Source organism: Amycolatopsis sp. NBC_01286 (assembly GCF_035982555.1).
GTDB lineage: Bacteria > Actinomycetota > Actinomycetes > Mycobacteriales > Pseudonocardiaceae > Amycolatopsis.
On the sequence record NZ_CP108428.1, the window covers coordinates 400722 to 627083 of the forward strand.

Consider the following 226362-nt stretch of genomic DNA (forward strand, 5'->3'; position numbering starts at 1 on the left):
GCGATCGGCCTGCTCTCGAGCTACCTCGCCTCGCGGCAGATCACCGTGTGGTTCTTCGGCCAGTCCGCGGGCACCTACGACCACTACTTCCTGCTGTTCCTGCCGCCCGGCGACGTGCTCTGGTCGTTCGGCAAGGTCCTGGTGTTCAGCGTCGTCGTGGTCTTGGCGCACTGTTACTACGGCTTCCGCGCGAGCGGCGGCCCGGCCGGTGTCGGCGTGGCCGTGGGCCGCGCGGTGCGCACCGCGATCGTCGCAATCAGCGTCCTCGACTTCTTCCTGTCCCTGGCCATCTGGGGCGCGACCACCACCGTGCAGGTGGCCGGATGAGACGCGATACCCGCCGGAAGGCCGGGGTCCGCACCGCCGGGGTGCTGTTCCTGGTCGTGATGGGCGTGCTGGTCACGCTGTCCATCAAGGTCTACGACAAGGACTTCGTCGCCACGGTGCCGGTGACGCTCAAGGCGAGCCGCATCGGCAACCAGCTCTCCCCCGGCGGCCAGGTCAAGGCCCGCGGCGTGCTGGTCGGCGAGATCCGCGACGTCAAGGCGACGCCCGAGGGCGCCGAAGTCGCGCTGGCGCTGGAGCCGGACAAGGTCTCCCTGCTGCCCAAGGACGTCTCCGCGTTGCTGGTGCCGAAGACGCTGTTCGGCGAGCGGTACGTCCAGCTGTCCATCCCGGACGGCGACCGGGGCCCGCACCTGAGCGCGGGTGACGTCATCGCGCAGGACCGCTCGGCCAACGCGATCGAGCTGGAACGGGTCTTCGACAACCTGCTGCCGCTGCTCAAGGCCGTCCAGCCGCAGAAGCTCGCGACGACGCTGACCGCGGTGTCGACGGCGCTGCAGGGCCGCGGCGAGCAGCTCGGGCAGACGATCGACACCGCCGCGAGCTACCTCAAGGAGTTCAACCCCAACCTGCCGCAGCTGACCTCGGACATCCGGGACCTGGCGACGGTTTCCCAGGTGTACGGCGACATCGCGCCCGATCTGCTCGACGCGCTCACCGCCTCCGCCGTCACGCTCAACACGGTCAAGGAGAAGCAGGCCGATCTCGCCGGGGTCTACCAGCAGGTGACGTCGTCGTCGCAGGAGATCACGACGTTCCTGCAGAACAACCACGACAACCTCATCTCCCTGGCCGCCGACAGCCGCGCGCCGCTGGAGATCGCCGCGAAGTACTCCCCCAGCTTCGCCTGCACCCTCGCTTCGCTGAACGCCCTGAGGGGATCCATGGACAAGGTGCTCGGCGCGGGCACGAACGAACCGGGCCTGCACGCCGAGGTCGCGGTGACCGCCGACAGCGGCAAGTACCTGCCCGGCAAGGACGACCCGCGCTTCACCGACGGCGGCGAGCCCCGCTGTTACCCCTCCGGCGTCGCCCCGACCGCCGGCACCGCCGCGGCCACCCCCGGTGCCACCGGCCACCCGCTGCTGCCCGGCGGCCAGGGTGACCTCGGCGTCGCGAACTCGCCGCAGGAACAGCAGCTGCTCGCCACGCTCGTCGCGCCGTCGATCGGGGTCCCGGACGCCCAGGTGCCCGGCTGGAGCAGCGTGCTCGTCGGCCCGCTCTACCGCGGCACGGAGGTGAAGCTCAAGTGAGGAACATCGCCTCCCCGCTGATCAAGAGCCTCATCTTCATCGTCGTCACCGCGCTCGCCACGACGTTGCTGGCCATCTCCATCACGAACTCCGGCCTCGGCGACTCGAAGCCGTACTCGGCGAAGTTCCTCGACGCCACCTCGCTCAACGTCGGCGACGACGTGCGCATCTCCGGCGTCCGCGTCGGCCAGGTCGAGTCGCTCGACATCAGCGACCACAACCGGGCGCGGATCGGGTTCTCCCTCGACAGCGGCCGCCGGCTGCCCGCCGACGTCCACGCGGTCATCAAGTACCGCAACATGGTCGGGCAGCGCTACATCGCGCTCGAACGCGGCACCACCGGGACGCGGGACCAGCTGCCCGAGGGCGGCGAGATCCCGCTGGACCGCACGACGCCCGCGCTGGACCTGACCGACCTGTTCAACGGCTTCAAGCCGCTGTTCCAGGCGCTCTCGCCCAACGACGTCAACGAGCTCTCCGGCGAGATCGTCCAGGTGCTGCAGGGTGAAGGCGGCACCGTCGAGAGCCTGCTCGCCCACACCGGCTCGCTGACCACCACCCTCGCCGGGCGCGACAAGGTGATCGGCGAGGTGATCGGGAACCTCAACACGGTCCTGAAGACGGTCAACGGCAAGGGTGACGCGCTCGCGAACCTCGTCTCCACGCTGCGGCAGCTGGTGTCCGGTCTGGCCGGCGACCGCGCCGCGATCGGCGACGCCATCAGCGGCATCGGCGACCTCACCCAGTCCACCGCCGGGCTGTTCGAGCAGGCACGCCCGCCGCTCAAGGCCAGCATCGCCGGGCTGCAGGGCGTCGCCGGGAACCTGGCCCAGAACCAGTCCGATGTGGACGGTTTCCTGACGAACCTGCCGGTCAAGTTCACCGAGATCGGCCGGGTCGCCTCCTACGGCAGTTGGATGAACTTCTTCCTCTGCCGCGCCACCCTGGAAACCACGCCCCAGCGCGGTGTCTACGTCCCGACGCCGAGGTGTGAGTCGTGAAGTCCTTCAAGGAGCGCAACCCGCTCGTCCTCGGCGTGCTCGGCAGCGTCGCGCTGGCCGCGCTGCTCACCGTCACGTTCAACTACGACAACCTGCCGATCGTCGGCGGCGGCACGACGTACGAGGCCGAGTTCTCCGAGGCGGCCGGCCTGCAGGCCGACGACGAGGTCCGGATCGCCGGCATCAAGGTCGGCGAGGTGCGCGACGTCGCGCTGGCCGACGACCACGTGCTCGTGTCGTTCCGGGTCAAGGACGCCTGGGTCGGCGACCGCACGTCCGTCCAGATCAAGATCAAGACGTTGCTGGGCCGCAAGTTCCTCTCGCTGGACCCGAGCGGCGACGCTGTGCAGAACCCGGACCAGGCGATCCCGCGCACCCGGACCGTCACGCCTTACGACGTCACCGACGCCTTCAACGGCTTGGCCAACACCGTCGGCTCGATCGACACCAAGCAGCTCGCGGACAGCTTCACGACGTTGTCGGACACCTTCCGCAACTCCCCCGAGCACGTCCGCAGCGCGCTCGACGGGCTGTCCCAGCTGTCGAAGACGGTGTCGAGCCGCGACAGCCAGATCTCCGAGCTGCTGGCCAACGCCCGGACGCTGACCACGACCCTGGCGAACTCGAACGACGACTTCGAGAAGCTGATCGACGACGGCAACCTGCTGCTCACCGAGCTGAACCGGCGCCGCGACGCGATCCACGACCTGCTCACCGGCTCGGCCCGGCTCGCCGACCAGCTCAGCGGGCTGGTGCAGGACAACACCGCGCAGCTCAAGCCGGCGCTGCAGGCGCTCAACCAGGTGACGGACCTGCTCAAGCGGCAGAACGACAACCTGACCAAGGGCCTGCAGCTGGCCGGGCCGTACTTCCGCGTCGTCACCAACACGACCGGCAACGGCCACTGGATCGACGCCTACCTCTGCGGCCTGCTGCCCGAGAACCACGACCCGTGCGTCCCGCCGAAGAACCCGGGAGGGACCAAGTGAGCGCGCTGACCACCACCAGGGCCGGGGTCCTGACCAGCCGGTTCATCGCCGCCGCCCTGCTGCTCGCGCTGGTCGTCACGGCCGCGCTGTGGTGGGTGTTCGCCGGCAGCGGCCAGCACCACGTCACGGCGTTCTTCTCCCGCGCGGTCGGCGTCTACCCCGGCTCCGACGTCCGCGTGCTCGGCGTCCGGATCGGCGAGGTCGACGCCGTCACCCCGCGCGGCGAGCAGGTGCAGGTCGACATGAGCGTCGACGGCTCGGTCGGCGTCGCCCAGGACACGACGGTCCTGGTGATCGCGCCCAGCGTCGTCGCCGACCGCTACGTCCAGTTCGCCAAGCCGGCCCGCGGCGGGCCGCGGCTGCCGGACGGCGCGTCGATCCCGGTGCAGCGCACGGCGACGCCGGTGGAGCTCGACCAGCTCTACGCCAGCCTCGACTCGCTGACCAAGGCCCTCGGCCCGAACGGCGCGAACTCCCAGGGCGCGCTGTCGGACCTGCTGAAGACCGGCGCGGCGAACCTGCAGGGCAACGGCCAGGCGTTCAACGACAGCGTCAAGAACTTCGCGCAGCTGGCCCGCACGCTGGCCGGCAACTCGGGCGACCTGTTCGGCACCGTCGACGAGCTGCAGCAGTTCACGACCATGCTCTCGACCAACGACCAGCAGGTCAGCAGCGTCAACCAGCAGCTCTCGCAGGTGTCGGGCACGCTGGCCGCCAACAGCGGCGAGCTGGCCCACGCCCTCGACGGCCTGGGCCGCGCGCTCGGCGACATCCAGGGGTTCATCCGCGACAACCGCGGCGCGCTCAAGGCCAACGTGGACAACCTGGTGACGACCACGCAGACGCTCGTCGACCAGCGCGCGTCGCTGGCCGGCACGCTCGACGCCGTCCCGCTGGCCGTGACGAACGTGCTCAACGCGGTCGACCCGGACACCGGACGGCTGCTCGGGCGCGCGAACCTCGACTACTACCAGGAGCTTCCGCTGCCGGTCACCGGCGACGTCTACACCAACGGGGGCGGGCGATGAAGCGGGCCCTCGCCGCCGCGGTCGTCGGCTGCCTCCTGCTCACCGGCTGCTCGTCGGGTGAGTTCAAGGGCGTCTACGACCTGCCGCTGCCCGGTGGCGCCGACGTCGGCGCCCACCCGTACGACGTGACCGTGCAGTTCGCCGACGTCCTCGACCTGGTGCCGCAGGCCGCGGTGAAGGTGGGCGACGTCCCGGTCGGGCGCGTCCGGGAGATCCGGCTCGGCACCGACGGCTGGACGGCCGAGACCGTGCTCGAGGTCAACGGCGACGTCGTGCTGCCCGCCAACGCCGTCGCGCGGTTGCGCCAGTCCAGCCTGCTGGGCGAGAAGTTCGTCGAGCTGGCGCCACCGGACGACACGGCGACGGCGTCGACCGCAGGCCCGCGGCTCGCGAACGGCGCCACGATCACCCTCGACCGCACCAACCGCAACCCCGAGTTCGAAGAGATCTTCGGCGCGTTGTCCCTGCTGCTCAACGGCGGCGGGATCGGGCAGCTGCAGACGATCAACCGCGAGCTGTCGAAGGTGATGGACGGCAACGAGGAGCAGATCCGCTCGTTCCTGGGCGGGGTCGACAGCCTGATGACCGACCTGGACGCGCACCGCTCCGACATCACCGAGGCGCTCGACGGCCTCAACCGCCTGTCGGCGACGCTGGCCAACCGCCACGAACAGGTGTCCGGCGCGCTGACCGACCTGACGCCGGGCCTGCAGTCCCTGACCGAGCAGCGCACGCAGCTCGTCTCGATGCTGCAGTCGCTCGACCGGCTCTCGACGGTGGCCACCGACGTCGTCGACCGCAGCCGCGACGACCTGGTCGCCGACCTGCGCTCGCTCGCGCCGATCCTGCAGCAGCTGGCCAAGGCCGGGGACGACCTGCCGCAGTCGCTGCAGATGCTGCCGACGTTCCCGTTCCCCGACTCGGTGCTCCCCGCGGTGAAGGGCGACTACATCAACGTCTACACGTCGATGATCCCGGCGGCCGGCGTGCCGCTGCCGCCGCCCGGTCAGGGCGTCCCGCCCGGCCTGCCGACGCTCCCGCTGCCGAGCGGCGAAGCCCGCGTCTCCGGAGGCCGCTGATGCTGACGCGCAGAGTGCGGATCCAGGTGGTGCTGTTCGTCATCATCGCCCTGGCCACCACGGCTTTCGTGGGCGCGAACTACGCGGGCCTCGGCCGGCTGTTCGGCTCCGGCAGCTACACGGTCAAGCTGGAACTGGCCGAAGGCGGCGGCCTGTTCACCAACGGCGAGGTGACCTACCGCGGCGTCGCCGTCGGCCGGGTCGGCGAGCTGCGGCTCACCACCACCGGCACCGAGGCCGACCTGCTCATCGACGACGGCGCCCCGCCGATCCCGGAGAACTCCCAGGCCGTGGTGGCGAACCGGTCCGCGGTCGGCGAGCAGTACGTCGACCTGCAGCCGCGCACGTCCGACCGGCCGTACCTGGCCCAGGGGTCGGTGATCCGGCGCGAGTCGACGACGCTGCCGCTGCCGGTGAACAACCTGCTGACGGACCTGGACTCCTTCACCGCGTCCGTGCCGACACAGGACCTGCGCACGGTGGTGAACGAGCTCGACGACGCCCTGCGCGGCGCCGGCCCGGACCTGCAGACGCTGATGGACTCGGCGACGACGTTCACCCAGGAAGCGAGCACGCACCTGCCGCAGACGTCGAAGCTGATCGGCGACGGCGCGACCGTGCTGCGCACCCAGGTCGACTCCGCGGCCGAGTGGCGCTCGTTCAGCAGCAACGCCAAGGTGTTCGCCCAGCAGCTGGCCAGCTCGGACGGCGACCTGCGGCGGCTGATCGCGACCGCGCCGCCCGCGGCGTCCGAGCTTTCGAGCCTGCTGAAGGAGAACGACCCCGGCCTGCCGATCCTGCTGGCCAACCTGCTGACGACGTCCCGGGTGTTCGCCACCCGCACCGACGCCGAGCAACAGTTCCTGGTCAACACGCCCAAGGCCGTCGCGGCCGTCGGCTCGGCGCTGAACGACCAGGGCAACGCGCTGCGGATGGGCCTGGTGCTGAACTTCGACAACCCGCCGCCGTGCCGGCAGGGCTACGAGGACACCCCGCACCGGGCGAGCACCGACGTCTCGCCGCTGCCGTTCCGGACCGACGCGGCGTGCACGCTGCCGTACGGGAACGAGAGTTCGGTGCGCGGCACGCAGAACACGCCGCACCCGGCCGTGCCGGCCCCGGCCGTGCCGGGCGGGCTGACCGGCCCGCTCGGGTTCGGCACCCAGGCGACGTCGACGAGCCTCGAGGAGATGCTGTGGCTGCGGTGAAGTACCTGCCCTTGGTGCTGGTGGCGGCGGCCGCGGTGTTCGCGGGCGGGTCGGGCTACGCGTGGTACTCGGCGTCGAACGACCCGGCCCTGACCTACGGCACCGCCCGCGACGACGCCCTCTCCAGCGGCCGGACCCTGGTGACGGAGCTGAGCAGCCTGGACTACCACGACGTCGACGGCGGTCTCGGCCGCTGGCTGGCGGCGTCGACGGGCCCGCTGCACGACCAGCTGGCCCACACCGACGACACGACGAAGAAGACCCTCGCGGCGAACGCCACGGTGGCGACGGGCCGCGTCCTGGACGCGGCGTTGAGCGAGCTGGACGAGCACGCGGGCACAGCGAAGCTCCTGGCCTCGGTGGAGATCACGATGGCGAAGCAGGGAACGGCCCCGGCGGTCAAGCGCAACCGGTTCGCGGCGGCGCTGACGCGCACGCCGGACGGCTGGAAGCTGAGCGCGCTCGACCAGCTGCCGGTGGGTGCGTGATGAGCCGGACGGAAGAGATCACGGCGATCGAGGAGACCGACGAGCGCGACCTCGTCGCCGAGCCCGAAACCGACGCCGCTGCCGACGCCGACGCCGACGCTGTCGCCATCGAGACCGACGACTCCGACGTGGTCCCCGAGGCAGCTGATGCGGACGAAGCGGATTCCGCCGAAGCGGCACTTTCACGTGAAAGTGCCGCTCCGACCCGGCGACCTGCCTGGCTGCGGCTGCCCGCGCTCCTGCTGGCCGCCGCCCTCCTGCTGACCGGGGCCGGCGTCTGGTTCACCCTCGAAGCGCGGTCCGCCTCGGGGAACCCGGCCGCCGACAACCTCGCCCTCACCGACGTCGGCGCCACCGCCGACGTCACCTCGGCCGTCACGCTCGCCATGAACCGGATCTTCTCCTATTCCTACGACAAGACCGACGTCACCGAGAAGGCCGCCGCGGCCGTGCTGCGCGGTTCAGCGAAGGATTCCTACGACAAGCTCTTCGCCCAGGTTCGCGAGAAAGCGCCCCAGCAGAAACTCGTGCTCACTTCGCGCGTTTCGGCGATCGCCGTGCAGGATCTCCGGAATGGTCACGCGCGGTTACTCGTCTTTCTCGATCAATCAGCCGTCCGGGCCGACAACAATGCGACCGACAATGCCGCGGCCCAGCTTTCCGTGACCGCGGAACACAACGGCGACGGCTGGGTCGTCACCGAACTCGAACCGCGCTGAGGCCGTTCCACCGAATAGCGCACTTCACCGGTTCCGGAAACGTCCGGAACCGGCCGGGAAAATCGCAAGGGAGAACAACTATGTCCGTGGCAACGCAGCTGAAGAGACTGGCTGTGCTCACGTCGGCGGCCGCCGTCGTGCTGACCGGGGTCGCCGTGACGCCCGCGTCGGCCGACATCATTCCCATCGCGGTGTCCTACAAGGTCACCGGCTCCACCACGGTCAAGAAGACCGGCAGCGCCATGAAGCTCGGCCCGGGCAGCCTCAAGGGCAACCTGCTGATCGACGACCAGACCGGGTCGGTCGGCCTCAGCGCCGACCTGGCCCTGCCGCCGGCGCAGGCCGACATCTCCCTGCTCTCGGGCATCTTCCGCATCAAGGCGAAGGTGAAGGTCACGCCGCTCGGCCCGGCCACCGGCACGATCGCCGACGGCAACATCGTCACCAAGGCCAAGGCCAACATGGAGATCTACGACATCTGGGCCGGCCCGATCGTGCCGATCATCCCGCTGCCGACCGTGCCGGGCAGCTGCAAGACGAAGACCCCGCTCGACCTGACGCTGTCCGCGCAGGACGTCGACATCACCGCGCCCTCGTTCACCGTCAAGGGCACCTACACGATCCCCGAGTTCACCAACTGTTTCATCGCCGACATCGCACTCGGCGCGCTGATTTCCGGGCCGGGCAACACGATTTCGCTCGACCTCGCCAACGACGCCACCTGATCCGGCCGCGGGTGGCGGGCTTCCGGGCCCGCCACCCGCCGGCTCAGCAGGCCGCGGCCGGGTCTTCCTTGAGCGCGAAGCTGTCGTTGTCCCCTGCGGACACGCCGAAAACCGGGCCGCACCAAATGAACGTCGACTCGCCGACGACGTTGGAGCCCCAGCTCACCACCGTTCCGTCGGCCTTGTAGGCGACGTTGTGGTTGAACCCGGCGTCGACGCCCACGACGCCCGACTGGGCCTCCGGCGGCACCTCGGTCTGGTGCAGGCTGTCACGGCCCCACGCGTAGACGCGGCCGCCCTTGAGCGCCAGGCTGTGGTTGAACCCGGCGGACACCGCCGTGACGTCGGACGTGAGCCCGGCCGGCACCGTCGCCTGGCCGTAGGTGTTGCTCCCCCAGGCCAGCACCCCGCCGTTCTTGATGGCCAGGTTGTGGTCGCCCCCGGCGGAAATCGCGGTGACGCCCGTCTGCGCGGCGGCCGGCACGTCGGTCCGCGTCCCCCAGCTCACCACCAGCCCGCCCTGCTTGAGGGCCAGGCTGTGCATGTTGGACGTCGAGATCGCGATGACGCCGCTGCTCACCGACGCGGGCAGGGTGGTCTGGCCGTACCAGTTGTTCCCCCAGGCCAGGACCTTCCCGCTCTTGAGGGCCAGCTCGTGCCCCCAGCCGGACGCGATCTGGCTGACCCCGGACGTCGCCGCCGCGGGGATCTGGTTGGCGCCCCAGTTGTTCGCGCCCCACGCGAGGACCGCGCCGCCCTTCAGCGCCAGCGCGGTCGTGCTGCCCGCCGACACCGCGGTGACCCCGGTCAGCGCGTCCGGCGGCGGGATCGTGACGTCGTAGTCCGGCTTGCCCCAGGCGAGCACGCCGCCCACGGTGGCCGCGTTCGCGGGCAGCGCGCACAGCGACGCCGCCATAACCGCGGACACCGTGAATACGGCTCCGCCGAGCGATAGCCGTCCACAACGGGAAGTACCGGGCACGGTAGCCTCATTTCTCCGGTTTCGTTATCCGGGATTGCCTCGGCAAGATCACAAATGGTAGACCGTTCGGCACAGCGGTTCGCCGCCGTGACCGCACTTTGTCACAATCCGCCAAATCCGTGACCGAGCCTACGCGGCGGGACACAAGAAATCGATACACCCGCTCGGGCCCTCACCCACGCAAGGACGAAGTCTTGTTCCGTACTGAACTGGCGAGTAGCCTCGATTTCGGCAGATGGACCTCCACCTCGCACGCCGGTGAATCGCGTCCCGCCACCCGGGGCAATGGGGTCGGGTGAACGCGATGGGGGCACGGCGGCGAGAAATCGATCAGCCAAAGCCGAGACTGAACTGAATCAAAGGAGATGAAGCCATGTCCCGACTCAGCAGGCTGTCCGCCGGTATCGCCACCACCGCGACCGCCATCGGCGCCATCGCGGTGCTGACGGCCGGCGTCGCGTCGGCCGCGACGATCACCTACACCGCCGGCGGCTCGACGCCCGTCACGTACAACTGCACCTTCCCGGGCATCTCGCCGCAGCCGGTCACGGTCGTCGCGCACCTGGACGCCCCGAGCTCGGTCGTGCACAGCACCTCCGTCACCCCGACCAACGTGAACGGCACGGCGACGATCAGCGCGACCGTCCACTCGCTGCTCACCGCGGTCGGCTACGACGGCATCCGGGGCACGGCGTCCGTGCCGGTCTCAGTGTCGTCGGGCACGCTGTCGCAGCCGGCGGCGACCGGGCTGAACATCCCGCAGGTGATCTACCCGACCGGCGGGGCGATCACGGTGAACATCGCGCAGGTCGCGACCTCCAGTATCCCGACCTACACCGCCCCGGCCGCCGCGGGCACCTCGACGCTGTCGCTGACGAGCTCGCTGTCGGCGGCGCTGGAGTTCCACAAGAAGTCCACCGGCGCCTGGACGCCGTGGGCGATGAGCTGCACCCTGAAGGTGACGAGCCCGGCGCAGAACACCGCGTTCAGCCCGAGCATCACCGTCTCCTGACGCGACGTCCCGGTGCGGGCCCCCTCGACGGGCCCGCACCGGGACTTCCCGTCCCCGCTCGCGAACCACCCGAGGAACCCGATGCCCCGTCGAGTCCGGCCCCGCACCCTCACCGTTTCCGCGCTGGCGGCCGTCGGCCTGCTGTCGGCGGTGAACGGCGCGCTGACGGGAGTCGGCTCGGCCGCGCCCGCACCCGCGGTCCCGCCGGACACGAACGCGAAGACGTCGGTGACGGTGACCTGCCCCTTCGCCGATCCGCTCGGCGCGCGCAAGCTCACCACCGAGACGGCGGCCACGCTGCCGGCGCAGGCGAAGACCGGGACGTCGGCGACGATCCGCGAGTTCGCCACGAAGCTCACCCTCCCCCGCGACGTCGCGCTGGCTCTCCTCCCGGCCGGGGCCACCGCCGGGTCGCTGCAGGGGAGCCTGAACGTCGACCTCGCCGTGCACCAGGGCGACCGCGCGGACAAGGTCCCGGTCCCCCTCACCGTGGCGGCCACCCCGCTGCCGGACACCGGGGACGTCACCCTGACCGCCACCGGCGCCGTGCCGGAGATCGCGCTGAACACCGTCGGCGCCGTCACCTTCGACGTCACCGCGCCGACGCTCTCGCTGACGGCGGTGCCGCCGGCCGGCACCGTGGCCACGCAGCCGGCGCCGCTGATCGCGTGCACCCTCGATCCCGACCAGCAGACGACGCTGGGCAAGGTGCTGGTCCTCCCGCCGGTGAAGCCGGGGACAGCGGCGAAGAAGCCGGCCGCGGCCGCCGCCGAAGCCCCCGCTCCGGGCGATCCGCCGACCGAGGACGAGTTCGCGGTGCCGCTGAGCCTGGTCACGATCATGACGAGGTCGACGGTCAAGAAGCTCGGCGCGACCGTCACCGCCGACCCGTCGTTCCTGATCAACGGGCTGTTCATCCTCAACCTGAACGACGGCAGCTCGCGGGTGACCGGGTCGACCACCTTCAACCAGGCGACGACGTCGTTCCTCGGCTTCGGTTTCGTGCCGACGACCGCGACCGTGGAGTTCCTGCCGGTCGACTACCGCAACAGCAAGATCATCGAGGTCGCCGGGAACATCACGACCGACCCGGACACCGGGGCCACCTTCCTGAACACCACGCTGCAGGTGATGGCCCGCCTCAGCAACGCGAAGGTCAACGGCGTCCCGCTCGACCTCGGCCCCGACTGCGTGACGGCGCAGACGGTGACGCTCACCTTGGACGGCCCGTACGAGGCGTTCGGGGTCGGGCACATCCAGACGGACCCGGACAAGGGTTTCCGCCTCCCGGCGTTCACCGGCTGCGGCACCGGCGGGCAGGACCTGTCGCCGCTGCTCACCGGCATGAGCTCCGGCGACGGCAACCAGGCCTACGTGGACACCTACAACCTGGTGGTGTGCACGGATCCGGACAGCACCCAGTGCCCGCCCGGCTCCAACGGACCGCCGCCGGACGCGCTGAAGGCGGCCGCGAAGCACGCGGAGAAGGCCGTCAAGAAACCACACTGAGGGGGAAGCTCATGAGGGGGCTCGGAACGGCCGTCGTCGCGGCACTGCTCGTCACCGGCGTGACGGCGGGAACCGCGAGCGCGACCACGCTGACCAAAACCGGTTCGCTGACCTACAACTGCCCGTTCCCGGGCATCACGCCCCAGCCGACGACGGTGGCCGCGGAGCTGTCGGTCACCGATCCCCACCCAGGCCTGCCCTTCACGGTTTCGCCGTCCCTCCAGCAGACCTTCCCCACCAGTGTGCGGACGCTGCTGAACGCGATCGGCTACGACGCGGTGCGCGGGTCGCTCAGCGCGGCGTTCTCCGTCACCGACGCGACACCGGCGGCCGGAGTGATCGCGGGCGGTTTCCCCGCTCAGCCGTTCACCACCGTCACCGTGACCGGCGCGCCGCAGACGTTCACCGCCGGCACGGCCGGCGCGGTCGGCTTCTCGCTGGGCGCGAGCGTGAGCGGGATCCTCGAGTTCCACAAGGCGTCCACCGGGGCGTGGACCCCCTGGACGTCGAACTGCACGCTCAAGGTCACCAGCCCGGCGCAGAACACGGCGTTCACGCCGAGCGTCCCGATCACCTGACCCGGGAGGAAACCGTGAAGATCCGCCGCCCGCTCGTCCTGGCCGCCGCGACGGCCGCCGTGCTCGCCGGAACGGCCGCGCCGGCCGGGGCGGTCACGACGACGTTCCACTCCGCCTCCGGCGTGGCCCACAACTGCACGTTCCCCGGGATCGCCGCGCAGACGCTGTCCGCGGTGGAGCAGTTCGACGGTCCCGGCTCGATCCCGCACGGCACCGCTCCCGGGATCACGAACATCTCCGGCAGCCTCGGCATCACGACGACCCTGAAGAACCTGCTGCACGCCGCCGGGTACGACGGCGTCCGCGGCAGCGGCATGATCCCGGTGAAGCTGACGGGCGCCACCGTGACCTCGAGCACGCCCGGCGTGATCGCCCCGACCATCTGGAGCGGCACCACGGCGGCGATCACCTTCACCGGCGGCGCGGAGACGTTCTCGGCCGTCTCGGGGACCGTTTCGGCCACGTTCGCCATGAACCCGCCGTTCAGCCTGGCCCTGGAGATGCACAAGTACACCACCGGCACCTGGACGCCGTGGACGATGAACTGCTCGCTGAAGGTGACCAGCCCCGCGCAGAACACGGCGTTCAGCCCGAGCCTGATCATCACCTGACCGGAGCAACCACTACCGCTAGCTCGGCGTCCACTGTGGACGGATCGCGCCCGTGCGCGGGACCGGCAGCAGGTCGCTCACCGGGTAGCGCAGCGGCAGCGGGGCCGCGCCCGCGCGCAGCGCCAGCTCCATCTCGAAGCGGGCTCCCGGGTCGCGCAGGCTGTCGCCGAAGGTGGCCTGGAGCTGGCGCATGCGGTAGCGGACCGTCTGGGGGTGGACGCCGAGGCGTTCCGCGATCTCCACCACGTTGCCCTGGCTGTCCAGCCACGCCCGCAGCGTCTCCAGCAGCCGCTCCTGCTGCTTGCCCGTCATGTCCGCCAGCGGCGCGAACAGGCGGTGCCGCAGCGTGCCGACCAGGCCCGTGTCGGAGTTGACCAGCAGCGTCGCCAGGTGCTCCTCGGCCCGCAGCACCGGGCGGGGCACCAGGACGCCGCGTTCGGTGAGCTGCAGCGCGTTCCGGGCCCAGCGCAGGGAGTCCGCGACCGAGGCCAGCGGCACGCACGGGCCGATCGAGAGGCGGCAGTCCGGCAGCGCCACCTGCAGCGTCGCCAGGCGGGCGCTGCCCAGCTGGCCGGGCACGACCAGCTTCGGGTCGGGGGTGTCGAGCTCGGCGAGGACGTCGGCGTCCAGGCCCGCGTGCCGCCGGGCCGGGGCGACGCCGTCGGCCGGGCAGACGGCCACCGGGGTCGCGTCGGTCGGGACCGTCCAGCCGATCAGCTGGGCCAGCTCGGCGATCGCCTTCGGTGACGCGGGCGGCGTCTCGAGGATCAGGTGCAGCAGCTTGCGGCGCCAGGTGTCGAGCGCGCCCGCCGTGCGCGCCTTCGCTTCCAGGTAGCCGTCGAGCGCGACGGAGGCCAGCTCGTCCATGAACGCCAGCATCGCGTCGGCCAGCTGGGACATCACCGCCGACGAGAGCCCGCTCCGCCGTCCGACGCGCATGATCCGCCGCCACGACACCCGCGCGCCGACCCGGTAGGCCGACTGCAGCGTGTCGAGGCTGCGGCCCTCGCGCATCTCGTTCTGCCCGAGGCGGTGGTGCACGTCGTGGGACTGCTCCTTGGACACCGTCGGGTCGGCGATCTGCGCGACGAACAGCGTGATCGCGTATTCGACGCCGGCGCGGATCGACTTGCCGTAGGGCCCGTCGAGCGGGCGGGCGTAGGCCGGGATGGTCGCGCGGATCTCGTCGACGATCTCGGCGGCGAGGCTGGCCAGCTCGGGCCGGAGGATGTCGGCGAGCTTGCGGGGCAGTGCCGCGGGTGGTGCCGGATGGTCGAATCCGCGCTCGACCGACATCGCAGCTCCTTTGCTCCGCCCCAGAGGCCCCGCTCCACGCGCGGCCGAGCACCCCGCGTCCGATGCGGGGTGACACCGGACACATCGAAAAACTAGCCCGGAACGTGTCACACCTTCGAAGGGAAACCGATTTCCTGTCATCTTCGTGACAAGTTCACGAGGACTCCATGCGCAACGCTGACAACTACCCCGCCGACTGCACCCGGATGTACGTACGAACGGACGAACTCCGCGCCCGCCGCGCACCCGGACACGGCCGCTTGTATCGTGTGGTTGATACAAGCGGGAGGTACGACATGGCGTGGGACAACATGCTCGCGGTCGGGCTCTTCATGGGCCTGGTCGGCCTGGTGATCCTGATCATCCTGTGGCCGAACGACAAGCGCGGGGCCCGCCTGCTCGTGCGCTGGGGGGTGCCGGACCCGGACGCCGCCGAGGTGGCGCTGGCCGTCCGGTACCTCAAGCGGCGCCGGTTCTGGTACCCGTGGCTCTACCTGGGGCTCCCGCTGCTGTTCGGCGGCAACAACGACGGCGCCTCGATCGCCGGCACTCTGCTGCTCGGCGGCCTGATCGCCGAACTGCTGGCCCAGCGGCCCACGCGTGGCCCGCAGCGGGAAGCCGTCCTCGTCCGGCGGACGCTGCGCGACGTCGTCCCCGTCTGGGCCCTCGTGCTCAGCGGGCTGGCGTCGGCGGGCGCGGTCGTCCACCTGGCCCTGACCCGGCAGTGGCCGTTGCTGGCGGTCGCCGTGGGCACGACGGTGGCCTGCTGGGCGATCACCCTGCTGGCCGTGCGGCGCCCGCCGGCCGGGGAGCCGCGCGCCGACCTGGCGCTGCGCTGCCGCAGCGCCCGCGTCGCGATCGGGCTGGGCATCGGCACCTGCACGGCGATCGGCTGGACGCAGGGCAACCTCGGCTCGCTCCTGATCGTCGTGGTGGGCATCGCCGCGTTCCTGGCCGTCACCGCCCCGCTGAAGAGGCTCCCGGCTCTCGCGTGAAGATCGTCGTCGACACCGAGAACGGCCTGGCGCCTTGGCGGCAGGTGCACGACCAGATCATCCGCGCGGCCACGGCGGGCGCGCTCCCCGAGGGGACGCGCCTGCCGCCGATCCGCCAGCTGGCCCGCGACCTGGGCCTGGCGTCGGGCACGGTGGCCCGCGCGTACCGCGAGCTGGAGGCGGCGGGCTGGGTGGAGACGGCGCGGGCCCGCGGCACGGTGATCACGATCCCCACGGACCGTCCGGACCCGGCCGCCCTGCTCCTGGCCGCGGCCACCGAGTACGCGACCCGGGCCCAGGACCTGGGCGCGAACCTCGACATCGCCCTCGACGCGGTCCGCAAGGCCTACCCGTCGTGAGTGGTAATGCGGGTTAGAACCCTAATCACCACTCACGAGAAGCCGACCCAAAGCAGCCAGAACCGGCTGAAGGACCTCGACCTCGCCTGAGTTGCCCACGCACTCGGTGACGCCCGCACCCACGACGTCGTAGGCCGCCAGCGCGTCCAGCGACGACACCAGCCGCGCGATCGTCCAGCCGTCCGGCTCGGGGTAGTTGAGGCCGCCGAACTCCGACGGATCCAGCACGTCGAGATCCACGTGCACGTACAGCTTCTCCGCACCCGCCAACGCATCGACCGACGTGACCGCCAGCCCACGCGCAACCGCCGCACGCTCCTCCGGGTCGAACACCCGCGTCCCCAGCAGCACCGCGCGTCCCGGCTCCAGAGCCGGCGCCGCCGCGAACTCCGGGTCGCCCTCACCGAGCAGCGACCGCAGCACCATCCCGTGGAACGCCCCCGACGGCGACGTCGACGCGGTGTTCAGGTCCGCGTGCGCGTCGAACCACGCGACGCCGAGGCCCGGGCCGTACCGGTACCAGGCGACGCCGATCGGGACCAGCTCGACGCCGCAGTCGCCGCCGATCGTCAGTACCGGTCCACCGGGCGCCTCCAGCGCGGCCAGCTGGGCCGCGCGGTTGGGCCCGGTCAGCACGGCCCGTGACGCGATCCCACCGTCCACTGAGGACAGTTCACGGGACTGCGGGACGTGGTGCACGGGCCGGCCGAGCACGTGCCCGGCCAGCTCCGCGAGGGCCACGCAGCCCCCGGGCAGGTCGCCCGCCCGAGGGCCCACCGCGCCTTGCCGCTGCGGTACGGCGTTGATCAGCAGGGTCACTCCAGGACGAGCAGGAGGTCGCCGCCCTCGACCTGCTGGACGGCGTTGATCGCGCGCCGCGCCACCTTGCCGCCCGCGGACGCCGTGATCGACGCCTCCATCTTCATCGCCTCGATCGTCGCGACCGTGGCGCCGGCCTCGACCGTGTCGCCCTCGTTGACCTGCAGCGTGACCACGCCGGCGAACGGCGCCGCGACCTGCTTCGGGTTGCCCTTGTCCGCCTTCTCGGTCGCCGGGATGTCCGACGCGATCGAGGTGTCGCGGACCTGGATCGGGCGCAGCTGGCCGTTGAGCGTCGACATCACCGTGCGCAGGCCGCGCTCGTCGGCCTCGCCGATCGCCTCCAGCTCGATGAGCAGCCGCACGCCCGGCTCGAGGTCGACGGCGTACTCCTCCCCCGGGCGCAGGCCGTAGAAGAAGTCCTTGGTGGGCAGCACCGAGGTGTCGCCGTAGGCCTCGCGGTGCGCCTCGAACTCCTTGGTGGGGCCGGGGAACAGCAGCCGGTTGAGTGTCCGGCGGGGGTTCTCCTCCAGGGCCTTGCGGTCCTCTTCGGACAGTTCCTGCACCGGCTTCGGGTCCGCGCGGCCTTCGAGGGCCTTGGTGCGGAACGGCTCCGGCCAGCCACCCGGCGGGTCGCCGAGCTCGCCGCGCAGGAAGCCGATCACCGAGTCGGGGATGTCGAACTTGTTCGGCTCCGCCTCGAAGTCGGCCGGGGAGACGCCCGCGCCGACCAGGTGCAGCGCGAGGTCGCCGACGACCTTCGACGACGGCGTCACCTTCACCAGGTGCCCGAGGATCTTGTCGGCCGCCGCGTACATCGCCTCGATGTCCTCGAAGCGGTCGCCCAGGCCCAGCGCGATGGCCTGGGTGCGCAGGTTCGACAGCTGCCCGCCGGGGATCTCGTGGTGGTAGACGCGCCCGGTGGGCGAGGCCAGCCCGGCCTCGAACGGCGCGTAGATCTTGCGCACGCTCTCCCAGTACGGCTCCAGCTCGCCGATCGCGTCCAGGCTCAGCCCGGTGGTGCGGTCGGAGTGGTCGGTGGCCGCAACGATCGACGACAGCGACGGCTGCGACGTCGTGCCCGCCATCGACGACACCGCGCCGTCGACGGCGTCCGCGCCCGCGTTGATCGCCGCGAGGTAGGTGGCCAGCTGGCCGCCCGCGGTGTCGTGGGTGTGGATGTGCACCGGCAGGTCGAACTCCTTGCGCAGCGCGGTGACCAGCCGGGTCGCCGCGGGCGCGCGCAGCAGCCCGGCCATGTCCTTGATCGCCAGGACGTGCGCCCCGGCGCCGACGATCTGCTCGGCCAGCTTGAGGTAGTAGTCGAGCGTGTAGAGCTTCTCGCCCGGGTCCGACAGGTCCGAGGTGTAGCAGAGCGCCACCTCGGCGACGGCGGAGCCGGTCTCGCGCACGGCTTCGATGGCCGGGCGCATCTGCTCGACGTCGTTGAGCGCGTCGAAGATCCGGAAGATGTCGATGCCGGTTTTCGTGGCCTCCTGGACGAAGGCGGTGGTCACCTCGGTCGGGTACGGCGTGTAGCCGACGGTGTTGCGCCCGCGCAGCAGCATCTGCAGGCAGATGTTGGGCACGGCCTCGCGCAGCGCGGCGAGCCGCTCCCACGGGTCCTCGGCGAGGAACCGCAGCGCGACGTCGTAGGTCGCGCCGCCCCAGCACTCCAGGGAAAGCAGCTGTGGCACGGTGTTCGCGACGATCGGCGCCACCGCGAGCAGGTCCTTCGTGCGGACGCGGGTGGCGAGCAGCGACTGGTGCGCGTCGCGGAACGTCGTGTCGGTGACGCCGATGTGCGGCGACTCCCGCAGCCAGCGCGCGAAGCCCTCCGGACCGGCCTCGACGAGCTTCTGCTTCGAGCCGGCGGGCGGCTGCGCGTCCTTCGCGAGCTTCGGCAGCTTGAGCGTCGCGTCGGGCGTCTTCGGGCGCTCGCCGTGCGGCTTGTTGACCGTCTGGTCGGCGAGGTAGGTCAGCAGCCGCGTGCCGCGGTCGGCGGAGTGCCGCGCGGTGAGCAGGTGCGGCCGCTCCTCGATGAACGACGTCGTGACGCGCCCGGCGCGGAAGTCCGGGTCGTCGAGCACGGCCTGCAGGAACGGGATGTTCGTGGCCACGCCGCGGATCCGGAACTCGGCGACGGCGCGGCGCGCGCGGCCGACGGCGGTCTCGAAGTCGCGCCCGCGGCAGGTGAGCTTCACCAGCAGCGAGTCGAAGTGGGCGCTGATCTCGGTGCCGGAGAAGGCGGTGCCGCCGTCGAGCCGGATGCCGGAGCCGCCCGGCGAGCGGTAGGCGGAGATCATCCCGGTGTCCGGGCGGAAGCCGTTGGCCGGGTCTTCGGTGGTGATGCGGCACTGCAGCGCGGCGCCGCGCAGGTAGATCTTGTCCTGCGACAGGCCCAGGTCGTCGAGGGTCTGACCGGAGGCGATCCGCAGCTGCGACTGCACGAGGTCGACGTCGGTGACCTCTTCGGTGACCGTGTGCTCGACCTGGATGCGCGGGTTCATCTCGATGAACACGTGGTTGCCCTGCTTGTCGAGCAGGAACTCGACGGTGCCGGCGTTGCGGTAGCCGATCTGCTTCGCGAACTTGACCGCGTCGGCGCAGATCCGGTCGCGCAGCTCGGGGTCGAGGTTCGGCGCCGGGGCCAGCTCGACGACCTTCTGGTGACGCCGCTGCACCGAGCAGTCGCGCTCGTAGAGGTGGATGATGTTGCCCACGGCGTCGGCGAGGATCTGCACCTCAATGTGCCGCGGCTCCACGACGGCCTTCTCGAGGAACACCGTCGGGTCGCCGAAGGCGGACTCCGCCTCGCGCGCCGCGGCCTCGATGGACTCGCGCAGCTGAGCGGGCTCCAGGACGCGGCGCATACCGCGCCCGCCACCACCGGCGACGGCCTTGACGAACACCGGGAAGCCCAGCTCGTCGGCCGCCGCGACCAGCGCGTCGATGTCGCTGGAGGGCTCGGACGAGCCGAGCACCGGTACGCCGGCCTCGCGCGCGGCCTTGACCGCGCGGGCCTTGTTGCCGGTGAGCTCGAGGATGTCGGCACTCGGGCCGACGAAGGTGATCCCCGCTTCCTCGCACGCGCGCGCGAGATCGGGGTTCTCCGACAGGAAGCCGTAACCCGGGTAGACGGCGTCGGCCCCGGCCTTCTTGGCCGCGGCGACGATCTCGTCGACCGAGAGGTAGGCGCGCACGGGGTGACCGGGCTCGCCGATCTCGTACGCCTCGTCGGCCTTCAGCCGGTGCAGCGAGTTGCGGTCTTCGTGGGGGAACACGGCGACCGTGCCGGCCCCCAGTTCGAAGCCGGCGCGGAACGCGCGGATCGCGATCTCACCGCGGTTGGCCACCAGCACCTTGCGGAACATGCCCGGTCCTTCCCGTTTGGATCGGTAGTCAGCGCACGTTACCCGGTTTTTCCCGCTGGGCGGGAGCTGCATACCAGGTGATGGACATCATGCGCGTGGAAAGATTGGCCGATCAGCGCTGGTGGCACCTCCCTGCCGGAGTCTCAGGACGCCTGCGGCACGTAGAGCAGCCGGTTGGCCGTGCCTGCCGGGACGCCCTTCAGCGCGTCCGGCGTCGCGGCCTGAACGAGGGCCTGGTCCACCTGCGCTGGCGTCGAGCCGGGGTGCTGGGCCAGGTAGATCGCCGCCGCGCCGGCCGCGAACGCCGCGGCCACCGACGTGCCCGACTCCGGGCCCGCGGTCGTGCCGCCCGCGATCGGGCTCGGAACGGCGACGCCCGGCGCGTACAGGTCGACGTCCTGGCCGAAGTTGGACGCCTTGTCCGGGTGGTCCTGGTCGTCGATCGCCCCGACGGTCAGCGCTTCGGTCACCCGGCCCGGCGAGAAGCCGCTCGCGTCCGCCGTCTCGCTGCCGGCCGGGACGGCGATCGGCAGCACCGTGGCCAGCCGCTTCACGGCCGCGTCGAGCTGGTCGTTCGGGACGCCGCCGATGCCGAGGACGGCGACCGCGGGCTGCCGGGCGTTCTGCGCGACCCAGTCGAGCCCGGCGATGATCTGCTCGGTCGCACCGCCACCGTCCTTGTCGAGCACCCGCACCGGGACGATCTGCGCGCCCTTCGCGACGCCGTAGGCCTGGCCCGCGGCGATCCCGGCGAGCCGGGTGCCGTGGCCGTTGGTGTCGGTCGTGTCGGTGCCACCGCCGAGGAAGTCCCGCCCCGGCGCGACGCGGCCCTGGAAGTCGGGGTGCTGCGCGTCGACACCGCTGTCGATCACGTAGATCGTGACGCCCGCGGCGTCGTCGCCGTAGCGGTAGGCGTGGTCGAGCCCGGCGCGCTGGTCGATCCGGTCCAGCCCCCAGCTGGGCGGATCCAGCTGCACTCCCCCGGCGGCGGCCGCCGGCGCCTGCCCGGCGAGCACGATGGCCACGGCCGCGAGAACACCCCGTCGTTTCCTCATGATCAGCGTGGTACCCGCGAGCCGGAGCCGCGACAACTCAGGGCTGTCGCCCGATCGGCTGATCTACACTGGGAGCACTAACGCAACGGGAGTGGCACTTGGAGACCATCGGCACGCAGCGCCCGGGCGGCCGCACCGAGCGGACCCGCCGCGCCGCCCTCGACGCGACCCTGGAGCTGCTCGGCGAGCGCGGGTACGCGGAGCTGACGGTCGAGGCCGTGGCCGAACGCTCCGGCGTCCACAAGACGACGCTGTACCGCCGCTGGGAGTCCGCCGAAGGCCTGGTCGCGGCGGCGCTGCTGATGGGCACCGAGCAGGAGTGGGCCGCGCCGGACACCGGCTCCCTCGAAGGCGACCTGCGCGAGGTCAACCGGGAGCTGGTGCACTTCTTCACCGAGCCGGGCCTGCGCGAGCTGCCGATCGCGTCGATCTCGGCGGCGTTCCTCTCGACCCGCGCGGCGGCCGCCCTGGAGGAGTTCTACGTCGACCGCCACGCGCGGTCGGCCCCGATCGTCGAGCGAGCCGTGGCCCGCGGCGAAGTCCCGGCCGGGACGGACGCGGTCGAGGTCGTGCGCGTCGCCTGCGGGCCGGTCTTCTACCGCCTGTTCGTCTCCCGCGAAGGCGTGACGCCGCGAGACGCCGACGTCGCCGCGGCGGCAGCGGCGGCCGCCGCCAAAGCCGGGGTGTTCGTCACGGCAACGGACGGCTGAACCGCAGCTCCTCCAGCGAAACCGCGCCACCGTCGATCGTCTCGGTGCGCGTGCCGCCGTCGAGCGACCAGCCCGCACGCTCGTAGAACGTCTTCGCACGCTCGTTCGTCGCCAGCACCCACAGCACCGCGGCCGGCCAGCTCTCGGCCAGCGACGTCAGCACCTGTTCGTGCAGCAACCGGCCCAGACCGCGGCTCCACACCTCGGGGTGCAGGTAGATCGCGTACAGCTCACCCTCGTCCGGCCCGTCGCGGCGCGGGCCGAACGCGGCGAACCCGACCACCTGCGGGGCTTCCACCACGAGCACGCGGCCGCCGTCGCGCAGGGTGCGGGCCCAGCCCGCCGTCCGGCTCCCGACCGAGATGCGGGCGAGGAACTCCGCCGGCATCAGGCCGTCGTAGGCCGCTTGCCACGACCGCACGTGGATCTCGCCGATCGCGCCCGCGTCCGCCTCGGTGGCGGGCCGGACCACGGCGGTCACGACTTCTCCAGGTACTCCGCACGATCGACGTCGACGACGTCCGCGACCATCTGGGCCAGACCGGGGAACTTCGAGATCGCCGGGTCCTTCTCGACGATCTCCTGCGCCCTCGCCCGCGACTCCGCGATGACGTCTTCGTCCCGCAGCAAGGAAAGCAGCTTCAGCGTGGACCGCTTCCCGGACTGCGCGGCGCCGAGGATGTCACCTTCGCGGCGCAGCTCCAGGTCGAGGCGGGACAGCTCGAACCCGTCCGTGGTCGACTCGACCGCCGCCAGCCGCTCGCGGGTCGTCGTGCCGTCGAGGGCTTCGGTGACCAGCAGGCACAGCCCCGGCACGCTGCCCCGGCCGACGCGGCCGCGCAGCTGGTGCAGCTGGCTGATCCCGAACCGGTCGGCGTCCATGATCACCATCGCCGTCGAGTTCGGCACGTTGACGCCGACCTCGATCACGGTGGTGGCCACCAGCACGTCCAGCTCCCCCGCGGCGAAGGCGCGCATCACGGCGTCCTTGTCGTCCGCGGGCATCCGGCCGTGCAGCACGGCGATGCGCAAGCCCTTGAGCGGGCCCTCCACCAGCTGCGGCGCGATGTCGAGGACGGCGACCGGCGGCCGCTTGTCGCTCTTGTCCGACGGCGGCTCGTCGCCGATCCGCGGGCACACGATGTAGGCCTGGTGCCCCTTGGACACCTCTTCGGTGACGCGCTGCCAGACGCGGTCCATCCACGCCGGTTTCTCCGCCACCGGGACGACCGTAGTGCTGATCGGCGACCGGCCGACCGGCATCTCGCGCAGCGCGGAGATCTCCAGGTCGCCGTAGACGGTCATGGCGACCGTGCGCGGGATCGGCGTCGCGGTCATCACCAGCACGTGCGGGCTGGTGCCCTCGCTGCCGCGGGTGCGCAGGGCGTCGCGCTGCTCGACGCCGAAGCGGTGCTGCTCGTCGACGACGGCCAGGCCGAGGTCGGCGAACTGCACGGTCTCCTGGATGAGCGCGTGCGTGCCGACGATGATGCCCGCCTCGCCGCTCATGGCCTCCAGCAACGCTTTCTTGCGTTCCTTCGCGCCCATCGACCCGGTGAGCAGCGTGACGCGGGTGGCCTTCTCGGCCGCGCCCAACTCGCCGGCCTGCGCCAGGTCGCCGAGCATCTCGCGCAGCGACCGCGCGTGCTGCGCGGCGAGCACCTCGGTCGGCGCCAGCAGCGCGGACTGCCGCCCGTTGTCGACGACCTGCAGCATCGCCCGCAGCGCGACGATCGTCTTGCCCGAGCCGACCTCGCCCTGCAGCAGCCGGTTCATCGGGTGCTCGGTCGCCAGGTCGCCGGCGATCTCGTCGCCGATGCCGCGCTGGCCCGCGGTGAGGTCGAACGGGAGCCGCTTGTCGAAGGCGTCCATGATCCCGCCGTCGACGTGCGGGTTCGCCTTGGCCGGCCGGGAGATCGCGGAATGCCGGCGCTGCGCGAAGATCAGCTGCACGGCCATCGCTTCGTCCCACTTGAGGCGCTTCTTCGACGCCTCCAGGTGCGCCCAGTTCTCCGGGCGGTGGATGCCGCGCAGCGCGTTTTCGAGGTCCCCCAGGTGCTGGAGCCGCAGCAGCTCCGGCGGCATCGGGTCCTCGTCGACGTCGAGGACGTCGAGCACCTGGCGGACGCACTTGGCGATCGACCACGTCGGCATGCCTTGCGCCGCCGGGTAAACCGGGATGATGGCGGCCAGGAAGTCGTCCATCGCCTCGGCTTCGCGATCGGCCTCGAACAGCTCGTACTCGGGGTTGGTCAGCTGCAGGGTGTCGCGGAACGCCGAGACCTTGCCGGCGAACAGGCCGGACTTGCCGGGCACCAGGTCCTTCTCCCGCCAGGCCTGGTTGAAGAAGGCGCACGTGAGCCGGCGCTTCCCGTCGGTGATCACCATGTCGATGATGGTCCCGTTGCGGGCCTTCATCCGGCGCTTGCTCACCTTTTCGATGCGCGCCAGCACGGTCGCGTGCTCGCCCAGCTCGAGGCCGGCGATGTCGGTGAGCTCACCGCGCTCGGCGTAGCGGCGCGGGTAGTGGCGCAGCAGGTCGCTGACCGTCTCGATGTCCAACGCCGTGGCGAGCGCCTTCGCCGTCTTGGCACCCAGCAGCAACGGCAGCTTGTCGCGCAGTCCGGCCATCGCTATTCGACTCCCATCAGCAGCACGGCGTCCGCCTGCCCACCCGCGTACCCGGCCAGCTCCACCTCGGGGTGCTCCACCCGAAGCTGCTCCGCGAGCTCTTCGGCGACCCCCGGCGGCGCGGCCGCCCCGCTCAGCACCGTCACCAGTTCCCCGCCCAGCGCCAGCATCCGGTTCAGCACCTTCATCGCCGCCGCGACGAGGTTGGTCTCCGACGCCGGGGCGGCCTCGATGAGCACCACCTCGTCGTCGACCAAGCCGACCACGTCGCCGGACTGGGCCCGGCCCACCCAGGTTAGCGACTCCTCCTGCGCGATCCGCAGTTCGCCACGCCTGGTCGCGGCGGCCGCCTCGGCCATCGCGACGACGTCGTCGTTGGTGCGGCGCCCGGCGTCGTGCACGGCCAGCGCCGCGAGCACCTGCACCGGCGACGTGCACGGGATGACCACGACGTCGCGGTCGGCGGCCATCGCGTGGCCCGCCGCGGTGTCGGCCGCCGCGGTCAGCGCGACCCCGCCCGGCAGCACCGTGACGTGCCGGCCGGCGGCCTCGTTGAGCAGGCCGATCATGTCCTCGACGCTCGGTGTGGTGCCTTCGGGCACTTCCAGGACCGGGATGCTCTCGGCGCGCAGCACCTCGGCCAGCCCGCCGCCGTGCACGACGGCGACGACGGTGCGGTCGATCCCGCCGCCCGGCTCGATCGGCGTCGGCGTGAGCAGCGGTTCGACGCGGATCCGGCGCGGCCGCCCCAGCGTCAGCCCGGCTTCGATGGCGGCGCCGATGTCGGCGCAGTGGACGTGCACGGCGTGGCTGCCCGAGCCGTCACCGGCCACCGTGACGCTGTCGCCGAGGCCGCCCAGCTCCTTGCGCAGGGTCGGCAGGCTCGCCTCGTCGACGCCGTCGAGCAGGTACATGACCTCCCAGGCGTAGACCTCGTCCGCCACCACCGGCACTTCGAGCGCGTGGTCCTGCTCGACCGCGGTGCCGGTGAGCACCCCGACCAGCGCGTCGAGCACGGCGACGAGCCCGCGGGCCCCGGCGTCGACGACCCCGGCCTTGGCCAGCGCGGGCAGCTGGAGCGGCGTCTTCTCGAGCGCGTGCGCGGCTTCCTTCGCGGCGGTTCGCGCCACTTCGCCGAGCTGACGCGTATCGCCGCGGACGGCGAGGGCGACGGCGTGCAGCACGGTCAGGATGGTCCCGGCGACCGGCCGGCTCACGGCCCCGGTGGCGACCTCGTCGGCGTGCCCCAGCGCGGCGGCCAGCCACGGGCCGTCCAGCTCGCCCTCGGCCCGGTCGGCCAGCCCGCGCACGACCTGGGAGAGGATCACGCCGGAGTTGCCCTTGGCCGAGGCGACGGCCCCGCGCGCGAGGACCCTCAGCGCGTCGGCGGCGGTCGCCGGCGCCGCGACGTCGAGCTCGGCGGCCGCGCCGGTCATCGTGAAGAGCATGTTGGAGCCGGTGTCGGAGTCCGCCACGGGGTAGACGTTGATCCCGTCGATGGCCGGCCGCAGGCTCGCCAGGCTGCGCACACAACCCGCAGCCCAGGCCGACACCGCCGCCGCGTCCAGCACCCGCACCCCGTGACCTCCTCGCCGTTCCCGGGGCGAGCGTATCGACCCCGTGCGGAACCCGGCGGAGCCACTGGTTACTATGGTCGAGTTGCCCAGTCCGTCTGGGCTCATTTCTATGACCCAGATCCAAAGGAGTTCGACGTGGCTGCCGTGTGCGACGTCTGTGGCAAGGGACCCGGCTTCGGCAAGTCGGTCTCGCACTCCCACCGGCGTACCAACCGCCGGTGGAACCCGAACATCCAGACCGTCCACGCCAAGGTGGGTATTTCCCAGCGCAAGCGCCTGAACGTGTGCACCTCGTGCATCAAGGCGGGCAAGGTCGTCCGGGGCTAAGGCGAAACTTAAAGGTGGCGAGTGCTCGTGGAGAGCACTCGCCATTTTTTTCGCCTTAGGTGTCTTCTGGGGGTCGAACCCCCAGACCCCCGCCAGGGGGCAAGCCCCCTGGACCCCCGGCGGGGTCACCTGAGCGGTCAGCTCACTTGTAGAACTCCACCAGCATGTCGCGCAGGGACTCCGGGTGCTGCAGCACTCCGTGGTCCTGGCCCGGGAGGGTCTCGTGGCGGGCACCGGGGACCGCCGACGCCGCGACGCGGGCTCCTGACTGCAGCTTCTCCGGGCTGGCGCCGCCGCCGATGACCAACGTCGGGGCCGTGATCCGGGCCAGGTGGTCCTTGCGCGGGCGGGCACCCGGGCCGCAGATCTCCAGGTCGTACGGGAGCGTGTGCGCCAGCGACGTGAACCAGCCCCACACCGGGGCCCGCTTCATCCCTTCGATGACCTCGGGCGGGGTGCCCGCGACCTCGAGGAACGTCGCCGCCGCGCCGTCGCGGTCGCCCGCGGCGATCTGCGCGGCCACCTTCTCCGTGACGTCGGGGCGTGATTCCGCGTCCGTCGCGTACGGCGGTTCGTACGCCACCAGCTTCTCGATCGCCAGGCCCGCTCCGGCCGCCTCCAGGGCCAGCACCGCGCCCGACGAGTGGCCGAACACCGACGCCGAGCCGCCGACCTCGGCGATCAGCGCCGCGATGTCCTCGATCTCCCGCTCGACCGCGTACGGACTGGTGTCACCGCTGTCGCCGCGGCCACGGCGGTCGTACGCGATCGTCGTGAAGTCCGCAGCCAAGACGTCGGCCAGGCCGGCGACCGTGGTCCGGTCGTTGAACGCGCCGCCGACCAGGATCACGGGCGCGCCCGTGCCGCGCTGGTCGTAGGCGATGGTCGTGCCGTCGGCCGATGTGACGTTCATGAGCCCTCCAAAGGTTTCCCCCTGGTCGGAGCCGTCACTCCGATCCGGACACCGAACCTACGGGAGCTTCCAGTCGACCGGCGCGGCGCCCTGCTGCTCCAGCAGTTCGTTGGCGCGGCTGAACGGGCGCGACCCGAAGAAGCCGTTGTGCGCCGACAGCGGGCTCGGGTGCGCCGACTCGATGCACGGCACCTCGCCCAGCATCGGGCGCAGGTTGCGGGCGTTGCGGCCCCAGAGGATCGCCACCATCGGCTCGGACCGGGCCGCGAGGGCCTTGATCGCCTGCTCGGTGACGTCTTCCCAGCCCTTGCCCTGGTGCGAGTTCGACTTGCCCGGCTGCACCGTCAGCGCCCGGTTGAGCAGCAGGACGCCCTGGTCGGCCCACGGCGTCAGGTCGCCGTTGGCCGGCAGCGGGTGGCCGAGGTCCTCGGCGTACTCCTTGTAGATGTTGACCAGGCTCTTCGGGATCGGCCGGACGTCCGGCGCCACCGAGAAGCTCAGGCCGACGGCGTGCCCGGGCGTCGGGTACGGGTCCTGGCCGACGATCAGCACCCGGACGTCGTGGAACGGCTGCTTGAACGCCCGCAGCACGTGTTCACCCGCCGGGAGGTACGTGCGGCCCGCGGTGATCTCCGCGCGGAGGAACTCCCCCATCGCGGCGACCTGCGGCGCCACCGGTTCCAGGGCCTCGGCCCAGCCTGCCTCGACGATGTCCTGCAGCGGTCGTGCGGTCACGGGCGGCGAGCTTACCGGCCGTGGCCGCCGTCACTCGCGCGGGTCGAGCCGCCGCAGTTCGACGCGGAACCGTTTCGCCCGCTCGACGTACGAATCCACCACGAGAGCGATGCTCTCCGGCCCGAAGGACTTGTTCTCCCGCGTCTTCGCGGGCACGCCGAGGGCGATCTCGCCGGTCTTGACGTACGAGCCGTACGACAGCACCGCGCCCGCGCCGACCATGCCGCCGTCCTCGACCACCGTGCCGTTGAGCACCACCGAGCCGGACGCGATCAGGCAGCCGGTGCCGATCTTCGCGCCCTCGATGTGCACCGCGTGCCCCACCGCCGACGACGGGCCGAGGATCGTCGGGTGCTGCTCGGTGCAGTGCAGGACGCAGCCGTCCTGGACGTTGGAGCGCTCGCCGATCTCGATGTAGCCGTGGTCGCCGCGCAGCACGGTCTGCGGCCACACCGACGCGTGGGCGGCGATCCGGACGTCGCCGATGACCGTCGCGTCCGGGTGGACGTAGGCGTCGGGGTGGATCGTCGGTTCGAGCGAACCGAGCGCGTAGATCGGCATGCCGCCTCCGGGGTGACTGCGGTTTCACGTGCCATGCGATTGGATCACGTCATCGACCCGAGGCAGCACACCCGTCCGAGAAGCACGCTCCTCGTGCTCCTGCTCGTCGCGCTGGCCTGGCTGTTGAGCGCGCCCGTCGCGGCGCCGGCAATGGCGAACGGCCTGGCCACGACGCCGCCGATGGGCTGGAACAGCTGGAACCAGGTCCGCTGTCACGACCTCACCGAGGACGTCGTCAAGCAGGCCGCCGACGCGCTCGCGGACGACGGCCTGCGCGACGCCGGGTACCGCTACGTCGTCGTCGACGACTGCTGGCAGGCCCCCGCGCGCGCCGCCGACGGCTCGCTGCAGGCCGATCCCACGCGGTTCCCGCACGGCATCGCCGACCTCGCCGACTACGTCCACTCGCGCGGCCTGCTGTTCGGGATCTACGCCGTGCCGGGCAGCCGGACCTGCGCGATGGCCAACGACGCCTACCCCGCGGCCGGCATCGGTTCGCTCGGCCACGAGCGGCAGGACGCCGAGACGTTCGACCGCTGGGGCGTCGACTACCTCAAGTACGACTGGTGCAATGCCGACACGGTCGACGGCCTGGACCGGCGGGCGGCGTTCGAGAAGATGCGCGACGAGCTGGCCGCGCTCCCCCGCCCGATCGTCTACGCGATCTCCGAATACGGCGTCTCCAGCCCGTGGACCTGGGCGCGGCCGGTGGCGAACCTGTGGCGGACCACCTACGACCTGACCCCGACCTGGGACTCCGTGCTCGCGACGATCGACCAGCAGGCCGCCGTCGCCGTCCACAGCGGCTCGCCCGGCGGCTGGAACGACCCGGACATGCTGCAGGTCGGCAACGGCACGCTGACCGCCGACGAGGCCCGCGCGCACTTCAGCGTCTGGGCCGTGCTGAACGCGCCGCTGTTCGCCGGGACCGATCCGGCGAAGCTGGGCGACGACGACCTCGCGACGCTGGGCAACCCCGAGGCGATCGCCGTCGACCAGGACTTCGCGGGCGGCCAGGGCCGGCAGCTCGCGGCCGGGCCGGGCTACCAGGTGTGGGGCAAGCCCCTGTCCGGCGGCGGGTTCGCGGTGGTGCTGCTCAACACCGGCACCACCACCGCGACCGTGTCCGCGACGGTCCCGGGCGCCTGGAACGTCCGGGATCTCTGGGCCCACCAGGACGTGGGCACCGCGATCTCCGCGTCCCTGCGCCCGCACGCCGCGGCCCTGCTGAAGCTCACGCCCCGCTGAGGTCCTTGGCGTAACACCGGCTGTCCGGCTCGTTCTTGTAGATGCCGAAGCCGGGGATCTCGACGTAGCCCGACGACGCGTAGAGCGCGATCGCCTCCGGCTGCTTGGTGCCGGTTTCCAGCACCGCGCGCTTGCGGCCGGACAGCGCCGCCGTGCGCTCCAGCTCGAACAGGATCATCCGCGCGAACCCGCGACCACGCGCGGAGTCGGCGACGTACATCCGCTTGAACTCGGCGTCGCCGTCCTGGAAGTCGGGGGCGGGGCCGTCGTGCGCGCGCCACGCTCCACAAGCGACGGCTTCGTCGCCCTGGTAGCCGATGAGGAACAGGCCCTGCGGCGGGTCGAACTGCGCGGGGTCCATCGGGGTGGCGTCTTCGTCGCCGTAGCGCTCGACGTAAACCTGTTGCACCGCGGCCATGAGCTTGGCCGCGTCGGGGTGGTCGTAGGGGACCGGAACGATTCTCACGTTCGCAGAGCCTAGATCAGCGCCAGTGGGTCCAGCCGCCTTCTCGCGTCGAAGGCTTGCCGTCCACGGTGATCCCCGAGTCCGGCATGGTCGCGACGCCGATGGTGCGCCAACCCTCCGGCAGCTCGGTGAACGACGGGAACGTGGCGACCAGGGCGTGGTCCTCGCCGCCGGTGAGGACCCAGTCGAGCGGGTCCGCGCCCAGCGCGGCGCCGACTTCGGTGAGCCGGGCGGGGACGTCGAGGTCGGCGGTGCGGACGTCGATGCCGACCCCGGACGCCTCGGCGATGTGCCCCAGATCGGCCAGTAGCCCGTCGGAGACGTCGATCATGGCCGTGGCCCCGGCGAGCGCGGCGCGCGGCCCGGCTTCGTACGGCGGCTCCGGGGCGCGCTGGGCGTTGACGACGCCGACCGGGGACCGGAAGCCGCGGCCGAGCACGGCCAGGCCCGCGGCCGCCCAGCCGAGCTTCCCGCAGACCGCGACGACGTCGCCGGGGCGGGCCCCCGAGCGCGTCACCGGTTCGCGGTCGCCGAGGTCGCCGAGCGCGGTGACGCTGATCACGAGCTGGTCGGCGCGGACCATGTCACCGCCGGAGACGCCGACGCCGGCGCGTTCGGCCTCGGCCCACATGCCGTCGGCCAGCGCGGTGATCACCTCGCGCGGGGTGTCGGGCGGGCAGGCGATGCCGACGAGGACGGACGTCGGCGCGGCGCCCATGGCGGCGATGTCGGCCAGGTTGACCGCGACGGCCTTGCGCCCGACCTGCTCCGGGGCGGACCAGTCGAGCCGGAAGTGCACCCCCTGCACCAGGACGTCCGTGCTGGCGACCACGCGCCCGTCGGGGGCGGCGATCACGGCGGCGTCGTCGCCGGGGCCGAGCAGCGTGCCCGGGGGCTGGCGGCGTCCTTCCGTGACGGCTCGGATGAGCGCGAACTCCCCGGTCTCGGCGACCGTTGCGTCGTTCGGTGACACCGGTCACCTCTGCTTTCTCTACCGGGACAAAGATCGATCACCGATAGTCGGATGCCCTATGTTTTTGCGTGAGCTGGCGATACGTTGCTGGCTGAGAACGTTCCTGCTCCCAAGTTCCTACCCTGAGCCGATCGATCCCGACGAAAGGGCGCGCCGTGGTCCACGCATACATCCTCATCCAGACCGAGGTCGGCAAGGCGGCCGCGGTGGCGGCCGAGATCTCGAGCATCCCTGGTGTGACCAGCTCGGAGGATGTCACCGGCCCGTACGACGTCATCGTGCGCGCGGCCGCCGACAGCGTGGACCAGCTGGGCCAGCTCGTGGTCGCGAAGGTGCAGAACGTGGAAGGCATCACCCGGACGCTGACCTGCCCGGTCGTGCATCTCTGAGCAGTGGTGTAGTGGTCCGGTGCCTGACTCCGACACCGGCGCCCCACCCAGGGTGGTGCTCGTCACCGCGGCCGCGCTCGCCGTGGCCCTGGCGGTCGCCGTGGCCGTCTTCGCCCTGACTCACCGTTCTCCGGATCCCGCGGCCGGCCCGTTGCCGCTGGTCTCCGTGCCCGCCCCGGCGGCGGCGTCCCCGGCGTGCAAGACGCTGCTGGGCGCGGTGCCGACCGAGCTGACGTCGAACGGGTCATCGCTCTCGCTGCGCACCCTGGCGGACCCGGCCCCGCCGGCGACGGTGGCGTGGGGCACGACCGACCCGCTGGTGCTCCGGTGCGGGCTGGACCGCCCGCCGGAGCTGACCCCGACGTCACAGCTGAGGCTGGTGAACGGCGTCCAGTGGCTGCAGGTCCCGGGCGACGGCGCGTCGACGTGGTACGTGGTGGACCGCGAGGTCTACTCGGCCCTCACGGTGCCGGACAGCGCCGGAACGGGCCCGTTGCAGCAGATCTCGGACACGGTGGCCGCGAAGCTGCCCGCGCGCCCGCTGCGGTTCTCCTGAAAGCCGTGAAGGCCTCCTTCCCGGCTCTTATGGCCGGTAAGGAGGCCTTCACGGCTTTGGGCTAGCGGAGGCCGGTGCCGCGGGCGATCGCCGTCTCGATGAGGGTGGTCAGCAGGGTCGGGTAGTCCACGCCGGTGACTTCCCACATCTTCGGGTAGGCGGACTTCGTCGTGAAGCCGGGCATCGTGTTGACCTCGTTGATGCTCGGTTCGCCGTCGGCGCCCACGAAGAAGTCGACGCGGGCGAGGCCCTGACAGTCCAGCGCCCGGAAGGCCTCGACGGCCATCGCGCGGAGCTTCTCGGTGACGGCGTCGTCGAGCTTGGCCGGGATGTCCAGCTCGGCGTCATCACCCAGGTACTTGGTTTCGAAGTCGTACCAAGCGTTTTCGTCCTCGGACAGGACGCGGATCTCGGCCGGGAGCGACGCCTCGACGCGGCCGTCCGGGAACTCCAGGACACCGCACTCGACCTCGCGACCGACGACGGCCGCCTCGACGAGGACCTTCGGGTCGGTGGCGCGGGCCAGCTCGATGGCGGCGTCGAGGTCGTCCCAGGACGTCACGCGGCTGATGCCGACCGAGGAACCGGCGCGCGACGGCTTCACGAACACCGGCAGGCCGAGCTGGGTTTTGGCCTCGTCGTCCAAAGTGGACTGACCCCGGCGGAGCGCGGCGAAGGTACCGACCGGAAGTCCTTCGGCGGCCAGGAGCTTCTTCGCGGTCTCCTTGTCCATGGCGGCCGCGCTGGCGAGCACGCCAGGGCCGACGTACGGGATGCCGGCGAGCTCGAGCAGGCCCTGGATGGTGCCGTCCTCACCGAAGGCGCCGTGCAGCACCGGGAAAACGACGTCCACCTGGGACAGCAGCTCGCTTTCCCGCCCCGGCTCGACGGCGACGAGCCCCTGGCTGGAGGGATCCCCGGCGAGCACGAGGTTCTTGCCGTCTTCGACGGACGGCAGCTCACGGCCGCGGATGGCGAGCTGAGCGGAGTCGCCGGTCCCGAGCACCCAGCGCCCTTCACGAGTGATGCCGACCGGGACGGCTTCGAACCGCTCCGGGTCGAGGTTCCCCAGGACACTGCCCGCGGACAGGCAGGAGATGGTGTGCTCGCTACTGCGCCCGCCGAACACGACCGCCACCCGGATCTTCTCGCTCATGGTGAGCCACCGTACCCGGTGACCTCGACGAACACCCCAGCCCCGTGCGACGGGCGAGACGCTCAGAGCGCCGAACGCAACCCTCGTGGCCCAGGGACGTCGTTACCTACGAGGGGCATTGTCAGCGCAGCAGCGACACCGATGTCAGCACCAACACCGGCACCAACGCGGCAGCGCCGCACCGAGCACCTCCCCGCGCAGCCGACTCGCCCTTTGTGAGCCGTACGCGGGGTGTCGGCCGGACGCGAGTGCCGGCCTTACGCGGATTGCCCGGCTGACCCGCCCGTCTCCTTGGCGGCCCGCCCGTCCCCTTGCCCGGCCCGTACGTCCGCTCGGCTGGCCCGCCCGCCCGAACACAGCGCCCGCCCGCCCGAACACAGCGCCCGCCCGCCCGAACACAGCGCCCGCCCGCCCGAACACAGCGCCCGCCCGCCCGAACACAGCGCCCGCCCGCCCGAACACAGCGCCCGCCCGCCCGAACACAGCGCCCGCCCGCCCGAACACAGCGCCCGCCCGCCCGAACACAGCGCCCGCCCGCCCGAACACAGCGCCCGCCCTCCCAGGGGGTCCATCCCCGCTCCAGCGTATCCAGGCCGACCGACGAAAATTCGGAAAAGCCCTCGCCAGGGCCCGGTTATCCACATCACGGCCAGGCTGTGGACAACGACTGGACCGCCGCCCGGCACCCGGCCGCCATCACGCGGGCTCAGAAGGTCGGCACGCGTGATCAAAGCCGGTACTCAGCTGCTTGAGAGCGGAGCCGCGTGACGGCAGGCGAGACTCGCGTGATTCGGAACGGAACTCGCGTGATCGGAGCCGGAACTCGAGTGCCTGAGAGCCGAGCCGCGTGATGGGAGGCGAGACTCGCGTGACTGGGGACGGAACTCGCGTGACCGGAGGCGGAACTCGCGAAGGTGGGCCGGCGGCGGACTGCTGGCAAACCGTCAGCGCAGCAGCGAGACCAGCGTCGGCAGTGCCGACACCAACGCCTCCCGTGTGCATCCCGCGTACCCGATCGCCACTCCGTGCGCCGTCGGGACTCCCGCGAAGTGCCGCGCCAGCCCGTCCAGCCGGATCCCCCGCCGCTCCGCCGTCGCGATCACCGACGCCTCCACCTCAGCCGACGGGAACGGGACCACCAGGTGCGCCCCGGCGTCGTCGCCGCGGAGGGGGATTCCTGCCGTTGCCAAGGCGCCCGCCAAGAGCGTTCGGCGCTCCGCCATCTCGCGGCGGATCTTGCGCAGGTGCCTTCCCAGGTCTCCGTTGCGCGCGAACTCGTACAGCACCCGCTGCCCCGCCGGCGACGGCCGCGTGCCCGTCAGGTCGCGGTACGCCAGCACCGCCGACGTGATCGCCTCCGGCGCCACCATCCAGCCCGCGCCCAGCGTCGGCGTCAGGATCTTCGACGTCGTCCCCAGGTGCGCGACGACGTCCGGGGCCAGCGACGCCAGCATCGGCAGCGGCGCGACGTCGAAGCGCAGCTCGCCGTCGTAGTCGTCCTCGATCACCAGCATCGACGACGCCCGCGCCCGCTCGACCAGCGAGACCCGCCGCGCCGCGCTCAGCCGGCTGCCCATCGGGTACTGGTGCGCCGGCGAGCAGTACACCGCCCGCGCGCCCGCCGGGATCGCCTCCGGCCGCAGCCCCTCCTCGTCCACCGGGACGCCGACGACCCGCATACCCGCCCGGAGGAACGCCTGCACCGCGCGCTGGTAGCCAGGCTCCTCGACGGCCACGACGTCACCGCGTTCCAGCACCGCCGAGGCCAGCTCGACCACCGCGGCGGTCGTCCCGCCGGTGGCCAGCACCGAGCCCGCCGCCAGGCCGCGGTGGCGCAGCAGGTGCTCCGACACGGCCGCGCGGTACTCCGGCAGGCCCGCGCGGTGGGCGCGGATCAGCGGGTCCGGGTCGGCCGCGGCGCGCCACGCCCGGCGCCAGGCCGCGCGGTCCAGCCCGGCCGCCCACGGTGTGCCCGGCCCGAGGTCCAGCAGCGACGGCGGCTCGACCTCGGCCGAAGGCGCGACGCCCGGCGCCGGGACCTCCGAAGCCGAAAACGACGGCGGCGTCGTCACGTAGGTCCCCGAGCCGTGCCGCCCGGCGATCCAGCCCTCGGCGTGGAGCTGCTCGTACGCGGCCGACGTCACCGTCCGGCTGACGCCGAGCCGGCCGGCCAGCGCGCGGGTCGACGGCAGCCGGTCGCCGCCGCGCAGGTGCCCGGACGCCGCCGCCTCGCGCAGCGCGTCCGCGAGCTGGACGGCGAGCGGTGTGACGGACGCGCGGTCGAGGCTGACCGGGAGCGCGGTGTCGGCGTGGGTCACGCGGGCCTCCTCAAGTGGACTTCCCAAGTGGACTTCCCAAGTGTACGAGAAGTGGACGTTTTCCGATGCCACTGCCGGGAGAGACGCTGGTCGCATGCTTTCCACCACGCCCCGCACCACGCTCGGCCGCAAGAAGAACCGGGCCGTCACCGACCGCGCCGTGCTGCACGCCGTGCTGGACGACGGCCTGATCTGCCACCTCGGCGTCGTCCGCGACGGCGTCCCGCTGGTCCTGCCCACCGGCTACGGCCGCGACGGTGACACGCTCTACCTGCACGGTTCCACCGGCGCGTCGAGCCTCCGGAAAGCCACCCAGGACCTCGACGTCTGCGTCACGGTGACCCTGCTCGACGGCATCGTCTACGCGCGGTCGGTGAACAACCACTCGATGAACTACCGCAGCGCCGTCATCCTCGGGAAGGCGAAGCTCGTCACCGACGCCGAGGCGAAGATGCACGGCCTCGAGGTGCTCACCGACCACCTCGCGCCGGGTTCGTGGGCGCACGCGCGGGAGGTCAACGCCAAGGAGTTCGCCGCGGTGTCGGTGCTCTCCCTCGACCTCGCCGAGGCGTCGGTGAAGATGCGCGCGGAAGGCCCCGACGACGAGCCGGACGACGTCGGCGCGGACACCGCGTGGGCCGGGGTGCTGCCGGTGCGGACGGTCTTCGGCGCGCCCGAGCCGTCGGCCGACCTCTCCCCCGGCTGGGTGATTCCGCCGCACGTCACCGATCGGGAGTAGCACGCTGTCGATCCGCGCGGTGGCCGTTCGTATAGGCGGCGACAGACCGAAGCGGAAGGACACCCCATGCGCGAACTCAGCGTCACCATGAACGTCACCCTCGACGGCGTCGTCCAGGGCCTCGGCCGGCCCGACGAGGACACCCGCGGCGGCTTCACCCACGGCGGCTGGGGCGGCCGCTACCAGGACGAGGTCCTGGGCCAGGAGATGAGCCAGGGCATGGGCAAGCCCGGCGACATGCTGTTCGGCCGCCGCACCTGGGAGGACTTCATCGGCGCGTGGGCCGGGCAGACCGACGGCAACCCGTTCACCACGCACATGAACGCGGCCACCAAGTACGTCGCTTCGACCACTTTGGACGACGTCGGCGCGTGGCAGAACTCCGTGCTGCTGCGCGGAGACGCGGCGAGCACGGTGGCCGAGCTGAAGGCCACGCCCGGCAACGACCTGTCGGTCATCGGCAGCGCCGCGCTCGTGCGCGCGCTGCACGCGGCCGGGCTCGTCGACCGCTACACGCTGCTGATCCACCCGCTGACGCTCGGCCGCGGCGCGCGCCTGTTCGACGCCGACGCGCCCTTCACCGAGTTCACGCTCACCCGCAGCGTCGCGACCACCAAGGGCGTGATCATCGCCTACTACGACCGGCGCAAGTCCTCGTGAGTGTTTAGGGCGGTTAGAACCGCCCTAAACACTCACGACCGGGCCAGCGGGAGCCGGACGGTGAAGGTCGTGCGGCCCGGGGCGGACTCCACCGAGACCGTGCCGCCGTGCGCCGTGACCAGGGACTGCACCACCGACAGGCCGAGGCCGGTGCCGCCGCCCGAGCGGGTGCGGGAGTCGTCGACGCGGAAGAACCGGTCGAAGATCCGCTCCTGGTCGGCCGGCGCAATGGCGGCGGGCCCGGCGTCGGTGACCCGGGCGACGGCCCCGGCGCCCTCGACCGCCACCGCGACGTGCACCGCGGTCCCCGGCGGCGTGTGCACGGCCGCGTTGGCCAGCAGGTTGTCGAGCACCTGCCGCAGCCGCACCGGGTCAGCGTCCACCAGGGCCGGATCCAGGGAAGTCGTCACCGGGTGGTCGGGCCGGCCGGCGGCGAACGCGTCCGCCGCGTCGCCGGCCAGCTCGGCCAGGTCCGTCCGCTCCGGACGCAACGGCGTCTCGGCCGCCCGCGCGTCGAGGCGGGCCAGCAGCAGGAGGTCGTCGACGAGCACGGTCATCCGCGCCGTCTCCTCGCGGATCTTGCTCAGGTGCGCCTCGCGTTCCGCCGGCTCGTTCGCGGCCGCGTAGCGGAACAGGTCGGCGTAGCCCCGGATCGACGTCAGCGGGGTGCGCAGCTCGTGGGAGGCGTCGGCGACGAACCGGCGCAGCCGCTCGTTCGCCTCGGTCCTGGCCGCCAGTGACGTGTCGATGTGCGCCAGCATCACGTTGAACGCCGTCCGCAGCTCCTCCACCTCGACGCCGCCGCCGCTGCCCGACGCGCGCACCGGCAGATCGGGGTTCGCGGTGAGGTCGTGGGCCGCGATGTCGTGCGCGGTGCCGGCCATGTCGGCCAGCGGGCGCAGGCCGCGGCGCAGCACCAGCCGGCCGACGACCACGAGCACCGCCAGCGCGAGCGCGAACGCGCCCACCTCGACCCAGACCAGCTGCCGGACGGTCCCGTTCAGATCCCCCTGCGGCGCGGCGCTCAACAGCACCGAATCGGTGTCGACCGGGCAGGCTCGCACCCGGTAGGGGCCGTCGTCGTAGAGGTAGATGTCGCGGGTGACGTCGCCGCCGACGGCGTCGGCGGCGATCTTCGCCAGCTGCTTGCCGTCGCCCGGCAGCATCCCGCCCGGCTCGGGCGTCGCGACGCCGTCGCGCACCGAGTACAGCGCCGAGTACCAGGAGTAGACCGACTGCGGCGAGCCGTGCGTCTCGCGCAGCGTCGGCACCTGGGTGTTCTGGCTCTTGGACAGCTGCTCGTCGAGGCGCCGGTCGAGGTAGCCGTGCATGATCCCGACGGTCGTGACGCCGACGGCGGCGAACACCACCAGGGCGAGCGCGCCGAGGCCGAGCGTGATGCGGGTGCCGAGCCGGGTGCGCCGCCAGGCCCCGTACCACCGGCGGAAGAAGCCCCTCACCGGTTGACCTGGCGCACGACGTACCCGACGCCGCGCACGGTGTGGATCAGCGGTTCGCCCGCGCCCGCGTCGATCTTGCGGCGCAGGTGCGAGATGACGAGTTCGACCACATTGGACCGGCCGCCGAAGTCGTACTCCCAGACGTGGTCGAGGATCTGCGCCTTCGTCAGCACGGACGGCGAGCGGCGCATCAGGTAGCGCAGCAGCTCGTACTCGGTCGGCGTCAGCTCGGCGGGCGCCCCGTCGCCGCGGCGGACCTCGCGGGTGTCCTCGTCCAGCGTCAGGTCCCCGACGCGCAGCACGGCCCCGCGCGCGGCGGCCGGGAGCGCGGCGCCGGTGCTGCGGCGCAGGACCGCCCGCAGCCGCGCCATCAGCTCCTCGACGGAAAACGGTTTCACCAGGTAGTCGTCACCCCCGCGGGTGAGCCCGGCGATCCGGTCCGCCGTCGCGTCCTTGGCCGTGAGGAACACCACGGGCACCGCGCTGCCGTTCGCGCGCAGCCGGTCGAGCACGGTGAAGCCGTCGAAGTCGGGCAGCATCAGGTCCAGCACCACGATGTCCGGCGCGAACGCCGCCGCCTCGCTCAGCGCGGCCTTGCCGGAACCGGCCGTGACCGCCTGCCAGCCCTCGTACCGGGCGACGGTGGCGACGAGGTCGGCGATGTGCGGCTCGTCGTCGACGACGAGCAGGCGCACGGGTTCGGAGGGCTGCACCACCCCATCTTCTCCCGGCGCGCGAGCGGGCGGCGAGGCGGTGACGCGGGCCGACAGGAACCCGACAGCCGGCACCCAGACTCGCCACAGGCTCGGTGGCGAGGCTGGCCTTCGTGAACCGAACCGACGAGGGATCCGTGTGACCAGCATGACGCAGACCGCCGAGGCCACGCGCCCGGCGATCCGCCCCCGGATCGCCGCGAAATCCGGCCTCTTCCTCCTCCTGGGCGCCAACGTGGCCGCCGTGACCACCCTGTTCGCGCAGGCCGGGCTCTCCGACGACGTGCTGATCAGCATCGGCAGGCTCGCCGGGCTGTACGGCGCCCTCGCGATGGCGTTCCAGCTGCTGCTGGTGGCCCGGCTGCCCTGGCTGGACCGGCGCATCGGCATGGACCGGCTCACGACGTGGCACCGCTGGACCGGCTTCACGATCCTGTGGACGCTGCTCGCGCACCTGGTGTTCATCGTGTTCGGGTACGCCGAGGTCGAGCACCACGGCGTCGTCGACGAGCTGGTGGACATGGCGAACCAGCTGGAGGGCATCCTGCGCGCGCTGGTCGCGTTCGCGGTGATCCTCATCGTCGGGGCGGCGTCGGCGAAGTTCGCGCGCCGGCGGCTGGCCTACGAGACGTGGCACTTCATCCACCTCTACACCTACGCGGCGGTGTTCCTCGCGTTCACGCACCAGATCGCGCTCGGGACGTCGTTCGCCGGCTCGCCGATGGCGAAGGGCTACTGGTGGACGCTCTGGCTCAGCGCCGGCGCCGCCGTGCTCGCCGGGCGCGTGCTGCTCCCGCTGTGGCGGAACCTGCGTCACCGGCTGCGCGTCACCGCCGTCGTTTCCGAGGCCCCGGACGTGGTTTCGGTCTACATGAGCGGCAAGCACCTCGACCGGATGCCGGTCCGCGCCGGCCAGTTCTTCCTGTGGCGGTTCCTCACCAAGGACCGCTGGTACCAGGCCAACCCCTTCTCGCTGTCCGCGGCGCCCGACGGCCGCACGCTGCGCCTGACCGCGAAGGCCCTCGGCGACGCCAGCGCGTCGCTGCGCAACCTCCGCATCGGGACGCGGGTGTTCGCCGAAGGCCCGTACGGCGCGTTCACGACGATCCACCAGCAGCGGCCCGACGCGCTGCTCGTGGCGGGCGGCGTCGGCATCACGCCGATCCGCGCGCTGCTGGAGGACATCCAAGGCCACGTCGTCGTGCTCTACCGGGTGCGCACGCAGGCCGACGCGGTGCTGCTGCCCGAGCTGAACCAGCTGGCCAAGACCCGCGGCGCGATGGTGAGCGTCCTCACCGGACCCGACCAGGCCGTCGGGCCGCGCGGCACGATGCTCGGCCCGGCGAACCTGCACATGATGGTGCCGGACGTGCACGAGCGGGACGTCTTCGTCTGCGGCCCGCCCGGGATGACGTCGGCCGTGCTGCGCAGCCTGCGGGAGCTGCGCGTGCCCAAGGCCCAGGTCCACGCCGAACGCTTCAGCCTCGCGGCCTAGGGGGACTCGTCATGAAGAGAACCATCTTCGTCGTCGCGCTGTCGATCGCGGGCTTCATCGCGGTCTGGCGGTTCGAACCCGGGCCGCCGGTGCAGAACACCGCCGTCGCCCAGGCACCGCCGGCCGTCGTCGCACCGTCCGCTCCGGCTCCTACAACGGCGCCTTCACCGTCCACTTCGGCCGGTGGCCCGACCGGTGGCACGTCGAACTCCCCTGCGACGTCCGCGCCGCCGCCGTCTACTTCGGACAGTGCGAAAGCGACGGTGACCACGCAGGGCACGGCCGAGTGGAGCACCTACGGGACCGTGCAGGTCCAGGTGACCTTCGCCGGCTCCCGGCTGGCCGCGATCACCCTGCTGCAGGCGCCGGACGGCGGGCGCGCGCTGACCGCGTTGCCGAAGCTGCAGGAGGAGGCGATCAAGGCGCAGAGCGCGAAGATCGACACGGTGACCGGCGCGACCGAGACGAGCGAGTCGTACAAGACGTCGCTGCAGGCCGCCATCGACGCTCGGGGCAACTGATGACGAACCGCGTGGAACAGGTGATGGGCCTGCCGATCTCCCTCGACCTGCGGGACAGGGACGACACCGGCGACTTCACCGACGTCGTCGACGACGTCTTCGCGTGGTTCCGCGACGTCGACGCCCGGTTCAGCCCGTTCAAGCCGGACAGCGAGGTCAGCCGCTACGACCGCGGCGAGCTGCCGGCCGAGGACCTGAGCGACGACCTGATCGAGGTGCTGGAGCTCTGCGCGTACTACGAGCAGCTCTCCGGCGGCGCGTTCCGGGCGCGGCTGCCCGGGCGCGGCCTCGACCCGTGCGCGGTGGTGAAGGGCTGGGCGGTGCAGCGCGCCGCCGACATGCTCAAGGCCGAAGGCGCGACGACGTTCTGCCTCAACGCGGGCGGCGACGTCGTCACCGCCGGCGAGCCCGAACCCGGACGGCCGTGGCGGGTCGGCGTCCGCCACCCCGAGCAGCCCCTGGCCGTGTGCGCGGTGCTGGAGTCGCGCAACGGCGCCATCGCGACGTCGGCGGCCTACGAGCGCGGCTCGCACATCCTCGACGGCCGCGACGGCACCCCGGCGACCGGCCTGATGAGCGTCACGGTGGTGGCCGGCGACCTGGTCACGGCGGACGCGCTGGCCACGGCGGCGTTCGCGATGGGCGCCGAGGGCATCACGTGGGCGGCGGACCGGCCGGGCTGCGAGATCCTCATCGTCGACGACAGCCGCCGGATGCACCGGACCGCGGGGCTCGCGGTCGCTTCGTAAATCGAGTCGCTCCGGCGTGGACACTCGGCCAGACTCGGGGCATGCCTTCCGCCGTGCTGAACGTGTCCGTCGACTGCGCCGACCCGTACACCCTCTGCCAGTTCTGGAGCCAGGTCACCGGGAAACCGATCCCCGACGGCGACCACCCGGGTGACGACGAGGTCGGCATCGAGCTGTCCGACGGCACCGCCTTGCTGTTCCTGAAGGTGCCGGAACCGAAGACGGTCAAGAACCGCCTGCACCTGTGCCTGCAACCGGACGTCCCGCGTGACGAAGAGGTCGCGCGCCTGATCGGGCTGGGCGCCACGCTCCTCCACGACCGGCGCAACGAGGACGGCACCGGCTGGGCCGTGCTCGCCGACCCCGAGGGCAACGAGTTCTGCGTGCTGCGCAGCAAGGCCGAGCGCGCGGCGACGTCGTGACGGACTCGTTCGCGGCCTCTTTCGGGGTGAACAAGGCCAACTGGGACGACCGCGCGCCGCTGCACGCGTCCTCACCGGACTACAACTTCGCGGACTTCGCCGCCGATCCGGCGTACCTGAGCGCCGTCGTGCGCTTCGACCGGCCCCGGCTGGGTGACATCGCCGGGCTGCGCGCGGTGCACCTGCAGTGCCACCTCGGCACGGACACGGTGTCGCTGTCCCGGCTGGGCGCGCGGGTGTCCGGGCTCGACTTCTCGGGCGCGGCGCTGACCGAGGCGCGGCGGCTGGCCGAGGCGGCGGGCGCGGACGTCGACTACCACGAGGCCAACGTCTACGACGCCGTCTCCGTGCTGGGCGCGGGCGCGTTCGACCTGGTCTACACCGGAATCGGCGCCCTGTGCTGGCTGCCGTCGGTGGCGCGCTGGGCCGAGGTCGTCGCGGGCCTGCTGCGGCCGGGCGGGCGGCTGTTCATCCGCGAGGCGCACCCGATGCTGCAGACGCTCGACGAGACCGCCGACCCCGCGCTGCCGCGGTACCCGTACTTCGAGCAGGCCGAGCCGCTGGTGTTCGACGAGCCGGGCACCTACGTCGAGGTCGACGGCGCACTGACCCACACGGTGACCCACGAGTGGAACCACTCGCTGGGCGAGATCGTCACCGCGCTGCTGGCCGCCGGGCTGACGCTGACCGGGCTCACCGAGCACGACAGCGTGCCGTGGAACGCCATCCCGGGCCAGATGGTGCACGACGAGGCCGTCGACGAGTGGCGGCTGAAGGACACGCCGCAACGGCTCGCGGCGAGCTACACGCTCCAGGCCGTCAAGTGACCGTGATCGCGGTCGCCACCCTGGGCGGCACCATCTCGATGGCCCCTGCCGGCGGTTCCGGGGGCGCGGTGCCGCGGTTCGGCGCCGCGGAGCTGCTCGCCGGTCTGGGCGACCTGCCGTTCGAGGTGCGCGCGGAGACCCTGGCCGGCATCGGCAGCGCGTCGCTGGACTTCGCGACGCTGCTGCGCTGCCGCGACTGGGGTCTGGCACAGGACGCCGACGGTTTCGTGGTCGTCCAGGGCACCGACACCCTCGAGGAGACGGCGTACTTCCTGGACCTGTGCTGGCCGTCGGAGACCCCGGTGGTCGTCACGGGCGCGATGCGCAACGCGGGCCTGCTCAGCCCGGACGGCCCGGCGAACCTGCGGAACGCGCTGACCGTCGCGGCCGATCCCCGCGGCCGGGGGCGCGGCGCGATGGTGACGCTGAACGACGACGTCCACGCGGCGCGGTGGGTGCGGAAAGCGCATTCGAGCCACCTGGAAGCGTTTTCGTCGGCGCCGGCGGGCCCGCTCGGCATGGTCGTCGAGCAGGCGGTGCACTGGTTCCACCCGTCGCCGCCGCGGCTGCCTGTTCTCTCCGGCGACGACTTCAGCGGGCTGGTACCGGTGGTCGAGTCCGGTCTGGACGACCCGGGCGCGGTGCTGGAGCTGGTCTCGGCGGATCCGCGCGTGCGCGGGGTGGTGCTGGCCGCGGCGGGCGCCGGACACGTCTCGGCGGGCACGGCCGACGTCGTCGAACGGCTGGTTCCGCGGCTGCCGGTGGCGGTCGCGTCCCGGACGGGCGCCGGGCCGACGCTGCGCTCGACGTACGGCTTCCGCGGTTCGGAGTCGAGCCTGATCGCGATGGGCGCGACGATGGCGGGCTGGCTGGACGCCCGCAAGTCCCGGATCCTGCTGGCCACACTGCTGGCGGCCGGCGCCGACCGCACGCGCATCGAGCAGGAGTTCCGCCTCCGCGGCGACCTCGGCTGACCCCGGCAGGTCAGTCGCGGATCGGACCGCTCAGCGGGTCCAGGTGGTACGGGCGCATCGCACGGCCCGCGTCGCGGTAGACGTGGACCGAGACCGCCGGGTCCGGGCCTTCGTTGCGGACCTCGTGCACGTAGCCCGGGCCGAACACCCGCGACTGCCCCGCGGCGAGCGCGTGCAGCTCGGTGATCGCGCGGCCGTCGGGCGCGCGGCGGGCGACCGCCTCCGTCAGGTGGCCGCTGACCACCGTGAACGCGCCGCTGGCGATCGCGTGGTCGTGCAGGTCGGTGCGCTGGCCGGGCAGCCAGCTCATCAGCCACACCTCCTGCTGCTCGTCCTGGGAGACGAGCGTCGCGTAGCGCTCCTCCGGGTCGTAGCGCAGCAGGTGCTTCCAGCGGTCGCGATCGGCGGCGACCTCCAGCGCGACGCGCACGGGGTGGCGCAGCGCGGGGTTCTCGGGACGCAGCAGGGTGTTGTCCGGGACGGCGAACATGAGGGTCCTCACGGGAGAAAAGGGGTGTCGAGCTGGGCCGGGGCGGGGTTCACCGACAACAGCGACACGCACACATGACGGCGCGGAGGTCGTGACGACCCCGCGACTCGATCATGGTTGGTGCGAACATGGCACCTACGGTTCCAGCCACCCGGAGGCCGGTCAAGCGGCTCCCAGCATCCGGGCGGTACGTGATCCGCCCGCCCGGTGCCGGAAAGCCGTGAAGGCCTGGCGGATTCACGTGGTGGTTGCAACACCTGGTGTTTGTTGATCTGACAGTAGCTTCGTGAGGGCCTCGGTCGGTGTTCGCCAGCCGAGGGTCTCCCGAGGTCGCCCGTTCAGCTCCGCCGCCACCCGTGCCAGCTCCGCGGCGGTGTGCCGGGACAGGTCGGTGCCTTTGGGGAAGTACTGCCGGAGCAGACCGTTGGTGTTCTCGTTGCTGCCGCGCTGCCAGGGCGAATGCGGATCGCAGAAGTAGATCTGCAACCCCGTGTCCAGGGTGATCTTCCGGTGATGGGCCATCTCTTTGCCCTGATCCCAGGTCAGCGAGCCCAGCAGCAGCGGCGGCAACGTCTGGATCATCTCGGTCATCGACGCCGCGACCGTGGCTGCGTCCCGCCCGTGGGGCAGGTGCAGCAGCATCACGAACCGGGTCGAGCGTTCCACCAGCGTCCCGATCGCGGACCGATTGTCCTGGCCCAGGATCAGGTCACCTTCCCAATGCCCCGGCACCGCACGATCAGCGGCCTCGCCAGGCCGCTCGGAAATGTTGACCATGCCCTGGATCCCGCCCGACGGGCGCTCCCGCCGAGCCTGGGCCTGCCGCCGCGGCATCCGCAACGCCCGCCCGGTCCGCAACGCCGCGCTCAGTTCCCGGCGCAACGCACCCCGACCCTGCACATACAGCGACTGATAGATCGTCTCGTGCGACACCCGCATCTCCGGCCGGTCGGGAAAGTCCAGCACCAGTCTCTCGGAGATCTGCCGCGGCGACCACTTCCGGGTCAGCCCGTCCTGCACCACCGCCCGCAACGCCGGATCGGCACGCAGCTTCGCGGTCTTGGGTCGTTTCGCACGTTCCTCGGCCGCGTGCTGGGCACTGCTGGCCCGGTAGTGGCCGGACAGGCCGGTGTTGCGGGCCAGCTCCCGCGACACCGTCGAGGCCGACCGGCCGATCACCCGTCCGATCGCGCGGGGGCCGTGACCTGCGGCTGTGAGGCAGGCGATCTCGTCCCGTTCGGCGATGCTCAGCCGGAGTGGGCCGGGGCGGGTGGGTGCGTTGGCGGTCACTCCGCCAGCGTGGCGGAACAGCCGCACTCCCGTGGTCGGGGCGAAGCCGGCCGCTCGCGCGGCCGGCTTCGCCGCCTTCCCGGCCCGGATCTGGTCCCAGAAGTCCAGCTGCGCTGATCGTGGCAGCCATCGATGCGCTCGAACCATCGGCAACTCCACCCCTTTCATCGAGGTGGTGTTGCAACGACCCCATGACTCCAAGCCTCCTTCCCGGCCTTTAGCGCCGGTAAGGAGGCCTTCACGGCTTTTCGCTTTACGACCACTCGTGTTTTTGGGAGCGGCCCAGCAGTTCCGCGCCGGCCTGGCGCGGGTCGACGCCCTCGTGGCAGACGCGGTGCATCGCGTCCGTGATCGGCATGTCGACACCGAGGCTCCGCGCGAGTGCCCGGATCGACGAGCACGACATGACGCCCTCGGCGACCTGCCCACCGCCGGCGGCCTGGGCCTGCTCCAGCGTGTCGCCACGGCCGAGGCGCTCGCCGAACGTCCGGTTGCGCGACAGCGGCGACGAGCACGTCGCGACCAGGTCGCCGACCCCGGCGAGCCCGGCGAACGTCAGCGGGTCGGCGCCGAGTTTCGCGCCGAGCCGGGCCATCTCGGCCAGGCCGCGGGTGATGAGCGTCGCCATCGTGTTGGTGCCGAGGCCGAGGCCCGCGGCCATCCCGGTGCTGAGCGCGATGACGTTCTTGCACGCCCCGCCCAGCTCGCAGCCGACGACGTCGGTGTTGGTGTAGGGCCGGAAGTAGGAGTTGGCGCTGGCGCGCTGGATCGCGACCGCGCGCTCGTGGTCGGCGCAGGCGAGCACCGACGCGGACGGCTGCCCCGCGGCGATCTCCTTGGCCAGGTTCGGCCCGGTGACGACGACGACCTCGCCGGCTGGGATTTCGACGATCTCGGCGATCACCTCGCTCATCCGCTTGAGCGTGCCGAGTTCGACGCCCTTGGCCAGGCTGACGAGGATCGTGTCGGCCGGCAGCAGGGGCCGCCACTCCGAGAGGTTGGCCCGCAGGCTCTGGCTGGGCACGGCCAGCACCACGGCCTCGGCGCCGTCGAGGGCCTCGGCCGGGTCGGCGGTCGCGGTGATGTTCACCGGCAGCGCGACGTCCGGCAGGTACGCGGAGTTGGCGTGCCGCTCGCGGATGTCCGCGGCGACCTGCTCGCGGCGCGCCCACATGGTGACGTCGCGCCCGGCGTCGCCGAGGACCTTCGCGAACGCGGTGCCCCACGAACCGGCGCCGAGCACGGTGACCCGCTGGACGTCGGCGCGCATCAGGCGGTATCCCCCGGCTTCGCCGGCGGCGGTTCCTCGTGCCGGATCTCGCCGAGCAGCCGGGTCACGTCGTCCATCATCACCTTCGTGACCTCTCGCAGTTTCGCCGCGCTGCGCGTGTTGCCGCCGCGGTAGGCGGACAGGTCGAGCGGGTCGCCGACCGAGTGGGTGACGGTCTTGCGCGGGAACGGCGTGAACTTCTTGGTGTAGCCGTTGAAGATCTGGCTGGTGCCCCAGCGCGCGATCGGGATCACGGGGACGTCGTTCTGCAGCGCGAGCCGGGCGGCGCCGGTGAAGGACTCCTTCGGCCAGCCGGCCGGGTCCTTGGTGATGGTGCCCTCGGGGTAGATCACGACGAGCTTCCCTGCTGCAAGGGCGTCGTGCGCGGCCTTGAGACTGTCCCCCGCGGCGGCCGAGCCCCGCGAGACGGGGATCTGCCCCGCCCCGACGAAGATCTTCCCGAAGATCGGCGTCCGGGTCAGCGACTCCTTGCCGAGGAAGCGGGGAACGCGCTTCTGGCGGTGCACGAACACGGCGTCGACGACGGGGTCGAGGTGCGAGATGTGGTTCATCACCAGCAGCGCGGGCCCCTGCCGGGGGATCTTCTCGGTCCCGGCGTACACCCGCCGCCCGATCCCGGTCACCGGGTAGAACAGTACGGCGGCGAGCCCCACCCAGAAGCCGCCCTTCTCACGCCGGGCCACAGTCTTCCTCCTCCACAGCTCAAGTCCACCCTTGATCCTGCCGCGCCGGCCTTAGAGCGGTCCAGGGAGGGTGGCCGACGGCCCCCGAGCCCAGGTGAAACACCCCGACCAGCGCAAGCCGGCCAGGCCCGGCCGGGTGGGCCGGGCGGGCTGGACGGGCCGGGCTGAGCTGGGCGGGCTCGGCCAGGTGGGCTCAGCCAGCTGGGCAGGGTCTGCCGGGGTGGGCGGTGGGGTGCTTACCGGAGCGGCCCCCGACCCCCGACCCCGGAGCAGGCGGCGGTCTCGACGCTGGTCCACACCTGACGAGGCTGCGCGGGCTCGGGGTCGTGAGTGTTTAGGAGGGTTAGAACCCTCCTAAACACTCACGACCAGCCGCGGCAGACCCGGAACAGCAGCTCGGGTCGGGGCAGGCAGGTCGGCGGCGCCTGCAGTCTGCAGGTCAGATGCTGGGCCGGGCGGCTCACCGGCGCGAAGGGTCACCCAGCCGGGTCGAGCGTCAGGCCGGGTTCGGAAACTCGGGGCCTCACCGCGGGCCGCTGGGATGTCGCCGAAGACTCCTTACTCGCCGTCGCACTGTGAACAACTCGCTTCCGATGTTCCACTCGTGCGAGTCACCCGCTCCCGGCGCGAATGCCGGAGAACTGCCGCCTTTCGCCGCCGACAGCAGACCTTCAGCGCGGCCCTGCGGCGGCCGAACGAACCGCGAATCCCCAGCAACAGGCCCAAATCCGCCGCCATTCCCGCCCCCAGACAGAGCCCACCCTCCCCGGGGGCCACCCCGTCTCAAGCGTATCGACCGGCCCGGACGAAACCCGCGCCGAACGGACCCCCGAGCCCGGAGTTGTCCACATCACGGTGGACCTGTGGACAACCGCCCCGCTCGTGCCCCGGCTGCCGGGGTTTCGGGTAAAGATGGACGGGTGGACGTGGACCTGGTCGTGCCGATGAAACACCCTCGCGATGGCAAGTCGCGGCTGCGTGGTGCCGTAGACACCGAACGCCATCCCGGGCTGGTGCTGGCGCTCGCCGCCGACACGCTCGCCGCCGTGGTCGCCACCGCGAACGTGCGGCGGGTGTTGCTCGTCGCCGCCGATCCCGATGCCGTCGCCGAGCTGCGGAACCTCGGGATCGAGATCATCGGGGAAGGAGGCGGAAGAGGCCTCAACCAAGCCTTCCGGCACGGGGCCGACCTGCTCCGGCGGGACGACCCGGGCGGCGTGGTCGGCGCGCTGCAAGCCGACCTCCCCGCGCTGCGGGCCGGCGATCTGTCGGCCGCGCTCGTCGAGGCCGCGGGGCGGCGGTCCTTCGTCGCCGATCGGCAGGGCACCGGCACCACGCTGCTGCTGGCCGCCCCCGGCGCGCCGCTCGACCCGCGGTTCGGGCCCGGCTCCGCGCGGGCGCACGAGGCTTCCGGAGCCGTCCCGCTCCGGGGCGGGCTGCCGTCGCTGCGCAGTGACGTCGACACGCCCGAAGACCTCGCCCACGTACGGACCCTCGGTGTCGGAAAACACACCACCGCCCGGCTAGGGGAACCATGCGCCGCACCCGGCTGAGCTGTTCATCTGACCTTCACCACGCTCGGAGCAAATCCGCGTGGCTTAGTGAAGAATGGGTTCCGTGAGCACAGACGACGGCAGCACGCCCGCACCGCGGAGGCGACGGAACACGACGACCGGGTCTTCGGAAACGCCGAAGGAAGCACCGAAGAAGACCCCCGCGGCCAAGAAGGTCCCGTCGAAGTCCACCGCCCGCGACACCGCGGCCCGTGCCACCGCCGGCAAGGCCAGGGTGCGCAAGAGCACGCCCGCGGCGTCGACCCCGCGCCGCCGCAGCGCCGCGCACGGCAACGCGCGCGGGGCCGAGGAGTTCCGGGCCGTCCCGTCGGCGCCGCCCGCCGTCACCACCACCTCGCCGACCGCGGCCGAGACGCTGCCGGACGACCGGTACTTCAACCGCGAGCTGTCGTGGCAGGACTTCAACGCCCGGGTGCTCGCGCTGGCCGAGGACGAGTCGCAGCCGCTGCTCGAACGGACGAAGTTCCTCGCCATCTTCGCGTCCAACCTGGACGAGTTCTACATGGTCCGCGTCGCCGGCCTGAAGCGCCGCGACGAGACCGGCCTGCTGGTGCGCAGCGCGGACGGGCTCACCCCGCGCGAGCAGCTCGACTACATCTCCAAGCGCAACCAGGACCTGGTCGAACGGCAGACCGGCGCGTTCGAGAAGCACCTGCGCCCGCGGCTGGCCGAGCACGACATCCGGATCGTCGGCTGGACCGACCTCACCGGCGCCGACCAGCTGCGCCTGTCCAGCTACTTCTCCGAGCAGATCTTCCCGGTGCTGACGCCGCTGGCCGTCGACCCGGCGCACCCGTTCCCCTACATCTCCGGCCTGTCGCTCAACCTCGCCGTCACGGTCCGGGACCCGGAGGGCGGCACCGAGCGGTTCGCCCGGGTGAAGGTGCCGAGCAACGTGCCGCGGCTGATGCGCGTCGAAAACGAGCGGACCAGCCGCACCGCCACCTTCCTGCCGCTGGAAGAGCTGATCGCGGCGCACCTCGGCGAGCTGTTCACCGGCATGGACGTCACCGAGCACCACGTCTTCCGCGTCACCCGCAACGCCGACTTCGAGGTCGACGAGGACCGGGACGAAGACCTGCTCCAGGCCCTCGAACGGGAGCTGGCGCAACGCCGGTTCGGCCCGCCGGTGCGCCTCGAGGTCGCGCTGGACATGAGCGAGCACATGCTCGAGCTGCTGCTGCGCGAGCTGGACGTCGACCCGGCGGACGTCGTCGAGGTCCCCGGCCTGCTGGACCTGACCTGCCTGCACCAGCTGTCCGGGGTGGACCGCAAGGAGCTCAAGGACCGGCCGTTCGTGCCGGCGACGCACCCGGCGTTCGGCGAGCGCGAGACGCCGAAGAGCGTCTTCGCGACGCTGCGCGAGGGTGACGTCCTGGTCCACCACCCGTACGACTCGTTCTCCACGAGCGTGCAGCGGTTCATCGAGCAAGCCGCGGCCGACTCGAAGGTCCTCGCGATCAAGCAGACGCTGTACCGGACCTCGGGCGACTCCCCGATCGTCGACGCCCTGATCGACGCCGCGGAGGCGGGCAAGCAGGTCGTCGCACTGGTCGAGATCAAGGCCCGGTTCGACGAGCAGGCCAACATCACCTGGGCGCGGACGCTGGAGCGCGCGGGCGTGCACGTCGTCTACGGCCTGGTCGGGCTGAAGACGCACTGCAAGGTGTCGATGATCGTGCGCCAAGAGGGCTCGACCATCCGCCGCTACTGCCACATCGGCACCGGCAACTACAACCCGAAGACCGCGCGGCTCTACGAGGACATCGGCCTGTTCACCGCCGACCCGAGCATCGGCGCCGACGTCACCGACCTGTTCAACGTGCTCACCGGCTACTCCCGGCAGGACACCTACCGGACGATCCTGACGTCGCCGCACGGCATCCGCCGCGGCATCGTGCGCGCGATCGGCGAGGAGATCGAGCTGGCCAGGGCCGGGCAGCAGGCCGGCATCCGGATCAAGTGCAACTCGCTGGTCGACGAGCAGGTCATCGACGCGCTCTACCACGCGTCGCAGGCCGGGGTGCCGGTCGAGATCGTCGTGCGCGGGATCTGCACGCTGAAGCCCGGCGTCGAAGGCCTGTCCGAGAACATCCACGTCCGGTCGATCCTCGGCCGGTTCCTGGAGCACTCGCGGATCTTCAACTTCCGCGCCGGCGGCACGCACTGGATCGGCAGCGCGGACATGATGCACCGCAACCTGGACCGGCGGATCGAGGCGCTGGTGCGGGTCAAGGACCCGAAGCTGACGCGCCAGCTCGACGACATCTTCGACTCGGCGCTGGACCCGGCGACGCGCTGCTGGGTGCTCACCGCGAGCGGCGAGTGGTCGCCGTTCCCGGCCGACGGTTCGCGGGTGCGCGACCACCAGCTCGAGCTCGCCAAGCTGCACGGGGCCGCCGGATGACCGAAGAGGTACGGGCGGCCGGCGCGGTGCTGTGGCGCCTCGCCGGGAGGGTGACCGAGGTCGCCCTGGTCCACCGCCCGCGGTACGACGACTGGTCGCTGCCGAAGGGAAAGCTCGACCCGGGCGAGACGACGGCCGAGGCCGCCGTGCGGGAGGTCCGGGAGGAGACCGGGTTCCGCGCGGTCCTGGGCCGGTACCTGGCCCGGACGTCCTACCCGGTGCCCGCGAAGCACGGGTCCGGGACGGTGCCGAAGACCGTCGACTACTTCAGCGCGGAAGCCGTCTCCGGCGCGTTCGAGGACAACGACGAGGTCGACGAGCTGCGCTGGCTGGCACCGACCGCCGCGGAGAAACTGCTGACGCGGCACGAGGACGTCCGCGTGCTGCGCGCGTTCTGCGAGCTGCCGGTCGGATTGACGACGCTGCTGCTGGTGCGGCACGCGAAAGCCGGCAAGCGCGACGGCTGGAACGGCGACGACGACCTCCGCCCGTTGTCCGAAGCGGGACTGCGGCAGGCGGCGGGACTGCGCCGGGTGCTGGCGTTGTCCGGCCCGGACCGGGTGCTCTCGGCGCCGCGGCTGCGCTGCGTCCAGACGGTGCACGGGATCGCCGAGGACATCGGCGCCGAGGTGCGGCACGAACCGCTGCTGTCCGAAGAGGGTTACTGGCCGGACCCGGTGCTCGGTCTCGCGCGGCTGCTGGCGATCGCCGGTGACGGCGGCACGCCCGTGGTGGCCAGCCAGGGCGGCGTGATCCCGGACCTGGTGAGCGCGCTGGCCGACCGCGACGGCGTCGAGCTGAGCGCGGCGCGCGGCGGTGTGGTGCCGAGCAAGAAGGGCTCGTTCTGGGTCCTGTCGTTCCGCCCGCCGACGGCCGAAACCGGCCCGGTGCTGGTGGCGGCGGACTACCACCCGAGCGCGCTGCCCGCCCCGGCTCCCAGCCGGCACTGAGCCGATCGACGCCGATCGACGCCGGACGACGCCGATCGACGCCGTCGAAGACAGCGCCGTGACAGTGGATGTTGGTGTACTGGTTCCGGTCCCCCGCTGGGCCGCGCCGGGCTAGGGGTACGGCGCGTCCTTCGCCGGGGGCTCTTCTGGTGGCACCGTGGCCAGCAGTGCCTGGATCTCCGGAACGCGGGGATCTCCGAGGCGCTGGCTGGCGGCCAGCGCCTCGGCCCAGTGGCCGCCGGCCTCGCGCGGCCGGCCCGTGTAGAGCTTGAGCCGGCCCAAGGTGATCTGGACGTCGATGGTGCCGTAGTCGGCGTTGAGCTCCTTCAGCTCGGCCAGCGCGTCGAGCCCCGCCTTCTCCGCTTCGTCGTGTCTGCCGGCGCCTTCGAGCGCTTCGGCGACGTTCCCGAGGGCCAGCGCCGCGTGGTAGCGGTCGCCGAGATCCGCGAAGGCTTCGTGCGCGGCCTGGGCGGCTTCGGCCGCGTGGTCGTAGTCGTGCAGGCCGATGCGGCTCGCGCTGACGTTGAGCAGCGCGTGCGGGACGAAGGCGCGCTGGCCGCGGTCGCGCGCGAGGTCGACGGCCTTGAGGGCGTAGCGCTCGGCTTCCGCGTACTCCGCGCGGACGTAGTAGGCCCCGGACAGGTTGGACAGGATCGCGACGGTCAGCGCCGTCCCGTTGCCGGTCTCGGACGCCGTCCGCGCTTCTTCCAGCGCTTCGAGGGCCTTGTCGGGCTGGAGGGTGCGCAGGTAGGCCGAACCGAGGTTGTTGGCGCTGTACTGGAGTCCGGTGTTGTCGCCGGCGTCGCGGGTGGCCGCGACGGCGATGCCGGCCGTCGCGATCCAGTCCTCGCGGTCGTGGCGTTCGGCGAAGAACCCGCGCAGCAGCCAGGCGAGCTTCCACGCGTGGGCGACCCAGCCGTGCTGCGCGGCGACGCCGACGAGCGCGGTCAGCGCCGGGCGTTCGGCGGTGTACCAGGCGATCGTGTCCTCGTGCTGCGCGAACCGGACGGCCGGCAGCGGCACGGGTTCGAGCGTGATGTCGTCGGTGAGCAGGTCGGGCCGGACGAGCTTGTTCGCCTCCGCGACGCCGGCGAGGTACCAGTCGACCAGCCGCCGCAGCGCCGCCTCCCGTTCCGGCGCGGTCGTTTCCGTCTCGACGAGCTCGCCGGCGTAGACGCGCAGCAGGTCGTGGAACTGGTAGCGGTCGGTGCTGGGCTGGTTGAGCAGGTGCGCGGCGGCGAGCTGGTCGGCGAGCTCACGCGCTTCGCGCAGGCCGGCGCCGGCGAGCGCGGCGGCCGAGGAGAGGCTGAAGGCCAGGCCCGGGTGCAGGCCCAGCAGCCGGAAGAACCGGGCGGCGGCCGGGCGCAACGCCTTGTAGGACCAGGAGAACGCCGCGCGCAGGTCGGTGCCGGCGTCCTGCGGGTCGCGCAGGGTGTCCAGCCGCAGCTTCTGGTCGCGCAGCTCCTCGACGATCCCGGCCAGCGAAACGCCGGAGAAGCGCGACGCGCGTTCGCCCGCCAGTGCCAGCGCCAGCGGCAGCCGGCCGCAGAGCTGCACGAGCTCCGCGACGGCGTCGGGTTCGGCCGCGATGCGCTGCGGCCCGACGCTCCCGGCGAGCAGCGCCTCGGCGTCGCGGTCGTCGAAGGAGCGCAGGGCGATGCGGCGGGCGCCGTCGCGGGCGACCAGGCCGCGCAGCTGGTTGCGGCTGGTCACGACGACGAGGTTGCCGGTGCCGGGCAGCAGCGGGCGGACCTGGTCGGCGTCGCGGGCGTTGTCGAGCAGCATCAGCGTGCGGCTGCCCGCCAGCCGGCTGCGCAGCAGGCCGGAGCGTTCCTCCACTGTGGAAGGCCACGTCTCGGGCGGGACGCCGAGCGCGCGCAGGAAGCCGGCCAGCGCCGTCTCCGGCGTGACGGGGGTGCCCGCGGAGTGCCCGCGCAGGTCGAGGAACAGCTGGCCACCGGGGAAGCGGTCCCGGACGCGGTGGGACCAGTGCACGGCCAGCGACGTCTTGCCGACGCCGGCGGTGCCTTCGATGACGACGATGCCGGACGCGCCGCCGGGCGGGAGGCGGTCCAGCTCGGCGAGTTCGGGGCCGCGGCCGGTGAAGCCGGCGACGTCGAAGGGCAGCTGACGCGGGACTTCGGTGCGGGCGGCGGGTTCGGCGTCGGCGGCGAGCAGCTCGGCGTGCAGGCGGCGCAGGTCTTCGCCCGGTTCGACGCCGAGCTCGTCGGCCAGCAGCGCGCGCAGTCCGGCGTAGCGCGACAGCGCCTCGGCGCGTCGCCCGGACCGGGCGAGCACGCGCACCAGCCGTTCCCACAAGGATTCCCGCAGCGGGTGCTGCGAGACGAGGTCGGTGAGCTCGGCGATCAGCCGCGCGTCGGGGACGAGCCCGCCGTCGAGGTCGATCCGCTGCTCGACGGCGAACAGGTACCGCTCGGTCAGCAGCGGCCCCCATTCGGCCGTCAGCGCGGGTGATCCGACGCCTTCGAGCGGGCTGCCGCCCCAGGTGCCGAGGGCGGTGGTGAGCAGGGTGCGGCGGTGCGCGGGCTCGGTGGTGGCCGCGGCCTGGTCCAGGGTGCGCAGGAAGCGCAGGGCGTCCACCCGGGACGGGTCCACGACCAGCCGGTACCCCTCCGGCTCGGTGACGACGGTGTCCTCGCCGCACAGGCGGCGCAGGCGCATCACGTACGTCTGCAGGCTCCCCCGGATGTGCGCGGGCGGCGCTTCGCCCCAGACGCCGCGCGCGAGGGTGTCGATCGAGACCAGGCGGCCCGCGGCCAGCGCGAGCGTCGCGAGCAGCGCGCGCTGGCGGGAACTGGTGAGCAGGACCGCTGAACCGTCGACGAGCACCTGGAAGGAACCGAGTAGCCGGATGTCGATGGTGGTCGCCCCCAGGTTCGCCTAGCTCGGCCGGCCCGCCCGACGCGGGTTCCGAGAAACGCAGCGTGGCATCACTCGGCCGGGCGCTCAAGCGACTTGGCGGAATTGATCGGAACCGGTCCCGGCGACGCGAGAGTAGCCCGAGTGGCGGTGCGCGTGTTCCTTTCAGGAAAGGCGTCCTCGCCGTGAGTAACTCTTACGGCACACGCGAATACGGCTCATGTTTCCGCAGAGTCGGCTCACGTACCGGAAGGGTCGGGGCGGGATTGCTTCTGGCGCACCGGGGTGCGAACCAGGCAGGGCCCCGCGCTCGGTTGCGCGGGGCCCTGCCTGGGAAACTCGGTTGCCGCGGGTCAGCTCTTCTTGGCCGCGGTCGACGTCCGCCTGGCCGGTGCCTTCGCCGCGGTCGTCTTCGCCGCCGTGGTGGTCTTCGCCGCGGTGGTCGTCTTGGCTGCTGTGGTGCGGGTGGCGGCGGGCTTGCGGGCGGTGGTGGTCTTCGCCGCCGTCGCCTTCGGGGCCGCCTTCGCCCTCGTGGTGGTCGTCTTCGCCGGTGCGGCCTTGGTGGCCGTCGCCTTGGCCGCGGCGGGCTTCGCCGCTGTGCGGGTCGTGGCCGGCTTCGCCGCGGTGGCGCGGGTCCGCGTGGCCGTCGCCCGTGCCGTGGCGGGCTTCGCCGTGGCCGCGCGGGGTGTGGTGGCCCGCGTGCTGGTGGCCTTGGCCGGCGCGGACGCCTTGGCCACGGACGCGCGCGTCGTCGTGGACGCCGCCGTGGCGCGCCGGACCGGCGCGGCCTTGGCCAGCTTCTTCGCGCCGGAGATGACGTCCTTGAAGGTCGTCCCCGCGCGGAAGGCGGGCACGTTGGTCTTCTTGACCTTCACGGCCTGACCGGTGCGCGGGTTGCGCGCGGTGCGAGCGGCGCGGGCGCGCTTCTCGAAGACGCCGAAGCCGGTGATGTTCACCTTCTCGCCCTTGTTGACCGTCCGGATGATGATGTCGACCAGACCGTCAACGGCCTGCGAAGCCACCTTCTTGTCGCCCAGACGCTCCGACAGCGCCTCGATCAGCTGGGCTTTGTTGGCCATCCAGTCCTCCAAGAAGGAAGTACCCGTCCACGGCCACCTCGGCCGACTAGCGACACGGTATTACCAACGCAGCACAAATTCCAACGGCTCGCGGAAACCTTCCCTTGCCCCGGGACGGGTTCCGCCTCGCGGACGAGCCCCTTGACGGGGTGCCGGAGGGCCGTTGGAAGCAGTGCGGCAGCCAGTCGCGGAGGGCGGGATTCCCGTTGCGGGGCAAGGGATCCCGCCCCCGCGGCCGGCCGGGGCCGGGCTAGCCGGCGGCGATCGGCGTGGTCGTCGGCTTCCAGGACGGACGGGTCGTCTCGAAGCCGTCGATCTCACCGGCATGGCGCAACGTGAGAGCGATGTCGTCGAGTCCTTCGAGCAGCCGCCAGCGGACGTATTCGTCGATCTGGAACGGCGCGGTGAAGTCCTTGGCCCGCACGGTCTTGGTCTCGAGGTCCACCGTGACCTCGGTGCCGGGCTCGTTCTCGAGCAGCTTCCAGAGCAGTTCGACGTCGTGCTGCTCGCACTGGGCGGCCACCAGGCCGCCCTTGCCGGAGTTGCCGCGGAAGATGTCGGCGAACCGGGCGGAGATGACGGCCCGGAAGCCGTAGTCCATCAGCGCCCAGACGGCGTGCTCGCGGGAGGAGCCGGTGCCGAAGTCCGGTCCGGCGACGAGCACGCTGCCGGCGTTGAACGGCTCCTGGTTGAGGATGAACTGCTCGTCGCCACGCCAGGCGGCGAACAGGCCGTCCTCGAAGCCGGTCCGGGTGACCCGCTTGAGGTAGACCGCCGGGATGATCTGGTCGGTGTCCACGTTGGACCGGCGCAGCGGGACGCCGACGCCGGTGTGCTGGGTGAACGGTTCCATGGTGGGAGCTCCTCTCGGGAGATCGGCAGTGGTCAGCGGGTGGCGGTGACGAGGTCTTCCGGCGACGACAGCGTGCCGCGCACGGCCGTCGCGGCGGCGACCAGCGGCGAGACCAGGTGCGTCCGGCCGCCCTTGCCCTGCCGGCCCTCGAAGTTGCGGTTCGACGTCGACGCGCTGCGCTCGCCCGGCTTCAGCTGGTCCGGGTTCATGCCGAGGCACATCGAGCAGCCGGCCTGCCGCCACTCGGCGCCCGCCTCGGTGAAGACCGTGTCGAGGCCCTCCTCCTCGGCGGCCTTGCGCACCCGCATCGAGCCGGGGACGACCAGCATCCGGACCGAGTCCGCCACCTTGCGCCCGCGCAGCACCTCGGCCGCGGCCCGCAGGTCCTCGATCCGGCCGTTGGTGCAGGAGCCGAGGAAGACGGTGTCGACCGAGATCTCGCGCAGCGGCGTCCCGGGCTTCAAGTCCATGTAGGACAGCGCTTTTTCAGCGGCGATGCGGTCGTTCTCGTCCGGGATCTGCTCCGGGTCGGGCACCTCGGCACCCAGCGGGAGGCCCTGGCCGGGGTTGGTGCCCCAGGTCACGAACGGCGTCAGCGCGCTCGCGTCGAGGTGCACCTCTTCGTCGAACTCCGCGCCGTCGTCGGTGCGCAGCTGCCGCCAGTTTTCGACCGCGGCGTCCCAATCGGCGCCCTTCGGCGAGTGCGGGCGGCCCTTGAGGTACTCGAACGTCGTCTCGTCCGGGCCGATCATCCCGGCGCGGGCGCCGGCCTCGATCGACATGTTGCACACGGTCATCCGGGCTTCCATCGACAGGGCTTCGATGGCCTTGCCGCGGTATTCGAGGATGTAACCCTGACCGCCGCCGGTGCCGATCTTGGCGATCACCGCGAGGATGACGTCCTTGGCCGTGACGCCGGGGCGCAGCTCGCCGTCGACCGTGATGGCCATCGTCTTGAACGGCCGCAGCGGCAACGTCTGGGTGGCCATGACGTGCTCGACCTCGGACGTGCCGATGCCGAAGGCGATGGAGCCGAACGCGCCGTGCGTGGACGTGTGGCTGTCGCCGCAGACCACGGTCATGCCGGGCTGGGTCAGGCCGAGCTGCGGGCCGATGACGTGCACGATGCCCTGCTCGGCGTCACCCATCGGGTGCAGCCGGACACCGAACTCCTTGCAGTTGCGGCGAAGGGTGTCGACCTGCGTGCGCGAGACCGGATCGGCGATGGGGAGCTCGATGTCCACGGTGGGGACGTTGTGGTCCTCGGTCGCGATGGTGAGGTCGGGGCGGCGCAGCGGCCGCCCGGCCAGCCGGAGGCCGTCGAAGGCCTGCGGGCTGGTCACTTCGTGCAGCAGGTGGAGGTCGATGTAGAGCAGGTCCGGTTCGGCGCCTTCGCCTCGGCGCACGAGGTGGCTTTCCCACACCTTCTCCGCGAGTGTGCGGGCCTTGCCGGTCGGGCTGGTCATCTCCGGCTCCTTCCACGGTTCATTGTGGTGGTGGAACTCGGGCGCACACCTGCGGAACTGGTGCGAGCCGCGAAGGGAGGGCGCAGCTCGAGTTCGGGTTTCCCAGATGCTGGACTTCCCAAAGTGCGGGACGCTAGTATCGGGTCGTGGGACAGCATAGCGGTATCGGAGTACTGGACAAAGCAGTGGCCGTTCTGCAGGCGGTCGCCGACGACCCCTGCGGCCTGGCGGAACTGTGCACGCGGACCGGGTTGCCGCGGGCGACCGCGCACCGGCTCGCGGTCGGTCTCGAGGTGCACCGCCTGCTGCGTCGCGGACCGGACGGACGCTGGCGCCCGGGCACGGCACTGGCCGAACTCGCGGGCGGCTCGACCGACCCGCTGCTCGACGCCGCGGGCGTGGTCCTGCCCAAACTGCGGGACGTCACCGGCGAAAGCGTGCAGCTGTACCGGCGTGACGGCGTCCAGCGCGTGTGCGTCGCGACGGCCGAACCGCCGTCGGGCCTGCGCGACACGGTCCCGATCGGCTCCCGGCTGCCGATGACGGCGGGCTCGGGCGCGAAGGTGCTGGCGGCGTGGGCGGATCCGCACACGCAGCGCACGATCCTGGCGGACGCGGTCTTCGGCGAGCGCACGCTGCTGGAAGTCCGCCGCCGCGGCTGGGCCCAGAGCGTGGCCGAGCGCGAGCCGGGAGTGGCGAGCATCTCGGCGCCGGTCCGCGACTCGGCCGGCACGGTGGTCGCGGCGGTCTCGGTGTCCGGCCCGATCGAGCGCATCGGCCGCAAGCCGGGCGCCCGCTGGGCCGCGGACCTCCTCGCGGCGGCCGACGCGCTCCAGGAACGTCTCTGACGTCACTTCCGCCTCAGGAGTCACACAAACGCCGTGAGGGGCACCTTCAGGGATTCAGCGTCCCTGAAGGTGCCCCTCACGGCGTTCGGGGTCAGGCCTGGCCGGTTTCGAAGCGGGCGACCTTGCCGTCGCGGACTGTGAAGCTCCAACGGGTGCGCATCGCGCCCACGTCGCGTTCGAGTAGCTCGCGACGAACGAGCGGCCGTCGTCCTGCGCCTTCTCGACCGTCAGGTGGCCGTCGCTGGAGAAGATCTCCCGCTCGGTCCAGTCGCCCAGGTCGCGCTCGGTGCCGTCGTCGGACATCGTCGCGTCCGGGGTCAAGGCGGCCTGGAACGCCGTGCGGTCGCCCGCGTTCAGCGCGTCCACGAAGGCGCGCACCGCCGGGTCGCCGATCTGGTCCGTCATGGGTTCATCCCACCAGGCGGCGGCCCGGCGTGCACCTTTTCGGGGGAACCTGGCCGCGGTGGCGTATTCGGTGACCGCGGTCACGTCTCCTTCCCGACGGAACCATGGAGGGGGCACACCATGTCCACCACGCTGTCCACCACGCTGAACCGCCGGGCGCTCGCGATGCTGCGGGCCGTCGGGGCCGGGCGGGCCGAGCTGACCTGCAGCTGCGAACCCGACCTGCGCGTCGACGGCCTGCCGTGCTGCGACCAGGCGACCGCGCACGACCTGGCCCGCGCCGGGCTGATCCGGCCGGCGCTCGGCCCGGCCGTCGCCGTCGGGCAGTGGGCGCGCGCGGAGCTGACCGACGACGGCCTGCTCGCGCTCGGCGCGGCACTTGCCGCCTGAGAGGCAACCGTTCGGCCGCCTCGCGCGTGTACGCGGCAACGGAGCACCGCGAGGGGGAAACATGAGGATCGCCGTGGGCATGCTGGGCGTGGGCCTGGCCCTGACCGCCTGTACCGGACCCGGGGCGGAACCGGCCGCCCCGACCGTGACGGTGACCTCGCCGTTCCCGGTGGCGCCGACCGCGGATCCGGCCGTCCTGAGCTGGGTGGACGGCTTCTGTTCCGCGATCAACGGCTACCGCGTGCGCAACAACGCCGAGACCGGGCCCCCCGGAGCCCCTCCGACGACGGTCGCCGAGGCGCAGAAGGCGCTCTCCGCCCAGCTGGGCGGGATCGCGAACCGGACCGGCGAGGTGGTGGACAAGCTGGCGGCGCTGCCGCCGGCCCCGGAGCCGCTGGCGGAGCAGGTCCGGACGGCGTTCGTCACGAAGTTCACGACGTCCCGGGACCGCGCGGCCTCGGCGAAGACCGAGCTCGACCGGGCGAAGCCGGGCGACCAGGCGTCCCAGGACCCAGCGGGCGACGCCCTCGACCTGGCCCAGAAGGACATCGACGGCGTCTACGACCCGGTGGCCCCGCTGGCGGAGTCACCGCAGCTGATGGCCGCCGCCGCGGCCGCACCCGGCTGCAAGGCCTAGCTGTATTGCCCTGTGAGGTTGAGGACGCGGCTGACAGGCGGCTGACCAGCCAGTGAGGTGTGGCCTCGGTGGTGGTTGTAGGTGTGCAACCAGCCCGGCAATGCCGCCCGCCGTTCGGTCTCGGTGCGGTAAGCCCGGCTGTAGGCCCATTCCTCCAGCAGAGTCCGGTTGAACCGCTCGACCTTGCCGTTGGTCTGCGGCCGATAAGGCCGGGTGCGCTTATGGACGATCTGCGCGTCGCGCAGCGTGTCGCGCCAGAGAAGTGAGCGGTAGCAGGATCCGTTGTCGGTCAGCACCCTGGCGACGGTGATGCCGTAGCCGGCGAAGAACGCCCGCGCCCGGGTCCAGAACGCGGCCGCGGTCGCCTTGGTCTCATCGGCCAAAATCTCGGTGTAGGCCAGCCGGGAGTGATCATCCACAGCGTTGTGCAGATAGCTGTAGCCCAGGTTCGCGCGGCCGCCGACCTTGCGGGGCCGGGCGGGGTCGCGGTGGGCGGCGCTGTTGCGCCCGCCGACGGCGCGGCCGTGGACTTTGTGGCCGCCGCCGTCGGGGATGTTGCCGAGCTTCTTGATGTCGACGTGGACCAGATCACCGGGGGCGGCGTGCTCGTAACGGCGGACCGGCCGACCGGTGGCACGATCGAGATGGACCAGGCGCGCCAGCCGGTAACGGGTCAGGACCCGATGCACCGTCGAGGGGTTCAGGCCGAGCAGGTAGGCGATGCGGGCCGGGCCCCACCGACGGGTCACCCGGATCTTGATCACTCGCCGTTCGGTCCGGGTGGGTGTCCGGTTCGGGCTGGTCCTGGGCCGCGAGGAACGGTCGGTCATCCCGGCCTCGCCCTGGTTGCGGTAGCGAGCGGCCCATCGTGCGGCGGTGGAGACCGACACCTGAAACCGTTCTGCGGCTCGCCGCAGCGGCCATCGGTCGTCGACGACGCAGCGGGCCAGGCGCAGTCTGCCGGTCGGGGTCAGGGGTGCGTTAGCGTGGGTCACGAGGGCCTCCGTTGCTCGGTGTAGACGTCGCAATCCACACCGAACCCGGAGGCCCTCCCTTATGCCAAGATCATCCGATCACGTGTCGCACCGATCGCAACCTCCCCGGACAGAACACCTAGCCCGCGCGGGTCGGCCCGAAGTCCGTGAATGCCACATTCACGGACGCCAGGTCCCTCGATGTGGCATTCACGGACTTGCGCGGGTCAGCGGTGCAGGGACGCCTGCAGCGGCAGGGAGCGGGACGAGTCGCCCACCTGGATCGTGAAGCCGCCGTGGACCGGGCGCCACGCCTTGTCCCAGATCGAGAAGTCGCGGGCGTCCAGCTTGATCGTCACGCGCCGGGCCTGCCCCGGCGCCAGCTGCACCCGCTCGAAACCCTTGAGCTGGCGAGGCGGTTCGCCCGCGGCGGCCGGGAAGCCCAGGTACAGCTGCGCGACCTCGGCACCCGCGCGGTGGCCGGTGTTGCGGACCGTGAACGTCGCCGTCGCGCCGTCGCCCGTGTTCCGCACCGACAGGCCCGAGAAGGCGAACGTCGTGTACGACAGGCCGTAGCCGAACGGGAACAGCGGCGCCTTGCCCTGCGCGTCGAACCAGCGGTAGCCGACCTGCAGCCCCTCCGAGTACGAAGCCACGCCGTCGACGCCCGGGAACTGCTCGGGCGTGTTCGCCGGGGTGTCGGCGTCCGCCGCCGGGAACGTGATCGGGAGCTTCGCCGACGGGTTGCTGTCACCGAAGAGCACACTCGCCACCGCCGCGCCGTCCTGCTGGCCCGGGTACCAGGCCTGCAGGATCGCGGGCACCGACGACGCCCACGGCATGAGCACCGGGCCGCCGCTCTTCACCACGACCACCGTGTGCGGGTTGGCCGCGGCGACGGCCGCGACGAGCGCGTCCTGGTTGCCTTCGAGGGCCAGGCTCGGGCGGTCCTTGCCCTCCAGTTCGTTGTCGCCGACCATCACGATCGCGACGTCGGACGCCCCGGCCAGCGACCCCGCCCGCGCGGGGTCGCTGCCGTCGTCGAGCGTCACCGCGGCGCCCGGAACCCGCTGCCGGAGGCCCGTCACCGGGTCCACTGTGGACGTCGGGATGACGGCGGAGCTGCCGCCACCGCCGGTCTTCGCCTGGGTCGCGAACGGGCCGATCAACGCGATCGACCGCACCGCGGCGGAGTCGAGCGGCAACTGCGCGTGTTCGTTGCGCAGCAGCACCATGCCGCGCTCGGCGAACTGCTTCGCGGCCGCGTCGTGCTCGGCGGTCGGCAGCGGCGTGAGCACCGGCGGGTGGTCGAACTGGCCGAAGGCGAACATCGTCCGGAACCGCGGCAGCAGCAGTTCGTCGACGCGCTGCTCGGTGACCTGCCCGGCGAGCACGGCCTGCTTCAGCTTGTCGCCGTACCAGGTGCCGTCGATCATCTCGAGGTTCATGCCCGCGTTCGCCGAGCCGACGGTGCTGTGCGCGGCGCCCCAGTCGGACTGCACGAACCCCTTGAAGCCCCAGTCGTCACGCAGCTTTCCCTGCAGCAGCGCGGGGTTCTCGCACGTGAAGACGCCGTTGATCTTCGGGTAGGCGCACATCACCGACCCGGCCCGGCCTTCGGTCACCGCCTGTTCGAAATGGGGCAGGTAGATCTCGTTGAGCGTGCGTTCGTCGATGTGCTCGTCGATGCTCTGCCGCTGCGTCTCCTGGTTGTTCGCCGCGTAGTGCTTGACCTCGGCGATGGTGCCGTTCTCCTGGATGCCGCGGATGTCGGCGGCGGCCAGCGCCCCGGCGAGCACCGGGTCCTCCCCCATCCCCTCGAACGTCCGGCCGTTGCGCGGGACGCGCGCGATGTTGATGTCGGGCGCCTCGGACACGTTGTGCGCGAGCGCGCGGGTCTCACTGCCGATCAGCCGGCCGTAGCGGCGCGCGGCGTCGGTGTCGAACGTCGAGGCCAGCGCCATCGTGGCGGGCAGCGCGGTCGCCGGTTTCTGCGGCTTGTCGTCGGCCGGGCCCATGCCGGCCGGGCCGTTGGCGATCCGGAACCCGGGCACGCCGAGGCGCGGGATCGGCGGCACGAACCGCTGGTGCTCGGCGTCGGGCTGCAGGTGCAGCTGGGAGATCTTCTCGTCCAGCGTCATCGCCGCGACCAGTTCCGCGGCGCGGCGGTCGGGCGGCTGACGCGCGTCGCGCCACGGTTGCGCCGCCGCCATCCCGGTCAGCGGGACCGTCAGCGAAATCCCCAGTAGCGCGGAAAGAACCAGGCGGCCGTAACGCATCGAGTCTCCCTCGCCACTGAACGGGACCAAGCCGGGGAGAAGGTAACGCATACGTGGCAACAAAACATAGACTCGATGGTCGTTCACGTACATGAACATTCCCGGGACTCAACCGTTTTCGCGGCTCACGCGTGGAGGAGGCGAGGAACGAGGGAGGACGCAGGATGCTCGAGAAAACACTGATCGGCGTAATGGTGGCGGGCGCGGCGACACTGACCGTGGCGGCCCCGGCGAGCGCGGCGGATGAGGTCAGCTGGGGAATCACCCAGCAGGTCGAGCCCGGCGGGCGGATCGACGCGGAGACCCACGCGGCGATCGGCAACGGCTGCAGCCCGCGCACGGCGGTCACGTCGAAGGGGTTCGCCGCACCGCTGCAGTTCACGGAAGGCGGCAACTGGGGCCGGGCCGGCGGCCACACCACGGCGATCAAGATCCCGGGGAAGTACACGGCGACGTTCACGTGCTCGGACGGCCGGGTCGCCACCGGGTCGTTCACCATCCTGGGCACCCCGCCGCCGACCACCACGACCAAGCCGAAGCCGACCACCACGAAGCCCAAGCCGCCAACGTCGACGTCGGCCAAGCCCGCCAAGCCGGTGAAACCGCAGGTCGCGGTCAAGCCGGCCGGCGCACCGCAGACCGGGGACGGGTCGCTGAGCTGACCCTCCACATAGGACCCCCGGGCCGGCCGCATCCCCAGTCGGCCGTCCCGGGGCCCGGCTCAGCGTGAAGCGGCCAGCCGCAGCGCGCGGTAGACGAACTGCTGGTCGCCGAGCCGGTGCCGCAGGTCGCGCTCCAGCCCGGCGATCGGGTACAGGTTCTGCGGCGCCCGCGAGTCCTTGTACGGGACCGACGCGAAGCGCCCCAGCACCGACTGCGTGACGTTCGCCAGGTCCGTCACCTCTTCGCGCGCGAGGTGCGAGGCCGCCTCGACGCGCACCACCCCCGACCACGGCGGGCCGCCGTCCGAGGGCAGGCGCAGGTACCACGAGTGCCGGACCCACGTCGTGCCCATCAGGAACACCGGCGTGCGCTGGTGCGGGGTGAGCTCGCCGACCATCGCGTTGAGCTCGCCCGGCAGGTACGTCGTCTGGTGGCTCTTGATGAACCCGACGGCCCGGGGCAGGTGCGTGCGGCCGCTCAGCGGGCCGTCGACGACGAGCAGGTCGTGGGCGACGTGCCCGGCGATCGCCCGGCGCGCCTGTTCGGCCGTCTCCAGCTCGACGTCGGCCAGTTCGCTCTGCAGCGCCGACGACAGCACCACGGCGAGGGGCTTGTCGTCCTTGGCCGTCGCGCGGAAGGCCTCGTACCGCCCGGCCGTCGTCTCGATGCCGGCGGCCTCCGGGGCCACGGTGAACAGCCCGCGCCGGACGTTGGCGCCGATGACGTGGGCCCGGCCCGCGCAGCAGCACACGACGCCGGCCGCGTAGGACGCGCAGATCCCGATGGACGCGGAGTTCGCGCCGTCCGGGTCGTCGATCCAGACGCGGGCGTCGATGCGGCGGACGCCGTCCACGAACAGCACCGCGTCCGGCGGCGACGGCACTGGCGACGGGTCGATCGGCGCCCACTCGGCCGCCGGGACCTCGACGTCGAGCTCGACCTCGGCCTGCGACCGAGCGAGCTCCTCGGCCTCCATCGAGCTGCCGTACCCTGGGTCCCAGGCGTCGATGTTGAAGCTCATCCCCGCCACCGCGGTCATGCGCCCTCCCTGGTGATGTGCGAGCCGCTGCCGTCGCGGGTGACCAGGAACCGGACCGGCACGCGCTCGGCCAGCGCCGGCACGTGCGTGATCACGCCGACCATCCGCGTGCCGGAGGCCGACAGGTTCTCCAATGTGGACGCTACGACGTCGAGGGTCGCCTCGTCGAGCGTTCCGAAGCCCTCGTCGAGGAAGATCGACTCCAGCTTGGTCGCGCCGGCCACGGCCATGGCGCCCAGCTGGGACGACAGCGCGAGGGCCAGCGCCAGCGACGCCTGGAAGGTCTCCCCGCCCGACAGCGTCTTCACCGGGCGGCGGGCGTCGGCCTCGTTGTGGTCCACCACCAGGAAGTCGCCCTTGTCGTGGGTCAGCTCGAACTGGCCGCCGGACAGTTCCAGCAGCGACGCGGACGCCTCGGCGACCAGCGTGTCGAGCGCCCCGGCGATCAGCCAGCGCGGGAACTTGTCCGAGCGCAGGAGATCCGCGAGCAGCTTCGCGACCTGCGACTCCGACTCCGCGCCCGCGATGTCGCCGCGCAGGCCTTCGACGTGGGCCACGCGCCGCCGCAGCTCGGTGTGGTCGGCCTCGGCGCGGGCGCGCGCGGTGGCCAGCGCCACCGGCACCCGGTCGCGCACCGGCCCCACCGGCAGGGTGATCCCGAGCGCGGTGACGTCGTCGGCGACCTGCTGTTCGGCCCCGCGCAACGCTTCCGTGGCGGATCCCTCGGAGGTCTCGGCGGCGGCCAGCCGCGCACGGCGTTCGGTCGCCTGCCCGGCCGCCCAGTCCGTCAGCGACGTCCAGGCGTCCAGCAGGCTTTCGCCGTCGATCGGCGGCGCGCCGAAGCCGACGAGGGGATCGCGCGCCCGGGACAGCTTCTGCCGCTCGGCCTCGACTTCTTTGCTCACGCGTGCCTGGCCGTCGATGGCCCGCTTCGCCGCGGCACGCGCTGTGCGCAGCTCCGCGTCGGCGGCACGCGCGGCTTGTTCGAGCGACGCGACCTGCGCCAGCTGCGCGGTGACGACGTCGGCGGACGGCGCTTCGGCGAGCGTCACGACCAGTTCGTCACGGCGGCGCGTGGTGGTGTCCAGCCGGGTGCGCGCCGACTGCTCGGCCAGGCCCGCGTCGTTCGCCTGCGTGCGGCGGGTTTCGGCGCTCCGCTCGGCCGACGCGAGGTCGTCCGCCGCGACGACGGCTTCCTTGCCCGCGGCTTCCGCGGCCGCTTCGAGCGCCCCCAACGCGGTGCGCCGTGCCTCGAGCGCCGATGCCGCCCACGCCGTGAGCCGCTGCCAGCCCGCCGCGACGTCGTCGGCGTCGATCCCCGGCGCACCCAGCTCCACCAGCGGATCCCGGGCCGCCCGCAGGGCTTCCCGGGCCGCCACGGCCGACTTCTCGACGACTTCGGCGTCGCGCTGGGCCGCCGTGCGCTCGGCGCGGGCCGCCGCCAGTTCGGCGTCGGCGGCGCGGGCGGCCTCGATGACGCGGGCGCGGGCGTCGAGCGTCGCGGACAGCCACTCCCCCCGCTCGCGCACGGCGGCGATGAGATCGGCGAAGTCCTGCTCGGAAGAACCGGCTTCGACCGGGCGCAGCAGCAGCGCCGACTCCGGCGGGCCTTCGACGTCGACGAGGGCCACGCGCAGCTCTTCCGCCTGCGCGGCCGCCGAAGCGGACTGGTCGGCGTCGCGGTCCACGGCCCGTTCCAGCTTGCGGACGGCGGTTTCGGCCGCCGCGCGCCGCTGCTCCGCCTGGTCCAGGCGCTCGCGGGCCTCGGCGAGGTGGGCGTGGCCGTCGTGCGCCGGCACGGCCGAGACTTCCTGCTCGCACACCGGGCACGGGTGCCCGACGGCGAGCCCGGCCCGCAGGACCAGCGCCTGCCCGGCGCGTTCGGCGTCGGTCACCGCGGTCCGGGCGGCGGCGAGTTCGGCGTCGGACGCGGTGAAAGCCGTCCGCGCCGCGTCGAGTTCCGCGCGGCGGGCCGCGTGCTCCGGCAGGGCTTTGCGCTGGGTCTCGGCCACCGTGTAGAGGGTGCGGGCGTCGGTGCGGGCCGCGGTGAGCGCGGCGCCGTCCGGCTGGGCGGCCAGCGCGGCGCGCGCTGCGGCGTCGGCGGTCTCGGCCGCGGTCAGCCGGGATGCCGCGGCCGTCACGCGCTTCGCGACGCGCGCGGACTCCGCCGACAGGTCACCGAGATCCGCCGGCGGCCGCAGCCCGGCCAGCCGGTCCCGCTCGCCGCGGACGCGCGCGGCGTCGGCGGCGGCGTTCTCGGCGGCCCGTGCGGTGGTGTCGTGGGTCTTGCGGGCCGCGTCGACGATCGCCACCGCGTCGGCCACCGCCGTCGCGGCGGTGTCTTTGGCCTGCGACGCCGTCTTCGCGCCTTCGGCCAGGCCGGGGAGGGCCTCCTCGGCGGCGACGAGTTCCGTGCGGGCGGCGCGGATCCGCTCCAGCTCGCCCCGGTCGGGCGCGGCGGTCAGCGCGGCGCGGGCCGCTTCGTCCGCCATCTCGGCCGAGTCGAGGGTGCTCCGCGCGGCCGTGGCCGCCTCCGCCGCGGTCCGGCGCCGGGCTTCGAGGTCTTCGACGCCGCCGGGGCGTTCCAGCGCGTCGAGGATCGCGAGGTCCCGGGTGAGGGTGGTGACGAGCTGCCGGGCTTCGTCGTGCGCGCGGGTCGCGTCGGTCAACCCCGGCAACGCCGTTTCGACCCGCGCGTCCAGTTCGGCCAGCGCGGTCATGCGCGCGGCCAGGGCCTCGACGGCTTCCTCGGTCGCGTCGGCGTAACTGCCGAGCTGCTCTTCGAGGACCTTCGCGCGGTGAGCCTGCTGCTCGGCGGTCACGTTGGCGCGGCGGCCGATCCGCTCGTAGACCTCCAAGCCCAGCAGCTTGATGAGGATCTTCTGCCGGTCGGCGGCCTTGGCGTGCAGGAACTCCGCGAAATCGCCCTGCGGCAGCGCGACGCAGGTGCAGAAGTGCTTGAACGTCAACCCGAGCAGACGTTCGATCGCCGGCGTCACCTCGGAGTCCGCGGCGACGGCGTCGGCTTCGTCGTCCGCGCCGCCGAGCGCGGCGTTGTCGGCGAGCCGTTCCAGGCGGACGTTCTTCACGCTGACCGTGGGTTTCTTGCCGCCGCTGCGGCGGACTTCGCGCACCACGTGGTAGCGCGTGCCGCCCGCGTCGAAGACCAGCCGCACGGTCGCGCGGTTCGCCGTCGGGGCCAGCGCGGGCGCCACCAGGCCTTCGTGGTCCCAGCGCGCGACCGAACCGTAGAGGGCGAAGGTGAGCGCGTCGATGACCGTGCTCTTGCCGGCGCCGGTCGGCCCCACGAGCGCGAAGTAGTCCGTGTCCTCGAAGCTGACTTCGGTCTTCTCGCGGAACGACGCGAAGCCGGTCATCTCCAGCAGTACCGGTCGCATGTCACACCCCGCTCGTCTCGTCGTCGTGCAGCCGCGCGAAGAGCGCCTGCACCCTCTTGTCCGCCACCGTCCGCTCGTCGCAGTACGCCGCGAACAGCTCGCCCGGTGACCGGTCCGCCACCGCGCGTTCGCCGCCCGACGCCGTGATCGGCGCCGCGAACTCCGGGTCGATGCGGATCTCCAGTGCGTTGGGCAGGGCTTCCTGGATCTCCTCGCGCAGCCCGGCCCGGGTTGCTTCCCGGACGTAGACGCGGAGGTAGTCCTCGCCGAACTCCGCCGCGCGGCCGACGAGTTCGGCCACCGTGCCGTGGACGGTGCGCAGCTTCCGCCCCGACGTCAGCGGGATTTCGGTGATCTTCGCCGGCGTGCTCGGCGTCACCTCCACCGACAGCACGACGCTCGTGTTGTCCTGTTCGCCGAAATCGACGGGCATCGGCGCGCCGCTGTAGTGCACCGGGCAGGCCGCGGGCAGCGACTGGCGCCGGTGCAGGTGCCCGAGTGCGACGTAGTGCGGGTCGGCGCCGAACGCCGTCGCCGGCACGTGGTACTCGAAGATGGACTGGGCCGCGCGTTCCCCGCCGCCCATCGCGCCGCCGGTCACGGTCAGGTGCGCCATGACGAGGTTGACGGCGCCGTCGGTGAAGCCGGACTTGAGGTGCTCCAGGATGTCGCGCACGCGCTGGTCGTACTGGCCGACGTTGTCCGCCGGGGTGCCGGCGAGCAGCTCGGCGGCGCGCACCGCGTAGCGCTGGGAAAGGAAGGGCAGCACGGCGACGTTGACGCGCTCGCCGGTCGAACGCGCGTCGAACGACACGACACCGCCGTCGGCGACCGGGCGCGGGTCGCCGGAGAGCTGGATGCCCGCGGCCCGCAGCAGCGGCCGGTACGCCTCGAACGTCGCGGCGTGGTCGTGGTTCCCGGCGATCGCCAGTACCTCGGCACCGGTTTCGCGCAGCGCCATCAGGGCCTGCACCACGAGTTCCTGCGCGGCGGCCGACGGCGCCGACGTCTCGTAGAGGTCACCCGCGATCAGGATCGCGTCGAAGGCCTCCTTCCGCGCGATCCGGACGATCTCGCCGAGCACGGCGCGCTGCTCGTCCAGGCGGTTGCGGCCCTTGATCGTCTTGCCGACGTGCCAGTCGGAGGTGTGCAGGAACTTCACGCGGCGTCCTTCCGTTCTTCGCCTGTGGCCGGGGGGCTCAGAAAGGTGGTGGGTCGTCGCCGAACGGGTCGCTGCTGCCGCGCGCGGGCAGGCCCGCGAACGGATCGGCGTTCTTGGACGCGGCCGTCGTCGTCGGTACCTTTCCCGCCTCGGAGAGCCGCGTGGCCCAGGCCGGGAACGGGAAGCCGACCGCGATCGGCACCGGGATCTCCGGCTGGCTCACGAACATCGTGCCGGGCGTCGCGAGCGTCGCGCGGACCCGCTGGCTGGCCGGCAGGAAGCCGTACTCGGGGCGCGAGGCCTCCGCGGCGTCGAGGCGGCCGACGATCCGGATCGAGCTGTTGCTGACGATCCGGCGTTCGACCTCGGACGCGGTCTGCTGCGCGCCGATCAGGATCACGCCGAGGGAGCGGCCGCGCTCGGCGATGTCCAGCAGGACTTCCTTGATCGGGCTGCTGCCTTCACGCGGCGCGTACTTGTTGAGCTCGTCCAGCATCGTGAACAGCAGCCCGCCCGCGCCGGCGGCTTCCTTGCGCGCGGTCTCCGCGGCGAGCGTCACGCCGACGACGAACCGCTGCGCGCGCTCGACGAGGTTGTGGATGTCCACCACGGTCACCTGCTGGTTCTCCGTGGAGAGCTTGCGCGCGGCGTGGTCGGTGAGGTCGCCGCGGATGAGGCCGTTGAGCGCGCGCTGGCTCGAGCGCAGGCGGCGGATGAAGGCGTTGACCGTGCCCGCGCCGGTGACCGCACCCGCCCAGCTCGCGCGGGTTTCCTCGTCGGTGACGCGGTCGCAGATGACGTCGATCAGCTCGGCGTAGGTGCGGCACAGCACGCCGTCGACGTTGGCGGCGCCGTCCTTCCCGGCCGGCGTGGTGTCCAGCCGCAACCGGTTCGCGACCTGGTGGATGACCATCGTGTACTGGTTGCGCTCGTCCTCGGCGTCGGCGAAGACGTAGGGCAGCAGGTCGGTCGCGCAGAACTCCGCGATGGTCCACCAGAAGGCGCCGACGCCGGTGGTCCGCCCGGTGACGTAAGGCTTCCCCGTGGTGTCCGACGGCGTCGGCGGCGCGTAGAAGCCGACCGAGGCGAAGGGCTCCGCGGGCAGGCCGAGCTTGGCGTACTCCTCCTGCAGCTTCGCGTCGAGGTGGATGTTCGGGGTGTCGAGGAACAGCAGGTCCTCGCCCTTGACCGAGAACACCAGGGCCTTGGCGTTGTGGGCGTTGGACAGGGCGCCGCCGCGGAAGATCGAGTGCAGCAGGAACAACGCGAACGACGTCTTCGTGGCGACGCCGGACACCCCGCTGATGCTGACGTGCGCACCGCGCGTGCCGTCGAGGAAGTCCAGGTTGAGGAACACCGGTTCGCCGTCGCGGCCCAGGCCGACCGCCACCTGGCGGCTCATGTTGTCGAAGTACAGCGCCTGCGCGCGATCCTCCCCCACCGCACGGGAGACCACGGCGCCCGGCCGCGGCGGCACGTAGCACTCGGGCTCGACGCGGGTGGTCGCGATCTCGGCGATCTCCTGCACCTGCGCGGGCAGGACTCCGTCCGAGATCAGGAAGACGTCGCTGCCGAAGCTGGCGCCTTCGTGCCGCGCGCTCACCTGCGTCACGACGCCGTAGGACACGACTTCGCCGCGCCCCGGCAGCTCCCGCCGTGTCACGACCACGTCGTCGAGCTGCAGATAGGCTTCCGGATCGATGGCCACGTGGAACTGCAGCGGCGTCGAATCCTCGGTGCCCGCCACCCGTCCGACCACGGTGGTGAGAGTCTCCTGGTCCACGGTTCTCCCTGTCCGCCCGGCGCTTCCTCCGGCCGCAGACTAGCCCGCCGGAAGTCCGCGGCCCCGGCCAACACGGCGTTGCGCCTTCCGCGGTACCGAGGACGTCACCGCCCGCCACGGCTGGGCCGAACGAGTGAGTTCACCCTTCGGGGAAGATCTTTTAGTCACCACAGGCATTTCGGGCGGCACCCGGCCGGGGTCCCGCACGCCGGAAAGGTCGTCCCGGCGGGGCGCGGCGTTACCGCCCGGCGCCGGGCTTCCCCCGGGCCGCCGTCCGGACTTCCGCTGGCTCCAGGGTGAAGCGGCGCCGGCGGCCCTCGCCGCGGGGTCCGGCGGGGCCTCGCGGGGGCCGCCGGCGGGCCCGCGATCCCCGATCGCAGCGCGGGATCGGGGCCGGAGTGGCCTCAGCCACACGCCGGACGCGCCCGGCACGGCGTGTCGGCGAAAAGTCTTCCGGGACCCCACCGGTCCTATATGGACGACCACTGTGGACGGCACCGGAACCAGGTTTTGCCTGCTCAGGGCCATGGTCGGCTTCCCGGGACCGTTGCGGGCGGGATCGGGCAAGCCCCTCTCAGGGGGCGGAACCCGCCCCCGTACAAGGAAATATTTCGACCCCCAGTTGGATTTTGTGCGGTATTGGTAATACCGTGTGCAGTGTCGGCCGAGATGGGCCGTGTACAAGTTCCACTATGGAGGACTGGAATGACGAACAAGGCCCAGCTGATCGAGGCGCTGTCTGAGCGTTTGGGCGACAAGAAGGTGGCTTCGCAGGCCGTTGACGGTCTGGTCGACATCATCATCCGGACGGTCAACAAGGGCGAGAAGGTGAACATCACCGGCTTCGGCGTGTTCGAGAAGCGCGCCCGCGCGGCCCGCACCGCTCGCAACCCGCGCACCGGTGAAGCCGTTCGCGTGAAGAAGACGAACGTCCCCGCCTTCCGCGCCGGCACCACCTTCAAGGACGTCATCTCCGGCACGAAGAAGCTGCCGAAGGCGACCCCGGTGAAGCGTGCGACCGCCGCCACCACGACCACGCGTGCGGCTGTCGCCAAGGCGTCGGCCCCGGCGAAGGCCACCAGCACGCGGGCCACCACGCCCCGCGCGGCCGCGGCCAAGCCGGCCACCGCCCGCGCGACGGCCACCCGCACGCGCGCCACCACGGCGAAGCCGGCCGCCAAGGCCACCGCGACCAAGGCGGCGACCGCCACCAAGGCCGCCCCGAAGACCGCGGCCGCCAAGGCCGCCCCGGCCAAGGCCACCGCCGCCAAGGCCACCACCACCCGGGCAAAGGCCGCGGCCAAGCCGGCCGCCACCAAGACCGCGGCGGCGAAGAAGCCCGCCGCAGCCAAGGCCCCGGCCAAGCGCACGTCGGCCGCCAAGAAGAAGTGAAGTAGCTTCTGATGCCGGAAGGGCCCCGCACCAGTGGTGCGGGGCCCTTCCGCATGTCCGGGGGTTGTTCGGGTTCGGGCGTGCGGCTGGGTCTGGCATCGCGGACGGGTCCGGGCGTCCGGTTGGGCCTGGCGTCCGGCAGGGGTCCCGGCATTGTGGCTGGGCATTCGGCTGGGTCCCGAGATCGTTGGCCGGGCCTGGGCATCGTGGCGGGGTCTGGGCCTACGGCCGGGTCTGGGCCTCGGCATCGTGGCTGGCTGGGCCTGGGCATCGCAGACAGGCCCCGGCATCGCGGACGGCTGGGCCTGGGAATCCAGCCAGGCCCCGGCATCGTGGCCAGGTCTGGCATCGCGGACGGCTGGCCCTGCGCATCCGGCCGGGTCCCGGGATCGTGGCCGGGTATGGGCATCACGGCCGGGCCTGGGCATCGCGGCGGGGTCTGGGCCTACGGCCGGGGCTGGGCATCGGCTGTGTCTGGGCCTCCAGCCGAGCCCGGCATCGTTGGCCGGGCCTGGGCATCGTGGCCGGCCGGGCATGGGCATCGCAGACAGGCCCGAGCATCGCAGGCGGCTGGTTGAAAGCGGGCCGCTGTCCGCATCTCGGCCGGGCTGCCGTGTGGCACTGGTCAGGGCTCGCGGGCGCTTGCTCGGTCCTGGTCAAGTACTTGCGGTTCCCCTGGCACAGCGGCAGCTCGGCTTCGGGGTCGACGCGCGGTTCCCTTGGCTCAGCGGCGGCTGGAGCCTGGTCAACACGTGCGGCTCACCGGTGCGAGGGCTGCCCGGTCCCGGTCAGCGCTACGGCTCTGCCGCTACGGCACAGCTCAGTGCCGGTCAGTCCCTTGCGATTCTGCTGCGACGGCGGCCGCCGAGCCCGGCCGGTCCCTGCGGCTCCGCTGCCCAGACGACTGCCCAGACCCGGTCAGCTTTCGTGCGGGTTTCACTACTGCGCCGACCACTCGGGCCCGTCCGACTGGTGTGGTGCCGCTGACGCACTGACCAATCGACTCGGTCGACGCTTGCGGTCCCGAGGCGTGCGGCAACTACTCGGGCCCAGTCAGTGCCCGAGATACCGCTGGTGGGGTAGCCAATCGAGGTCGGTCAGCGCTTGCGGCTCCCCGCTGAGGCAGTAGCTCGGTACCGGTGATTGCCTGCGGTTCCCCTGGTGCAGCGGCTGCTCAGTCCCGTTCAGCGGGGCGGTACCGCTGGCGCGCTTGGCCGATCGGCGCGCGCGGGTCCGCCGATGCGGCAGCAGCTCGAGCCCAGCCAACGCAGGGCCGCTGGTGCACCAGCCAATCGGTGCTGGTCGGTGCGCGCGGTTCCGCTGGTACAGCAGCAGCTCAAGCCGGTCAGCGCGCGGCACCGCCGGAGCACCGGCCAAACGGTCCCGGCCAGCACGCGCGGTTCCACCGACGCGGCGGCCACTCGACGCCGTCGGTACCTGCGATTTCGCTGATGCACCGGCTAAACGGTCCCGGCCAGCACGCGCGGTTCCACCGACGCGGCGGCCGCTCGGCGCCGTCGGCCCTGCGGTTCCGCTGGTACAACAGCAGCCCAGGCCTGGTCAGCGCGCAGCGCCGCCGGGTGCACCGGCCACTCGGTCCCGGTCAGGACCTGCAGCACAGCGGCGCAACAGCGGCCCAAGCTCAGCGGGCACGCACGATTCCACCGCTGCTACAGCAGCAGCCCCAGCTCCGGTCAGCGTGGACGACAGGCGGGACAGCTCCGTCGCCCGCACGCCGTCCTTCTCCGGGTGGGCCAGTACCGAGCCGTGGCGGGGGTGCAGCTTTGCGAAGAGCTGCACCGCGAACAGCAGCCGCCCGGCCAGGACACCTGGATTCGGGTCGCGTGACCTCTCCGCTGACAGGGAGCGCCGCCAATTATTCCGCGGGCAGTGTGACGGGCGTATGGCCCGATCCGAATCCGGGTTCCCGGCCCGATTTGGAACGAGTCCGTTATTCGGCCGGTGCGAATGTCTCGCGAATGCCCGATGTCCGGGATGAAGCATCCCCCGAATTCTCGAAAGGTGACCAACCCCGGCGGCCGTCCGACCGCGTCGCTCCGGTGCGTACCGGAGCGACGCGGCTCCGGTCAGGAGAAGGTGACCGGGATGAACACGTCCGCCGTGCGGTCGTTGGCCGACACGTGGTCACGGCGGGAGACGATCGCGCACGTCACCGACGGGTCGCCGCAGTCCAGGCCGGTGCCGGCCCGGGCTACGCGGATCCGTGTGGTGAACGTGCCGTTGGCCGCGATCGTCGACGTGCCGCCCGGTGAGTTCGTCACCCACGCGGACGGGCCGACGCCGGTGCCGCCCTGGCCGTCGCCGCCCGCGCAGGGGCTGGGCTTCACGCCGTAGCTGTAGTCCTCGGGCACCGCGCACAGCGCGACGTAGTAGCCGTTCAGCGCGCTGAAGCCGCTGCCCGTCACCGTGACCGTCTCGCCCGCGGCGGCGAGGCCGGTGGCGTTGGACGCGGTGAGCGTGAAGCCGTTGTGGGTGGCCGAGCCGCCGGCGGCGGACGCGGGTGCGGCGAGCGCGGTGGCGGCCGCCGCGGCGGTGGCGGTGACCAGAGCGGCGCGGAGCACGGTGGATCTCTTCGACATGCGGGGATCGTCCCTTCGATCACGACGACGTAACAGGATTAGGTAAGCCTTACCTATCCATCGAGTAATATGGTTAGGCTTACCTAATGTTGTCAAGGGGGTTGCTCCTCGCTGCCGTCACGCTCGCCGTGGTGACCGGATGTTCCGTGCCACCAACGACTTCCGCCCCGGCGGGCGGGCCCGTCGCACCACTGGCCGCACTGACGCCGTTGCCCGATCCGAAGGCCCGGACCGGCCCGAGCACCGCCGTGCTCGCCCAGCCGGACATCGGCGCCGAGCCGCCCGCGCAGCACCTGCCGGTCACCGTCACCGACCACCAGGGCACGAAGGTGACCGTCACGGACACCCGCCGCATCCTGGCTTTCGACATGGCCGGCACGCTCGCCGCGACGGTGTTCGGCCTGGGCCTGGGCAGTCACGTCGTCGGCCGCGACGTCTCGACCGGCTTCCCCGCCGCGCGGAAACTTCCGCTGGTCACCCGCAACGGCCACCAGCTCAACGCCGAAGCGATCCTCGCGCTGCGCCCGTCCGTGGTGCTGACCGACACCACGCTCGGCCCCTGGGACGCGGTCCTGCAGCTGCGCGACGCCGGGATTCCCGTGGTCGTCCTGGATTCCCGGCGCTCGCTCGACAACGTCGGCGCGCTCGTCCACGACGCCGCCGCCGCGCTCGGCGTCCCCGAAGCGGGACAACGCCTCGCGGACCGGCTGACCGGCGACATCACCGCCAAGCGCACCGAAATCACCCGGCTGGCCCCCGCCGACCCGGCGCGGAAGCTACGCACAGTCTTCCTTTACCTGCGCGGCCAGGCCGGCGTGTATTACCTGTTCGGCCGCGGGTCCGGCGCCGACTCGCTGATCATGGCGCTCGGCGCGGTCGACGTCGCGAGCGAGGCCGGCGTCGAGGGAATGCGCCCGGTGAACCCGGAAGCGCTGATCAAGGCCCGGCCGGACGTGATCCTCGTCATGACGAAGGGCCTCGAGTCGGTCGGCGGACCCGATGGCCTGCTGCGGGTTCCGGGCGTCGCACAGACGCCGGCCGGGCTGCACCGCCGGTTCGTCGACATGGCCGACAGCCAGATCCTCGGCTTCGGGCCGCAGACGCCGGGCGTGCTCGACGCGCTGGCCCGCGCCCTCTACGCGCCGGGGTCGGCCGGATGAGCCGTCCGGTCCGCGTCACCGCTTTGTTCGCCGGGCTCGGCGTCGCGACCGTGGTCGTGGCGTGCGTGTCCGCGGGCACCGGCCAGTTCGCCATCCCGCTCTCGGACGTCGTCGCGTCGCTGCTGCATCGGTTCGGGATCGGGCCGGGCCTGGCCGATCCGTTCGCCGAAGGGACGCTCTGGCAGGTCCGCTTTCCCCGGGTGGTGCTGGCGTTGCTGGTCGGCGGCGTGCTCGGCGTGTCAGGGGCCCTGATGCAGGGCCTGTTCGGGAACCCGCTGGCCGAGCCCGCCGTCGTCGGTGTTTCCGCCGGGGCCGCGGTCGGCGCCAGTCTGTCCATTGTGGCCGGCTGGGTGTTCCTCGGCGCCTTCACCACGCCCGCGCTGGGGTTCGCCGGCGGCTTGCTGACAACACTGGCCGTCTACGGCCTTTCGCGCTCGCGCGGCCGGTCGGAGGTGGTGACGCTCATCCTCACCGGCGTCGCGGTCAACGCCGTGGCGAGCGCGGTGATCGCGTTCCTGATGTTCTCCGGCGACCAGGCCGCGCGCGAGCAGATCGTGTTCTGGCAGCTGGGTTCGCTGGCCTCGGCGCGCTGGCCGTACGTCTGGTCGGTGCTGCCGCTGATGGCCGTCGGCGTCGTCGTGTCCCTGATGCTCGCGCGGCGGCTCGACCTGCTCGCGCTCGGCGAGCGCCCGGCCCGGCACCTCGGCGTGAACGTCGAAGCGCTGCGCACGACCGGGATCGTCGTGGTGGCCCTGATGGTCTCGGCGGCCGTGTCCTACTCAGGGATCATCGGGTTCGTCGGGCTGATCGTGCCGCACGGCGTGCGGATGGTCACCGGGCCCGGGCACCGCGTGCTGGTCCCGGCGTCGCTGCTGGCCGGCGCGTTCCTGCTCGGCGTCGCCGATCTCGCCGCGCGCACCCTGTTCGACTACGCCGACCTGCCGATCGGCATCCTCACCGCGCTGGTCGGCGGGCCGTTCTTCTTCTGGCTGCTGCTGCGGACCCGGCGCCGGGCGGGAGGCTGGGCGTGAAGGCCGCGGCCGAACTCGTCGGCGTCACCTACACGATCGACGGCAAACCCCTGGTGCGGGACGTCTCCCTCGACGTCCGGCCCGGCGAAGTCCTGGCACTGGCCGGGCCGAACGGCGCCGGCAAGTCGACGGCGCTGGCCCTGCTGGCCGGCGACCTGACGCCGGACGCGGGCACCGTCCGGATCGCCGGCGCCGACCTGACGTCCTGGTCGCTGCCGGAACTCGCGCGGCGCCGGGCGGTACTGCCGCAGCAGCACACCGTGAGCTTCCCCTTCACCGTGGCCGAGGTCGTGCGGATGGGCCGGGCGCCGTGGCGGCGCACCCCGGCCGAGGCCGACGACGACACCGCCGTCGCCGCCGCACTCGCGGCGACCGATGTCGCCGGCTTCGCCGACCGCCGGTTCACGACGTTGTCCGGCGGCGAACAGGCGCGCGCGGCGCTGTCCCGCGTCCTCGCGCAGCACGCCGGCCTGCTGCTGCTCGACGAGCCGACCGCGGCCCTCGACCTGCGCCACACCGAACAGGTGCTGACGCTGGCCGCGCGGCGCGCGAGCGAGGGGGACGCCGTGCTCGTCGTGCTGCACGACCTCGGGCTCGCCGCGGCGCACGCCGACCGCGTCGCGCTGCTGCGTGGCGGCTCGCTCGTCGCGCTCGGGCCGCCGGCCGACGTGCTCACCGAGGCCGTGCTGAGCGACGTCTACGGCCATCGCGTCGAGGTGTTCCCGCACCCCAGGACCGGAAAGCCCGTTGTCCTGCCTTACCGATCGGCGAAGGAGAGTTGATGCGCAGATCCGCTGCGAGTGTGCTGGTGACCGGGCTGCTCCTGGCGACGGCGTTCCCGGCGCAGGCCGCCGGGGCGCGCGTCCAGGTGTCGCCGGCCGCCGCCGACCCGGACTACGCGACCACGCTGACCGTCCGCGGCAGCGGGTTCCAGTCCGTGCCGAAGGGGTACGGCGGGATCTACGTGCTGTTCGGCTGGGTCGCCGGCGGCGCGTGGCAGCCCAGCAAGGGCGGCGCCGCGGGCGCGACCTACCGGTACGTGCCGGACAAGGAGAGCAAGGACAACCGCGGCTTCCAGCGGTTCGTCGCGTTCCCCGGCAGCGACACGGCGTCGTCGGCCAACGGCGGGCAGCTGTCGGCGGACGGCTCGTGGAGCACGCAGCTCGTCGTGCCCGGCGCCCGATTCCGCGCGACCGACCGCGACGGCCGGGTCGTCGACGTCGACTGCCTCACTGTCCGCTGTGGACTGATCACGGTCGGCGCGCACGGCGTGGTCAACGCGAACAACGAGACGTTCACGCCGGTCACCTTCGCCGTCCCGACGAAGGCCGCGACACCGCCTGCTTCGGCCACGACGGTCACGCCGTCCACAAGCGACAGTCCAACACCGACGGTCGCGTCGCCTGCCCCGACGCCGTCGCTGTCGCCGAGCCCGGATCCGACCCCGACTCCGCAGCCCGCGGCCGCCGAAGCGCCGACGTCACGCGGCGCGCTGTGGTGGGTGGTGTCCGCCCTCGCGCTGCTGGTGACGGCGGCCGCGCTCACCGTCCCGCCCCTCCTGCGGCGTCGCCGCGGGAGCTCCCCCGATCAGGAAGGAACCGATTCGTGAACCTGCGAAGATGGGCTGCCGTCGCGGTGGCCGCGGCGGTGCTCGGCGCCGTCGGTGCGCCCCCGGCCTCGGCCGCGACGACCCCCGCCGTCACCGTCACCCCGGCCACCGGGCTGGACCCCGCGGGCGCGTCGATCACCGTCAAGGGCACCGGGTTCGCCCCGGACGCCAACGACGGCAAGGGGTTCGGCGTCCGCGTCGGCCCGGCCAAGGACGACGTCCGCGCCCGCACCGCGACCGGGTTCCAGGTCAGCAAGCTGGTCAAGAAGGACGCGGTCGGCGTCCAGATCCCGCTGAACGCCGACGGCAGCTGGGAGCTGACCGTCCCGGTCAAGGCCGAGTACACCTCGGCCGGCACCACCTACAATGCCGCGTCGCAGCCGTTCAGCGTCTACGTGTTCGGCTGGGACACCCCGGACCCGACCTGGGACAGCACGACCGCGCTGAAGTTCACCGGCGCCGGCGACCCGCCGCCCGCGACCACGACCGGCTTGGACTGGGGCCTCAAGCAGACCTGGCGGTCCTACATCGAGCGGTTCGGCGGCACGGCGACAGCCGACCGGGGCACCACGGCCACGCCGTCGCCCTACCGCTGGCCGGCGGGCCCGTCGACGTTCGACGGGAAGACCGGCAAGGGCTCGGTCGCCTTCGGCGGGCGCGTCACCTTCGTGCTGGAACCGCACCTGATCTGGAACTTCGAGCTGTCCAACCCGAAGGTCACCTTCGCCGGTGACGGCACGGGCAAGCTGAGCGCGACCGTCGGCTACTCCTTCTACGGCACCAAGGCCGCGCCCGAGCAGGTGCGGACGCCGTCCGAAGTGGACTTCGCGGACCTGAAGTTCACGGCGGCGCCGCGGCAGGAGGGTGACAACGTCGTCGCCGACATCGCCTCGGCCACGCTCACCGAAGCGGGCGCGGGCGCGTTCGCCGGGTTCTACCCGGCCGCGGCGGACCTCGACGCGGGCAAGCTCGTCTTCCCCGGCAAGATCGGCGGCACCGAGCCCCCGGCCACGACGCCGCCGACGACCACCCCGCCGCCTTCCTCGACGACGACGCCGCCGTCGACCTGCGCGCTCTCTCCAGGCGCGCTCACGCAGGGAAACCTGTTGTGGGGCTTCAAGAAGAGCTTCCGGAGCTACGTCGGCGGCGGCACCGGCACCACGATCACCGCGACCGAGGGCGCGGAGGTCACGAACGTGGACGAGGTGGCCGGGAAGGCGATCCCGACCGGCGCGTACCGCTTCCCGCTCGGCAGCGGCCAGTACACCGCGGCCGGCGAGTTCACCGCCCGGTTCGGCGGCCAGGTCGCGTTCAGCTACCCCGCGCACTTCTTCACGCTGGTCCTGGCCAACCCGAAGGTCACGATCGCCCAGGGCAAGGGCACGCTCTCCGCGGACGTCGAACTGCGGACGACCGCCGGAGCGCCGTCGCCGCCGGTGAGCAAGCCGGGCGTGACGCTGGCGAACCTCGACCTGGCCACGGCCACGACGACGCCGGGCGCGGGCACGCTCACGGTGTCGGCGATCAAGGCGGCCCTGACCAGCTCGGACGCCTTCGCGGGCTTCTACCAGGCCGGCGACGCGCTCGACGAGCCGACGGTCACGCTGGCCGCGAGCTGCGCGACACTCCCTCCGGCCGGCAACCCGGGCGGGCCGGGCGCTCCCGGCGGCGCGGGGACGGACCTGGTCCCGGACGTCGCGTTCCGGCCGGACAACCTCGCCTCGACCGGCGTCAGCCTGACGGGCGTCTACTGGGGCCTCGCGCTCCTGGCCGCAGGCGGTTCCCTGCTGCTGTGGACCCGCCGGCGCGCCATCCGCTCCGCGAAGTGAACTGACGAGGGCCGGGCGCTGACAGGCGCCCGGCCCTTCTCGCAGTTCGCGTAGTCCAGCACGTTCTAGTACAGTACGTACTATGGCACCACGCGGACACCTCTCCCCGATCGCTGTCGCGGTCTTGGCCCTGCTGGCCGAGGAACCGATGCACGCGTACCGGATGCAGCAGCTGGTCAAGGAACGCGGCGTCGACCTGGTCGTCAACGTCCGCAACCGCTCCGGCCTCCACGCCGCCCTCGACCGCTTGGTGCGCGACGCCCTGGTCGAGGTCCACGCGGTCGAGCGCGACACGCGTCATCCGGAGCGCACCGTCTACGCCCTGACCACGGCCGGCCGCGAAACGTTGCTGGCGGGCCTGAGGGAGACCGTCGCCACGCCGGCCGCGGAGTTCCCGCTGTTCCCGGCCGTCGTGTCGTTCCTCCACCTGCTCGACTCCGGCGACGTGCGGACGCAGCTGGACCTGCGGGCCGCGGAACTCGAGCGTCGCCTGACCGCGACGCAGGCGGTGCTGACCGCGTCCATCGAGCACCACGTCCCCCGGGTGCACCTGCTCGAACACGAGTACACCCGCGCGGTCACCGAGGCCGAGCTGGCGTGGGTGCGCGGGGTGTCCGCCGACCTCGCCGCCGGGACGCTCGCCTGGGACGCCTACTTCGTCCCGCGAAAGGAGCGATCATGACACCCAAGCCCGGCCTGCTGACCACCCTGCTCGAGATTGCGCTTTCATTCGGCCTCTATTACCTCTTTCGCGCTTTCGGCGTCGGCATCTTCTGGGCGCTCGTGATCCCGGCGATCGCGGTCGGCGCCGTCGCGGTGGCGGTCACGATCCGCCGGCGGCGCATCGACCTGATGGGGCTCCTGGTGCTCACCGAGCTGGCGGTGACGATCACGGTGTCCCTGGCGACGCAGAGCCCGCGCGTCGCGGCCCTGCGCGAAGTGGCTTACATCCTGGTCGGGGGCGTGTTCTGCCTCGTGACGCTCGTCCGGCGCCGGCCGCTCGCCCATACGACGGCGGCGTCGATGGCGAGCTTCGGCGACCCGAAACGGGAGAAGGCGTTCGAACTCGCGTGGACGGAAGAGCCGCGTTACCGCCGGTGGCAGCGGCTGCTCACGGCCACGCTCGGCGCGCTCATGGTGGGCGCCGGCGTGATCCGGGCGTACATCCTTTACGCCGCACCGGACAGCGGGATCGCGCACGCGGTCGACGTCTCCAACGCCGTGGGCACGGTGATGTGGGTGGCGGTGTTCGTCGTCCCCGCCGTCCTCATCCAGCCCGCGCGGCGGATCGTGCAGGACGTGCTCGAACGGCTGCAGGCCACGCCCTAGCGCCTGGCGGTCACTGGAACAGACCAATTTCGGCCCGGCTGAACCGAGCAAGATCTCCCGGCCCTACCGGTGGGTGCCAGCGGCGCGCGATCATCGGAACCTCCGTGCTGACCCCGGGATGTGGCCATGAAACGGATCGCCGTCCTCTTGCTCCTGGCCGTCGCCTGCCTGGTTCCGGTGTCGAGTGCCGACGCCGGGCAGACCGGGCTGCGGGCCGCCGATCCGAGCGTGCTGCGCGTCGGCTCCACCTACTTCGCCGCGCAGTCCACCGGTGGCGGGATCGCCGTCCGGGCCGGCTCCTCCCCCGACGCCGCGGCGAGTGCGCCCGCCCGGCAGGTCTGGTCCGACACCCGGGGCCGCGGCGAGGTGTGGGCGCCCGAGATCGTCGTCGACGGCGGCCGGTTCTACATCTACTTCTCGGCCGGGACCGGCAACGCGCACCGGATGTACGTCATCAGCTCCGCCGTCGCCGACAGCGGGTACACCGCCGAGACGCAGCTCGCGCTGCCCGACGGCAAGTGGGCCATCGACGGCACGCTGTTCACCTTCGGCGGGCAACGCTGGTTCGTCTGGTCGGGCTGGGCGGGCGACACGAACGTCGAGCAGAACCTCTACCTGGCCCGGATGAGCGGCCCGACGACGCCGGCCGGCGCGCGGTACGTCATCTCGCAGCCGCGCGAGAGCTGGGAACGCGTGGTGGGCAACCCCTTCATCAACGAAGCGCCCACGGCGATCAAGGACCCGAACGGGCAGCTGCACATCGTCTACTCCACCAACGGCAGCTGGAGCGACCAGTACTGCCTCGGCGAGGTCCGGCTGCGCGCCGGCGGCGACCCGGCCTACGTCTGGGACTGGTACAAGTCGAACGGCTGCCTGTTCGGCTCCCACCGCGAGACGATGATGGCCGGCTGGGACCCGACCCTGCACGTCGACGGGCCGGGCAGCCACAGCTTCGTCCTGCTGAACGGCGACATCGCGACGAGCCCGCCCGCCGGGCCGAAGTTCCCGCTGATGTACCACGCCGTGGCCAAGGGCACGCCGTACTCGTGGGCGAACCGCTACTGGTACTCGGGCACGTTCTGCTGGTGGGGCTCGACGACCTACCGCCGGGCCAACGTCCCGGGCGCGACCACCGACACCGGCTGGAGCCTCAAGTTCTTCGAGTGATCTGCCGGAGGTAGTTCACGTTGCCGGGCTGCGCGGTCTTGCCGGCAATGGTGGTCCGCCGCGCGTAGCCGGCCGCCGCTTCGGCCGGCGCGGCCGCGGTGACGACGCCGGGCGACAATGGTCTTCGACGGCGGGGAAAGGGCGGTGCGGACGTGGGAAAGCGCGTGCTCGGCGTCGACCTGCACCTCGACGTCGGGACCGGGCGCCGGGCCCTCGAAGCCGCGCTGCGGGATGCCGTCTCCTCCGGGCGGTTGCCCGCCGGGACCAAGCTGCCCGGCTCGCGCAGTCTCGCCCAGGACCTCGGGGTCGCGCGGGGCACCGTCGTCGAGGCGTACGCGCAGCTCGTCGCCGAAGGTCGGCTCGTCAGCGCGACCGGCTCCGGCACCCGCGTCGCCGACACCCGGCCGCCCGGGAAACCCGCGCCGGAGACGCCGTCGCGGGCCGGTTTCGACCTGCGGCCGGGGCGGCCGGATCTCGGCCTGTTCCCGCGCGCCCTCTGGGCCGCCGGCGTCCGGCGGACGCTCGCCGCGGCGAGCCGCGAAAGCATGGACTACAGCGATCCCGCCGGGCTGAAGGGCCTGCGCGAAGCCGTCGCGACCTACCTCGCCCGCGCCCGGGGCGTGCGCGTCGACGCCGGGGCCGTCGTGGTCACCAGTGGCTTCACGCACGGGCTGGCGGTGCTGGCCCGCGCCCTGCGCGACACCGGCGTCCGCACGATCGGCACCGAGGATCCCGGGCTCGCCCACCACCGGTCCGTGATCCACGCGGCCGGGCTGGCGACCACTCCCCTGGCCGTCGACGCGGAAGGCGCCGCCCTCCCCGGAGACGCGGGCGCCGCCCTGCTGACGCCCGCCCACCAGCACCCGCGCGGCGTGGTGCTGAGCCCCGGCCGACGGGCCGCGTTCCTCGAGTGGGCGCGCGAGCACGACGGGATCGTCGTCGAGGACGACTACGACGGCGAGTTCCGGTACGACCAGAACCCCGTCGGCGCCCTGCAGGCCCAAGCCCCGGACCACGTCGTCTTCGCCGGCAGCACCAGCAAAACGCTCGCGCCCGGGCTGCGGATCGGCTGGCTGGTCGTGCCCGAACGGCTGCGCATCCCCGTGCTCGACGCCGTCGCCGCCACCGGCGCCACGGTCGGCACACCCGCCCAGCTCGCGATCGCCGACCTGCTCGACCGCGGCGACTACGACCGGCACGTCCGCCGCGCCCGCCAGGTCTACCGGAAACGGCGGACCGAGCTGGCCGCCCGCCTCGCCCCGTTGGACGGCATCCCCGCCGGGCTGCACGCGCTCCTGCCGCTCGCGTCCCGGCAGGAGGAGAAGCGCGTCATCGACGCCGGTCTCGCGGCGGGCCTGCGGCTGCAGGGGATCAACGCCGCCGGCTACTGGCATTCCGCCGGCCGCCCCGAGGCCGGGCTGATCATCGGGTACGCGACGCCGCCGCAGCACGCGTGGCGGCCGGCCTTGGACGCACTGGCCGAGCTGCTCGCCGACGCCGCGATCAAGCCCTGGTGAACCCGGCCCGCCAGGACGTCCCGGCTGCCCAGCCCAGCTTCCGCGCGCGGCCGTTGGCGGCCCCGCGGGCCCACCCGGCGCGTTCGCCGTCCACGCGCCGGGGTTCCGGCGCGCCGACGGCCGCGCAGAAGACGGGCACCCAGTCGTGGCCCGCCGCGGGCTCGTCGTCGCAGACGTTGACCGCGCCCGACGGCCAGTCCAGCGCCGCGACGGCGGCCGTGGCGGCGTCGTCGACGTGGACGAAACTCGAGACATCCTCGGTGGCGGGCAGGTTTCCGGCCTGGGCGAGCTGTGCCATCAGCGCACCGGGTTCGTACCAGGTGCCGGGGCCGTGCAGCGTGCCGTAGCGCAGCACGACCCACTCGGGCAGCTCGGCGACGGCGGCCTCCAGCGACGCGACGCCGTCGACCGTGCCACGCCGTTCGGGCGCGGCGCCGAGGTCGAGCGGCGTGTCCTCGGTCGCGGGCCCGGTGCCCGGTTCGCAGGCCCACGAGATGCTCTGCGCGACGATCCGCCGGACGCCCGCCGCGAGCGCCGCGTCGACGAGGTTGCGCGTGCCGGCCGTGCGCACCTTCGCGTTGGCCACGCGATCCCCCGCGCCGAGGTCGGTGAGCTGGTGCATCACGACGTCGGGCCGGGCGGCGCGGACCAGGGACGTGAGCCCGGCGGCGTCGTACACATCGCCGACGACGGCGGTCGCGCCCAGCGCTTCGACCTGTGCGGCGCAATGCCGCGTCAGGCCGACGACGTCGTGCCCCCGGGCGACCAGCGCGGGCACCACCCGGCGGCCGACGGCACCGGACGCCCCGGCGAGGAAGATCCGCATCACCGCCCCCTCTCCGCCAGCTCTTCGGCGCTGACGAACGTCAGCATCTCCTGGCCCGGCGCGCAGATCATCACCACGACGAACCGGCTCCACCGGTCGGCGAGGTGGTTCGCCGCCTGGTAGTGGATCACGTCGCCGCCGGGTTCCCAGAACGCTTCACCCGCCTTGATGACGCGTTCGGGCTCGCCTTCCAGCTCGAAGACCATCTCGCCTTCGAGCATGTACCCGAAAACAGGCCCGGAATGCCGGTGTGGCGGTGTCCCCGCGTCCCCCGGCGGCAGCTCGATCGTGGCGGTCATCACGTGCGCACCGTCCGGAATGGACGGAGCCTGCGAGGCGAGCATCGTGAGCACGGAGTTCGTCCGCGGTGGTGCACCAGTCATGGCTCCCACGCTAAGCCCGGCGATCACCCGACGGCTGGTCCACTTCCGGGTGCTCGGGGTGGACCGCTTTCACCCCGCCTGACCGAACGCGTGAAGTTTCGCCACACCAGGTCGGGTGAACGCCCCGGCAAGGGCAGCAGGTTGACGATCAGAACCGGAACGTAGGCGAGGAGGTACGCCGCTCCTGCTCTCCAGTCCTCTGCCGCGGCTGGTCGTGAGTGTTTAGGGCGGTTAGAACCGCCCTAAACACTCACGACCGCGAAGTCGAACAACAGCAGTGCTTCGCGATACCGAACGCACCAGCCGGTACCCAGCCGCTGACCGCTTTCAGCTCGCCTGCCCGAACGCGAACAGCCGCCGGTGCTCCCGTGGTGACACGTTCGTCGCGCGGCGGAACTGCGCTCGCAGGTTGGCCGCCGTGCCCAGGCCGACGGCCCGGGCGATCTCCTCGATCGGCCGGTCCGAGTTCTCCAGCAGCTCCTTCGCCCGCGCGATCCGCTGCTCGCGCAGCCACGACAGCGGCGGCAGGCCCGTCCGCTCGCGGAAGCGGCGGTGGAACGTGCGCTCCGACATGCGCGCCCGCTCGGCCATGTCCCGCACGGACAGGTTCTCCCCCAACGCCGTGAGCAGCCACTGCTGGGCCCGCGCGATGACGTCGTCGCCGGGCGGCACCACCTTCTTCTCGACGAACTGCTGCTGGCCGTCCGGCGATCGCGGGGCCATCACGATGCGGCGGGAGACGTGCCGCGCCGCCGTGGCGCCGAGGTCGCGGTGCAGGACGTGCAGGCACAGGTCGACGCCGGCCGTCACGCCGCCGGACGTGAGCACCGTGCCGGTCTCGGCGACGAGCAGCGACCCGTCCACCGTCACCGCCGGGAACCGGGCCGCGAGGTCGTCGCAGAGCGACCAGTGCGTCGTCACGGTCAGGCCGTCGAGGACACCGGCCGCCGCCAGCGCGAACGCGCCCGAACAGATCGAGATCATCCGGGCGCCCCGGCGGTGCGCGGCGGCGACGGCCCGCACCACCGCCCCGGGCAGCTCACGCTCGGCGGCGCCCGCGTAGCCGGGCACGATCACCGTGGCCGCCTTGCGCAGCAGGTCGAGACCGCCGTCGGGGACCACGGACGTCCCGCCCGCGACCGGCACCGGGCGGCCGTCGACCGACGCGGTCACGACGTCGTAGGCCTCCGGCGCCTCCCGCGCGAAGACGTGCAACGGGATCGCGTAGTCCAGCGGGAGCACTTCGTCGAGCAGGACGACGACCATCCGGTGACGGGTCATGGCAGGATCGTAGCGCTTGTAGGCAGTGCTGCCACTTCTCGACGGCGACGCGGGCGCCCAGACTTTCCGCCATGACCACCAAGACCATCGTTCTCGTCCACGGCGCCCTGACCGACGCCTCGGTGTGGCGCCACGTCTCCGCGACCCTGCAGGCCGACGGCCACCAGGTCATCGCGCCGGCCCTGCCCCTGCGTTCCCTGGACGGCGACGTCGCCTACCTGCGCCGGTTCCTCGACACGCTGCCCGGCCCGCTGGTCGTCGCCGGCCACTCCTACGCCGGCTCCGTCATCTCCGCGCCGGACGCGCTCACCCCGGCGGTGCGGGCACTCGTGTTCGTTGCCGCGTTCCAGCAGGACGCCGGTGAGACGGCCGGTGAGCTGAACGGCAAGTTCCCCGGCAGCCTGCTCGGCCCCGACAACCTGCTCTTCCGCGACTACCCGGGCGGTCAGGAGGCCTACCTGCGGCCGGCGATGTTCGCCCCGGCCTACGCCGCCGACGTCGAGCCGGCCGAGGCGCGGGTGCTGGCCGCCGCCCAGCGTCCCTTCGACCCGACGGCGCTCTCGCAGACCTTCGACCAGACCGCGACGTGGCGGACGCTGCCGTCCTGGGCCGTGATCGCGACGGCGGACCGATCGATCCCGACGGAGGCCCAGCGGTGGATGGCCGAACGCGCGGGCTCGACGATCACCGAGGTCGACGCGTCCCACGCGGTTCCGCTCTCACAGCCCGACGTGGTCGCCCGGGCGATCGTCGAGTCCACAAAGGACATTTAAAGCTCCGTACTCCGGCTGACGTCTTCCCACTGCGCGAAGTCTCGCCGCAGCGCCTCGATCTTGCCGCGCGCCACCTTCAGGGCGGCCGTGCCGAGGAGCAGCCGCAACGGCGGCTCGGCGGCCGCCAGCACGGTGACGATCGCCTCCGCGGCACGCGCCGGGTCGCCGGGCTGGCTGCCGTACGTGGATAGGGTCGCTTCACGGCGTTTGCCCGCCGTCTCGGCGTAGTCGTCGATGCGGATCGGGGACTGCTTCATCGACGGCCCGGACCAGTTCGTGCGGAACGCGCCGGGCTCGACGATGGTCACGCCGATGCCCAGCGGCGCCACTTCGGCGGCCAGGGACTCCGACAAGCCTTCCACGGCGAACTTCGTCGCGTGGTAGTAGCCCGTGGCCCCGAAACCGGCCAGGCCGCCGAGGGACGAGACGTTGACGACGTGGCCGGAGCGCCGGGCGCGCATGCCCGGGAGCACCGCCTTGGTCACGTCGGCGAGCCCGAAGACGTTGGTGTCGAACAGCGCGCGCACCTCGGCGTCGTCGCCTTCCTCAACGGCGGCCAGGTAGCCGTAACCGGCGTTGTTGACCAGGACGTCGATCCGGCCGAACTTCTCTTCGGCGCGCTTGACCGCGGCGGCGACTTGCGACGGGTTCGTGACGTCGAGGGTGAGGGCGATCGCGCGATCGCCGTGGCGGCCGACGAGGTCCGCGACGGTCCGCGGGTCGCGGGCGGTGACCGCCGCTCGCCACCCGCGTTCGAGGACGTGGGTGGCGAGCGCGCGGCCGAGGCCGGTGGAGCAGCCGGTGATGAACCAGACCGGGGATTCGGTGAGTGTCATGGGATCCACGTTCGCCCCGGCCGGCCCCGGCCACCAGCCGTCGGGTCTTCCTGGGACCGCTGGTACCAGGCACATCCGACGCCGGCGGCGCACACTGGACCCCATGGCGAACGCGGAATTCGGGCAGGCGGTGCGGCGCTGGCGTGACCGGGTCGCGCCGGACACCGCCGGGCTGCCCGCCGGCGGCCACCGGCGCGCGGCCGGCCTGCGGCGTGAGGAGCTGGCCCTGCTGGCCGGGATCTCCGCCGACTACGTCACGCGGCTCGAGCAGGGCCGCGCGTCGCACCCGTCCGCCCAGGTCGTCGAAACCCTGGCGCGGGCGCTGCGGCTGTCGCGGCCCGAGCGCGAGCACCTGTTCCACCTGGCCGGGCTCACGCCGCCCGGCCCCGACACCGTGCCCGCGTACCTCACCCCGAGCGTCCAGCGCCTGCTGGACCGGCTCACCGGGACACCCGTCGCCGTCTACGACGCGGCCTGGACGCTCCTGGTCGCGAACCCGCCGTACGCGGCGCTGCTGGGTGACCCGTCCGGGTGGCGTGGACACGAGCGCAACGCCGTGTGGCGCAACCTGATCGGCCCCGGCACCCGCGTCCGGCACACGCCGGAGTCACAGCGGGCGATGGAAGCCATGCTGGTCGCCGACCTGCGGGCCGCCGCCGGCCGCTACCCCGCCGACCGCGGCCTGCGGCGGCTGGTCGCCGAGCTGCGCGCGCACAGCGACCGGTTCGGCGAGCTGTGGGACTCCGGCGCGGTCGGTCACCACGAGGCCGCGCGGAAGATCGTCGACCACCCGCACGCCGGACCCGTGACGCTGGACTGCGACACGCTCACCGTGGCCGGCAGCGACCAGCGCGTCATGCTCTACACGGCCGAACCCGGCACCGAAGACGCCGAACGCCTCGCGCTGGTCACCGTGCTCGGCACGCAGGCCCTCACGGGCTAGCTTTCCCGTACATGGCACACACCGCCCCGGTGACCAGCGCCTGCTGCGCGGCCCCGAGATCCGGCTCGAGGAGCCCTTGCTGCTCGGTGACGAACACCTCGGCCGTGCGCGTTCCCGTGCGGTCGGCGAAGAGGTCGGACCGGTAGCCCGGAATGCCGCCCATGTGGCCGGAACCGTCCGCACGGCGTGTTCAGCTGCGCGAGCCCCAGCCCGTAGCTCCCGGCCGGCGGATTCGCCGGGTCGACCGGGATCATCGTCGTCATCTCCCGCAGCCGGTCCGCCGGCAAGAGCAACGCCGTGAGGAACCGGTCCCAGTCCCGCGCGGTCGACACGACCCCGCCCGCGGCGCCCGCCCAGTCCGGGTCGATCCCGGTGACGTCGGCGTGGCCGTCGTGTTCGGGGCCGGCGAACCGGAACCCGGCCGGCAGGTCCGGGATCAGCGCCTGCAGGTGCTCGGCGTCGGGTTCGTAGCCGTGCGCGAGGTTCCGGCCGTGGTCCACGGCGCTTGCCGGGCCAGCTCGACCGGCGGCCCGTGACCGGTGCCGACGCGGACCACGACTCCCGGCGCCCCCGCGTCCACCGTCCGCTGGACCAGCGCGGCCGGCCCTACCGGTGCGCGGCGATCTCGTCGCTGGTCGTCACCCACACGCCGGGGTGGTTGACGATGTACGCCAGCGCCTGCTCGACGTACTTCACCCGGAACGCCTGCCCCGAGACGTACGGGTGCAGCGACAACGCCATCACCCGTCCGCCGGCCGCCGAGTCCGCGTAGAGCTGGTCGAACTGGTCCCGCACGATCTGGACGTAGTCGGGCCCCGTCATGCTCTTGACGTGGAACAGCTGGGTGTCGGCGAGTTCGAGGGTGTACGGCACGGACCGCAGGCCGGGGACGTTCAGCGCGTACGGCTGGTCGTCGTTGGTCCAGTCGAGCAGGTAGTCGACGCCGAGCTCGGCGAGCAGCCGCGGGGTGTCGAACGTCTCGGTCAGACCCGGTGAGAGCCACCCGCGCGGCCGCCGGCCGGTCGTCTTCTCGATGCTGTCGAGGATTCCGGTGAGGAACGCGCGTTCTTCGTCTTCGGCCATTCCGGTCTGCGGGAGCGAGTTCGACTTACCGTGGGCGAGCCAGGCCCAGTCGCGGTCCCGGCCCGCTTCGACGATCCGCGGGTACCGCTCGCCCGCGTCGGAGTTCAGCAGCGCGCTGGCCCGGATCCCCTGCCGGTCCAGGACGTCGATGAGCCGCCAGATCCCGACGCGGGCGCCGTAGTCGCGCCAGCCGTAGTTCATCGGGTCCGGCACCAGCTTGGACGTCGCTTCGTTGAAACTGACCGATGGGCGGTCGGCGTAGAAGTGCTCGATGTTGAGGCCCACGTAGAACGCCACGCGGGCGTCGCCGGCCCAGCGCACCGGGGCGCGGTCGACGATGGGGTCGTAGCCGAAGAGTTCGATGTCCACGGCGCTCACCGCTCCAGCGGGACGGCGATGCCGCCGCCGTAGCGCCGCTGTTCGGCCTCGTCGAGCATCGCGGCCGCCACCGTGGCGCGGCTGACGCGCGCGGGGAAGAACCGCCGCGGCGCGGACTCCAGCGGCACCGTGCGCCGGGCCGGGCTGAGGTCGCCGTCGGACAGCGGCCCCGCGTGGAACACCGTGCCGCCACCCCGGAGCACGATCGCGTCCGCCGTGGTGCGGTCGTCCAGCTCCTTACGCATGAACGTCTTCAGCAGCCCGCGGGTGAACGCGCCCGCGTGCGGCGCCGAATCGCCGGTGCCGAACGCGGCGAGCCAGACGACGAAGTCGGGTCCGGCGTCGACGGCCGCGCGGGCGCCCGCCGTCAGCACGCCGGGCGCGCCGGTGATCCCCAGTCCGGACAGGACGGTCCGGGCGCCCTTGAGCGCGCGGCCGATGGAGTCCGGGTCGAGGACGTCGCCCGCGACGCGTTTCAGCCGGCCGGACGGCGGCAGCGTGATCCGGTCCGGGTCGCGGGCGACGGCGGTGACGGTGTGCCCGCGCTCCAGGCCCTGCCGCACGAGTTCGGTTCCGGTGGCGCCGGTGGCGCCGAGAATCGTGAGTTCCATGGTGGTTCCCTTCAGTTCACTGTGGACAGAGTGGCCAGCGCCGCGGCGTGGAGCGCGGGCGCGCTGGCGAGGATGTCGGCGCTGCCGGGCCGCCACGGCTGTCCGGCGAGGTCGGTCACGGTCCCGCCCGCTTCGGTGATGAACAACGCGCCGGCGGCGACGCCCGGCAGCGTCGGCCGGTACTGCCAGAAGAGGTCGGCGTGCCCGGCGGCGACGAGCAGCATCGGGAACGTCGAGGGCACGGTCGCGCGGACCAGCAGCGCGGCGCCGAGCATCGTCGTGATCGACTCGCCGATGCGCCGGTAGGTGTCGCTCTGGCCGGCTTCGGCCTGGCCGGTGGTGGCGATGGCGGCCCCGAGCTCGGCCTTGGCGGACACGCTCAGACGCCGGCCGTTCGCGAACGCGCCGCCGCCGCGGACCGCGCTGTGCACGACGTCGGGGACGGGCTGGTAGACGGCGGCGAGCACCGGGACGCCGTCGCGGAGCAGGGTCGCGCTGACGCACCACTCCGGCAGCCCGTGCACGTGGTTGACGTTGCCCTCGACCGCGTCCACGGCCCACCACTCACCCGGCGGCAGCTCGGTGGTCTCCAGCTCGTCGGTCAGCCACTTCGCTTGCGGCCGGGCCGCGGCGAGCGCGCGCCGCAGCTCGTCGTTCGAGGTCCGCTCGTTCTCCCCGGCCGCGGCGAGCAGGCCGGCGCGATCGGCGGGACGAGCGTCCTCGGAGTAGCGCGCCAGCAGGCGGCGACCGGCGTCCCGCACGGCGGCGATGGCGGCTTCGAGCACTGCGGCGTCCTCGATCGTGTTCTCCTGAGTGGTCATGACGTTCCTGTTCTGCCAAGGGGAAGAAGCTGTTGTCTCCGACCGTAGGCAGAAATGCCGATGACTTCAAATGAATGCTTTGCACTCGTTGATTTACCCAGACGCAATCCACATCGCCGGTCCCGCTGCTGGAGGGGCTGGCCATCGTGCTGATCGGCACCACCGGCGGGATCGGCCGGTTCGCGGCGCCGCGCTGGTGGGTCCTCCCGGTCCGCCGCCCCACCTGAGCGGCCACAGTACGATCCGCGGCATGTACCTGGACCTGAACCTCCTGACGGCGCTGGACGCGCTGCTCGAGGAGGGCAGCGTCGCCGCGGCCGCCGATCGCCTGCGCCTGTCGTCGCCCGCGATGAGCCGGACGCTCGGCCGGATCCGCAAGACGACCGGCGACCAGATCCTCGTCCGCACGGGCCGGACGATGACGCCGACGCCGTACGCGCTCGAGATCCGGGCCCAGGTCCGCGATCTGGTGCAGCAGGCCGAAAGCGTGCTCGCCCCTGACCGCGCGCTCGACCTCGCCGAGCTCGACCGGGTCTTCACGCTGATCTGCCACGACGCGATCACCACCGCGCTGGGCCCCCGGCTCATCGCCGCGGTCCACCGCGACGCGCCGAACGCCCGGCTGCGGCTGCTGGCGGAAGGCCGGGCGGACACCCAGGAACTGCGCCGCGGCCAGGTCGACCTCGAGCTCGGCAGCGCGGCGCCGGACTCCCCCGAGATCCGGTCGGAGCTGTTCTTCGAGGACCGCCTGGTGCTGGCCGTCGCGCCGGATCACCCCTTCGCCACGCGAAAACCGACCCTGCGCCGCTACGCCGAGGCGTTGCACCTGCGGATCACCCGGCGAGGCCGGCTCCACGACCCGATGGACGACGCCCTGGCCGAGCACGGTCTCGAACGCCGGGTCGTCGCCACGACCCCGACCACCACGTCGGCGCTGAGCGTCGTGCGGCTCGGCGAGTGCGTCGTGGCCGTGCCCGAACGCATGTGCGCAGGGATGATCGACGCGCTGGGCCTGGTGACCGTGCCGCTCCCGATGCCCGTACCCCCGGCGCCGCTGGTGGGTTCCTGGCACCAGCGCTACGAGAACGACAAGGCGCACCGGTGGCTCCGGGACCGGGTCCGCGAAGCGTTGCGGGACCTCGGGTAGCCGTCGCCACGGCCGCCGAAAGTACGATTCCACCGCACACATCTGATACCCCGGGTTGATCCCCGCCCGGCGAAACCGTGCCACGGTCGCGTCCTCCACACCTTTCGGGAGGACTTCAGATGCCAGGTTTCCGAGCCGGACTGGTCGTGACGATCGCGGCCCTCGTGGCGGCCGCGACGCCCGCCGCGGCCGCCGACGACCCGCTCGCGCCCTACACCGGACAGCAGCTCACCTGGGGCGCGTGCGCGTTCACGCCCGCCGCCGACGCCAGACCGGCCGAGTGCGCGCTGGTCACCGTCCCGCGCGACTGGGCGAACCCCGCCGCGGGCGTCGACCTGCAGGTCTCGATCAGCCGCGTCGCGGCCACCGGGCAGCGGCTCGGCGCGCTCCTGGTCAACCCCGGCGGGCCGGGCGGGCAGGGCACCTCGCTCGCCGGCGCGCTGGCCGGCCTCGAACCGTCGGTGAACCAGCTCTACGACCTGATCGGCATGGACCCGCGCGGGACCGGCCGCGAAGGCAGCGACGACCACGGCTTCCAGTGCCAGGTCCCCACCGGGCGGCTGCCGGCCGGGCTCGACGCGCGTGACCGGTCGGCGCAGAGCATCGCGCTGCACCAGCAGTCGCCGCGCGCCATCGCCGAGGCGTGCCAGAGCAACGCGCTCACGCCGTACGTCACGACGTGGCAGACCGCGCACGACATGGACCTGATCCGCGCGCTGCTGGGCGACGAGAAGCTGAACTACCTCGGCTACTCCTACGGGACCTGGCTCGGCGCGAAGTACGCGTCGCTGTTCCCGGAGCACACCGGCAAGACCGTGCTCGACTCCAGCGTGAACTTCGAAGGCCGGCTGCAGGCCGACTTCGAGGCGTTCCCGGTGATCGACCAGCGGCAGTTCGACGACGTCTACCTGCCGTGGGTCGTGCGCCGCTACGGCGACCAGCTCGGCACGAGCGTCGCCGAGGTGAAGGCGAAGATCGAGCAGATCCGCGCCTTCTACAAGACCCAGGGCGTGGACGGCGACTCGTTCGACCGGATCTTCGTCGGCAACGGCAGCCAGTTCCAGTGGTACCTCGGCGTGCTGGTCCTGGTCCTCGGCGCGAACTCCCTGGAGCCCGGCGGCGCGGCTCCGGGCGGCGAGCTGGATGCGGTGTCCCGCAGCGCTTTCGGCGTCCCGGCGGCGCAGCTGACGGTCGCGAAGGTCGCGGCCGCCGTGCCCGACTACACCGCGGTCCCCGGCACCCGGTACGCCGTGGCGTGCGGTGACCAGCCGACGCAGTCCGCCGCCTGGTACAAGCGGCTCAGCGACCGGCAGGGCCCGCAGTACCCGTTGTACGGCTGGCTCTACGGCCTCAGCGAGCCGTGCGGGTTCTGGTCCGACGCGCCGCAGCACACGCTGCCGAACCTGCCGGCGCAAGTCGCGAAGAACGTGCTCGTCGTCCAGGGCGAGTTCGACCCGCAGACGGGTTACGAGCAGGCGAAAGCGGCCACCCGCGCGGCCGGCGTCCCGCTGGTGTCGGTGGACGACTCGCCGTTCCACGGCCAGTACGCCCTGTCCGGCAACCCGTGCGTCGACGGGATGGTGAACACGTTCCTCACCAGGAACTCCCGGCCGGGCAGCGCCACCTGCCCCGGCGTGCCGCTGCCGGACGAAGACGCCGTCCACCCGGTCACGGGTCCGCTGGGCGCCGCGCACAGCAGCCTCACCACGCGGCTCGGTGACGCGCATTCCTTGCTGCGCAACGAGGTTCAGCGCCAGGTCAGCGCGCTGAACTGACACCTCCCGGGACGGCCGCTTCGGGCGGGGCGGCCGTCCCGGGCTCAGCCCTGGACGGTCGGGCGGAGGACGATCTCGCCGATTTCGACGTCGTGCGGCTGCTCGATGGCGAACGCGACCGCGCGGGCGACGGCCTCCGGCGCGATGGCGAACTCGTCGATGCCGCGCTGGATCTCCGCCCGCACCTCGAGGTTGTCGATCGAGCCCGCGAGATCGGTCCGGACGAACCCGGGCGAGACCGCCGTGGTCCGCAGCACGCCGTCGGTCGACTCCTGCCGGAGGCCTTCCAGCAGCGTGCGGACGGCGTTCTTGGTGCCGGCGTAGACCGCCATCGTGGGCGTGATCTTCAGGCCGGACGTCGACACCGTCGTCACCAGGTGCCCGCGGCCCTGGCGCCGGAACACCGGCAGCGCCGCGGCGATCCCGTGCAGCACACCGCGCAGGTTGACGTCGATCATCGCGGACCAGCCGTCGACGTCGAGGTCCGCCATCGGGCCGATCTTGCTGATGCCGGCGTTGCTCACGAGCACGTCGAGCCGGCCGAACTCCTCGACCGCCCGGGCGACGAGCCGGTCGAGGTCTTCCCGGACGGTGACGTCGGTGGTGCAGACGATCGCGCGGCCACCCCGGGCGCGGATGTCCTCGGCGACCTGTTCGAGGCGTTCCGTCCGGCGCGCGCCCAGGACGACGGCCGCTCCGCGGTCGGCGAGGGTGCGCGCGATGGCCTCGCCGATGCCGCCGCTCGCTCCGGTAATCGCGACGACCTTGCCGTCGATCTCCGACATGACGAGCCTCCTCGATAGTTGATGTGGACAAGTGTCCGCTTGTTTCGACGCTAGCGGACACTTGTCCACTTGTCCACCGGGCTCAGCTGTCCACCGGGCTCAGCGGACGGCGAACCCGCCGTCGACGGTGAGGATGCTGCCGGTGACCCAGGTATTGGCCGGCGAGACGAGGTAGAGCGCCGCGGCGGCGACGTCGGCCGGAAGCCCGATCCGGCCCGCCGGGTACGAGCGCCGGACGTAGTCGTCGTAGTCCGCGCGCTGGTCGTCGCTCATCGGGCCGAGGAAGCGCCGCTCGAACGCCGGCGTGCGAACCGACCCCGGCACGATGGCGTTGACCCGCACCCCGGCCGGCCCCAGCTCGCTGGCCAGCGCCTGGGTGAACGAGTTGAGCGCGCCGCGCGTCGCGGAGTACACCGACGCCGGGCGGCCGTCGACCATCTTCGTGCCCCAGTAGCTGGAGATGTTGACGACGCTCCCCCGCGCCGCGACGAGCCCGGGCAGCAGCCGCTGGACCAGCCGGAACGGCACACCGAGGTTGACCCGCACCATCGCGTCGAAGTCGGCGTCGGTGGTGTCCTCGAGGGACTTCAGGTGGGTGACCCCCGCGTTGTTGACGACGATGTCGACGGCCAGATCGGCGGGGAGCGCGGCCAAGGCGTCCGGCTCGGCGAGATCGACGGCGACGGTCCTGACGGACGCGCCGTGCAGCCGGGCCGCGACGGCGTCGAGCTTGCCGGGGTCGCGCGCCAAGAGGACGAGATCCGCGCCTTCCCGCGCGAAGGCGTCGGCGATCCCGAGGCCGATCCCCTCGCTGCCGCCGGTGATCAGCGCGGTCTTGCCGGTCAAGGTGCCCATGAATGCCCTGCTTCCCAGACGGAGAGTCGTTCTCCGTTTCACGGTAGCACTAGACGGAGAGCGGTTCTCCGTCTAGTGCTAGGCTCGGGAAATGGCCAGGGAGATGCGATCCGACGCGCGCCGCAGCGCCGAGCTGGTGATCGCGGCCGCGCGGACGGCCATCGCCGACCACGGGCTGGCGGTGTCGACCAACGAGATCGTCAAGCGCGCCGGGGTCGGGCCCGCGACGTTCTACCGGCGCTTCCCGTCGCGCCACGCGCTGCTGGAAGCGGTGCTGCTGGAAGTCGTCGGCGAGCTGGTGGAGCAGGCCCGCGAGGCAGCGTCGGCCGTCGATCCGTGGACCGGCTTCGCCGAGCTGGTGCGCGCGCTCGCGTCGGCGCAATCGGAGAACAAGGGCCTGTCGGACGCCCTGGCGGCCGAGCCCGGGGAGAGCGGCTCCGCGGTGGCCGAGGCGTTCGCCGTACTGCGCGACCACGTCCGCGCGGTCACCGAGCGGGCCCGGGAAGCCGGCGCGCTCCGCCCCGACGTCGCCTGGCAGGACGTCCCGTTCCTCGCCGGCGCGGCCGCCGGGATGTCCCCGCACTGCCTGGGCCTCGACGCGGCGAAGAGCGGCCGCGACCGCGTCATCGCCATCACCCTCGACGGCTTGCGCGCCCCGGGCCGCGACCCCCTACCGGGCGCCCCACCGACCTAGGCTTGGGTGCTCTGCCGCGGCTTGTCGTGAGTGTTTAGGGCGGTTAAAACCGCCCTAAACACTCACGACCGGAGCCGGTGCGCCTGCTCGCGGGTCTCGTCGTTCATCGGGAAGAAGCACTCGATGCGCAGCTCCTGCAGCGTCACGTCCTGCGGCGTGCCGAGCGTCGTCACCGTCGAGAAGTAGTCGAACCGCCGGTCCCCCAGCGCGTACCGGATCGGCACGATCGGCAGCACCGGCGTCGCCGCGTCCAGCGACCGCAGCGACTTCGGCACCCCGGGGTAGTCCAGCACCTCGTCGAGGATGCACTGGACCCGCTCGTCGGTGACGCCGCCGATCGCCTCCCGGCGCGCCCGCCGGACCAGGGCCTCGGCGACCTCCGGCCAGTTCGTCACGCGCTGCCGGACGCCGTCCGGGTGGAACATCCGGCGCAGCACGTTCGCCGGGCCGGGCGCGGCCTTCGGCTGCCCGTCCTGGAGGAGGGCGAAGAACCGGCGCGCGGCCGTGTTGGTGTGCCGGATGTCCCAGCTGCGGTCCATCACCAGCGCCGGGAACGGCTCCTGCTGCGCCAGGATCGTGTCGAGCGCGTCCCGGACGGCGGCGAGCGACGGCGCGTCCAGTTCGGACTCCGGGTACTCGGGCGCGAACCCGGCCTTGAGCAGCAGGGTGTTGCGTTCGCGCAGCGGCACGTCGAGCACCTCGGCGAGCTTGAGGACCATGGCGCGGCTGGGGTTCGCGCGGCCGGTCTCCAGGAAGCACAGGTGGCGGATCGACACGGCGGCCTCGGCGGCGAGGGCCAGCTGGCTCAGCCGCCGGGCGCCGCGCCAGTGTTTCAGCAGTGGACCGACGTCAGACACGGCTCGAGTATCCCGCGGTCCACGCGTGCGGGCGCACCGCCGCCTCCAGCGCGGGCCGGGCGAGGTTCGCGGTGTAGTTCGTCATCGCCGAGATCGCCACCCCGGTGATCACCTCGAACACCTGCTCCCCGGTGAAGCCGGCCGCGGTGAATGCCGCGACGTCGGCGTCGTCGAGGTGCCCGCGCTGCTCGATGAACGCGCGGGTGAGCGCCGACAGCGCCGCCATCCGCGGGTCGGCGGGCCGCTCGCCGCGGCGCAGGGCCTCGACGACGTCGGCGTCGACGCCGTCCGCGAGCGACTCCAGCGTGTGGAACGCGACGGCCCACTCGCTGCCGTTCGCGACGGCGTTGGTCAGCAGCAGCACCTGCCGCTCGTCCGGGCCGAACGTGCCGCCGCCGCGGAAGTGCCCGAACGCCGAGAAGAAGGTGTTCAGCAACGCCGGCGAGTTCGCCATCAGCCCGGCCGCGGCCGGGACGAACCCGAACGCTCCCTGCAGGACGGTCAACGGCTCCTTCGCGGCTTCGGGTGCGGTGTCGGCGGTGTGGATCGGGTAACTGGTCATGAACCGAGTCTGGGCCGGTCGCGGCGTCGATCCAATTCCCTGGGAGGTAAACGTGCTCGTGCGACAATCGCCCGATGGGCTTCACGTCAGCAGGACAGGTCGACACGCCGATCTTGAGCGTCGCGTACGAACACTCCGGCCCCACTGACGCGGTGCCCGTGATCCTGCTCCACGGTTTCCCTTATGACGTCAGGGCTTTCGACGAGGTCGCACCGTTGCTGGCCCGCCGGAACGCCTGGGTCGTCGCCCCCTACCTGCGCGGCTTCGGCGCGACGTCGTTCCGCGACGACGCCACCCCGCGGTCGGGCCAGCAGGCGGCGCTCGGCACCGACCTGGTCGAGTTCATGGACGCGCTGGGCATCGAATCCGCGGTCCTCGCCGGCTATGACTGGGGCGGGCGCGCGGCGTGCATCACGGCCGCGGTGCACCCGGAGCGCGTCCGCGGCCTGGTCACCGTCGACGGCTACAACGTCCAGGACATCGCCGCCGCGCACGAGCCCGGCAAGCCGGAATGGGAAGCCACGTACTGGTACCAGTACTACTTCCACTCCGAGCGTGGCCGCCGCGGGCTGGAGCGCAACCGCGAAGAGCTGTGCGAGTTCCTGTGGCGCACCTGGTCGCCGGCGTGGTCCGGTGCCGCCGCGGCGTTCCCCGCGAGCGCGTCCAGCCTGCACAACCCGGACTTCGCCGACGTCGTGATCCACTCCTACCGGCACCGCTACGGCCTCGTCGACGGCGATCCCCGTTACCAGGACCTGGAAGACGTCCTCGCGGGGCAGCCGCCGATCACCGTGCCCACCGTGCTGCTGGAGACCGGCGCCGACGGCCTGCTCGGCCCGAGCGCGGCCGGTGACCGGGAGTGCTTCACCGGCCCGTACGAGCACCGGCTGCTGGCCGGGATCGGGCACAACGCGCCGCAGGAAGCGCCGGAAGCCTTCGCGGACGCCGTCGCGAGCCTGCTTTAGTCCTCAGTGGACAGAAGCCGCGGGAACAGCGCGCGGACGCCGTTCCGGAGGTCGTCGAGCGCGCCTTCGGTGCTCATCAGGTAGCGCAGCAGGGCTTGCTGGAACAGGCCGTCGAACAGCGCGTAGGCCTCCGACGGCGAGCAGTTCGGCGGCGTGCCGGCGAGGTCGGCGTACGCGCTGACGTTGCGCCAGATCATGTCCTGCAGGCTGTCGTCGATCTCGGCGACGTCGTCGCGGAAGGCTTCCTCGAACATCGACTGCGAGCGCAGGTCGTACCAGAGCCGGTGCATCAGCGGCGCGTCGGCGAGCGCGGCGGCCAGCCCGTCCGCGCAGGCCGCGGCGAGCTCGGCGGGCGTGGCCACCTCGCCGACGCCGCCCTCGTAGCGCTGCACGCAAGCGGCTTTGTAGCGCCGCACGCAGTAGGTGATCAGCTCGACCTTGTCGGCGAAGTAGTAGTGCAGCAGCCCGTGGGAGAACTTCGTGTGCTCGGCGATCGTGCGCAGGCTGGTGCGGGCGTACCCCAGGTCGGCGAGCGCCAGCAGCGCCGCGTCGGCGAGTTCCCGGCGGCGCTCTTCGAACTTGTCGACACGGGTCCGGCGCCTCACGGCGGCTGCGCTGGTCACGGGCCGAAGATACCATCGAGCGGTTCTCTGACCAATCGTCCAAGAAAATCTTGACATTCGTCCAAATGGCGGTCAAGGTCGTGACCAGCCGCCGGTGCCGCCGGCGGAGGTTTCGAAGGGACGACGATGTCTCTGTTCTTCTACCTGGAAAAGGGCGCTTCGCTCGACCCCGAGGCGCCTTGCCTGACCCTCGACGAAGTCTCGCTCTCCTACGGTGCGGTGATCGCACTCGCCGAGCGGGTCGCCCGGGCCCTGCGGCGCTCGGGCGTCGCGCCCGGGGACAAGGTCGGCATCCTCTCGGCCAACGACCCGACCGCGTTCGCCTGCGTCTTCGGCATCTCCCGGGCGGGCGCGGTCTGGTGCCCGATCAACCCGCGCAACGCCGCCGGCGAGAACGCGGAACTGCTGGACCTGTTCGACTGCACCACGTTGATCTTCCAGCCCGGCTTCGAGGAGCTCGTCGGCCAGATCGCCCCCAAGCTGCCGAAGCTGACCACGCTCGTCCGGCTCGGCGACGGCGACGACGTCGCCCCGGGCTTCGACGCCTGGCTCGACGCCGCCCGCGACGACCCCGCCGCCGCGGCCGCACCGCCCGACGACGTCGTCGCGCTGGTCGGCACCGGCGGCACGACGGGCCGCCCCAAGGGCGTCATGCTCACCGACCGCAACCTCGAGGTCATGTCGGCGATCACGCTGATGAGCTACCCCTTCGACGGGCGCCCGGTGTACCTCGCCCTGGCCCCGCTGACGCACGCGGCCGGCGTCCTGTGCTTCCCGATCCTCGCCCGCGGCGGCGAGGTCGTGATCATGGCGAAGCCCGACGTCGGCCGGTTCCTGGAGCTGATCGACCGCCACCACGTCACCCACACGTTCCTGCCGCCGACGTTGATCTACATGGTGCTCGGCCACGAAGCGCTCGCCACCACGGATCTCTCGTCGCTGCAGTGCTTCTGGTACGGCGCCGCGCCGATGTCGACGTCCCGGCTGACCGAAGCGCTCGACCGCATCGGGCCGATGGCGCAGCTGTTCGGCCAGTCCGAGGCCCCGATGATGATCTCGACGATGGCGCCCGCCGAGCACCGCCACCCGGACGGCACCGTCCACACGGGACGGCTGGCGTCGGCGGGCCGGCCGTCTCCCCTGGTCACGGTGGCGATCCTCGACGACGACGGCAACCCGGTCCCGCGGGGCGAACGCGGGGAGATCTGCGTGCGCGGCTCGCTGGTGATGGCCGGCTACTACCGCAACCCGGAGGCCACGGCGGAGGCGTCCGCCCACGGCTGGCACCACACCGGCGACATCGGCTTCCTCGACGACGAGGGCTACCTCCACATCGTCGACCGCGCCAAGGACATGGTCATCACCGGCGGGTTCAACGTCTACTCCGCCGAGGTCGAGCAGGCCGTGATGGCCCACGACGCCGTCCGCGACTGCGCGGTGATCGGCCTGCCGGACGACAAGTGGGGCGAGCGCGTCACCGCCGTCGTCCAGCTCCAGCCCGGCGCCGACCTGGACGCCGGCGAGCTGATCGCGTTCGTCAAGGCCCGCATCGGCAGCGTCAAGGCGCCCAAGCAGATCGAGATCTGGCCGGAGCTGCCGCGCTCGACCGTCGGCAAGGTCCTCAAGGCCGACATCCGCTCCACCTTCACCGAACGCAGCAAGGAGGCTGTCCGACCATGAAACTCGCGCTCTACCTGCCGAACTTCCGGGACAAAGTGACCGTGCGGGAACTCGAGGACCTCACCGCCCTCGCCGAGGACCTCGACTTCGACTCCGTCTGGACGCTCGACCGGATCATCGTGCCGGAGTCCTCGGACCGCGGGGAAATGCAGTACCCCTTCGGGATGCTGGACGAAATGGGCAAGCAGCTCCCGGTGAGCTCGCGGGGCGAGTTCCTCCAGGGCATGCCGCTGCTCCCCTGGCTCGCCGCGAAGACGTCGAAGGTCCGGATCGGCATGAGCATCATCGACACGCCGTACCGGTCCCCCGGCGTCCTCGCCGCGGAGCTGGCCACCATCGACCACCTCTCGGGCGGCAGGCTCAACGTCGCCGTCGGCTCCGGCTGGATGCCCGAAGAGTTCGCCGCCGCCAGCGCCGCGCACATCTTTCCCAAGCGGCACAAGCACGTCCGCGAAACCCTGGAGATCATGCAGGGCATCTGGACCAACGAGGTCTTCGAATACCACGGCGAGTTCGCCGACTTCGAGCCGGCCGGGTTCGGGGCGAAGCCGGTGCAGAAGCCGCACCCGCCGATCTTCTTCAGCGGCCTCAAGGACCCGAAGCGCTCGGCGAGCCGCATCGCCAAGTACAACCTGTCGGGCTGGATCGGGATCCAGGACTCGCCCGAGGACATCCAGCGGTGGCGCACGGAGATCCAGCGTGAGCTCGACGAGCTCGACACCAAGCGGTCGGTCGACGACCTCGAGATCTCCAGCATGATCTGGTTCGTCATCACCGACGAGGACGTGGACCAGAGCCCGCTGGGCAAGGGCACCAACCTGCTCGTCGGGTCGGCGGCGCAGATCACCGACCGGCTCAAGCGCTACAACGAAGCCGGGCTGACGATGCCGTTCCTGTGGCCGCCGTTCCAGGACGTGCCGGTGGCGAAGACGCTCGACGACATGAAGCGGCTCAAGGAAGAAATCCTGCCCAAGATCGACGCGATGTGAAAGGGAACGAGAATGTCCGAGCTTGAGGGAAAGCGCGTCTTCGTCACCGGGTCCGGCGCCGGGATCGGCAAGGCCATCGCGACGCTGTTCATCGAACGCGGCGCCAAGGTCGTGGTCAGCGACCTCAACGCCGACTCGGCCAAGCAGGCGGCCGAGGAGATCGGCGCGGCCGGCGTCGCCAACTGCGACGTCACCGACGAAGCCCAGGTCCAGGCGGCGATCCAGCAGGCGGTCGACCTCCTCGGCGGCCTGGACGTCCTGGTCAACAACGCCGGGATCGAGGTGTCGTCGCCGCTGCTGCAGCAGTCCACGGAGAGCTTCGACAAGATCTTCGCGGTCAACGTGCGCGGCACGTTCGTGGCGATGAAGGCGGCGACCCCGCACCTGGTGGAGTCCAAGGGCAACATCGTCAACATCTCGTCGATCGCCGGCATCGGCGGCAGCCCCCTGCTGGGTTCGTACTGCGCGACGAAGGCCGCGGTCATCCAGCTGACGCGCGTGGCGGCGGTCGAGATGCGCCCGGCGGGCATCCGCGTCAACGCCGTCTGCCCGGGTTTCGCCGACACGGCCATGGTGGAGCGCCTGGTCCCCGACTTCGAGGCGGCGACCCAGGTCCCCTTCGGCGACCTGGTGGCGGCGAAGCAGGGCCGCCTGGGCACCCCGCAGGACATCGCGGAGGTGGCCGCGTTCCTGGCCTCCGACCGGGCCACCTGGATCACCGGAAGCCACTACGTCCTGGACGGCGGCCTGTCGGCGTCCCTGGTCTGAGGCCCGAGGCGGGCCCGGCCATCACTCGTTCGATTGACTCCAGAAAATCTGTGCCAGCCGGGGTAGACATTCCCGAGCGGGCGTGTGTAGTGTTCTGCTCATACCGAGAAAGACAACGTCAAGCAGGCGCGGGAGAGAACGTAACTACCCGCGAGGTGAGACAAGACGGTCAGGCAGGACGGAGCCGATCAAGGAACAGGTTCCGGCTGGTGCCCGTGCGGGTGACGTGTTCCCGCGAAGATCAGCAGTAGTAGTGGTTAGTGCAGGTGCAGGACCGGTCAGGTGGCCGGAGCCGATCGGTGACGGGGCTCCGGGCAGTGACCAGCGACGTCAAGCGTGCTGGGACCGATCAGTGGAAGGGTTCCCGTCGTTGACGTTCGCAGCAGGTGCAGTGACAGTAGGGAAAATTCAGGAGAGAAGGGAACGGAACCATCATTGGATCGCCCGCAGCGGCCGGGTAGTGCCGCGCGGGTGCCGCAGTCCCATCGAGTTCGGAGGTGGTGCTCGGTCACGAGTAAGCGATCCCCGCACAACCCGGCTTCACGCCGGACGCGGGTGCAGGAAGCCGTCGTTCGCGTCGGTTGACAATGGTGAAACCCAACCCTTGAGGACCCCGGGTGCCGCAGTGGCACCCGGGGTCCTTTGTGACGTGGAGGCAGAGTGATTCCTGACCAAGAAGGACCGGCCACGCCCAGCGGGGCCGACAAGTTCGACGACGAGCACTACCCCGCCTACACCATGGGCCGAGCCGCCGACATCCTGGGCGCCACCCAAGGTTTCCTGCGCAGCCTGGGCGAAGCGGGCTTGATAACCCCCCAACGCTCCACCGGCGGCCACCGCCGCTACTCCCGCCACCAGCTGAAACTGGCCGCCCGAGTCCGAGAACTGGTCGACCAGGGCACCGCCGTGGACGCCGCGTGCCGCATCGTCAACCTCGAAGACCAGCTGCACGAAGCCCAGCGCCGCAACACCGAACTCCGCACCACCGACTGACCCGGCCGTGTAACGCCCCAGCCTCGACTCGGCCGGGGTCTTGGGATTCGCGGGGCAACGACGCCCCGGAACCCGGCGCGGGGCGCGGTCAGCAGCTGGTCGGCGCGGCTCCTCGCCGCGGAGGACCCGGCGTCTGGCTGATACGAACTCACACGCCGAAGAGCGGACGCCTTCGGAGCCTGGGGCCGCGCGTGAGCTGAGCCGGCGGTCAGCCGCAGCTCCGCCGCATCGGTCTCACTCACGGGCGCACTCAAGGAGTAGCCGCAAGGAAGGCCGTCCTCGGGCAACGACGTCGGCACAAGCGTTTCCGGGCCACCGGGCAACCACGGTGCCCCTCCTGGCGTGCTGGAGGCATGACGTCGTCGAAGTCCTGGCTGCCCGAAGCGGCCCTGTTGTGGCTTCCCCTGGTCGTGCTGATCGGCGGGCTCGCGGTGGTGTGGACCGGCGTTTCCATGGCCGCGGACGTGAACCGGTCGGCGGGGCTCTTCCCGGGGCGGGTCGTCTCGGTCGGGGTCCGGGAGCCCCCGACCGCGGACGTCGAGTACACCGGAACCGACGGGGTGACGAGGTGGGAGACCGTCGAGAACCACCGAGGGCGGCGTGCTGTCGTTCTGGGCCGCCAGGTGCAGATCCGGGTGTGGCCGGACGAACAGCGCGCGGAACTGGACGCCGGGGACAAGCACACCGGGCCGATCGTGGCCGGCAGCTTGCTGACTCTGCTCGGCGCGGGCGCCACCGTCCTGCTGTTCCTGTGGCATCACGGCGTGAAAATGGAGAGAACCCGGGCACGACTCGAAGAGTGGTGGTCGTTGTCGTTGTGGTGGCTGTCTCGCTGGCTGTGACGTCTCTTCCCTCTGCGCGCCGTCCCGGCGCAGCAGTGTCGCGGCCATGGACATCAGGTTCCGGTGGCCGGAGAAGTTCGAAGGTTTCGGTCGGGTCCCACCGCCGGACCCGGTCCACGCAAGCCAGTTCGCTGCGCTGCGGGGCGAGGACTACAACCTCGTCCTGCGGGGCGAAGCCTGGGTGAACCACCGCAATGTGACGTGGCCGTTGGCCAGCCTGCTGGTCAGCCGAGGCCAGGCCGAGCCGCGCGTCTACGGCGTTGAACCGATCCGGATCACCCGCGCCGAAGTGACCGGCCTGCGGTGGGCGGGCGCGTTCGGCCGCGGCCTCGAATTCCACACCGCGTCGGGCCGGTTGGACAAGATGACCGTCTGGCCCCGGGGCAAAGCCGGCGAACAGCTGGCCGAGCCCGGCTGGCACTGAAGACGGTCGATCACTGCCGTGCGAAGACTTCCAGGTGAACGCCCATGTCGCTGGTCGAGCGGTCGCAGGCGTCCGACCCTGCCGATGAGCGGGTGTCGCCCTGTTTGGTCAGAGCAACTCCAGACGGATGCCGTCTCCGGTCCCGTCCCCATCGGGTCCGTGTTCGCGAATGATCCCGACGATCTCATCGAACAGCGTCGGGCCTTCGCCACGCTTGGCCTCGACAACCTCGGCTTGGATGGTCGGACGGTTCGACGGGTGGCAGGTGAGGAGAAGCTGCTCTCGCCTTCGGACCGTCGCCTCGTAACCGAGCGCGGACCGAGACGTCCCCGAGTTGAGCCACCTCAAAACCCAGCCGTTGTCGGGTGTCCCGAAGCCGCCACCGAGGATGTCGTCGAAGGCGTCCAGGTTTCCTCGCCACGTGTAGCCACGGAGCAGCCGTGAGAACTCGCGGGTGAACCCGTCGAAGTCGAGAAAGCAGGCACCATCGATGGTCAACACGGGAAGGTCGTCTCGATGGCCGGCCATGATCCAAGCATGGCAGGCGGTAGCGACGTCGATGCGTACCCGGCAGGCGAGACGTTCGGGCAAGGACCAGTTCTGCAGTGTGAAGGCCCGCTCGCCGAGTACTCTCGGCGCGGTGGGGAGCACGAAGATCAGCAGGATCCTGGCCTGGTCGGTGGCCGGGATCGGTGTGTCCACAGTGGTCTGGTTCACCGGAGACACCAGGCTCGCCGGTTACGGCTGGGCCATGAGCGGAGCCGGGCTTGCCTTCGCGCTGTGGGGGATGCGGCGGAAAGCTCACGACCCGAGCCCGAGCCGGTACCCGACGATCCGGGGACACCGGCTGTTCCGCCGGACCAGGACGCTGTCCTCGTGAAGGCCGCGGACGTCCGGGTCCGGACCGCCCGGTGGGTCGCCGGCGTCGCCGCGGTTGTCGCCGTCGCGCTGGCGGTGGTCGCGCTGCTGCCGCAAGATCCGTGGCGCACCTCGCTCCTCACCTGGGCGGTCATCGCCGGGCTCGGTGCCGTGACCGCGCTGGTCGACGCGATGCGCTTCCGCTCCCAGCTCCCGGCAGCGTGGACGGAACTCCAGGTCCTCGGCCCTGCGGCGGCCAAGCCGTGGCAGCTGGCCCGGACACCCGACGGCAGTGAGCTGGCGTTCAAGCTGACCTCGGCCGACGACGTCCTGACCCGCCACATCGAACAGACGGGCCGTCTCCGGGTGATGGGCGAACCCCGCATCGGCGGTCCGGTCCGGATCGCCGTCCCGGGCCACCCGCTGCTGGGACTCGCATCGTTCAGCCTGCCCTGACCACCACCGCGGCGACCGGCAACCGGAGTCGAGCACACCGACGCCGATTGCCGGCGATGACGTGGGTGTCCGGCGATCGAGGAGATTTCGACCACACCGCAACCAAAACCGGATCAACGCCGGATGGAGGCGCAGAGCCGGTCCCAGTTGCCCGAGGCGATCTTCAGCCGGTCCGCATCGCTCAGCGACGCCTCTGCCAGGAAGGCACGCGCCCCACCCTGCGATGGGGCGACGAAGGGGTAGTCCGTCGAAAACAGGATCCGGTCGACGCCGGCCACCTCGGTCGCCCACCTCAGGTAGCGCGGGCTGAGGATGCCGCTCGGTGCCAGGAAGATGTTGGTGCGGAGGTAGTCCGAGACCGGCCGCCGCAGTCCGGCCAGCTCGTTCAGGGAATCGATGCGGTCCAGGTAGAACAACACCATCTCGCCCCAATGGCCGACGATCACCTGCAGGTCGGGGAAGCGGTCGAACACCCCGCTCAGGATGAGGCGGAGGACCTGCACGCCGCTGTCGTAGTGCCACCCGATGCCGTGCGTGGCGAGTGCGGCGTCGACACGCGGGCCGTAGCCGCTGTAGTAGGCACCGCGCACGGCAGCGGGCGGTGACTGCGGATGCAGGTGCAACGGCGCCTTGAGCGCGGCCGCCGCCTCGTAGATCGGCCAGAACTCGGGCTCGTCCATGTTGCGGTCCCTGGTGCGCCCGAAGAGCATCGCGCCGTTGAGGCCCAGCTCGGTCACCGCGCGTTCCAGCTCGGCGGCCGCCGCGGCCGGACGCGGCGTGGCCAACGTCGCCAAGCCCTGGAAGCGGTCCGGACGGGCGCGGATCGCCTCGGCGAGGGTGTCGTTGGTGGCGGTCTGCAAGGCGACGGCGTCGGCCGGGATCAGGTTCTGCACGCCCGGGGTGCTCAACGACAACACCTGGACGTCGAGTCCCGCCTTCGCCATCGCGGCGAGCCGTTCGTCGCCGAAGTCGGCCAGCCGGCGGGCGGAATCGCCCCGTGTGGACGGCGTCAGCGACAGATCCTGCCACTCGGGTTCCAGCGCGCACCACGCGTCGACGACGTCGCGGGTCACGAAGTGTTCTTCCAGGCCAATGATTTTCACGAGCTTTCCTTCAAGTGTCGAGGAGTTCGGGGGCGAAGATGTCCTCGGACGTGAGCAGCCTCCGGGACAGCCCCTGCTCGTGGTGGTAGCGCAGGAAGGTGTCGACGGCCTTGCGGTTGGCGTCGAGGCCGTACGGCCACCAGTCCTCGCCCAGCAGCGCCCGGTTCTCCGCGAACAACTCGCTGAACCACGGGGTGATCACAGCCATGTGCTGCTTCGCGGCGTTGGCCCGGTACTGCTCCTGCACGATCTCCTTGGCCTGGCCGAACGCCCGGTAGATCGACGCGGCCAGGCCGGGCACCTCGGCCAGCTCCCGGCGGATCGCGACGACGTGCATCATCGGGAAGATGCCGGTACGGCGGTAGTAGTCCCGTTCGACCGCTTCGTAGTCGACGAACAGCCGCCGGATCTTCTTCGTCGAGCCGTCGAGCAGGCTCTGCGGGACGTCGACCGAGAGCAGCGCGTCGATCTCGCCCGCTTCGAGCAGCGCGGCCAAGGTCTCTTCGTTGCCGGCGTGGCGGACGTCGACGCCGTCCGGGACGGGCTGCGGGATCCAGCCGAACGACGGGATCGGGTGGTCGGTGCCGCCGATCACCCAGTTCATCCGCTCGGGCGTCACGCCGTATTCGTCGGCGAGGATGCCCTTCACCCAGACACCCGGGTCGGAGCCGTACAGCGCGAACTCGCCGATCGTCTTGCCCGCGAGGTCTTCCGGCCGCTCGATCCCGCTGTCGGCGTTCACGAACAGGGCCGAGTGCCGGAAATTGCGGTTCGGGAAGATCGGCAGGGCCAGGAACGGCGAGCCGGCCAGGTCGAACGAGCGCAGGAAGTAGGTCAGCCCGTACTCGGCGACGTCCAGGTCGCCCTCGGCCATGCGCTGGAAGACGTCGGAGATCAGCGGCGACGTCTCCAGGGTGGCGTCGATCGCGACGCGCCCGTCGAACAGCGGCTCGGTGTGCTCGTACCGGTAGACGCCCATGGTGAGCTTCGGGTCGGTCATGACAAGTCCTCCTTCGCCTCGTGGGTCGCTTCCGTGAACGACCTTTCATTTTGATGATGCCGCGCGCGCCCTGCTATCGTCAAGGCGAATGGTCATTCACGGAAGGAGGTGAGCCGTGCCCCGCATCACCGCCGAGCGCCGGGCGGCGAACCGGTCGCAGATCGTGGCGGCGGCCCGTCGCTGCTTCTCGCGCGACGGCTTCCACCAGACGTCGATGCCGGACATCGCCGCCGAAGCGGGCGTGTCGGTCGGCGCCCCGTACCGCTACTTCGCCGGCAAGGAGGAGATCATCCTCGAGATCGCCGGCGACGCCTTCCGGGTGATGTTCGACCCCGTCGAGCAGTTCGTCGACGCGGCCGGCGACGTGACGCTCGCCGACCTGGTCGCGGCGGCGATCGATCCGGTGAGCGGCGAGATCGCCGTCGACGAGGCGGGCCAAGCCGTCCCGGTCGACGAGTTGCTGCGCTGCGCCGTCCAGGCCTGGGGCGAGCTGCTACGCCACGAAGGGTTGCGACAGCAGGCCGAAGCGGGCTTCGAGGGCGTGCGCGGACGGATCGCGGACGCCCTCCGCGCCGGCCAGCGGGCGGGCAGCGTCCCGGCCGAACTGGACCCCGACCGCGGAGCGCGCGTGGTCATGGCCGTGCTGCACGGATTTGTCCTGCAGTACACGGCATTCGGGCTCGACGACACCACCGGCTTCGTCCGCGACGTCCGCATCGCCCTCGGCGACACCGGGCTGCTCCGCGAACGTCGCTGACCCACCGCTCCGGCGTGGTCAGAGCTTTGCACTGAGGGAACGGAGTTCGGCGACCACGTCCTCGCCGGAGGGTGCGCGCTCGGGATCCACCAGCCACTGCAGCATGAGGCCGGTCATCAACGCGAGCGGCACCGAGCCGCCGAGTGCGCCCCGGCCCTTTTGCTGCCCACGGGCGAGGTGCTCGCGGACTTCGGGGGACCGTTCGGCTTGCACGAGGGCCTCGACCTGGGCGACCCACAGCGCCCGATGGGTGGTGAAGGTGTCGATCAGGACCTGCCAGCCCTGCTCCGGGGTGTCGGCCGTGGCGCGGTCGGCGAGTTCGACGCCGAGTTCGTCCACCGCTTCCACCAGCGCCTGAGTGAGCAGCGCGTCCCGGGACCCGAAGTGGTAGCCGATGGCCGCGTGGTTGACCCCGGCGGCCGCGGCGATGTCCCGCACGGTGGTCCGCGCCCAGCCGCGTTCGACCAGGCACTGCTTGGCCCCGGCCAGCAAGTCCTCTCGGTTACCCATGGCCGGAGTGTACCCACCCGCTTAACCAAATGATTTATCCGTATGGATTGACCATGTGGATAAATCTCGGCTATGGTCAGGACCATGACCAAGCCGACCGGCTGATCCAGGGTGCGGGCCCAGCGCTCGCCTTCCGGTCCGGACGTCATCGCCGGCGAAGTCACGGGATCGCTTCTCCCGCATACGAAACAGTGCTGCAACCAGCCCAAGGCCGACGAGCCGCAATGACGCTCGGCGGCGCCTTCTGCTGCCGCCGACCCTCGCCGGCAGCTCCACATCCCCTGATGGCACCGCCATCGAGAAACCGAAATGAGGAACTCTGGTGAAGAATTCTGTTCGCAGGGCACGAAGATACGCGTGGTCCCGGCAAGTGGTGCTCGTGACCGCGGTCGCCGCGGCACTCACCAGTGGCGGCGTGGCCTCCGCGTCGACCGGCCCCGATCCGGTCGCGCCGAACACGGAAGGACAGGGGACGCTCGCCGCATCGCCGAGAGTCGCGGCCGCCGTCGGAGCGGATCTCTGCGCGCAGGCCGCGGTGAACGCCGGCTTCTCCGGGCACAACCTGCTCGTCGCGGTTTCCGTGGCCCTCGCCGAATCCGGCTGCAACCCCAGCGCCCAGGCCCACAACTCGAACGGTTCGACGGACTACGGGCTGTGGCAGATCAACAGCGTCCACGGCATCGCCGTGTCCTGCCTGCTCGACGCCCAGTGCAACGCCGGCGCCGCCTGGTCCATCTCCAACGGCGGAACGAACTGGGCGCCCTGGACCACCTACAACTCCGGTGCCTACCTCAGCCACGAAAGCGTGGCGCAGGCGGCGATCGACCGGCTCGGGTCGACGCCGCCCGCGCACCGCACCGGCAAGGTGTTCGACAACGTCCTCGACGGCAACGGCGCCTGGAGCGGCGCGGGCGTGTCCGACGGCGGCGGCAGCGTCTCGCAGATCGCCGTCGCCGCGCTGCCCAACGGCTCCATGCACCTGGAAACCCTCAGCGGTGGCTTGGTCTTCGACAACGTCCGCAACCCCGACGGCAGCTGGAGCGGGGCGGCCATCTCCGACGGCGGCGGCACCGTCCAGCAGATCGCCGTCGCCGGCCTGCCCAACGGGTCCATGCACCTGGAAACCCTGACCGGCGGCAAGGTCTTCGACCACGTCCGCCGCGCCGACGGCAGCTGGGACGCCGTAACCCTCGCCGACGGCGGCGGCTCGGTCTCCCAGATCGCGATCGCCGCGTTGCCCGACGGCTCGATGCACCTCGAGACCCTCAACGGCGGCCGAGTCTTCGACAACGTCCTGCGGCCCGACGGCAGCTGGAGCGGCGCGGCCGTCTCCGACGGCGGCGGCACCGTGCAGCAGATCGCCGTGGCCGGCCTGCCCGACGGCTCGATGCACCTCGAGACGCTGACCGGCGGCCGGGTGTTCGACAACGTCCGCCTGCCCAACGGGAACTGGACCGGCCCGGCCGTGTCCGACAACGGCGGCACGGTGCAGCAGATCGCGATCACCGGCATGGTCGACGGCTCCCTGCACCTGGAAACCCTGACCGGGGGCAAGGTTTTCGACCACATCCGCAACCCCGACGGCAGCTGGGCCGCGCCGAGCATTTCCGACGGCGGCGGCAAGGTCTTCTTCATCGCCGTCACCGGAATGCCCGATCGGTCCATGCACCTCGAAACGCTCGTCTGACCGAACCGCGTCACGAACACGAGGAGAATACGTTGTTCACCAACACAAAGGGCCGGGCGAGACGGTCGGCGCTGGTCGTGATCGCCTGTGTCGCGGTCGCGATGTCCGCCGCAGGACTGCCCGCAAACGCTTCCACCACAACAGCACCCGCGGTAGCCGCACCGCGGACCACGGCCACGGTCACCCGCCAGGCGATCGCCGATCTCGCCCACTCCAAGGTGGGCCAGGGCTGCGGCGGATTCGCCGATGCCGGCGGCAAGTCGGCCTGCGCCGATTTCTGGTGCGCGGTTTTCGCCGGCTGGATCTGGCGAGGCGCCGGCGTCAACCCGAGCCCGAACCTGTGGGTGGCCACGAGCGTCGGCGGCTGGGGCATGCAGAACGGCGTGTGGAAGCCGCGGGCGAACGGCACCATGGGCAACCCGGCCCCCGGTGACCTGGTCGTGTTCGGCGCGCCCAACGCGGGCGTCGGCGGGCACGTCGGCATCGTCTACTCGGTCAACTCGAACGGCACGATCACCACCGTCAACGGCGACTACGGCGGCAGCAGCGCGGCGCAGAACCACGTCGTCCAGGAAACGATCAACCCGATCACCGCGGTCTCCGGGGGCAACAGCTGGCCCATCTCGGGTTACGTCAGCCCGCCGGGCGTGTCCGGCGGCGGACCGACCACCGGCAAGGTGTTCGACAACGTCCTCGACAGCACCAGCAACTGGAGCGGCCCGGGTGTCGCCGACGGCAGCGGCCACGTCTCCCAGATGGCGGTCGCCACGCTGCCCAACGGGTCGATGCACCTGGAGACGCTCAGCGGCGGTGTCGTCTGGGACAACGAACGCAAGCCCGACGGCAGCTGGAGCGGCGCGGCGATCTCCGACGGCGGCGGCACCGTCCAGCAGATCGCCGTGGCCGGCATGCCCAACGGCTCGATGCACGTGGAGACGCTGACGGGCGGGAAGGTCTTCGACCACGTCCGCCTGGCCGACGGCAGCTGGACCGCCCTGACGGCGTCCGACACCGGCGGCACCGTTTCGCAGATCGCGGTCGCCGCGTTGCCCGACGGGTCGATGCACCTGGAGACGCTCAGCGGTGGCGTCGTCTGGGACAACGTGCTCGGGCCGGACGGCAGCTGGAGCGGCGCCGCCATCTCCGACGGCGGCGGCAGGGTCCAGCAGATCGCCGTGGCCGGCCTCCCCGACGGGTCCATGCACCTGGAGACCCTGACCGGCGGCCGCGTCTTCGACAACGTCCGCCTGCCCAACGGAAACTGGACCGGCGCGGCCGTCTCCGACAACGGCGGCACGGTGCAGCAGATCGCGATCACCGGCATGGTCGACGGCTCGATGCACCTGGAGACGTTGACCGGCGGCAAGGCCTTCGACCACATCCGCAACGCCGACGGCAGCTGGGCCGCCCCGACCATCTCCGACGGCGGCGGCAAGGTGCTGTCCATCGCGGTCACCGGAATGCCCGATCGGTCCATGCACCTGGAAACGCTCGCCTGACCCACCGAAAGGATCGTTCTTCACGGCTTGGGGCTCCTGACACCAGTGGTGTCAGGAGCCCCAAGCCGCGTCACCAGGCGTGAGCGAGCCGCAGGGTGGGCACGCCACGAGAAGGCCCCGCGACACGAAGGCGATCTCGAAGGCCCGTTCACACAGGGACTTCGGTGGAGCTACAACGGCTGGAGGCGCCGGTCGACTTCCGGAAACAGCACAAGCCGCGGAAAGAGATCTCCGACACGAAGATGTCCACCACGCAAAAAGCCTCGTTGACCAATGGTCAACGAGGCTTGCGTGGTAGCTGTTTGTACCCCCGATGGGATTCGAACCCACGCTACCGGCGTGAGAGGCCGGCGTCCTAGGCCGCTAGACGACGGGGGCTTAGGAACTTCCCTGGTCTCCCAGGGGCTTTTCTATTTTTCTTGCTGGAGAGAACTTACCAGAGGCGATTTCTCGCTCTGCAGGGGGGTCACTCTCCGCAGCTGGGGTACCAGGACTCGAACCTAGACTAACTGGACCAGAACCAGTCGTGCTGCCAATTACACCATACCCCAGTGAGGTACTTTGCCGACCTGAACTACCGGTCTGGCTCAGCACCGCACGAGAGGAAATACTAGAGCACGCCGTTCCGGACGGTGAACGCGGGGGTGTCACTGCGGCGCTGAGCGGGGACGCCGATCGTCGCGTACTCCGAAACCAGCAGCTCAGGCAGCTCGGCGAGGCCGGCTACCGTGTGGACGCCCTCGGGGGCGCGCTCGCCGATGCCGTCGCGGTCCAGCCAGACCGCGCCGAGGCCGGCGTCGCGGGCGCCGATCGCGTCCGTGTCGAGTTTGTCCCCGACGTGCACGGCCTGGGCGGGTGCGCAGCCCAGGCCGAGGCAGACCGTGTGGAACATCACCGGATCGGGTTTCGCCACCCCCAGCTCGCCGGCGATGGCGACGTGATCGAAGAACGGCGCCAGGCCGAGATCGGCGATTTTCTTGCGCTGGTGGACACCTGACGCGTTCGTCACGGCGGCCAGGACGAGACCGGCGGCGCGCAGCCACTCCAGGCACTCGAGGACGTCGTCGAACAGCTGCCACGACGTGTCGAGCAGCTCGCGGCGGCGGCGTTCGAACGACCGCACCTGCTCGTCGTCGGCGAGGATGCCGAGCTCCGCCAGGAAACAGTCCGTGCGGCGCTGGTGCATGGTCGCGTAGTCGATCTCCCCCGCGACGACGAGCGCGACGTGCTCTTCGGTGATCAGGTCCCACAACGGCCAGAGATCACCCCGGCCGGTGAGAATGTGGAGGCTGCGGCGGATCGCGGCGGTGCAGTCGATGAGGGTGTCGTCGATGTCCAGGCACACCAGCCGGAGCGTCGGCGGCGCCCAGGGCTCGGGCGCCGCCTCGGCGGGGGCGGTTCGCGACGGGGTCCGGGGTGCCAAAGCGAAATCCACCCAGTGAGGCTAGGGCAACGGCAGCGTTCGCGACGCTGCCAAAGAGGTGATTGCCGCTCGCCTGTTCCGGCGTGGTCGCTCTACTCCCAGTTGGCGAACCGTCTTCTTTCGGTTATCCGACCATTGCGCGGCGCAGGCGTCCCAATGAGACGTCGCGGCCGAGCAGCTCCATCGATTCGTACAGCGGCGGGGAAACGGTCCGGCCGGTGATGGCGACCCGGACGGGCGCGAAAGCCTTGCGGGGCTTGAGACCCAGACCGTCCACAAGCGCGTCCTTCAGCGCCTGCTCGATGGCCGCGGTCTCCCACGACGGCAGCGCTTCGAGCGCCGACAGCGCGGCTTCGAGCACCGGCCGCGCGGGCTCGCCGAGGTTCTTCGCCGCCGCGTCCTCCTCCGGCGCGAAGGTCTCCTCGTCCGCGAACAGGAAGCGCACCATCGGAGACGCGTCCGCGAGAAGCGTCACGCGCTCCTGGACGAGCGGCGCGATCGCGTTCAGCCGCGCGACCTGCTCGTCGCTGGGCGAGTCCGGCAGGACGCCCGCCGTGACGAGGTAAGGCGTCACCCGGCTCACGAACTCGGCCGCCGGCAAGGCCCGGACGTGCTGGCCGTTGATGGCTTCGGCCTTCTTGACGTCGAAGCGCGCCGGGTTGGCGCTGACCTTCGTGACGTCGAAGGCGGCGATCAGCTCCTCGGGGGAGAACACGTCGCGGTCGTCCGCGATGGACCAGCCGAGCAGGGCCAGGTAGTTCAGCAGCCCCTCGCGGATGAAACCGCGGTCGCGGAGGTTGAAGAGATTCGACGAAGGGTCGCGTTTGGACAGTTTCTTGTTGCCCTCGCCCATCACGTACGGCAAATGGCCGAACCGCGGCGTGAATTCCGCCACGCCGACGCGCTCCAGCGCCGAGTACAGCGCGATCTGCCGCGGGGTCGAGGGCAGCAGGTCCTCACCGCGCAGCACGTGCGTGATCTTCATCAGCGCGTCGTCGACCGGGTTGGTCAGCGTGTAGAGCGGGTCGCCGTTCGCGCGCACCAGCACCGGGTCCGGGATCGTGTTCGCCGGGAAGGTGATGTCGCCGCGGACCAGGTCGGTCCAGCCGAGGTCGGTGTCCGGCATGCGCAGCCGCAGCACCGGCGCGCGGCCCTCGGCGCGGTAGGCGGCGCGCTGCTCGTCGGTGAGGTCGCGGTCGAAGTTGTCGTAACCCAGCTTCGGGTCGAGGCCGGCCGCCTTGCGCCGCTCCTCGACCTCTTCGTTGGTCGAGAACGCCTCGTAGAGCTCCCCCGCCTCGAGGAGCTTCGCGGCGACGTCGGCGTAGGTCGCGCGCCGCTCGCTCTGGCGGTACGGCCCGTACTCGCCGCCGACCTCGGGGCCCTCGTCCCAGTCGAGGCCCATCCAGCGCAGCGCTTCGAGCAGCTGCTCGTAGGACTCCTGCGAGTCGCGCGCCGCGTCCGTGTCCTCGATCCGGAACACCAGGCTGCCCTGGTGGTGCCGGGCGAAGGCCCAGTTGAACAGCGCCGTGCGGATCATCCCGACGTGCGGGGCGCCGGTCGGCGAAGGACAGAAACGCGCGCGAACCACTGATGTCTCACTCATAGCCCGATCAGCGTATCCGTCGCCACATCGCTTGACGCACGGACCGGGGCGGGTGCATCCTCGCCTTATTCAACAGACGATGAAATAGACGGGGAGATGGTGGAGATGACCGAGCGCGCGGGGTGCGTCGTGGTCGGCGGCGGGCCGGCCGGGATGGTCACGGGACTGCTGCTGGCCCGGGCCGGCGTCGAGGTGACGGTGCTGGAGAAGCACGCCGACTTCCTGCGGGACTTCCGCGGCGACACGGTCCACCCGTCGACCCTGACCCTGCTCGACGAGCTGGGGCTCGGCGAGAAGTTCGACGCGCTGCCGCACAGCGAGATGCGCTCGGCGGGCTTCCCGCAGGAGAACGGCGAGCTGATGAAGCTGGCCGACTTCACCCGGCTGAAGGTGGCGCACCCCTACGTCGCGATGGTGCCGCAGTGGGACTTCCTGGATCTGCTGGCCGAGAGCGCGCGCAAGGAGCCGACGTTCGTCCAGCGGATGGAGACCGAGTGCACCGGGCTCGTCCGCGAGCAGGGCCGCGTCGCCGGCGTCACCTACCGCACGGTGGCCGGGGAGACCGGGGAAATCCGCGCCGACCTGGTGATCGCCGCCGACGGCCGGTGGTCGCTGGCCCGCCGTGAGGCCGGGCTCGTGCCGCGCGAGTACGACTGCCCGTTCGACGTCTGGTGGTTCCGGCTCTCCCGCGGCACCGACGACGTCGACGGCATGCTCCTGCCGCAGATGCGGGACCGCCGCTTCGCCATCCCGCTCCCCCGGCCGGGCTACTTCCAGATCGCCTACCTCGGCCCGAAGGGCGACGACCTGCGTAAGCAGGGCATCGAGGCGTTCCGGGAGAACGTCAGGCAGATCCTGCCCGGGTTCGCCGACCGGGTGCCCGAGCTGACGACGATGGACGACGTCAAGTTCCTCGACGTGCGGATGAACCTGCTGAAGAAGTGGCACGTCGACGGGTTGCTCTGCATCGGCGACGCGGCCCACGCGATGTCGCCGGTCGGCGGCGTCGGCATCAACCTGGCGGTGCAGGACGCGGTCGCGGCGGCGACGCTGCTGGCCGAACCGCTGCGGCGCGGCCGGCCGCGCGAGGCCGACCTGGCGAAGGTGCGTGGCCGGCGGCTGCTGCCGACGCTGCTGGTGCAGGGGCTGCAGCGACTGCTGCACGGGACCGTGGTCCGGCAGGTCATGGCGGGCAAGCGCAACGGCCCGCCGGCCGCGATGATCAAGCTGTTCGCCCGGTTCCCGCGGCTGTCGTACGTCCCGGCCCGGCTGCTGGGTCTGGGCCTGCGGCCGGAGCACGCCCCGGCGTACGCCCGCCGCCCGATGGAGCCGGTGCAGCGGTAGCGCGCCGGAAAGCCGTGAAGGCCTCCTTCCCGGCTCTTAGCGCCGGTAAGGAGGCCTTCACGGACTTCGGTCAGATGCTCTCGACCGGGTTGGTCAGGGTGCCGATGCCGTCGATGGTGATCGAGACGCTCTGGCCGCTCTCGATCGGGCCGACGCCCTCCGGGGTGCCGGTGAGGATGACGTCGCCGGGCAGCAGCGTCATCACGCCGGAGATGAACTCGACCAGCTCGGGGATCTTGTGCACCAGGTCGGAGGTGCGGCCGTCCTGCTTCAGCTCGCCGTCGACCTCCGAGCGCAGCGCCAGGTCGGACGCGTCGAGGGACGTCTCGATCCACGGCCCGAGCGGGCAGAACGAGTCGTAGCCCTTGGCGCGGCCCCACTGGCCGTCGGACTTCTGCAGGTCGCGGGCGCTGACGTCGTTGGCCACGGTGTAGCCGAGGATGGCGCTCGCGGCGCGCGCGGCCGGCACGTTCTTCACCGGCTGGCCGATCACGATGGCCAGCTCGCCCTCGAAGTCGACGCGGCCGACGCCGGACGGGCGGCGGATGGCCGCGTTCGGGCCGATGACCGAGGTCGACGGCTTGATGAACAGCATCGGCGAGGTGGGTACCTCGTTGCCGAGCTCGGCCGCGTGCTTGGCGTAGTTGCGGCCGACGGCGATCACCTTGGACGGCAGGATCGGCGCGAGCAGCCGGACGTCGGCCAGCGGCCACCGCTTGCCGGTGAAGTTGGGCTGGCCGAACGGGTGCTCGGCGATCTCCAGGACCTGGGCGTCGTCACCGTCCCCTTCGACCGAAGCGAACGCGACACCACCGGGATGAGCAATACGGGCTAGGCGCACGCAGCCAGTCTACGTGCGCGCCGCCCACGGCCTTCGGGGGTTCCGGGTGGCCGGCCTCAGGCCACGGTCGTGCTCTTGTGCACCAGCGCGTCGCACAGGGCCAGCCAGCTGGCCTCGACGATGTTCCCGTGCACCCCGACCGTGGTCCACTCGCGCTCGCCGTCGGTGCTCTCGACCAGCACGCGCGTCACGGCGTCGGTGCCGGGGTGGCCCTGCAGGATCCGGACCTTGTAGTCGGCCAGGTCCACACTGTCCAACCAGGACAGGTGCGGGCTCAGGGCCTTGCGCAGCGCGGCGTCGAGGGCGTGGACGGGGCCGATGCCCTCGGCGGTGGCGATGACGCGCTGGCCGCCGACGTGCACCTTGACCGTCGCCTCGGAGACGACCTCGGCGTCGGCGCGGTGGTCGAGCACCACGCGGTAGGACTCGAGCTCGAACGGCGCCTCGACCGGGACGTCGGCCTCCTCGCGCAGCAGGAGTCCGAGGGAGGCGTCGGCGGCTTCGAAGGACCAGCCCTCGGCTTCGAGGCGCTTGACCTTCCGGAGCGCGCTCGTCAGCGCTTCGGGCCGGCCGGCAAGGTCGACCCCGAGCTCACGTCCCTTGAGCTCGAGGCTGGCCCTGCCGGCCATCTCGGTGACCAGTACCCGCATGTCATTGCCGACGGAAGACGGATCGATGTGGTTGTACAACAACGGATCCACCTTGATCGCGCTCGCGTGCAGTCCCGCCTTGTGAGCGAAAGCCGACGCCCCTACGTAAGCCTGGTGGGAGTAGGGGGCGAGGTTGGCGATTTCGGCAAGGGCATGGGAGACCCGGGTGAGTTCGGCGGCGCCTCCGGTCGGGAGGACGTCCATGCCGAGCTTGGTCACCAGGTTTCCCGTCACGGCGAAGAGGTCGGCGTTGCCGGCCCGCTCCCCGTAACCGTTGGCGGTGCACTGGACGTGCGTCACGCCGGCCTGCACCGCGGCGACGGAGTTCGCCACGGCGCAGGAAGTGTCGTCCTGACAATGGATCCCGAGCCGGAACCCGGTCTTGTCCTTGACCTCCCGGACGGTTTCCGCGAGCCCCAGCGGCAGTTGCCCGCCGTTGGTGTCGCAGAGCACGAGGACGTCGGCGCCCGCGTTTCCCGCGGCGTCGAGGATCCTCAGCGAGGTTTCGGGGGAATGCGCGTAGCCGTCGAAGAAGTGTTCGGCGTCGAGGAAGACCCGCCGGCCTTCTTTCGTGAGGAACCCGACGGTGTCGCGCACCATGGCGCAGGCCTCGTCGACGTCGACCCGCAGGGCGCGTTCGATGTGCCGCAGATCGGATTTCGCGACGAGCGTGATGACCGGCGCTTCACTGTCGAGCAGGGCCTGGACCTGCGGATCGGCGTCGGCGGTGGTGCCGGCCTTGCGGGTCGAGCCGAACGCGACGAGCGCGGCGTGCTTGAGCTGCAGCTCGCCTTTCGCGGCCCGGGCGAAGAATTCCGTGTCCTTGGGCAGCGCGCCCGGCCAGCCGCCTTCGATGAACCCGACGCCCAGTTCGTCCAGCAGCCGCGCGACGGCCAGCTTGTCCTGGACGGAGTAGGAGATGCCCTCACGCTGCGCACCGTCGCGCAGGGTCGTGTCGTAGAGGTGGAAGGCATCGCCGAGGGGGGTATCGGCGGGCTCCTTGCGGGTCACGGTCTGTCTCCTCGATGCGATGGCGGCGGTTTCGGGCGGTTCCGAGCGGTTTCAGGCAACAAAAAAACCTCCCGCAGGGTGCGAGAGGTTGCGCGCCGGGAGCTCTTGTGGAGCTATCGTCCGGCGCGCTCGATGATAATGATCGCGAAGCTGGTCACAGCCGCATCATGCCACAGGCTTTCGACGGAAGTCCACAACCTGGGCCAAGCTCCCACCATCCGGGAACGCCGCGCGCGGACATCCCCCGCCGCGCCCTAGGGGGCCGGCCCCGCATCCAGTTTATCGGCGCCCGCGGACACAACCGCCCGGAAGACCGTTCCACGGCCGGGTTGTCCACATCACGGCAGCGCTGTGGACAACCAGCGACCGGCCGGCGCCATGCCCGGTACGAGCACCGCACGAGCGGCCCGCTCGCGACCAAAGCCGCACCAATGGGCCACTCGCGCGGCCACACCGGCGTCACGAACGGGCCGGTCGCCGCGAGCCCCGCACCAGCGGACCGTTCCCGGCACTGCTTGCGCACGAGAGGCCCGTTCGCAACGACACCTGCGCGCGGGCGACCCGTTCGCACCACTGAGCACGGCGCGAACGGTCCGTTCGCGACCGAACCCGCACCGACGGGCCACTCGCGCGGCCACACACAGCACCAACGGCCCACTCGCGCAACCAGCCGGGCACGAGCGGCCCACTCGCGACCAAAGCCGCACCAACGGGCCACTCGCGCTACCCGCCGAGCATGAGCGGCCTGTTCGTCACCAGACCCGCACCGGCGGCCCACACGCGGCACCAGCGCGCGAAAGGGCCCGTTCGCACCACCTGCGCGCGAACGGGCCGTTCGCGACCGAAGCCGCACCAGCGGTCCACTCGCGACGCCGACGCGCGAAAGGGCCGTTCGTGACACCAACCCTGCACGCGAGCGGCCCGTTCGTGACGCCACCTACGCACGAGTGGCCCGTTCGCGACCAAACCGGCACCAGCGGCCCACTCGCGACGCAAGCGCGAAAGGACCAACCGCCACACACAGACACACGAAAGAGCCCCGCACCGAATCGCGGTGCGGGGCTCTCCGTCAAGCAGCAGGCAAGTCTCAGCCGGTGCGCACGTTCGACGACACGAGGGCCGCCAGTCGGTCACCGACCGCCGTCGTCGCACCCGGCGACGCCTGGTCCCGGGTCGCCAGATCAAATGCCACCGAAGCCTCGATGCGGCGCGCGGCTTCCTTCTGGCCCAGGTGGTCCAGCAGCAGTGCCACCGACAGCACCGCGGCCGTCGGGTCGGCAAGGCCCTGGCCCGCGATGTCCGGCGCCGAACCGTGGACCGGCTCGAACATGCTCGGGTTGCGGCGGGTCATGTCCAGGTTGCCGCTCGCCGCGAGGCCGATTCCGCCCGTCACCGCGGCCGCGAGGTCCGTGATGATGTCGCCGAACAGGTTGTCCGTCACGATGACGTCGAACCGGGACGGGTCGGTCACCAGGTGGATCGTCGCCGCGTCCACGTGTGAGTAGGCGACCGTCACCTCCGGGTGCTCCAGCGAGACCTCTTCGACGATCCGCGACCACAGCGACCCGGCGAACGAGAGCACGTTGGTCTTGTGCACGAGCGTGAGGTGCTTGCGCGGCCGGGCCTCGGCGCGGTTGAACGCGTCCGCGACCACCCGCCGGACGCCGAACGCCGTGTTGATGCTGACCTCGGTCGCGATCTCGTGCTCGGTGTCCTTGCGGATCAGGCCACCGGTGCCCGCGTACGGGCCTTCGGTGCCTTCGCGCACGACGACCATGTCGACGTCGCCGGCGTCGGCCAGCGGTCCCCGGACACCCGGGTACAGCCGCGCCGGGCGCAGGTTGACGTGGTGGTCCATTTCGAACCGCAGGCGCAGCAGCAGGCCGCGCTCCAGGATCCCGCTCGGCACCGTCGGATCGCCGACCGCGCCCAGCAACATGGCATCGTGCTGGCGAAGCTCGCCCAGCACCGACTCCGGGAGCAGCTCACCGGTCGCGTGCCATCGCGCGGCGCCGAGGTCGTAGTTCGTGATCTCCGCCGTAGGTGCCACTTCACCGAGCACCTTCAACGCCTCGGCGACCACCTCGGGCCCGATCCCGTCTCCTGGGATCACCGCGAGCCGCATCCACACACCTCCGTCGACCAGGCCACCGGACGCACCGATGGCCCACCGCAACAAAACGCCAGCAGCCGGAAGGTTACCGGCCGTAGACAAATGGCCGTAGCCGCACCACCCTTATGCCGCATCCTCCCGCAGGGTGAGACACCCGATTGGGTGAATAACAGTGGGGCGCCCCCGGCGGATACCCGCCGGAGACGCCCCTGAACCTGCACAGATCGATCTTCCGGCCCCCTAGTGGCGGCCCGCCCCGATCGGCTGACGGTCATTCCCCGGCCGGGCACCCTGGGCCGCGTCCACCTTGACCACGTTCGCCCGGTTCCCCGCGGCGTTGTGGTGCTCGATGGCGAGCAGCCCGAGCGCGTTGTCGGCCGCGGCCGACAACGCGTTCCGGGTGACGACCAGCGCCGTGCCCGGCTTGGCGACGTAGCCCAGCGCGGCGTCGCCGCCACCCTGGACCGCGTAGCCCGGCGCGAGCGCGTCGAACGACAGCGGCGTGCCGACGTAGTCGATCAGCCCGTTCGTCGTGCCCGGAGCGACGTAGAAGCCGCTGACGCCCACCGTGTAGGAGATGCGGTGGGTGTCGGCGGTCGCGTCGATGCCCAGCGCGGCCAGCGAAACCGGCAACGTGATCACGTTGGTGTCGAACACGTTGGTGTCGACGTCGCCGAGCTGCCCGTTGACGGCCTGGATGTCGACGGTCGGGAAGCCCGGGGTCAGCGCGACCGTGACCGCGATCAGGACGTCGGTCGCCGTCGCCTTGGTCACGTAGGTCTCGAAGTCCGGCGCGCCGTCCCCGGTGGTGTCGATGTCGACGAACGGCGACGTGTTGCTGCCGATGTTCGCCCAGTCGCTCCAGGTGGACAGGCCGAACGCGAGGATCGCGTTCTCCGGCTCACCCTGCGCCTTCGCCAGCGGAGCGGTGGAAGCCGCGCCGATGTAGCGGAGGTCGCCGCCCTTGGCGGTCCGGTTCACCGTGCAGTCGGTGATCACGTCCGCGTCGCACTCGGGCAGCTGCGGGGACTCCGCCTGCAGCTCGAGCACGCTGATCAGCGAGCGGTAGCGCTGCGCGCCGGTGCCCTGGTCGACGCCCTTGCCGCTCAGGTTCAGCACGGCCTGGGTGGCGTCGGGGGCGAACTTGACCGACGCCGGGGTCGAGATCGCCGAGACCGGCTTCGGCGCCGCGTAGACCGAGACCCGCAGCGGCACCTTGGCCCCGCTCTTCGGGGTGAAGGCGACGCGGCCGGAGGCGTCCGCGACGAACTGGCGGGCGAGCCCGGCCTGGACGGCCTGCATGGTCGGGTCCATGACCTTGCGCAGGGCCTTCGGGTCGGTGATCTTCAGCGTCACCTTGACCTTGGCGGTGCCGCGCGGCGAGAGCTTGACCGTCGGCGTGTCCACTGTGTACTCGACGCCCGGCAGTGCGTCGACCGCCTGGTAGGCCACCGAGTACTCGGCCGCCGTGACGCCCTTGTTGACCATCTTGATCGTCTTCGACAGCGTCACCGGGCCACCGGCTTCGACCGTCCCGAAGCTGACGCTGACCGCGCCCGGGTCGTCCTGGACGTAGGCGAGCACCTGGTTGTCCAGCGCCGCCTTGGCGTCGATCCGGCCGCTGCCGACACGCTGCGGCGCGAAGGTGTGGCCCGCGCCGTCGGTGACGTCGTGGCCGGCGGTGTCGATGACCGAGGCCTTGACCTCCTCGACCGACCAGTCCGGGTGGGACTGGCGGACCAGCGCCGTGATGCCCGTGGTGTGCGGGGCGGCCATCGACGTGCCGGACAGCACGGTCCGGCCGTTGCCGCTGCCGCGGAACGCCGAGGTGATCGTGTCACCGGGGGCGGCCACGTCCGGCTTGAGCGCCGGGCCGCGGGTGCCGCGCGAGGTGAACGAGCTCGGGGTGTCGACGATCTTCTTGTCGTACGTCTGGATCGACGCGCGACCGGTGCCGTAGAGGCGCACCTGCAGCGTGCCCGCGGTCAGCGACGCGCGCAGCGGCGCGGTCGCGGAGCCGGTGAACTGGAACATCGGGATCGCCGCGTTGCCCGCGATGCCCGCGCTGAAGTGCTCCAAAGTGGACGACAGGAGCGCGCCCTTGGCTCCCGCGGCCTGGGCGTTGTTCGCCCGGACGGCCGAACCGCACGCGCGGGTCGAGTCGTTGTCGTCCCACTCCAGCCAGACGAACTTGCCGGCCGCCTTCGCCTTGTCCGCCGCGGAGTACGCCGCGCAGCCCGCGTTGTTCGCCGCGGACAGCGCGACGACTGGAGCGATAAGGTTCAGCGTGTCGTAGCCGGCGTAGCTCTGGCTGTACTGGCCGGTCTTCTGGCCCTTGGCCGCGGCGGGCGCGGTGACCTCGGCGGCGTCGCGCAGGACACCCGCGTCCCGCGTGCTGGCCACGGTCAGCGCCTCGGGCGTGTTGCCCGGCGAGCCGGCGATGTCGTTGATGTCGCCGCCGTTGCCCGCGGAGATCACCGGGAGCACGTTGTTCGCGGCGAGCTTGCGCACGAACAGCGAATCCGGGTCGTCCGGCGCGCCGAAGTCGGAGCCCAGCGACAGGTTGACGATGTCGAGGTGGTCGGTGAAGTCGCCGTCGCCGTCCGGGTCGAGCGCCCAGTCGAGCGCCTGCGAGGTGACGTTCGTCGAGCCCGCGCAGCCGAACACCTTGATGGCGTAGAGGAGCGACTTCGGCGCCGTGCCCGGGCCGATCTGCATCGCGTCGACCTTCTTGGCGTCGAGCTTCTTGTAGTCGCCCTTGAAGGTCTTGCCGTCGGCGGTGACGCCGAAGCCGCCGATGGTGCCGGCGACGTGCGTGCCGTGCTCACCGCAGGCCAGCGGGTTCGGGTCCGGCGCCGGGGTGGTCTTGCCGGGCGTCGCGGCGTCGTAGTCGTTGCCGACGAGGTCGGTGCCGCCGACGACCTTGGCGCTCGGGAACAGCGGGGTCGGCTTGGTGCTGTCGACGCTCTTGTAGGCCGCCGGCGTGCCGGGGCCGCCGAAGTCGGCGTGGGTGTAGTCGATGCCGTCGTCGATGACGCCGACGCGGACGCCGTCGCCGAACTTGCCGGTCTGCTGCCACGCGGCGAGCGTGTTGGTCAGCTGCTCGGCGCTGGCGTTGGTCCGGGTCTTCGGCACGACGGTCCGCACCGAGACGACGTCGGCGCGCTTCGCGACGTCACGCAGCTTCGCGGCGTCGGCGGTGACGACGACGCCGGGGACGGCGTTGGCCGTCTGGGTGACGGTCTGGGGCTGGGCGCCGGCGGTGCGCAGCTGGCCGAGCACGGAGCTCACGGCGGCGGCGGTGTCGTCCTTGGCCGCGCGGGCCGCCCGCTTGGCGGACTCCTTGCCCTGGGGCTGCGCGGCGGTGAACGCGTCGACGGCGGGCTTCTTGGCCAGCTCGACGAACGCGGTGACGCGGCCCTGCGCGGCGGCCAGACGCGGCTCGACCTTGCCCTGCAGCTTGGCGTCGTCGATCTTCGCCGGCGAGACGCCGTCGGCGAGCGGAGCGTCTGCCGCGCTCGCGACGGGCCCCCCGAGCGCGGCGGCCAGCACGACGGCGAAGGCCGCCGTCGTGGCGCGCGCGGGTAAGCGGGATCTGCTCATGAGTGGGCCCCTTACTCGAGGTCTGGACCCGAACCTGCCTGCCGCTCCTGGCACCCCCGACGGTGAAGCACGGCAACCGCGCCGTGCCCTCGACGACGCGTGGTTCAACCTCGCGGGGAGAACCTAATGCCCCAAAACACCTACTTAGGTAGGCAAAGAAGTCCGTTATGTGAATGTGATTGCCGATACTCTCGTCAGCCATGCACCGCTACGAGCCCCGGAACGACCTCGCGTTCAGTCTGCTGCGCAACGGTCCGGTGACACTGTTCTGGCGGCCGCGGCTGCTGACCGAGACGACGGATTGGCTGGCGGAGCACGGCTACCAGGTCACCCGGCTGAGTGCGCACGAGTGGACGGCCGATCACGACATGCACACCGCCGTCGCCGCGGCGCTCGACTTCCCGGATTACTACGGGCAGAACCTCGACGCGCTCAACGACTGCCTGCGTGACGTCATCGCCCGCGACTACGGGTGGTCGCCGGACTCGGCCGGGCTCGCGATCGTGTTCACCGGCTACGACGCGTACGCCGCGCGCAGTCCGCGGTCGGCCCAGATCGTGCTGGACCTCCTGGCGAGCCACTCACGGGTCGCGATGCTGTTCGGCCGTCCGCTCGTCGTCCTGGTGCAGAGCAACGATCCGGACATCCTCTTCGCACCGGTCGGCGCTTCGTCCGTGAGCTGGAATCGCGCCGAGTGGCTGAACGCGAACCGAGGGCCCGGAAACGCCTGAAGGCCCCCTCGCCGAATGCGGCGAAGGGGCCTTCAGGGCCGGAGACCTCAGCTGAAGTCGACGGCGCGGATCGTGTGCGCGCCCACCGCGGCGCCGATCGGCTCCAGCAGGTGGGCATCGATGTGGCGGTCGACGCGCAGCAGCATCACGGCGTCGGAGCCGTCGGTGGTCTGGCTGATCTGCGCGGCCTCGATGTTGATGCCGGCTTCGCCGAGCAGCGTGCCGACGCGGCCCATCACGCCCGGGCGGTCCGGGTACTCGACCAGCAGTACGGTGCCCTCGGCGCGCAGGTCGAACCCGCGGCCGTTGACCTCGACGAGCTTCTCGGCCTCGTCCTTGCCGGTGACCGAGCCGGACACCGTCAGCGTCGCGCCGTCGGCGTGCACCGCGCGCAGGGTGACCAGGTTGCGGAACTTGGGGCTCTCCGACTCCGTGGTCAGCTGCACCTGGACGCCGAGCTTCTCGGCCAGCTGCGGCGCGTTGACGAACGTGACCTGGTCCTCGACCACGCCGGTGAACACCCCGCGCAGCGCGGCCAGCTGCAGCACGCCGGTGTCTTCGTTGGACAGCTCGCCCTTGACGACGACCTCGACCGACGTCGGCGCCTTCGGGTTGAGCGCGGTGAGCAGCGTGCCCAGCTTCTGCACCAGCGATAGGTACGGGCGCACGTGCTCGCCGACCGTGCCGCCGCCGGAGACGTTCACCGCGTCCGGCACGAAGTCGCCGCGCAGGGCCAGCAGCGTCGACTTCGCGACGTCGGTGCCCGCGCGGTCCTGCGCCTCGGCCGTGGACGCGCCCAGGTGCGGGGTGACGACGACGTTCTCCAGCTCGAACAGCGGGCTGGACGTGGTCGGCTCGGTGACGAAGACGTCGACGCCGGCACCGCCGACGTGGCCCGAGCGCAGCGCGTCGGCCAGGTCCTGCTCGACGATCAGCCCGCCGCGGGCGGCGTTCACGATGATGACGCCCGGCTTGGTCTTCTTCAGCGCGGCGGCGTCGATGAGGCCCTTGGTCTCCGGGGTCTTCGGCAGGTGGATGGAGATCGCGTCGGCGCGGGTCAGCAGCTCGTCGAGGGTGACGAGCTCGATGCCCAGCTGCGCGGCGCGCGCGGCCGAGACGTAGGGGTCGTACGCGATGAGCTTGGCGTCGAACGCGGCGAGGCGCTGCGCGAACAGCTGGCCGATCTTGCCGAGGCCGACCACGCCGACGATCTTGCCCTGCAGCTCGACACCGGAGAACGAGCTGCGCTTCCACTCGCCGCCGCGCAGGCTCTGGTCGGCGGCCGGGATGCGGCGCGCGACGGCCAGCAGCAGCGCTACGGCGTGCTCGGCGGCGGAGACGATGTTGGACGTCGGGGCGTTCACGACGAGGACACCGCGCTCGGTGGCGGCGGGCACCTCGACGTTGTCCAGGCCGACCCCGGCCCGGGCGACGACCTTGAGCTGGGACGTGGCGGCGAAGACCTCGGCGTCGACCTTGGTCGCGGACCGGACCAGGAGCGCGTCGGCGCTCTTCACCGCCTCCAGCAGCGCGGATCGGTCCGTGCCGTCGACGTGCCGGACCTCCACCTCGTCACCGAACACACTCAGCACGGAGGGGGCGAGCTTCTCCGCGATGAGGACGACGGGTTTGCTGGGCTTGCTCACGATGCGGCTCCCACTATCTGGTCATTTCCAGGACGCTCTGTGTCTACAGACGGTCTCAGCACGTCGTTGTGCGCCAGTCGAGCGGGAGTTTAACGCGCAGGAGCACGTCCTGGCTTCCCACGGTGTTAACGCGCTCGTAATCCCTCGAAAACAAGAGCCAGCAGGCGCTGCATGCCCGCCTCGCCGGGCAGGTGCGGCCCCGCCCAGGATGCCGCGTGCAGCAACAGAAGCAGTTCGTGCGTGGTGACGTCCGCGCGCAGCTCCCCCGCCGCCTTCGCACGTTCCACCAGCTGGGACGCCGCGTCCCGCATGGCGTGACACGAAGCGTACAAGCGGGACGTCTCGTCGTTGAGCGCGTCGGCGGTCAGCTCGGCCAAGCCTCGGAAGGTGCCGGTGGTGTCGCCGAGCCCGAGCAGCCACGCCTGCAGCGCGTCAAGGGGCGCCGGGTCGGTGAGCAGCTCGCGGGCCCGCTCGGCCTGGCCGTCGAACCGGGCCCGCAGGAGGGTCTCGAGCAGGGCGTCCCGGGTCGGGAAGTGCCGGTAGAGCGTGCCGATGCCGACGCCGGCCCGGCGGGCGATGTCCTCCAGCGACGCCTCGACGCCGTGTTCGGCGAAGGCGCGCTGCGCCTCCTCCAGGAGGCGTTCGTAGTTGCGGCGGGCGTCCGCGCGCATCGGCTTGACTTCGGTCATCGCCCTTCCGAGCTTACCGGGTAGCCAATCGGAGGCTGCCTCCGTATATTAACCGGAGGCAGCCTCATATTACTGGAGGGACGAGGATGACCCTGATCGAAGAAACCCGGGCCCGGCTCGGCGCCATCGGCGCCTGGCTGCCGAGTGCCCCGCTGGCCCCGCCGCCGGACGTCGAGCGCGCGGCCACCCGCCGGCTCGCCGAGCTCGGCTACCGCTCGGTCTGGAGCGGCGAAGGCCCCGGCTCGCGCGAGGTGTTCGCCCACTTCGGCGACCTGCTCGCGTCGGTGCCGGACGTCGTGCTCGGCACCGGCATCGCCAACCTCTGGGCCCGGCCGGGGGTGACCGCCGAGAAGGGCGGCGCCACGCTCGCCCAAGCGCATCCCGGCCGGTTCGTGCTCGGCGTCGGCGTCGGGCACGCGTTCCAGGCGGCGAAGGCCGGCGAGGCGTACCGGCCGCTGGACCGGATGCGCGCCTACCTGTTCGAAATGGACACCATCGCCGCGGAAAACCCGTCCCCGGTGGCGTTTCCGCGTGTGCTGGCCGCCGTCGGGCCGAAGATGCTGGCGTTGTCGCGCGACCACGCCGACGGCGCGCACCCGTTCGCCCAGCCCGTCAGCCACACGCCGTACGCCCGCGAGATCCTCGGGCCGGACAAGCTGCTGATCCCGCAGCAGACGGTGCTGCTCGGCACCCGCGAGGACGCCCGCGAAAGCGTCCGGAAGCGGGTGGCGCTCTCGCGCGAGCACCACATCGAGGCCTACCTCGCGGGCTGGAAACGGCTCGGCTACACCGAAGCCGACATCGACGGCCCGAGCGACCGGTTCGTCGACGACCTCGTCCTGTGGGGTGACGCGGGAACCATCGCGAAACGCCTCGACGAGCTGCTCGACGCGGGCGCGGACCACGTGCTGCTGACGCCGTCCGCGGCCACGTTCGACTCCACTGTGGACATCCTGGCCGAGCTGGCGCCGGCGGTGGTCCGGTGAACGTCGGGATCTGGCAGTTCTTCGAGGACGCCCCGATCGGCGAGCTGCGGGAGACCGCCGCCGAAGTCGAGGAACTGGGCTTCGACACGCTCTGGTTCGGCGAGTACGCCGGGCGCGAGGCGTTCACCCAGGCCGCGCTGATCCTGGCGGCGACCTCGCGCCTCACCGTGGCCACCGGGATCGCCCGCTTCGACCGGCGGGCGCCGATCACGGCGGAGGCGGCGACGCGCGCGCTGGGCGAGGCCTACCCGGGCCGGTTCACCGTCGGGCTCGGCGGCCACTTCCCCGGGGCGCGCCCGATTTCGGCGATGCGCGAGTACCTGGCCGGGATGGACGCGGCCGAGCTGCCGGGGCTGCCACCGCCGGCACCCCGCCCGCGCCGGCTGCTCGCGGCGCTCGGCCCACGCGCCCTCGACCTGGCGGCCGAGCGGGCGGACGGCGCCCACCCGTACTTCGTCCCGCCGGAGCACACGGCGGTGGCGCGGGAACGGCTCGGCCCGGGCAAGTACCTGGCCGTCGAGCAGGCGGTGGTGCTGGACGCGTCTCCCGAGGCGGCCCGCGAAGCGGCCCGGGAGCACGTCGGCACGTACGTGAAGCTCGCCCCGCACCACCAGGCCAACCTCCGCCGGCTCGGCTTCACCGACGAGGACCTGGCCGACGGCGGCAGCGACCGCCTCGTCGAAGCCCTGGTCGCCTTCGGCGGCGAGCAGCGGGTAACCGACCGGATCCGGGCCCACCTCGACGCCGGCGCCGACCACGTCTGCGTCCAGGTCCTGGCCCGCACCAAGGACTCCTACCGCCGGCTGTCCACACTCATCCCCTGACCGGGGTACGCTGGCGGGACGCGGTGAGGGCCGCGTCCCGTCCGCGGAAAGGGCCGAGCCCACCCCCGCAGCACCGCACCACCAGCTCCGCACCTTCTTTCCTGCCCGGTGCCGGCGGACCACGGGCGCCCGAGGAAAGGAGGCACCATGGGCACGTTGCCCGCCAAACCCAGCCTGGACCAGCTGCGCAAACGCGCGAAAGACCTCGCGCGCGCCGAAACCGTGAAACTGTCCGAAGCGCAGTTCCGGATCGCGCGCGAGCACGGTTTCCCGAGCTGGCCGAAGCTGCAGGCGTACGTCCGGCGCGTCACCGAGCACGGCGAAACCCTGCAGCACCCGTACCACCAGGACGTCCACTACTACGCCGGGCGCGCGCTCGGCCTGCTCGCGTCCGCGGAAGACGAGACGCCCGGCGCGCGCGAGCCGTTCGACCGCTGGAGCCAGCCGGTCACCCGCGACGGCGCCCGCGTGGTCGTCGCCCGCGAACACGGTTTCGTTTCCTGGAAAGCACTTCGTGAGCACATCAAGTCACTTGTGGACAGTGGTGAGCCGTTCGCCCGGGCGTACCGCGCGGTCGAAGCGCAGGATCCCGACGCGCTGGCGACCCTCCTCGACGGGTTCCCCGGGCTCGTCACCGCCCGCGGCACCAACGGCAACGACCTGCTCGGCATGGCCGGCGCGACCGGCGACGAGCGGCTCAGCCGGGTCCTGCTGGACCACGGCGCGGACCCGGCACGCGGCAACGTCCACGGCTGGACACCGCTGCACCAGGCCACCTACAGCAACCAGGCGCGGCTCGTCGACCTCCTGCTCGACGCGGGCGCGCCGGTCGCCGTCTCCGCGCGCGGAGACGGCGGTACTCCCCTGGTCGTCGCCTTGTTCTGGGGACACCGCAAGGCGGCGGAGAAGCTGGCGGCCCGGGATCTCGCCCCCGGCAACCTGCGCGTCGCGGCCGGGCTCGGCCACGCGGACCTCTTGGACGAACTGCTGAAACCGGACGGCACACTGGCCCCGGCCGCGGGTGCACACCGCGGCTTCTACCGGCCGCACAGCGGTTTCCCGGCCTGGCGCCCGGGCGACGACCCGGCGGAGGTCCGCGACGAGGCCCTGGCCTGGGCGGCCCGCAACGACCGCGCCGGCGCCCTGCGCACGCTCGTCGCGCGCGGCGCCCGCATCGACGCCGACGTCTACCGCGGCACGGCCCTGACCTGGGCGGCCGCGTCCGGCAAGCTCGCGGCGGTCCGGACGTTGCTGGACCTCGGCGCCGACGTGAACCACGCGGGCACGTTCGGCGGCCCGAACCACGGTGAAGGCGCCACCGCCCTGCACCTGGCGGCGCAGTCCGGGCACCTCGACGTGATCCGGGTGCTCGTCGAGGGCGGCGCCGATCTCACCGCGCGGGACGCGCTGTTCGACAGCACCCCGGAGTCCTGGGCCGAGCACTGCGACCAGCCCGCCGCGAAGGAGCTGCTGGCTGCTCTGTAGACAACCGGAGTCTGTAGTCCGTATCGTCTAGACGGACTACAGACTCCGTTTTGTCTTCTGGGAGGACCTTGTGAACTCACCCCGCGACGTGTTCGCCGCGCTGTCCGACGGCATCGGCGAAGGACGGTTCGGCGAGCTTTCCGCGCTCTACGCCGAGGACACCGTCGTCGAGCACCCCCAGGCCGTGCCGCGGCCGACGCGCATCACCGGCCGCGCGGCCGTCCACGAGCGGTTCGCCGGCCCGCTCGCCGGGTTGGTCCGGCTCAAGCCCAAGAACGTCGTCGTCCACGAGACCACGGACCCCGAGGTGATCGTCGCCGAGTACGACTACGACGCCGAGTCGGTCGAGACCGGCAAGACCGACGTCACGGCCAACATCCAGGTTCTGCGGATCCGCGACGGCCTGATCGCCGGATCCCGCGACTACCACGACTACCTGCGGCTCGCCGCGATCCGCGACGGCGTCGGCCAGCTGCCGAAGGCGTACCAACAGGCGCCGCCGCGGGAACTCTCGCCGGTCACGCCGGAGAGCGCGGGCAGTGTGTTCGAGCGGCTCGTCCACGGCGTCGCGGGCGCGCGCTGGGACGAGCTGCCGGAGCTGTACGCCGAGGAAACCCACGTGACGCACCCGTTCCTGCCGGGCTCGGGCGTGGTGCGGACGCGCGACGAGCTGCGCGCGCACTTCGAAGCCGGGAAGGCGCTCAACCCCGGCTTTTCGGTCGCGGACCTGGTCACCCACCAGACCACGGACCCGGAGGTGCTGATCGGCGAGTTCGCCTACCAGGGCGAGTACGGCGGCCGTCCGGTGCGGATCGCGAACATCTTCGTCCTGCGGATCCGCGACGGCCTGATCGTCGAGTCCCGCGACTACGGCGACCACCTCGCCGTCGCCGGCGACACCGGGACGATCCCCGCATTGGCCGCCCGCCTGGGTTCCTAGGCTCCAGGGAAGTCGAACTCGCCGTCGCGGACGCCCTTCACGAAGGCGTCCCACTCCGCGGGGGTGAAGACGAGGACCGTGCCGCCGGGGTCCGTCGACTTCCGCATCGCGACGTAGGTGACGTCGTCGGTGTGCGGGATGAACGCGTATTCGGCGACCTCGTCGAGCGCGGCGCCCTCGGGCTCGGCCCGGATCCACTCGGCCTCGGTGAAGTCCAGGTGGTGCCGGATGTGCGCCTTGTCGTCGGCCGGCTGCTCGCTCATACCACCAGCGTAACCACCCGGGCACCGAACGAAACCGCTCCCCTGCCCCGGAAAGCCGTGAAGGCCCCCTTACCGGCATCTTGCGCCGGCAAGGGGGCCTTCACGGACCTTGCGAAACTCAGGCGGTCTCGGTGATCGGCCGATCCACCCACGACATCAGGTCGCGCAGCTTCTTGCCGGTCGCCTCGATCGGGTGCTGGTTGCCCTGCTCCTCGAGCTTGGTGAAGTTCGGCCGGCCGGCCTCGTCCTCGGCGACCCATTCGCGGGCGAACGTGCCGTCCTGGATCTCGCCGAGGATCTTCTTCATCTCTTCCTTGACCGTCGGCGAGATGACGCGCGGGCCGCGGGTCAGGTCGCCGTACTCGGCGGTGTCGGAGATCGAGTAGCGCTGGCGCGCGATGCCGCCCTCGTACATCAGGTCGACGATCAGCTTCAGCTCGTGCAGCACCTCGAAGTAGGCGATCTCCGGGGCGTAACCGGCCTCGGTGAGCACCTCGAAACCGGTCTGCACCAGCGCGGACGCGCCACCGCAGAGCACAGCCTGCTCGCCGAAGAGGTCGGTCTCGGTCTCCTCGGTGAAGGTCGTCTTGATGACACCGGCGCGGGCACCGCCGATGGCCGCGGCGTAGGACAGCGCGAGCGCTTGGGCGTTGCCGGTGGCGTCCTGCTCGACCGCGATGAGCGCCGGGACGCCCTTGCCGTCGACGAACTGGCGGCGCACGAGGTGGCCCGGGCCCTTCGGGGCGACCATGGCGACGTCCACGTTGGACGGCGGCTTGATCAGGTCGTAGCGGATGTTGAAGCCGTGCCCGAAGAAGATCGCGTCGCCGTCCTTGAGGTTCGGCGCGATGTCCTGCTCGTAGATGTGGCGCTGCTTCGTGTCCGGCGCCAGGATCATGATCAGGTCGGCTTCGGCCGACGCCTCGGCCGGGGTGAGCACGCGCAGGCCCTGCTCCTCGGCCTTCGCCCGCGACTTGGACCCCTCGGGCAGGCCGATGCGGACGTCGACGCCGGAGTCGCGCAGGCTCAGCGAGTGGGCGTGGCCCTGGCTGCCGTAGCCGATGACAGCGACCTTGCGCCCCTGGATGATCGAGAGGTCGGCGTCGTCGTCGTAGAAGATTTCCACTGCCATGGGGGTTACTGCTTCCTTTCGAGACTTACTTCTTTAACGCGGTGATGTGGCGGTGATGGAACGGGCGCCCCGCCCCACCGCGACCATGCCTGACTGCACCAGCTCGCGGATGCCATACGGCTCCAGCATCCGCAGCAGGGCACCGATCTTGTCGGACGTCCCCGTGGCTTCGACGGTGAGCGCCTCCGGGGAGACGTCCACCACCTTGGCCCGGAAGAGCTGGACGGTTTCGAGGACCTGGCTGCGCACGGTGTTGTCGGCGCGAACCTTCACGAGCAGCAGTTCGCGCTGCACGGCGGTCGACTGCTCCAGCTCGACGATCTTGATCACGTTGACCAGCTTGTTGAGCTGTTTGGTCACCTGTTCGAGCGGTAGCTCTTCGACGGCGACCACGATCGTCATGCGGGACACCTCGGGGTTCTCCGTGGGCCCGACGGCGAGGGACTCGATGTTGAAACCGCGGCGGGAGAACAGGCCCGAGACGCGCGCGAGCACACCCGGCTTGTTCTCGACCAGGACACTCAGCGTGTGGACGCTCATCTCAGCGCTCACCTTCCCCAGCGGCTTCCGCGGCGGCTTCGGTCGTCTCCACCGAAACCTCGTCGTCGTCGAACAGCGGCCGGATGCCCCGGACCGCCATGATCTCGTCGTTTCCGGTGCCGGCCGCGACCATCGGCCACACCTGGGCATCCTTCCCCACGACGAAGTCGATCACGACGGGGCGGTCGTTGATCTCCATCGCGCGGCGGATGGTGGCGTCGACGTCTTCCTTCGTCTCGCAGCGCAGCCCGGCGCAGCCCAGCGCCTCGGCGAGCAGCACGAAGTCCGGGATGCGGTGCTTGTGCGTGCCGAGGTCGGTGTTGGAGTACCGCCCCGAGTAGAAGAGGTTCTGCCACTGCCGGACCATGCCCAGGTTGCCGTTGTTGATGACGGCGACCTTGATCGGCGCGCCCTCGATGGCGCAGGTGGCCAGCTCCTGGTTGGTCATCTGGAAGCAGCCGTCGCCGTCGATCGCCCACACCTGGGTGCCGGGAACGCCGAACTGCGCGCCCATCGCCGCGGGCACCGCGTAGCCCATGGTGCCGAGGCCGCCGGAGTTGATCCAGGTGCGCGGGTTCTCGTACTTGACGAACTGCGCGGCCCACATCTGGTGCTGGCCGACGCCGGCGGCGTACACCGCGTCCGGGCCGACGATCTGGCCGATCCGCTCGATGACGTACTGCGGTGACAGCGAGCCGTCGTCCGGCCACTCGTAACCGGCCGGGTAGTTCTTGCGCCAGCCGTCGGCCTGGGTCCACCAGTCGGTGAGGTCGGGCTTGCCACCGTGGTCGAACTCGGTCTGCACGGCGGTGATCAGCTCGCCGATGATCTCCTTGCAGTCGCCCACGATCGGGACGTCCGCCTTGCGGTTCTTGGAGATCTCGGCCGGGTCGATGTCGGCGTGCACGATGGCGGCGTCCGGCGCGAACGACGAGAGCTGGCCGGTGACGCGGTCGTCGAACCGGGCGCCGAGCGCGATCAGCAGGTCGGCGCGCTGCATCGCGGCGACGGCGGCGACCGTGCCGTGCATGCCCGGCATGCCGAGGTGCTGCGGGTGCGAGTCGGGGAACGCGCCGCGCGCCATCAGCGTGGTGACGACGGGGATGCCGGTCAGCTCGGCGAGCTGCTTCAGCTGCTCGTGCGCCTCCGCCTTGATCACGCCGCCGCCGACGTAGAGCACCGGGCGGCGCGACTTCGCGACGAGCTTCGCGGCTTCGCGGACCTGCTTGCCGTGCGGGCGCAGCGTCGGGCGGTAACCCGGGAGGCGCAGCTCGGTCGGCCAGGAGAACGAGGTCATCTCCTGCAGCACGTCCTTGGGGATGTCCACCAGCACCGGGCCGGGTCGGCCCGTGGACGCCAGGTGGAACGCCTCGGCGATGGTCCGCGGGATGTCCGCTGGGTCCGTGACGAGGAAGTTGTGCTTGGTGATCGGCATCGTGATGCCGCAGATGTCGGCTTCCTGGAACGCGTCGGTGCCGATCAGCGCCCGGCTCTGCTGGCCGGTGATGGCCACGACCGGGACGGAGTCCATGTTCGCGTCGGCCAGCGGGGTGACCAGGTTCGTCGCGCCGGGGCCGGAGGTGGCCATGCAGACGCCGACCTTGCCGGTGGCCTGCGCGTAGCCGGTGGCCGCGTGGCCCGCGCCCTGCTCGTGGCGGACCAGGATGTGGCGGACCTTCGTGGAGTCCAGCAGCGGGTCGTAGGCGGGCAGGATGGTGCCGCCCGGAATCCCGAAGACCACCTCGGCGCCGACGGCCTCGAGCGAGCGCACGAGCGACTGCGCGCCGGTGACGCGCACCGGGGTTCCCGCCGGTGGCGCCGGCTTCGGACGTGCTCCTGGCGCGCCGGGCGCCGGGCCCGGCTTCGTCGGGTTTGTGGCACTGGTCATCGGTTCTGCCTCGTGGGTCTCGGTGTCACTCGTTCGGGTCGGTTTTGTGCGGTGGGGCCAGGAATTGCTTCCCTCGGGCAACAAAAAACCCTCGCCGACCGTAAGGTCGCACGAGGGTCGCGCGTCGACGCAGCGGAAAGACTTCCCTAAGCGTCGACGCGCTTGGGAAGTACGAGGCCGGTCAGCGGTGTCACGACGCTGACGCTAGTCCGAAGGTCTCTCAAGTGTCAACTCTGCGGGACGGAGAGTCCGCATCGTGGACATCGGCGCGGCGCGTGTCACGTCCGCACCGACCCGGTTTCCCGTGCTCGCGCCGGGCGGTGCACCATTTCGGCGTGGCCGAAAAAGAGCAGGACACGGGCCGGAAGGCCGTCTTCCGCATCCCCCGCACGTCGTTCATGGCGATCGCGCTCCTGACGATCTGTGTGACGCCGATCGCCCTCGGGGAAATCCCGTACCTGCAGTGGCTCTACGTCTTCCCGATCGCGCTGGCGGTGTTCGTGATCCGCACCCGCACCGTCGCGACGCGCGACGGCCTGGCGACGCGCACGATGTTCGGCCACCGCGACGTGCCGTGGTCGGCGTTGAAGGGGCTGGCGATCACCAAGCGGTCCCGCGTCCAGGCGGTGCTGACGGACGACACGAAGGTGCCGCTGCCGACCGTGCGGACCCGGCACCTGCCGGTGTTGTCACTGGTGAGCGAGGGCCTCGTCGCCGACCCGAGCGGGCTGCTCGACAACGAGGACGTCAGGCCGGTCAAGCCCGAGACGTCGCCCAGCGAGTAACCCCCACGGCGGCGCGGCCCCGTGAAGGTCTAAATTGGTAGGACCAGTTTCTGCGGAGCGTCCCGAACCTCCGCCTGGCCCCCATCCGACCTGGGAGTTCGCCGTGCCGCCTCTCCGTTCCCGGACCACCACCCACGGCCGCAACGCGGCGGGCGCGCGCTCGCTCTGGCGCGCCACCGGCATGACCGACAGCGACTTCGGCAAGCCGATCGTGGCGATCGCCAACTCCTACACGCAGTTCGTGCCCGGCCACGTGCACCTCAAGGACCTCGGCGAGATCGTCGCCGGCGCGGTCAAGGAAGCCGGCGGCGTCGCGCGCGAGTTCCACACGATCGCCGTCGACGACGGCATCGCGATGGGCCACTCCGGCATGCTCTACTCGCTGCCCTCGCGCGAGATCATCGCCGACTCGGTCGAGTACATGGTCAACGCGCACCAGGCCGACGCCCTCGTCTGCATCTCCAACTGCGACAAGATCACCCCGGGCATGCTCAACGCCGCGATGCGGCTGAACATCCCGGTCGTGTTCGTCTCCGGCGGGCCGATGGAGGCCGGCAAGGCCGTGGTCGTCGGCGGCGTCGCGCAGGCCCCGACCGACCTGATCACCGCGATCGCCGCGTCGGCCAGCCCCGACGTCGACGAGGACGGGCTCGACATCGTCGAGCGCTCGGCCTGCCCGACCTGCGGTTCGTGCTCCGGCATGTTCACCGCGAACTCGATGAACTGCCTGACCGAGGCGCTGGGCCTGTCGCTGCCGGGCAACGGCTCGACGCTGGCCACGCACGCCGCGCGTCGCGCGCTGTTCGAGGAAGCCGGCCGGACGGTCGTCGAGCTCTGCAAGCGCTGGTACGAGCAGGACGACGACTCGGCCCTGCCGCGGACGATCGCGTCGAAGGCGGCGTTCGAGAACGCGATGGCCCTCGACATGGCGATGGGCGGCTCGACGAACACCGTGCTGCACATCCTCGCCGCCGCTCGCGAGGGCGAGGTCGACTTCACGATCGACGACATCGACGCGATCGGCCGTCGTGTCCCCTGCCTGTCCAAGGTGGCGCCGAACTCCGACTACCACATGGAAGACGTTCACCGGGCCGGCGGAATCCCGGCGATCCTCGGCGAGCTGTACCGCGGCGGGCTGCTCAACACCGACGTCCGCTCGGTGCACTCCCCCGACATCGAATCCTGGCTCTCCGCCTGGGACATCCGCGCTTCGTCGCCTTCTGACGTTGCGGTGGAACTCTTCCACGCGGCACCGGGCGGAGTCCGCACCACGCAAGCGTTCTCGACGGAGAACCGCTGGTCGTCCTTGGACACGGACGCCGCGGGCGGCTGCATCCGCGACGTCGAGCACGCGTACACGAAGGACGGCGGCCTGGCCATCCTGCGCGGCAACCTCGCCGAGAACGGCGCGGTGATCAAGTCCGCGGGCATCGACGAAGAGCTGTGGCACTTCGAAGGCCCGGCGCGGGTGCTGGAGAGCCAGGAGGAAGCCGTGTCGGCGATCCTCAAGAAGGAGATCCAGCCGGGCGAGGTCCTGGTCATCCGCTACGAAGGCCCCGCGGGCGGCCCGGGCATGCAGGAAATGCTGCACCCGACGGCATTCCTCAAGGGATCGGGCCTGGGCAAGAAGTGCGCCCTGATCACGGACGGCCGCTTTTCGGGCGGCTCATCCGGCATCTCGGTCGGCCACATCTCCCCGGAGGCGGCGGCGGGCGGCCTGATCGCGTTGGTGGAGAACGGCGACAGGATCGTCTTGGACGTCCACGAGCGCCGCCTGGAACTCCTGGTGGACGCGGAGATCCTGGCGGAGCGCCGGTCGAAGATGGAGACGACGGAGCGGCCGTGGCAGCCAAAGGACCGCGAGCGCCCCATCACGGCGGCCCTGCGGGCCTACGCCCGCATGGCGACTTCGGCCGACACGGGCGCGGTCCGCGACCCGAACAAGTAAGCCCCTGCTTCAGCCGTCGAAGGCCGTCCCCGGTTACCTGGGGGCGGCCTTCGGGCTTTCTCGACCGCGGTTTCCCTGGCGGACGGCCTTCGCGCGTTTCCCGACCATAGTTCCGCCTGGCGGGTCCACAGCCGGCCCTCCGAGTCAGAAGTTGTCCACAGGCCTCTATCGGGTCAGCACGATGACCACGACCGAGGCCGCCGCGGCCAGTAGCAGCGAGACCAGCCCGAGCGGCAACGGCCGCCGTCGCCAAGGTGTGTTCCGCTCCAGCGAAATCGGCCCGGCGCCGGTGAACAGCAGGCTCAACGCACCGAGACCGAGCACCAGCTCGAACTCGAAGCCCTGGCCCTGCCCCTCGAAGAACCCGCCGTGGAACTTCGCGTAGACCGCGTTCGCGGCGACCCCCAGCAACCCCGCCGCGGCCAGCGGCGTGAACAGCCCGACGACCACGAGCGCGCCGCCCGCGAGCTCCGTGATGCCGGTGATCCACGACAGCAGCGTCGTCTGCTTGTGGTAGCCGAACGTCTCCAGCATCCGCGCGAACCCGCCGACGCCCGGCCCGCCGAACAGGCCGAACAGGTGCTGCAGGCCGTGCGCCCCCATGGTCACGCCGATCGCCAGCCGCAGGATCAGCAGGCCGAGCCCGAGCCCGCCCTGGCGGGGACCGTCGTCGGCCGGCCCGTCGTCCTCGACACCCGACAGGACGCTGGTGGGCTGCTGCGAGAAGTCGTCTGCACTGGTCACGCGCGAAGGGTAGGGGATCCGCGCGGGCCTGGCGAGGCAGCGCGCCGCGCTCAGTACTCCCCGTGCACCAGGTTGTCCGGCAGCTCGCCCCCGGCGTACCGCGCGATCTCGGCCGCGGCGACGGCGTACGACCGCCCCCGCACGCCGCGCACGGCGCCGCCGATGTGCGGAGTCAGCAGCAGCCCCGGCACGGTCCACAGCGGGTGCCCGGCCGGCGGTGGCTCCGGATCGGTGACGTCGAGCGCGGCCCGCAACCGGCCCGTGGTCAGCTCGGCGACCAGGGCACCGGTGTCCACGACGCTGCCGCGCGCGACGTTGACCAGCACCGCGCCGTCCCGCATCTCGGCGAGGAAGTCCGCGTCGACCATCCCGCGGGTGCGCGAGGTCAGCGGCACCATCAGCACGACGGCGTCGTGCAGGCCGAGCAGCCCGGGCAGCTCCTGCACGCCGTGCACGCCGTCGCGTGCGGTCAGCCCGACCATGGTGCAGCGCGCGTCGAACGGCTCGAGCCGCCGCCGCAGGTGCTGCCCGAGGTCGCCGGCCCCGATCACGAGGACGCGCTTGCCCTGCAGCGTGTCGGCGGTCTGCCGCGCCCAGCGGCCCTCGCGGCGCGCGTCGGCGAAGACGTCGAGTTTGCGATAAATCGACAACAGCGCGGCGACGACCCACTCGGCGGTGCTGCCGCCGTGCGCGCCGCGGCAGGTGGACAGCAGGACGCCGTCCGGCACGTTGCCGATCCAGTCCTCGGCGCCGGCGGAAAGCAGCTGGATCAGCTTCAGGTTCGGCAGCGCGCGCCACAGCTCGTCGCCGGCGCGGTGCTTGCCGGGAATGAGCACCTCCGCCTTCGCGGCCTCGGGTGGCACCGGCTCGCCCCACTGGTAGCGCACCGGGAGCACCCGCGGCACCTCGGCCAGCACGGACAGCCCTTCGTCGTCGGGCACCAGCACGGTCAGCGTCATGATCGCCACGGTAATCGAGGAGTACTCACCCATGGTTCACGCACCGGCCCCTAGGCTGGGCGATCATGCGAACCCGGTACCGGTCGGCCCTGCTGGCGATCCTCGCCTGCGGCGCCCTGCTGCCCGCCGGTTGTGCGCGGTTCGACGACACCGCGGCGGGCCAGACGTTCAGCCCAGCGCCGGTCGCGAGCCCCGAATCACCCCCCGAGGTGCAGGGTCCGGGCTCGGACTCCGGTGGCGACGGCAAGCAGGCCCGCCCTGGTCAGCCCGCCACGACGATCCCGCCGCCGCAGGGCTGCAAGGATTTCGACCAGACGGTGATCGCGACCTGCCTGGACACGGTGGCCGCGGTCGCCGGTCTGCCGGGCGACGGCTCCACGCCGAGCGCGCTCGCGGGCGAGCGCAAGAGCGGCCGCGTCCTGCTGGCCACGGCCGGCAAGGACGCCACGGAGTTCGCGAAGCTCGACGTCCAGGCGGCCGGCGACGGCGGCCTGACCGGTCTCGCGCTGTCACCGTCGTACGTCGAGGACCAGCTCGTGTTCGCTTACGTGACGACGGCGACGGACAACCGCGTCGTCCGCTTCGCGAAGGGCCAGACGCCGAAGCCGGTGCTCACGGGCATCCCCAAGGGCGCGACCGGCAACCGCGGCTCGCTCGGCACGGACAACCGCGGCGCGCTCCTGGTCGCGACGGGCGACGCGGGCAACCCGAACGCGGCGGCCGACCCGTCGACGCTGGCGGGCAAGGTGCTGCGGATCGACACATCCGGCAAGGCCGCGGCGGGCAACCCGAAGGGCGCCATCGCGGTGGCGGCGGGCCTCCACGCCCCGGGCGGCCTGTGCGCCTCGGCCGACGGTGGTCGCGTCTGGGTCACCGACCGGCTGGCCGACAAAGACGCGCTGTACCGGGTCCAGACCGGCCAGCCGCTCACGGCCCCGGCGTGGACGTGGCCGGACAAGCCGGGCGTGGCGGGTTGCGCGGATTTCGTCGACGCCAACGGCTCGGTCTCGGTGGGCACGTCCCTGGCCGGAAACCTGCAGAACCTCCCGGTGACGGCGGAGGGCGCGGTCAGCGGCAAGCCGACGATCAGCCTCGACGGCAAGACGGGCAAACCCCCGATCACGTACGGCCGGCTCGCGGGCATCAGCATGATCAACCCCCAGCTGGCGGTAGCGGGAACGGTCAACAAGGACGGCGGCACCCCAGTCTCGAGCGACGACCGAGTGGTCCTGATCACACCAGCCACCTCCGGCGGCGGCAACGGCAAGGACTGACGGCCCGCCCTTTGCTCAACGCTGGTGCCGCGGTCGTAGTCGCGCCTGAGACAACGTCACCTGACCAGCCGCCCGGCGATCCGCCGGCTCCGGTCCAGCGGCGTCGTCGCCTGACCGACGACACCAGCGACACCCGCGCCTGCTCGCCCCAGCCGACCGTCGCCTGGTCAGGTTCAGCCCTGCCGTCGCCCAACCGACAACAGCACCAACATCCGCGCTTGCTTGCCCCAGCTGGCCGTCGTCAGGTCCATTCAGCCCTGTCGTCGCTGACCGACCACACCATCGGCACCCACGGCAGCGTCAGGTCCAGTTCAACCCTGTCGTCGCCGGACCGACCACGCCACCACCCGCGCCCGTTCGCGTCAGCCGACTGCCGTCAAGTCCAGCTCAGCCGCCTCGTCGCCCAACGGACCACATCACCAGTAGCCGAGCAACTGTCGGCAGCTCGGCGACCACACAAAGCCAGCGGCTCCCGATCAAGTCAGCGGCTTCAGCTCGACCCGTCGTCCCTCCGCGGACGACGTCAGCCCCGCCTCCGCGAGTTGCAGGCCCCTGGCGGCCGAGAAGAAGTCATAGCGGTGTTGCCGTCCGGCGACCACGTCGCGGACGAACTCCTCCCACTGCGCCTTGAACCCGTTGTCGAACTCGGCGTTGTCCGGCACCTCGGCCCACTGGTCCCGGAACGCCTCAGTCGCCGGCAGGTCCGGGTTCCACACCGGCTTCGGCGTCGCCGACCGGTGCTGCACGCGGCACCGCCGCAGACCGGCCACCGCGCTGCCCTCGGTGCCGTCGACCTGGAACTCGACCAGCTCGTCGCGGAAGACACGCACCGACCACGACGAGTTGATCTGCGCGATCGCCCCCGATTCCAGCTCGAAGATGCCGTACGCGGCGTCGTCCGCCGTCGCCGCGTACGCCTCGCCCTGCTCGTTCCAGCGACGCGGGATGTGCGTTGTCGCTTTCGCGGTCACCGCCGAAACCGGGCCGAACAGGTTCTCCAGCACGTAGTTCCAGTGGCAGAACATGTCGAGCACGATCCCGCCGCCGTCCTCGGCGCGGTAGTTCCAGCTCGGCCTCTGCGCATCCTGCCAGTCGCCCTCGAACACCCAGTAGCCGAATTCGCCGCGAACGGACAAGATGCGCCCGAAAAAGCCGCCATCCACCAGTCGCCGCAGCTTTCGCAGCCCGGGCAGGAACAGTTTGTCGTGCACGACGCCGTGACAGATCCCGGCGTCCCGAGCGAGACCCGCCAGCTCCAGCGCGGCCGTCAACGTATCGGCCAACGGCTTCTCGGCGTAGACGTGCTTGCCCGCGGCGATCGCCGCCCGCACCGCCGGCTCGCGCGCCGACGTCAGCTGCGCGTCGAAGTAGATCTGCACGTCCTCCAGCGCGGTGTCGACGTCGGTGGTCCACGACGTCAGGCCGTGCCGGTCGGCCAGCTCCTTGAGCTTGACCGCGTTGCGCCCGGCGAGGATCGGCTCGAGCTGCGCGCGGGTGCCGTCCGGCAGCGCCACTCCGCCCTGTTCGCGGAACGCCAGCACCGACCGCAGCAGGTGCTGCCGGTACCCCATCCGGCCGGTGACCCCGTTGAGCAGCACTCCGATGGTCTGGTTCATCAACTACCGGCCTTCCACGTCGAAGATTCGTTCCCCGCCGTACGGCGCGGTCACACCGGGGATGTCGTATTCGGCGCGCTGGCCGCACATGCCGTAGCCGTCGGGGTTCGACGGCGTCGCGACCCGCACCCCCGATTGCTCGAGGTGACTCCCGTCGCCGTCGGCGAGCGCCTTGAGGTGCGCGCCGGTCAGTTCGGCGGCCTTGAGCGCCCCGGCTCGCCACCGCGGCACCCACTCCCAGGCCTTCGGCGCGACGAGCGCGACGGCCGCCCGGTGGAACGTCCGCAGCGGCTCCGGGTCGCCGTCGAGCAGCGCCTCGCGCAGCGGCAGGTAGCCGCGAATCGCCAGGTCACGGCGTCGTCGAGCGGCGTCGTCGGTCTTCGGCAACGCCGCGGCCTCGGCGTAGGCGGCGAGGTCGGCGAGCACCGTGGGCGGGAAAGTGAACACGGCGTCGCCGGCCTCGGGCAGGCCGCTGTTCTGCATGAGCACGGTGACGCGCAGGTCGCCGCCCTGCACCATCCGGTGCACGGTGCCCGGCGCGAACCAGGCGATGACCCCGGCAGCCAACGGCGTCTCGACGTAACCGCCGACGCTCAGCGTCTGCACGGCGCCGCGCCCACCCGTGACGACGTACGCCTCGGTGCAGGCGAGGTGCAGGTGCGGGCTGCCCCCGCAGACGCCGTCTTCGGCCGCCCAGTCGTAAGCCCGCAGGTGGGAGACGCCGATGCCACCCGGAAGGGGGAATTCGTCCATGGCTGCCTCTCAGAACCCGTGCGTGCCGAGGTAGCCGTTGACGCGGTCGCGATCCCAGGCACCATCGGCGACGACGACCCGATAGCGGTAGGCGAAGCTCTCCCCCGGAGGCAGGACGAATTCTTCGAAGAACGCCCACGAGATCGCCACGGTCGGCGTGTCCCGCGAACGGACGAACCAGTGCGACTCGTGGATCGAGCTGTCGTTCTCCGGGGCGTGCGCGAACACGAGCGTCGAATGCGCGTCGACGTCGTCGTGTTCGCCGACGAAGGCCAGCCAGGGCGCTTGCCTGCCCATCATCTCCTCGCCGCCCAGCTCACCGGGCCCGAGGATGCGGCCCCCGCTGAATTCGCGCGGACCACGCCAGTGCAGCCCGGTGTACCCGGCCATCTCGCGGCCGGCGGTGGTCGGGCTGCCGAACGCGAGCGGGGCGTCGCGGATGTTGGTCAGCTCGATCGCCCAGTCGATGGCCCAGGCGCCTTCGTCCGGCTCGACCGAGTGAACGACGATGTCGCGCCGCTCCCGAGCCCACTCCTCACCGCTGTTGGCGACCCAGGTGAGCTGCTCGGTGAAGGTCAGCCGGTCACCGTCGACGGTGAACCCGGCGAACGCGTCGTGCCGCATCGAACCGACGCGATCGGGCAGGTCCTGGTACCAATCGCCGGGGACGTAGGTGTGGCCGCCCCAGAAGTTCTGGCCGGACAGGTGGCTCGACGTCATCTGCAGGCCCTTGTGCCAGCGGTGGTCGGCCGGGCGGTAACCGCTGACGCGCCGTCCGCCGAGGGTGCGCAACGGATGGGTGTAGGGCTTGCGGGACTCGTAGGCCACGGGGTCGGGCTTGTACACATAGGACATCAACTGGACCCCGCCGGCTTCGACGGCGACGTGGTCGCCGTGCCGGTGGGTGACGGTGATCGCCGCGCTCACACCCGCACTCCTTCCTGCTCCACGCCCTGACCGGCGCCGGCCATCGACCGGTAGAAGTCGTCACCCGGCCCGATCTCGCCCCGGCGCACCCCGCCACCGGTGAAGGCCGACTTGTAGAGCGCCGCGACGAGTTCCAGCACCCGCCGCCCATCCGCCCCGCTGCACGGCGGCCGGCGCCCGGCCCGGAACGCGGCCAGGACCGGCGCGAACGCGGCGGTGTGCGAGCTGGCGACGTCGTCGGGCGGCCCGGCCCAGCGCGTCGTCCGATCGGCGACCACGTGCGGCGCCGGGGTGTAACGCCAGTCCTTGCCGCGGTAGCCGTAGAGGTGGGTGAGCTCGACGGTCGCGTTTTCGCAGTCGATCCGGATCCGGCTCACTTCGTCCGGCGACAGCACGCTGTTGACCACGGTCGCCAGCGCGCCCGACTCGAACCGGACGAGCGCCGTGGAGACGTCCTCGGTCTCGACGTCGTGCACGAGCCGCGCGGTCATCGCCCGCACCTCGGCCCAGTCGCCGAGCAGGTGGAGCAGCAGATCCATCTGGTGGATCCCGTGGCCCATGGCCGGACCGCCGCCCTCGCTCGCCCACCTCCCCCGCCACGGCACGGCGTAGTAGCCGGCGTCGCGGTACCAGGTCGTCTGGCAATGCGCGACGAGCGGATGGCCGAGTTCCCCGTCCGCGAGCAGCGTCCGGAAGTGCCCGGCAGCCGAGCCGAACCGGTGCTGGAAGACGAAAGCGGCGTAGGGCCCACCGTCCCGTTCGACGGCGGCGATCTCGTCGTACTCGGCGAGCGACCGGCACGGCGGCTTCTCACACCAGGCCCAGGCGCCGCTCTCGAGAACCTTCTTGACCTGCTCGACGTGCAGTCCGGGCGGAGTACAGATCGAGACGAGGTCGGGTTCCTGCTCGGCCAACAGGGTGTCGAGGTCCAGGTACGGCTTGGCACTCGCAGCCTCGGCACAGAACGCGGCGGCACGCGCTTCATCGACGTCCGCGACGGCCACCACCTCGACGTCATCACGATGGGCTTCGTACGCGGCCCAGTGACTTTTCGCGATCCCGCCCGCCCCGACAACGGCGACCCGTAAGCGCTTTCCGGTACGCAAGCTCGAACCTCCTCCCCTCCGCGGCGATGCCCGGCAACCGGCCCCTACACCCCGACGTCCCTGGAGCGCGGCCTCGTCGACCGTCGCAGAAAGCGCTTTCTCACGCAACAGGCCGTACCGCTGTCAACGTTGTCAGCGCCTGGTGTGCAACCAGAACGGACGAGAACGCACCGGCTCAGACTGGTCGGCCACCGCACTTGTGGGGGCCTGGCAACAGCGTCACGAATCAGAATCAGCGGGCAGACTTTGCTACCACACACGGTTCAATAGGTCATCGAAACCGGCCACGACAGCCGACCTAAGGTCGATCAGCGAATGTTGTCGCCAGAGATCGACGGCGGCAGCGATCCGCGGACCTCATCACTGCAAACCGACGTCAAGCGGACCCCCAGCCCTTGCCACCCCAGCCCGACATCAGAAAAGATTCGCAGGCTTCGCCACCGCACACCGAGAGGGTCAGACGGTCCACAGACCGTGCGCCCTCTTGCGGATCAGCGGCTCTTGCCCCGCAGGCTGCGTTTCCGCGGCTGCCGGCTTTCGGCGCGCATCGCCCGCACGTCCAGGAAAGCGACCACCCCGGACGCCAGCGCGGCGAACATCCCCAGGAACCGGCCGAAACCCGGCCCGATGGCGATGCCGGCCGCCTCGAAGATGCCCCGTTGGTCGGCGTCGAACTCCCAGTCGAGCGTGAGCCAGCCGATCGCCATCAGCAGCACCGACGCCGCGGCGACGACCAGCCACAGGTGCGGCAGGCCGCTGACCCGCACGTTCCGGACTCGTCCGAACACGACCACGACCAGCCCGGCCAGCAGCAACGGCAGCGGCGGGCACCAGGCGAAGAAGCTCGAGTCCCACGCGTCGCGGACGACCTGGTCGTGCGGCAGCTGCGAAAGGATGTCCTCGATGTCCGGCTTGTTGGTGCTGAGCGTGGTCCACGGGAGGAACGTCGAACCCAGCGCGAGCAGCCCGGCCGCCAGGCCGAGCCACTCGCGCCAGGTGACGCTCTTGACGGAAAACGGCTGTGTCATGAAAGCGGTCAGGAACCGACGCGCTCGATGATCAGCTCGCGGACCCGCTTGGCGTCGGCCTGTCCCTTGGTCGCCTTCATGACCGCGCCGACGATCGCGCCCGCCGCGGCCACCTTGCCGCCGCGGATCTTCTCCGCGATGTCCGGCTGCGACGCCAGGGCGTCGTCGATCGCCGCGAGCAGGGCCGAGTCGTCCGAGACGACCTTCAGCCCGCGCTTCTCGACGACCTCGCGCGGCGAACCCTCGCCGGCGAGCACGCCCTGGACGACTTCCTTGGCCAGCTTGTTCGTCAGCTCGCCGGACGTCACCAGCCCGATGACCTCGGCCACCTGAGCCGGGCTGATGGCCAGGTCGGCCAGCTCGACCTCGCGGGCGTTGGCCTCCTGGGCGAGCGTGTTGACCCACCAGCCGCGCGCCTCGTCCGGCATCGCGCCGGCTTCGACCGTGGCCGCCACGAGGTCCACCGCGCCGACGTTCAGCAGGTCACGCAGGGCTTCGTCGGAAAGCGACCACTCCTGCTGGATCCGCTTCCGACGCTCGGCCGGCATCTCCGGCAGCGTGCCGCGCAGTTCCTCGACCCATTCGCGCGACGGTGCGATCGGGACCAGGTCGGGCTCCGGGAAGTACCGGTAGTCCTCGGCGGTCTCCTTGGTGCGGCCGGGCGACGTCGAGCCGTCAGCCTCCTGGAAGTGCCGCGTCTCCTGCTTTATCGTGCCGCCGTCGGCGAGGATCGCCGCCTGCCGCGTCATCTCGTAGCGCACCGCGCGCTCGACGCTGCGCAGCGAGTTGACGTTCTTCGTCTCGGTGCGGGTGCCGAACTCGGTCGCGTCCTTCGCCATCAGCGAGATGTTCGCGTCACAGCGCAGCGAGCCCTGGTCCATCCGGACGTCGGACACGTCGAGCGCGCGCAGCAGGTCGCGCAGCGCGGACACGTACGCCCGAGCGACTTCGGGAGCCCGCTCGCCGGTGCCCTCGATCGTCTTGGTGACGATCTCGATCAGCGGCACGCCGGCGCGGTTGTAGTCGAGCAGCGAGTGCTCGGCGCCGTGGATCCGGCCGGTGGCGCCACCGACGTGCAGCGACTTGCCGGTGTCCTCCTCCATGTGCGCGCGCTCGATCTCGACGCGCACGACCTCGCCGTCGTCGAGCGTGACGTCGAGGTAGCCGTTGAAGGCGATCGGCTCGTCATACTGCGACGTCTGGAAGTTCTTCGGCATGTCCGGGTAGAAGTAGTTCTTCCGGGCGAACCGGCACCACTCGGCGATCTCGCAGTTCAGCGCGAGGCCGATCCGGATCGCGCCTTCGACGGCCTTGCCGTTCACCACCGGCAACGCGCCCGGCATGCCGAGGCAGGTCGGGCACACCTTCGTGTTCGGCTCGCCGCCGAACTCGTTGGCGCAGCCGCAGAACATCTTGGTGTTCGTGTTGAGCTCGACGTGCACTTCGAGCCCGAGCACCGGGTTGAAGCGTTCGATGACGTCGGCGTAGTCCATCAACTCGGCCACGGCAGTCACTTCGTTCCTCCCAGCTCCGGGACCTTGTGGACCAGCGAACCGCCGGCGGCGGCGTCGCGGGCGGCCTCGTAGGCGGCGCCGACCCGGTAGAGCCGGTCGTCGGCGAGCGCCGGGGCCATGATCTGCAGGCCGACCGGCAGCCCGTCCTCGTCGGACAGGCCGCTCGGCACGCTCATCGCGGCGTTGCCGGCCAGGTTCGACGGGATGGTGCACAGGTCGGCGAGGTACATCGCCATCGGGTCGTCGACGCGCTCACCGATCTTGAACGCCGTGGTCGGCGTGGTCGGCGAAACGAGAACGTCGACCTTCTCGAAGGCCGAGGCGAAGTCACGCGTGATCAGCGTGCGCACCTTCTGCGCCGAGCCGTAGTACGCGTCGTAGTAGCCCGACGACAACGCGTACGTGCCCAGCATGATCCGCCGCTTGACCTCGGCACCGAAGCCCTTTTCGCGCGTCAGCGACATGACCTCTTCGGCGCTGTGCGTGCCGTCGTCGGCGACGCGCAGGCCGTAGCGCATGGCGTCGAACCGGGCGAGGTTCGACGAGCACTCGCTCGGCGCGATCAGGTAGTACGCCGGCAGCGCGTAGGTGAAGTTCGGGCAGGACACCTCGACGACCTCGGCGCCGAGCGCGCGCAGCTGCTCGACCGCGGCCTCGAAGGACCGCAGCACGCCCGGCTGGTAGCCGTCGCCGCCGAACTCCTTCACCACGCCGACGCGGACGCCGGACAGGTCGCCGTTCGCGCCCTGGCGGGCCGCGGCGACGACCGGCGGGACCGGCGCGTCGATCGACGTCGAGTCCATCGGGTCGTAGCCGGCGATGACCTCGTGCAGCAGCGCGGCGTCGAGCACCGTGCGGGCGCAGGGCCCGGCCTGGTCGAGCGACGACGAGAAAGCGACGAGGCCGTAGCGCGACACGCCACCGTAGGTCGGCTTGACGCCGACGGTGCCGGTGACCGAGCCGGGCTGCCGGATCGAGCCACCGGTGTCGGTGCCGATCGCCAGCGCGGCTTCGAAGGCCGCGATCGACGCCGACGAACCACCGCCGGAACCGCCCGGGATGCGGGCGTGGTCCCACGGGTTGTGCGTCGGGCCGTACGCCGAGTTCTCCGTCGACGACCCCATGGCGAACTCGTCCATGTTGGTCTTGCCGAGGATGACGACGCCGGCTTCGCGCAGCTTGCGCGTCACCGTCGCGTCGTACGGCGGGATCCAGCCCTCGAGGGTCTTCGACCCGCACGTCGTCGGGATGCCTTCGGTGGTGAGGACGTCCTTCAGCGCGAGCGGCACGCCGGCCAGCGGCGACACGGGCGCCTGGCCACCGGCGATGCCCTCGTCGACGGCCTTGGCCGCGGCCAGCGCGCCCTCGGTGTCGACGTGCAGGAACGCGTGGACGTGGTCGTCCACCTCGGCGATCCGGTCCAGGTGGGCCTGCGTGACCTCGACCGCGGACACCTCGCGCGTGTGGATCTTCTCCGCCAGTTCCGCGGCGGTCAGCTTGATCAGCTCGGTCACTGCTCTTCCCCCAGAATCCGCGGCACCCGGAACCGGCCCTCTTCGGCGGCCGGCGCACCGGCCAGGGCCTGCTGCTGGGTGAGCCCGGGACGGACCACGTCCTGCCGGAAGACGTTCGTCAGCGGCACGGCGTGCGAAGTGGGCGGCACGTCTTCGGCGGCGACTTCGCTCACCTTGGCCACCGAGTCCAGGATCTGGTCGAGCTGGCCGGCGAAGACGTCGATCTCGTCGTCGGTCACGGCCAGCCTGGCCAGCTTCGCGAGGTGCGCGACCTCGTCTCGGGAAATGTTGGGCACGCGGGTGACTCCCGGGTTGTGCTGTGCGGGTTGTCTCGGAAGCTGCAAGTCTATGGTGGCGGCGTGGGCGGACTCGACTGGGTTACGCCCGGCGCAAGCCGAGTGCCGTCCGGCGACACCGAAGTCCCGCCCGGCGGACAGTGGGTCCCGCGAGCCGGGTGGGTCTGTCACAATCGGCGACCGGCATCGAGCGTCCCACGGCAAGGCTGGGACGCCAGAGGTGAGAGGGGCGCGTGGTGTCGTTCCTGATCCGGGTCATCCTTCCGGACAGCCCGGGGACCCTCGGCGCGGTCGCCACGGCCCTCGGCACGGTAGGCGCGGACATACTCAGCGTGGACGTCGTCGAACGCGGCACGGGCGTGGCCGTCGACGACCTGGTCGTCGAGCTCCCGTCGGGCCGCTTGCCCGACGCGCTGATCACGGCGGCGGAGAGTGTCGAGGGCGTCGAAGTGGACGCGGTCCGCCCGTACGCGGGCGTGCTCGACACCCACCGCGAGCTCGAGCTCGTCGAAGAGATAGCCGCGCGGCCGAAGACCGGTCTCGACATCCTGGCCGAGGGCGTGCCCCGCATCGTGCGCGCGGGCTGGGCGATGATCGTCGAGTACTCCGAGACCGGCGCCGTCCGGCTGGCGTCGTCGAGTGCCGCGCCGGAAACTCCCATCACGGACCTGCCCTGGCTGCCGCTCGAGCGCGCGACGGTGCTCGACAGCGAGGAGGCCTGGATCCCGGAAACGTGGAAGGAACTGGGCACCGAGCTGGCCGCGACCCCACTGGGCAAGCCAGGCAAGGCGCTGCTGGTGGCCCGCCCGGGTGGACCGAACTTCCGCGCCGCCGAAGTCGCCCGGCTCGCTCACCTGGCGGGGATCGTCGCGGTCGTCCTCGACGGCTGACGCGAGGTAGACCGCGTCGCCCGAATCCGGCAACGCCATCCCGGCCACCTGGCCGGGTGGTTATGCGCGGCCGTCAACAGCTGGTCGTGCATTCGCCGATTTCGACGACGCCCCGAGATCGTCGCGGCGGCCGAATGCCGGAGCGGGTCACGCAATTGCCGGAAAGGGGCGACGTCTCTTCTCAAGACGTCGCCCCTTCGACAACAAACCCTCGTCGCCCTCGCCCGGTCAGACGTCGATCTGATACGCGACCAGCGAGATGTGCAGGAACGGCCGCCAGTCGCGTTCGGGCAGCCGGGTGAACCCGAGGCGTTCGTAGAGCCGGTGCGCGCTGCGCATCCCGTCAAGACTGCTCAACACCACCCTGCGAAGTCCCAGCGTCCGCGCGCGATCGAGCACGGCCCTCGTGAGCGCCTCCCCGATTCCACGGCCACGCGCCGACGGCGCCACCGCGAGCATCCGGAACTCCAGCTCGCCCGGACGTGAAATCTCCGCGTACGCCGAACCCGGCCGCACGATCGTCACGCAGCCGAGCACGTCTCCCGCCTCGCCGACGGCGACGAGCACCTCGGCCAGCTCGACCCGTCGCGCGACGTCACGCAGCACCGCGTCGTACCCGACGTCTCCGGCCAGATGACCGTCGACGTCGTACGCCTGGACCGTGACCTCGCCGGCCGCCGCGTACTCCTCCGGCCGCGGTGGCCGGATCTCGACATCACCCATCCGTCTCCCCGGACTCGTCTTCGGTGGTCTCGTCGCCGGCCGGCAGCGCCACCTCCCGCGCCGCCTCGGGCCCCTGCTCCAGCAGGACTCGGAAGCCGGCCTCGTCGAGCACCGGCACCTTCAGCTGGACCGCCTTGTCGTATTTCGAACCAGGCGAATCCCCGACGACGACGAACGCCGTCTTCTTCGACACCGACCCGGCCGCCTTGCCGCCGCGGGCCATGAGGACCTCCTTGGCCTCGTCGCGGGAGAACCCGTCGAGCGAACCCGTCACCACGACCGACAAGCCTTCGAGGTTGCGCGGGATCGACTCGTCGCGCTCCTCTTCCATCCGCACGCCTGAGCGTCGCCACTTTTCGACGATCTCGCGGTGCCAGCCGACTTCGAACCACTCCTGGGTCGCGCGCGCGATGGTCGGGCCGACGCCGTCGACGTCCGCGAGCTCCTCCTCGGTGGCTTCCTCGATCCGCTCGACCGAGCCGAACTCGCGAGCCAGCGCCTGCGCGGCCGTCGGCCCGACGTGCCGGATCGACAGCGCGACGAGCACCTTCCACAGCGGGCGGTCCTTCGCCGCGTCGAGGTTGTTGAGCAGCTTTCGCGCGTTCGCGGACAACTCGCCGGCCTTGGTGCGGAACAGCTCGACCTCGGACAGGCTGTCCTCGTCCAGGTCGAAGATGTCACCCTCGTCGGCGACCACCCGCGCGTCCAGCAGCGCGACCGCCGCCTCGTAGCCGAGAACCTCGATGTCGAAACCACCGCGGCCGGCCAGGTGGAAGAGCCGCTCCCGCAGCTGCGCGGGGCAGAACCGGGTGTTCGGGCAGCGGATGTCCTTGTCGCCCTCCTTCTGGTAGGCGAGCTCGGTGCCGCATTCCGGGCAATGGGTGGGCATGACGAACTCGCGCTCGTCGCCCGTGCGCGCGTCCACCACCGGCCCGAGGACCTCGGGGATGACGTCGCCTGCCTTGCGGATGACGATCCGGTCGCCGATCAGCACCCCCTTGCGCTTGACCTCTTCCCCGTTGTGGAGGGTGGCGCGCGCGACGGTCGACCCCGCGACCGTGACCGGCTCGGTGACCGCGAACGGCGTCACCCGCCCGGTGCGGCCGACGCCGACCTGGATGTCCAGCAACGTGGTGATCGCCTCTTCGGGCGGGTACTTGTACGCGATCGCCCACCGCGGCGCGCGCGATGTGGTGCCCAACCGCCGCTGCAGCGACACCTGGTCGACCTTGATGACGACGCCGTCGATCTCGTGCTCGGCGTCGTGGCGGTGCTCGCCCCAGTAGGCGATGTGCTCGGTGAGTTCCTCGGCCGTCGTCAGGACCTTGCTGTGCGGCGACACCGGCAGGCCCCACGCCGCCAGCGCGTCGTACGCCTCGGACTGGCGCTGCGGCTCGAACCCCTGGCGTTTGCCGAGCCCGTGGCAGATCAGCCGCAGCCGGCGTTCCTTCGTGATCTTGGGGTCCTTCTGCCGCAGCGACCCGGCCGCAGTGTTGCGCGGGTTCGCGTACGGCGGCTTGCCGGCTTCGACCATCTTCGCGTTCAGCTCGAGGAAGTCCTCGACGCGGAAGAAGACCTCGCCGCGGACCTCGACCAGAGCGGGCACCGGGAACTGTTCGGTGCCCGTGAGCGTCTCGGGAACCTGCTCGAGCGTGCGCATGTTCAGCGTCACGTCTTCGCCGGTGCGGCCGTCACCCCGGGTGAGCGCCCGGGTGAGGTGGCCGTTTTCGTACAACAAGTTGATCGCCAGGCCGTCGATCTTCAGCTCGGCGAGTAACTCGGTCCGGCCGACCTCCTTCTCGACGCGCTCGACCCAGGCCAGGAACTCGTCCCGGTCGAACACGTTGTCCAGGCTGAGCATGCGCTCGAGGTGGTCGTACGCGGTGAACTCGGTCGAGAACGTGCCCCCGACCCGCTGGGTCGGCGACTCGGGGGTGACCAGCGCGGGGTGCGCGTCTTCGATCGCCTGCAGCTCACCGAGCAGCTCGTCGAACTGCCCGTCGGAGACGATCGGCGAGTCCAGGACGTAGTAGCGGAACTGGTGGTTGCGCAGTTCCTCCGCGAGCGCGCTGTGGCGCTCACGCACGTCGGCCGGGACGTCGGTGACGTCCTCGGCGGCCTCCGGGGCGGCCGCCGCCGCGATCTGGTCCTGGGGAAGGTCTGTGCTGCTCACGGGTGGTAACCCTAGTCGGCGGCACCGACATTTTCGGGCGTCCCGCCGCCGAGCCCGCGAACCAGTTCACGGAACTCCAAAAGGGTGATCGCGCCCACCGGTTCGGTCTCCGCGGTCTCGACACGCCGTAGTCGTTCGGCGGCCAGACGTTCACCCAATGTGGCGTCGAGGGGCAGGAACGTCATGGTCAGCCGCGCGGCCTCGTCGAGGTCCCGGAACCCGGGGTGGAAGACGGCGACGTCGACGACGTCCTCGTCCACCTGCGCGACGACCCGGACATCGGCCAGCGAGATCCGGTGCTCGCCGAGGTTGACGGTGACCTCGGTCGGATCGGGCACCGGCGGGACCGAGTCGTGGTACTCCCAGATGGCGTCGTCCGGCGGCGCGGTGGCCCGCCACGCGTCGGTGAACGGCCGCACCTCGGGGTCCTCCTGGCCGGTCACGACCAGGGCGTAGATCGACCGGCGACCACGTTCGAGCGAGAAGTGCAGCCGGGGGTGCAAGGCCTCGACCAGCTGGCAGAGCTCGTGTTCGACCCGGTGCGGCTCGCCCTCGCCGAGCGCCGCGCTGACCATCGGGAGCAGGTCGTACCAGCCTTGCCAGAACGTCTCCGCGGCGACGGCCGGGTCCGCCGGCACGTGCTGCTCCGGCCACGCGGTGCGCGGGTCGGGCGGATCGGCGGCGGAGCTCTTGCGGCGGAACAGGCGCATGGCTATCGGTGGTCCTCGTTCGTTCGGCTTCTCCGCCACGCTACTTGGCGTGGCGCGCCGACGTCGGCGAGTTGCCGAACTCCGTCACCAACGTTCCGGCGGCTCCACGAAGGCCTTGCCCAGCTCGCGGGACAGCTCGAGAGCCCGGCGCATCCAGTCCGGCGTCGCGCCGGCAAGACCGCAGGCGGGGGTCGGCACGGCGCGTTCAGCCAGGACGCTTTCGTTGAACCCGAGCCGGCTCGCCAGCCGGAACGGCGCTTCGCCGACGTCCTTCAGACTCAGCGGAGCGGCGGGTTCGGTGGTCGGGATCGCGCCCATGAACAGCGTCGCCCCGCCGTCCCACACCTCGCCGATCTCGTCGAGGAACGCGGCGGACACACCGTCTAGCACCCGGAGGTCGAACGCCAGCCCGTCCGCGCCGGCCTCGCGCAGCAGACCGAGCGGCGGTTCCGCGGCGCAGCAGTGCACGATCACCGGTTGGTCGGTGATCGCGCGCGCGCCTCCGATGACGGTGGCGAGCAGGTCACGAGCCTCGGGTCCCGGCACCGCCGCGACGTTCCCGTAGCCGGACGGCGTCGACAGCCCGCCGGCCAGCACCGTGGGCAGCGACGGCTCGTCGAACTGGACGACCACGGGAGCGCCGATCCTGGAACGAACCTCCGCGACGTGGTCCGCGAGGCCGTCGAGCAGAGACGACGTGAAGTCCCGCAGGGCACCGCGGTCCGTGAGCACCCGGTGGCCGCGGGGCAGCTCGATCCCGGCGCCGAGCGTCCACGGCCCGGCGAGCTGGACCTTGAAGGCAGGTGGCGTGACCCCGGCCTTCTCCTTGGCCTCCTGCAGCGCGTCCAGATCCCAGCGAAGCAGGTCGACGGCCCGCCGGTGCTCGTGCCCCGGCCGGGCAGTGACGCGGTAGCCGCTCGGCACGACCTCGACGGCCAAGTCGACCAGCAGCGCCGCCGTCCGCCCGAGCATGTCCGCCCCGACGCCGCGCGCCGGCAACTCCGGCAGGTGCGGGAAGTCCGGCAGCTCGCCGAACACGACCGCCGCCGCTTCCGCGGGGTCCGTGCCGGGCATCGAGCCGATCGCCGTCGCGGCACCGCTGGGCCAAGCTTGTTTGCTCACAACCCCGGATTCTGGTCGACCACCGGCCACCGACACCGACCGGGCCACCGCACCGCACTCCACGGAGGCGGACATACGCCGCATTTCCCGTTACGTGGTCCGTGGGCGCGTCCGCGCGGATAGGCTGCCCGGTCATGACGAGTTCGCCACCGCAACCGGGCTGGTATCCCGACGCGCGGGACCCGCGGCTGCACCGCTGGTGGGACGGTCAGGCCTGGACCGCCAACATGCGTCCGGCCCACCAGGTCCCGCCGAGCGACTCCGAGCCGATCGAGCTGGACATCGAACGTGCCCACGACCCGTCGCGGATCCAGAACCAGGTCAGTCGCGCCACCCGCGGCCGCGGCAGCGCGCGCAACGGCGGCGGGACGTTGTTCACCGAGCCTGTTCTGGTGGTGAATCAGCGCGCCAAGCTGATCGAGATGGCCAACGAGTTCGGCGTCTTCGACCAGAACGGCACCCGGATCGGCGGAGTCGTCGAGGTCGGCCAGAGCACGCTGAAGAAGGCGATCCGGCTCCTGACCAACTACGACCAGTTCCTGACCCACAAGTTCGAGGTCCGCGACGCCAACCACAGCACGGTGCTGAAGGTGACGCGGCCGGCCAAGGTGTTCAAGTCCCGATTCCTCGTGACCCGGGCCGACGAGTCGCCGATCGGTGAGATCGTCCAGGAGAACGTGTTCGGGAAGATCCGCTTCGGCTTCGTCGTCGACGGCCGCTCGGTCGGCGGGATCTTCGCCGAGAACTGGCGCGCCTGGAACTTCTCCATCCGGGACCACACCGGCAACGAGGTCGCCCGGGTGACCAAGACTTGGGGCGGCTTCATCAAGGCCGCCTTCACCACGGCCGACAACTACGTGGTCGAGATCCCTCACCCACTGCCGGATCCGCTGGCCAGCATGGTGGTCGCCGCGGCCCTCACGATCGACACCGCCCTGAAGCAGGACACGGACTGACCTAGTGACCGGCGTCTCATCTCCTCCAGGTGGACAGCGGGCCCGACACAGCTCAGGGTGAAGAAAGGCCGGGACGCCGGAGTCTCGCCGGGACGGAGGTCACCGTGGAACCGTTGCCGGAAAGCAGCGATCGGAACTGGACCGAACCCGGGATCTACGAGGTGTCGACGGGCGTCTACCGAATCCCGTTGCCGCTGCCCAACGACGGCCTGCGCGCGGTGAACGTCTACGCGATCACAGACGGCAAGAAGCTGGTCCTGGTCGACTCCGGCTGGGCACTGGACGTGGCCCGTCAACAGCTGACGGACGCCCTCGGCGGGATCGGTGCCGAACTTGCCGACGTCAGCGAGTTCCTCGTGACCCACGTCCACCGCGACCACTACTCGCAGGCGGTCGTGCTCCGCCGTGAGTTCGGTTCGAAGATCGCGCTCGGCCAAGACGAAGAGCCGTCGCTGAAGGTCTCGGGCAACCCTGAGCGATTGCCGATGGAAGCCCAGGTCGACCTCCTCTTCAAGGCGGGCGCCGGAGAGGTCGTCGAAGCACTGGGGCGCGAGTTCGGCACGAACCGGCGCCACCGGGAAGCCGATCTGTGGGAAGCGCCCGACGAGTGGCTGACACCAGGACGTCGATCGATCATGCCGGGACGCGACTTCGACATCGTCGCCACTCCGGGACACACGAGCGGACACGTCGTCTTCGTCGACGACGCGGCCGACCTGTTGTTCTCCGGCGACCACGTGCTCCCGCACATCACCCCGTCCATCGGGTTCCAGCCGGTGCCGGCCGAATTGCCTCTGAACGACTTCATGGATTCGCTGCGCCTGGTGCGCTCCATGCCTGACCGTCGCATGCTTCCCGCCCATGGTCCGGTGTCGGAGAGCGTGCACACACGGGTCGACGAACTGCTGGAACACCACCGTGAACGCCTCGAGACCATGGGCGGGCAGATCGCTGCCGGCGCGAGCACCGCGTTCGAGGCCGCGAACCGGGTCGGCTGGACCCGCCGCAAGCGCAAGCTGTCCGAAATGGACTCGTTCAACCGGATGCTCGCAGTCCTGGAAACCGCGGCACATCTCGACCTACTGGTTTCGCAAGGCAAACTGACCGCGCAGGTCGTAGACGGAGTCCTGCACTACTCGGTGACCTGAGGACTTCCTGCATACTGGGTGCAATGGATGTCATCAGACGTGCCAGGGCAACGGACATCGAGGCGCTCGAACGCCTGTTCGGCGCACCGGGCGGACCGCTGGCAACCGCACTCCGCGACCTCACGAGCACCCCGCACGTCACGCTGGTCGTAGCTGAGGACGGCAACGGCGTCGTAGGCACCGCGCAACTGACGGTGATGCGAGGCCTGGCCTGGGACGGGGCATCGCGGGGCTTACTGGAAGGTATCCGCGCTGTCCGGCGAGGCGTGACCAGCGCGCTGCTGAGCTGGGGTGTCGACGAAGCTCGCCGACGTGGCTGCACCCGGCTCCACCTGGACTCCGGCCTCGCTCGCGCCGACCTGCGGGAGTTCTACGCGCGTTTCGGATTCGAGCACAGTTATCAAGGGTTCACCCGCGCGCTGTGATACTGGCGCCGTGACCGACTACTCCATCCGCAAAGCACGGCGTGATGACGTCGATGCGATAGTGCACATGCTGGCGGACGACCAGCTCGGCGCGACCCGTGACGACCCCACCGATCCAGCCCCGTACCTGCAAGCGTTCGATGTTATCGACGCGGACCCGAACCAGCTCCTTGTCGTGGTCGTGGCCGACAACGAGACTGTCGGAACACTGCAGTTGACCATCATTCCCGGCCTGGCGAGGCGCGGTGCACTTCGCGGTCAAATCGAGGCCGTTCGGGTCCGGGCCGATCATCGGGGTTCCGGCCTCGGCGCCGACCTCCTTCGATGGGCGATCGACGAGTCACGGCGGCGCGGGTGCGCCCTTGTGCAACTCACGTCGGACACATCCAGAACGCAGGCGCACCGGTTCTACGAGCGCCTCGGTTTCGAGCCGAGCCACACCGGATTCAAGCTTAAGCTCTGAACGACCGACCAACTCGACCATCCACATAGGACCATTTACGGTCATCACTCCCCCTGGATCTGGCGCTGCATAGGTCCATACACACCGACCATTCCTGAACCAGTCTCGGCGAGTCAAGCCACGGAGGGCACGAACGGACCGTTCGTGCCCTCCACCGCAATTTCGCCGAAAACTGCCGTACGGTCGCGCTCATGTCATCTTCGCGACCACTCCGCAAACTCGACCCCGCGACCAATTCCCGGAACGCTCACGACAAGCTTCCCTTCATGCTGCAGACTGTCCGCGCAAGCCCGGATACGTTGCAGCGCATGCAAGACGACCAGGTCGTCGAGTTGATACGCGAAACCGATGCCGAGATCTCCAAGCTCCAGGCACTTCAACTGAGAGCGATCGCTGACCTCAGCGTGCGGCGGAGACGGGCACCCAGCACAGCTTCGGAAGTGGCCTTGGCCCTGTCCATAACGGAACACCGCGCCGGCGCCATTGTTTCCGCGGCCAACGCGCTAATCGCCCGGCTTCCGCGCATGCTCAACCTCATGGACGACGGCAGGCTGGACCTCTATCGCGCCATGAAGGTCACGGACGCCACCGCCTGGGTTTCCGGTGACTACGTGCGCATCGTCGACGAAGCGCTCGAAGACCGGGTTCCCGGACGGAACGCCACCCAGGTCCGTCGGGCGGCCGCGTATGCCGCCGCAAAGGCCGACCCGGAAGGTGCCGCGAGCCGGACCGAGCAGAAGCTCCTCGAACGACGGTTCAGCCTGCACCACCAAGACGCCGCCGTGACCCACCTGTCGATCAACAACGCTCCGACTGAGAAGGCGACAGCTGTCTATACCCGCATCGACCAGGCTGCTCGCGCCCTGAAGACGCCCGAAGAAGCGCGAACACTGGACCAGCTCCGAGCCGACGTCGCGCTGGATCTGCTCCTGAGCGGCACGGGTGGGCCGAACGCACGAACCGAGGTGTTCTTGCACGTCGACCTGGCCACCTACCTGAGCCTGAACGATCTCCCGGTGACTTTGGCCGGCCGCGGTCCGATTGCACCTGCGGTCGCCCGCAGCATCATCAGCGGGCCCGACACGACGTTGCGACGAGTGCTCACCGACCCGCGTACCGGCCAGGTGGTCGAGCTCTCGCCGAAGCGCTATCCGCTCGACTCGGCACATGACGAGTTCATCCGCGTCCGAGACCAGGAGTGCCGACAGCCTGGGTGCACGCGGCCCGCCCAGAGTTGCGGGATCGAGCCGACTCGAGCGTCAGGCGGGACCGAGGCGGTCGTGCACCAGCCGGTCACCTTCTGCTCCCGCCACCGCAAGTTGAAGAACCAGCCTGGGTGGGCTTACGAGGTCACTCCTGACGGGACCGTGAACGTTGCGACGCCGACCGGCGGAGTTCGCTCGACAACACCACCATCAATGCATCCGATCCGGCGACGAGCGAACCGGTCCTCGAAGAAACCTCGGAAATGACGAGGTCAGCGCGTGCTCGCGATCTTCGCGCTGCCCAGGACGATATCGCCGCCGTCAGAATCCGGTCGGTAAAGCACGACGACCTGCCCCGGAGCGACCCCACGCAACGGTTCGCGTAGCTGCACGGTCATGGTGTCCGAGTCCACCTCGGCGACCGCATCGACGATTCCGCCGTGAGCCCGAACCTGGACCACGCACTCAGTCGGCTCCGTCAGCGGACGGCCACTGGGCCAGATCGCCCGGTCGGCGTCGATCACGTTGATCCCGAGGCCGGCCACGGAGCCGACCTTGACGGAGCCGGACACCGGCTCCAGGGACAGGACGTAGCGAGGACGTCCGTCCGGTGCCGGGGCTTCGATACCGAGCCCCTTGCGCTGCCCGACGGTGAATCCGTGCACACCGGTGTGCTGGCCGAGCACTGCACCGGTTTCCGCGTCGACGAGCTCGCCCGGACGCTGCCCCAGCCGGTTCTCCAGGAACTTCTTGGTGTCGCCGTCAGGGATGAAGCAGATGTCGTGGCTGTCCGGCTTGTTCGCGACGGACAACCCCCGCTGCTCGGCCTCTGCTCGCACCTCGGTCTTCCAGGAGTCGCCGAGCGGGAACATCGCGTGACTGAGCTGCTCCGAGGTAAGGGAGGCGAGCACGTAGGACTGGTCCTTGCCACTGTCCGCACTACGGCGCAGCTCGGGCACACCATCAACTACGGACAGGCGCGCGTAGTGGCCGGTCGCGACCGCGTCGAAGCCGAGCGCCATCGCCTTTTCGAGGAGAGCCTCGAACTTGATCTTCTCGTTGCAGGTGACACAGGGATTCGGTGTACGGCCGGCGGCATACTCGCCGACGAACGTCTCCACGACTTCTTCGGTGAACCGCTCGGCGAAATCCCAGATGTAGAAAGGGATACCGAGAATGTCAGCAGCTCGCCGGGCATCGTGCGAGTCTTCGATCGTGCAGCACCCGCGCGAACCAGTGCGCAGAGTGCCAGGTTTCGCCGACAGCGCCAGGTGCACGCCGACGACATCGTGCCCGGCATCAACCGCGCGTGCCGCGGCGACTGCCGAATCCACTCCTCCGCTCATCGCGGCCAAAACCCGCATTGCCTTACACCTCTTGCTTCTGGGTCTGCTTGCGCATTCCGGCGAGTCCGGCCTGCCTCGCGCGTGTGACGACACCGCCGATCTCGGCTGCTACCGCCTCGACGTCAGCGGCGGTGGACGTGTGGCCGAGAGAGAATCTGAGCGAGCCACGAGCGGCCGCCGGGTCCGCGCCCATTGCGAGGAGTACATGACTCGGCTGGGCTACGCCCGCGGTGCACGCCGATCCTGTCGAGCACTCGATGCCCTTGGCGTCGAGCAGCATCAGCAGGCTGTCGCCGGCGCATCCGGGGAATGTGAAATGGACGTGGCTGGGGAGCCGCTCGCACTCTCCACCGTTGAGAACGGCGTCGGGCACCTCGCGTTGAATCGCTTCGATGAGCTCGTCGCGCAGTTCCTCGACGCGCTTCGCGTATTCGGTTCGAGTAGAGATGCTGGCCTGGACAGCGGCCGCGAACCCGACGATCGCCGGGACGTCCAGGGTGCCGGAGCGGACGCTGCGCTCCTGGCCGCCACCGTGCAGTAGAGGTACGCAGGTCACGTCACGGCCGAGAAGGAGAGCTCCCACGCCGAACGGTCCGCCGAGCTTGTGGCCGGTCAACGTGAGCGCAGCTGCGCCACTGGCGGCGAAGTCGACTGGGATCGCGCCGACGGCCTGGACCGCATCCGTGTGCAGCGGGATGTCGAACTCGGCACAGACGGCGGCCAACTCGGTGATCGGGTTGATCGTGCCGACCTCGTTGTTGGCCCACATCACCGTCGCCAGCGCGACGCTTTCAGGATCCGAGGCTATAGCGGCACGCACAACCTCGGGCGACACCCGGCCCTGGCTGTCCACGTCCAGCAAGGTGATCTCGGCGTCGCAGCGAGCTTCGAGCCACTCGACGGTGTCGAGCACCGCGTGGTGTTCGGCAGCGCCGCACAAGATGCGGCGGCGCTGCTTCTGCTCGTCGTGACGAGCCCAGTAGATGCCCTTCAGCGCGAGGTTGTCGCTCTCAGTGCCACCGCCGGTGAAGATCACTTCGGAAGGGCGGGCGCCCAAGGCGTCGGCGATGGTCTCTCGGGCTTCTTCCACCATCCGGCGGGCTCGGCGGCCCGAGGAATGCAGCGCTGAGGCGTTGCCCACGGTGGACAGCGCCTCGGTCATCGCCGCTATGGCTTCGGGCAACATCGGAGTGGTCGCCGCGTGGTCGAGATAGGTCATCGCCCCTTCAGGGTAGTCCGCTCCAGCGCGTGACGAAGCGCACCCTGACCCTCGAAGTGGCCTGTCACACCTTCGACGGCCAACGTCCGGTCAGCCGCACGCCCAAGAGGGCGAGCGCTATCAAGGCGACTGTGAGCAGGGCCATCGCCGGCGACGGGTCGAGAACGGAGCCCACAGCACCAAGCAAGACGCCGCCCAGACCGATGAGCAGTGCCGATCCGACCCAGTCTGCGAGCTGCATCGCCGAGGTGTTGAACCCGCGTTCACCCTCAGGCGAGTAGCGGAGCAGAAGGACCGAGATCGCAGGCATCGCTATCCCCATTCCCGCGCCGCCGACCGCGCAGGCCACGAACGCTGTCCAGCCGGGGCACCAGGGCTGCGAGACCAGGCCGAAGCAGACCAGGCCGGCCGCGACGAGCCAGAATCCGGTGCGTAGGGATGCTTCTCTCGACCAGTTGAGGTAGCGGCCCTGGGCGGCAGATGCCGCGGACCAGCCCAGTGCCGTGATCGTCAGGGGCAGGCCGGCTAGGGCCGGGCTGTAACCGTGGACTGCGCTCATCGTCAGGGGTAGGTAGGCCTCCATTCCGGCGTATGCGCCTGCGATCAGTGCCCGGGCGGCGACGACGGTGGGGAGGCCTCGGCGGGAGGTCAGTGTCCCCACCGGGAGCAATTTGCGGAGGGCGTAGCCCAGGGCCAATAGCCCGGCCGTGCCGTAGCCGAGTGCGAGGAGTGACTGGTGCTGTGCGGCCCAGGTCAGTGCGGCGATGCCCAGGGCGGCGATGATCGCCTGGACCACGCCTGCGCGGGGGCCGCCGGTGGCAGGGACGTGAGCGGGCAGGCGGCGGACGACCACCAGCAACATGGCCACGCCCACGATCACGAGCGGGACCAGGCCGAGGAAGACCCAGCGCCAGCCGACGCTGGCTGTCAGGATGCCGGCTACCGGCGGGCCGATGACCGCCGGTAGGACCCAGGCTGCGGCGTTCGCGGCGTAGATCACCGGGCGTTCGTGGTCGGTGAACGTCAACGCGATCAGGAGCGAGACCGAGACCAGGAGCAGTCCCGAGCCGAAGCCCTGCAAGGCGCGGCCGAGCAGGAGTGTCGGCATGCCTGTCGCCGTTCCCGCGACGAGCAGGCCGGCTGCGAACAGTGCCGGGCCGGCGAGCAGGGCCGGTGCTGGGCCGCGGCGGTCGCCGATGCGCCCCGACAGGACTGTGGCGACGACGCTGGAGATCAGGAAGATCGTGAACGGCCACGAGTACAGCGACAGGCCGTGCAGGTCGGCGACCAGGGTCGGCATCGCCGTCGCGACGCCCATGTTCTCGAAGGCGACCAAGGTGACCACGAGCAACAACGCGATCGTCGTCAGCCGGTGTTCCGCGCTCCAGAGCACACTGCGGCGGACGGGCGCGGGGTCGATGGTCGAGGTCATGATCAGCAGCGTGCAACCTCCAGCGCGCTGGAGGTCAAGCCGGTTTCAGGCGGTGTGGCGCGTCGCCGGCTCCAGGCGCAGGTCGCGTGCCAGGGCTGCGGCCTCGCCGCGGGAGCTCACGTCCAGCTTGTCCAGGATGTTGCGGACGTGGAACTTCACCGTGTGCTCGCTGAGCTGCAACTGCTCGGCGATCTGCCGGTTGCGCAGGCCCTGGGAGATTCCCGACAAGACCTCGATCTCGCGTGGGTTGAGCCGGTCGAGCGGACGCAGTTCGGGCGGTTCGGCGACGCCGAGGGGCAGGACTGCGGTGACCGTCGTCCCCCAGCCCGGGACGGCGTCGACCTCCCAGTGTCCGCCCAGGGTGGTGAGCCGTTCCGTCAGGCCGCCCGCCGGGACAGCCGCGGCGACGTCGGGGCTGTCGTCGCGGACCGTGATGCGGACGACCGAGCCGTCCAGGCGCCAGGACGCCCGCAGGCGCGTGGTCGCCGGGCGGTCCAGGGCCGTAAGCACCAGGCCGCGGGTCAACGTCCTGGCCGTGTGGGCGATGTCCTGCGCGAGCGAGCCCTCGCCGACCGGGCTGACCAGGTCGACTTCGACGTCCGTGTGCCGCACCAGGTCGGCCAGCTGGTTCTTGAGCACGGCGAACGCCGCGCCCGCCGGTTCCGCGGACAGGGCCTGGTCGCGATCGACGACACCCTTGAGCTCGAGCAGGGCGTCGGCGGCGAGGTCGACTGCCGTCCGGCGGGCAGCGGCATCGGGGAGACGGCCGGACCTGAGCACCGCCAGAAGGGTCGACAGGGCCGTCGCGTGGGTCTGGCCGAGGTCGGTGATCGCCTGGGCCCGCGCGGTGGCCGCGGCGAGGTTGCTGGCCAGGACCTCCGGACCCGGGTCGGTCGCGCGCTGGCCGGCGTCCGTGCTGAGGATGTGCCACAGCCGGGCGGCCAGCTCGAGCTCGGCGGCCGGCGGCTCCGGCGACGAGGGCACCACGGCGAGCACCGCGCCCTTGCCGACCGGTGGCGACGACGCGAGCAGGACGAGACGGCGTTCGACGCCGCCCAGGACGCCGTCGACGACCAGGGCCGTGCCCGGCTCGCTGCGGTCGACCAGCCGCTGCAGCTCGACGCTCGTCACCGCCTGGGCGATCGCCGGGTCGCCGACGACCTTGAGCGGGCTGCGTGGGCAGTCCCCCGTCTGCATCGCCGCGGCGCGGTGCGGGACCAGCTTCCCCAGCTCGATCGAGAACTGGGTGAGCAGCCGGGGGCGCGGCGCCGACAACAGCCGTTCGACGACGTCGAGCACGTGTCGCGGATCCGACCAGGAAGCGTCCATGGCTCCAACGTAGGCGTGCTCGCGCGCCGGCGGCCTGCTCGTCCGGCTAGTGAACACTGCTCGTCCGAGCGGTTCGGCGCGTCCGCCGGGCGAGTTGACTCGGTGGCGAGGACATTCGAGCATCGAAGGTCCCGAATCGAGGAGTGCAGACGACACCATGCGAGCTATCACCTTCGCCGAGTACGGCGGGCCGGACGTCCTGAAGCTGTCCGAAGTTCCGGTGCCGGAGCCCGGGCCCGGGCAGGTGCGGCTGGCCGTGCGAGCCGCCGGGATCAACCCGATCGACTGGAAGATCCGCGGCGGTGGGATGGCGCAGAACTTCCCGGTCGACTTCCCCCACACCCCCGGGCTCGAGGTCGCCGGGGTCGTCGACGCCGTCGGTGAGGGCGCCGGGCTCTCCGTGGGCGACGAGGTCTTCGGCTGGTCCGAGACCGGCGCCTACGCCGAATACGCCCTGGGGAAAACGCTTGCGCCGAAGCCGACGGGACTCTCGTGGGCGGACGCCGTGGCGCTGCCCGTCGCCGGTGAGACGTCCCTTCGCGTCCTGAACCTGCTCGAGATCCGCGAAGGCGAGACGCTGCTCATCCACGGCGCCAGCGGCACGGTGGGCCGGTTCGCGGCGCAGGTCGCCGTCGCGAAGGGGCTGACCGTCATCGGCACCGGCGGCAGCCGGAGCCTCGACGACCTGAAGTCCCTCGGCGTCATCCCGGTCCTTTACGGCGACGGCTGGCCGGAGCGGGTCCGCGAGGCCGCGCCGGGCTCGGTCGACGCCGTTTTCGACACGTCCGGGCACGGCGTTCTGCCGGGCTCGGTCGAGCTGCGGGGCTCGCAGGACCGGATCATCACGATCGCCGACGCCGCGGCGTTCGAGCTGGGGCTGACGTTCTCCAGCGGCGGTGAGCAGTCGCGTGAGGTCCTGGAGGGGATCGCCGGCTGGGTGACCGACCGCGGGGTGACCATCGCGCACGGCAAGAGCTACCCGCTCGCCGACGCGGCCGCCGCCCAGACGGAGAGCGAAGGCGGACACCCCGGCGGGAAGCTGACGCTCACCATCGGCTGATCGCGGACGAGCCTGTCGCCGGAGATCGGCAACACACGGAGCAGGCCCGCCGACGGCCTTCGGCAATGCGCGGAACGGGCCTGTTGCCGGCAATCGGCGACACGCGGAACGGGCCTGCCGCCAGCTTCGGCAACACTCGGAACGGGCCTGCCGCCGGCAATCGGCGACAGGCCCGTTCGCGAGCCGACCAGGGCCTGTCGCCGGATCGCGGCGACAGGCTCGGATCACTTCGCGGGAGGCGAAGCCAGGGAGGGCATGGCCTGGGCGGCCACGACCTGGGTCAGCGCAGTCTGGATGGCCCCGGCCCGGGGAGGCATCACGTCAGACGGTGCGGTCACAACCCGGGGAGCCATTGACTCGGGCGGCGTCGCCACAACCCCGCGAGCAACCAGCTCGGACGGCGCGGCCACAGTCCGGCGAGCCACCTATTCGGACGGCATGACCACAGCCCGGTGATCCGCCGACTCGGGCGGCGCGGCCACAACCCCGGAAGCCACCAGTTCGGACCGCGCGGCCACAACCCCGCGAGCCACCGACTCGGGCGGCGTGGTCGCGACCTGGCACATCGTCGCTTCGGACGCCGAGACCTCCACCGCGACGGCCCGGGCCGGCACGACCTGCGGGCGCGGGGTCCGCCGGCGCTGCTGGGCCGGGATCTGCACCGTTCCCAGTGCGGAATGGACCGCCGCCTCGGCCAGGGCGGCCAGCTCACGGCGGGTCTCCGCGCGGCCCGGTGCGATCTCCGGGCAGATGTGGACCTCGAGCACCAGGCCCCGCAGTGCCGCGACCCGGCGCAGGGACGCGATCAGCGACTCCGGGCCGATGAACGCCGGGTGGCTGGTCTCGCGGCCGTCGGCCAGGCGGTAGCGCAGGGCGATCGGGCGGACCGGGACGCCGCCGTCGATGGCTGCCTGGAACGTCGCGGTCGTGAAACGACCGGACGCCAGGCCGCACCACGTCGTGCCTTCGGGGGTGACGCTCACCAGCGAGCCCGAGCGCAGCGCGTCGGCCAGGTCGGACATCGTGGCGGGCAGCGTCTTCAGCCGCTCGCGGTCGAGGAAGATGCTGCCGCCTCGGCGGACGAGTCCGCCGAGGACCGGCCAGCCCGCGATCTCCTTCTTGGCCAGCGCGCGCATCGGCCGGAGCGCGTTGATCGCGACGATGTCCAGCCAGGAGATGTGGTTGTTGACCACCAGCGCGCCACGGCCGGCGGGCGCGGTGCGGAAGTCGTCGCCGCCTCGGATGTCGAGGCGGACGCCGAAAGCACGCAGCACGCCCTGGAAGATCAGGCGGACCAGGCGCTCGCGGCCGCGAGTGACCAGGAGCAGCGGCGACGCCAGCATCGCCGCGAAGACGACCACGATCGCCGAGGCGAACCGCAGCACCCGGCGCGGGAGGCCGACCACCGGGTCGCCCTCGGTGAGGCAGCCGTCGCCGCACGGCGACGTCGGCATCCAGGCGTGGCTCATGCCTGGTTCCCGAGGAAGAACTTCAGGTAGCGCTCGTCGACGTTCTGCAGGTCGAGCAGGACGAAGAAGTCCGCGACGCCGAAGTCCACGTCGAGCGCCGGCGGACCGCAGACCTTGGCGCCGAGCCGGATGTAGCCCTTGATCAGCGGCGGCAGCGTGGCCCGCGCCGGGCGCTCGATCGCGGACGTGTCCCACGGGATCAGCGGCGAGACGCGCGTCGCCTCGTCCGAGTAGTGCTTCGCGCGCAGGACGTCCCAGACGCCCGCGGCGAACGAGCCGCTGTCCACCAGCGGGACGGACGCGCAGCCGGCGAGGTAGCGGTGGCCGGAGAGCAGCATGTAGCGGGCGATCCCGGCCCAGACCAGGCTGACGACGGCGCCGCTGCGGTGGTCGGGGTGCACGCACGAACGGCCGGTTTCGACCAGGGAGGGCCGCAGGGCGTCGAGCGCGCCCAGGTTGAACTCGCTGTCGGCGTAGAGCTTCCCGGCCTGGACGGCGCGGTCCGGCGGCAGCATCCGGTAGCAGCCGACGATGTCGCCCGTGTTGTCGTCTCTGACGACGAGGTGGTCGCAGAACTCGTCGAACTCGTCGACGTCGAGGCCGGGACGCGGGGAATGCAGCCGCGCGCCCATCTCTTCGGCGAAAACCTGGTGACGCAGGCGCTGCGCCGCGACGACTTCGTCGTTCGCGTGGGCGACGAGGAGGGAGTACCGAGGGGCGTCCGCGGGGAGCGCGGAACCCGCCTGATCAGTGCTGACGAGGAGCTGTGACGTCGTCATGGTCAAGGTGTACCCGGGAGTGGGAATCCGCGGAGAGTGCCATCCGATGACCGATTAGTGCACGTTCAGTTAATTGCGGGTTCTCAGGCTTCTCTCAGGTCCCGGAGACGCGCGAAGGGCCTTCCGGGAGCACCCGGAAGGCCCTTCGGGACAGCAGATCAGCCCTTGCGCTTCGCGACCGCTTCGGTCAGCTGCGGCGCGACGTTGAACAGGTCGCCGACGATGCCGAAGTCGGCGATCTCGAAGATCGGCGCCTCCGGGTCCTTGTTGACGGCGATGATCGTCTTCGACGTCTGCATGCCGGCGCGGTGCTGGATCGCGCCGGAGATGCCGAGCGCGATGTACAGCTGCGGCGACACCGTCTTGCCGGTCTGGCCCACCTGGAACTGCGCCGGGTAGTAGCCGGAGTCGACGGCGGCCCGGGAGGCGCCGACGGCCGCGCCGAGGGAGTCGGCCAGCTTCTCGACGACGTCGAACTTCTCCGCCGAGCCGACACCGCGGCCACCGGAGACCACGATCGAGGCCTCGGTCAGCTCCGGACGGTCACCGCCGGTCACCGGCTCGACGCCGGTGATCTTGGTGGCCTTCGCCGCGTCGGTTGCGGGGATCTCGACGGTCTCTTCGGCCGCCGCGCCCTCGGCGGGCTCGGCCTCGACGGCACCCGGGCGGATGGAGACGACCGGGACGCCCTTCGACGACTTGGACTTCACCGAGAACGCGCCACCGAAGATCGACTGGTCGATCACGCCGTCGCCGTTGACGCCGACGGCGTCGTAGATCAGGCCGGAGCCGAGCCGGACGGCCAGGCGCGCGGCGACCTCCTTGCCCTCGCCGCTGGCGGTGACGAGCACGGCGGCCGGGGACGCCTGCTGCGCCAGTGCGGCGAGCACGTCCACCTTGGGCGTGACCAGGTAGTTCGCGGCGTCGTCACCTTCGGCGACATACACCTTGGCGGCACCGTGCGCGGCCAGCGACTCCTTGGCCTTGGCCGCGGTGCCGGTCGCGCCGACGACGACGGCCGACGGCTCACCGAGCGCGCGGGCCGCGGTCAGCAGCTCCAGCGTGACCTTCTTGACCTCACCGTCGACGTGGTCGACGAGGACGAGTACTTCAGCCATTGTTCTACTTCCTCCTCGAACCGTTGTCAGATGAGCTTCTGGCCGACCAGGTACTCGGCGACCTTGGTGCCGCCGTCACCCTCGTCCTCGGTCTTCTCGCCGGCGGTGCGCGGCGGCTTCGGCGAGGCCTCGGTCACGGTGGACCAGGCGTTGGCCAGGCCGACCTCGCCCGCGTCGACACCCAGGTCGGCGATGGTGAAGGTCTCGACCGGCTTCTTCTTGGCGGCCATGATGCCCTTGAAGGACGGGTAGCGCGGCTCGTTGATCTTCTCGCCGACGCTGACCACCGCGGGCAGGGTCGCCTCGAGGCGGGTGAGGCCGTCCTCGGTCTCGCGGACGGCCTTGATGGTGGCGCCCTCGACGGTGACCTCACGCGCGTAGGTGACCTGCGGCAGGCCGAGCAGCTCGGCGAGGATCGCCGGGACGGCGCCGCCGCGGCCGTCGGAGGACTCGTTGCCGGCGATGATCAGGTCGTAGTTCTCGACCTTGGCGATCGCGGCGGCGATGACCTTCGCGGTGGCGATGGCGTCGGAGCCGTGCAGGGCCTCGTCGGAGACGTGGATGGCCTTGTCGGCGCCCATGGACAGCGCCTTGCGGATCGCGTCGGTCGCGCGGTCGGGGCCCACCGAGAGCACGGTGACCTCGCCCTCGCCGGCTTCCTTGATCTTCAGGGCTTCTTCGACGGCCTTCTCGTTGATCTCGTCGAGAACGGCGTCGGCGGATTCGCGGTCAAGGGTGTGGTCGGCCCCGCTGAGCTTTCGCTCCGAGTAGGTGTCCGGTACCTGCTTGACCAGGACGACGATGTTGGTCATGGGTCTTCTTCGACCTCCCGGTTGTGGCCCGCGGGCGCGCCACGGGTCAGTGCTCTACTGGCCGGTAGATTAGGGCCATTCCGCCGCCAGGACCCGCCGAGGTGACGCCATTCACCTGGATGCGCAAACTAGTGGGACCATCGTCCCGATAGTCGACCGGTTACCCCACCTGAACCGCCGTTCGTCCGATCGGACCAACTACGGCCTACTCCCAGTAGGCCATTAGGGGTTAACCTCCGGCACCATGCCAGCGCGCATCGCCGTCATCACCGACTCCAGTTCGTGCCTTCCCGACCTCGTCGCCGCCCGCTGGGCCATCGGCGTCGTGCAGATCCAGCTCAACATGGGAAGCCACTTCGACGACGAAAACCGCTTCGACCGCGGCAAGGTCATCGACACCATGAGAGCCGGCCAGATGATCACCACCTCGCCCCCGGACCCAGGGGCGTTCTTCTGGACGTACCAGGAAGCCGCCGCCTCCGGCGCCACCGCGATCGTCAGCGTCCACCTCTCCGGCCGGATGTCCGACACCGTCCGCGCGGCCCGGGAGGCCGCCCAGCAGGTCCGCATCCCCGTGCACGTCCTCGACAGCCGCACCACCGGGATGAGCCTCGGCTTCGCCGCGATCGCCGCGGCCCGGGCGGCCGCCAACGGCGGGGACGCCGCCCGCGTCATCGAAGCCGCCGAACGCCGGTGCTTCACGAGCACCGAGTTCATCTACGTCGACACGCTCGAATACCTCCGCCGCGGCGGGCGGATCGGCGCCGCGCAGGCGACGCTCGGCGCCGCGTTCTCCATCAAGCCGCTGCTCACGGTCAAGGACGGTGAGGTCGCGCCGCTCGCCCGCGTCCCCGGCACGCGGCGGGCGCTGGCCAAGATGGTCGAGCTCGCCGTGCGGAAGTCCGGTGGCTTCCGCGTCGACATCGCCGTGACGCGGTTCGGCGCCAGCGACCACGAGCTCGAGATCGGCCGGCAGATCGAGCGCCGCGTGTCCGGGATGGCCGAGAGCATGGTCGTCGAGGCGAGCGCGGTCATCGGCGCGCACCTCGGCCCGGGCGCGCTCGGCATCACCGTGTCGCCGGTGGACTGACCCGGCGCCCGGGGATCAGCAGCAGCACGATCGGCACCACGACGCCGAGCCCGGTCGTCACGACGATGAGCACCTGGTCGAGTTGCTCGAAGTGCGACACGTGGCCGAGGTGGTAGAGGAAGTGCGGCAGGCCGAACAGCACCGTCGCGACGGCCGCCAGCCGCGCCACGGCTGTGGTGCCGATCACGGCGGCCCCGATCAGGAGGGCCGCGAGGGCCAGGTTGAGCCCGCCGAAGTCTCGCAGGAGGTGCTCGTTGAAGGGCCCGTCCATCGAGACCCAGCCGGTGCGGAAGCCGGGAAAGTCCTGGTAGAAGCCACTCGGGGTGACCAGTGGCCAGATTCCGGTCACGGCTTCGACGACGCCGAAGAACACGAGGAGTACGCGGGTGATGGTCCGTTGCATGACCACGGAACGAGACGGCCGTGCCGGACGTGACACCGCTAGGGTCGCGGAGGTGACCACCCCAGCCACCCGGGCCGAGGCGCTGCACCTGACCGGCGAACGGACCGTGCCGGGCATCGCCGTCGAGAACTATTGGTTCAGGCGCCACGAAGCCGCGTACCTCGCGCTGCTCCCCCACTGCGTGGACGCGACGGTGCTCGAAGCCGGCTGCGGCGAGGGCTACGGCGCCGGTCTTCTCGCGACCACGGCCCGCCGGGTGCTCGCGCTGGACTACGACGTGCCGACCACCGAGCACGTCGCCCGCCGTTACCCCGAGGTCGCCGTCGCGCGGGCGAACCTGGCGTACCTGCCGCTGCGGGACGCCTCGGTGGACGTCGTGGCCAACTTCCAGGTCATCGAGCACCTCTGGGACCAGGGCGGCTTCCTCGCGGAGTGCCGGCGCGTGTTGTCGCCAGGAGGAAAACTGCTGGTCACGACGCCGAACCGGCTGACCTTCACCCCGGACAGCGACACGCCGCTGAATCCGTACCACACCCGTGAGCTGGCGCCGGCCGAGCTGGCCGGGCTGCTGGCCGACGCCGGTTTCGACGTCGTGACACTGCACGGCCTGCACCACGGCGAGGCCGTCCGCGCGCTCGACGAGCGGTACGGCGGTTCGATCATCGACGCGCAGCTCGACGTCGTCATGGGCGAGCTGCCCGGGCAGGCCGTCTGGCCGGACGCGCTGCTCGCCGACGTCGCCGCGATCGAGGCCACGGGGTTCGACATCCACGGCGACGACCTCGACGCGAGCCTGGACCTGATCGCCGTGGCGGTGCGCCGATGACGGACGACTACGAGGGCACGTTCTGCCTCGTCCTGCACAGCCACCTGCCGTGGCTGCCGCACCACGGGACCTGGCCGGTCGGTGAGGAATGGCTGTACCAGGCGTGGGCGCACTCGTACCTGCCGATGGTCGACCTGCTCGAACGCTTCGCCGCCGAAGGCCGCCGTGACGTGCTGACGCTCGGCATGACGCCGGTGCTCGCCGCGCAGCTCGACGACCCGTACAGCATCCGGGCCTGCCACGACTGGCTCGGCCACTGGCAGCTGCGCGCCCAGCACGCGTCGACGCTCTGGCGCGGCGACCCGATCCTGCGTGAGCTCGCGGCGGCCGAACACCGGACCGCCGTCCGCGCGGCCGACGAACTCGGGACGCGCTGGCGGCACGGCTTCTCCCCGATCCTGCGGTCGCTGGTCGACAACTCGACCATCGAGGTGCTCGGCGGGCCGCTGGCCCACCCGTTCCAGCCGCTGCTGGAGCCGCGGGTGCGGGAGTTCGCGCTGAACGCGGGGCTCGCCGACACGGCCTTGCGGATCGGCTCACGGCCCGAGGGGATCTGGGCGCCGGAATGCGGCTACGCGCCTGGTCTGGAAAACGACTACGCCGCCGCGGGCGTGCGGCGGTTCATGGTCGACGGGCCGTCGCTGCGCGGCGAGACCTGGGCGGCGCGGCCGGTCGGCGACAGCGACGTCCTCGCTTTCGGGCGCGACCTCGAGGTCACCTACCGCGTCTGGTCGCCGAAGGCCGGCTACCCCGGGCACGCCGCGTACCGCGACTTCCACACCTGGGCGCACGAGGTCGGGCTCAAGGCGTCGCGCGTCACCGGCAAGACCGTCGAGCCGGCCGACAAGGCGCCGTACGACCCGGCGCTCGCCGCGGACGTCCTGGGCCTGCACGTCAAGGACTTCGTCGACACCGTCGTGACGCGGCTGCGGTCGCTGAAAGCGCAACACGGGCGTGAGTCGCTCGTGGTCGCCGCGTACGACACCGAACTGTTCGGGCACTGGTGGCACGAAGGACCGGCCTGGCTGGAGGGCGTGCTGCGCGCGCTGCCCGAGGCCGGGGTGCGGGTCACGACGCTCAAGGGCGCGCTCGAAGCCGGGCACGTCGGCCCGCCGATCGACCTGCCCGCGTCGTCGTGGGGGTCGGGCAAGGACTGGCGCGTCTGGGACGGCGAGCAGGTCAAGGACATGGTCGAGGCCAACACGGCGCTGCAGGAACGGCTGCTGGACCTCGTGGCCGGTTTGGACACCACGGCCCGGGACACCGTCGCCGACCAGGCCGTCGCCGAGGCGATGCTGGCCCTGGAGAGCGACTGGGCGTTCATGGTCACCAAGGACTCCGCCGCCGACTACGCGCGGCGCCGGGCCGCCGTGCACACCGAACGCTTCGACGCGCTGGCCGGGGCGGTGCGCCGCGGCGACCGCGCGCGAGGCGAGGAACTGGCCGCGGCCTACCGCGCCGACGACGGACCGTTCGGGCACCTCGACGCCCGGGCTTTGAAGCACAAGTGAAAGGGACTCATCGGATGGGGATCCACGAAATTCCGGTCAAGACGCTCGACGGGCAGGACAGCTCGCTGGGTTCGCTGGCCGGCAAGGCGCTGCTGGTGGTCAACGTCGCGTCGAAGTGCGGCCTGACCCCGCAGTACTCCGGCCTGGAGCGGCTGCAGGAGCGCTTCGGCGCCCAGGGCTTCTCCGTGGTCGGTTTTCCGTGCAACCAGTTCGCCGGGCAGGAGCCGGGCAGCGCGGACGAGATCCAGACGTTCTGCTCCACGACCTACGGCGTCACCTTCCCGCTGTTCGAGAAGATCGACGTCAACGGCGACGACCGGCACCCGCTGTACTCGGAACTGACGAAGACCGAGGACGCCGAGGGCGCGTCCGGCGACGTCCAGTGGAACTTCGAGAAGTTCCTCGTCGGCGCCGACGGCGAGGTCCTGGCGCGGTTCCGGCCGCGCACCGAGCCCGAGGACGAGGCGGTCGTCAAGGCCATCGAGGCGGCCCTGCCCGCGTGACGGCAGCCCGGGGCATGCTCCCCCGGCGTCACCGGAATTCACCGGATCGACGGGTTTCAGCGGCCGTTCGGGTATCACGGAAACACGCCGGAAAACGGTTTCCGTGAGCCGGACGGTCGAACCGCGGGTGATCAGCCTGCCGTTTTCCCCTTCTCGCGTCGAATACTTTTGATGACGCCATTCCGGCGTCTTCGTGTGCGAGAAGGGATCACCCGATGAGCACCTCCAGACGCCGGGCAGCGCTGGCAGCATTCCCCGTGGCACTCGGGCTGCTGGTGGCCGGGCCCGCGGTGGGCGCCGCCTCGGCCGCGCCGGTCGCGGCACAGCCGGACGCGGCCGGCCAGGCTCGCGACTGCCTGCTGTGCGTCGGCCACCATCACCATCACCACCACGGGCACATCAACATCCTGGGTCTGCACCTGGGACTCTGGTTGCACCTGTAGATCCCGGCTCGCCGTGCCGGGGCGGTGGCCTCCCGCCCCGGCACGTTCACAGGCCGAGCTGAGCGCGTCCGACGTCGTCGAGGTCGTCGGCGGTGGCGCGGCCGGTCCAGTTCACCTCGTAGTCTTCCGGCGCGAAATCGCCCGGGCTCGCGCCGGCCAGAAACGCGCGGCCGCACTTTTCGGCGTACGCGGCGTTCTTCGCGCAATGCGGGCTCGCCGGGATGTACATGACGTTTCCCCAGCGGTCCGGATTGGTGCCGTCGGCGACGGCGTGGATGACGTCGCCGTGCCACCAGACCGTGTCGCCCGGTTCGACGGCGGGGATCGAGGTCAGCGCCGGCAGCAGGTCGTCGTGGTACTTGTCGCAGACGGGCAGGGCCTGGCCGTTGGCCGCGCCGCAGAGATCGTCGTCGGGGATGTCATCCTGGAGCGCGCGGAGCAGGACGTACGCGATCGCCGACGGGATCGGCACGACCTGCAGGACGCCGTCGCCCGGGCGCATTTCCGACAACGCCGTCCAGCCCTGGAAGGTGCGGAAGGCCGAGCACATGACCGTGGACGGGAATTCGTCCACTTCGGTGCGGTAAGCGCCGTCCCACGGGTCGTACTCCGGCCAGTTCCCGGCGAAGACGTGGCGAAACACCTGCTGGTAGGCGGGCAGCAGCCAGCGCTCGACCGAGCCGGAGTCGGTGTGGGCCGAGAGCCCGAGCGACGCCGAGCCGGGCGCGCGACGGCGGATGCGGTCGGGGTAGGCGGTGTCGCGATCGGGGTCGAACCAGACGCGGCCTTCGGACTCGTGCCGCCAGAAGGAGTTGAGGAACCGCCGGACGGCGACCATGTGCTCGTGCTGGCGGGCTTGGATCTGCGGCTTCGACCAGTAGACGGGGTAGATCTGCGGCTGGCCGGACGCGAGCCCGGCGAAGACGTCGTCGGCCGGGCCTTGGTAGGTCCCGGCGAAGTCGTTGCCGGCGAGGTACGCGGCGAGCTCGGCGTCCCAGCCTTCGGCCGTTTCGCGCGCGAAGGTGCCCTTGACGACGGCGCAGCCGCGCCGCCGGACGGCGTCCACGGTCCGCTGCGGCACGGTCCCGTCGGCGATGTCGCGAAACCGGACGACGGGGAAAGCGTCCTGGTCGGCGGCGACGACGTCGACCTCCCGCCGCATCCACTCCCGGACTTCGGCGAACGCGCCGGCGACGTCGCCGACCCGGGCGCGCAGCTCCTGTTTGGTCCGCGAGATTGCCTCGGACATGTTCGCCGGCAGCTCGGTGGTGGTCATCGGTGTCCTCCGCGATCTTTTGGTTAGGACTCCTTACTAGAATGCTCTCGCTACGGTAACCCCGTCCGTTCCCGGCCACAAGAGGTGCGATGTCCGACCCCGACCGGCCGCTCCCGCGCCTGGCGATGCTGCGGGCCATGACCGACCGCGCGGTGCTCGACCACGTCTTCGTCCACAACCGGACCACCCGCGCCGAGCTGGCCGCGACCACCGGGATCTCGAAGCCGACGATCTCCGAGTCCGTCCGGCGGCTCGAAACGGCGGGCGCGCTGCGGGCCACCGGCACCGACCAGACCGGCCGCCGCGGGCGGATCGCGACGTTCTACGAACTGGCCGCGGACGCCGGCCGGGTCGTCGCCGCGGAAGTCAACCAGCAGGGCATCCGGACCGTGACCACCGACCTGACCGGCACGGTCCTGGCGACCGGCCACCACGCCCCGGATGGTCACCCGATGACCACGGCGGTCCGCGCCGCCGCCGTCGCCGCCGCGAGCGTCGGCGGGCCGGGACCGGTCCGCGCGACGGCGGTCTCGGTGGCCAACCCGGTCGACCCGGTGACGCACGAGGTCGTCGCGCTGCCCGGGTCGCCGTTTCCCGAGGGCACGATCCGGGCCGGCGAGATCGGCCGGGACGTCCTGCTCGACAACGACGTCAATTTCTCGGCCCTCGCCGAACGCCGGGAGGGTGCGGCACGGGACGCGAAGAGCTTCGCCTACGTCTACGTCGGGGCCGGGCTCGGCGTCAGCCTGTACGTCGGCGACCAGCTGGTCCGCGGCGCGCACGGCCTGGCGGGCGAGATCGGCTACCTGGACAGCTCGGGCGCGACGCTCGCCGAGGCACTGGCCGGTCAGGGTTTCGGCAGGTCGGACGCGCCTTCGCTGGACGTCGACGCGATTCTGACCACGCTCTCGCGCGCGGCCACCGGCGACGGTGTGGCCGTTGAGCGGCTACGGCTGCTCGGCGCGACGCTCGGCCGGGCCGTGGCCGCGATCTGCACCATCGTCGACCCGGACGTCGTCCTGCTGGGCGGCCCGGCCGGCAGCCGCCCGGGCCTGGTCGCCGAAATCCGGCGAGCGGTCACGGCGGCCGCGCCGGGGCCGGTCCGGGTGGAGGCGGGCACGGTCACGGACTCGGCGGCCTTGCGGGGTGCACTGTTGTCCGCACTCGACCACGGCCGCGACGCCCTGCTCGCGGAGGTCGCCGAAAGCTAGCCACAGCCGTCCTGTCGCTGTCGGCTGTCGGCTGTCGGCTGTCGGCTGTCGGCTGTCGGCTGTCGGCTGTCGGCTGTCGGCTGTCGGCTGTCGGCTGTCGGCTGTCGAAGAGGAGACAACAGCCTGACGACGAGACGGCCTCCGGACATTGCCAATCGGTCGACAGCTTGGCGGCGACACCACCTCCGGGTAGTGACCGAAGTCAGACCACCCGCCAGCCGCGACACTGCCGCCGGACCTCACCCAAAGTCAGCCCACGCCTGGCGGCGGCACGGCATCCGGATGCTGCCCAAAGTCAGACCACAACCCGGCGGCCGCACAGCCTCCGGGCGTTGGCCGGAGTCAGACCAACGCCCGGCCGCGACACAGCGCCTGAGCGTGCCGAAGTCAGACGACTGCCTGGCGAGGGCACATCACCCGGGCATTGCCGAACGCTGACGACAGCCCCAGCGGCGTCGCGTCCAGGTGTTGCCGGAATCAGTCGGAGCCTGCGTCGATCACCGCGCGGACGCACTTCGCGACCACCGCCGGGTCGAGCTTTGTCACCTGGCGGTCGTACGTCAGCAGGCCGTTGACCTCGTTCTCGACGTCGGTCGTCTGGGTGTAGATCGCGCCGGACAGGCCGCGTTCCGCTATCACTCGCTCCAAGCGGGCGCTCACCTCCGCGTAGCGCTCGGTGAGCCGCTCGGGCGTCGGCGTCATCTCGTACGCGTTCGGCGGGCCGGGCCAGCAATGACCGTCGAGGACCAGGCCTAGGCCGCCGTACTCGCCGTCGACTATCGCGCGGCTGTCCTGGACCGACGGCTCGCCCGGGCCGACGTACGTGTGGTCGTCGTAGATGTCGCCCGCGCCGGTGTCGGGGCGTGAGAAGCAGCAGTTGACGCCGCTGTTCGCGATCACCAAGCGGGTCGGGTCGAGCGTTTTGACCAGTTCCGCGACGCGGGCCGTGTCGTACTCGCCCCAGCCCTCGTTGAACGGCACCCAGCCGGCGATCGACGGGACCGCCTGCAGTTGTGTGATCATTTTGATCAGTTCGGCCTCGAACCGGTCCCGGGCCTGCGGGACTGGGTCCGGCGCGGGTCCCGGCGGGCCGTCGAACGACACCGTCAGCGATGGCATGTCCTGCCAGACGACCAGGCCTAGCCGGTCGGCCCAGAAGTACCAGCGGGCCGGCTCGACCTTGACGTGTTTGCGGACGAAGTTGAAGCCCAGCTCCTTCGTCTTTTCGAGGTCGAACCGCAACGCGTCGTCGGTCGGCGCGGTCGAGATGCCGTCGGGCCAGTAGCCCTGGTCGAGCGGGCCGTGGAGGAAGGTGATCCGGCCGTTGAGCGCGATTCGCGGACGGCCCTCGGCGTCGGGGACCAGACCGATCGTTCGGAGGCCTGCGTAGCCGCCGACTTCGTCCAGAACCGCGCCGTGGCGGTCCAGCAGTCGGACTTCCAGGGTGTAGAGGTAGGGGTCGTCGGGCGTCCAGAGGTGTGGTTCGGGAACGTCCACGCGGACCGGCGTCCCGGCTTCGCCCGAGCCGCGGGCCACCTCGCCGTCGGTGGTCGAAAGCACGACCACAACCGTGGAGCCACCGGTGACCTGCGGGAACACCGTGACGCCGGTGAGGTCCGGGGTCAGCTCCAGCCCTTCGACGCGGGTGGCGGGCACCGGCTCGAGCCAGACCGTCTGCCAGATGCCCGACGAGGCCGTGTAGCAGATTCCGCCGGGGGCGTTGCGCTGCTTGCCGACTGGGAAGGGCTCGATGTCGGTGCGGTCTTCGGCGCGGACGGTCAGCTCCTGCGGGCCCGTCGGCCGCAGGACGTCGGTGATGTCCGCGCTGAACGCCGTGTAGCCGCCCTCGTGCGTCGCGACGAGCTGGTTGTTGACCCAGACCTGCGCCTTCTGGTCGACCGCGCCGAAGTGCAGCAGGACGCGGTCGCCGCGCCAACCGGCCGGGATCTCGACGAGGCGGCGGTACCAGAGGATTTCGTCGCGCCGGCCGATTCCGGACAACGCCGACTCCGGTGGAAACGGGACCAGGATCCGCTCGGCGTAGCCGGACGGCCTCGGCTCGTCCGTGGCCGCCGGCCAGCCCGCGTACTCCCAGACGCCATTGAGGTTCAGCCAGCGGGGCCGGGTCAGCTGGGGCCTCGGGTACTCGGGCAGCGCGTTGTCCGGGCCGACTACAGCGGACCACGGGGTCGACAGGACGGGGTCGAGGCGGCGCCAGCCGGTGTCTTCGGGGGAAGTCATTCCCGCCGATGATGGCAGAGCTGCGGTCGCGAGCCAGTGATCGACGTCACACGCGAAGGGGTCCGGTGGACCGCCGCCGGGCCCTTGCGACTCGCGAGTAACCTCTGCCCATGCGTGTGCTGATGCTGTCCTGGGAGTACCCGCCCGTGGCCATCGGCGGCCTGGCCAGGCACGTGCACGCGCTCGCCTGTCACCTGGCCGGACAGGGTCACGAGGTCGTCGTCCTGTGCCGGCACGCCGCCGGGACCGACGCCGGGACGCACCCGCGCAGCGACCGCGTCGTCGAGGGCGTGCGGATCATCCGGGTGGCTGAAGACCCGATGCACGTGACCTTCGAACGCGACCTCGTCGCCTGGACCCTCGCCATGGGGCACGCCATGGTCCGCGCCGCGCAGGACCTGCTGCGGAGCTGGCAGCCGGACGTCGTCCACGCGCACGACTGGCTGGTCGCGCACCCGGCCATCGCGATCGCCGAGGCGGCGCGGGTACCGCTGGTCGGCACGGTCCACGCCACCGAGGCCGGCCGGCACTCCGGCTGGCTGTCGCACCCGCTGAACCAGCAAGTTCACTCGGTCGAGTGGTGGCTGGCCAACCGCGCCGACGCCGTGATCACCTGCTCGCAGGCCATGCGCCGCGAGGTCGCGCACCTCTTCGAGATCGAGGCCGGCGACGTCACAGTGATCCACAACGGCATCGAGGAACGCGGCTGGCAGGTGCCGGCCGACGAGATCGCCCACGCCCGCGAGGTCTACAGCCCGGCCGGCGCGCCCCTGTTGCTCTACTTCGGCCGGCTCGAGTGGGAGAAGGGCGTCCAGGACCTGCTGGCCGCGCTCCCCCGCATCCGGCGGCGCCACCCCGGCACGCGCGTGGTCGTCGCCGGGAAAGGACGGCACTTCGACGAGCTCGTCGAGCAGTCGCGCAAGCTGCGGGTGCGGCGCGCGGTCGACTTCGTCGGGCACCTGTCCGACCGGGACCTGCGCGCGGCGCTGGCCGCGGCCGACGCCGTGGTCCTGCCCAGCCGGTACGAGCCGTTCGGGATCGTCGCCCTGGAGGCCGCGGCCGCGAAGGCGCCGCTGGTGGCGTCGACCGCCGGCGGGCTCGGCGAGGTCGTCGTCCACGGCGAGACCGGGCTGGCGTTCAGTCCCGGCGACGTCGGCGCGCTGGCCGACGCCGTGACGGCGGTGCTGAACGACGCCGACGCGGCGGCGCGGCGGGCCCGGGCCGCGCAGGCCCGGCTGGCCGCCGACTTCGACTGGGGCCGGATCGCCGAGGCGACCGTCGCGGTCTACCGGCGGACGAAGGCAGGCGAGCCGGTGGAGCTGCCCCGGCCGAAGATCGCCACCGGCAACGCGTTCGAACCGGTCGCGGCCGGGATCCCGGAACTGTAGGTAGCGGCCGCGTCAGAAGTGGCGGACCTGGACGCGGTCCGTGTGGGCCGCGGGCACGGCCGTGGCCGCGGCGGCGACGGACGCGCAGGCGAAAAGGGCGACGAGCGCGACAAGGACAGCGCTCAACTTGCTGGTCATCGGGACTCCTCGGGGAGCAGTGGCACGACAGGCACCACGCAGCGAGCATCCGCGCACCCTCCCGGCGAAACAATAGGGAGAACACCACGGGCGGCTACGCATTCGCCTTCCGTGACCGGTTCGCCCGTCAGTGGACGCCGGTCAGAATCCGGATCCGGACGTGTTCGACCACCGGGCCGTGGGGCTCGACCGCGCGTCGCACGCGGTCGGCGAACCCGGGCCGGGACGCCGGGGGCGGGAGCTGCTCCGGGCTCATCGCCGAAAACACGCCACCGACGATCTCCTCGACGGTGAGCGTGGCCGAGTAGTCGACAACCCGCAGGTCGACGGCGTATCCGGCGGCCGAGAGAGCGTCGCGGTAGCGCTCCTGGCTCGCCGTGTCCGTGCCGCACGTCCGGTGCAGCGGGACGCCGAGCTGGTCGGACAGGACCTGTCGCAGCGCGGCCGACCACGCGGCGTCCTGGAGCCACAGCGGCTCGCCGTTGGTCACCACCACGACACCGCCGACGGCGCGCAGGAGCGGGCGCGCCGTCGCGAACAGCCGTTCGTGGTCCATCCAGTGCAACGCCTGCGCCACCGTCACCGCGCCCAGCCGGCCGGGGCCGAGGGCTGTAGTCAACGCGGGGACATCGGTGTCCGCGCCCAGGAGCCAGCTGACGTTCGGCTCGGCCGTCGCCCGGCGGGCCTCGGCCAGCATGTCCGGTTCCGGGTCCATCCCCAGCACGGCGCCGGTGCGCGGCGCCAAGGCGCGGGTGAGCTGGCCGGTGCCGCAGCCGAGGTCGAGCACGACGTCGTCGCGCGTGAGACCACACGCGCTGACCAGGGCGTCGGCGACTTCGGGCGGGTAGCCGCGGCGGAACCGCTGGTAGTACTCGCTCACTTCGCCGCCGAACGCCGGTGCCGTCATGACCCCGAGGATGCCGTCGGAAGCGGCCGGGCGGATGTGGTTCCGCTGCGGGCGGAAGCGGCTAGAAGACCGGCAGCAGGACGCCGTGCTCGGACTCCGGGCGCGGGCCGAAGATGCGGCGGTCGGTCTCGGCGATCGGGACGTCGTTGATGCTCGCCTCCCGGCGGCGCATCAGGCCTTCGTCGCTGAACTCCCACAGCTCGTTGCCGTAGCTGCGGAACCACTCGCCGGCCGCGGTGCGGGACTCGTACTGGAAGCGGACGCCGATGCGGTTGCCGCGAAACCCCCACAGCTCCTTGCGCAGCGCGTAGTCCAGTTCGCGCTCCCACTTCGCGGTCAGGAACTCGACGATCCGCGCGCGTCCGACGACGTGCTGGTCGCGATTGCGCCAGACCGAATCCTCGGTGTAGGCCAGCGAGACCCGCTCGGGGTCGCGGGTGTTCCAGGCGTCCTCGGCGGCCTGGACCTTCTGGCGGGCGGTGTCTTCGTCGAACGGCGGGAACGGCGGGCGCGGGGTCATGGACGGCTCCTTCCGAAACCCGGAGAACGGCCGTTCTCCGAACTGCCGCTAGAGTAGAGAACGCTCATTCTCCGCACCAGAGGCAGGTGACATGGATCCCACGGAGGCGACCGGCCGGTTGCTGGAGGCCGCCGAGGAGCTCTTCTACGCCCACGGCGTGCAGGCGGTCGGGATGGACGCCGTCCGCGCGCGCTCCGGCGTCTCGCTCAAACGGCTCTACCAGTGCTTCCCGGCCAAGAACGACCTGGTCGAGGCCTATCTCCTGCGCCGCGACGAACGCTGGCGGCGGTCGTTGCGCGAATTCGTCGACGCCCGCGGCGACGACCCGCTCGCCGTGTTCGACTGGCTGCACGACTGGTTCCGCGAACCCGGCTTCCGCGGCTGCGCGTTCGTCAACTCCTTCGGCGAGTTCGGCGAACCGGCGCCCGGCATCGCCGCCGCGATCCGCAAGCACAAGGACGAACTGCGCGCCTACCTGCGTGGTCTCGTCGCCGACCACACCACCGCCGACCAGCTGTTCTCGCTCGTGGAGGGCGCGACCGTGCTCGCCGCGATCACCGGTGACCCGGGCGAGGCGAGCACGGCCCGGGCGGCCGCGAAGGTCCTCCTGGCCGCTCAGGGGTAGGGCGTCAGCCGGGCGGCGAGCTTCGGGCAACAACGACGGGAACACGCTGCGGCAGACCGGGCGTACGCGGCGAATTGACGTCGTGAACGGCACGACCGGGCCGTTCGCACCGCTCACTCATGGCAGTAGCCGAGCTGCTCGTCCCAATCCGCGCCACGCCCGTGCGGGGTGAGGTCGAACAGGTTCCACACCGGCTCGATCGTCCCGACGTGGCGCGGGTCCTGGCCCGGCTCGGCCGGCTCGTACAGCAGCTCCGAACCCCAGAAGTGCCGGAGCCCGTCGGCGTCGTGGCGGAAGACGTTGAGCATCGGGCGCGGGCTGCCATCGGCCGCTTCGCCGTGGTAGTCGCGGCTGAACGTGGTGCCCGCGCACGAGAACAACCGCAGCCGGCGCCAGCCGCGTTCGGCGGCGAACGTCCGCAGGTGCCCGATCGGCGCCCGCGCGACGACGGCGAAATCGGCGTGGGGCGCGAAATGCTCCACGGCGCCGTCGAGCTGGTCGAGCAACGCCGTGCAGGACGGGCACGGGCCCTGCTCCAGCTTCAGCTGCGCGCTCTCCCCCGACGCCGGACCGGGCCGGTCGTCGTCGGGGTCGCGCGGGAACATGTAGTGGTAGACGACCAGGGTGTCGTGGCCCGGCGAGAACAGGTCCGACAACCGCACTTCGCCGTTGTCGCCCTGGAGGACGTAGTCCTCGGGCACGAGGCCGCCGGGTGGCAGGTCGCGGCGTTGGACAGCCACCGCCTCCAGTTCACGACGCAGCGCGGCTTCCCGTTCGAGCAGGCGATCACGCGCGACGCGGTACTCGGGCGACTCGCCCGGGAAGCTCAGGCTCATCCGGGCAAGGTACGCGTGAAACTGGTCCGACGGCGGGGAGCCACCGCCGTCGGACCAGTTCCGGACCACACCATCCCGAGATGGGTGTGGTGCCGGCCGTCCCTCGTCAGGTAGGGACGGCCGGAGCTCGAAGCACTCTCGACCGCCGAGAGCGCATCAAGCACTGCCCTGCTACCGGGCGTCCGTGAGGTACCGCGCGTAGGCACCGGTGGTGAGGAAGCTCGGCAGTTTCTCGCCGAGCGCGGTCTCGGTGAAGATCTGGTACGCGTCGCCGAGGCGGTGGCCGTCGCCGAGTTCGGCGCGCACCGACGCCAGCTCGTCGTCCAGGAACTCGACCGCCAGCTCGCGGGTGAGCGCGGTGCCGTCCTCGAGCTTCGTGCCGTTGCGGATCCACTGCCAGACCTGGCAACGCGCGATCTCCGCGGTGGCCGCGTCCTCCATCAGGTTGTGGATCGCCGCCGCCCCGGTGCCGCGCAGCCACGCGTCGACGTAGCGCAGCGCGACGTTGATGTTCGCGCGGACACCCGCCTCGGTGACCTCGCCGCCGGCGCTCGCGACGTCGAGCAGGTCCTCGGCGGTGACGTCGACGTCTTCGCGGAGCTTGCCGAGCTGGTTCGGCCAGCCGCCGAGAACGCCGTCGAACACCTCGCGGCAGACCGGGACCAGGCCGGGGTGCGCGACCCAGGAGCCGTCGAAGCCGTCGCCGGCCTCGCGTTCCTTGTCGGCGCGGACCTTCTCCAGCGCGGTCGCGGTGACCTCGGGGTCCTTGCTCGGGATGAACGCGGCCATGCCGCCGATGGCGTGCGCGCCGCGCTTGTGGCAGGTCCGCACCAGCAGCTCGGTGTAGGCCCGCATGAACGGCACGGTCATGGTGACCTGCGCGCGGTCCGGCAGCACGAAGTCGGCGCCGTGCGCGGCGAAGTTCTTGATCATGCTGAAGATGTAGTCCCAGCGCCCGGCGTTCAGGCCCGCCGCGTGCTCGCGCAGTTCGTAGAGGATCTCGTCCATCTCGAACGCGGCGGTGATCGTCTCGATCAGCACCGTGGCGCGGATCGTGCCGCGCGGGATGCCGAGCTCGCGCTGCGCCAGCAGGAAGACGTCGTTCCACAGCCGCGCTTCGTGGTGGTTTTCGAGCTTCGGCAGGTAGAAGTACGGGCCGACGCCGCGGGCCACCAGCTGGCGGGCGTTGTGGAAGAAGAACAGGCCGAAGTCGACCAGGCTCGCCGACACCGGACGGCCGTCGATGCGGATGTGCTTCTCCACCAGGTGCCAGCCGCGGGGCCGCGCGACGATCGTGGCCGGGTCGTCGCCGATCGTGTACTGCTTGCCGGCTTCGGTGGTGAAGTCGATGTTGCGGCGGATAGCGTCGAAGAGGTTGAGCTGGCCGTCGATCACGTTGTGCCACGTCGGCGACGTCGCGTCCTCGAAGTCCGCCAGCCAGACCTTCGCGCCGGAGTTCAGCGCGTTGACCGTCATCTTGCGGTCGGTCGGGCCGGTGATCTCGACGCGGCGGTCTTCCAGGCCCGGCGCGGTCGGCGCGACGTTCCACGACTCGTCGTCGCGGATCCGGCGGGTCTCGGGCAGGAAGCCGAGCGGCTTCTCCCCCGACTGCAGCTCCTCGCGGCGCACGCGGCGGGCGTCGAGCAGCTCGCGCCGGCGGCCGGCGAACGTGTTGTCGAGCTTGGCCAGGAAGTCGAGTGCCGCCGGGGTGAGGATCTCGGCGAACCGGCCCTCGACCGGACCGGTGACCTCGATGCGGTAGTTCAGTCGATCAACCATGGGGTGCCTCCGCGAGCAGAGCTGTGCAGGGAAGGGAAGTGGGGGTCGCGGGCCGGCGGCGCAGGGGGTCGCCGCCGGCCCGCGAAGTGCGTCAGAACTGGGCTTCCTCCGTGGAACCCTTCAGCGCCGTGGTGGAGCTGGTCGGGTTCAACGCGGTCGCGACCTGGTCGAAGAAACCGGTGCCGACCTCGCGCTGGTGCTTCGTGGCGGTGTAACCACGGGCCTCCGACGCGAACTCGCGCTCCTGCAGGTCGACGTAGGCGGTCATGCCCTCACGGGCGTAACCGTGCGCCAGGTCGAACATCGAGTAGTTCAGGGCGTGGAAGCCGGCCAGCGTGATGAACTGGAACTTGTAGCCCATGTGGCCGAGCTCGCGCTGGAACTTCGCGATCGTGGCGTCGTCCAGGTGCTTCTTCCAGTTGAACGACGGCGAGCAGTTGTAGGCCAGCATCTGGTCCGGGAACTTCGCCTTGATCGCCTCGGCGTACTTGCGCGCCACCTCGAGGTCCGGCTTCGAGGTCTCCATCCAGAGCAGGTCGGCGTACTGGGCGTAGGCCAGACCGCGCTCGATGCACGGGTCGATGCCGTTGGTGACCTCGTAGAAGCCCTCGGCGGTGCGGCCGCCGGTGAGGAACTGCTGGTCACGCTCGTCGACGTCGCTGGTCAGCAGCGTCGCGGCCTGCGCGTCGGTGCGGGCGACCACGAGGGTCGGCACGTCGAGGACGTCGGCCGCGAGACGCGCGGCGTTCAGCGTGCGCTCGTGCTGCTTGGTCGGGATCAGCACCTTGCCGCCGAGGTGGCCGCACTTCTTCTCGGACGCGAGCTGGTCTTCCCAGTGCACGCCCGCGGCGCCGGCCGCGATCATGCCCTTCATCAGCTCGAACGCGTTGAGCGGGCCACCGAAGCCCGCTTCCGCGTCGGCGACGATCGGGGCGTACCAGTCGATGTCGGTGTTGCCTTCCGCCCAGTTGATCTGGTCGGCGCGGCCCAGCGCGTTGTTGATCCGGCGGACCACGGCCGGCACGGAGTTGGCCGGGTAGAGGCTCTGGTCGGGGTAGGTCTGGCCGGCCAGGTTGGCGTCGGCCGCGACCTGCCAGCCGGACAGGTAGATCGCCTGCAGGCCGGCGCGGACCTGCTGGACGGCCTGGTTGCCGGTGAGCGCGCCCAGCGCGTGGATGTAGTCCTCGGTGTGCAGGAGGTCCCACAGCTTCTCCGCGCCGCGGCGGGCGAGGGTGTGCTCTTCGACGACGCTGCCGCGCAGCTTGACGACGTCCTCGGCCGAGTAGGAGCGCTGCACGCCCGCCCAGCGGGGGTCGTTCGCCCACTTCGCGGTCAGCTCCGCGGCCGCCTGCTTGGCCTGTTCGGTCATCGGACTCTCCCGGTGTTGCGAAGTTTGCGATTGCTCGCCTTGCTTGGCCTGACCCTCGCACGCCAGTGGAAATCCGATCCAGTCGTCCAATTTGCCAATTTGTGCGAAGGGTACGTACGCTCTTTGCAAAGGTTGCGAATCGCTGGTTCGCAACAGCCACGAAAATCCGCGTTCTTGACCGTTCACGTAACCGTTCAGGACCGGAAACCTTCCGGAAAGGCGGGCTCGGATGGAGAAGACTTTCGCCGGAGCGCGGCTGCGGCACCTCCGCGAAAGCCGCGCGATGAGCCAGGCCGACCTCGCCCGTGTGCTGGAGATCTCACCGAGCTACCTCAACCAGATCGAGCACAACTCGCGCCCGCTGACCGTGCCCGTCCTGATGCGGATCACGCAGGCGTTCGGCGTGGACACCGAGTTCTTCGCCAACAACGACACGTCCCGGCTGGTGGCCGACGTCAAGGAGGCGCTGCTCGACGAGTCCCTCGGCGTCGACGTCACGACGAGCGAGCTCAACGAGCTGGCGACGAACCTGCCGGCGATCGCGCAAGCCCTGGTCAAGCTGCACCGCAGCTACCGCAACGCCGTCGAGAACACCGCCGCGCTGACCACCGAAAACGGCCTGGGCCTGCACGGCAGCGCAGCGTCGGCGCTGCCGCACGAAGAGGTCCGCGACTTCTTCTACGAGCGCGAGAACTACGTCGCCGAGCTGGACGAACGCGCCGAGAAGATGGCGGCCGACATCCCGCTGCAGCGCGGCCAGGTGCTCAGTGCGTTGAAGGACTGTCTTTCCCAGCGTTACGGCGTCGAAGTCACCAGCGACGGCATCGACGAAGCCGCGGGTCAGCAGCACCGCTACGAGCCGCTCAGCCGGACGTTGCGGCTGGCGCCCAGCCTGCGCGTCGGGCAGCAGGCGTTCCGGATGGCTTCGCAGATCGCCCTGCTCGAGTACGACGACCTGATCACCGAGCTGGCCGATTCGTGGGCGTTTTCCGGCCCCGCCGCGCGCTCCCTGGCCCGCGTCGGCCTGGCGAACTACTTCGCGGGGGCGCTGATCCTCCCCTACGGACCGTTCCTGGCCGCGGCCGAGCGGTTCCGCTACGACATCGAGCGGCTGTGCGACCACTACGGCGTCGGCTTCGAGACCGTCTGCCACCGGCTGTCCACCCTGCAGCGGCCCAAGCACCGCGCGGTGCCGTTCTCCTTCGTGCGCGTCGACCGGGCCGGGAACATGTCGAAGCGGCAGTCCGCGGCCGGCTTCCACTTCTCCCGCGTCGGCGGCGCCTGTCCACTGTGGAACATCTACGAGGCGTTCACCCAGCCGGGCAAGATCCTGACCCAGATCGCGACACTGCCCGACGGCAAGAGCTACTTCTGGATCGCGCGGACGATTTCGCGCAACATCGGCGGCTACGGCAGCCCGGGAAAGACGTTCACGGTCGGCCTGGGCTGCGAACTGCGGCACGCGGGACGGCTGATCTATTCGACGGGCCTGGACCTGGACGAACCGGCGGCCGCCACCCCGATCGGCATGGGCTGCAAAGTCTGCGAACGCCCGGCCTGCTCGCAGCGCGCGTTCCCGACGATCGGCAAGCAGCTCACGGTCGACGAGAACACCAGTACGTTCGTCCCGTACCCGGCCGTGCCGAAGGGGTAGGGGCACCCGGTCGGGTTTCACGCGCGAGTCGTACATTCAACCAGGTGCACGACATCGACACGGTGACCGCGGCGACCATCGAGAACGCCGCCGCGCGGCTGGCCGGGGTGGTGACCCGCACGCCGCTGGAGCCGAGCGCGCGGCTGTCGTCCCGGGTGGACGCCCAGGTCTGGGTGAAGCGCGAGGACCTGCAGACCGTCCGGTCGTACAAGATCCGCGGCGCCTACAACTTCATCGTCCAGCTGGACGACGTCACGCGCGCGCTCGGCGTCGTCTGCGCCAGCGCCGGCAACCACGCCCAGGGCGTCGCGTACGCGTGCCGCCGGCTCGGCGCGAACGGGCGCGTGTACGTCCCGGGGACCACGCCGCGGCAGAAGCGCGAACGCATCGCGACGCTCGGCGGCGCGCACATCGAGGTCATCGTCGTCGGCGAAACGTACGAAGACGCCTTCGCGGCCGCCACCGAGGACGCCGAGCGCACCGGCGCGACGCTGGTGCCGGCGTTCGACGACGTCCGGACCGTCGCCGGCCAGGGCACGGTCGCGCTGGAAGTGATCGAGCAGCTCGGCTTCGTCCCCGACGTCGTGGTCGTCCCGGTCGGCGGCGGCGGGCTGCTCGCCGGCGTCGGCAGCTTCCTGCGGGAACGGCACCCCGGCGTCCGGGTCGTCGGCGTCGAACCGGCGGGCGCGGCCTGCATGGCCGCGGCGCTCGACGCCGGGCACCCGGTGCGGCTGCCCGAGCTCGACACGTTCGTCGACGGCGCCGCGGTGCGCGTCGCCGGCAGCGTCACCTACCCGCTGATCCGCGAGAGCGGCGCCGAGCTGACGTCGGTCGCCGAGGGCGCGATCTGCACCGAGATGCTGGCGATGTACCAGTCGGACGGCATCATCGCCGAGCCGGCGGGCGCGCTCGCCGCGGCCTCGCTCGGTTCGGTCGTCGATGTCGAGCCCGGCCAGACGGTCGTGGTCGTGGTCTCCGGCGGCAACAACGACGTCAGCCGCTACAGCGAGATCCTCGAACGCTCGCTGATGCACGAACAGCTGAAGCACTACTTCCTGGTCGGGTTCCCGCAGGAGCCGGGCGCGCTGCGGCGGTTCCTGGAGCAGGTCCTCGGGCCCGAGGACGACATCACCCGCTTCGAGTACGTCAAGCGCACCAACCGCGAGCTGGGGCCGGCGCTGGTCGGCATCGAGATCCCGCGCTCGGCCGACCTGCCCGGACTGCTGGCCCGGATGGACGCGAGCCCGCTGCAGGTGGAGCGGATCGAGCCGGGTAGCCCCCTCTTCCACTTCCTGCTGTGAGCGCTGTGGTCCACTAGACGGATGGTTGTGAAGGTCGACGGAGTCCGCAGTATCGAAGCGTTGCGCGAAAAGGTCCACGAGGGTGCGGAGCCCGAGTACCTGCTGTTCTACGGCCACGCGCCCTCCAAGACGGGGCGCGCGACGGCGAGCTGCCTGAGCCAGTGGTGGGTGGACCCGTTCGAGGCCGGCGGCGTGCGCTACCCGTCAGCCGAGCACTACATGATGGCGGGCAAGGCCGAGCTGTTCGGCGACCACGAGAAGGCCGAGCTGATCCGGCAGGCACCCGACCCGAAGACGGCGAAGGTCCTCGGCCGCGAGGTCGCCGGGTACGACAACGAGACGTGGGAGCGGCACCGCTACGACATCGTCGTCGACGGCAACCTGGCCAAGTTCGGCGCGCACCGCGACCTGCGCCGCTTCCTCCTCGGCACCGGCGAGGCCGTGCTCGTCGAGGCGTCGAAGAAGGACCTGGTCTGGGGCAGCGGGCTCGCCCGCGAGGAGAAGAACTCGGACAAGCCGGACTACTGGCGCGGGCTGAACCTGCTCGGCTTCGCACTGATGGAGGTCCGCGAGCAGCTGCGCAACCGCTGACCTGCTGTTGGGGCGCCGGAGTTTCGCGGGTTGTGCTGCGGGGTGATCGCAATGATCACCACCGAACGGCCAGGGGGTTTCGAGGATGGGCTCGCGGGCTTCTGGCGTTGGCCGAAGACGGACCACGGTCGCGGCGGTCGAGGTGCGGGCGATTCACGACCACAGCTAAGTCTCGGCCGCGGCTGGTTTCGGTCGTCTAGCTGTGATGTCCGGGGAGGTTGGTCAGCCGGGTGACCGGCGGCTTGCCGCCGGTTGAGCTGTGGGGTCGGTGATGATTGTAGAAGTGCAGCCACCCCGGTAACGCCGCCCGCCGCAGGGTCTCCGCTGGGTAGAAGCGGGCGTAGGCCCAGCCTTCGGCCAAAGTGCGGTGGAACCGCTCGATCTTGCCGTTGGTCTGCGGCCGGTAAGGCCGAGTTCGTTTCGGGGTGATTCCCAGCTCGGTGCAGATGTCGCGCCAAGCGTGGGACCGGTAGGCCGAGCCGTTGTCCGAGAGCACGCGTTCGACGCTCACGCCGCGGGCGGCGAACCAGCCCACCGCCCGGCGCAGGACCGCGGTGGCGGTAGCGGCGGTCTCATCGGCGTGGATCTCGGCGTAAGCAACCCGGGAATGATCGTCGATGACCGTGTGCACGAACGCGGTCCCGATCTTGGGGTTGCGGTAGGCGTTGCGTGGTTTGCCCGGTGTCGCGGCCCGGTTGCGGTCGCCTTGGGCACGGCCGACGTAGCGGTGGCCGCCACCGTCGGGGATGTTGCCGAACTTGGTGACATCGACATGGATCAGCGAACCGGGGTGGTCGTGTTCGTAGCGGCGCAGCGGTTCACCGGTGACCCGGTCTATCCGGGAGAGCCGGTTGATCCGGCAACGCACCAGCACCGCGTGCACGGTGGATGCGGGCAGGCCGAGCCGGCCGGCGATCTGGACCGGGCCCAGCCGCTGCCGCCACCGCAGCCGCACGATCGACCGGACCAGGTTTTCGGGGGTGCGGGCCGGGCTGTGGTGCGGACGCGAGCTGCGGTCGGCCATCCCGGCCGCGCCTTCGGTGCGGTAGCGCTGGGCCCACTTCGCGGCGGTCTTGGCGGCGACCATGAACATTTTCGCTGCTGCGGTGCAGGTCCAGCCCTGTTCGACGATCAGGCGGGCCAGCCGCAGGCGGGTGCGTGGGGTCAGGGTGGCGTTAGGGTGGGACACGAAGGCCTCCGGGCGGTGATGTGGTTCCTAGACAGCTCCACTTCACATCCGGAGGCCTTCACCTGTCTGCACGACAGGCCGCCGCTGGTCACCTCAACTCGGGACAACGTCCCTGAACATCACATCTAGCCCACACGCCCCTGGTCGATCCGCGACGACGGCGGCCTTCAGATGCGGTCGGTTTGCGTCCGTGCCGGGCCGCTTGGCTGTCGTCGGATCCGGACCACACTCCGGCCGGTCCTGGCGCCGGTCGATCCGTGACCACGCACGCCCCGGAGCCGTGGTCGCGGTCTCGACAACGGGGTGAATCCGCAGGTCAGGCTAGGCCGACGAACATCGTCCGGTGCAGGTCTCCCACGTGGTCGCGGGTTATCCGGGTCGCCGCGTCCCTGTTGCCCGAGGACAGGGCCTTCACCAGCTTCGCGTGCTCGTGGTTCGACTCGCGCAGCTTCTGCAACGGGTACGGCAGGTAGAACCGGTACAACTCCGTGAGCACCGCCTCGTACTGGCGGACCGCTGCCGGAGGGCCCGGTGCGGCGACCGTCAGGTGGAACTCGGCGTCCAGTTCGTGGAACTCCGCCCAGCCCGTCGCCGTGTCCATCCGGGCGACCAACGCCCGGAGGCGCTCGACGTCCGGGCGGCGTCCGGCCACCAGCTGGACCAGACCGCTCTCCAGGACCAGGCGGTGGTCGATCAGCTCGCGGACCTCCGCGGCCGACTCGCGGTAGGCGCCGACCTCGCGGACCCGCTCCGCCGGTGGGTGCTCGGCGACCAGGGTGCCGCCGCCGCGGCCTCGGCGTCGCTCGATCAGGCCGTCTTCGGCCAGGCACTCCAGCGCCCGGCGCACGGTGATCTCGGCGACGCCCAGTGCCTGGGCGATGTCGCCGTTCGGCGGCAGGCGCTCCCCCGGTTTCAGCAGGCCCAGCTCGATGGCGAGGGCGATCCGGGCGCGGACGGTGTCCAGCGCCGACAGCCGCCGGATGCCGGTCAGGGCGGGGGCGTCCAGGTCTGCCGTGGCCATGAACCCGACCGTACCGCACAAATTGCTCATCTTGAGCACTCTTGTTTAAGTGTTCAAGGTGGACTATTTTCCGTCCATGCCGCGACCACTCCCGATCGCTCTGGTGCAAGCGCCGCCCCGGCCCGGCTCGGCCGGGTTCGCGGGCGAGGTCGAAGCCGTCCTGGGCCGGTTTCCGGACACGCGCCTGGCCGCCTTCCCCGAGCTGCACCTCTGCGGCGTCGAGGGCGAGGGCGACGAACGCACCGCGCAGCTGCGGGCCGCCGCCGAACCGCTGCACGGACCCCGGACGAAGGAGCTGGCGGAACTGGCCGGCGACCTGGGGATCTGGCTCGCTCCGGGCACCGTTTGCGAAGAAGGCGACCACGGCGAGCTGTTCAACACCGCCCTGGTCTTCTCGCCGGAGGGCGAGCTGGCCGGCTGGTACCGGAAGGTCTTCCCGTGGCGGCCGCACGAGCCGTACGACCCCGGCACGGAGTTCGTCGTCGCCGATCTGGCCGACGCCGGGCGCGTGGGCTTCTCGATCTGCTACGACGCGTGGTTCCCCGAAGTGACCCGCCACCTCGCCTGGATGGGCGCCGAGGTGGTGCTCAACCCCGTCCAGACCACGACCCCCGACCGCGCGCAGGAACTGGTCCTGGCGCGGGCGAACGCAATCGTCAACCAGGTGTTCGTCGCCAGCGTGAACACGGCCGGGCCGTTCGGCATGGGTGACAGCCTGCTCGTCGGGCCGGAAGGCGACGTCCTCGGCGCGCTGCCCGGGCCCGGCGAAGGCGTCCTCGCGCACACGATCGACCTCGACGAGGTGGCGCGTGTCCGACGCGAGGGCACCGCGGGCACCAACCGGATGTGGGAGCAGTTCACCCCGGCCGACGCGCCGCTGCCCCTGCCGCTCTACCAGGGCCGGATCGACCCGGACCGCTGGCGTCCACGAGAAGGAGACGACCGATGACCTCCACGGCCGCGGCCCCGGCCGCCCTGCAGCGCCGGCTCGGCCTGCCCGGCGTCGTCCTGTTCGGGCTCGCCTACATGGCGCCGCTGATCGTGCTCGGCACGTTCGGCATCGTCGCGACGACGACCGGGGGCACGGTGCCCTCGGCGTACCTGCTCGCCCTGGTCGCGATGCTGTTCACCGCGGCCAGCTACGGGAAGATGGCCGCCACCCACCCCGTCGCCGGCTCGGCCTACACCTACGTCCGGAAAGCGGTCGACGCGCGCGCCGGGTTCCTCGTCGGCTGGGCGGTGCTGCTCGACTACTTCTTCCTGCCGATGGTGATCTGGCTGATCGGCGGCGCCTACCTCTCCGCCGAGTTCCCCAGCGTGCCCAATTGGATCTGGTTGATCACTTTTATCCTGCTGACGACGATCCTCAACGTCCTCGGCATCAAGATCGCCGAGAAGGCGAACTTCGTGCTGATGGCGTTCCAGATCCTGGTGATCGGCTTCTTCGTCGTGCTTTCGATCAAGCAGGTGCTGCACGTCGGGGACGCGCTGGCGAGCTCGCAGCCGTTCTTCCACCCCGGTGCCACGCTGGGCACGATCTCCGGTGGCGCCGCGCTCGCGACGTACTCCTTCCTGGGATTCGACGCCGTGACGACGTTGACCGAGGAGACGATCGAGCCGCGCAAGACGATCCCCCGCGCCATCCTGCTCACCGCGCTGATCGGCGGCGGCATCTTCATCGTGCTCGCCTACTTCACCCAGCTCGCCCACCCGGGCAGCGCGTTCACCGACGAGTCGTCCGCCGCGTTCGAGATCGCGACGACGATCGGCGGCAACCTCTTCGCGTCGTTCTTCCTCGCCGGCCTGGTCGTCGCGCAGTTCGCGTCCGGGATCGCCGCGCAGGCGAGCGCGTCGCGGCTGATGTACGCGATGGGCCGCGACGGCGTGCTGCCGCGCGTGTTCGGCAAGCTCCAGCCGAAGTTCGCGACGCCGGTGTTCGGCATCGTCCTGACCGGGATCGTCGGGCTGGTCGCGCTGGCCCTGGACGTCAGCACGTCGACGTCGTTCATCAACTTCGGCGCGTTCACGGCGTTCACGTTCGTCAACGTCAGCGTGATCGCGACCTGGCTGCGCGACCGGTCCGGGAAACGGGTGCTGACCTGGGTGGTCTTCCCGGTGATCGGTGCCGTGGTCGATCTGTGGCTACTGGTCAACCTGGACGGCATCGCGCTGATCTTCGGCGTGGTCTGGCTGGCGATCGGCATCGTGGTGCTGGCGGCGATCACCCGCGGCTTCCGCCGGCCGCCGCCGGAGATGACCTTCGAGGAGTAGTCAGCCGCCCGGGCACTCGGTGCCGCCGCCGCTGCGCTCGACGCAGTGGCGCGGCCCCGGCGGCGCGGGCGGGGCGTGGCGAACGTGGTAGGCCCAGTTCATCCCGGCGACGGCGATGGCCACGAGGAGGCAGATCCCGAAGAACCACGTCCACCCTCGGCGCCGCGTGGCCGCCGCGACGACCACGCCCACCAGCGGCAGCCCGGCGCCGAGCCAGGCCGCCCAGGTCAGGTAGCCGTCGCCCTCGTGCGTGCTCGTGCCGAACACCGGGAAGCTCGCCAGGAACCCCTGCAGGACCAGGAACGGGACGACGAGCAGCAGGCCCACGACGCACAGCGCCAGGACGACCGAGGCCCAGAGCGTACGGACTTCCCCCACCCGGTCAGTATGGCCGGATCGACGACGACGGACCTGAGTGGATCTACTGCTCGCCGAGGGTTTTCTGCAGGGCCTTGCTCGCCTTGCGGGCCATGTCCGCGACGGCTTCGCGGCGGGCGGTGTCGGCGGCGTAGTCGTCTTCGCGGTTGCGCACCACGCGGGCCGGCATGCCGACCGCGATCGAGTAGTCCGGGATGTCGCCGCGGACGACCGCGTGGGCGCCGAGCACACACCCGCGGCCGATGCGGGTGCCCTTCAGGACGCTGACCTTGGTGCCGAGCCAGGTGTCCGGGCCGATGCGGACCGGCGTCTTGACGATTCCCTGGTCCTTGATCGGCACGTGGATGTCCGAAATGACGTGGTCGAAGTCACAGATATACACCCAGTCGGCGACCAGGGTGGCCGCGCCGAGCTCGATGTCGAGGTAGCAGTTGATGACGTTCTGGCGGCCGAACACGGACTTGTCGCCGATCCGCAGCGAACCCTCGTGGCAGCGGATGGCGTTGCCGTCGCCGATGTGGACCCAGCGGCCGATCTCCAGCCGGCCGTAGCCGGGGCGGCAGTGGATCTCGACGTCCTTCCCGAGGAACAGCATCCCGCGCAGGATGATGTGCGGGTTGGCGAGCCGGAACTTGAGCAGCCGGTAGTACCGGACCAGGTACCAGGGTGTGTACGCGTGGTTGCGCAGGACCCAGCGCAGCGAGTCGGCGGTCAGGAACTTCGCCTGCCGCGGGTCGCGGCGCGCCTGCCGCCAGGCCCGCACCCGCGAAAGAGCGGGCGCACCCCACATCGACGTCATGCCGGTGACCGTAACCTGTGTGCGGGACGGGTTCACAGGCAAGGGGAGCTGGATGGGCACGAAGCTGATCATCGACACCGACCCGGGCGTCGACGACGCGCTGGCGATCGCGCTGGCCGCGGTCTCGCCGGACGTCGACCTCCTGGGCGTGACGACCGTGTTCGGCAACGTGCCCCTGGACAAGACCACGGCGAACGCGCGCCGGCTGCTGGAGCTGTTCGGCCGCACCGACGTGCCGGTCGCGGCCGGCGCCGCCCGCCCGCTGGTCTACTCGAAGCCGCGTGACGCGAAAGAGGTCCACGGCGGCGACGGCCTGTCCGGCCACGCGGACACCCTGCCCGAGGCGACCCGGCCGCTCGACGAGCGGGACGCCGTCAGCCTGATGCTCGCGCTGCTCGAGGCGGCCGACGAGCCGGTGACGATCGCGCCGATCGGGCCGTTGACGAACATCGCCGCGCTGCTGGCCGCCCACCCGGGCGCGCGGGAGAAGATCGCCCGGCTGGTGGTCATGGGCGGTGGGGTCACTTTCGGCAACAGCACCGCGGCGGCGGAGTTCAACATCTGGAGCGACCCCGAGGCGGCCCGGCGGGTGCTGGTCGAGGAGGACGTCCCGGTGGTGCTGGTGCCGCTGGACCTCACGCACCGGTGCGCCGTCGACGCCGAGTGGCTGGCGAAGCTCGCCGCGTCCGGGCCGATCGGCGCGACGCTCGAGGGGCTCACCTCGACCTACCGCCGGCACTACACGCGGATCTTCGGCGAGGACCGGATGGTCATGCACGACGCCGTCGCGGTCGCCGAGGCGATCTCGCCCGGGATCCTGCACACCGAGACCTACCGCGTCGACGTCGACTGCGGGCTGGGCCCGGCGCGCGGCCAGACCCTGGTCGACCGGCGACGGCTCGGCGAAGAGGATCCGCAGTTCTCCCCCGGCCGGCTGATCGAGGTCGCGATGGACACCGACCTCGACGGCCTGCGCGGTTTCGTGCTGGACCGGCTGACCGGAGCCGCGCGGTGAGCGAAGAGCCCGTGGTCGTTCCGGAGAACACGCCGCCGCCGCGCCGCCGCCGCGCCGGGATCGTGGTGGCCGCGGTCGTCGTGATCGCGGCCGCGCTCGTGGTCGCGATCCAGTTCGCGCCGAAGCAGGAGACGGCCGAGAACGCCGCCGCGACGGCCGCGCCGACGCCGTCGGTGGTCCCGACAGTTGTCCCGAAAACGACCACGCCGCCGCCGACGCAGCCGAAGCTGCCGCAGGCGAGCGAGTTCGACGAGTGGGCGTCGAAGACCAGCCAGTGGCTCGACATCCCGCTGCGCGCGATGACCGGCTACGCGCAGGCCACGGTGACGCTGACCAAGGAGATCCCGGGCTGTCACCTGTCGTGGGTGACGCTGGCGGCGGTCGGGAAGGTCACCTCCGACCACGGCCGCGCGCAGGGCGGGCAGCTGGGTGCCGCCGGCGTGCTGAGCAAGCCGCTCGGGACGGTCGAGGTGCGCGACTTCTACAACAAGGTCGTCTCGACGGCGAACGCCGCCGGGCCGATGCAGCTGTCCCCGGCGATCTGGGGGAAGTACAAGACGAGCGCGTCGGGCGGCACCCCGGACGTGCAGAACATCGACGACGCGGCGCTGTCCACCGGCCGCGCGCTGTGCGCCGACGGCCACGACCTCTCCCAGGGGCAGACCTGGTGGGACTCGGTGAGCGCGCTGCAGTCGGCGCCGCTGTTCCTGCACCGGACGCTCGCGACGGTCAACGTCTACGGCACGGTCGGCCAGGGCTCGGCGGCGCCGAACGCGGCGGTGCTGAGCGCGGTCAACTTCGCCATCGACAAGATCGGCCTCCCCTACATCTGGGGCGGCAACGGCACCGGCGGCGGCGACCCGGGCTTCGACTGCTCGGGCCTGACGACGGCGGCGTACGCGAGCGCGGGCGTCAAGCTGATGCGCACGGCGGACACGCAGTACCGCAGCGTGGCGCACGTGACCGAGCCGCAGCTGGGCGACCTGATCTTCTACGGCGAGCCGACGACGAAGATCCACCACGTCGGTCTCTACATCGGCAACCAGCAGATGATCGACGCGCCGCAGACCGGGCAGGCCGTGCAGGTCCACACGTACCGCAAGGACGGCGACGACTACGCGGGAGCGGGCCGCCCGACCGCCTGAGCCGTGAGTGGGTAGTGCGCCCGAACGAACCGGGCCGCGCGTCGATGGGTGCGACACGCGGCGCGGCTCATGCGGCTACTGACGTCCCTGGCTCGCGACGTCGAGGAGCATCTTCGCGGCCACCGTCGCTCCGTCGTCGCGGATTGTGCTCGCCACCGCTTGGGCTCGCGTCCGCATCTCGGGAGTCAGGGCCGTGGTGAACGCGGCCGACAGTGACTCGGCCGTCGGGGTCGGGCCCTCGTGCGCTACTCCGATGCCCAGTCCGGCCACCCGCTCCGCCCAGTACGGCTGGTCCGCGATCCGGGGCACCACCACCTGGGGTGCGCCCGCCCGGGCGGCCGTGGTCGTGGTGCCCGCGCCGCCGTGGTGGACGACCGCGGCCACCCTGCGGAACAGCGCCTGCTGGTTGACCTCGCCGATGACGAAGCAGTCCTCGGCGTCGTCGATCGCGGTCAGGCCGGCCCAGCCTCGGCCCAGGACCACCCGGCGGCCCTGGGCGCGGGCCGCCTCGGTGGCTTCGCGGGCGATGCCCTCCGGGGCGTACGCGGCCATGCTGCCGAAGCCCACGTACACCGGCGGTTCGCCGGCGTCCAGGAATGCCTCCAGGTCCGCCGGCAGCGGCCGGTCGTCGGGCAGGATCCACGCGCCGGACTGCACCAGGTCGAGGTTCGTCATGCCCTCGGACGGGCACAGCGCCGGGTCCGCCGCCAGCCACGGCCGGTCGGTGAAGACGTGGTCGCGGACGTTGTCCACCGGCGGCAGGCCGATCGCCGCCCGCCGGCTGTTCAGCTCCGGGCCGTACAGCGCGTTCACCCGCTCGGCGTCCTGCGCCCACCGCACCTCGAGGTCGGTCTCCTCCGCCGGCGACGGCGTGCCCGGCCGCATCCCCGGCGCGAACTGCCGCGACGGCAGCCCGAAGATGTGGAAACACGCGTACACGTACGGAATTCCCCGCTTTTCGGCCACGTCCCGGGCGCCGGCCGGCAACAGGCCGGTCGCCAGCAGCACGTCACATTCCCCGGCCACCGCGCCGAGCGTTTCGAACCGCGCGGCGACCAGCGCGGGAGCGAGCTTGAACGCATCCGCCCCGGTCGGTGGTTTCGGGTTGGCGACCACCGAACGCACCGTCGGGCCGAGCGGCACCAGCGGGACCCCGGCCCGCTCCAGCAGCGCCACGAAATCGTCGTCCGGCGGCGCCGCGACCAGCGCCTCCGCCCCCAGTTCCCGCAACGCCACCGCGAGCCCCACCAGCGGTTCGACGTCCCCGCGCGATCCCCACGTCGTCAGCAAAACACGCACTTAAGAATCCCCATTTCCCCTGTTCACGACCTACGGCGGGCCATTCTGCGGCATCACCCCGGCCTTGCCGCAAGCCCCGGGGTCGGCTATAAATTGAAGGGGGCGAGGAAATACTTCTTTCGCGTGCGCGATTTCCGTTCAGCCGAGGTGGTCGTTCGCGCCGCTCACCCAGCCGATGTAGCGCTCCGCAGACCTGCGCACCGCGCCCTTCGCGTCGCCGAGCACCGTCCCGCCCAGCAGGCCGTACAGCCGATCGAACTCGTACGGCTCGAGCCGGTCGACGATCCGCCGCACCAGCCCCGCGGAAAGCGGGATCTTGTTCGGGTAGCTGCGCATGAACGTCACCCACCCCGCGTCGACGACGGGCACGATCGTGTCGCCGGTCAGCAGCACGCCGCCGGTGTCGGTGCCGACGTGGGCCACGGCAGCGCCGGGGAAGTGGCCGCCCGCCTCGACGAGCGTCACGCCGGGCAGGACCCGCTCGGTGCCGGACCACTCCCGCAGCACCGGGTCCTCGCGCCGCACCCACCGCCGGTCGGCGGCGTGCACCAGCACCGGGACGCGCCCGAGGCGGTGGCTCCAGCTGACCTGCGAGCCGTACATGTGCGGGTGGCTGGCCACGATCACCGCGGCCCCGCCCAGCTCCTCGATCTTCGCGACCAGGGCCGGGTCGAGGTGGTTCGGCGGGTCCCACAGCAGGTTGCCTCCGGACGTCTGCGCCAGGTGCGTCCACTGGCCGATGCCGAACGGCGGTTCGCGGTTGAACCGGTGCAGGCCCGGTTCCAGTTCGTGGTGCACGACTTCGCGGCTGTCGGCCGCGAGTTTCTCCAGGGTGGTCCACACCTGACCGGAGGCGGGCACCCATTGCCGTTCGTCCGCGCAGATCGCGCACGCGCCGGCCGGGGGTAGTTCGGTGTCGGGGTGCTCGACCCCGCAGGTTCCGCAGATCCAGATCGTCATGGCGCCAGTCTTGAAGCTCCAGCAAGGTCGAGGTCAAGGAAAGAAGTCAGCAGGGGCACCAGGACGTCCGGGCGGTCCAGCGGGACGATGTGCCCGCAGTCCTCGACGAGGTGCGCCGTGAGGTCGTCGGCGATCGGCCGCAACTGGTTCGCGAGGGTGTCGCCGACCGGGTGGGCGCCGATCGCCAGGGTCGGCACCGTGAGACGGCCGGCCTCCGCGATCTGCGCGGCACTCGCGGGCATGGCGCGGTAGTGCTCGAACGCGCACCGCAGTGACTCCCGCCCGGTGTACGCGGCGACGAAGTGCTCGCGGATCTCCGGTGGTACTCCACGGCCGCGCGTGCCGGCGTCGAGGAACCAGCCGATGTAGTCCGCTTCGTGGCCGGCCAGGACCGTCTCGGCGAGGCCGGGCACGGCGTGGAAGCCGAACCACCACGGCGGGCCGCCGGCGAGGAAGGCTTCGGCGCCGGGCAGCCGGCCGAGCAGCGACTCCATCAGCACGAGCTGCCGGACGCGCTCGGGGCGTCGCGTCGCCAGCAGGAACGCGGGCGGGGTGCCCGCGTCGATGCCGACGACCGCCGCCGTCGGCTCGCCCAGCGCGTCGAGGAGGGCCTCGGCGTCCAGGGCGAGGTTTCCGGCGTCGTAGCCACCGTCGGCGCGCGTGGTCGCGCCGAGACCACGCAGGTCCGGCGCGAGGACGCGGTGGTCGCGAGCCAGGTGCGGGATGACCGCCGACCAGAGCCGCCAGGTGTGCGGGAAGCCGTGCAGCAGCAGGACCGCGGGCCCTTCCCCGGCGTCGGCGACGTTGATCTCGATGCCGTTCGCTTCGATCCGATACTCGCGCACGCTGTCTCCTCGGCAGTTACCATTGGTTACCACCAAACGGTAGGTAACAGCGTCCGAAGAGCCAAGAAGGCACTTTCACGACAGGTGGTGAGCTCCAGGTGACCCCCTCCGGCCGAGGCGACCTCTTCGACCCGAAGTGCCCGACACGCCGGCTGCTGGACCGGATCGGCACGAAGTGGACGTCGATGGCGGTCAAGGTGCTGGCCGAGGCCGAGCCGGGCGAAGTGCGGTTCGCCGAGCTGCAACGGCGGATGCCGGGCGTCTCGCAGAAGATGCTGTCGGTGACCCTACAGAGCCTGACGCGCGACGGCCTGGTCGCGCGCCGGGTGGAGGCCACGGTGCCGCCGAGAGTGCACTACCGGCTGACTGACCTGGGCCGGTCGCTCGAAGTGCCGCTCGCCGCGCTGCGGGACTGGGCGGAGGAGAACATGGTGGCCGTCGACCGGGCACGGGACCTCGACCCGGGATGACGCACGACATTCACCCTTGCCCCTGACATCGATGTCAGGTTTTACCGTAGCTCGCATGACCGACATCCACGGAACGCACGACGCCCGCTTCGACGACGTCCGCGCCGCGCTCGAGAAGAACGTCGACTCCGGTGACGAACTGGGCGCGTCCCTAGTCGTCGACCTCGACGGCGACGTCGTCGTCGACCTCTGGGGCGGCTTCCGCGACCAGGCGCGCACTCTGACCTGGGACGAGCACACCATCACCAACGTGTGGTCGACGACGAAGACCGTGACCAGCCTGGCCGCGCTGATGCTCGCCGACCGCGGCGACCTCGACGTCCACGCGCCGGTCGCGCGGTACTGGCCGGAGTTCGCGGCCAACGGCAAGGAGGACGTCGAGGTCCGGCACCTGCTGTCGCACACCTCCGGCGTCTCGGGCCTGGAGCAGCCCGCGACGGTCGAGGACCTCTACGACCTGGCGACGTCGACCGCCCGGATGGCCGCGCAGGCGCCGTGGTGGACGCCCGGGACGGCTTCGGGCTATCACGCGGCGAACTTCGGGCACCTGGTCGGCGAGGTCGTCCGGCGGGTGAGCGGGAAGCCGCTGAAGGCGTTCGTCGCCGAGGAGATCGCCGGGCCGCTGGGTGCCGACTTCCAGATCGGGGCCGCCGAAGCGGACTGGGGCCGGATCGCGGACGTCGTCCCGCCGCCGCCCGCGGAGTTCGACCTCGTGGCTCTCGGCGCGGACAGCGTGATCGTCAAGACGCTGACCGGACCGGTCATCGACGCGAACGTCGCGAACACGCCGGCGTGGCGCCGCGCGGACCTGGGCGCGGTGAACGGGCACGGCAACGCGCGGTCGGTCGCGCGGATGCTGTCGGCGCTGGCCCGCGGCGGCACGGTCGACGGCGTCCGCCTGCTCGGCCCGGACACGATCGACGTGATCTTCGAGGAGCAGGCCAACGGCGTCGACCTCGGGCTCGGCGTCCCGTTGCGCTGGGGCATCGGCTACGGGCTGCCGCTGCGGGAAGCGGTGCCGTGGATCCCGGACGGCCGCATCTGCTTCTGGGGCGGCTGGGGCGGTTCGATGATCATCATGGACCTCGACCGGCGGCTGACGATCTCGTACATGATGAACCGGATGGGCCCGGGCATCATCGGTTCCGACCGCAGCGGCACGTACGTCCAGGCGGTTTACGACGCCCTGGGATGATCCCGGCATGGACTCGGGGACGACCACGCAGCTGATCACCGTGGGCGCGACGCTCGGCGGGGTGGTGCTGACCCTGCTGACCACGACGTTCGTGGAGGGTCGCAAGCTGAAGGCGACCCAGCGGACCGAAGCGCTGAGGCGCGCGGCGGACCGCGCCACCTGGCTGCGTGACGAGCGCGTCAAGGCGTACGCCGGCCTCTCGACGGCGAGCGAGGAAGCGTTCCAGCTGATCCGGGCGGAGTTCCCGGAGCTGCTGAAAAACCGGGACGTGATCGAGGACAGGTGGCGCGAACGCCGCGGCGAGCTTCGCAAGGCCTACAACCAGGTGGAACTCTTCGGCACCGACGAGCCGCGCCGGCGCGGCAAGGAACTGTGGAAGGCCGCCCGCGGTGGCGTGAACGCCGTCCTCGCCGAACTGGACGCCAAACTGGACGCTGAGGAACCAGTGGTGCGCAAGGAAAGCCTCGACCGGGTGCTGACCGGGATCAGCGAAGCGGGCGAACGGTTCCTCGAGGCGTGCCGCGCCGACGTCCAGGGCACGGCCGAGGAGCACTGACCCTTCGTCAAGCCGGGCCGGCGAGGCCGATCAGGTTGCCTTCCGGGTCGGTGAAGTGGGCGACCACCAGGTCGCGGCCCGGCGCGCGGTCCGGGCCCATGCGGCGCGTGCCGCCCAGGCGTTCGGCCTGCGCCAGCGCCGCCGCGACGTCCGGGACACCCACGTAGAACACGGTCTGCCGCGCGAAGGACGCGCCGCCGCCGACGCCCCCGGGGATGCCGTCCGTTTCCACGAAGCCGTACTCGCCCGGCTCCGACACCTGGTCCGACACCGGGCCCGACGTGTCGAACTCCCAGCCGAACAGCTCGCCGTAGTACCCGCGCAGCCGGGCCGGGTCGGTGCCGATGATCTCGAAGTGCACGACCGGAGAGGCCATGACCGGTTCCTTCCGTTCGACGTCCAGAGTCTCACCGTAGGCCACGGTAGTTGTTAAAAACAACCTCGGAGTTGTAAATTAGCATCATGCCGACCAGTCGCAGCTACGGAGACGCGTGCGCCACCGCCCGCGCGCTCGACGTCGTCGGTGAGCGGTGGGCGCTGCTCGTCGTGCGCGAGCTTCTCCTGGGGCCGCAACGGTTTTCCGACGTCCGCCGCGCGCTGCCGGGTGCCAGTTCCAACCTGGTCACCGACCGGCTTCGCGAGCTTGAAGGCCGGGGTGTCGTGACCCGCCGGACGCTGCCGCCGCCCGCCGGTTCGACCGTCTACGAGCTGACGGCGTGGGGCCGTGAGCTGGAGCCGATCGTGCTCGCGCTGGGCGCGTGGGCCGCGCAAGTCCCGCTCCCCCGGGATGCGACGCTCGGCGCGACGTCGGTGCTGCTGTTCCTCCGCGGCTCCGCGCGTCCGCGCGGGAACGCCTGCTACCGCGTCGAACTGGACAGTCGCGTGTGGACGGTCCGCACCGAACCCGGGCGGCTGACCGTCGAGCCAGGCGAGCCGAACGGTCCGGACGCCGTCGTCCGGACCGACCCGCACACCCTCAACGCGCTGCTCGAAAAGCCCGGTGACCTCGACGCCGCGCTCGCCGACGGCCGCGTCACGATCGAGGGTGACCGGAAAGCCGTCCGCCGGCTGCTGCGCGAGCACGAAGCCTGAGCGGTCAGCCGAAATCGGCGGCGTGGTCCGCGGCCCATTCCGCGAAGTCACGCGCCGGGCGGCCGGTCACGTCCTGGACCGTCTCCGTCGTCGGCTGGGGCCGGTCCACCAGTGCCGCCAGCCGCCGGATCCGCGCTTCGACGACGTCCGCCGAACCGACCGCGCCCAGCCCCCGGGCTTCGAACGCCGTCGTCAGCTCACGGCGGTAGTCGTCGAGGTCCTGGACTTCGACGCGCACCGGACGGCCGGTGGCGAGACCGATCAGCTCGGCCTGGCGCCGCACCGTCAGCGATTCGGGTCCGGTCAGCGTGTGCTCGGCGCCGAGGTGCCCGGACGCCGTCAGCGCGCACGCGGCGACGGCGGCGATGTCGGCCTCGTGGATCAGCGCCGAGTGCGAGCCCGGGAACGGGTCGCGCACCACTCCGGCCGTCCGTATCGGCTCGGTCCACAGCAGCCGGTTGGCCGCGAACCCGCCCGGACGCAGGAAAGTCCACGGGATTCCCGCGTCGCGCACCGCCTGTTCGGCTTCGCCGTGGGCGCGGGTGATGGCGTCGTCCGACGCTGGGTCGGCGCCGGCCGCGGACAGCAGGACCACCTGCGCCAGGCCACCCGCGCGGGAGAGGAACCCGCCGAGCCCGGCCGTCCCGGCGTACAGGAACACCTTCGTGACGCCGTTCAGCGCCGCGTCCCAGCTCCCGGGCCGGGCCAGGTCGGCCGCGACCACGTCTACGCCGTCGGGCAGCCGGGCGCGGCTCGGGTCGCGGCCGGCCGCGCGTACCTGCTGCCCCACGTCGAGCAGCTGTCCCACCAGCGCGCGGGCGACGTTCCCGCGGGCTCCGGTCACCAGAATCGTCATGCGTCCAGGCTCGTCCCGATCCGGGTGACCGGGGTAGGCCAACCGGTACCACCCCGGGCCGGGGTGATGATGACACGGTGGACAGCGTGGAACTGAGCGGTTTCCTGCGCAGCCGCCGCGCGCGGCTGCAGCCGGGCGACGTCGGGCTCGTGCCCGGCCCGCGACGCCAGACGCCGGGGTTGCGGCGCGCGGAAGTCGCGCTGCTGGCCGGGATCTCCGTCGACTACTACGTGCGGCTCGAGCAGGGCCGCGGGCCGCGGCCGTCGGAGCAGGTCCTCGCCGCGCTCGGGCGGGCGCTGCGGCTGACCGGCGACGAGCACGCCTACCTGCGGCGGCTGGCCCACCCGGCGCCGGTGACCCCGCCGCGCGCAGTGCCCGCCAACGTCCTGCGGCTGCTCGACCGCCTCGACGACGTGCCCGCGATGGTGATCGACGCCGGTTTCGACATGGTCGCCTGGAACCGGATGCTCGTCGCGCTGATCGGCGACCCGGCCGGGTGGCCGCCGCGGCGTCGCAACCGGCTGCGCCGGCTGTTCGACACCGGCGACACGATCACCGGCAACCGGCTGGACCTGGCCCGGCTGTGCGTCGCGGACCTGCGCGCGGGCGGCCGGTACCCGGCCGATCCGGCGGTCCGGTCGCTCGTGGACGAGCTGCGGGGAACGAGCCCGGAGTTCGCCCGGCTGTGGGCCGAGCGGGAGGTCGCGGTGCAGCGGACGCTGACCAAGCGGACCGTCCACCCGGTGGCCGGCGCGCTGGAGCTCGACTGCGAGATCCTCGCGGTGCCGGGCCACGAGCACCGGCTGCTCGTCTACACCGCGGCGCCGGGCACTCCGTCGGCCGAAGGGCTGCGGCGGCTGGCTTCCCGCAGTGACGGCGCCAGCGCGAAGATCCCGAGCGTCACCACGACCGCCGACGACAACGCCCAGTGCAACCCGACCCGCGTCGCCAGCGCGCCGACCAGCACCGGCTCGACCAGGAACCCCAGGTAACCGCAGGCGGCGACGGCGGCCACCGCCTGGCCCGGCTTGTCCGCCTGCTTGCGGCTCGCCACGCTCCACGCGATCGGCACGATCCCGGCCACACCGAGCCCGACCACCGCGAATCCCAGGATCACCGCCACCGGCCACGGCGCGAGCAGGACCACGGCGAACCCCAGCACCGCGACCACGGTCGCCGCACGCGCGAACCGCACCGCGCCCGTCCGGGCCACGACCCGGTCGGCGACCAGGCGGATCGCGATCATCGTCGTCGAGAAGGCGAAGTAGCCCAGGGACGCCAGCGCGGGCGTCGCGCCGGTGACGTCGGCCAGGTACACCGCGCTCCAGCTGTTGACCGCGCCCTCGGCGACGAACCCGCAGAACGCGATCACGCCGAGCGGCACCAGCGCCCGGCCCGGCCACGCGAACGCCGCGTCGCCCTGGCCGCGGTCGGCGCCGGCGAGGAACCGCGTGCGCGCCGCCCACAGCGCGAGCGCGAGCAGCACCGCGCCGGCGATCGGGAAGTGCACCGACACCGGGACGTGCGTGGCCTCCATCAGCGCGTCGACACCGGAGCCCGCGAGGCCGCCGATGTTCCAGAAGGCGTGGAAGCCGGCGAAGATCGGGCGGCCGTAACCGTCCTCGACGCGGGCCGCGTGCGCGTTCATCGCGACGTCGAGCAGGCTGTTGCCGACGCCGAGCACCACCAGCGCGGCGACGAACACGGGCGCGGACCAGGCGAACGCGACCAGCGGCAGGCCGGCGCACAGCACGACGGCACCGAGCACGACGGCCGCGCGGCTGCCGATCCGGGCGAGCAGCGCCCCGGCGCCGAGCAGCGCGAGCACCGACCCGGCGGCCAGCCCGAACAAGCCCGTCGCCAGCTGCCCGGTGCTCAACCCCAGCTGCGCCTGCACCGCCGGCACCCGCGCCAGCCAGGTCGCGAACGCCGCGCCGCAGACCGCGAACACGACCGAAACCCCCAGCCGGGCGCGCTTCAGCTCCCCCGTCATGCGGCCACCCTAGCGATCCTCGCAATCTCGGAAACTTGGCTCAAAAACGGTTAAAGTGCGGTGTTCGCTCCGCATTTGCGGCTTCTGGAGGTCGGATGCTGTTCCGTGTGCTCGCCCTGACGACCGTGCTGCTCGCCGGCACGACGACCGCCGCCGGGGCGTCGACCCGGACGCTCACCGTCGAAGGCGCGGTCACGACTCCGGCGTCCTACACCGCTTCGCAGCTGAAGACCCTGGGCGAAACGACGTACCCGCGGGTCACCGGCGTCGACCTGACCAAGGTGGTCGCCGCCGCGACGCCGGTTCTGCCGCCGGGGAAGAACACCGCGCTGCGGGTGACGGTGACCGTCACCGGCGCCGCGCACCGCTCGGTCACCTTCGCGCTGGCCGAGCTGGACCCGGCGTTCGGCAACCACCCCGCCGTCCTCACCACCGGCCGCGAGACCGACCTGGTCGTGCCCGGCGACCGGGACCGCAGCCGCCGCGTCGACGACGTCCGGTCGGTGCGGATCGCCGTGTCGAACGCCGCGGCGGCCGAACGGGCGGTGCGGATCACGACCGCGCACCGGTCCGTCACGCTGCCGCCGTCGCTGCTGAAGCTGCTGCCGTCCCGCACCGTGACGGCGACGTTCGCCTCGGGCGCCGGCCAGCAGACGCACACCGAGACCGGGCCGTCGCTGCGGCTGGTCCTGCTGGTCGCCGGCGTGCCGCCGCGGCCGGACACGGCCGTGGTCGCGGTCGGCGACGACGGGTACGGCGCCGCGGTAACGCTCGCGGAAGAGTCCACGGGCGGCCGTCCGCTGCTGCTGTCCACTGTGGAGGACGGCGCCGCGCTCGCACTGCCGCGGCTCGTCCCGCTCGGCGACGTCAAGGGCGGCCGCTACGTCTCCGGGGTGACGGCGCTCGACGTGCGCTGACGTCAGCCGCGGTGCACCGGCCTGCACCGCCTTCATGTGTTCCTGGCACGCTGCCTGGCTTGACCGCACCCGTATAGTCGGAACCGACTAATAGGGAGCGACTGAAGACCATGGCAGCTCGCAAGATCCGCAACACCCTGGCGCTCGCCCTGCTGGGCCTGCTGCTGGAACGCCCGATGCACCCGTACGAAATGGCGTCCACGCTGCGCGAACGGCACAAGGACTCCAGTTTCAAGATCAACCCCGGGTCGCTCTACGACACCGTGGAGTCCCTGGCCAAGCACCGCTGGATCGAGCCCGTCGAGACGGTCCGGGAGGGCAACCGGCCGGAGCGGACCGTCTACACGCACACCGAGCTCGGCCGGCAGGAGTTCGTCGCCTGGCTGGACGAGCTCGTGCGCGTGCCCGTCGACGAGTACCCGAAGTTCGTCGCGGCGGTCAGCTACCTCGGCGCGCTCGGGCCCGAGCGCGCCGCCGACGCGCTGGAAGAACGCGCCCGCCACCTCGCCGCCCGCGTCGAAGGCGCGGAGACGGCGTTGGCGGACACGGTCGGCCGGGGTGCGCCGCGGCTGTTCATGATCGAGGTCGAGTACGTCCGGCACGCGTGGCAGGCGGAGCTCGACTGGGCGCGCCGCACGGCCGCCGAAATCCGCAGTGGCTCCCTGCCCTGGCCCGAAACCTCCTGAGGGGAAGACCGTGCCCGATCTCGAAACCGACGTCCTCGTCGCCGGCGCCGGACCCGCCGGCCTGCTGCTCGCCGCGGAGCTCGCGCTGGCCGGCGTGCGCACCACCGTCGTCGAACGGCTGCCGGGAAAGCCGCCGTACTGCCGCGGCTTCAACCTGAACTCGCGGTCGCTGGACCTGCTGGCGCGGCGCGGGCTGACCGAAGGCCTGGTCGCCGAAGGACACCAGGTGCCGCACGCGCCGGCGACCGGCATGCCCGAGCCGCTGCTGCTCGACGGCGCCACCACCGACCACCCGTTCTCCCTCGGCATCCCGCAGACCCGCGTCGAGGAGGTCCTGGAAGCCCGCGCGCTCGACCTCGGCGCGGAACTGTTGCGCGGCCACGAACTGCGGAGCTTCACGCAGGACGCGGCCGGCGTCACCGCAGAGATCTACAATGGACTGATCGTCCGGGCGCGGTACCTCGCCGGCTGCGACGGCGGGCGCAGCACCGTGCGCAAGCGGGCCGGGATCGGCTTCCCCGGCGTCGACGCGCGGTGGTTCGCGCTGCTCGGCGACGTCGAATGCGAGCTGCCGTACGGGGTTTCGGCCGGTCCGGACGACCGGACGCTGTTCGTCATCCCGCGGCCGGGGTACGTCCGGATCATCGTCCGGGAGGACGACCCGCCCGCGGACAAGGACACGCCCGTCACGCTCGACCGGCTCCAGTCCCAAGTGGACGACGTGCTCGGCCGGCACGTCGAGCTGCGTGAACCACGCTGGCTGACCCGGTTCGGCGACGCGGCCCGGCTGGCCGAGCGCTACCGCGAAGGCCGGGTCCTGCTGGCCGGCGACGCCGCGCACATCCACCCGCCGGCCGGGGCGATCGGCGTCAACGTCGCGCTCGACGACGCGTTCAACCTCGACTGGAAGCTCGCCGCGACGGTGCGCGGAACCGCGCCCGAGGGCCTGCTCGACACCTACCACGCCGAGCGGCACGCGGCGGGTGAACACATCCTGGCCAACACCCGCGCGCAGGTCGCGCTCTCGGAGGCCGCCGCGGCGGAACCGCTGGCCGACCTGATGCGCCGCGTCGCCACGCACCCCGCGGGCAAGCTCGCGCTGGCCGAGATCATCACCGGCCTCGACGCCCGCTACGAGCCGGCCGGGCACCCGTGGCTCGGCCGCCTCGCCCCGGACCTCCCCCTGCGGGGCGAGGTGACCCACCTCGCCGCGCTGCTGCACCCCGGCCGGCCGGTGCTGCTCGACCTGACTCCCGAGCGCGCCTTCGCCGCGTGGGCCCCGGGAATCGACGTCGCCGCCGCACAGTCCACTTCGGACGTCGGCGCGCTGCTGCTGCGCCCGGACGGCCACGTCGCCTGGCTGACGACCGGCTCGGACGACACCGGCCTGGCCGAAGCGATCCACCGCTGGGTGGGCGACATCCCGATCCCGGCGACCGCGTAAGACGGGTCAGCGCGGGCGGTTCAGCACCGCCCGCTGCTGACGTCGGCCGGCGACCAGGAACGTGCTGTGCGGCGCGAACCCGAGCTTCGCCACCACCCGGCCCGACGCCGCGTTCGCCGGTTCGTAGATCGCCAGCAGCCGGTCGGCGAAACCGGACGCGAAGAGGTGGTTGCGCACCGCCGTCGTCGCTTCGGTCGCGTAACCCCGGCCCCAGCACGGCTGGGCGATCCACCAGCCCAGCTCCACCGCGGGGTGGCCGAGGCCCGACTCGATGTTGTCGCGGCACACCACCGACACCACGCCGTCGAACGAGCCCGGCGCCGCCGACACCGCGAACCAGCCGAAGCCGTGCTCGGCCCAGTGCTCGAGCGTCGCGCGGTGCTTGGCGAGGGTGTACTCGCGGGTCCACGGCTCGCCGGTACCGACATACCGGACCGTGTCGGGCACCTGGGCCAGCGCGAACAGGTCGTCGAAGAAGGCTTCGGACCACGCGTGCAACGTGAGCCGTTCCGTGGTGAGCCGCACCACGACGAGTCTAGGACTCGTGCAGCAGCACGGCGATTCCGTCGAGCTGGACCCGCAGGCCGAACTCGAACGCCTCGTCGAGGTCGACGTCGGCCAGCCCGGTGATCGTGTCCGCGAGCGCCGGGAACCGGCCCGACTCGAGGTGCCCGGCCAGCGCCGCCATCTCGGCTTCCAGCCGCTGGGAGCCGGTGATGCCGGTGTCCTGCTCGGTTTCGACCTCGATGGCGTGGCTCACCGCGAGGCCGCCGACCCAGCCGTTGAGCGTCATGATCACCTGCAGCTTCGTCCGCCGGTGCAGCCCGGTGCCGGCCAGCGCCCGCAGCATCCAGTCGACCAGCCGCAGCCCGCTCGGCACCACCGGCGGCCGCACCAGCGAGTTCAGCATCACCGGCGCGAGCCACGGGTGCCGCCGGTAGGCCCGCCACTGCGTCCGCGCGGCCAGCTCCAGCCGCGGCCGCCACCGCGCCGGGCCCGGCTCGGGCAGCTCCTCGGCGCCGAGGGCGGTGTCGGCCATCAGCCGGACCAGCTCGTCCTTGTCCGGGACGTGCCGGTACAGCGCCATCGGGCCGACGCCGAGCTCGGCCGCGAGCCGGCGCATCGACAGCGCCCCGCGGCCCTCGGCGTCCGCCAGCGCGATGGCGGCCCGGACGAGCCGCGCCCGGCCCAGCGGCGGCTTCTGCGGGGTCCGATCGCTCACCACGGTGCCGCTGCCCGGCACCGCGCGCACCCAGCCCTGCTCGCCCAGCACGGTCAGCGCCTTCGCCGCGGTCGCCATCGCCACGCCCCACTCGCGCACCAGCGACCGGGTCGACGGCACCCGCTCGCCGGGCCGCAGCTCACCGGCGGTGATCCGGCGCCGCAGGTCCGCCGCGATCCGTAGGTACGGCGCCTGCTCGGCCACGAACACCCCTCGATCCGTACTAGAACACTTCACGCTGGCGACTAGAACACTTCCAGGGTACTCACCCATTCTCGGCAGCATGGATTGCCAGGTCTTCACGCTGGGCCATACGGTGCCGATACAGCGTAAGAGACAGGGGGACGGCATGACCACGACAGAGAAACCGGCGAGCCCGAGCGGGACTCGGCGCGCCACGCCGTGGTGGCGCCGGCCGTGGGTGTTCCCGCTGGGCCTGATCGTCACGGTGTTCCTGGTGTACTCGCTGCCGCCCTACCTCGGGCTGGACCCGGCGGAATCGCGGATCCCGGCCCCGGACGGCGTCGCCTGGTACTACCCCGTGCTGGTCACGCACATCGGCTTCGCGACCGTCGCGATGGTAACCTGCTCGCTGCAGATCTGGCCGTGGCTGCGGCAGAAGCACCCGGCCGTGCACCGCCGCACCGGCCGCGTGTACGTCTTCGCGGGTGCCATCCCGGCGTCGATCGCCGGGCTCGCCATCGCGGTCGCCGCGCCGTTCGGGCCGGTCGGCGCGGTGTCGAACGTGCTGCTCGCGACGCTCTGGTTCGGCTGCACCGTGCAGGGCTACCGGATGGCGCGGGCCCGGCGCTTCGCCGACCACCGCCGCTGGATGATCCGCAGCTTCGTGCTGTGCATGTCGATCATCAGCAACCGGATCTGGGCGATCGTCTGGTCGGTCGTGCTCCCCGGGCAGCTGGACACGACGTTCGGCGGCAGCGAACTGGCGCTGGGCCAGGCGATCGCCGGGCTCACGACGTGGACCGGCTGGGTGATCCCGTTCCTGATCGCCCAGTGGTGGCTGGACCGGGGACGCCGGCGCGCGACGGTGTGAGAACGAGCGGAACCGGTCGTGAGGGCCGGTTCCGCTCGTCACCCGCCGTCATGCCCCCGAACGGCCTATGGTCCGGACCACATTAATGGTCTATACCAATTAGGTCCGGAATTCCCGCCGCCGCGCTGCTTGTCGTGGAGGTCTCCCCATGCGTCTCCCCCGTCTCCGTCCCCTCCTGGCCGCCTTGGGCGGTCTGGCCGTCCTGGCCACCGGGTTCGCGGCACCCGCCGGCGCCGCGGCCGGCTCGCCGATCCCGGTCGGCCCCTACGTCGACATGGGCGCGTGGCCGACGCCCAGCCTCTCGGCGATGTCGGCCGCGAGCGGCGTCAAGGGCTTCACGCTCGCCTTCGTCAACTCCTACGGCTGCAAGGCCAGCTGGTTCGGCGCGTACGACCCGCGCACGGCCTGGCAGAAGGACGAGATCACCAAGATCCGCAACGCCGGCGGCGACGTCAAGATCTCCTTCGGCGGCGCGTCCGGCATCGAGCTGGCCCAGGCGTGCACCACGTCCGCCCAGGTCGCGGCCGAGTACGACGCGGTCGTCAAGGCGTACGGCCTGAAGTACGTCGACATCGACGTCGAGGGCGCGGCCGTCGCCGACCCGGCGTCGATCACACGCCGCTCGCAGGCGCTGAAGACGTTGCAGACCAACAACCCGGGCTTGAAGATCTCACTGACCCTGCCGGTACTGCCCAGCGGCCTCGACGCGAACGGGCTCAACGTCGTCAAGGCCGCCAAGGACGCCGGGGTCAACCTGGACCTGGTCAACATCATGGCCATGGACTACTACCAGGGCGCGGGCGACCAGGGCGCGAAGGCGATCTCCGCGGCGAAGGCCACGCAGGCGCAGCTGAAGTCGCTGTACGGCCTGAGCGACGCGGCGGCGTGGAAGAAGGTCGGCGTCACCCCGATGATCGGCGTCAACGACTCGCAGAACGAGATCTTCTACCAGAAGGACGCCAAGGCGCTGGTCGCCTTCGCCAAGACGGTCCACCTGGGCATGCTGTCGTTCTGGGAAGCCGGCCGCGACGCGAACGCGTGCACCGGGGCGCTGTACAAGTGCACGAACGTGCCGCAGGCGAAGTACGAGTTCGCGAAGATCTTCGCGGGCTACACGGGCTGAGTCACCAGCTGAGTCACCACTGGGCGGCGTCCGCGAGCAGTGCGTCCCGCACCGCCGCGGGCCCCGCCCGGCACGGTTCGGTTCTGGTCACCACGAACAGCGTGTTGATCGGCGGTTCCGCCGGGTCCAGCAGGGCGACCAGCGCACCTGAGGCCAGTTCCGCCGCGCACAGGTACCGCGGCAGCACGCTGACGCCGAAACCGGCCAGCACGCACGTCAGCACGCCGCGCAGGTCCGGGACCACCACCGCGGGTCCGGCCGGTGGCCGGACGCCCAGCACCGAGCGCCAGTAGCGGCGGATGATCGGGAGGTCCTCGGCGTACGCCACCAACGGCGCCGTCCGCGGGTCGCCGGTGAAGCCGCGTGGGCCGACCAGGACGAACTCCTCGTCCGTCAACGGTGTTGCCGCGAAACCGCGGCCGCGGGGGCGGATCGTCGAGACGACCAGGTCGAAACGGCGCTGCGCCAGCCCGGCCAGCAGGTCGTCGGCCAGGCCGAAGCTCACCCGCAGCTTGAGACCGTCGGAAACCAGGTCCGCGAGTGCGGGCAGGACGCGGGCCGTCGTCAGCTCGGCCGGTCCGGCCAGGTGTACCGGCACCGCGAAACGGTCGGCGGGGCCCAGGGCGACGTCGGTCAGCGCGTCGACGTGCGGGGCGATGCGGGACGCGAGTTCGTCGGCCGCCGACGTCGGCGTGACGCCTCGCGCGCGGCGGACGAACAGCTGCCGGCCCAGCTCCGCCTCCAGGGCCCTGACCTGCGCGGTCACCGTCGGCTGGGACAAGCCCAGTGACGGTGCCGCGCCGGTCAGCGAGCCCGCGCGGTGGACCGCGAGGAACGTCCGCAGCAGGTCGAGGTCCAGGTCAGTCCTCGATCAGCTCGATCGAGTCCACGACGTTCGGGTAGAACGCGACGTGGTCCTTGATCGACGCGACGGCGTCGTACGGCTTCTCGTACGTCCAGATCGCGTTTTCCGCCTGCACGTCACCGGCGTTCAGGCTGTAGTAGTTGCTGTCGCCCTTGTACGGGCAGTACGTCTCGTGGTCGGTCCGCTCCAGCAGGCTGAAGTCGACGTCCGCCCGCGGGATGTACTGCGCCGCCGGGTAGTTCGACTCCTGCAGTGTCAGCGCGTTGCGGCTGTCGGCCACCACGCGCCCGCCCGCCTTGACCACCACGCGGACCTTGGTCGGCTCGACGGTGATCGGGTGGTCCGGTCCCGGGACCAGCACCTTCTTCTCCGGCATGTCAGCTCCTCGACGAAGTCGTGTACTGGGAGCAGCACCCGGGACCCGGCGGTTATTCCGGGTCAGGGCAGGTAGTACATCGGGTTCGGCAGCTTGATCGGCCGCAGCGCGTGGCCGCCTTCGAGGTCGCTGAACTGGTCACCGACGTTCAGCACGATCTTCGCGCCGGTCGCCTCGATGTGCGCCCGCGTGCCCGACTTGTACTGCACGGTGTTGCAGGTCAGGCCGCACGGCAGGTAGTCCGGCGCGGTCACCTTCGGCTTGAAGAACGCAGCCGTCGGGGCCGGGTAACCCTCGTTGGCGAGGTTCTTGAGCGACTGCGGGCCCTGCAGCTCGTTGCGGCCGGTCAGGAAGAACACCTTCACGCCGTGCTGGGCGGCCCAGTTGGTCAGCTCCAGCACCGGCTTGTTCACCTCGAAGGTGCCGTTGTCGATGGCTTGCTGCTGCTTGACCGGGTCGAAGCCGAAGTCGTTGTCGGCCTCCCAGCCGTAGGTGACCTCGGAGGTGTCGTCGACGTCCAGCACGATCGCCGGGTTCTTCACCCGGCCCAGCTGCTGCTGCAGGTAGCGCTTCGCGTCGGAGACGACGTTCTTGGTGTCCTTCACGAACTTGCTCGTGTCGGAGTAGTGGTGCTTGCCCGCGGCGTCGAGGTAGTCGCCGTAGTACGCCTTGACGTCGTTCTTGACCTGGCCGATGTTGGCCGGTTCCTTGGCGCGGGCGGCGGTGGCGTCGTCCGAGCCGGCCAGCGCGGTGGCCCCCGAAGCGACGGTGGCACCGATCGCCGCGGCGGCGGCGAGCTTGACGAGACCTGACCATTTTCCGGACACGGCGACCCTCCAGTGAAGACTTGGCGACTCGGGGAACCTACGTCACGTTCACCCGGAGTTCCACCCTTCGTTGGTTCCTGTTCACCTAAACCCGCTCGGCGCGGCACACGAACGCCACCGGCGCGCGGCCGATCCGCGTCAAAACCACCGACGCTTCCGCCGAGCCGCGTGGTTTCAGCCTGCGGCGCAACGCGTCCGGGTCGACGTCGAGGCCGCGGATCAGGATCTCCAGCCGGCCGACGTCGTGTCGCTTGAGGACGGACTTCAGGGACTTTTCGCTGTACGGGCCCTGCTCCAGGACGCGGAACGCGCGCACGCCCGGCGGCGGTGTGTCACCGGTCAGGTACGCGATGCGTTCGTCCAGCTGCCACAGCCCGTGCCGCGCCGCGTAGTGCCGGACCAGCCCGGCCCGCACGACCGCGCCGTCCGGGTCGACGATCCACTCCCCCGGCTCACGCGTGGGCAGCTCGTCCGGCTCGGCGTCGGTGACCGTCCACTGTGTCCCGTCCGAGCGCAGCACGCTCGCCCGCCGGGTGACGCCGGTGCCCAGGCCACGCCACAGGCAGGACTCGCGCACCTGGCCGTCGAGGGACACCAGCTCGACCTCGTCCGCCCACGGCACGATCGCGAAGTCCAAGCCGGGCGCGCACTTCACCGACAGCGGACGCCCCGGGTACGCGTCGACCAGGCCGTCGAGCGGCGGGGTGAAGTCCGCGGGCTTCCAGGCCCGCCGCCCGGCCGCGTCACGTCGAGCCGGATCGGCGACGATCACGGTGTCCCGGCTGACCGGCTTCAGCGCGTCGGCCCGCACTAGCCCGAACGAGACATCCGCGGCCGAACCGTTGTGCCGGGCCATGGCCAGCCGCACCGGGTCCACATCGGACCCGAGCGCGCGCCGCGCCACCCGGGCGATCTCGGCCAGGTCCGCGCCGACCGAGCAGGTGACGTCGTGGACGTCGAGGCCGGCCAGTCGCTGGGCCCGGTGCCGCGCGACGAGGGACGCACTCGCCTGCTGGAGGGCGTCCGTGGTGAACAGCCAGTCCACACCGGACAGCTTGCCGACGGCTTTCCGGCGCAGCACGGCGGTTTCCAGCACCGCGGCCGCGTGCTCCTCGCCGACCAGGCGGCGCACAGCGGCGACGTCGGCGATGCGGTCGGTCAGCGGCCGCGCGGAAGTCTCGGCGAGCGCCGCCTCACCCGCGCCGGAGCGCAGGTAGGCGACGTCGTCGAGGCTGAACGCGTAAGGCACTTAGGACGGCCGCTTGGTCCCGGTGATCATCACGTTGTAGAACAGCTCGCGCGGCAGCACCTTCGACAGCAGCTTCTTGTCCACAGCGGACAGCCGCAGCCACAGCTTGTAGGCGAACAGCCGCCAGCGGACGGTCAGCTTCTCTTGCGGCACCGCGGCTTCGAACGTCCGGATCGGCCAGCCGGCGAGCGCCGCGGCGAACTCCTCGGTGACCGCGCGGACGTCCTGGGCGCCGGCGCCGCGGGCCCACGACTCCAGCTCCGACGGGTCGAAGGTGTGGATGTCGACCACGGCTTCCAGCGCGGCCGCGCGCGAGGACTCGTCGAGCTCCTCCTGCGGCCGGCGCCAGCCGCTCAGCGCGGGCAGCTTCGTCACGTTGGTCGTCAGGAACCAGGTGAGCTGGCCGAGCTTGCGGGCGTAGGTGTCGCCGATCTTGGTCGGCTCGCCGGCGAACACGAACCGCCCGCCCGGCTTGAGCACACGCAGCACCTCGCGGAACGCCGCCTGGACGTCCGGGATGTGGTGCAGCACCGCGTGCCCGACCACCAGGTCGAACGTGTTGTCCTCGTACGGGATCCGCTCGGCGTCGGCGACCCGGCCGTCGACGTCAAGGCCGAGGCTCTCGGCGTTGCGCAGCGCGACCTGGACCATGCCGGGCGAGAGGTCGGTGACCGAGCCCTTCTTGGCCACGCCGCCCTGCATCAGGTTCAGCAGGAAGAAGCCCGTGCCGCTGCCCAGCTCCATCGCGTGCTGGTACGGCTGGCCGTCATCACCCGCGACGGCGTTGAACACGTCCGTCGCGTACGAGATGCAGCGCTCGTCGTAGGAGATGGACCACTTCTCGTCGTAGGTGCCGGCTTCCCAGTCGTGGTACAGCACGTTCGCGAGCTTGGGGTCGGCCCAGGCGGCCTGGACCTCTTCCGCGGTGGCGTGCGGGTGCGGTGCCGGGTCGTTCACGTCGGTCAAGGCGTCATTTCCCTTCGAAAGTGGCCTTGCCGGGGCCGTTCTCGATGAACGACTTCATGCCGTTCTGCTGGTCTTCGGTCGCCCAGAGCGCGGCGAACAGGTGCGACTCGAGCTTGAGCCCGTTCGCCAGGTCCGTGTCGAGACCGCCGTCGATGGCCGCCTTCGCCGCGCGCAGTGCCACGGCCGGGCCGTTGGCGAACTGGGACGCCCACTTGTGCGCGGCCGCGTAGACGTCGTCCGGGGCGACGACCTCGTCGACGATCCCCAGCCGCAGCGCCTCTTCGGCCTTGACGAACCGGCCGGTGTAGACGATGTCTTTGGTCTTGCTCGGGCCGATCAGCCGGGCCAGGCGCTGGGTGCCGCCCGCGCCGGGGATGACGCCGAGCTGGATCTCCGGCTGACCGACCTTGACGTTGTCGCCGGCGACGCGGCGGTCCGCGGTCAGCGCCAGTTCGAGGCCGCCGCCGAGGGCGTAGCCGGTGATGGCGGCGACGACCGGCTTCGGGATGTTCGCGATCGCGGCGAGCGTCCCGGTGAGGGTGGCGCCGAACTTCGCGATCTGCGGGTAGGTGCGGGTGGCCATCTCCTTGATGTCCGCGCCGCCGGCGAAGGTCTTCTCCCCGCCGTAGAGGATGACCGCGCGGACGTCGTCACGCTCGGACACCTCTTTGGCCAGCTCCGCGAGCTCGGCGGTGACCTGGGCGTTCAGGGCGTTGACCGGGGGCCGGTCGAGCCGGATCGTCCCGACGCCGTCCTTGACCTCCAGCGATACGAACTCTCCCACGCCCATCCTCCTCATTGACGATCTGCCAGCACGCTACCGGCGGGTAAGGACAGCCTAGCGACGGCGGGCGAAGAAGCGATCCCCGGAGCGTTCGAGCACCAGGTCCTGGTCGAACGTCTTCGAGAGGTTTTCGCTGGTGATGACGTCGTCGACGAGGCCGGACACGACCGCGTGACCGTCGCGGAGGAGCAACGCGTGGGTGAACCCCGGCGGGATCTCCTCCACGTGGTGGGTGACGAGCACCATCGCCGGCGCGTCCGGGTCGAGGGCCAGCGCGGACAGCCGCGCGACGAGGTCCTCGCGGCCGCCGAGGTCGAGGCCGGCGGCCGGCTCGTCGAGCAGCAGCATCTCCGGGTCGGTCATCAGGGACCGGGCGATCAGGGCCCGCTTGCGCTCGCCCTCCGACAGCGTGCCGAAGGTGCGGTCGGCCAGCTGCCCGATGCCCAGCGCGCCCAGCAGCTCGGTCGCGCGGGCGGTGTCGAGGGTGTCGTACTCCTCACGCCACCGGCCCACCACGGCGTACCCGGCGCTCACCACGACGTCCTTCACCAGCTCGTCGCCCGGGACGCGCTGGGCGATCGCGGCGGAGGTGAACCCGATGCGGGGGCGCAGCTCGAAGATGTTGACCTTGCCGATGCGCTCGCCGAGCAGGTCGAGCTCGCCGGTGCTCGGGTGCAGCTCGGCCGCGGCGAGGCGCAGCAGGGTGGTCTTGCCCGCGCCGTTCGGGCCGAGCACCACCCAGCGCTCGTCGAGTTCCACGGACCAGTCGAGGCCGGCGAGGAGGTCGTTTGTCCCGCGGCGGACGCCGACACCGGCCATCCGGACCACGAGGTCGTCAAGTTCGCTGGGCTGGATCGGCTCGCTCACGAAGCCCATTCTGTCTGCCGTCGCGCGCGCGTGCGCACCCGCCCGGGTGAGACGGCCGATCGGCAGGTCGGGGACGTCCACGAAGTGGAACTCCGCACTCCGGAAGTGCCCGGCGCGGCGCGGCTGTGGCAGGATCACGGACATGTCAGCCGACGCGCCCGTGACCCCGGTGACCCGGGGCTCGTTCTGGCGCCGTCGCACGATCGACCTGCTCCTCGTCGCCTCGGCCGGGTGTACCCCGGCACGGCTCCGCTGACCCCGCGCGTCCTTTTCCCGACGTGCGGCCGGCGCCGTGCACGCCCCCGCGTCCCGATCACCTTTCGCGTCCGAGGAGCCCCGCGTTGACCACTTCCATCACCCGTCCCGCCGTCGAGATCCACCCGCAGCTGACCGACCCGCTGCTGCCCGAGCTGCTGCACCCGTCGCGGCTGCTGTGGACCCCGCGGGAGCTGGCGGACCTGACCGCCACCGTGACCACCGAACTGACCGCGAACGTCAAGGCCATCCTGCGGTTCGACGAGGACCGCCGCTGGTGGGCCCGGCTGGCACTGACCGACGGCGTCGAGCTGTGGCTGCTGTCGTGGCTGCCCGGCCAGCACACGAAGCCGCACGACCACGGCGGCGCGTCCGGCTCGTTCACCGTGCTGCAGGGCGAGCTGAACGAGGAGTACCGCTACCCCGGCGGCCCGATCCGAAGCCGCACGCACACCGCGGGCGACGGCATCGGCTTCGGCGCCGGGCGCGCCCACCAGGTCACCGGCATCGGCGACCGGCCCGCGGCGAGCGTCCACGCGTACTCACCGCCGCTGGTGGCGACCCGCGAGTACACGACGCTCGCGGACGTTCCGGCCGAAATCCCGCCGCTGCCCGCTATCGTCCGCCGATGAGCGCCATCGACACCCTCCTGGCCGCCGCCCGATCCGGCCTGGAGCGGGCGACCCCGGCCCGGGCCCACGAGCTGCAGGAGGCGGGCGCGCTGCTCGTCGACATCCGGCCGCTCGCCAACCGCGAGGCCGAGGGCGAGATCCCCGGCGCGGTGATCGTCGAGCGGATCCACCTGGAGTGGCGGCTGGCGCCCGACAGCGACTGGCGGCTGCCCTCGGTGACGCCGGACTCGACGGTGATCGTGCTGTGCAACGAGGGCTACTCGTCGAGCCTCGCGGCGGCCGACCTGCAGCGGCTGGGCCTGCCGCGCGCGACGGACCTCGAAGGCGGCTTCCGGGCCTGGGCGTCCGCCGGCCTGCCCG

At 71.4% G+C, this 226362-nt stretch carries 216 protein-coding genes, 2 tRNA genes and 2 pseudogenes (2 of these 220 running past the window's edge); 106 read left to right on the forward strand and 114 right to left on the reverse strand.

Annotated elements, in window-relative coordinates:
* The 10 genes from OG570_RS01850 to OG570_RS01895 all read left to right on the forward strand — a co-directional run.
* Window positions 1-327 carry the 3' end of an MlaE family ABC transporter permease gene (locus OG570_RS01850; RefSeq protein ID WP_326947026.1) on the forward strand. It extends 525 nt beyond the left edge of the window, so 327 of the gene's 852 nt are visible here — the last part of the coding sequence; its start codon lies beyond the left edge, outside the window; it ends in the stop codon at window positions 325-327.
* Complete coding sequence (locus OG570_RS01855; protein ID WP_326955345.1) at window positions 324-1598, forward strand: MCE family protein; 1275 nt, start codon at window positions 324-326, stop codon at window positions 1596-1598. The genes OG570_RS01850 and OG570_RS01855 overlap by 4 nt, the downstream gene beginning before the upstream one ends.
* On the forward strand, window positions 1595-2599 hold the full coding sequence (locus OG570_RS01860; protein WP_326955346.1) for an MCE family protein: 1005 nt from the start codon (window positions 1595-1597) through the stop codon (window positions 2597-2599). The genes OG570_RS01855 and OG570_RS01860 overlap by 4 nt, the downstream gene beginning before the upstream one ends.
* Window positions 2596-3588: an MCE family protein gene (locus OG570_RS01865; RefSeq protein WP_326947023.1), complete on the forward strand. Its 993-nt coding sequence runs from the start codon at window positions 2596-2598 to the stop codon at window positions 3586-3588. Before OG570_RS01860 ends, OG570_RS01865 begins: the two co-directional genes overlap by 4 nt.
* Window positions 3585-4616 (forward strand): MCE family protein, encoded by a 1032-nt coding sequence (locus OG570_RS01870; RefSeq protein WP_326947022.1) that lies wholly within the window; start codon window positions 3585-3587, stop codon window positions 4614-4616. The genes OG570_RS01865 and OG570_RS01870 overlap by 4 nt, the downstream gene beginning before the upstream one ends.
* Window positions 4613-5695: an MCE family protein gene (locus tag OG570_RS01875; protein ID WP_326955347.1), complete on the forward strand. Its 1083-nt coding sequence runs from the start codon at window positions 4613-4615 to the stop codon at window positions 5693-5695. Before OG570_RS01870 ends, OG570_RS01875 begins: the two co-directional genes overlap by 4 nt.
* A complete protein-coding gene (locus tag OG570_RS01880; RefSeq protein WP_326955348.1) occupies window positions 5695-6903 on the forward strand; it encodes an MlaD family protein in 1209 nt (402 codons plus the stop codon). Before OG570_RS01875 ends, OG570_RS01880 begins: the two co-directional genes overlap by 1 nt.
* On the forward strand, window positions 6891-7391 hold the full coding sequence (locus tag OG570_RS01885) for a hypothetical protein (RefSeq protein ID WP_326955349.1): 501 nt from the start codon (window positions 6891-6893) through the stop codon (window positions 7389-7391). The genes OG570_RS01880 and OG570_RS01885 overlap by 13 nt, the downstream gene beginning before the upstream one ends.
* Complete coding sequence (locus tag OG570_RS01890) at window positions 7391-8110, forward strand: hypothetical protein (protein WP_326955350.1); 720 nt, start codon at window positions 7391-7393, stop codon at window positions 8108-8110. Before OG570_RS01885 ends, OG570_RS01890 begins: the two co-directional genes overlap by 1 nt.
* Window positions 8111-8190: 80 nt before the next feature.
* A complete protein-coding gene (locus OG570_RS01895; RefSeq protein ID WP_326947017.1) occupies window positions 8191-8835 on the forward strand; it encodes a hypothetical protein in 645 nt (214 codons plus the stop codon).
* 43 nt (window positions 8836-8878) lie between these two features.
* Here OG570_RS01895 and OG570_RS01900 read toward each other — a convergent pair whose 3' ends face one another.
* Window positions 8879-9751 carry an RCC1 domain-containing protein gene (locus OG570_RS01900; protein WP_326955351.1) on the reverse strand — a complete coding sequence of 291 codons (873 nt, stop codon included), beginning with the start codon at window positions 9749-9751 and terminating at the stop codon, window positions 8879-8881.
* A gap of 439 nt (window positions 9752-10190) precedes the next feature.
* Here OG570_RS01900 and OG570_RS01905 point away from each other — a divergent pair, with 439 nt between their 5' ends.
* The 4 genes from OG570_RS01905 to OG570_RS01920 all read left to right on the forward strand — a co-directional run bounded on the left by OG570_RS01905 (window position 10191) and on the right by OG570_RS01920 (window position 13527).
* On the forward strand, window positions 10191-10829 hold the full coding sequence (locus OG570_RS01905) for a DUF6801 domain-containing protein (protein WP_326947015.1): 639 nt from the start codon (window positions 10191-10193) through the stop codon (window positions 10827-10829).
* 81 nt (window positions 10830-10910) lie between these two features.
* Complete coding sequence (locus OG570_RS01910) at window positions 10911-12338, forward strand: DUF6801 domain-containing protein (RefSeq protein ID WP_326955352.1); 1428 nt, start codon at window positions 10911-10913, stop codon at window positions 12336-12338.
* A gap of 11 nt (window positions 12339-12349) precedes the next feature.
* Window positions 12350-12916, forward strand: coding sequence for a hypothetical protein (locus tag OG570_RS01915; protein ID WP_326947012.1), 567 nt, complete (start codon window positions 12350-12352; stop codon window positions 12914-12916).
* Window positions 12917-12930: 14 nt separating this feature from the next.
* The gene (locus OG570_RS01920; protein ID WP_326955353.1) at window positions 12931-13527 is read left to right on the forward strand and encodes a DUF6801 domain-containing protein; all 597 of its coding nucleotides are present in this window, start codon (window positions 12931-12933) and stop codon (window positions 13525-13527) included.
* A gap of 18 nt (window positions 13528-13545) precedes the next feature.
* Here OG570_RS01920 and OG570_RS01925 read toward each other — a convergent pair whose 3' ends face one another.
* Window positions 13546-14823, reverse strand: a complete 1278-nt coding sequence (locus OG570_RS01925) for a PucR family transcriptional regulator (RefSeq protein ID WP_247062109.1) — start codon at window positions 14821-14823, stop codon at window positions 13546-13548.
* A 296-nt stretch (window positions 14824-15119) separates the two neighbouring features.
* On the opposite strand from OG570_RS01925, the gene OG570_RS01930 reads away from it, so the two are divergent.
* Window positions 15120-15818 carry a hypothetical protein gene (locus OG570_RS01930; protein WP_326955354.1) on the forward strand — a complete coding sequence of 233 codons (699 nt, stop codon included), beginning with the start codon at window positions 15120-15122 and terminating at the stop codon, window positions 15816-15818.
* Complete coding sequence (locus tag OG570_RS01935) at window positions 15815-16177, forward strand: GntR family transcriptional regulator (protein ID WP_326955355.1); 363 nt, start codon at window positions 15815-15817, stop codon at window positions 16175-16177. The genes OG570_RS01930 and OG570_RS01935 overlap by 4 nt, the downstream gene beginning before the upstream one ends.
* Window positions 16178-16198: 21 nt before the next feature.
* On the opposite strand, the gene OG570_RS01940 is transcribed toward OG570_RS01935, so the two are convergent.
* The 3 genes from OG570_RS01940 to OG570_RS01950 all read right to left on the reverse strand — a co-directional run bounded on the left by OG570_RS01940 (window position 16199) and on the right by OG570_RS01950 (window position 21425).
* A complete protein-coding gene (locus OG570_RS01940; protein WP_326959839.1) occupies window positions 16199-16990 on the reverse strand; it encodes an arginase family protein in 792 nt (263 codons plus the stop codon).
* A 2-nt stretch (window positions 16991-16992) separates the two neighbouring features.
* Window positions 16993-20370, reverse strand: a complete 3378-nt coding sequence (locus OG570_RS01945; protein WP_326955356.1) for a pyruvate carboxylase — start codon at window positions 20368-20370, stop codon at window positions 16993-16995.
* Between the two features lie 143 nt (window positions 20371-20513).
* Window positions 20514-21425: a S8 family peptidase gene (locus OG570_RS01950; protein ID WP_326955357.1), complete on the reverse strand. Its 912-nt coding sequence runs from the start codon at window positions 21423-21425 to the stop codon at window positions 20514-20516.
* A 98-nt stretch (window positions 21426-21523) separates the two neighbouring features.
* Here OG570_RS01950 and OG570_RS01955 point away from each other — a divergent pair, with 98 nt between their 5' ends.
* On the forward strand, window positions 21524-22135 hold the full coding sequence (locus tag OG570_RS01955) for a TetR/AcrR family transcriptional regulator (RefSeq protein WP_326955358.1): 612 nt from the start codon (window positions 21524-21526) through the stop codon (window positions 22133-22135).
* Here the strand turns inward: OG570_RS01955 and OG570_RS01960 are convergent.
* The 3 genes from OG570_RS01960 to OG570_RS01970 are packed head-to-tail and all read right to left on the reverse strand — an operon-like array spanning window position 22116 to window position 26343.
* On the reverse strand, window positions 22116-22616 hold the full coding sequence (locus OG570_RS01960) for a GNAT family N-acetyltransferase (RefSeq protein ID WP_326955359.1): 501 nt from the start codon (window positions 22614-22616) through the stop codon (window positions 22116-22118). The genes OG570_RS01955 and OG570_RS01960 overlap by 20 nt on opposite strands.
* Window positions 22613-24766: an ATP-dependent DNA helicase RecG gene (gene recG, locus OG570_RS01965; RefSeq protein ID WP_326955360.1), complete on the reverse strand. Its 2154-nt coding sequence runs from the start codon at window positions 24764-24766 to the stop codon at window positions 22613-22615. Before recG ends, OG570_RS01960 begins: the two co-directional genes overlap by 4 nt.
* Before the next feature lie 2 nt (window positions 24767-24768).
* Window positions 24769-26343, reverse strand: a complete 1575-nt coding sequence (locus OG570_RS01970; RefSeq protein WP_326955361.1) for a DAK2 domain-containing protein — start codon at window positions 26341-26343, stop codon at window positions 24769-24771.
* 135 nt (window positions 26344-26478) lie between these two features.
* On the opposite strand from OG570_RS01970, the gene rpmB reads away from it, so the two are divergent.
* The gene (gene rpmB / locus OG570_RS01975) at window positions 26479-26670 is read left to right on the forward strand and encodes a 50S ribosomal protein L28 (protein WP_247062089.1); all 192 of its coding nucleotides are present in this window, start codon (window positions 26479-26481) and stop codon (window positions 26668-26670) included.
* A 142-nt stretch (window positions 26671-26812) separates the two neighbouring features.
* Here the strand turns inward: rpmB and OG570_RS01980 are convergent, their stop codons facing one another.
* The 3 genes from OG570_RS01980 to OG570_RS01990 are packed head-to-tail and all read right to left on the reverse strand — an operon-like array spanning window position 26813 to window position 28879.
* Window positions 26813-27583 carry an alpha/beta fold hydrolase gene (locus OG570_RS01980; RefSeq protein ID WP_326955362.1) on the reverse strand — a complete coding sequence of 257 codons (771 nt, stop codon included), beginning with the start codon at window positions 27581-27583 and terminating at the stop codon, window positions 26813-26815.
* Window positions 27584-27640: 57 nt separating this feature from the next.
* Window positions 27641-28318, reverse strand: a complete 678-nt coding sequence (locus OG570_RS01985) for a uracil-DNA glycosylase (protein WP_326947000.1) — start codon at window positions 28316-28318, stop codon at window positions 27641-27643.
* Window positions 28319-28348: 30 nt separating this feature from the next.
* Window positions 28349-28879 carry a gamma carbonic anhydrase family protein gene (locus OG570_RS01990; RefSeq protein WP_326946999.1) on the reverse strand — a complete coding sequence of 177 codons (531 nt, stop codon included), beginning with the start codon at window positions 28877-28879 and terminating at the stop codon, window positions 28349-28351.
* 93 nt (window positions 28880-28972) lie between these two features.
* On the opposite strand from OG570_RS01990, the gene OG570_RS01995 reads away from it, so the two are divergent.
* On the forward strand, window positions 28973-30127 hold the full coding sequence (locus tag OG570_RS01995) for a glycoside hydrolase family 27 protein (RefSeq protein ID WP_326955363.1): 1155 nt from the start codon (window positions 28973-28975) through the stop codon (window positions 30125-30127).
* Here OG570_RS01995 and OG570_RS02000 read toward each other — a convergent pair.
* Window positions 30114-30593 carry a GNAT family N-acetyltransferase gene (locus OG570_RS02000; protein WP_326946997.1) on the reverse strand — a complete coding sequence of 160 codons (480 nt, stop codon included), beginning with the start codon at window positions 30591-30593 and terminating at the stop codon, window positions 30114-30116. The two genes, OG570_RS01995 and OG570_RS02000, sit on opposite strands and share 14 nt — an antisense overlap.
* Window positions 30594-30609: 16 nt before the next feature.
* On the reverse strand, window positions 30610-31566 hold the full coding sequence (locus OG570_RS02005; RefSeq protein ID WP_247062082.1) for a thiamine-phosphate kinase: 957 nt from the start codon (window positions 31564-31566) through the stop codon (window positions 30610-30612).
* 155 nt (window positions 31567-31721) lie between these two features.
* Between OG570_RS02005 and OG570_RS02010 the strand changes: the two genes are divergently transcribed.
* Together OG570_RS02010 and OG570_RS02015 are read left to right on the forward strand one after the other, a co-directional pair.
* Window positions 31722-31955 (forward strand): Lrp/AsnC family transcriptional regulator, encoded by a 234-nt coding sequence (locus OG570_RS02010; protein WP_125306405.1) that lies wholly within the window; start codon window positions 31722-31724, stop codon window positions 31953-31955.
* 19 nt (window positions 31956-31974) lie between these two features.
* Complete coding sequence (locus tag OG570_RS02015; RefSeq protein ID WP_326955364.1) at window positions 31975-32511, forward strand: DUF3515 domain-containing protein; 537 nt, start codon at window positions 31975-31977, stop codon at window positions 32509-32511.
* Window positions 32512-32572: 61 nt separating this feature from the next.
* Here the strand turns inward: OG570_RS02015 and OG570_RS02020 are convergent, their stop codons facing one another.
* Together OG570_RS02020 and pdxR (OG570_RS02025) are read right to left on the reverse strand one after the other, a co-directional pair.
* Window positions 32573-33667, reverse strand: a complete 1095-nt coding sequence (locus tag OG570_RS02020; RefSeq protein WP_326955365.1) for a D-alanine--D-alanine ligase family protein — start codon at window positions 33665-33667, stop codon at window positions 32573-32575.
* Between the two features lie 944 nt (window positions 33668-34611).
* Window positions 34612-35985 carry a MocR-like pyridoxine biosynthesis transcription factor PdxR gene (pdxR, locus tag OG570_RS02025; protein WP_326955366.1) on the reverse strand — a complete coding sequence of 458 codons (1374 nt, stop codon included), beginning with the start codon at window positions 35983-35985 and terminating at the stop codon, window positions 34612-34614.
* A 94-nt stretch (window positions 35986-36079) separates the two neighbouring features.
* Between pdxR (OG570_RS02025) and OG570_RS02030 the strand changes: the two genes are divergently transcribed.
* Complete coding sequence (locus OG570_RS02030) at window positions 36080-36724, forward strand: pyridoxamine 5'-phosphate oxidase family protein (protein ID WP_326946992.1); 645 nt, start codon at window positions 36080-36082, stop codon at window positions 36722-36724.
* Between the two features lie 66 nt (window positions 36725-36790).
* Window positions 36791-37384: a dihydrofolate reductase family protein gene (locus OG570_RS02035; RefSeq protein ID WP_326955367.1), complete on the forward strand. Its 594-nt coding sequence runs from the start codon at window positions 36791-36793 to the stop codon at window positions 37382-37384.
* 32 nt (window positions 37385-37416) lie between these two features.
* Here OG570_RS02035 and OG570_RS02040 read toward each other — a convergent pair whose 3' ends face one another.
* Window positions 37417-38844: a sensor histidine kinase gene (locus OG570_RS02040; RefSeq protein WP_326955368.1), complete on the reverse strand. Its 1428-nt coding sequence runs from the start codon at window positions 38842-38844 to the stop codon at window positions 37417-37419.
* A complete protein-coding gene (locus OG570_RS02045) occupies window positions 38841-39557 on the reverse strand; it encodes a response regulator transcription factor (protein ID WP_247064039.1) in 717 nt (238 codons plus the stop codon). Before OG570_RS02045 ends, OG570_RS02040 begins: the two co-directional genes overlap by 4 nt.
* Before the next feature lie 148 nt (window positions 39558-39705).
* Here OG570_RS02045 and OG570_RS02050 point away from each other — a divergent pair, with 148 nt between their 5' ends.
* From OG570_RS02050 to OG570_RS02075, 6 genes are read left to right on the forward strand one after another with little or no spacing between them, the layout of a single operon-like run.
* Window positions 39706-41052 carry a ferredoxin reductase family protein gene (locus tag OG570_RS02050; protein WP_326955369.1) on the forward strand — a complete coding sequence of 449 codons (1347 nt, stop codon included), beginning with the start codon at window positions 39706-39708 and terminating at the stop codon, window positions 41050-41052.
* Window positions 41053-41063: 11 nt separating this feature from the next.
* Window positions 41064-41573, forward strand: a complete 510-nt coding sequence (locus tag OG570_RS02055; RefSeq protein ID WP_326946987.1) for an FMN-binding protein — start codon at window positions 41064-41066, stop codon at window positions 41571-41573.
* Entirely contained in the window at window positions 41573-42322 is a 750-nt protein-coding gene (locus OG570_RS02060; protein ID WP_326955370.1) for an FAD:protein FMN transferase, read from the forward strand. Before OG570_RS02055 ends, OG570_RS02060 begins: the two co-directional genes overlap by 1 nt.
* Window positions 42323-42363: 41 nt before the next feature.
* Window positions 42364-42744: a VOC family protein gene (locus OG570_RS02065; RefSeq protein WP_326955371.1), complete on the forward strand. Its 381-nt coding sequence runs from the start codon at window positions 42364-42366 to the stop codon at window positions 42742-42744.
* On the forward strand, window positions 42741-43571 hold the full coding sequence (locus OG570_RS02070; protein WP_326955372.1) for a class I SAM-dependent methyltransferase: 831 nt from the start codon (window positions 42741-42743) through the stop codon (window positions 43569-43571). The genes OG570_RS02065 and OG570_RS02070 overlap by 4 nt, the downstream gene beginning before the upstream one ends.
* A complete protein-coding gene (locus OG570_RS02075; RefSeq protein ID WP_326955373.1) occupies window positions 43568-44545 on the forward strand; it encodes an asparaginase in 978 nt (325 codons plus the stop codon). The genes OG570_RS02070 and OG570_RS02075 overlap by 4 nt, the downstream gene beginning before the upstream one ends.
* Window positions 44546-44555: 10 nt before the next feature.
* On the opposite strand, the gene OG570_RS02080 is transcribed toward OG570_RS02075, so the two are convergent.
* The 4 genes from OG570_RS02080 to OG570_RS02095 form a co-directional block, all read right to left on the reverse strand.
* Complete coding sequence (locus OG570_RS02080; RefSeq protein WP_326951806.1) at window positions 44556-45035, reverse strand: cysteine dioxygenase; 480 nt, start codon at window positions 45033-45035, stop codon at window positions 44556-44558.
* A gap of 237 nt (window positions 45036-45272) precedes the next feature.
* Window positions 45273-46472 carry an IS30 family transposase gene (locus OG570_RS02085; RefSeq protein WP_442788307.1) on the reverse strand — a complete coding sequence of 400 codons (1200 nt, stop codon included), beginning with the start codon at window positions 46470-46472 and terminating at the stop codon, window positions 45273-45275.
* A 106-nt stretch (window positions 46473-46578) separates the two neighbouring features.
* On the reverse strand, window positions 46579-47595 hold the full coding sequence (locus OG570_RS02090; protein WP_326955375.1) for an NAD(P)H-dependent glycerol-3-phosphate dehydrogenase: 1017 nt from the start codon (window positions 47593-47595) through the stop codon (window positions 46579-46581).
* Window positions 47595-48299, reverse strand: coding sequence for a lysophospholipid acyltransferase family protein (locus OG570_RS02095; RefSeq protein ID WP_326955376.1), 705 nt, complete (start codon window positions 48297-48299; stop codon window positions 47595-47597). Before OG570_RS02095 ends, OG570_RS02090 begins: the two co-directional genes overlap by 1 nt.
* 920 nt (window positions 48300-49219) lie before the next feature.
* Between OG570_RS02095 and cofC the strand changes: the two genes are divergently transcribed.
* Genes cofC through OG570_RS02110 form a run of 3 tightly spaced genes read left to right on the forward strand, consistent with a single transcriptional unit; the run spans window position 49220 to window position 53230 of the window.
* On the forward strand, window positions 49220-49852 hold the full coding sequence (gene cofC / locus OG570_RS02100; RefSeq protein ID WP_326955377.1) for a 2-phospho-L-lactate guanylyltransferase: 633 nt from the start codon (window positions 49220-49222) through the stop codon (window positions 49850-49852).
* 55 nt (window positions 49853-49907) lie between these two features.
* Complete coding sequence (locus OG570_RS02105; RefSeq protein ID WP_326955378.1) at window positions 49908-52280, forward strand: RNA degradosome polyphosphate kinase; 2373 nt, start codon at window positions 49908-49910, stop codon at window positions 52278-52280.
* Entirely contained in the window at window positions 52277-53230 is a 954-nt protein-coding gene (locus OG570_RS02110; RefSeq protein ID WP_326955379.1) for an NUDIX hydrolase, read from the forward strand. The genes OG570_RS02105 and OG570_RS02110 overlap by 4 nt, the downstream gene beginning before the upstream one ends.
* A gap of 111 nt (window positions 53231-53341) precedes the next feature.
* On the opposite strand, the gene OG570_RS02115 is transcribed toward OG570_RS02110, so the two are convergent.
* From OG570_RS02115 to leuC, 4 genes are all read right to left on the reverse strand, one after another.
* Window positions 53342-56080, reverse strand: coding sequence for an AfsR/SARP family transcriptional regulator (locus OG570_RS02115; protein WP_326955380.1), 2739 nt, complete (start codon window positions 56078-56080; stop codon window positions 53342-53344).
* Window positions 56081-56463: 383 nt separating this feature from the next.
* Window positions 56464-57189, reverse strand: a complete 726-nt coding sequence (locus OG570_RS02120; protein WP_326955381.1) for an HU family DNA-binding protein — start codon at window positions 57187-57189, stop codon at window positions 56464-56466.
* A gap of 250 nt (window positions 57190-57439) precedes the next feature.
* A complete protein-coding gene (leuD, locus tag OG570_RS02125; RefSeq protein WP_247062055.1) occupies window positions 57440-58042 on the reverse strand; it encodes a 3-isopropylmalate dehydratase small subunit in 603 nt (200 codons plus the stop codon).
* Between the two features lie 32 nt (window positions 58043-58074).
* A complete protein-coding gene (leuC, locus tag OG570_RS02130; RefSeq protein ID WP_326946975.1) occupies window positions 58075-59508 on the reverse strand; it encodes a 3-isopropylmalate dehydratase large subunit in 1434 nt (477 codons plus the stop codon).
* A 146-nt stretch (window positions 59509-59654) separates the two neighbouring features.
* Here leuC and OG570_RS02135 point away from each other — a divergent pair, with 146 nt between their 5' ends.
* Complete coding sequence (locus OG570_RS02135; protein ID WP_163046815.1) at window positions 59655-60356, forward strand: IclR family transcriptional regulator; 702 nt, start codon at window positions 59655-59657, stop codon at window positions 60354-60356.
* Between the two features lie 54 nt (window positions 60357-60410).
* Here OG570_RS02135 and OG570_RS02140 read toward each other — a convergent pair whose 3' ends face one another.
* Window positions 60411-60761: a hypothetical protein gene (locus tag OG570_RS02140; protein WP_326955382.1), complete on the reverse strand. Its 351-nt coding sequence runs from the start codon at window positions 60759-60761 to the stop codon at window positions 60411-60413.
* A 120-nt stretch (window positions 60762-60881) separates the two neighbouring features.
* Here OG570_RS02140 and OG570_RS02145 point away from each other — a divergent pair, with 120 nt between their 5' ends.
* Together OG570_RS02145 and OG570_RS02150 are read left to right on the forward strand one after the other, a co-directional pair.
* Window positions 60882-61151 (forward strand): hypothetical protein, encoded by a 270-nt coding sequence (locus OG570_RS02145; protein ID WP_326955383.1) that lies wholly within the window; start codon window positions 60882-60884, stop codon window positions 61149-61151.
* Window positions 61152-61212: 61 nt separating this feature from the next.
* Window positions 61213-61788 carry a hypothetical protein gene (locus OG570_RS02150; RefSeq protein WP_326955384.1) on the forward strand — a complete coding sequence of 192 codons (576 nt, stop codon included), beginning with the start codon at window positions 61213-61215 and terminating at the stop codon, window positions 61786-61788.
* Here OG570_RS02150 and OG570_RS02155 read toward each other — a convergent pair.
* Together OG570_RS02155 and OG570_RS02160 are read right to left on the reverse strand one after the other, a co-directional pair.
* Window positions 61785-62783 carry an IS481 family transposase gene (locus OG570_RS02155; RefSeq protein WP_326955385.1) on the reverse strand — a complete coding sequence of 333 codons (999 nt, stop codon included), beginning with the start codon at window positions 62781-62783 and terminating at the stop codon, window positions 61785-61787. The genes OG570_RS02150 and OG570_RS02155 overlap by 4 nt on opposite strands.
* Before the next feature lie 206 nt (window positions 62784-62989).
* Window positions 62990-65041, reverse strand: coding sequence for a glycoside hydrolase family 3 C-terminal domain-containing protein (locus tag OG570_RS02160; protein ID WP_326955386.1), 2052 nt, complete (start codon window positions 65039-65041; stop codon window positions 62990-62992).
* Window positions 65042-65205: 164 nt separating this feature from the next.
* Between OG570_RS02160 and OG570_RS02165 the strand changes: the two genes are divergently transcribed.
* Entirely contained in the window at window positions 65206-65703 is a 498-nt protein-coding gene (locus OG570_RS02165; protein WP_326955387.1) for a hypothetical protein, read from the forward strand.
* Window positions 65704-65762: 59 nt separating this feature from the next.
* Here OG570_RS02165 and OG570_RS02170 read toward each other — a convergent pair whose 3' ends face one another.
* The 4 genes from OG570_RS02170 to OG570_RS02185 are packed head-to-tail and all read right to left on the reverse strand — an operon-like array spanning window position 65763 to window position 73086.
* Window positions 65763-66743 (reverse strand): hypothetical protein, encoded by a 981-nt coding sequence (locus OG570_RS02170; protein WP_326955388.1) that lies wholly within the window; start codon window positions 66741-66743, stop codon window positions 65763-65765.
* A complete protein-coding gene (locus OG570_RS02175; RefSeq protein WP_326955389.1) occupies window positions 66740-70141 on the reverse strand; it encodes an SMC family ATPase in 3402 nt (1133 codons plus the stop codon). Before OG570_RS02175 ends, OG570_RS02170 begins: the two co-directional genes overlap by 4 nt.
* A gap of 1 nt (window position 70142) precedes the next feature.
* Window positions 70143-71303 (reverse strand): exonuclease SbcCD subunit D, encoded by a 1161-nt coding sequence (locus tag OG570_RS02180; protein ID WP_326955390.1) that lies wholly within the window; start codon window positions 71301-71303, stop codon window positions 70143-70145.
* Between the two features lie 37 nt (window positions 71304-71340).
* Window positions 71341-73086 carry an ATP-binding protein gene (locus tag OG570_RS02185; protein WP_326955391.1) on the reverse strand — a complete coding sequence of 582 codons (1746 nt, stop codon included), beginning with the start codon at window positions 73084-73086 and terminating at the stop codon, window positions 71341-71343.
* 705 nt (window positions 73087-73791) lie between these two features.
* On the opposite strand from OG570_RS02185, the gene OG570_RS02190 reads away from it, so the two are divergent.
* Window positions 73792-74478, forward strand: coding sequence for an HU family DNA-binding protein (locus OG570_RS02190; RefSeq protein ID WP_326946966.1), 687 nt, complete (start codon window positions 73792-73794; stop codon window positions 74476-74478).
* Between the two features lie 2087 nt (window positions 74479-76565).
* On the opposite strand, the gene OG570_RS02195 is transcribed toward OG570_RS02190, so the two are convergent.
* Window positions 76566-77078: a hypothetical protein gene (locus tag OG570_RS02195; protein ID WP_326955392.1), complete on the reverse strand. Its 513-nt coding sequence runs from the start codon at window positions 77076-77078 to the stop codon at window positions 76566-76568.
* 146 nt (window positions 77079-77224) lie between these two features.
* On the opposite strand from OG570_RS02195, the gene OG570_RS02200 reads away from it, so the two are divergent.
* The 9 genes from OG570_RS02200 to pdxR (OG570_RS02240) all read left to right on the forward strand — a co-directional run bounded on the left by OG570_RS02200 (window position 77225) and on the right by pdxR (OG570_RS02240) (window position 86720).
* On the forward strand, window positions 77225-78238 hold the full coding sequence (locus OG570_RS02200) for a heme/hemin ABC transporter substrate-binding protein (protein WP_326955393.1): 1014 nt from the start codon (window positions 77225-77227) through the stop codon (window positions 78236-78238).
* Window positions 78235-79269 carry a FecCD family ABC transporter permease gene (locus tag OG570_RS02205; protein ID WP_326955394.1) on the forward strand — a complete coding sequence of 345 codons (1035 nt, stop codon included), beginning with the start codon at window positions 78235-78237 and terminating at the stop codon, window positions 79267-79269. Before OG570_RS02200 ends, OG570_RS02205 begins: the two co-directional genes overlap by 4 nt.
* Window positions 79266-80051 (forward strand): heme ABC transporter ATP-binding protein, encoded by a 786-nt coding sequence (locus OG570_RS02210; protein WP_326955395.1) that lies wholly within the window; start codon window positions 79266-79268, stop codon window positions 80049-80051. Before OG570_RS02205 ends, OG570_RS02210 begins: the two co-directional genes overlap by 4 nt.
* Window positions 80051-80878: a hypothetical protein gene (locus tag OG570_RS02215; RefSeq protein ID WP_326955396.1), complete on the forward strand. Its 828-nt coding sequence runs from the start codon at window positions 80051-80053 to the stop codon at window positions 80876-80878. Before OG570_RS02210 ends, OG570_RS02215 begins: the two co-directional genes overlap by 1 nt.
* On the forward strand, window positions 80875-82707 hold the full coding sequence (locus tag OG570_RS02220; protein WP_326955397.1) for an HtaA domain-containing protein: 1833 nt from the start codon (window positions 80875-80877) through the stop codon (window positions 82705-82707). The genes OG570_RS02215 and OG570_RS02220 overlap by 4 nt, the downstream gene beginning before the upstream one ends.
* An 82-nt stretch (window positions 82708-82789) precedes the next feature.
* Window positions 82790-83389 carry a PadR family transcriptional regulator gene (locus OG570_RS02225; RefSeq protein WP_326955398.1) on the forward strand — a complete coding sequence of 200 codons (600 nt, stop codon included), beginning with the start codon at window positions 82790-82792 and terminating at the stop codon, window positions 83387-83389.
* Complete coding sequence (locus OG570_RS02230; RefSeq protein ID WP_326955399.1) at window positions 83386-84036, forward strand: VC0807 family protein; 651 nt, start codon at window positions 83386-83388, stop codon at window positions 84034-84036. Before OG570_RS02225 ends, OG570_RS02230 begins: the two co-directional genes overlap by 4 nt.
* Before the next feature lie 126 nt (window positions 84037-84162).
* Complete coding sequence (locus tag OG570_RS02235; protein WP_326955400.1) at window positions 84163-85203, forward strand: glycoside hydrolase family 43 protein; 1041 nt, start codon at window positions 84163-84165, stop codon at window positions 85201-85203.
* A 152-nt stretch (window positions 85204-85355) separates the two neighbouring features.
* Entirely contained in the window at window positions 85356-86720 is a 1365-nt protein-coding gene (gene pdxR, locus OG570_RS02240; protein ID WP_326955401.1) for a MocR-like pyridoxine biosynthesis transcription factor PdxR, read from the forward strand.
* Here pdxR (OG570_RS02240) and OG570_RS02245 read toward each other — a convergent pair.
* From OG570_RS02245 to OG570_RS02255, 3 genes are all read right to left on the reverse strand, one after another.
* Window positions 86707-87546: an NAD-dependent epimerase/dehydratase family protein gene (locus tag OG570_RS02245; RefSeq protein WP_326955402.1), complete on the reverse strand. Its 840-nt coding sequence runs from the start codon at window positions 87544-87546 to the stop codon at window positions 86707-86709. The two genes, pdxR (OG570_RS02240) and OG570_RS02245, sit on opposite strands and share 14 nt — an antisense overlap.
* On the reverse strand, window positions 87546-87929 hold the full coding sequence (locus OG570_RS02250) for a cupin domain-containing protein (RefSeq protein WP_326955403.1): 384 nt from the start codon (window positions 87927-87929) through the stop codon (window positions 87546-87548). Before OG570_RS02250 ends, OG570_RS02245 begins: the two co-directional genes overlap by 1 nt.
* A 327-nt stretch (window positions 87930-88256) precedes the next feature.
* The gene (locus OG570_RS02255; protein ID WP_326955404.1) at window positions 88257-89210 is read right to left on the reverse strand and encodes a GlxA family transcriptional regulator; all 954 of its coding nucleotides are present in this window, start codon (window positions 89208-89210) and stop codon (window positions 88257-88259) included.
* 71 nt (window positions 89211-89281) lie between these two features.
* Between OG570_RS02255 and OG570_RS02260 the strand changes: the two genes are divergently transcribed.
* Window positions 89282-89983, forward strand: coding sequence for an alpha/beta fold hydrolase (locus tag OG570_RS02260; protein ID WP_326955405.1), 702 nt, complete (start codon window positions 89282-89284; stop codon window positions 89981-89983).
* Here the strand turns inward: OG570_RS02260 and OG570_RS02265 are convergent.
* Window positions 89980-90819: an oxidoreductase gene (locus OG570_RS02265; protein WP_326955406.1), complete on the reverse strand. Its 840-nt coding sequence runs from the start codon at window positions 90817-90819 to the stop codon at window positions 89980-89982. The genes OG570_RS02260 and OG570_RS02265 overlap by 4 nt on opposite strands.
* A gap of 103 nt (window positions 90820-90922) precedes the next feature.
* Here OG570_RS02265 and OG570_RS02270 point away from each other — a divergent pair, with 103 nt between their 5' ends.
* Window positions 90923-91762: a helix-turn-helix transcriptional regulator gene (locus OG570_RS02270; RefSeq protein WP_326946950.1), complete on the forward strand. Its 840-nt coding sequence runs from the start codon at window positions 90923-90925 to the stop codon at window positions 91760-91762.
* Here the strand turns inward: OG570_RS02270 and OG570_RS02275 are convergent.
* Window positions 91752-91925: a hypothetical protein gene (locus OG570_RS02275; RefSeq protein ID WP_326955407.1), complete on the reverse strand. Its 174-nt coding sequence runs from the start codon at window positions 91923-91925 to the stop codon at window positions 91752-91754. The two genes, OG570_RS02270 and OG570_RS02275, sit on opposite strands and share 11 nt — an antisense overlap.
* A 220-nt stretch (window positions 91926-92145) precedes the next feature.
* On the opposite strand from OG570_RS02275, the gene OG570_RS02280 reads away from it, so the two are divergent.
* Window positions 92146-92298, forward strand: a complete 153-nt coding sequence (locus tag OG570_RS02280; protein WP_326955408.1) for a hypothetical protein — start codon at window positions 92146-92148, stop codon at window positions 92296-92298.
* Between the two features lie 70 nt (window positions 92299-92368).
* Here the strand turns inward: OG570_RS02280 and OG570_RS02285 are convergent, their stop codons facing one another.
* The 3 genes from OG570_RS02285 to OG570_RS02295 are packed head-to-tail and all read right to left on the reverse strand — an operon-like array spanning window position 92369 to window position 94655.
* Window positions 92369-93214, reverse strand: a complete 846-nt coding sequence (locus tag OG570_RS02285; protein WP_326955409.1) for a polysaccharide deacetylase family protein — start codon at window positions 93212-93214, stop codon at window positions 92369-92371.
* 5 nt (window positions 93215-93219) lie between these two features.
* Window positions 93220-93834, reverse strand: coding sequence for an NAD(P)-dependent oxidoreductase (locus OG570_RS02290; protein WP_326946947.1), 615 nt, complete (start codon window positions 93832-93834; stop codon window positions 93220-93222).
* A gap of 11 nt (window positions 93835-93845) precedes the next feature.
* Window positions 93846-94655: an inositol monophosphatase family protein gene (locus OG570_RS02295; protein ID WP_326955410.1), complete on the reverse strand. Its 810-nt coding sequence runs from the start codon at window positions 94653-94655 to the stop codon at window positions 93846-93848.
* Between the two features lie 250 nt (window positions 94656-94905).
* Between OG570_RS02295 and OG570_RS02300 the strand changes: the two genes are divergently transcribed.
* Window positions 94906-95802: a LysR family transcriptional regulator gene (locus OG570_RS02300; protein ID WP_326955411.1), complete on the forward strand. Its 897-nt coding sequence runs from the start codon at window positions 94906-94908 to the stop codon at window positions 95800-95802.
* 119 nt (window positions 95803-95921) lie between these two features.
* Window positions 95922-97577 (forward strand): alpha/beta hydrolase, encoded by a 1656-nt coding sequence (locus OG570_RS02305; RefSeq protein ID WP_326955412.1) that lies wholly within the window; start codon window positions 95922-95924, stop codon window positions 97575-97577.
* A gap of 44 nt (window positions 97578-97621) precedes the next feature.
* Here OG570_RS02305 and OG570_RS02310 read toward each other — a convergent pair whose 3' ends face one another.
* Window positions 97622-98362: an SDR family oxidoreductase gene (locus OG570_RS02310; protein WP_326955413.1), complete on the reverse strand. Its 741-nt coding sequence runs from the start codon at window positions 98360-98362 to the stop codon at window positions 97622-97624.
* 99 nt (window positions 98363-98461) lie between these two features.
* Entirely contained in the window at window positions 98462-99217 is a 756-nt protein-coding gene (locus OG570_RS02315; protein ID WP_326955414.1) for an SDR family NAD(P)-dependent oxidoreductase, read from the reverse strand.
* Window positions 99218-99308: 91 nt separating this feature from the next.
* On the opposite strand from OG570_RS02315, the gene OG570_RS02320 reads away from it, so the two are divergent.
* Window positions 99309-99911: a TetR/AcrR family transcriptional regulator gene (locus OG570_RS02320; RefSeq protein WP_326955415.1), complete on the forward strand. Its 603-nt coding sequence runs from the start codon at window positions 99309-99311 to the stop codon at window positions 99909-99911.
* Window positions 99912-99973: 62 nt separating this feature from the next.
* Here the strand turns inward: OG570_RS02320 and OG570_RS02325 are convergent, their stop codons facing one another.
* Window positions 99974-100768, reverse strand: coding sequence for a helix-turn-helix domain-containing protein (locus OG570_RS02325; RefSeq protein ID WP_326955416.1), 795 nt, complete (start codon window positions 100766-100768; stop codon window positions 99974-99976).
* Window positions 100761-101330 carry a carboxymuconolactone decarboxylase family protein gene (locus tag OG570_RS02330; protein WP_326955417.1) on the reverse strand — a complete coding sequence of 190 codons (570 nt, stop codon included), beginning with the start codon at window positions 101328-101330 and terminating at the stop codon, window positions 100761-100763. Before OG570_RS02330 ends, OG570_RS02325 begins: the two co-directional genes overlap by 8 nt.
* Window positions 101331-101404: 74 nt before the next feature.
* On the opposite strand from OG570_RS02330, the gene OG570_RS02335 reads away from it, so the two are divergent.
* A complete protein-coding gene (locus tag OG570_RS02335) occupies window positions 101405-102295 on the forward strand; it encodes an alpha/beta fold hydrolase (RefSeq protein WP_326955418.1) in 891 nt (296 codons plus the stop codon).
* Here OG570_RS02335 and OG570_RS02340 read toward each other — a convergent pair.
* Window positions 102292-102918 (reverse strand): TetR/AcrR family transcriptional regulator, encoded by a 627-nt coding sequence (locus tag OG570_RS02340; protein WP_326946935.1) that lies wholly within the window; start codon window positions 102916-102918, stop codon window positions 102292-102294. The genes OG570_RS02335 and OG570_RS02340 overlap by 4 nt on opposite strands.
* Window positions 102919-103044: 126 nt before the next feature.
* On the opposite strand from OG570_RS02340, the gene OG570_RS02345 reads away from it, so the two are divergent.
* The 6 genes from OG570_RS02345 to OG570_RS02370 all read left to right on the forward strand — a co-directional run bounded on the left by OG570_RS02345 (window position 103045) and on the right by OG570_RS02370 (window position 108614).
* Window positions 103045-104598, forward strand: a complete 1554-nt coding sequence (locus OG570_RS02345; RefSeq protein WP_326955419.1) for an acyl-CoA synthetase — start codon at window positions 103045-103047, stop codon at window positions 104596-104598.
* Window positions 104595-105587, forward strand: coding sequence for an LLM class flavin-dependent oxidoreductase (locus tag OG570_RS02350; RefSeq protein WP_326946933.1), 993 nt, complete (start codon window positions 104595-104597; stop codon window positions 105585-105587). Before OG570_RS02345 ends, OG570_RS02350 begins: the two co-directional genes overlap by 4 nt.
* A gap of 12 nt (window positions 105588-105599) precedes the next feature.
* Complete coding sequence (locus OG570_RS02355; protein ID WP_247062000.1) at window positions 105600-106355, forward strand: SDR family NAD(P)-dependent oxidoreductase; 756 nt, start codon at window positions 105600-105602, stop codon at window positions 106353-106355.
* A gap of 660 nt (window positions 106356-107015) precedes the next feature.
* Window positions 107016-107348 (forward strand): MerR family transcriptional regulator, encoded by a 333-nt coding sequence (locus tag OG570_RS02360; protein ID WP_326955420.1) that lies wholly within the window; start codon window positions 107016-107018, stop codon window positions 107346-107348.
* Between the two features lie 353 nt (window positions 107349-107701).
* On the forward strand, window positions 107702-108190 hold the full coding sequence (locus tag OG570_RS02365) for a hypothetical protein (RefSeq protein WP_326955421.1): 489 nt from the start codon (window positions 107702-107704) through the stop codon (window positions 108188-108190).
* Between the two features lie 46 nt (window positions 108191-108236).
* Complete coding sequence (locus OG570_RS02370; protein WP_326955422.1) at window positions 108237-108614, forward strand: hypothetical protein; 378 nt, start codon at window positions 108237-108239, stop codon at window positions 108612-108614.
* 108 nt (window positions 108615-108722) lie between these two features.
* On the opposite strand, the gene OG570_RS02375 is transcribed toward OG570_RS02370, so the two are convergent.
* Window positions 108723-109331 carry a hypothetical protein gene (locus OG570_RS02375; RefSeq protein WP_326955423.1) on the reverse strand — a complete coding sequence of 203 codons (609 nt, stop codon included), beginning with the start codon at window positions 109329-109331 and terminating at the stop codon, window positions 108723-108725.
* A 159-nt stretch (window positions 109332-109490) separates the two neighbouring features.
* On the opposite strand from OG570_RS02375, the gene OG570_RS02380 reads away from it, so the two are divergent.
* Entirely contained in the window at window positions 109491-109928 is a 438-nt protein-coding gene (locus OG570_RS02380) for a hypothetical protein (protein ID WP_326955424.1), read from the forward strand.
* A 113-nt stretch (window positions 109929-110041) separates the two neighbouring features.
* On the opposite strand, the gene OG570_RS02385 is transcribed toward OG570_RS02380, so the two are convergent.
* Both OG570_RS02385 and OG570_RS02390 read right to left on the reverse strand, forming a co-directional pair.
* Window positions 110042-111031 (reverse strand): amidohydrolase family protein, encoded by a 990-nt coding sequence (locus tag OG570_RS02385; protein WP_326955425.1) that lies wholly within the window; start codon window positions 111029-111031, stop codon window positions 110042-110044.
* 10 nt (window positions 111032-111041) lie between these two features.
* Complete coding sequence (locus OG570_RS02390) at window positions 111042-112031, reverse strand: PhnD/SsuA/transferrin family substrate-binding protein (protein ID WP_326955426.1); 990 nt, start codon at window positions 112029-112031, stop codon at window positions 111042-111044.
* A gap of 115 nt (window positions 112032-112146) precedes the next feature.
* Between OG570_RS02390 and OG570_RS02395 the strand changes: the two genes are divergently transcribed.
* Window positions 112147-112788 (forward strand): TetR/AcrR family transcriptional regulator, encoded by a 642-nt coding sequence (locus OG570_RS02395; protein WP_326955427.1) that lies wholly within the window; start codon window positions 112147-112149, stop codon window positions 112786-112788.
* A gap of 18 nt (window positions 112789-112806) precedes the next feature.
* Here OG570_RS02395 and OG570_RS02400 read toward each other — a convergent pair whose 3' ends face one another.
* Window positions 112807-113298 (reverse strand): TetR/AcrR family transcriptional regulator, encoded by a 492-nt coding sequence (locus OG570_RS02400; protein WP_326955428.1) that lies wholly within the window; start codon window positions 113296-113298, stop codon window positions 112807-112809.
* A gap of 370 nt (window positions 113299-113668) precedes the next feature.
* Between OG570_RS02400 and OG570_RS02405 the strand changes: the two genes are divergently transcribed.
* Both OG570_RS02405 and OG570_RS02410 read left to right on the forward strand, forming a co-directional pair.
* The gene (locus tag OG570_RS02405; protein ID WP_326955429.1) at window positions 113669-114985 is read left to right on the forward strand and encodes a hypothetical protein; all 1317 of its coding nucleotides are present in this window, start codon (window positions 113669-113671) and stop codon (window positions 114983-114985) included.
* 32 nt (window positions 114986-115017) lie between these two features.
* Window positions 115018-116484 (forward strand): CHAP domain-containing protein, encoded by a 1467-nt coding sequence (locus OG570_RS02410; protein WP_326955430.1) that lies wholly within the window; start codon window positions 115018-115020, stop codon window positions 116482-116484.
* A gap of 305 nt (window positions 116485-116789) precedes the next feature.
* On the opposite strand, the gene OG570_RS02415 is transcribed toward OG570_RS02410, so the two are convergent.
* The 4 genes from OG570_RS02415 to gltX all read right to left on the reverse strand — a co-directional run bounded on the left by OG570_RS02415 (window position 116790) and on the right by gltX (window position 119510).
* Window positions 116790-116862 (reverse strand) — tRNA-Glu (locus OG570_RS02415).
* A 101-nt stretch (window positions 116863-116963) separates the two neighbouring features.
* Window positions 116964-117035 (reverse strand) — tRNA-Gln (locus tag OG570_RS02420).
* Between the two features lie 59 nt (window positions 117036-117094).
* Window positions 117095-117829: an HAD family hydrolase gene (locus tag OG570_RS02425; protein ID WP_247064033.1), complete on the reverse strand. Its 735-nt coding sequence runs from the start codon at window positions 117827-117829 to the stop codon at window positions 117095-117097.
* Window positions 117830-118031: 202 nt separating this feature from the next.
* Window positions 118032-119510, reverse strand: a complete 1479-nt coding sequence (gene gltX, locus OG570_RS02430) for a glutamate--tRNA ligase (protein ID WP_326955431.1) — start codon at window positions 119508-119510, stop codon at window positions 118032-118034.
* 105 nt (window positions 119511-119615) lie between these two features.
* On the opposite strand from gltX, the gene OG570_RS02435 reads away from it, so the two are divergent.
* A complete protein-coding gene (locus OG570_RS02435) occupies window positions 119616-120854 on the forward strand; it encodes an FAD-dependent oxidoreductase (protein ID WP_326955432.1) in 1239 nt (412 codons plus the stop codon).
* 70 nt (window positions 120855-120924) lie between these two features.
* Here the strand turns inward: OG570_RS02435 and OG570_RS02440 are convergent, their stop codons facing one another.
* From OG570_RS02440 to OG570_RS02455, 4 genes are all read right to left on the reverse strand, one after another.
* Window positions 120925-121695, reverse strand: coding sequence for a fumarylacetoacetate hydrolase family protein (locus tag OG570_RS02440; protein ID WP_326955433.1), 771 nt, complete (start codon window positions 121693-121695; stop codon window positions 120925-120927).
* A 56-nt stretch (window positions 121696-121751) separates the two neighbouring features.
* A complete protein-coding gene (gene cimA, locus OG570_RS02445) occupies window positions 121752-123356 on the reverse strand; it encodes a citramalate synthase (protein WP_326946891.1) in 1605 nt (534 codons plus the stop codon).
* 1087 nt (window positions 123357-124443) lie between these two features.
* A complete protein-coding gene (locus tag OG570_RS02450; protein WP_247061922.1) occupies window positions 124444-125481 on the reverse strand; it encodes a 3-isopropylmalate dehydrogenase in 1038 nt (345 codons plus the stop codon).
* Between the two features lie 228 nt (window positions 125482-125709).
* Window positions 125710-129072, reverse strand: a complete 3363-nt coding sequence (locus OG570_RS02455; protein WP_326955434.1) for a S8 family peptidase — start codon at window positions 129070-129072, stop codon at window positions 125710-125712.
* Window positions 129073-129272: 200 nt separating this feature from the next.
* On the opposite strand from OG570_RS02455, the gene OG570_RS02460 reads away from it, so the two are divergent.
* Window positions 129273-129803 (forward strand): barstar family protein, encoded by a 531-nt coding sequence (locus OG570_RS02460; protein ID WP_326946889.1) that lies wholly within the window; start codon window positions 129273-129275, stop codon window positions 129801-129803.
* 47 nt (window positions 129804-129850) lie between these two features.
* Here OG570_RS02460 and serA read toward each other — a convergent pair whose 3' ends face one another.
* Together serA and OG570_RS02470 are read right to left on the reverse strand one after the other, a co-directional pair.
* Window positions 129851-131449, reverse strand: a complete 1599-nt coding sequence (serA, locus tag OG570_RS02465) for a phosphoglycerate dehydrogenase (RefSeq protein WP_326946888.1) — start codon at window positions 131447-131449, stop codon at window positions 129851-129853.
* Between the two features lie 125 nt (window positions 131450-131574).
* Window positions 131575-132138, reverse strand: coding sequence for a TetR/AcrR family transcriptional regulator (locus OG570_RS02470; RefSeq protein ID WP_326946887.1), 564 nt, complete (start codon window positions 132136-132138; stop codon window positions 131575-131577).
* 86 nt (window positions 132139-132224) lie between these two features.
* Between OG570_RS02470 and OG570_RS02475 the strand changes: the two genes are divergently transcribed.
* The 4 genes from OG570_RS02475 (at window position 132225) to OG570_RS02490 (ending at window position 136373) form a co-directional block, all read left to right on the forward strand.
* Window positions 132225-133124, forward strand: coding sequence for a TIGR03620 family F420-dependent LLM class oxidoreductase (locus OG570_RS02475; protein WP_326946886.1), 900 nt, complete (start codon window positions 132225-132227; stop codon window positions 133122-133124).
* Complete coding sequence (locus tag OG570_RS02480) at window positions 133121-133948, forward strand: TIGR03620 family F420-dependent LLM class oxidoreductase (protein ID WP_326955435.1); 828 nt, start codon at window positions 133121-133123, stop codon at window positions 133946-133948. The genes OG570_RS02475 and OG570_RS02480 overlap by 4 nt, the downstream gene beginning before the upstream one ends.
* Window positions 133949-134095: 147 nt before the next feature.
* Entirely contained in the window at window positions 134096-135433 is a 1338-nt protein-coding gene (locus OG570_RS02485) for an ankyrin repeat domain-containing protein (protein ID WP_326955436.1), read from the forward strand.
* Window positions 135434-135503: 70 nt separating this feature from the next.
* Window positions 135504-136373: a nuclear transport factor 2 family protein gene (locus OG570_RS02490; protein ID WP_326955437.1), complete on the forward strand. Its 870-nt coding sequence runs from the start codon at window positions 135504-135506 to the stop codon at window positions 136371-136373.
* On the opposite strand, the gene OG570_RS02495 is transcribed toward OG570_RS02490, so the two are convergent.
* The 4 genes from OG570_RS02495 to OG570_RS02510 all read right to left on the reverse strand — a co-directional run bounded on the left by OG570_RS02495 (window position 136370) and on the right by OG570_RS02510 (window position 140106).
* On the reverse strand, window positions 136370-136636 hold the full coding sequence (locus OG570_RS02495; protein WP_326955438.1) for a DUF397 domain-containing protein: 267 nt from the start codon (window positions 136634-136636) through the stop codon (window positions 136370-136372). The two genes, OG570_RS02490 and OG570_RS02495, sit on opposite strands and share 4 nt — an antisense overlap.
* Window positions 136637-136754: 118 nt before the next feature.
* Window positions 136755-137768: a ketol-acid reductoisomerase gene (gene ilvC / locus OG570_RS02500; protein WP_326955439.1), complete on the reverse strand. Its 1014-nt coding sequence runs from the start codon at window positions 137766-137768 to the stop codon at window positions 136755-136757.
* A 33-nt stretch (window positions 137769-137801) separates the two neighbouring features.
* Entirely contained in the window at window positions 137802-138308 is a 507-nt protein-coding gene (ilvN, locus tag OG570_RS02505) for an acetolactate synthase small subunit (RefSeq protein ID WP_003080760.1), read from the reverse strand.
* A 1-nt stretch (window position 138309) separates the two neighbouring features.
* Window positions 138310-140106, reverse strand: a complete 1797-nt coding sequence (locus tag OG570_RS02510) for an acetolactate synthase large subunit (RefSeq protein WP_326951805.1) — start codon at window positions 140104-140106, stop codon at window positions 138310-138312.
* A 425-nt stretch (window positions 140107-140531) separates the two neighbouring features.
* Between OG570_RS02510 and OG570_RS02515 the strand changes: the two genes are divergently transcribed.
* Together OG570_RS02515 and ilvD are read left to right on the forward strand one after the other, a co-directional pair.
* The gene (locus tag OG570_RS02515; RefSeq protein ID WP_326955440.1) at window positions 140532-140981 is read left to right on the forward strand and encodes a PH domain-containing protein; all 450 of its coding nucleotides are present in this window, start codon (window positions 140532-140534) and stop codon (window positions 140979-140981) included.
* Between the two features lie 103 nt (window positions 140982-141084).
* Complete coding sequence (gene ilvD / locus OG570_RS02520; protein WP_326955441.1) at window positions 141085-142929, forward strand: dihydroxy-acid dehydratase; 1845 nt, start codon at window positions 141085-141087, stop codon at window positions 142927-142929.
* 165 nt (window positions 142930-143094) lie between these two features.
* Here ilvD and OG570_RS02525 read toward each other — a convergent pair whose 3' ends face one another.
* Together OG570_RS02525 and OG570_RS02530 are read right to left on the reverse strand one after the other, a co-directional pair.
* A complete protein-coding gene (locus tag OG570_RS02525) occupies window positions 143095-143673 on the reverse strand; it encodes a DoxX family protein (protein ID WP_326955442.1) in 579 nt (192 codons plus the stop codon).
* 50 nt (window positions 143674-143723) lie between these two features.
* Window positions 143724-144632 carry a 2-hydroxyacid dehydrogenase gene (locus OG570_RS02530; RefSeq protein WP_326946877.1) on the reverse strand — a complete coding sequence of 303 codons (909 nt, stop codon included), beginning with the start codon at window positions 144630-144632 and terminating at the stop codon, window positions 143724-143726.
* A gap of 65 nt (window positions 144633-144697) precedes the next feature.
* Between OG570_RS02530 and OG570_RS02535 the strand changes: the two genes are divergently transcribed.
* Window positions 144698-145906, forward strand: coding sequence for a PQQ-dependent sugar dehydrogenase (locus tag OG570_RS02535; RefSeq protein WP_326955443.1), 1209 nt, complete (start codon window positions 144698-144700; stop codon window positions 145904-145906).
* Window positions 145907-146382: 476 nt separating this feature from the next.
* Here OG570_RS02535 and OG570_RS02540 read toward each other — a convergent pair whose 3' ends face one another.
* The 8 genes from OG570_RS02540 to gatC all read right to left on the reverse strand — a co-directional run bounded on the left by OG570_RS02540 (window position 146383) and on the right by gatC (window position 154660).
* Window positions 146383-147522: a Gfo/Idh/MocA family protein gene (locus OG570_RS02540; RefSeq protein WP_326955444.1), complete on the reverse strand. Its 1140-nt coding sequence runs from the start codon at window positions 147520-147522 to the stop codon at window positions 146383-146385.
* Window positions 147523-147525: 3 nt separating this feature from the next.
* Entirely contained in the window at window positions 147526-148275 is a 750-nt protein-coding gene (locus OG570_RS02545) for a cupin domain-containing protein (protein ID WP_326955445.1), read from the reverse strand.
* Between the two features lie 9 nt (window positions 148276-148284).
* Window positions 148285-149202 (reverse strand): PmoA family protein, encoded by a 918-nt coding sequence (locus OG570_RS02550; protein ID WP_326955446.1) that lies wholly within the window; start codon window positions 149200-149202, stop codon window positions 148285-148287.
* Window positions 149199-150308, reverse strand: a complete 1110-nt coding sequence (locus OG570_RS02555) for a Gfo/Idh/MocA family protein (RefSeq protein WP_326955447.1) — start codon at window positions 150306-150308, stop codon at window positions 149199-149201. Before OG570_RS02555 ends, OG570_RS02550 begins: the two co-directional genes overlap by 4 nt.
* A gap of 491 nt (window positions 150309-150799) precedes the next feature.
* Window positions 150800-151336 carry a hypothetical protein gene (locus tag OG570_RS02560; protein WP_326946871.1) on the reverse strand — a complete coding sequence of 179 codons (537 nt, stop codon included), beginning with the start codon at window positions 151334-151336 and terminating at the stop codon, window positions 150800-150802.
* A gap of 8 nt (window positions 151337-151344) precedes the next feature.
* Window positions 151345-152850, reverse strand: coding sequence for an Asp-tRNA(Asn)/Glu-tRNA(Gln) amidotransferase subunit GatB (gene gatB / locus OG570_RS02565; RefSeq protein ID WP_326955448.1), 1506 nt, complete (start codon window positions 152848-152850; stop codon window positions 151345-151347).
* Window positions 152847-154364 carry an Asp-tRNA(Asn)/Glu-tRNA(Gln) amidotransferase subunit GatA gene (gene gatA / locus OG570_RS02570; RefSeq protein WP_247061887.1) on the reverse strand — a complete coding sequence of 506 codons (1518 nt, stop codon included), beginning with the start codon at window positions 154362-154364 and terminating at the stop codon, window positions 152847-152849. The genes gatB and gatA overlap by 4 nt, the downstream gene beginning before the upstream one ends.
* Complete coding sequence (gene gatC, locus OG570_RS02575) at window positions 154361-154660, reverse strand: Asp-tRNA(Asn)/Glu-tRNA(Gln) amidotransferase subunit GatC (RefSeq protein ID WP_247061885.1); 300 nt, start codon at window positions 154658-154660, stop codon at window positions 154361-154363. The genes gatA and gatC overlap by 4 nt, the downstream gene beginning before the upstream one ends.
* A 236-nt stretch (window positions 154661-154896) precedes the next feature.
* Between gatC and OG570_RS02580 the strand changes: the two genes are divergently transcribed.
* Window positions 154897-155550, forward strand: coding sequence for an amino acid-binding protein (locus OG570_RS02580; protein ID WP_326951804.1), 654 nt, complete (start codon window positions 154897-154899; stop codon window positions 155548-155550).
* A gap of 228 nt (window positions 155551-155778) precedes the next feature.
* Here the strand turns inward: OG570_RS02580 and OG570_RS02585 are convergent, their stop codons facing one another.
* The 4 genes from OG570_RS02585 to OG570_RS02600 all read right to left on the reverse strand — a co-directional run bounded on the left by OG570_RS02585 (window position 155779) and on the right by OG570_RS02600 (window position 160278).
* Complete coding sequence (locus OG570_RS02585; RefSeq protein WP_326955449.1) at window positions 155779-156273, reverse strand: GNAT family N-acetyltransferase; 495 nt, start codon at window positions 156271-156273, stop codon at window positions 155779-155781.
* Complete coding sequence (gene ligA, locus OG570_RS02590) at window positions 156266-158446, reverse strand: NAD-dependent DNA ligase LigA (RefSeq protein WP_326955450.1); 2181 nt, start codon at window positions 158444-158446, stop codon at window positions 156266-156268. The genes OG570_RS02585 and ligA overlap by 8 nt, the downstream gene beginning before the upstream one ends.
* Window positions 158447-158457: 11 nt before the next feature.
* Entirely contained in the window at window positions 158458-159156 is a 699-nt protein-coding gene (locus OG570_RS02595; RefSeq protein WP_326955451.1) for a hypothetical protein, read from the reverse strand.
* Window positions 159157-159240: 84 nt separating this feature from the next.
* On the reverse strand, window positions 159241-160278 hold the full coding sequence (locus OG570_RS02600; RefSeq protein WP_326955452.1) for a methionine synthase: 1038 nt from the start codon (window positions 160276-160278) through the stop codon (window positions 159241-159243).
* A 134-nt stretch (window positions 160279-160412) separates the two neighbouring features.
* On the opposite strand from OG570_RS02600, the gene OG570_RS02605 reads away from it, so the two are divergent.
* The 5 genes from OG570_RS02605 (at window position 160413) to OG570_RS02625 (ending at window position 164742) form a co-directional block, all read left to right on the forward strand.
* Window positions 160413-161234 (forward strand): phospholipid scramblase-related protein, encoded by an 822-nt coding sequence (locus OG570_RS02605; protein WP_326955453.1) that lies wholly within the window; start codon window positions 160413-160415, stop codon window positions 161232-161234.
* Window positions 161235-161338: 104 nt separating this feature from the next.
* A complete protein-coding gene (locus OG570_RS02610; RefSeq protein WP_326955454.1) occupies window positions 161339-162382 on the forward strand; it encodes an MBL fold metallo-hydrolase in 1044 nt (347 codons plus the stop codon).
* Between the two features lie 23 nt (window positions 162383-162405).
* Window positions 162406-162807, forward strand: coding sequence for a GNAT family N-acetyltransferase (locus OG570_RS02615; RefSeq protein WP_326955455.1), 402 nt, complete (start codon window positions 162406-162408; stop codon window positions 162805-162807).
* Window positions 162808-162817: 10 nt separating this feature from the next.
* Complete coding sequence (locus tag OG570_RS02620; protein WP_326955456.1) at window positions 162818-163270, forward strand: GNAT family N-acetyltransferase; 453 nt, start codon at window positions 162818-162820, stop codon at window positions 163268-163270.
* 266 nt (window positions 163271-163536) lie between these two features.
* Window positions 163537-164742: a DUF222 domain-containing protein gene (locus tag OG570_RS02625; RefSeq protein ID WP_326955457.1), complete on the forward strand. Its 1206-nt coding sequence runs from the start codon at window positions 163537-163539 to the stop codon at window positions 164740-164742.
* A 5-nt stretch (window positions 164743-164747) separates the two neighbouring features.
* Here OG570_RS02625 and mnmA read toward each other — a convergent pair whose 3' ends face one another.
* The 4 genes from mnmA to OG570_RS02645 form a co-directional block, all read right to left on the reverse strand.
* Complete coding sequence (gene mnmA, locus OG570_RS02630; protein WP_326955458.1) at window positions 164748-165839, reverse strand: tRNA 2-thiouridine(34) synthase MnmA; 1092 nt, start codon at window positions 165837-165839, stop codon at window positions 164748-164750.
* 4 nt (window positions 165840-165843) lie between these two features.
* A complete protein-coding gene (locus OG570_RS02635; protein ID WP_326955459.1) occupies window positions 165844-167040 on the reverse strand; it encodes a cysteine desulfurase family protein in 1197 nt (398 codons plus the stop codon).
* Between the two features lie 64 nt (window positions 167041-167104).
* Window positions 167105-168472 (reverse strand): MFS transporter, encoded by a 1368-nt coding sequence (locus OG570_RS02640; protein ID WP_326955460.1) that lies wholly within the window; start codon window positions 168470-168472, stop codon window positions 167105-167107.
* Between the two features lie 45 nt (window positions 168473-168517).
* Window positions 168518-169801 (reverse strand): response regulator transcription factor, encoded by a 1284-nt coding sequence (locus OG570_RS02645; protein WP_326955461.1) that lies wholly within the window; start codon window positions 169799-169801, stop codon window positions 168518-168520.
* Between the two features lie 157 nt (window positions 169802-169958).
* Between OG570_RS02645 and OG570_RS02650 the strand changes: the two genes are divergently transcribed.
* Complete coding sequence (locus OG570_RS02650) at window positions 169959-170861, forward strand: NADP-dependent oxidoreductase (RefSeq protein ID WP_326955462.1); 903 nt, start codon at window positions 169959-169961, stop codon at window positions 170859-170861.
* Window positions 170862-171469: 608 nt separating this feature from the next.
* On the opposite strand, the pseudogene OG570_RS02655 reads toward OG570_RS02650, so the two are convergent.
* The 4 genes and pseudogenes from OG570_RS02655 to OG570_RS02670 form a co-directional block, all read right to left on the reverse strand.
* Window positions 171470-172330 (reverse strand): annotated as a pseudogene (locus OG570_RS02655) (lysophospholipid acyltransferase family protein); the annotation flags it as partial.
* Window positions 172327-173109, reverse strand: a complete 783-nt coding sequence (locus OG570_RS02660) for a GNAT family N-acetyltransferase (RefSeq protein ID WP_326955463.1) — start codon at window positions 173107-173109, stop codon at window positions 172327-172329. The pseudogene OG570_RS02655 and the gene OG570_RS02660, both read right to left, overlap by 4 nt.
* Before the next feature lie 158 nt (window positions 173110-173267).
* Window positions 173268-174227 carry an electron transfer flavoprotein subunit alpha/FixB family protein gene (locus OG570_RS02665; protein WP_247061854.1) on the reverse strand — a complete coding sequence of 320 codons (960 nt, stop codon included), beginning with the start codon at window positions 174225-174227 and terminating at the stop codon, window positions 173268-173270.
* Window positions 174228-174253: 26 nt separating this feature from the next.
* Window positions 174254-175039: an electron transfer flavoprotein subunit beta/FixA family protein gene (locus tag OG570_RS02670; RefSeq protein ID WP_326955464.1), complete on the reverse strand. Its 786-nt coding sequence runs from the start codon at window positions 175037-175039 to the stop codon at window positions 174254-174256.
* A 244-nt stretch (window positions 175040-175283) separates the two neighbouring features.
* Between OG570_RS02670 and OG570_RS02675 the strand changes: the two genes are divergently transcribed.
* The gene (locus tag OG570_RS02675; protein WP_326955465.1) at window positions 175284-176129 is read left to right on the forward strand and encodes a DegV family protein; all 846 of its coding nucleotides are present in this window, start codon (window positions 175284-175286) and stop codon (window positions 176127-176129) included.
* Here OG570_RS02675 and OG570_RS02680 read toward each other — a convergent pair.
* Complete coding sequence (locus OG570_RS02680; RefSeq protein WP_326955466.1) at window positions 176107-176532, reverse strand: hypothetical protein; 426 nt, start codon at window positions 176530-176532, stop codon at window positions 176107-176109. The two genes, OG570_RS02675 and OG570_RS02680, sit on opposite strands and share 23 nt — an antisense overlap.
* Before the next feature lie 52 nt (window positions 176533-176584).
* Here OG570_RS02680 and OG570_RS02685 point away from each other — a divergent pair, with 52 nt between their 5' ends.
* The 4 genes from OG570_RS02685 (at window position 176585) to OG570_RS02700 (ending at window position 179815) form a co-directional block, all read left to right on the forward strand.
* Complete coding sequence (locus OG570_RS02685) at window positions 176585-177358, forward strand: class I SAM-dependent methyltransferase (RefSeq protein WP_326955467.1); 774 nt, start codon at window positions 176585-176587, stop codon at window positions 177356-177358.
* Window positions 177355-178869 (forward strand): glycoside hydrolase family 57 protein, encoded by a 1515-nt coding sequence (locus OG570_RS02690; protein ID WP_326955468.1) that lies wholly within the window; start codon window positions 177355-177357, stop codon window positions 178867-178869. Before OG570_RS02685 ends, OG570_RS02690 begins: the two co-directional genes overlap by 4 nt.
* A gap of 14 nt (window positions 178870-178883) precedes the next feature.
* Window positions 178884-179372 (forward strand): glutathione peroxidase, encoded by a 489-nt coding sequence (locus tag OG570_RS02695; protein WP_247061842.1) that lies wholly within the window; start codon window positions 178884-178886, stop codon window positions 179370-179372.
* 215 nt (window positions 179373-179587) lie between these two features.
* Window positions 179588-179815, forward strand: a complete 228-nt coding sequence (locus OG570_RS02700; RefSeq protein ID WP_326946851.1) for a hypothetical protein — start codon at window positions 179588-179590, stop codon at window positions 179813-179815.
* A gap of 46 nt (window positions 179816-179861) precedes the next feature.
* Here the strand turns inward: OG570_RS02700 and OG570_RS02705 are convergent, their stop codons facing one another.
* Entirely contained in the window at window positions 179862-181091 is a 1230-nt protein-coding gene (locus OG570_RS02705; RefSeq protein WP_326955469.1) for a YbiU family protein, read from the reverse strand.
* A gap of 89 nt (window positions 181092-181180) precedes the next feature.
* Between OG570_RS02705 and OG570_RS02710 the strand changes: the two genes are divergently transcribed.
* Window positions 181181-182302 carry an ROK family transcriptional regulator gene (locus tag OG570_RS02710; protein ID WP_326955470.1) on the forward strand — a complete coding sequence of 374 codons (1122 nt, stop codon included), beginning with the start codon at window positions 181181-181183 and terminating at the stop codon, window positions 182300-182302.
* A gap of 477 nt (window positions 182303-182779) precedes the next feature.
* On the opposite strand, the gene OG570_RS02715 is transcribed toward OG570_RS02710, so the two are convergent.
* Window positions 182780-184543 (reverse strand): glycoside hydrolase family 2 protein, encoded by a 1764-nt coding sequence (locus OG570_RS02715; protein ID WP_326955471.1) that lies wholly within the window; start codon window positions 184541-184543, stop codon window positions 182780-182782.
* A 110-nt stretch (window positions 184544-184653) separates the two neighbouring features.
* Here OG570_RS02715 and OG570_RS02720 point away from each other — a divergent pair, with 110 nt between their 5' ends.
* Complete coding sequence (locus OG570_RS02720; RefSeq protein WP_326946847.1) at window positions 184654-185931, forward strand: glycosyltransferase family 4 protein; 1278 nt, start codon at window positions 184654-184656, stop codon at window positions 185929-185931.
* Window positions 185932-185943: 12 nt separating this feature from the next.
* Here OG570_RS02720 and OG570_RS02725 read toward each other — a convergent pair whose 3' ends face one another.
* From OG570_RS02725 to OG570_RS02735, 3 genes are all read right to left on the reverse strand, one after another.
* On the reverse strand, window positions 185944-186069 hold the full coding sequence (locus tag OG570_RS02725; protein WP_256475969.1) for a hypothetical protein: 126 nt from the start codon (window positions 186067-186069) through the stop codon (window positions 185944-185946).
* Between the two features lie 127 nt (window positions 186070-186196).
* Window positions 186197-186976: a class I SAM-dependent methyltransferase gene (locus OG570_RS02730; RefSeq protein WP_326955472.1), complete on the reverse strand. Its 780-nt coding sequence runs from the start codon at window positions 186974-186976 to the stop codon at window positions 186197-186199.
* A 61-nt stretch (window positions 186977-187037) separates the two neighbouring features.
* Window positions 187038-187496 carry a nuclear transport factor 2 family protein gene (locus OG570_RS02735; protein WP_247061834.1) on the reverse strand — a complete coding sequence of 153 codons (459 nt, stop codon included), beginning with the start codon at window positions 187494-187496 and terminating at the stop codon, window positions 187038-187040.
* Window positions 187497-187587: 91 nt separating this feature from the next.
* Here OG570_RS02735 and OG570_RS02740 point away from each other — a divergent pair, with 91 nt between their 5' ends.
* Entirely contained in the window at window positions 187588-188121 is a 534-nt protein-coding gene (locus OG570_RS02740) for a TetR/AcrR family transcriptional regulator (protein ID WP_326946843.1), read from the forward strand.
* 113 nt (window positions 188122-188234) lie between these two features.
* Here the strand turns inward: OG570_RS02740 and OG570_RS02745 are convergent, their stop codons facing one another.
* The 3 genes from OG570_RS02745 to aceA form a co-directional block, all read right to left on the reverse strand.
* Window positions 188235-188957 (reverse strand): DUF899 family protein, encoded by a 723-nt coding sequence (locus OG570_RS02745; RefSeq protein WP_326955473.1) that lies wholly within the window; start codon window positions 188955-188957, stop codon window positions 188235-188237.
* 171 nt (window positions 188958-189128) lie between these two features.
* Window positions 189129-190736, reverse strand: coding sequence for a malate synthase A (gene aceB, locus OG570_RS02750; protein ID WP_326955474.1), 1608 nt, complete (start codon window positions 190734-190736; stop codon window positions 189129-189131).
* 91 nt (window positions 190737-190827) lie between these two features.
* A complete protein-coding gene (gene aceA, locus OG570_RS02755; RefSeq protein ID WP_247061830.1) occupies window positions 190828-192105 on the reverse strand; it encodes an isocitrate lyase in 1278 nt (425 codons plus the stop codon).
* 229 nt (window positions 192106-192334) lie between these two features.
* On the opposite strand from aceA, the gene OG570_RS02760 reads away from it, so the two are divergent.
* The 3 genes from OG570_RS02760 to OG570_RS02770 are packed head-to-tail and all read left to right on the forward strand — an operon-like array spanning window position 192335 to window position 195651.
* A complete protein-coding gene (locus OG570_RS02760; protein WP_247061829.1) occupies window positions 192335-193759 on the forward strand; it encodes a short-chain fatty acyl-CoA regulator family protein in 1425 nt (474 codons plus the stop codon).
* Window positions 193760-193803: 44 nt separating this feature from the next.
* Window positions 193804-195060, forward strand: coding sequence for a threonine ammonia-lyase IlvA (gene ilvA, locus OG570_RS02765; protein WP_247061828.1), 1257 nt, complete (start codon window positions 193804-193806; stop codon window positions 195058-195060).
* 21 nt (window positions 195061-195081) lie between these two features.
* Complete coding sequence (locus OG570_RS02770; RefSeq protein ID WP_247061826.1) at window positions 195082-195651, forward strand: NADAR family protein; 570 nt, start codon at window positions 195082-195084, stop codon at window positions 195649-195651.
* 196 nt (window positions 195652-195847) lie between these two features.
* Here OG570_RS02770 and OG570_RS02775 read toward each other — a convergent pair whose 3' ends face one another.
* Window positions 195848-196840 (reverse strand): IS481 family transposase, encoded by a 993-nt coding sequence (locus OG570_RS02775; protein WP_326955475.1) that lies wholly within the window; start codon window positions 196838-196840, stop codon window positions 195848-195850.
* A 316-nt stretch (window positions 196841-197156) separates the two neighbouring features.
* On the reverse strand, window positions 197157-197861 hold the full coding sequence (locus tag OG570_RS02780; protein ID WP_326955476.1) for a FadR/GntR family transcriptional regulator: 705 nt from the start codon (window positions 197859-197861) through the stop codon (window positions 197157-197159).
* A gap of 76 nt (window positions 197862-197937) precedes the next feature.
* Between OG570_RS02780 and OG570_RS02785 the strand changes: the two genes are divergently transcribed.
* Both OG570_RS02785 and OG570_RS02790 read left to right on the forward strand, forming a co-directional pair.
* Complete coding sequence (locus OG570_RS02785) at window positions 197938-198810, forward strand: carbon-nitrogen hydrolase family protein (RefSeq protein WP_326955477.1); 873 nt, start codon at window positions 197938-197940, stop codon at window positions 198808-198810.
* Window positions 198807-200132, forward strand: coding sequence for an APC family permease (locus OG570_RS02790; protein WP_326955478.1), 1326 nt, complete (start codon window positions 198807-198809; stop codon window positions 200130-200132). Before OG570_RS02785 ends, OG570_RS02790 begins: the two co-directional genes overlap by 4 nt.
* Here the strand turns inward: OG570_RS02790 and OG570_RS02795 are convergent, their stop codons facing one another.
* Both OG570_RS02795 and OG570_RS02800 read right to left on the reverse strand, forming a co-directional pair.
* On the reverse strand, window positions 200133-200510 hold the full coding sequence (locus OG570_RS02795) for a DUF6234 family protein (RefSeq protein ID WP_326955479.1): 378 nt from the start codon (window positions 200508-200510) through the stop codon (window positions 200133-200135).
* Window positions 200511-200553: 43 nt separating this feature from the next.
* Window positions 200554-201309 (reverse strand): acyltransferase, encoded by a 756-nt coding sequence (locus OG570_RS02800; protein WP_326946835.1) that lies wholly within the window; start codon window positions 201307-201309, stop codon window positions 200554-200556.
* A gap of 52 nt (window positions 201310-201361) precedes the next feature.
* On the opposite strand from OG570_RS02800, the gene OG570_RS02805 reads away from it, so the two are divergent.
* Together OG570_RS02805 and OG570_RS02810 are read left to right on the forward strand one after the other, a co-directional pair.
* A complete protein-coding gene (locus tag OG570_RS02805) occupies window positions 201362-202324 on the forward strand; it encodes a nucleoside hydrolase (protein WP_326946834.1) in 963 nt (320 codons plus the stop codon).
* An 11-nt stretch (window positions 202325-202335) separates the two neighbouring features.
* Complete coding sequence (locus tag OG570_RS02810) at window positions 202336-203469, forward strand: C40 family peptidase (protein WP_326959841.1); 1134 nt, start codon at window positions 202336-202338, stop codon at window positions 203467-203469.
* Between the two features lie 75 nt (window positions 203470-203544).
* Here OG570_RS02810 and OG570_RS02815 read toward each other — a convergent pair whose 3' ends face one another.
* The 3 genes from OG570_RS02815 to OG570_RS02825 form a co-directional block, all read right to left on the reverse strand.
* The gene (locus tag OG570_RS02815; protein WP_326955480.1) at window positions 203545-204768 is read right to left on the reverse strand and encodes a glycosyltransferase; all 1224 of its coding nucleotides are present in this window, start codon (window positions 204766-204768) and stop codon (window positions 203545-203547) included.
* Between the two features lie 138 nt (window positions 204769-204906).
* On the reverse strand, window positions 204907-205728 hold the full coding sequence (locus OG570_RS02820; protein ID WP_326955481.1) for a hydrolase: 822 nt from the start codon (window positions 205726-205728) through the stop codon (window positions 204907-204909).
* Window positions 205725-206573 (reverse strand): alpha/beta fold hydrolase, encoded by an 849-nt coding sequence (locus tag OG570_RS02825; RefSeq protein WP_326955482.1) that lies wholly within the window; start codon window positions 206571-206573, stop codon window positions 205725-205727. The genes OG570_RS02820 and OG570_RS02825 overlap by 4 nt, the downstream gene beginning before the upstream one ends.
* A gap of 98 nt (window positions 206574-206671) precedes the next feature.
* Between OG570_RS02825 and OG570_RS02830 the strand changes: the two genes are divergently transcribed.
* From OG570_RS02830 to OG570_RS02840, 3 genes are read left to right on the forward strand one after another with little or no spacing between them, the layout of a single operon-like run.
* Complete coding sequence (locus OG570_RS02830) at window positions 206672-207043, forward strand: winged helix-turn-helix transcriptional regulator (RefSeq protein WP_326955483.1); 372 nt, start codon at window positions 206672-206674, stop codon at window positions 207041-207043.
* A gap of 55 nt (window positions 207044-207098) precedes the next feature.
* Window positions 207099-208238, forward strand: coding sequence for a serine hydrolase domain-containing protein (locus tag OG570_RS02835; RefSeq protein ID WP_326955484.1), 1140 nt, complete (start codon window positions 207099-207101; stop codon window positions 208236-208238).
* Between the two features lie 7 nt (window positions 208239-208245).
* Window positions 208246-208794 carry a hypothetical protein gene (locus OG570_RS02840; RefSeq protein WP_326955485.1) on the forward strand — a complete coding sequence of 183 codons (549 nt, stop codon included), beginning with the start codon at window positions 208246-208248 and terminating at the stop codon, window positions 208792-208794.
* Between the two features lie 7 nt (window positions 208795-208801).
* On the opposite strand, the gene OG570_RS02845 is transcribed toward OG570_RS02840, so the two are convergent.
* Window positions 208802-209170: a VOC family protein gene (locus OG570_RS02845; protein WP_326955486.1), complete on the reverse strand. Its 369-nt coding sequence runs from the start codon at window positions 209168-209170 to the stop codon at window positions 208802-208804.
* An 86-nt stretch (window positions 209171-209256) separates the two neighbouring features.
* On the opposite strand from OG570_RS02845, the gene OG570_RS02850 reads away from it, so the two are divergent.
* Window positions 209257-209886, forward strand: coding sequence for a winged helix-turn-helix transcriptional regulator (locus OG570_RS02850; RefSeq protein ID WP_326955487.1), 630 nt, complete (start codon window positions 209257-209259; stop codon window positions 209884-209886).
* Window positions 209887-209890: 4 nt separating this feature from the next.
* Here the strand turns inward: OG570_RS02850 and OG570_RS02855 are convergent, their stop codons facing one another.
* Window positions 209891-210742 carry an NAD(P)H-binding protein gene (locus tag OG570_RS02855; RefSeq protein ID WP_326955488.1) on the reverse strand — a complete coding sequence of 284 codons (852 nt, stop codon included), beginning with the start codon at window positions 210740-210742 and terminating at the stop codon, window positions 209891-209893.
* Between the two features lie 86 nt (window positions 210743-210828).
* On the opposite strand from OG570_RS02855, the pseudogene OG570_RS02860 reads away from it, so the two are divergent.
* Window positions 210829-211542, forward strand: a pseudogene (locus OG570_RS02860) (helix-turn-helix transcriptional regulator); the annotation flags it as partial.
* 11 nt (window positions 211543-211553) lie between these two features.
* Here the strand turns inward: OG570_RS02860 and OG570_RS02865 are convergent.
* Window positions 211554-212735, reverse strand: a complete 1182-nt coding sequence (locus OG570_RS02865) for an MFS transporter (protein WP_326955489.1) — start codon at window positions 212733-212735, stop codon at window positions 211554-211556.
* 95 nt (window positions 212736-212830) lie between these two features.
* On the opposite strand from OG570_RS02865, the gene OG570_RS02870 reads away from it, so the two are divergent.
* The 3 genes from OG570_RS02870 to OG570_RS02880 all read left to right on the forward strand — a co-directional run bounded on the left by OG570_RS02870 (window position 212831) and on the right by OG570_RS02880 (window position 215782).
* Entirely contained in the window at window positions 212831-213652 is an 822-nt protein-coding gene (locus OG570_RS02870) for a hypothetical protein (RefSeq protein WP_326955490.1), read from the forward strand.
* 110 nt (window positions 213653-213762) lie between these two features.
* Complete coding sequence (locus OG570_RS02875; RefSeq protein ID WP_326946821.1) at window positions 213763-214338, forward strand: PadR family transcriptional regulator; 576 nt, start codon at window positions 213763-213765, stop codon at window positions 214336-214338.
* A 10-nt stretch (window positions 214339-214348) separates the two neighbouring features.
* Window positions 214349-215782 (forward strand): FAD-dependent monooxygenase, encoded by a 1434-nt coding sequence (locus OG570_RS02880; protein ID WP_326955491.1) that lies wholly within the window; start codon window positions 214349-214351, stop codon window positions 215780-215782.
* A 6-nt stretch (window positions 215783-215788) separates the two neighbouring features.
* Here OG570_RS02880 and OG570_RS02885 read toward each other — a convergent pair whose 3' ends face one another.
* Window positions 215789-216307 carry a GNAT family N-acetyltransferase gene (locus OG570_RS02885; RefSeq protein ID WP_326955492.1) on the reverse strand — a complete coding sequence of 173 codons (519 nt, stop codon included), beginning with the start codon at window positions 216305-216307 and terminating at the stop codon, window positions 215789-215791.
* A gap of 10 nt (window positions 216308-216317) precedes the next feature.
* Window positions 216318-217214, reverse strand: a complete 897-nt coding sequence (locus OG570_RS02890; RefSeq protein ID WP_326955493.1) for a TetR/AcrR family transcriptional regulator C-terminal domain-containing protein — start codon at window positions 217212-217214, stop codon at window positions 216318-216320.
* A gap of 139 nt (window positions 217215-217353) precedes the next feature.
* Between OG570_RS02890 and OG570_RS02895 the strand changes: the two genes are divergently transcribed.
* The gene (locus OG570_RS02895; RefSeq protein WP_326955494.1) at window positions 217354-218058 is read left to right on the forward strand and encodes a DUF2306 domain-containing protein; all 705 of its coding nucleotides are present in this window, start codon (window positions 217354-217356) and stop codon (window positions 218056-218058) included.
* A gap of 148 nt (window positions 218059-218206) precedes the next feature.
* Window positions 218207-219181, forward strand: coding sequence for a chitinase (locus OG570_RS02900; protein ID WP_326946816.1), 975 nt, complete (start codon window positions 218207-218209; stop codon window positions 219179-219181).
* A 13-nt stretch (window positions 219182-219194) separates the two neighbouring features.
* On the opposite strand, the gene OG570_RS02905 is transcribed toward OG570_RS02900, so the two are convergent.
* The 7 genes from OG570_RS02905 to OG570_RS02935 form a co-directional block, all read right to left on the reverse strand.
* Window positions 219195-220040, reverse strand: coding sequence for a LysR family transcriptional regulator (locus OG570_RS02905; RefSeq protein WP_326959843.1), 846 nt, complete (start codon window positions 220038-220040; stop codon window positions 219195-219197).
* Between the two features lies 1 nt (window position 220041).
* On the reverse strand, window positions 220042-220422 hold the full coding sequence (locus OG570_RS02910; protein WP_326955495.1) for a DUF427 domain-containing protein: 381 nt from the start codon (window positions 220420-220422) through the stop codon (window positions 220042-220044).
* Window positions 220423-220484: 62 nt separating this feature from the next.
* A complete protein-coding gene (locus tag OG570_RS02915) occupies window positions 220485-221249 on the reverse strand; it encodes an HAD family acid phosphatase (RefSeq protein WP_326946813.1) in 765 nt (254 codons plus the stop codon).
* Between the two features lie 85 nt (window positions 221250-221334).
* Window positions 221335-222498: a THUMP-like domain-containing protein gene (locus OG570_RS02920; RefSeq protein ID WP_326955496.1), complete on the reverse strand. Its 1164-nt coding sequence runs from the start codon at window positions 222496-222498 to the stop codon at window positions 221335-221337.
* Entirely contained in the window at window positions 222499-223464 is a 966-nt protein-coding gene (locus OG570_RS02925; RefSeq protein ID WP_247061787.1) for a class I SAM-dependent methyltransferase, read from the reverse strand.
* A gap of 4 nt (window positions 223465-223468) precedes the next feature.
* On the reverse strand, window positions 223469-224248 hold the full coding sequence (locus tag OG570_RS02930; RefSeq protein ID WP_247061786.1) for an enoyl-CoA hydratase/isomerase family protein: 780 nt from the start codon (window positions 224246-224248) through the stop codon (window positions 223469-223471).
* A gap of 54 nt (window positions 224249-224302) precedes the next feature.
* Complete coding sequence (locus OG570_RS02935) at window positions 224303-225124, reverse strand: ABC transporter ATP-binding protein (RefSeq protein WP_247064023.1); 822 nt, start codon at window positions 225122-225124, stop codon at window positions 224303-224305.
* 332 nt (window positions 225125-225456) lie between these two features.
* Between OG570_RS02935 and OG570_RS02940 the strand changes: the two genes are divergently transcribed.
* Window positions 225457-226002 (forward strand): cysteine dioxygenase, encoded by a 546-nt coding sequence (locus OG570_RS02940; RefSeq protein ID WP_326955497.1) that lies wholly within the window; start codon window positions 225457-225459, stop codon window positions 226000-226002.
* Window positions 225999-226362: the 5' portion of a rhodanese-like domain-containing protein gene (locus OG570_RS02945; RefSeq protein WP_326946810.1), read on the forward strand. 32 nt of this gene lie beyond the right edge of the window; 364 of the gene's 396 nt are visible here — the first part of the coding sequence; its start codon is at window positions 225999-226001; its stop codon lies beyond the right edge, outside the window. Before OG570_RS02940 ends, OG570_RS02945 begins: the two co-directional genes overlap by 4 nt.

What these genes read in the sequence shown, in the direction of transcription:
- OG570_RS01855 (WP_326955345.1), top strand. Translation starts at nt 324, where the DNA reads ATGAGACGCGATACCCGCCGGAAGGCCGGGGTCCGCACCGCCGGGGTG.
- OG570_RS01875 (WP_326955347.1), top strand. Translation starts at nt 4,613, where the DNA reads ATGAAGCGGGCCCTCGCCGCCGCGGTCGTCGGCTGCCTCCTGCTCACC.
- OG570_RS01880 (WP_326955348.1), top strand. Translation starts at nt 5,695, where the DNA reads ATGCTGACGCGCAGAGTGCGGATCCAGGTGGTGCTGTTCGTCATCATC.
- OG570_RS01890 (WP_326955350.1), top strand. Translation starts at nt 7,391, where the DNA reads ATGAGCCGGACGGAAGAGATCACGGCGATCGAGGAGACCGACGAGCGC.
- OG570_RS01895 (WP_326947017.1), top strand. Translation starts at nt 8,191, where the DNA reads ATGTCCGTGGCAACGCAGCTGAAGAGACTGGCTGTGCTCACGTCGGCG.
- OG570_RS01900 (WP_326955351.1), bottom strand. Translation starts at nt 9,751, where the DNA reads ATGGCGGCGTCGCTGTGCGCGCTGCCCGCGAACGCGGCCACCGTGGGC.
- OG570_RS01905 (WP_326947015.1), top strand. Translation starts at nt 10,191, where the DNA reads ATGTCCCGACTCAGCAGGCTGTCCGCCGGTATCGCCACCACCGCGACC.
- OG570_RS01910 (WP_326955352.1), top strand. Translation starts at nt 10,911, where the DNA reads ATGCCCCGTCGAGTCCGGCCCCGCACCCTCACCGTTTCCGCGCTGGCG.
- OG570_RS01915 (WP_326947012.1), top strand. Translation starts at nt 12,350, where the DNA reads ATGAGGGGGCTCGGAACGGCCGTCGTCGCGGCACTGCTCGTCACCGGC.
- OG570_RS01925 (WP_247062109.1), bottom strand. Translation starts at nt 14,823, where the DNA reads ATGTCGGTCGAGCGCGGATTCGACCATCCGGCACCACCCGCGGCACTG.
- OG570_RS01930 (WP_326955354.1), top strand. Translation starts at nt 15,120, where the DNA reads ATGGCGTGGGACAACATGCTCGCGGTCGGGCTCTTCATGGGCCTGGTC.
- OG570_RS01945 (WP_326955356.1), bottom strand. Translation starts at nt 20,370, where the DNA reads ATGTTCCGCAAGGTGCTGGTGGCCAACCGCGGTGAGATCGCGATCCGC.
- OG570_RS01950 (WP_326955357.1), bottom strand. Translation starts at nt 21,425, where the DNA reads ATGAGGAAACGACGGGGTGTTCTCGCGGCCGTGGCCATCGTGCTCGCC.
- recG (WP_326955360.1), bottom strand. Translation starts at nt 24,766, where the DNA reads ATGGCCGGACTGCGCGACAAGCTGCCGTTGCTGCTGGGTGCCAAGACG.
- OG570_RS01980 (WP_326955362.1), bottom strand. Translation starts at nt 27,583, where the DNA reads ATGAACGTCACATCGGCCGACGGCACGACCATCGCCTACGACCAGCGC.
- OG570_RS01990 (WP_326946999.1), bottom strand. Translation starts at nt 28,879, where the DNA reads ATGCCGATCTACGCGCTCGGTTCGCTCGAACCGACGATCCACCCCGAC.
- OG570_RS02020 (WP_326955365.1), bottom strand. Translation starts at nt 33,667, where the DNA reads ATGAGCGAGAAGATCCGGGTGGCGGTCGTGTTCGGCGGGCGCAGTAGC.
- OG570_RS02030 (WP_326946992.1), top strand. Translation starts at nt 36,080, where the DNA reads ATGCTTTCCACCACGCCCCGCACCACGCTCGGCCGCAAGAAGAACCGG.
- OG570_RS02035 (WP_326955367.1), top strand. Translation starts at nt 36,791, where the DNA reads ATGCGCGAACTCAGCGTCACCATGAACGTCACCCTCGACGGCGTCGTC.
- OG570_RS02050 (WP_326955369.1), top strand. Translation starts at nt 39,706, where the DNA reads ATGACGCAGACCGCCGAGGCCACGCGCCCGGCGATCCGCCCCCGGATC.
- OG570_RS02055 (WP_326946987.1), top strand. Translation starts at nt 41,064, where the DNA reads ATGAAGAGAACCATCTTCGTCGTCGCGCTGTCGATCGCGGGCTTCATC.
- OG570_RS02060 (WP_326955370.1), top strand. Translation starts at nt 41,573, where the DNA reads ATGACGAACCGCGTGGAACAGGTGATGGGCCTGCCGATCTCCCTCGAC.
- OG570_RS02065 (WP_326955371.1), top strand. Translation starts at nt 42,364, where the DNA reads ATGCCTTCCGCCGTGCTGAACGTGTCCGTCGACTGCGCCGACCCGTAC.
- OG570_RS02080 (WP_326951806.1), bottom strand. Translation starts at nt 45,035, where the DNA reads ATGTTCGCCGTCCCGGACAACACCCTGCTGCGTCCCGAGAACCCCGCG.
- OG570_RS02085 (WP_442788307.1), bottom strand. Translation starts at nt 46,472, where the DNA reads ATGGTTCGAGCGCATCGATGGCTGCCACGATCAGCGCAGCTGGACTTC.
- OG570_RS02090 (WP_326955375.1), bottom strand. Translation starts at nt 47,595, where the DNA reads ATGCGCGCCGACGTCCAGCGGGTCACCGTGCTCGGCGCCGGTTCGTGG.
- OG570_RS02105 (WP_326955378.1), top strand. Translation starts at nt 49,908, where the DNA reads ATGGGTTCCGTGAGCACAGACGACGGCAGCACGCCCGCACCGCGGAGG.
- OG570_RS02110 (WP_326955379.1), top strand. Translation starts at nt 52,277, where the DNA reads ATGACCGAAGAGGTACGGGCGGCCGGCGCGGTGCTGTGGCGCCTCGCC.
- OG570_RS02120 (WP_326955381.1), bottom strand. Translation starts at nt 57,189, where the DNA reads ATGGCCAACAAAGCCCAGCTGATCGAGGCGCTGTCGGAGCGTCTGGGC.
- leuD (WP_247062055.1), bottom strand. Translation starts at nt 58,042, where the DNA reads ATGGAACCGTTCACCCAGCACACCGGCGTCGGCGTCCCGCTGCGCCGG.
- leuC (WP_326946975.1), bottom strand. Translation starts at nt 59,508, where the DNA reads ATGACCAGCCCGACCGGCAAGGCCCGCACACTCGCGGAGAAGGTGTGG.
- OG570_RS02140 (WP_326955382.1), bottom strand. Translation starts at nt 60,761, where the DNA reads ATGACGGACCAGATCGGCGACCCGGCGGTGCGCGCCTTCGTGGACGCG.
- OG570_RS02145 (WP_326955383.1), top strand. Translation starts at nt 60,882, where the DNA reads ATGTCCACCACGCTGTCCACCACGCTGAACCGCCGGGCGCTCGCGATG.
- OG570_RS02150 (WP_326955384.1), top strand. Translation starts at nt 61,213, where the DNA reads ATGAGGATCGCCGTGGGCATGCTGGGCGTGGGCCTGGCCCTGACCGCC.
- OG570_RS02160 (WP_326955386.1), bottom strand. Translation starts at nt 65,041, where the DNA reads ATGCGTTACGGCCGCCTGGTTCTTTCCGCGCTACTGGGGATTTCGCTG.
- OG570_RS02165 (WP_326955387.1), top strand. Translation starts at nt 65,206, where the DNA reads ATGCTCGAGAAAACACTGATCGGCGTAATGGTGGCGGGCGCGGCGACA.
- OG570_RS02170 (WP_326955388.1), bottom strand. Translation starts at nt 66,743, where the DNA reads ATGACCGCGGTGGCGGGGATGAGCTTCAACATCGACGCCTGGGACCCA.
- OG570_RS02175 (WP_326955389.1), bottom strand. Translation starts at nt 70,141, where the DNA reads ATGCGACCGGTACTGCTGGAGATGACCGGCTTCGCGTCGTTCCGCGAG.
- OG570_RS02190 (WP_326946966.1), top strand. Translation starts at nt 73,792, where the DNA reads ATGACGAACAAGGCCCAGCTGATCGAGGCGCTGTCTGAGCGTTTGGGC.
- OG570_RS02195 (WP_326955392.1), bottom strand. Translation starts at nt 77,078, where the DNA reads ATGTCGAAGAGATCCACCGTGCTCCGCGCCGCTCTGGTCACCGCCACC.
- OG570_RS02205 (WP_326955394.1), top strand. Translation starts at nt 78,235, where the DNA reads ATGAGCCGTCCGGTCCGCGTCACCGCTTTGTTCGCCGGGCTCGGCGTC.
- OG570_RS02215 (WP_326955396.1), top strand. Translation starts at nt 80,051, where the DNA reads ATGCGCAGATCCGCTGCGAGTGTGCTGGTGACCGGGCTGCTCCTGGCG.
- OG570_RS02225 (WP_326955398.1), top strand. Translation starts at nt 82,790, where the DNA reads ATGGCACCACGCGGACACCTCTCCCCGATCGCTGTCGCGGTCTTGGCC.
- OG570_RS02230 (WP_326955399.1), top strand. Translation starts at nt 83,386, where the DNA reads ATGACACCCAAGCCCGGCCTGCTGACCACCCTGCTCGAGATTGCGCTT.
- OG570_RS02235 (WP_326955400.1), top strand. Translation starts at nt 84,163, where the DNA reads ATGAAACGGATCGCCGTCCTCTTGCTCCTGGCCGTCGCCTGCCTGGTT.
- OG570_RS02245 (WP_326955402.1), bottom strand. Translation starts at nt 87,546, where the DNA reads ATGCGGATCTTCCTCGCCGGGGCGTCCGGTGCCGTCGGCCGCCGGGTG.
- OG570_RS02250 (WP_326955403.1), bottom strand. Translation starts at nt 87,929, where the DNA reads ATGACTGGTGCACCACCGCGGACGAACTCCGTGCTCACGATGCTCGCC.
- OG570_RS02255 (WP_326955404.1), bottom strand. Translation starts at nt 89,210, where the DNA reads ATGACCCGTCACCGGATGGTCGTCGTCCTGCTCGACGAAGTGCTCCCG.
- OG570_RS02260 (WP_326955405.1), top strand. Translation starts at nt 89,282, where the DNA reads ATGACCACCAAGACCATCGTTCTCGTCCACGGCGCCCTGACCGACGCC.
- OG570_RS02265 (WP_326955406.1), bottom strand. Translation starts at nt 90,819, where the DNA reads ATGACACTCACCGAATCCCCGGTCTGGTTCATCACCGGCTGCTCCACC.
- OG570_RS02270 (WP_326946950.1), top strand. Translation starts at nt 90,923, where the DNA reads ATGGCGAACGCGGAATTCGGGCAGGCGGTGCGGCGCTGGCGTGACCGG.
- OG570_RS02275 (WP_326955407.1), bottom strand. Translation starts at nt 91,925, where the DNA reads ATGGGCGGCATTCCGGGCTACCGGTCCGACCTCTTCGCCGACCGCACG.
- OG570_RS02290 (WP_326946947.1), bottom strand. Translation starts at nt 93,834, where the DNA reads ATGGAACTCACGATTCTCGGCGCCACCGGCGCCACCGGAACCGAACTC.
- OG570_RS02295 (WP_326955410.1), bottom strand. Translation starts at nt 94,655, where the DNA reads ATGACCACTCAGGAGAACACGATCGAGGACGCCGCAGTGCTCGAAGCC.
- OG570_RS02300 (WP_326955411.1), top strand. Translation starts at nt 94,906, where the DNA reads ATGTACCTGGACCTGAACCTCCTGACGGCGCTGGACGCGCTGCTCGAG.
- OG570_RS02305 (WP_326955412.1), top strand. Translation starts at nt 95,922, where the DNA reads ATGCCAGGTTTCCGAGCCGGACTGGTCGTGACGATCGCGGCCCTCGTG.
- OG570_RS02310 (WP_326955413.1), bottom strand. Translation starts at nt 98,362, where the DNA reads ATGTCGGAGATCGACGGCAAGGTCGTCGCGATTACCGGAGCGAGCGGC.
- OG570_RS02315 (WP_326955414.1), bottom strand. Translation starts at nt 99,217, where the DNA reads ATGGGCACCTTGACCGGCAAGACCGCGCTGATCACCGGCGGCAGCGAG.
- OG570_RS02320 (WP_326955415.1), top strand. Translation starts at nt 99,309, where the DNA reads ATGGCCAGGGAGATGCGATCCGACGCGCGCCGCAGCGCCGAGCTGGTG.
- OG570_RS02330 (WP_326955417.1), bottom strand. Translation starts at nt 101,330, where the DNA reads ATGACCAGTTACCCGATCCACACCGCCGACACCGCACCCGAAGCCGCG.
- OG570_RS02335 (WP_326955418.1), top strand. Translation starts at nt 101,405, where the DNA reads ATGGGCTTCACGTCAGCAGGACAGGTCGACACGCCGATCTTGAGCGTC.
- OG570_RS02345 (WP_326955419.1), top strand. Translation starts at nt 103,045, where the DNA reads ATGTCTCTGTTCTTCTACCTGGAAAAGGGCGCTTCGCTCGACCCCGAG.
- OG570_RS02350 (WP_326946933.1), top strand. Translation starts at nt 104,595, where the DNA reads ATGAAACTCGCGCTCTACCTGCCGAACTTCCGGGACAAAGTGACCGTG.
- OG570_RS02355 (WP_247062000.1), top strand. Translation starts at nt 105,600, where the DNA reads ATGTCCGAGCTTGAGGGAAAGCGCGTCTTCGTCACCGGGTCCGGCGCC.
- OG570_RS02365 (WP_326955421.1), top strand. Translation starts at nt 107,702, where the DNA reads ATGACGTCGTCGAAGTCCTGGCTGCCCGAAGCGGCCCTGTTGTGGCTT.
- OG570_RS02370 (WP_326955422.1), top strand. Translation starts at nt 108,237, where the DNA reads ATGGACATCAGGTTCCGGTGGCCGGAGAAGTTCGAAGGTTTCGGTCGG.
- OG570_RS02390 (WP_326955426.1), bottom strand. Translation starts at nt 112,031, where the DNA reads ATGACCGACCCGAAGCTCACCATGGGCGTCTACCGGTACGAGCACACC.
- OG570_RS02400 (WP_326955428.1), bottom strand. Translation starts at nt 113,298, where the DNA reads ATGGGTAACCGAGAGGACTTGCTGGCCGGGGCCAAGCAGTGCCTGGTC.
- gltX (WP_326955431.1), bottom strand. Translation starts at nt 119,510, where the DNA reads ATGAGTGAGACATCAGTGGTTCGCGCGCGTTTCTGTCCTTCGCCGACC.
- OG570_RS02435 (WP_326955432.1), top strand. Translation starts at nt 119,616, where the DNA reads ATGACCGAGCGCGCGGGGTGCGTCGTGGTCGGCGGCGGGCCGGCCGGG.
- OG570_RS02450 (WP_247061922.1), bottom strand. Translation starts at nt 125,481, where the DNA reads ATGCGGCTCGCGGTGATCCCAGGAGACGGGATCGGGCCCGAGGTGGTC.
- OG570_RS02455 (WP_326955434.1), bottom strand. Translation starts at nt 129,072, where the DNA reads ATGAGCAGATCCCGCTTACCCGCGCGCGCCACGACGGCGGCCTTCGCC.
- OG570_RS02460 (WP_326946889.1), top strand. Translation starts at nt 129,273, where the DNA reads ATGCACCGCTACGAGCCCCGGAACGACCTCGCGTTCAGTCTGCTGCGC.
- OG570_RS02470 (WP_326946887.1), bottom strand. Translation starts at nt 132,138, where the DNA reads ATGACCGAAGTCAAGCCGATGCGCGCGGACGCCCGCCGCAACTACGAA.
- OG570_RS02475 (WP_326946886.1), top strand. Translation starts at nt 132,225, where the DNA reads ATGACCCTGATCGAAGAAACCCGGGCCCGGCTCGGCGCCATCGGCGCC.
- OG570_RS02485 (WP_326955436.1), top strand. Translation starts at nt 134,096, where the DNA reads ATGGGCACGTTGCCCGCCAAACCCAGCCTGGACCAGCTGCGCAAACGC.
- OG570_RS02495 (WP_326955438.1), bottom strand. Translation starts at nt 136,636, where the DNA reads ATGAGCGAGCAGCCGGCCGACGACAAGGCGCACATCCGGCACCACCTG.
- ilvC (WP_326955439.1), bottom strand. Translation starts at nt 137,768, where the DNA reads ATGGCAGTGGAAATCTTCTACGACGACGACGCCGACCTCTCGATCATC.
- ilvN (WP_003080760.1), bottom strand. Translation starts at nt 138,308, where the DNA reads ATGAGCGTCCACACGCTGAGTGTCCTGGTCGAGAACAAGCCGGGTGTG.
- OG570_RS02530 (WP_326946877.1), bottom strand. Translation starts at nt 144,632, where the DNA reads ATGACGCTGACCGTGCTGGTGCCCGACGACGAAGGGCTGTCCGTGCTG.
- OG570_RS02535 (WP_326955443.1), top strand. Translation starts at nt 144,698, where the DNA reads ATGCGAACCCGGTACCGGTCGGCCCTGCTGGCGATCCTCGCCTGCGGC.
- OG570_RS02540 (WP_326955444.1), bottom strand. Translation starts at nt 147,522, where the DNA reads ATGAACCAGACCATCGGAGTGCTGCTCAACGGGGTCACCGGCCGGATG.
- OG570_RS02545 (WP_326955445.1), bottom strand. Translation starts at nt 148,275, where the DNA reads ATGGACGAATTCCCCCTTCCGGGTGGCATCGGCGTCTCCCACCTGCGG.
- OG570_RS02560 (WP_326946871.1), bottom strand. Translation starts at nt 151,336, where the DNA reads ATGACACAGCCGTTTTCCGTCAAGAGCGTCACCTGGCGCGAGTGGCTC.
- OG570_RS02585 (WP_326955449.1), bottom strand. Translation starts at nt 156,273, where the DNA reads ATGGGTGATGTCGAGATCCGGCCACCGCGGCCGGAGGAGTACGCGGCG.
- OG570_RS02595 (WP_326955451.1), bottom strand. Translation starts at nt 159,156, where the DNA reads ATGCGCCTGTTCCGCCGCAAGAGCTCCGCCGCCGATCCGCCCGACCCG.
- OG570_RS02605 (WP_326955453.1), top strand. Translation starts at nt 160,413, where the DNA reads ATGACGAGTTCGCCACCGCAACCGGGCTGGTATCCCGACGCGCGGGAC.
- OG570_RS02615 (WP_326955455.1), top strand. Translation starts at nt 162,406, where the DNA reads ATGGATGTCATCAGACGTGCCAGGGCAACGGACATCGAGGCGCTCGAA.
- OG570_RS02625 (WP_326955457.1), top strand. Translation starts at nt 163,537, where the DNA reads ATGCTGCAGACTGTCCGCGCAAGCCCGGATACGTTGCAGCGCATGCAA.
- mnmA (WP_326955458.1), bottom strand. Translation starts at nt 165,839, where the DNA reads ATGCGGGTTTTGGCCGCGATGAGCGGAGGAGTGGATTCGGCAGTCGCC.
- OG570_RS02635 (WP_326955459.1), bottom strand. Translation starts at nt 167,040, where the DNA reads ATGACCTATCTCGACCACGCGGCGACCACTCCGATGTTGCCCGAAGCC.
- OG570_RS02640 (WP_326955460.1), bottom strand. Translation starts at nt 168,472, where the DNA reads ATGACCTCGACCATCGACCCCGCGCCCGTCCGCCGCAGTGTGCTCTGG.
- OG570_RS02645 (WP_326955461.1), bottom strand. Translation starts at nt 169,801, where the DNA reads ATGGACGCTTCCTGGTCGGATCCGCGACACGTGCTCGACGTCGTCGAA.
- OG570_RS02650 (WP_326955462.1), top strand. Translation starts at nt 169,959, where the DNA reads ATGCGAGCTATCACCTTCGCCGAGTACGGCGGGCCGGACGTCCTGAAG.
- OG570_RS02660 (WP_326955463.1), bottom strand. Translation starts at nt 173,109, where the DNA reads ATGACGACGTCACAGCTCCTCGTCAGCACTGATCAGGCGGGTTCCGCG.
- OG570_RS02665 (WP_247061854.1), bottom strand. Translation starts at nt 174,227, where the DNA reads ATGGCTGAAGTACTCGTCCTCGTCGACCACGTCGACGGTGAGGTCAAG.
- OG570_RS02670 (WP_326955464.1), bottom strand. Translation starts at nt 175,039, where the DNA reads ATGACCAACATCGTCGTCCTGGTCAAGCAGGTACCGGACACCTACTCG.
- OG570_RS02675 (WP_326955465.1), top strand. Translation starts at nt 175,284, where the DNA reads ATGCCAGCGCGCATCGCCGTCATCACCGACTCCAGTTCGTGCCTTCCC.
- OG570_RS02680 (WP_326955466.1), bottom strand. Translation starts at nt 176,532, where the DNA reads ATGCAACGGACCATCACCCGCGTACTCCTCGTGTTCTTCGGCGTCGTC.
- OG570_RS02690 (WP_326955468.1), top strand. Translation starts at nt 177,355, where the DNA reads ATGACGGACGACTACGAGGGCACGTTCTGCCTCGTCCTGCACAGCCAC.
- OG570_RS02695 (WP_247061842.1), top strand. Translation starts at nt 178,884, where the DNA reads ATGGGGATCCACGAAATTCCGGTCAAGACGCTCGACGGGCAGGACAGC.
- OG570_RS02700 (WP_326946851.1), top strand. Translation starts at nt 179,588, where the DNA reads ATGAGCACCTCCAGACGCCGGGCAGCGCTGGCAGCATTCCCCGTGGCA.
- OG570_RS02705 (WP_326955469.1), bottom strand. Translation starts at nt 181,091, where the DNA reads ATGACCACCACCGAGCTGCCGGCGAACATGTCCGAGGCAATCTCGCGG.
- OG570_RS02710 (WP_326955470.1), top strand. Translation starts at nt 181,181, where the DNA reads ATGTCCGACCCCGACCGGCCGCTCCCGCGCCTGGCGATGCTGCGGGCC.
- OG570_RS02715 (WP_326955471.1), bottom strand. Translation starts at nt 184,543, where the DNA reads ATGACTTCCCCCGAAGACACCGGCTGGCGCCGCCTCGACCCCGTCCTG.
- OG570_RS02720 (WP_326946847.1), top strand. Translation starts at nt 184,654, where the DNA reads ATGCGTGTGCTGATGCTGTCCTGGGAGTACCCGCCCGTGGCCATCGGC.
- OG570_RS02725 (WP_256475969.1), bottom strand. Translation starts at nt 186,069, where the DNA reads ATGACCAGCAAGTTGAGCGCTGTCCTTGTCGCGCTCGTCGCCCTTTTC.
- OG570_RS02730 (WP_326955472.1), bottom strand. Translation starts at nt 186,976, where the DNA reads ATGACGGCACCGGCGTTCGGCGGCGAAGTGAGCGAGTACTACCAGCGG.
- OG570_RS02735 (WP_247061834.1), bottom strand. Translation starts at nt 187,496, where the DNA reads ATGACCCCGCGCCCGCCGTTCCCGCCGTTCGACGAAGACACCGCCCGC.
- OG570_RS02740 (WP_326946843.1), top strand. Translation starts at nt 187,588, where the DNA reads ATGGATCCCACGGAGGCGACCGGCCGGTTGCTGGAGGCCGCCGAGGAG.
- OG570_RS02745 (WP_326955473.1), bottom strand. Translation starts at nt 188,957, where the DNA reads ATGAGCCTGAGCTTCCCGGGCGAGTCGCCCGAGTACCGCGTCGCGCGT.
- aceB (WP_326955474.1), bottom strand. Translation starts at nt 190,736, where the DNA reads ATGGTTGATCGACTGAACTACCGCATCGAGGTCACCGGTCCGGTCGAG.
- aceA (WP_247061830.1), bottom strand. Translation starts at nt 192,105, where the DNA reads ATGACCGAACAGGCCAAGCAGGCGGCCGCGGAGCTGACCGCGAAGTGG.
- OG570_RS02760 (WP_247061829.1), top strand. Translation starts at nt 192,335, where the DNA reads ATGGAGAAGACTTTCGCCGGAGCGCGGCTGCGGCACCTCCGCGAAAGC.
- OG570_RS02770 (WP_247061826.1), top strand. Translation starts at nt 195,082, where the DNA reads ATGGTTGTGAAGGTCGACGGAGTCCGCAGTATCGAAGCGTTGCGCGAA.
- OG570_RS02780 (WP_326955476.1), bottom strand. Translation starts at nt 197,861, where the DNA reads ATGGCCACGGCAGACCTGGACGCCCCCGCCCTGACCGGCATCCGGCGG.
- OG570_RS02785 (WP_326955477.1), top strand. Translation starts at nt 197,938, where the DNA reads ATGCCGCGACCACTCCCGATCGCTCTGGTGCAAGCGCCGCCCCGGCCC.
- OG570_RS02790 (WP_326955478.1), top strand. Translation starts at nt 198,807, where the DNA reads ATGACCTCCACGGCCGCGGCCCCGGCCGCCCTGCAGCGCCGGCTCGGC.
- OG570_RS02800 (WP_326946835.1), bottom strand. Translation starts at nt 201,309, where the DNA reads ATGACGTCGATGTGGGGTGCGCCCGCTCTTTCGCGGGTGCGGGCCTGG.
- OG570_RS02805 (WP_326946834.1), top strand. Translation starts at nt 201,362, where the DNA reads ATGGGCACGAAGCTGATCATCGACACCGACCCGGGCGTCGACGACGCG.
- OG570_RS02820 (WP_326955481.1), bottom strand. Translation starts at nt 205,728, where the DNA reads ATGACGATCTGGATCTGCGGAACCTGCGGGGTCGAGCACCCCGACACC.
- OG570_RS02835 (WP_326955484.1), top strand. Translation starts at nt 207,099, where the DNA reads ATGACCGACATCCACGGAACGCACGACGCCCGCTTCGACGACGTCCGC.
- OG570_RS02840 (WP_326955485.1), top strand. Translation starts at nt 208,246, where the DNA reads ATGGACTCGGGGACGACCACGCAGCTGATCACCGTGGGCGCGACGCTC.
- OG570_RS02845 (WP_326955486.1), bottom strand. Translation starts at nt 209,170, where the DNA reads ATGGCCTCTCCGGTCGTGCACTTCGAGATCATCGGCACCGACCCGGCC.
- OG570_RS02850 (WP_326955487.1), top strand. Translation starts at nt 209,257, where the DNA reads ATGCCGACCAGTCGCAGCTACGGAGACGCGTGCGCCACCGCCCGCGCG.
- OG570_RS02855 (WP_326955488.1), bottom strand. Translation starts at nt 210,742, where the DNA reads ATGACGATTCTGGTGACCGGAGCCCGCGGGAACGTCGCCCGCGCGCTG.
- OG570_RS02865 (WP_326955489.1), bottom strand. Translation starts at nt 212,735, where the DNA reads ATGACGGGGGAGCTGAAGCGCGCCCGGCTGGGGGTTTCGGTCGTGTTC.
- OG570_RS02870 (WP_326955490.1), top strand. Translation starts at nt 212,831, where the DNA reads ATGCTGTTCCGTGTGCTCGCCCTGACGACCGTGCTGCTCGCCGGCACG.
- OG570_RS02875 (WP_326946821.1), top strand. Translation starts at nt 213,763, where the DNA reads ATGGCAGCTCGCAAGATCCGCAACACCCTGGCGCTCGCCCTGCTGGGC.
- OG570_RS02895 (WP_326955494.1), top strand. Translation starts at nt 217,354, where the DNA reads ATGACCACGACAGAGAAACCGGCGAGCCCGAGCGGGACTCGGCGCGCC.
- OG570_RS02900 (WP_326946816.1), top strand. Translation starts at nt 218,207, where the DNA reads ATGCGTCTCCCCCGTCTCCGTCCCCTCCTGGCCGCCTTGGGCGGTCTG.
- OG570_RS02910 (WP_326955495.1), bottom strand. Translation starts at nt 220,422, where the DNA reads ATGCCGGAGAAGAAGGTGCTGGTCCCGGGACCGGACCACCCGATCACC.
- OG570_RS02935 (WP_247064023.1), bottom strand. Translation starts at nt 225,124, where the DNA reads ATGGGCTTCGTGAGCGAGCCGATCCAGCCCAGCGAACTTGACGACCTC.